Annotated in this window: 198 protein-coding genes, 1 tRNA gene, 1 other RNA gene and 9 pseudogenes (2 of these 209 only partly in view); 88 read left to right on the forward strand and 121 right to left on the reverse strand. The window is 62.1% G+C overall.

Features of this window, described 5'->3' with window-relative positions; translation table 11 throughout:
- From ABMD26_RS05775 to ABMD26_RS05795, 5 genes are all read left to right on the forward strand, one after another.
- Positions 1–1142, forward strand: partial view of an RHS repeat-associated core domain-containing protein gene (locus ABMD26_RS05775; RefSeq protein WP_354308549.1) — the 3' portion only. Its footprint begins 1720 nt before the window's first position; the window shows 1142 of its 2862 coding nt (coding positions 1721–2862); its start codon lies beyond the left edge, outside the window; it ends in the stop codon at positions 1140–1142.
- A gap of 216 nt (positions 1143–1358) precedes the next feature.
- Positions 1359–4913, forward strand: a complete 3555-nt coding sequence (locus ABMD26_RS05780) for a Tc toxin subunit A (protein WP_354308551.1) — start codon at positions 1359–1361, stop codon at positions 4911–4913.
- A gap of 173 nt (positions 4914–5086) precedes the next feature.
- On the forward strand, positions 5087–8674 hold the full coding sequence (locus ABMD26_RS05785; RefSeq protein ID WP_354308553.1) for a neuraminidase-like domain-containing protein: 3588 nt from the start codon (positions 5087–5089) through the stop codon (positions 8672–8674).
- Between the two features lie 292 nt (positions 8675–8966).
- Complete coding sequence (locus ABMD26_RS05790; protein ID WP_354311800.1) at positions 8967–9869, forward strand: Tc toxin subunit A-related protein; 903 nt, start codon at positions 8967–8969, stop codon at positions 9867–9869.
- 126 nt (positions 9870–9995) lie between these two features.
- Positions 9996–14432 carry a SpvB/TcaC N-terminal domain-containing protein gene (locus ABMD26_RS05795; protein ID WP_354308555.1) on the forward strand — a complete coding sequence of 1479 codons (4437 nt, stop codon included), beginning with the start codon at positions 9996–9998 and terminating at the stop codon, positions 14430–14432.
- Positions 14433–14444: 12 nt separating this feature from the next.
- On the opposite strand, the gene fhuF is transcribed toward ABMD26_RS05795, so the two are convergent.
- Positions 14445–15125 carry a siderophore-iron reductase FhuF gene (gene fhuF, locus ABMD26_RS05800; RefSeq protein ID WP_354308557.1) on the reverse strand — a complete coding sequence of 227 codons (681 nt, stop codon included), beginning with the start codon at positions 15123–15125 and terminating at the stop codon, positions 14445–14447.
- Between the two features lie 473 nt (positions 15126–15598).
- Between fhuF and ABMD26_RS05805 the strand changes: the two genes are divergently transcribed.
- Entirely contained in the window at positions 15599–18484 is a 2886-nt protein-coding gene (locus ABMD26_RS05805; RefSeq protein ID WP_090356694.1) for a ribonucleoside-diphosphate reductase subunit alpha, read from the forward strand.
- A 180-nt stretch (positions 18485–18664) separates the two neighbouring features.
- Here the strand turns inward: ABMD26_RS05805 and ABMD26_RS05810 are convergent, their stop codons facing one another.
- Genes ABMD26_RS05810 through ABMD26_RS05820 form a run of 3 tightly spaced genes read right to left on the reverse strand, consistent with a single transcriptional unit; the run spans position 18665 to position 20807 of the window.
- Positions 18665–19135: an arsenate reductase ArsC gene (locus ABMD26_RS05810; protein WP_354308559.1), complete on the reverse strand. Its 471-nt coding sequence runs from the start codon at positions 19133–19135 to the stop codon at positions 18665–18667.
- Positions 19136–19144: 9 nt separating this feature from the next.
- Entirely contained in the window at positions 19145–20434 is a 1290-nt protein-coding gene (locus tag ABMD26_RS05815) for an arsenic transporter (RefSeq protein ID WP_354308561.1), read from the reverse strand.
- Between the two features lie 22 nt (positions 20435–20456).
- Complete coding sequence (locus tag ABMD26_RS05820; RefSeq protein ID WP_320523366.1) at positions 20457–20807, reverse strand: metalloregulator ArsR/SmtB family transcription factor; 351 nt, start codon at positions 20805–20807, stop codon at positions 20457–20459.
- Between the two features lie 302 nt (positions 20808–21109).
- On the opposite strand from ABMD26_RS05820, the gene copM reads away from it, so the two are divergent.
- The 5 genes and pseudogenes from copM (at position 21110) to ABMD26_RS05845 (ending at position 26318) form a co-directional block, all read left to right on the forward strand.
- Complete coding sequence (gene copM, locus ABMD26_RS05825) at positions 21110–21451, forward strand: CopM family metallochaperone (protein ID WP_354308563.1); 342 nt, start codon at positions 21110–21112, stop codon at positions 21449–21451.
- Between the two features lie 195 nt (positions 21452–21646).
- Entirely contained in the window at positions 21647–22474 is an 828-nt protein-coding gene (gene nadE, locus ABMD26_RS05830) for an NAD(+) synthase (RefSeq protein WP_049860730.1), read from the forward strand.
- 54 nt (positions 22475–22528) lie between these two features.
- Positions 22529–23476, forward strand: a complete 948-nt coding sequence (locus ABMD26_RS05835; protein ID WP_354308566.1) for a LysR family transcriptional regulator — start codon at positions 22529–22531, stop codon at positions 23474–23476.
- A gap of 329 nt (positions 23477–23805) precedes the next feature.
- Positions 23806–25106, forward strand: a pseudogene (locus ABMD26_RS05840) (MFS transporter).
- A 24-nt stretch (positions 25107–25130) separates the two neighbouring features.
- Complete coding sequence (locus tag ABMD26_RS05845) at positions 25131–26318, forward strand: M20 aminoacylase family protein (protein ID WP_354308568.1); 1188 nt, start codon at positions 25131–25133, stop codon at positions 26316–26318.
- Here the strand turns inward: ABMD26_RS05845 and pdxJ are convergent.
- The 11 genes from pdxJ to rpoE form a co-directional block, all read right to left on the reverse strand.
- Complete coding sequence (pdxJ, locus tag ABMD26_RS05850) at positions 26315–27058, reverse strand: pyridoxine 5'-phosphate synthase (RefSeq protein ID WP_134722608.1); 744 nt, start codon at positions 27056–27058, stop codon at positions 26315–26317. The genes ABMD26_RS05845 and pdxJ overlap by 4 nt on opposite strands.
- Before the next feature lie 41 nt (positions 27059–27099).
- Positions 27100–27786: a DNA repair protein RecO gene (gene recO, locus ABMD26_RS05855; RefSeq protein ID WP_354308570.1), complete on the reverse strand. Its 687-nt coding sequence runs from the start codon at positions 27784–27786 to the stop codon at positions 27100–27102.
- 214 nt (positions 27787–28000) lie between these two features.
- Positions 28001–28903 (reverse strand): GTPase Era, encoded by a 903-nt coding sequence (gene era / locus ABMD26_RS05860; RefSeq protein WP_049860727.1) that lies wholly within the window; start codon positions 28901–28903, stop codon positions 28001–28003.
- Positions 28896–29585, reverse strand: coding sequence for a ribonuclease III (gene rnc, locus ABMD26_RS05865; protein WP_049860726.1), 690 nt, complete (start codon positions 29583–29585; stop codon positions 28896–28898). The genes era and rnc overlap by 8 nt, the downstream gene beginning before the upstream one ends.
- Positions 29582–29959 carry a DUF4845 domain-containing protein gene (locus tag ABMD26_RS05870; RefSeq protein WP_134722606.1) on the reverse strand — a complete coding sequence of 126 codons (378 nt, stop codon included), beginning with the start codon at positions 29957–29959 and terminating at the stop codon, positions 29582–29584. The genes rnc and ABMD26_RS05870 overlap by 4 nt, the downstream gene beginning before the upstream one ends.
- 52 nt (positions 29960–30011) lie before the next feature.
- Positions 30012–30866: a signal peptidase I gene (gene lepB, locus ABMD26_RS05875; RefSeq protein WP_049860725.1), complete on the reverse strand. Its 855-nt coding sequence runs from the start codon at positions 30864–30866 to the stop codon at positions 30012–30014.
- Positions 30867–30875: 9 nt separating this feature from the next.
- Positions 30876–32672 carry a translation elongation factor 4 gene (lepA, locus tag ABMD26_RS05880; protein WP_049860724.1) on the reverse strand — a complete coding sequence of 599 codons (1797 nt, stop codon included), beginning with the start codon at positions 32670–32672 and terminating at the stop codon, positions 30876–30878.
- 254 nt (positions 32673–32926) lie between these two features.
- Entirely contained in the window at positions 32927–34312 is a 1386-nt protein-coding gene (locus ABMD26_RS05885; protein WP_236690508.1) for a DegQ family serine endoprotease, read from the reverse strand.
- Positions 34313–34632: 320 nt separating this feature from the next.
- A complete protein-coding gene (locus ABMD26_RS05890; RefSeq protein ID WP_354308574.1) occupies positions 34633–35583 on the reverse strand; it encodes a MucB/RseB C-terminal domain-containing protein in 951 nt (316 codons plus the stop codon).
- Positions 35584–35591: 8 nt separating this feature from the next.
- Positions 35592–36185 carry a sigma-E factor negative regulatory protein gene (locus tag ABMD26_RS05895; protein ID WP_354308576.1) on the reverse strand — a complete coding sequence of 198 codons (594 nt, stop codon included), beginning with the start codon at positions 36183–36185 and terminating at the stop codon, positions 35592–35594.
- Positions 36186–36215: 30 nt separating this feature from the next.
- Positions 36216–36797: an RNA polymerase sigma factor RpoE/AlgU gene (rpoE, locus tag ABMD26_RS05900; protein ID WP_011535354.1), complete on the reverse strand. Its 582-nt coding sequence runs from the start codon at positions 36795–36797 to the stop codon at positions 36216–36218.
- Between the two features lie 567 nt (positions 36798–37364).
- On the opposite strand from rpoE, the gene nadB reads away from it, so the two are divergent.
- Positions 37365–38981, forward strand: a complete 1617-nt coding sequence (gene nadB / locus ABMD26_RS05905) for an L-aspartate oxidase (RefSeq protein WP_354308579.1) — start codon at positions 37365–37367, stop codon at positions 38979–38981.
- On the opposite strand, the gene ABMD26_RS05910 is transcribed toward nadB, so the two are convergent.
- Both ABMD26_RS05910 and ABMD26_RS05915 read right to left on the reverse strand, forming a co-directional pair.
- Entirely contained in the window at positions 38950–39402 is a 453-nt protein-coding gene (locus tag ABMD26_RS05910; protein ID WP_354308581.1) for a protein YgfX, read from the reverse strand. The genes nadB and ABMD26_RS05910 overlap by 32 nt on opposite strands.
- Positions 39386–39640, reverse strand: a complete 255-nt coding sequence (locus ABMD26_RS05915) for an FAD assembly factor SdhE (RefSeq protein ID WP_043187050.1) — start codon at positions 39638–39640, stop codon at positions 39386–39388. Before ABMD26_RS05915 ends, ABMD26_RS05910 begins: the two co-directional genes overlap by 17 nt.
- Before the next feature lie 126 nt (positions 39641–39766).
- On the opposite strand from ABMD26_RS05915, the gene ygfZ reads away from it, so the two are divergent.
- Together ygfZ and ABMD26_RS05925 are read left to right on the forward strand one after the other, a co-directional pair.
- The gene (gene ygfZ, locus ABMD26_RS05920) at positions 39767–40708 is read left to right on the forward strand and encodes a CAF17-like 4Fe-4S cluster assembly/insertion protein YgfZ (protein ID WP_134722602.1); all 942 of its coding nucleotides are present in this window, start codon (positions 39767–39769) and stop codon (positions 40706–40708) included.
- Between the two features lie 52 nt (positions 40709–40760).
- Positions 40761–41573, forward strand: coding sequence for an HDOD domain-containing protein (locus tag ABMD26_RS05925; protein ID WP_122741545.1), 813 nt, complete (start codon positions 40761–40763; stop codon positions 41571–41573).
- Here ABMD26_RS05925 and tctE read toward each other — a convergent pair.
- Together tctE and tctD are read right to left on the reverse strand one after the other, a co-directional pair.
- Positions 41570–42952, reverse strand: coding sequence for a two-component system sensor histidine kinase TctE (gene tctE, locus ABMD26_RS05930; protein WP_122741544.1), 1383 nt, complete (start codon positions 42950–42952; stop codon positions 41570–41572). The genes ABMD26_RS05925 and tctE overlap by 4 nt on opposite strands.
- Complete coding sequence (gene tctD, locus ABMD26_RS05935; RefSeq protein WP_049860714.1) at positions 42945–43616, reverse strand: two-component system response regulator TctD; 672 nt, start codon at positions 43614–43616, stop codon at positions 42945–42947. The genes tctE and tctD overlap by 8 nt, the downstream gene beginning before the upstream one ends.
- 281 nt (positions 43617–43897) lie before the next feature.
- Between tctD and ABMD26_RS05940 the strand changes: the two genes are divergently transcribed.
- The 4 genes from ABMD26_RS05940 (at position 43898) to ABMD26_RS05955 (ending at position 48040) form a co-directional block, all read left to right on the forward strand.
- Positions 43898–44881 carry a Bug family tripartite tricarboxylate transporter substrate binding protein gene (locus ABMD26_RS05940; protein WP_049860713.1) on the forward strand — a complete coding sequence of 328 codons (984 nt, stop codon included), beginning with the start codon at positions 43898–43900 and terminating at the stop codon, positions 44879–44881.
- Positions 44882–45035: 154 nt separating this feature from the next.
- Positions 45036–45494: a tripartite tricarboxylate transporter TctB family protein gene (locus ABMD26_RS05945; RefSeq protein ID WP_134722620.1), complete on the forward strand. Its 459-nt coding sequence runs from the start codon at positions 45036–45038 to the stop codon at positions 45492–45494.
- Between the two features lies 1 nt (position 45495).
- Positions 45496–47010, forward strand: a complete 1515-nt coding sequence (locus ABMD26_RS05950) for a tripartite tricarboxylate transporter permease (protein WP_049860712.1) — start codon at positions 45496–45498, stop codon at positions 47008–47010.
- Complete coding sequence (locus ABMD26_RS05955) at positions 47003–48040, forward strand: AbrB family transcriptional regulator (protein ID WP_134722599.1); 1038 nt, start codon at positions 47003–47005, stop codon at positions 48038–48040. Before ABMD26_RS05950 ends, ABMD26_RS05955 begins: the two co-directional genes overlap by 8 nt.
- On the opposite strand, the gene ung is transcribed toward ABMD26_RS05955, so the two are convergent.
- On the reverse strand, positions 48037–48723 hold the full coding sequence (ung, locus tag ABMD26_RS05960) for a uracil-DNA glycosylase (RefSeq protein WP_056845130.1): 687 nt from the start codon (positions 48721–48723) through the stop codon (positions 48037–48039). The genes ABMD26_RS05955 and ung overlap by 4 nt on opposite strands.
- A 157-nt stretch (positions 48724–48880) precedes the next feature.
- On the opposite strand from ung, the gene dspII reads away from it, so the two are divergent.
- The 7 genes from dspII to ABMD26_RS05995 all read left to right on the forward strand — a co-directional run bounded on the left by dspII (position 48881) and on the right by ABMD26_RS05995 (position 56395).
- Positions 48881–49993 (forward strand): enoyl-CoA hydratase/isomerase DspII, encoded by a 1113-nt coding sequence (dspII, locus tag ABMD26_RS05965; protein ID WP_134722598.1) that lies wholly within the window; start codon positions 48881–48883, stop codon positions 49991–49993.
- A gap of 679 nt (positions 49994–50672) precedes the next feature.
- The gene (locus ABMD26_RS05970) at positions 50673–50897 is read left to right on the forward strand and encodes a cysteine-rich CWC family protein (RefSeq protein ID WP_134722597.1); all 225 of its coding nucleotides are present in this window, start codon (positions 50673–50675) and stop codon (positions 50895–50897) included.
- Positions 50898–50904: 7 nt separating this feature from the next.
- Positions 50905–51597 (forward strand): pseudouridine synthase, encoded by a 693-nt coding sequence (locus ABMD26_RS05975; RefSeq protein ID WP_354308587.1) that lies wholly within the window; start codon positions 50905–50907, stop codon positions 51595–51597.
- Positions 51598–51762: 165 nt separating this feature from the next.
- Positions 51763–51836: transfer RNA gene (locus ABMD26_RS05980), tRNA-Gly, on the forward strand.
- A gap of 868 nt (positions 51837–52704) precedes the next feature.
- Positions 52705–53880: a restriction endonuclease gene (locus ABMD26_RS05985; protein WP_354308589.1), complete on the forward strand. Its 1176-nt coding sequence runs from the start codon at positions 52705–52707 to the stop codon at positions 53878–53880.
- Between the two features lie 62 nt (positions 53881–53942).
- On the forward strand, positions 53943–55529 hold the full coding sequence (locus tag ABMD26_RS05990) for an AAA family ATPase (RefSeq protein ID WP_354308591.1): 1587 nt from the start codon (positions 53943–53945) through the stop codon (positions 55527–55529).
- Positions 55526–56395 (forward strand): HNH endonuclease, encoded by an 870-nt coding sequence (locus tag ABMD26_RS05995; RefSeq protein ID WP_354308593.1) that lies wholly within the window; start codon positions 55526–55528, stop codon positions 56393–56395. Before ABMD26_RS05990 ends, ABMD26_RS05995 begins: the two co-directional genes overlap by 4 nt.
- Before the next feature lie 128 nt (positions 56396–56523).
- On the opposite strand, the gene ABMD26_RS06000 is transcribed toward ABMD26_RS05995, so the two are convergent.
- Complete coding sequence (locus ABMD26_RS06000) at positions 56524–57600, reverse strand: hypothetical protein (protein WP_354308595.1); 1077 nt, start codon at positions 57598–57600, stop codon at positions 56524–56526.
- Between the two features lie 139 nt (positions 57601–57739).
- Positions 57740–58456 carry a hypothetical protein gene (locus ABMD26_RS06005; protein ID WP_354308597.1) on the reverse strand — a complete coding sequence of 239 codons (717 nt, stop codon included), beginning with the start codon at positions 58454–58456 and terminating at the stop codon, positions 57740–57742.
- Positions 58457–58693: 237 nt separating this feature from the next.
- Between ABMD26_RS06005 and ABMD26_RS06010 the strand changes: the two genes are divergently transcribed.
- Positions 58694–58981 (forward strand): hypothetical protein, encoded by a 288-nt coding sequence (locus ABMD26_RS06010; protein WP_354308599.1) that lies wholly within the window; start codon positions 58694–58696, stop codon positions 58979–58981.
- Here ABMD26_RS06010 and ABMD26_RS06015 read toward each other — a convergent pair.
- The 5 genes and pseudogenes from ABMD26_RS06015 to ABMD26_RS06035 form a co-directional block, all read right to left on the reverse strand.
- Positions 58953–60647, reverse strand: a complete 1695-nt coding sequence (locus ABMD26_RS06015) for a helicase-related protein (protein ID WP_354308601.1) — start codon at positions 60645–60647, stop codon at positions 58953–58955. The genes ABMD26_RS06010 and ABMD26_RS06015 overlap by 29 nt on opposite strands.
- A gap of 30 nt (positions 60648–60677) precedes the next feature.
- Positions 60678–61562, reverse strand: a complete 885-nt coding sequence (locus ABMD26_RS06020) for a DEAD/DEAH box helicase (protein ID WP_354308603.1) — start codon at positions 61560–61562, stop codon at positions 60678–60680.
- On the reverse strand, positions 61559–62605 hold the full coding sequence (locus ABMD26_RS06025; protein WP_354308605.1) for a HamA C-terminal domain-containing protein: 1047 nt from the start codon (positions 62603–62605) through the stop codon (positions 61559–61561). Before ABMD26_RS06025 ends, ABMD26_RS06020 begins: the two co-directional genes overlap by 4 nt.
- A gap of 857 nt (positions 62606–63462) precedes the next feature.
- Positions 63463–64157, reverse strand: a pseudogene (locus ABMD26_RS06030) (transposase).
- Between the two features lie 150 nt (positions 64158–64307).
- Positions 64308–65225 carry a LysR substrate-binding domain-containing protein gene (locus ABMD26_RS06035; protein WP_354308607.1) on the reverse strand — a complete coding sequence of 306 codons (918 nt, stop codon included), beginning with the start codon at positions 65223–65225 and terminating at the stop codon, positions 64308–64310.
- Between the two features lie 190 nt (positions 65226–65415).
- Here ABMD26_RS06035 and ABMD26_RS06040 point away from each other — a divergent pair, with 190 nt between their 5' ends.
- The 4 genes from ABMD26_RS06040 to ABMD26_RS06055 all read left to right on the forward strand — a co-directional run bounded on the left by ABMD26_RS06040 (position 65416) and on the right by ABMD26_RS06055 (position 69453).
- Positions 65416–66165: an SDR family NAD(P)-dependent oxidoreductase gene (locus ABMD26_RS06040; RefSeq protein WP_049860706.1), complete on the forward strand. Its 750-nt coding sequence runs from the start codon at positions 65416–65418 to the stop codon at positions 66163–66165.
- Positions 66166–66265: 100 nt separating this feature from the next.
- Complete coding sequence (locus ABMD26_RS06045) at positions 66266–67567, forward strand: MFS transporter (protein ID WP_049860705.1); 1302 nt, start codon at positions 66266–66268, stop codon at positions 67565–67567.
- 18 nt (positions 67568–67585) lie between these two features.
- Complete coding sequence (locus ABMD26_RS06050; protein ID WP_134722593.1) at positions 67586–68434, forward strand: transketolase; 849 nt, start codon at positions 67586–67588, stop codon at positions 68432–68434.
- Positions 68431–69453 (forward strand): transketolase family protein, encoded by a 1023-nt coding sequence (locus ABMD26_RS06055; RefSeq protein ID WP_354308610.1) that lies wholly within the window; start codon positions 68431–68433, stop codon positions 69451–69453. The genes ABMD26_RS06050 and ABMD26_RS06055 overlap by 4 nt, the downstream gene beginning before the upstream one ends.
- A 147-nt stretch (positions 69454–69600) precedes the next feature.
- On the opposite strand, the gene ABMD26_RS06060 is transcribed toward ABMD26_RS06055, so the two are convergent.
- From ABMD26_RS06060 to ABMD26_RS06070, 3 genes are all read right to left on the reverse strand, one after another.
- On the reverse strand, positions 69601–71226 hold the full coding sequence (locus ABMD26_RS06060; RefSeq protein ID WP_354308612.1) for a methyl-accepting chemotaxis protein: 1626 nt from the start codon (positions 71224–71226) through the stop codon (positions 69601–69603).
- A 191-nt stretch (positions 71227–71417) separates the two neighbouring features.
- Positions 71418–72152: an aspartate/glutamate racemase family protein gene (locus ABMD26_RS06065; protein ID WP_122741534.1), complete on the reverse strand. Its 735-nt coding sequence runs from the start codon at positions 72150–72152 to the stop codon at positions 71418–71420.
- 19 nt (positions 72153–72171) lie between these two features.
- Positions 72172–72885 carry a GntR family transcriptional regulator gene (locus ABMD26_RS06070; RefSeq protein ID WP_354308614.1) on the reverse strand — a complete coding sequence of 238 codons (714 nt, stop codon included), beginning with the start codon at positions 72883–72885 and terminating at the stop codon, positions 72172–72174.
- 304 nt (positions 72886–73189) lie between these two features.
- Between ABMD26_RS06070 and ABMD26_RS06075 the strand changes: the two genes are divergently transcribed.
- From ABMD26_RS06075 to ABMD26_RS06085, 3 genes are all read left to right on the forward strand, one after another.
- Entirely contained in the window at positions 73190–74629 is a 1440-nt protein-coding gene (locus ABMD26_RS06075) for an NCS1 family nucleobase:cation symporter-1 (protein ID WP_240050112.1), read from the forward strand.
- 299 nt (positions 74630–74928) lie between these two features.
- Positions 74929–75510, forward strand: a complete 582-nt coding sequence (locus ABMD26_RS06080) for an AAA family ATPase (protein WP_354308616.1) — start codon at positions 74929–74931, stop codon at positions 75508–75510.
- 103 nt (positions 75511–75613) lie between these two features.
- Positions 75614–75928, forward strand: a complete 315-nt coding sequence (locus tag ABMD26_RS06085; protein ID WP_134722586.1) for a hypothetical protein — start codon at positions 75614–75616, stop codon at positions 75926–75928.
- Positions 75929–76027: 99 nt separating this feature from the next.
- Here ABMD26_RS06085 and ABMD26_RS06090 read toward each other — a convergent pair.
- Positions 76028–77099 (reverse strand): annotated as a pseudogene (locus ABMD26_RS06090) (glycerophosphodiester phosphodiesterase).
- A 139-nt stretch (positions 77100–77238) separates the two neighbouring features.
- On the opposite strand from ABMD26_RS06090, the gene ABMD26_RS06095 reads away from it, so the two are divergent.
- The gene (locus tag ABMD26_RS06095; protein ID WP_354308618.1) at positions 77239–78258 is read left to right on the forward strand and encodes a DUF4917 family protein; all 1020 of its coding nucleotides are present in this window, start codon (positions 77239–77241) and stop codon (positions 78256–78258) included.
- A 12-nt stretch (positions 78259–78270) separates the two neighbouring features.
- On the opposite strand, the gene ABMD26_RS06100 is transcribed toward ABMD26_RS06095, so the two are convergent.
- Together ABMD26_RS06100 and ABMD26_RS06105 are read right to left on the reverse strand one after the other, a co-directional pair.
- The gene (locus ABMD26_RS06100) at positions 78271–78483 is read right to left on the reverse strand and encodes a response regulator transcription factor (RefSeq protein WP_275669801.1); all 213 of its coding nucleotides are present in this window, start codon (positions 78481–78483) and stop codon (positions 78271–78273) included.
- 96 nt (positions 78484–78579) lie between these two features.
- Positions 78580–79776, reverse strand: coding sequence for a class I SAM-dependent methyltransferase (locus ABMD26_RS06105; RefSeq protein ID WP_354308621.1), 1197 nt, complete (start codon positions 79774–79776; stop codon positions 78580–78582).
- Between the two features lie 225 nt (positions 79777–80001).
- Here ABMD26_RS06105 and bglX point away from each other — a divergent pair, with 225 nt between their 5' ends.
- The 7 genes from bglX (at position 80002) to ABMD26_RS06140 (ending at position 88395) form a co-directional block, all read left to right on the forward strand.
- Positions 80002–82293, forward strand: coding sequence for a beta-glucosidase BglX (bglX, locus tag ABMD26_RS06110; RefSeq protein ID WP_134722582.1), 2292 nt, complete (start codon positions 80002–80004; stop codon positions 82291–82293).
- A 23-nt stretch (positions 82294–82316) separates the two neighbouring features.
- A complete protein-coding gene (locus ABMD26_RS06115; RefSeq protein ID WP_134722581.1) occupies positions 82317–84071 on the forward strand; it encodes a sensor histidine kinase in 1755 nt (584 codons plus the stop codon).
- Complete coding sequence (mifR, locus tag ABMD26_RS06120; RefSeq protein ID WP_134722580.1) at positions 84068–85396, forward strand: two-component system response regulator MifR; 1329 nt, start codon at positions 84068–84070, stop codon at positions 85394–85396. Before ABMD26_RS06115 ends, mifR begins: the two co-directional genes overlap by 4 nt.
- A gap of 158 nt (positions 85397–85554) precedes the next feature.
- Positions 85555–86874, forward strand: a complete 1320-nt coding sequence (locus ABMD26_RS06125) for an MFS transporter (RefSeq protein WP_049860690.1) — start codon at positions 85555–85557, stop codon at positions 86872–86874.
- A 106-nt stretch (positions 86875–86980) separates the two neighbouring features.
- On the forward strand, positions 86981–87184 hold the full coding sequence (locus ABMD26_RS06130; protein WP_354308624.1) for a hypothetical protein: 204 nt from the start codon (positions 86981–86983) through the stop codon (positions 87182–87184).
- A 267-nt stretch (positions 87185–87451) separates the two neighbouring features.
- Positions 87452–87658, forward strand: a complete 207-nt coding sequence (locus tag ABMD26_RS06135) for a hypothetical protein (protein WP_134722578.1) — start codon at positions 87452–87454, stop codon at positions 87656–87658.
- A gap of 110 nt (positions 87659–87768) precedes the next feature.
- Complete coding sequence (locus tag ABMD26_RS06140) at positions 87769–88395, forward strand: flavin reductase family protein (RefSeq protein ID WP_134722577.1); 627 nt, start codon at positions 87769–87771, stop codon at positions 88393–88395.
- Here the strand turns inward: ABMD26_RS06140 and ABMD26_RS06145 are convergent.
- Together ABMD26_RS06145 and ABMD26_RS06150 are read right to left on the reverse strand one after the other, a co-directional pair.
- Entirely contained in the window at positions 88388–88627 is a 240-nt protein-coding gene (locus ABMD26_RS06145; protein ID WP_134722576.1) for a hypothetical protein, read from the reverse strand. The two genes, ABMD26_RS06140 and ABMD26_RS06145, sit on opposite strands and share 8 nt — an antisense overlap.
- 42 nt (positions 88628–88669) lie before the next feature.
- Positions 88670–88993 (reverse strand): putative quinol monooxygenase, encoded by a 324-nt coding sequence (locus tag ABMD26_RS06150; RefSeq protein ID WP_134722575.1) that lies wholly within the window; start codon positions 88991–88993, stop codon positions 88670–88672.
- A 312-nt stretch (positions 88994–89305) separates the two neighbouring features.
- Here ABMD26_RS06150 and ABMD26_RS06155 point away from each other — a divergent pair, with 312 nt between their 5' ends.
- Together ABMD26_RS06155 and ABMD26_RS06160 are read left to right on the forward strand one after the other, a co-directional pair.
- Entirely contained in the window at positions 89306–90235 is a 930-nt protein-coding gene (locus ABMD26_RS06155; protein ID WP_354308625.1) for an AraC family transcriptional regulator, read from the forward strand.
- 177 nt (positions 90236–90412) lie between these two features.
- Positions 90413–91867 carry an MDR family MFS transporter gene (locus tag ABMD26_RS06160; RefSeq protein ID WP_204951061.1) on the forward strand — a complete coding sequence of 485 codons (1455 nt, stop codon included), beginning with the start codon at positions 90413–90415 and terminating at the stop codon, positions 91865–91867.
- A gap of 110 nt (positions 91868–91977) precedes the next feature.
- Here ABMD26_RS06160 and ABMD26_RS06165 read toward each other — a convergent pair whose 3' ends face one another.
- Complete coding sequence (locus tag ABMD26_RS06165; protein ID WP_049860684.1) at positions 91978–92874, reverse strand: DMT family transporter; 897 nt, start codon at positions 92872–92874, stop codon at positions 91978–91980.
- Between the two features lie 97 nt (positions 92875–92971).
- The gene (locus tag ABMD26_RS06170) at positions 92972–93604 is read right to left on the reverse strand and encodes a TetR family transcriptional regulator (RefSeq protein WP_090356615.1); all 633 of its coding nucleotides are present in this window, start codon (positions 93602–93604) and stop codon (positions 92972–92974) included.
- 257 nt (positions 93605–93861) lie between these two features.
- Here ABMD26_RS06170 and ABMD26_RS06175 point away from each other — a divergent pair, with 257 nt between their 5' ends.
- The 4 genes from ABMD26_RS06175 to ABMD26_RS06190 all read left to right on the forward strand — a co-directional run bounded on the left by ABMD26_RS06175 (position 93862) and on the right by ABMD26_RS06190 (position 101227).
- Positions 93862–95010 (forward strand): efflux RND transporter periplasmic adaptor subunit, encoded by a 1149-nt coding sequence (locus ABMD26_RS06175; RefSeq protein ID WP_049860682.1) that lies wholly within the window; start codon positions 93862–93864, stop codon positions 95008–95010.
- 3 nt (positions 95011–95013) lie between these two features.
- On the forward strand, positions 95014–98184 hold the full coding sequence (locus ABMD26_RS06180) for an efflux RND transporter permease subunit (RefSeq protein ID WP_122741519.1): 3171 nt from the start codon (positions 95014–95016) through the stop codon (positions 98182–98184).
- Positions 98181–99635, forward strand: a complete 1455-nt coding sequence (adeC, locus tag ABMD26_RS06185) for an AdeC/AdeK/OprM family multidrug efflux complex outer membrane factor (RefSeq protein ID WP_134722572.1) — start codon at positions 98181–98183, stop codon at positions 99633–99635. The genes ABMD26_RS06180 and adeC overlap by 4 nt, the downstream gene beginning before the upstream one ends.
- 326 nt (positions 99636–99961) lie before the next feature.
- The gene (locus ABMD26_RS06190; protein ID WP_354308628.1) at positions 99962–101227 is read left to right on the forward strand and encodes an OprD family porin; all 1266 of its coding nucleotides are present in this window, start codon (positions 99962–99964) and stop codon (positions 101225–101227) included.
- 50 nt (positions 101228–101277) lie between these two features.
- Here the strand turns inward: ABMD26_RS06190 and pcaC are convergent, their stop codons facing one another.
- The 9 genes and pseudogenes from pcaC to pcaR form a co-directional block, all read right to left on the reverse strand.
- Complete coding sequence (gene pcaC / locus ABMD26_RS06195; RefSeq protein ID WP_049860678.1) at positions 101278–101670, reverse strand: 4-carboxymuconolactone decarboxylase; 393 nt, start codon at positions 101668–101670, stop codon at positions 101278–101280.
- Between the two features lie 12 nt (positions 101671–101682).
- Entirely contained in the window at positions 101683–102471 is a 789-nt protein-coding gene (pcaD, locus tag ABMD26_RS06200) for a 3-oxoadipate enol-lactonase (protein WP_122742341.1), read from the reverse strand.
- A 10-nt stretch (positions 102472–102481) separates the two neighbouring features.
- A complete protein-coding gene (locus tag ABMD26_RS06205; protein WP_354308630.1) occupies positions 102482–103846 on the reverse strand; it encodes a 3-carboxy-cis,cis-muconate cycloisomerase in 1365 nt (454 codons plus the stop codon).
- 45 nt (positions 103847–103891) lie between these two features.
- A complete protein-coding gene (locus ABMD26_RS06210) occupies positions 103892–105181 on the reverse strand; it encodes an MFS family transporter (protein ID WP_354308632.1) in 1290 nt (429 codons plus the stop codon).
- 218 nt (positions 105182–105399) lie between these two features.
- Entirely contained in the window at positions 105400–106605 is a 1206-nt protein-coding gene (gene pcaF, locus ABMD26_RS06215; RefSeq protein ID WP_177331312.1) for a 3-oxoadipyl-CoA thiolase, read from the reverse strand.
- Positions 106602–107381 carry a CoA-transferase subunit beta gene (locus ABMD26_RS06220; RefSeq protein WP_049860674.1) on the reverse strand — a complete coding sequence of 260 codons (780 nt, stop codon included), beginning with the start codon at positions 107379–107381 and terminating at the stop codon, positions 106602–106604. The genes pcaF and ABMD26_RS06220 overlap by 4 nt, the downstream gene beginning before the upstream one ends.
- A gap of 21 nt (positions 107382–107402) precedes the next feature.
- Positions 107403–108239: pseudogene (locus ABMD26_RS06225) on the reverse strand (CoA transferase subunit A); the annotation flags it as partial.
- 133 nt (positions 108240–108372) lie between these two features.
- Complete coding sequence (pcaK, locus tag ABMD26_RS06230; RefSeq protein ID WP_049860672.1) at positions 108373–109719, reverse strand: 4-hydroxybenzoate transporter PcaK; 1347 nt, start codon at positions 109717–109719, stop codon at positions 108373–108375.
- A gap of 291 nt (positions 109720–110010) precedes the next feature.
- Positions 110011–110895 (reverse strand): pca regulon transcriptional regulator PcaR, encoded by an 885-nt coding sequence (gene pcaR, locus ABMD26_RS06235; RefSeq protein WP_354308635.1) that lies wholly within the window; start codon positions 110893–110895, stop codon positions 110011–110013.
- Positions 110896–111191: 296 nt separating this feature from the next.
- Here pcaR and ABMD26_RS06240 point away from each other — a divergent pair, with 296 nt between their 5' ends.
- Both ABMD26_RS06240 and ABMD26_RS06245 read left to right on the forward strand, forming a co-directional pair.
- Positions 111192–111392, forward strand: coding sequence for a hypothetical protein (locus tag ABMD26_RS06240; protein WP_049860670.1), 201 nt, complete (start codon positions 111192–111194; stop codon positions 111390–111392).
- A gap of 297 nt (positions 111393–111689) precedes the next feature.
- Entirely contained in the window at positions 111690–113162 is a 1473-nt protein-coding gene (locus ABMD26_RS06245) for an inorganic phosphate transporter (RefSeq protein WP_134722566.1), read from the forward strand.
- Between the two features lie 69 nt (positions 113163–113231).
- Here ABMD26_RS06245 and ABMD26_RS06250 read toward each other — a convergent pair whose 3' ends face one another.
- Positions 113232–114704 (reverse strand): helicase HerA-like domain-containing protein, encoded by a 1473-nt coding sequence (locus ABMD26_RS06250; protein WP_134722565.1) that lies wholly within the window; start codon positions 114702–114704, stop codon positions 113232–113234.
- Positions 114705–115072: 368 nt separating this feature from the next.
- Between ABMD26_RS06250 and gpgF the strand changes: the two genes are divergently transcribed.
- Positions 115073–116068: a glucosaminyl phosphatidylglycerol flippase gene (gene gpgF, locus ABMD26_RS06255; protein ID WP_056845088.1), complete on the forward strand. Its 996-nt coding sequence runs from the start codon at positions 115073–115075 to the stop codon at positions 116066–116068.
- Here the strand turns inward: gpgF and ABMD26_RS06260 are convergent.
- Together ABMD26_RS06260 and purU are read right to left on the reverse strand one after the other, a co-directional pair.
- On the reverse strand, positions 116037–116264 hold the full coding sequence (locus tag ABMD26_RS06260; RefSeq protein ID WP_192000190.1) for a hypothetical protein: 228 nt from the start codon (positions 116262–116264) through the stop codon (positions 116037–116039). The two genes, gpgF and ABMD26_RS06260, sit on opposite strands and share 32 nt — an antisense overlap.
- A gap of 2 nt (positions 116265–116266) precedes the next feature.
- On the reverse strand, positions 116267–117118 hold the full coding sequence (gene purU / locus ABMD26_RS06265) for a formyltetrahydrofolate deformylase (protein ID WP_354308639.1): 852 nt from the start codon (positions 117116–117118) through the stop codon (positions 116267–116269).
- Positions 117119–117430: 312 nt separating this feature from the next.
- Between purU and mvaT the strand changes: the two genes are divergently transcribed.
- Positions 117431–117811 (forward strand): histone-like nucleoid-structuring protein MvaT, encoded by a 381-nt coding sequence (mvaT, locus tag ABMD26_RS06270; RefSeq protein WP_049860664.1) that lies wholly within the window; start codon positions 117431–117433, stop codon positions 117809–117811.
- Between the two features lie 82 nt (positions 117812–117893).
- Here the strand turns inward: mvaT and sbcB are convergent, their stop codons facing one another.
- From sbcB to ABMD26_RS06290, 4 genes are all read right to left on the reverse strand, one after another.
- On the reverse strand, positions 117894–119333 hold the full coding sequence (gene sbcB, locus ABMD26_RS06275; RefSeq protein ID WP_354308642.1) for an exodeoxyribonuclease I: 1440 nt from the start codon (positions 119331–119333) through the stop codon (positions 117894–117896).
- A gap of 73 nt (positions 119334–119406) precedes the next feature.
- Positions 119407–120564 carry a phospholipase D-like domain-containing protein gene (locus ABMD26_RS06280; RefSeq protein WP_090356588.1) on the reverse strand — a complete coding sequence of 386 codons (1158 nt, stop codon included), beginning with the start codon at positions 120562–120564 and terminating at the stop codon, positions 119407–119409.
- A gap of 122 nt (positions 120565–120686) precedes the next feature.
- Positions 120687–121016, reverse strand: coding sequence for an amidase (locus ABMD26_RS06285; RefSeq protein ID WP_282346830.1), 330 nt, complete (start codon positions 121014–121016; stop codon positions 120687–120689).
- Entirely contained in the window at positions 121013–122092 is a 1080-nt protein-coding gene (locus ABMD26_RS06290) for a serine hydrolase domain-containing protein (RefSeq protein ID WP_354308645.1), read from the reverse strand. The genes ABMD26_RS06285 and ABMD26_RS06290 overlap by 4 nt, the downstream gene beginning before the upstream one ends.
- 207 nt (positions 122093–122299) lie before the next feature.
- Here ABMD26_RS06290 and olsB point away from each other — a divergent pair, with 207 nt between their 5' ends.
- On the forward strand, positions 122300–123055 hold the full coding sequence (gene olsB, locus ABMD26_RS06295; protein WP_134722560.1) for an L-ornithine N(alpha)-acyltransferase: 756 nt from the start codon (positions 122300–122302) through the stop codon (positions 123053–123055).
- On the forward strand, positions 123055–123825 hold the full coding sequence (locus tag ABMD26_RS06300; protein WP_314568582.1) for a lysophospholipid acyltransferase family protein: 771 nt from the start codon (positions 123055–123057) through the stop codon (positions 123823–123825). Before olsB ends, ABMD26_RS06300 begins: the two co-directional genes overlap by 1 nt.
- A 110-nt stretch (positions 123826–123935) precedes the next feature.
- On the opposite strand, the gene ABMD26_RS06305 is transcribed toward ABMD26_RS06300, so the two are convergent.
- Positions 123936–124508, reverse strand: coding sequence for an acyl carrier protein phosphodiesterase (locus ABMD26_RS06305; protein ID WP_354308648.1), 573 nt, complete (start codon positions 124506–124508; stop codon positions 123936–123938).
- A 141-nt stretch (positions 124509–124649) separates the two neighbouring features.
- Here ABMD26_RS06305 and ABMD26_RS06310 point away from each other — a divergent pair, with 141 nt between their 5' ends.
- From ABMD26_RS06310 to ABMD26_RS06320, 3 genes are read left to right on the forward strand one after another with little or no spacing between them, the layout of a single operon-like run.
- Positions 124650–124952 (forward strand): ArsR/SmtB family transcription factor, encoded by a 303-nt coding sequence (locus ABMD26_RS06310; RefSeq protein WP_049860656.1) that lies wholly within the window; start codon positions 124650–124652, stop codon positions 124950–124952.
- A gap of 13 nt (positions 124953–124965) precedes the next feature.
- Positions 124966–126132 (forward strand): MFS transporter, encoded by a 1167-nt coding sequence (locus ABMD26_RS06315; protein ID WP_122741505.1) that lies wholly within the window; start codon positions 124966–124968, stop codon positions 126130–126132.
- Between the two features lie 15 nt (positions 126133–126147).
- On the forward strand, positions 126148–127197 hold the full coding sequence (locus tag ABMD26_RS06320) for an alkene reductase (protein ID WP_049860654.1): 1050 nt from the start codon (positions 126148–126150) through the stop codon (positions 127195–127197).
- 37 nt (positions 127198–127234) lie between these two features.
- Here ABMD26_RS06320 and ABMD26_RS06325 read toward each other — a convergent pair whose 3' ends face one another.
- The 3 genes from ABMD26_RS06325 to ABMD26_RS06335 form a co-directional block, all read right to left on the reverse strand.
- Positions 127235–128074 (reverse strand): ATPase, encoded by an 840-nt coding sequence (locus tag ABMD26_RS06325; RefSeq protein ID WP_134722557.1) that lies wholly within the window; start codon positions 128072–128074, stop codon positions 127235–127237.
- A 90-nt stretch (positions 128075–128164) separates the two neighbouring features.
- Positions 128165–129163, reverse strand: a complete 999-nt coding sequence (locus ABMD26_RS06330; RefSeq protein ID WP_134722556.1) for an NAD-dependent epimerase/dehydratase family protein — start codon at positions 129161–129163, stop codon at positions 128165–128167.
- Between the two features lie 136 nt (positions 129164–129299).
- The gene (locus tag ABMD26_RS06335; RefSeq protein ID WP_049860651.1) at positions 129300–130190 is read right to left on the reverse strand and encodes a LysR family transcriptional regulator ArgP; all 891 of its coding nucleotides are present in this window, start codon (positions 130188–130190) and stop codon (positions 129300–129302) included.
- Between the two features lie 89 nt (positions 130191–130279).
- Here ABMD26_RS06335 and ABMD26_RS06340 point away from each other — a divergent pair, with 89 nt between their 5' ends.
- The 7 genes from ABMD26_RS06340 to ABMD26_RS06370 all read left to right on the forward strand — a co-directional run bounded on the left by ABMD26_RS06340 (position 130280) and on the right by ABMD26_RS06370 (position 139258).
- Positions 130280–130879 carry a LysE/ArgO family amino acid transporter gene (locus ABMD26_RS06340; protein ID WP_122741502.1) on the forward strand — a complete coding sequence of 200 codons (600 nt, stop codon included), beginning with the start codon at positions 130280–130282 and terminating at the stop codon, positions 130877–130879.
- 186 nt (positions 130880–131065) lie between these two features.
- Positions 131066–131662, forward strand: coding sequence for a superoxide dismutase (locus ABMD26_RS06345; protein WP_043186911.1), 597 nt, complete (start codon positions 131066–131068; stop codon positions 131660–131662).
- 257 nt (positions 131663–131919) lie between these two features.
- Positions 131920–133989, forward strand: coding sequence for a putative bifunctional diguanylate cyclase/phosphodiesterase (locus ABMD26_RS06350; RefSeq protein WP_134722555.1), 2070 nt, complete (start codon positions 131920–131922; stop codon positions 133987–133989).
- 127 nt (positions 133990–134116) lie between these two features.
- A complete protein-coding gene (locus tag ABMD26_RS06355) occupies positions 134117–135469 on the forward strand; it encodes an imelysin family protein (protein WP_049860648.1) in 1353 nt (450 codons plus the stop codon).
- A 159-nt stretch (positions 135470–135628) separates the two neighbouring features.
- Positions 135629–137056, forward strand: coding sequence for a di-heme oxidoreductase family protein (locus ABMD26_RS06360; protein WP_134722554.1), 1428 nt, complete (start codon positions 135629–135631; stop codon positions 137054–137056).
- 25 nt (positions 137057–137081) lie between these two features.
- Complete coding sequence (locus ABMD26_RS06365; protein ID WP_090356563.1) at positions 137082–138146, forward strand: imelysin family protein; 1065 nt, start codon at positions 137082–137084, stop codon at positions 138144–138146.
- Positions 138147–138148: 2 nt separating this feature from the next.
- The gene (locus tag ABMD26_RS06370) at positions 138149–139258 is read left to right on the forward strand and encodes a DUF1513 domain-containing protein (protein ID WP_134722553.1); all 1110 of its coding nucleotides are present in this window, start codon (positions 138149–138151) and stop codon (positions 139256–139258) included.
- Positions 139259–139278: 20 nt separating this feature from the next.
- On the opposite strand, the gene ABMD26_RS06375 is transcribed toward ABMD26_RS06370, so the two are convergent.
- The 9 genes and pseudogenes from ABMD26_RS06375 to ABMD26_RS06415 all read right to left on the reverse strand — a co-directional run bounded on the left by ABMD26_RS06375 (position 139279) and on the right by ABMD26_RS06415 (position 147043).
- A complete protein-coding gene (locus tag ABMD26_RS06375) occupies positions 139279–139506 on the reverse strand; it encodes a hypothetical protein (protein ID WP_134722552.1) in 228 nt (75 codons plus the stop codon).
- Positions 139506–140222, reverse strand: a complete 717-nt coding sequence (locus tag ABMD26_RS06380; protein ID WP_502948301.1) for a lipopolysaccharide kinase InaA family protein — start codon at positions 140220–140222, stop codon at positions 139506–139508. The genes ABMD26_RS06375 and ABMD26_RS06380 overlap by 1 nt, the downstream gene beginning before the upstream one ends.
- A 5-nt stretch (positions 140223–140227) precedes the next feature.
- Positions 140228–140909: pseudogene (locus ABMD26_RS06385) on the reverse strand (class I SAM-dependent methyltransferase).
- A gap of 147 nt (positions 140910–141056) precedes the next feature.
- Positions 141057–142346 carry a sensor histidine kinase gene (locus ABMD26_RS06390; RefSeq protein WP_192000203.1) on the reverse strand — a complete coding sequence of 430 codons (1290 nt, stop codon included), beginning with the start codon at positions 142344–142346 and terminating at the stop codon, positions 141057–141059.
- Positions 142336–143019: a two-component system response regulator ColR gene (gene colR, locus ABMD26_RS06395; protein WP_043186890.1), complete on the reverse strand. Its 684-nt coding sequence runs from the start codon at positions 143017–143019 to the stop codon at positions 142336–142338. The genes ABMD26_RS06390 and colR overlap by 11 nt, the downstream gene beginning before the upstream one ends.
- 134 nt (positions 143020–143153) lie before the next feature.
- A complete protein-coding gene (gene groL, locus ABMD26_RS06400; RefSeq protein WP_056845066.1) occupies positions 143154–144800 on the reverse strand; it encodes a chaperonin GroEL in 1647 nt (548 codons plus the stop codon).
- A 45-nt stretch (positions 144801–144845) separates the two neighbouring features.
- Positions 144846–145139 carry a co-chaperone GroES gene (locus ABMD26_RS06405; RefSeq protein ID WP_043186886.1) on the reverse strand — a complete coding sequence of 98 codons (294 nt, stop codon included), beginning with the start codon at positions 145137–145139 and terminating at the stop codon, positions 144846–144848.
- A 248-nt stretch (positions 145140–145387) separates the two neighbouring features.
- Positions 145388–145879: an FxsA family protein gene (locus ABMD26_RS06410; protein WP_049860639.1), complete on the reverse strand. Its 492-nt coding sequence runs from the start codon at positions 145877–145879 to the stop codon at positions 145388–145390.
- A gap of 156 nt (positions 145880–146035) precedes the next feature.
- Positions 146036–147043 carry a DUF481 domain-containing protein gene (locus ABMD26_RS06415; RefSeq protein WP_354308659.1) on the reverse strand — a complete coding sequence of 336 codons (1008 nt, stop codon included), beginning with the start codon at positions 147041–147043 and terminating at the stop codon, positions 146036–146038.
- An 81-nt stretch (positions 147044–147124) separates the two neighbouring features.
- Between ABMD26_RS06415 and ABMD26_RS06420 the strand changes: the two genes are divergently transcribed.
- On the forward strand, positions 147125–147493 hold the full coding sequence (locus ABMD26_RS06420; RefSeq protein ID WP_122741494.1) for an MGMT family protein: 369 nt from the start codon (positions 147125–147127) through the stop codon (positions 147491–147493).
- Positions 147494–147534: 41 nt separating this feature from the next.
- Positions 147535–149073 (forward strand): AmpG family muropeptide MFS transporter, encoded by a 1539-nt coding sequence (locus tag ABMD26_RS06425; RefSeq protein ID WP_090356557.1) that lies wholly within the window; start codon positions 147535–147537, stop codon positions 149071–149073.
- A gap of 58 nt (positions 149074–149131) precedes the next feature.
- On the opposite strand, the gene ABMD26_RS06430 is transcribed toward ABMD26_RS06425, so the two are convergent.
- The gene (locus tag ABMD26_RS06430; RefSeq protein ID WP_134722547.1) at positions 149132–149980 is read right to left on the reverse strand and encodes a mechanosensitive ion channel family protein; all 849 of its coding nucleotides are present in this window, start codon (positions 149978–149980) and stop codon (positions 149132–149134) included.
- Between the two features lie 101 nt (positions 149981–150081).
- On the reverse strand, positions 150082–150561 hold the full coding sequence (locus tag ABMD26_RS06435; protein ID WP_122741492.1) for a YajQ family cyclic di-GMP-binding protein: 480 nt from the start codon (positions 150559–150561) through the stop codon (positions 150082–150084).
- Positions 150562–150719: 158 nt separating this feature from the next.
- On the opposite strand from ABMD26_RS06435, the gene ABMD26_RS06440 reads away from it, so the two are divergent.
- The 3 genes from ABMD26_RS06440 (at position 150720) to ABMD26_RS06450 (ending at position 154530) form a co-directional block, all read left to right on the forward strand.
- Positions 150720–151676, forward strand: a complete 957-nt coding sequence (locus ABMD26_RS06440; protein ID WP_354308663.1) for a putative 2-dehydropantoate 2-reductase — start codon at positions 150720–150722, stop codon at positions 151674–151676.
- A 266-nt stretch (positions 151677–151942) separates the two neighbouring features.
- Positions 151943–153958: an ATP-binding protein gene (locus ABMD26_RS06445; protein ID WP_049860632.1), complete on the forward strand. Its 2016-nt coding sequence runs from the start codon at positions 151943–151945 to the stop codon at positions 153956–153958.
- Positions 153959–153960: 2 nt separating this feature from the next.
- The gene (locus ABMD26_RS06450) at positions 153961–154530 is read left to right on the forward strand and encodes a cob(I)yrinic acid a,c-diamide adenosyltransferase (RefSeq protein WP_354308665.1); all 570 of its coding nucleotides are present in this window, start codon (positions 153961–153963) and stop codon (positions 154528–154530) included.
- A gap of 42 nt (positions 154531–154572) precedes the next feature.
- On the opposite strand, the gene ABMD26_RS06455 is transcribed toward ABMD26_RS06450, so the two are convergent.
- The 3 genes from ABMD26_RS06455 to secA all read right to left on the reverse strand — a co-directional run bounded on the left by ABMD26_RS06455 (position 154573) and on the right by secA (position 159770).
- The gene (locus ABMD26_RS06455; protein ID WP_134722545.1) at positions 154573–155517 is read right to left on the reverse strand and encodes a Nudix family hydrolase; all 945 of its coding nucleotides are present in this window, start codon (positions 155515–155517) and stop codon (positions 154573–154575) included.
- A gap of 68 nt (positions 155518–155585) precedes the next feature.
- Positions 155586–156803, reverse strand: a complete 1218-nt coding sequence (gene argJ / locus ABMD26_RS06460) for a bifunctional glutamate N-acetyltransferase/amino-acid acetyltransferase ArgJ (protein ID WP_122741488.1) — start codon at positions 156801–156803, stop codon at positions 155586–155588.
- 225 nt (positions 156804–157028) lie between these two features.
- Entirely contained in the window at positions 157029–159770 is a 2742-nt protein-coding gene (gene secA, locus ABMD26_RS06465) for a preprotein translocase subunit SecA (RefSeq protein WP_090356544.1), read from the reverse strand.
- 308 nt (positions 159771–160078) lie between these two features.
- On the opposite strand from secA, the gene ABMD26_RS06470 reads away from it, so the two are divergent.
- A complete protein-coding gene (locus ABMD26_RS06470) occupies positions 160079–160534 on the forward strand; it encodes a DUF721 domain-containing protein (protein WP_049860627.1) in 456 nt (151 codons plus the stop codon).
- Between the two features lie 110 nt (positions 160535–160644).
- Here ABMD26_RS06470 and lpxC read toward each other — a convergent pair whose 3' ends face one another.
- From lpxC to rsmI, 18 genes and pseudogenes are all read right to left on the reverse strand, one after another.
- The gene (gene lpxC / locus ABMD26_RS06475) at positions 160645–161556 is read right to left on the reverse strand and encodes a UDP-3-O-acyl-N-acetylglucosamine deacetylase (protein ID WP_049860626.1); all 912 of its coding nucleotides are present in this window, start codon (positions 161554–161556) and stop codon (positions 160645–160647) included.
- 112 nt (positions 161557–161668) lie between these two features.
- Positions 161669–162862 (reverse strand): cell division protein FtsZ, encoded by a 1194-nt coding sequence (ftsZ, locus tag ABMD26_RS06480; protein WP_122741486.1) that lies wholly within the window; start codon positions 162860–162862, stop codon positions 161669–161671.
- A gap of 52 nt (positions 162863–162914) precedes the next feature.
- A pseudogene (gene ftsA, locus ABMD26_RS06485) lies at positions 162915–164172 on the reverse strand (cell division protein FtsA).
- Positions 164173–164186: 14 nt separating this feature from the next.
- Entirely contained in the window at positions 164187–165056 is an 870-nt protein-coding gene (locus ABMD26_RS06490) for a cell division protein FtsQ/DivIB (RefSeq protein WP_122741485.1), read from the reverse strand.
- Positions 165057–165060: 4 nt separating this feature from the next.
- Positions 165061–166020: a D-alanine--D-alanine ligase gene (locus ABMD26_RS06495; protein WP_049860623.1), complete on the reverse strand. Its 960-nt coding sequence runs from the start codon at positions 166018–166020 to the stop codon at positions 165061–165063.
- Positions 166017–167462 (reverse strand): UDP-N-acetylmuramate--L-alanine ligase, encoded by a 1446-nt coding sequence (gene murC, locus ABMD26_RS06500; protein WP_049860622.1) that lies wholly within the window; start codon positions 167460–167462, stop codon positions 166017–166019. Before murC ends, ABMD26_RS06495 begins: the two co-directional genes overlap by 4 nt.
- Positions 167455–168531, reverse strand: coding sequence for an undecaprenyldiphospho-muramoylpentapeptide beta-N-acetylglucosaminyltransferase (murG, locus tag ABMD26_RS06505; RefSeq protein WP_354308671.1), 1077 nt, complete (start codon positions 168529–168531; stop codon positions 167455–167457). Before murG ends, murC begins: the two co-directional genes overlap by 8 nt.
- Positions 168521–169735, reverse strand: a complete 1215-nt coding sequence (ftsW, locus tag ABMD26_RS06510) for a putative lipid II flippase FtsW (RefSeq protein WP_122741482.1) — start codon at positions 169733–169735, stop codon at positions 168521–168523. The genes murG and ftsW overlap by 11 nt, the downstream gene beginning before the upstream one ends.
- Positions 169732–171078: a UDP-N-acetylmuramoyl-L-alanine--D-glutamate ligase gene (gene murD, locus ABMD26_RS06515; protein WP_134722542.1), complete on the reverse strand. Its 1347-nt coding sequence runs from the start codon at positions 171076–171078 to the stop codon at positions 169732–169734. The genes ftsW and murD overlap by 4 nt, the downstream gene beginning before the upstream one ends.
- Positions 171079–171083: 5 nt before the next feature.
- Complete coding sequence (mraY, locus tag ABMD26_RS06520; RefSeq protein WP_043186836.1) at positions 171084–172166, reverse strand: phospho-N-acetylmuramoyl-pentapeptide-transferase; 1083 nt, start codon at positions 172164–172166, stop codon at positions 171084–171086.
- Entirely contained in the window at positions 172166–173533 is a 1368-nt protein-coding gene (locus ABMD26_RS06525) for a UDP-N-acetylmuramoyl-tripeptide--D-alanyl-D-alanine ligase (RefSeq protein WP_134722541.1), read from the reverse strand. Before ABMD26_RS06525 ends, mraY begins: the two co-directional genes overlap by 1 nt.
- Positions 173526–174989, reverse strand: a complete 1464-nt coding sequence (locus ABMD26_RS06530; RefSeq protein ID WP_134722540.1) for a UDP-N-acetylmuramoyl-L-alanyl-D-glutamate--2,6-diaminopimelate ligase — start codon at positions 174987–174989, stop codon at positions 173526–173528. Before ABMD26_RS06530 ends, ABMD26_RS06525 begins: the two co-directional genes overlap by 8 nt.
- Positions 174989–176734 (reverse strand): peptidoglycan D,D-transpeptidase FtsI family protein, encoded by a 1746-nt coding sequence (locus ABMD26_RS06535; RefSeq protein WP_161804298.1) that lies wholly within the window; start codon positions 176732–176734, stop codon positions 174989–174991. Before ABMD26_RS06535 ends, ABMD26_RS06530 begins: the two co-directional genes overlap by 1 nt.
- Positions 176734–177028 (reverse strand): annotated as a pseudogene (gene ftsL, locus ABMD26_RS06540) (cell division protein FtsL). Before ftsL ends, ABMD26_RS06535 begins: the two are co-directional and overlap by 1 nt.
- Positions 177025–177972: a 16S rRNA (cytosine(1402)-N(4))-methyltransferase RsmH gene (gene rsmH, locus ABMD26_RS06545; protein WP_167375909.1), complete on the reverse strand. Its 948-nt coding sequence runs from the start codon at positions 177970–177972 to the stop codon at positions 177025–177027. The pseudogene ftsL and the gene rsmH overlap by 4 nt, the downstream one beginning before the upstream one ends.
- Positions 177969–178424 (reverse strand): division/cell wall cluster transcriptional repressor MraZ, encoded by a 456-nt coding sequence (mraZ, locus tag ABMD26_RS06550; protein WP_049860613.1) that lies wholly within the window; start codon positions 178422–178424, stop codon positions 177969–177971. Before mraZ ends, rsmH begins: the two co-directional genes overlap by 4 nt.
- Before the next feature lie 325 nt (positions 178425–178749).
- An RNA gene (rnpB, locus tag ABMD26_RS06555) (RNase P RNA component class A) lies at positions 178750–179122 on the reverse strand.
- 76 nt (positions 179123–179198) lie between these two features.
- Entirely contained in the window at positions 179199–180101 is a 903-nt protein-coding gene (gene rsmI / locus ABMD26_RS06560; RefSeq protein ID WP_134722539.1) for a 16S rRNA (cytidine(1402)-2'-O)-methyltransferase, read from the reverse strand.
- Positions 180102–180265: 164 nt separating this feature from the next.
- On the opposite strand from rsmI, the gene ABMD26_RS06565 reads away from it, so the two are divergent.
- The 4 genes from ABMD26_RS06565 (at position 180266) to ABMD26_RS06580 (ending at position 183700) form a co-directional block, all read left to right on the forward strand.
- Positions 180266–182041 (forward strand): penicillin-binding protein activator, encoded by a 1776-nt coding sequence (locus tag ABMD26_RS06565; protein ID WP_134722538.1) that lies wholly within the window; start codon positions 180266–180268, stop codon positions 182039–182041.
- Positions 182041–182412, forward strand: coding sequence for a YraN family protein (locus ABMD26_RS06570; RefSeq protein WP_122741477.1), 372 nt, complete (start codon positions 182041–182043; stop codon positions 182410–182412). The genes ABMD26_RS06565 and ABMD26_RS06570 overlap by 1 nt, the downstream gene beginning before the upstream one ends.
- 119 nt (positions 182413–182531) lie before the next feature.
- On the forward strand, positions 182532–183125 hold the full coding sequence (locus ABMD26_RS06575) for a phosphoheptose isomerase (RefSeq protein ID WP_043186809.1): 594 nt from the start codon (positions 182532–182534) through the stop codon (positions 183123–183125).
- A complete protein-coding gene (locus ABMD26_RS06580) occupies positions 183122–183700 on the forward strand; it encodes a BON domain-containing protein (protein WP_056845047.1) in 579 nt (192 codons plus the stop codon). Before ABMD26_RS06575 ends, ABMD26_RS06580 begins: the two co-directional genes overlap by 4 nt.
- Positions 183701–183768: 68 nt before the next feature.
- On the opposite strand, the gene ABMD26_RS06585 is transcribed toward ABMD26_RS06580, so the two are convergent.
- The 7 genes from ABMD26_RS06585 to rplM all read right to left on the reverse strand — a co-directional run bounded on the left by ABMD26_RS06585 (position 183769) and on the right by rplM (position 188435).
- Entirely contained in the window at positions 183769–184200 is a 432-nt protein-coding gene (locus ABMD26_RS06585; RefSeq protein WP_122741476.1) for a ClpXP protease specificity-enhancing factor, read from the reverse strand.
- A complete protein-coding gene (locus ABMD26_RS06590; RefSeq protein WP_354308678.1) occupies positions 184200–184835 on the reverse strand; it encodes a glutathione S-transferase N-terminal domain-containing protein in 636 nt (211 codons plus the stop codon). Before ABMD26_RS06590 ends, ABMD26_RS06585 begins: the two co-directional genes overlap by 1 nt.
- An 87-nt stretch (positions 184836–184922) precedes the next feature.
- The gene (locus ABMD26_RS06595) at positions 184923–185648 is read right to left on the reverse strand and encodes a cytochrome c1 (protein ID WP_320523428.1); all 726 of its coding nucleotides are present in this window, start codon (positions 185646–185648) and stop codon (positions 184923–184925) included.
- Positions 185645–186859, reverse strand: coding sequence for a cytochrome b (locus ABMD26_RS06600; RefSeq protein WP_354308680.1), 1215 nt, complete (start codon positions 186857–186859; stop codon positions 185645–185647). The genes ABMD26_RS06595 and ABMD26_RS06600 overlap by 4 nt, the downstream gene beginning before the upstream one ends.
- The gene (gene petA / locus ABMD26_RS06605) at positions 186859–187467 is read right to left on the reverse strand and encodes a ubiquinol-cytochrome c reductase iron-sulfur subunit (protein WP_354308682.1); all 609 of its coding nucleotides are present in this window, start codon (positions 187465–187467) and stop codon (positions 186859–186861) included. Before petA ends, ABMD26_RS06600 begins: the two co-directional genes overlap by 1 nt.
- Before the next feature lie 132 nt (positions 187468–187599).
- Positions 187600–187992: a 30S ribosomal protein S9 gene (gene rpsI / locus ABMD26_RS06610; protein WP_049860604.1), complete on the reverse strand. Its 393-nt coding sequence runs from the start codon at positions 187990–187992 to the stop codon at positions 187600–187602.
- 14 nt (positions 187993–188006) lie between these two features.
- Complete coding sequence (gene rplM, locus ABMD26_RS06615) at positions 188007–188435, reverse strand: 50S ribosomal protein L13 (protein WP_043186791.1); 429 nt, start codon at positions 188433–188435, stop codon at positions 188007–188009.
- 250 nt (positions 188436–188685) lie between these two features.
- On the opposite strand from rplM, the gene ABMD26_RS06620 reads away from it, so the two are divergent.
- Together ABMD26_RS06620 and ABMD26_RS06625 are read left to right on the forward strand one after the other, a co-directional pair.
- A complete protein-coding gene (locus tag ABMD26_RS06620; RefSeq protein ID WP_354308685.1) occupies positions 188686–189726 on the forward strand; it encodes an NADP(H)-dependent aldo-keto reductase in 1041 nt (346 codons plus the stop codon).
- Positions 189727–190016: 290 nt separating this feature from the next.
- Positions 190017–190913 (forward strand): helix-turn-helix domain-containing protein, encoded by an 897-nt coding sequence (locus ABMD26_RS06625; protein ID WP_192066124.1) that lies wholly within the window; start codon positions 190017–190019, stop codon positions 190911–190913.
- 126 nt (positions 190914–191039) lie between these two features.
- Here the strand turns inward: ABMD26_RS06625 and zapE are convergent, their stop codons facing one another.
- The 3 genes from zapE to ABMD26_RS06640 all read right to left on the reverse strand — a co-directional run bounded on the left by zapE (position 191040) and on the right by ABMD26_RS06640 (position 194233).
- Complete coding sequence (gene zapE, locus ABMD26_RS06630) at positions 191040–192134, reverse strand: cell division protein ZapE (protein WP_354308687.1); 1095 nt, start codon at positions 192132–192134, stop codon at positions 191040–191042.
- 85 nt (positions 192135–192219) lie between these two features.
- Positions 192220–193569 (reverse strand): tryptophan--tRNA ligase, encoded by a 1350-nt coding sequence (locus ABMD26_RS06635; protein WP_134722534.1) that lies wholly within the window; start codon positions 193567–193569, stop codon positions 192220–192222.
- A 34-nt stretch (positions 193570–193603) separates the two neighbouring features.
- Positions 193604–194233, reverse strand: coding sequence for an alpha/beta hydrolase (locus ABMD26_RS06640; protein WP_056845039.1), 630 nt, complete (start codon positions 194231–194233; stop codon positions 193604–193606).
- 139 nt (positions 194234–194372) lie between these two features.
- On the opposite strand from ABMD26_RS06640, the gene ABMD26_RS06645 reads away from it, so the two are divergent.
- Positions 194373–194810 (forward strand): Z-ring associated ZapG family protein, encoded by a 438-nt coding sequence (locus tag ABMD26_RS06645; RefSeq protein WP_049860598.1) that lies wholly within the window; start codon positions 194373–194375, stop codon positions 194808–194810.
- 112 nt (positions 194811–194922) lie between these two features.
- Here ABMD26_RS06645 and ABMD26_RS06650 read toward each other — a convergent pair whose 3' ends face one another.
- The 4 genes from ABMD26_RS06650 to ABMD26_RS06665 form a co-directional block, all read right to left on the reverse strand.
- The gene (locus ABMD26_RS06650) at positions 194923–199554 is read right to left on the reverse strand and encodes a hypothetical protein (RefSeq protein ID WP_354308690.1); all 4632 of its coding nucleotides are present in this window, start codon (positions 199552–199554) and stop codon (positions 194923–194925) included.
- Between the two features lie 129 nt (positions 199555–199683).
- Positions 199684–201582, reverse strand: coding sequence for a sulfate adenylyltransferase subunit CysN (cysN, locus tag ABMD26_RS06655; RefSeq protein ID WP_134722532.1), 1899 nt, complete (start codon positions 201580–201582; stop codon positions 199684–199686).
- A 14-nt stretch (positions 201583–201596) separates the two neighbouring features.
- Positions 201597–202514, reverse strand: a complete 918-nt coding sequence (gene cysD / locus ABMD26_RS06660; protein ID WP_056845033.1) for a sulfate adenylyltransferase subunit CysD — start codon at positions 202512–202514, stop codon at positions 201597–201599.
- A gap of 216 nt (positions 202515–202730) precedes the next feature.
- Entirely contained in the window at positions 202731–203489 is a 759-nt protein-coding gene (locus ABMD26_RS06665) for a Nif3-like dinuclear metal center hexameric protein (RefSeq protein WP_354308693.1), read from the reverse strand.
- Between the two features lie 114 nt (positions 203490–203603).
- Here ABMD26_RS06665 and algW point away from each other — a divergent pair, with 114 nt between their 5' ends.
- Positions 203604–204767: a Do family serine endopeptidase AlgW gene (gene algW, locus ABMD26_RS06670; RefSeq protein ID WP_122741464.1), complete on the forward strand. Its 1164-nt coding sequence runs from the start codon at positions 203604–203606 to the stop codon at positions 204765–204767.
- A gap of 74 nt (positions 204768–204841) precedes the next feature.
- Here algW and hisC read toward each other — a convergent pair.
- The 10 genes and pseudogenes from hisC to ABMD26_RS06720 all read right to left on the reverse strand — a co-directional run bounded on the left by hisC (position 204842) and on the right by ABMD26_RS06720 (position 212730).
- A pseudogene (gene hisC / locus ABMD26_RS06675) lies at positions 204842–205886 on the reverse strand (histidinol-phosphate transaminase).
- Positions 205887–205888: 2 nt separating this feature from the next.
- A complete protein-coding gene (hisD, locus tag ABMD26_RS06680; protein WP_049860591.1) occupies positions 205889–207217 on the reverse strand; it encodes a histidinol dehydrogenase in 1329 nt (442 codons plus the stop codon).
- A 125-nt stretch (positions 207218–207342) separates the two neighbouring features.
- A pseudogene (hisG, locus tag ABMD26_RS06685) lies at positions 207343–207979 on the reverse strand (ATP phosphoribosyltransferase).
- A gap of 69 nt (positions 207980–208048) precedes the next feature.
- The gene (murA, locus tag ABMD26_RS06690) at positions 208049–209314 is read right to left on the reverse strand and encodes a UDP-N-acetylglucosamine 1-carboxyvinyltransferase (RefSeq protein WP_043186747.1); all 1266 of its coding nucleotides are present in this window, start codon (positions 209312–209314) and stop codon (positions 208049–208051) included.
- A 22-nt stretch (positions 209315–209336) separates the two neighbouring features.
- On the reverse strand, positions 209337–209576 hold the full coding sequence (locus ABMD26_RS06695) for a BolA family protein (RefSeq protein WP_043186744.1): 240 nt from the start codon (positions 209574–209576) through the stop codon (positions 209337–209339).
- Positions 209577–209689: 113 nt separating this feature from the next.
- Complete coding sequence (locus tag ABMD26_RS06700) at positions 209690–209992, reverse strand: STAS domain-containing protein (RefSeq protein ID WP_049860590.1); 303 nt, start codon at positions 209990–209992, stop codon at positions 209690–209692.
- Complete coding sequence (locus tag ABMD26_RS06705; RefSeq protein ID WP_049860589.1) at positions 209992–210645, reverse strand: MlaC/ttg2D family ABC transporter substrate-binding protein; 654 nt, start codon at positions 210643–210645, stop codon at positions 209992–209994. The genes ABMD26_RS06700 and ABMD26_RS06705 overlap by 1 nt, the downstream gene beginning before the upstream one ends.
- A 10-nt stretch (positions 210646–210655) precedes the next feature.
- On the reverse strand, positions 210656–211123 hold the full coding sequence (mlaD, locus tag ABMD26_RS06710; protein ID WP_049860588.1) for an outer membrane lipid asymmetry maintenance protein MlaD: 468 nt from the start codon (positions 211121–211123) through the stop codon (positions 210656–210658).
- Positions 211123–211902 carry a lipid asymmetry maintenance ABC transporter permease subunit MlaE gene (gene mlaE, locus ABMD26_RS06715; RefSeq protein ID WP_354308698.1) on the reverse strand — a complete coding sequence of 260 codons (780 nt, stop codon included), beginning with the start codon at positions 211900–211902 and terminating at the stop codon, positions 211123–211125. Before mlaE ends, mlaD begins: the two co-directional genes overlap by 1 nt.
- Positions 211903–211920: 18 nt before the next feature.
- Positions 211921–212730: an ATP-binding cassette domain-containing protein gene (locus ABMD26_RS06720; RefSeq protein WP_354308700.1), complete on the reverse strand. Its 810-nt coding sequence runs from the start codon at positions 212728–212730 to the stop codon at positions 211921–211923.
- A 234-nt stretch (positions 212731–212964) separates the two neighbouring features.
- Between ABMD26_RS06720 and ABMD26_RS06725 the strand changes: the two genes are divergently transcribed.
- The 10 genes from ABMD26_RS06725 (at position 212965) to ABMD26_RS06770 (ending at position 220001) form a co-directional block, all read left to right on the forward strand.
- Complete coding sequence (locus ABMD26_RS06725) at positions 212965–213939, forward strand: KpsF/GutQ family sugar-phosphate isomerase (protein WP_090356488.1); 975 nt, start codon at positions 212965–212967, stop codon at positions 213937–213939.
- Between the two features lie 17 nt (positions 213940–213956).
- On the forward strand, positions 213957–214493 hold the full coding sequence (locus ABMD26_RS06730) for a KdsC family phosphatase (protein WP_354311801.1): 537 nt from the start codon (positions 213957–213959) through the stop codon (positions 214491–214493).
- A gap of 8 nt (positions 214494–214501) precedes the next feature.
- A complete protein-coding gene (gene lptC / locus ABMD26_RS06735; RefSeq protein WP_049860583.1) occupies positions 214502–215074 on the forward strand; it encodes an LPS export ABC transporter periplasmic protein LptC in 573 nt (190 codons plus the stop codon).
- Positions 215061–215606: a lipopolysaccharide transport periplasmic protein LptA gene (gene lptA, locus ABMD26_RS06740; RefSeq protein WP_056845022.1), complete on the forward strand. Its 546-nt coding sequence runs from the start codon at positions 215061–215063 to the stop codon at positions 215604–215606. The genes lptC and lptA overlap by 14 nt, the downstream gene beginning before the upstream one ends.
- Positions 215606–216331 (forward strand): LPS export ABC transporter ATP-binding protein, encoded by a 726-nt coding sequence (lptB, locus tag ABMD26_RS06745; protein WP_043186715.1) that lies wholly within the window; start codon positions 215606–215608, stop codon positions 216329–216331. The genes lptA and lptB overlap by 1 nt, the downstream gene beginning before the upstream one ends.
- Before the next feature lie 163 nt (positions 216332–216494).
- A complete protein-coding gene (locus tag ABMD26_RS06750; protein WP_122741459.1) occupies positions 216495–217988 on the forward strand; it encodes an RNA polymerase factor sigma-54 in 1494 nt (497 codons plus the stop codon).
- A 78-nt stretch (positions 217989–218066) separates the two neighbouring features.
- Positions 218067–218375, forward strand: coding sequence for a ribosome hibernation-promoting factor, HPF/YfiA family (gene hpf, locus ABMD26_RS06755; RefSeq protein WP_049860579.1), 309 nt, complete (start codon positions 218067–218069; stop codon positions 218373–218375).
- A gap of 12 nt (positions 218376–218387) precedes the next feature.
- The gene (ptsN, locus tag ABMD26_RS06760; RefSeq protein WP_122741458.1) at positions 218388–218852 is read left to right on the forward strand and encodes a PTS IIA-like nitrogen regulatory protein PtsN; all 465 of its coding nucleotides are present in this window, start codon (positions 218388–218390) and stop codon (positions 218850–218852) included.
- 2 nt (positions 218853–218854) lie between these two features.
- Positions 218855–219712 carry an RNase adapter RapZ gene (gene rapZ / locus ABMD26_RS06765; protein WP_354308705.1) on the forward strand — a complete coding sequence of 286 codons (858 nt, stop codon included), beginning with the start codon at positions 218855–218857 and terminating at the stop codon, positions 219710–219712.
- Positions 219713–219728: 16 nt separating this feature from the next.
- Positions 219729–220001: an HPr family phosphocarrier protein gene (locus ABMD26_RS06770; protein WP_134722527.1), complete on the forward strand. Its 273-nt coding sequence runs from the start codon at positions 219729–219731 to the stop codon at positions 219999–220001.
- A gap of 70 nt (positions 220002–220071) precedes the next feature.
- Here the strand turns inward: ABMD26_RS06770 and ABMD26_RS06775 are convergent, their stop codons facing one another.
- The 6 genes from ABMD26_RS06775 to pmbA all read right to left on the reverse strand — a co-directional run bounded on the left by ABMD26_RS06775 (position 220072) and on the right by pmbA (position 225300).
- Positions 220072–220965, reverse strand: coding sequence for a ZIP family metal transporter (locus ABMD26_RS06775; RefSeq protein ID WP_049860575.1), 894 nt, complete (start codon positions 220963–220965; stop codon positions 220072–220074).
- An 8-nt stretch (positions 220966–220973) separates the two neighbouring features.
- Complete coding sequence (locus ABMD26_RS06780; RefSeq protein WP_049860574.1) at positions 220974–221585, reverse strand: superoxide dismutase; 612 nt, start codon at positions 221583–221585, stop codon at positions 220974–220976.
- A 2-nt stretch (positions 221586–221587) separates the two neighbouring features.
- Positions 221588–222040, reverse strand: coding sequence for a DUF2753 family protein (locus tag ABMD26_RS06785; protein WP_134722526.1), 453 nt, complete (start codon positions 222038–222040; stop codon positions 221588–221590).
- Positions 222041–222070: 30 nt separating this feature from the next.
- Complete coding sequence (locus tag ABMD26_RS06790; RefSeq protein WP_122741453.1) at positions 222071–223447, reverse strand: class II fumarate hydratase; 1377 nt, start codon at positions 223445–223447, stop codon at positions 222071–222073.
- The gene (locus ABMD26_RS06795) at positions 223440–223835 is read right to left on the reverse strand and encodes a hypothetical protein (RefSeq protein ID WP_043186681.1); all 396 of its coding nucleotides are present in this window, start codon (positions 223833–223835) and stop codon (positions 223440–223442) included. The genes ABMD26_RS06790 and ABMD26_RS06795 overlap by 8 nt, the downstream gene beginning before the upstream one ends.
- 118 nt (positions 223836–223953) lie before the next feature.
- Positions 223954–225300 (reverse strand): metalloprotease PmbA, encoded by a 1347-nt coding sequence (gene pmbA, locus ABMD26_RS06800; protein ID WP_354308709.1) that lies wholly within the window; start codon positions 225298–225300, stop codon positions 223954–223956.
- Positions 225301–225408: 108 nt separating this feature from the next.
- Here pmbA and yjgA point away from each other — a divergent pair, with 108 nt between their 5' ends.
- Positions 225409–225930 (forward strand): ribosome biogenesis factor YjgA, encoded by a 522-nt coding sequence (yjgA, locus tag ABMD26_RS06805; RefSeq protein ID WP_090356475.1) that lies wholly within the window; start codon positions 225409–225411, stop codon positions 225928–225930.
- 41 nt (positions 225931–225971) lie between these two features.
- Here yjgA and tldD read toward each other — a convergent pair whose 3' ends face one another.
- Both tldD and ABMD26_RS06815 read right to left on the reverse strand, forming a co-directional pair.
- Entirely contained in the window at positions 225972–227414 is a 1443-nt protein-coding gene (tldD, locus tag ABMD26_RS06810) for a metalloprotease TldD (protein ID WP_049860568.1), read from the reverse strand.
- Between the two features lie 254 nt (positions 227415–227668).
- A protein-coding gene (locus tag ABMD26_RS06815) for a YhdP family protein (RefSeq protein WP_354308712.1) crosses the window boundary here: on the reverse strand, positions 227669–230686 show its 3' portion. The gene runs 798 nt beyond the window's last position; 3018 of the gene's 3816 nt are visible here — the last part of the coding sequence; the start codon falls outside the window, past its right edge; it ends in the stop codon at positions 227669–227671.

Raw genomic sequence — 230686 nt, forward strand, 5'->3', positions numbered from 1 at the left:
CGGCCGAACTGGTGAGTCAGGAAGGCTACTATCCTTTCGCAGGAACAGCGTGGCGGGCGGCACGCTCAGTCATCGATGCCAGCTACAAGACCATACGTTACTCGGGCAAGGAGCGGGACAGCACAGGCCTCTATTATTATGGGCTGCGCTACTTCGCGCCGTGGCTGCAACGCTGGCTCAACCCCGATCCGGCAGGGGTGGGGGACGGGCTCAATCTCTATACCATGGTCGGCAACAATCCCATCCGCTACGCCGACGCCCGAGGATTGGAGCGCCTGGACTATCTCGATCTGGCGAGTGCGCCGGCCGACGATGCGGCCGTCGTGGCTGCTGCGTTCCAGGTAAACCCGGGCGTCAGTCAGCAGTACAACAACTTTTCTATTCGCACCGCGCAGATATTGGATTCACACACGCAACGGCAGCGACAGATCGACGAGCTTGAGCGCAACAAGAAGAAAGGCGAGGCCAACAAACTAAAGAAATCTCCACTGAAATTCAGCAAGACTGCACTCAAAGGCTTTGCCGCGCACGCGGGTATCTCCCCCCGGGACGGCAGCGAACTGACCACCGATTTCGTCAACTTCGAGGGCAGCCTGGCTGCTAAAAACCTGTTTCCTGGGGTCGAACTGATGCCTGCCGCTTCTCCACCCGACCATCCGTTCAGTGTCGCGATCCCGGCATCGGCGTCTCAGCGCACCCAGCTTGCGTTTCGGCAAGATGCGGATTTTGGTAACTACAGAGTCGTAGATCCTCAAGCCTTCATGCAGACCATCGAGCAGCGTTACGAGGCAGGCGGAGTGGCGCTGCATGACTACACTCGGCAAAGGATTACCAGTCATCTTGCCGACAGCAACTACGTCATCCCCATAAAAGCGGGAATCGCAGGCCTGCATGCCGAGGTTCAGGCGCTGAACGACTGGATATCTCGCCCGGCAGAAGGTCGCAAGACAGAACAGGTCATTGCCGACTCATTCGTTTTCACCCAGCGGCTGGTCGGGATTCCGGCAGGACAGAACGTGGTCGACTTTCCCGCCTGCTACAACTGCAGCGGCATCCTGCCGCCCACATTGAACGTGATGACCGGACGCCTCCCGGAACGCCCCGTCACAAACCGGACGCGCCGAGCATCCAGTACGTTCTGAATCAGGGACTGCGCACCGGGCAAGGATGCCTGGTAGCGCTGTTTCAACAGCTGCGAGCGTTGGGCAACACTTCGGCCTGACGCCTCGTTCAGTAAGGCCCGACAGGCTGCATATCGACTCTATGGGCTTTGTCTACCTAGCAGTTCTGTGGATACCGCGACTATCCATTCAGGTTTAAAAAATCACTTCTGATTCATTCAATAAGTGATTTAAACCATGAACACCCCCGAATTACCCGAACCCATCTTCGACAACGGCGAAGACCTCACCCCCGAAATCGAATTGCCGACGCAGCCCGATCCGGTCTACAACCCACTGTTCGAAAACCTGGTGCCTGAAGAACCTGAGACTCACATCGCCGGCCGTCTCAGCTTCGCCGACGCCATGCCGCGCATGGGCATGAGCTCGGTGTTCGACATCATCCGCCAGCCCAAGGGCGAATTCGCCCGCCAACTGCGCACCTTGAGCGACGCCGACGGCGAAATGGCCTACGACAACGCCCTGTGCTACGCCACCCAGATTGCCCGCTCCTATCGCGAAGACGTGGTGTCCTCAGGCCGCGACCTGCCGTCGATCGCTCCGCAGACCGGCGTCCGCGCCCTGGTCGAGGTGGGCCCCAGCTACCCCAACCTGTTCAAGGAAAACTGGGACCAGTTCTGCAAGGTCGGCGCCATCGAGGCCATGGACGGGCCGGTGGCCTACCTGGGCTCGCTGCGCCGCTTCGCCGCTGAAAGAATCGAAGGCGCTTCCACGTCGCCCAAGCGTATCCCGCTGGCCGTGCGTCGTCCTGACCTGGACAAACTGGTGATCGACGAACAAAGCACCTACCAGAGCCGGCCGATGCTGGACCTGGTCAACGATGTGCTGACTCAGGGCATCGACAAGTACCAGGTGGAAAAAGGCGATGCACGTCCCATCCACCAGTTGCTGGCGGAGAAGAAGCATCCGTTTGTGTTTCCGTATCATTTTGCCCACCAGCAGGTGAGTCTGGCGTTGGGTGGGGAGAAGCCTGCGCTGGGGGAAATCAGCTACCGGCTCCGTCAGGCAAACTCACATGTGGGTAACGTTCAATCCGCAAACGTCAATGATACTGCCCTGATCAACCTTAGCGGTGTGAACCCCAGCCTCGCTCGGTTGTTGCTGGGGCCTTCGCCTTTCAGTCATTTCTATGTGAGCTTGCAGAGCCTGCTCGGCAATAAGAAATTTTGCGCAACAAGCCTGGCTGCATTGCGTTCCTATGAGGCAAATATCCGGTGCGGCTTCACCGTCCCAACCCAAGAGTGCGTAGCCTCGACCCAACCGGACGCCACGAGGTTGACTGAAAACGTAGAGAGGGAGCCTGTAGTCGCCAATCTGCTGTTCAACAAGTCAGATGCGGCAACGAAAACGCTCGCCCTCGAACTCTGGTCTCATGATGCGCCCAGTGGCAATTGGCGAAAAGCCAACTGCAGCACCCCCACTACCGGAAGCCATACCAAATCATTTTATATCCAGTACGCGGGCGATCAGGCAGAGCTGGAGACGCTGAGCGGTCATCGTTGCGACCTGTCGATCATCGCGCGCGCGACGCATCGGCTGGAGGAGTGGGCGACCAACGATGCTCTCTATGCCCAGTGGAAATTCACCCTGACTCCCGAACCTGACTACGTGCTGACTCCGGAAGAGCGAACGTTCTTCCAGCAGCACTATGGCGTCGACGTGCCTGCTGCTTCTACCAACCCATTGATCACGCTCAAAGGCTTCTTGAACGCCACCTCGCTGGATGCCGATCAGGCAGAGGCGCTACTGGCCGTCAACACCCATGCGCCCATCATGTCCCCCCACTATCGCACGACCAATAGGGTGGCCGCCGGCAACGGACGCACGCAGCCGTTTCCACTGCCGAACCATTACGGCGCTTGCTACGTCAACGGCGTCGGCGGAGGCGATCCCGGCAGCCGCAACTACAACAATTACGACAATTCCATGCGGTTGGCGCAAGAAGACATCAGCCGCAACGTTCACTTGACCAATACCAGCCTGGAACGCTTCGACCGCCTGCAGCGCATGATTCGTCTGCAAAAACTCACGGGCTTGTCCTTCGCCCATCTCGACACGTTGCTGGTCAGTGCCATGTGGTCCGAAGGGGATACAAACGCCAATCTCGAACTGAACGCCAATTCACTGCGCGCGCTGGGTGCATTCAATTATTTCCAGCAGCACTACAGTATCGGCGCCGAGGAGTTCGCCGGTTTCATGTACCGCGTATCACCCCATGCCAGCATCGGCCAAGTTCCTCTGCTGGACCGGATCTTCAATACGCGTGCACTGTTCGACACACCGCTGGTGCTGGACGATACCGCCTTCTCACTGACGTCCGGCACGCCCGAAGATCAGACAACCATCGCACAGCTGTGCGCCAGCCTGGGCGTGCAACCGGGACCGGATCTGGAACGTATGGTTGCCGCTACCCTGACCTGTACGTCCAAACTTATCCGATCGCTGCCAGTTGTTTCCTCGCTGTATCGTCAGGCCCGTATCGCCCAGATGTTCGGTCTGTCAATCAACGACTATCTGGAAATGATCACGCTGCTAGGAGGAGATGAATACCGCAACCGGGTTGCCAGTGGCCAGCTCCGGGCAGCAGATGAAGGCAAGGATGTACTCGACATTCTGATGGAACTGGATCAGGCCGTACGTTGGCTCAACGCCAACAAGCTGAGCGTATCTGCCTTGTGTGCCATGGTGGAGGCCGGCCCGGTTCCAGTGGCCGCGCCCGGCCTGCTGGATCGCCTGCAACAGCTGGCCGGCGACGCGCGTACCCAAGCCGTGACCGCCCACGCTGTCGCCGCGCTCAACCTGCCCGGCAAATCCACCGGCGCGGCCATCGATTGGTTTGCCGAGCTGGGTAAGGGTGCTCAGGCACTGATCGATGCGCGTGGTCTGGTCAATGCCCCGACGCTTACCCTGGAAGACAGCGACTCGGCACAGCTCACCGCCAAGGTGACCGCGCTGGTTGAAAGCCAGGGCCTGGCCGCATCCGCCAAGCCCGCCGCCATCACCGTCCTCAGCGAATTTCTGCTCGACACCTTGACCCAGCAAACCCGGCTGGTCGAAGCCCTGTTGCAGGAACACACCACGCTGCTGCCGGAACTCGCCGTGCTGGTGGGTCGCTGCGCCGAGGTGTCGCCCCAGCAGTTGCTGGGCGACGTACTGAAGGCCTGGCCTGACACTGGTGAGGCCAGCGAAGCCGGCATCGCCGCGATGCTGGTCCAGCTGCATCAGGTCAACACCTGTGCCAAGGCTCTGAGCTGGGTCGGCATCGGCGCCAAGGCGCTGCGCACCTTGCTGGTCAACCCGGCCTGGCTGGGCACTGCCAAGCTCTGGCCCCTGAGCCTGGACAACCTGCGCGCGTTCAAGGCCTACGACGGCTTGTTCGACACCCTGGGCCAACCCGAAGAACGCCTGCTGGGTTACCTGGCACAGGCCAACGCGCTGGTTTCCAACCGTCCCGGCAAGCGCCAACTGGCGGTGCAGGCGCAAACCTGCAACGCCGCATTGGCGACCCTGCTGGGCTGGAGCGAAACCGAAGTGGCAGCGCTGACCGAGCTGCTGCCGCAGAAAACCGCCAAGACCGTCGTTCACATCGACTGGCTGCGTCGGGCGCAGGCCCTGTCGCTTGAGACTGGCCTGAACGCGGCGACGCTGCTGCAGGCCTGCTCGCTGACTGCTGAAAGCCCCGAGGCCGACTGGCAGGCGGTAGGCCAGGCGGCGATGGCGGCGGTTCGCTAACGCCTCCGGGGTGACCGCAGCGCCGTCTTCGCGGGCAGAGCCCGCTCCCACAGGAGTTTCGCGAACACCTTGAATCCCTGTGGGAGCGGGGCGGGCGGCGAGCTCTCTGCCCGCGAAGAGGCCCTTACAGGCACCCCAAAAAAACCTTGAACCAACACACAGGAATCCATTCCATGACCATTGCAGCAACCCTCAACGAAAGCTTCCGCGACGCCCTCGTCGCCTATTACCTGGGCGAACTGGTACCCAACGACACCACCCTGCAGGAACTCGGACTCGCCGAAAAACTGCGCACCGAAAACGACCTCTACGAGTACCTGCTGCTCGACACCCAGGTCACTCAGGCGGTGGAAACCAGCCCGGTGGCCAGCGCAATTGCCAGCCTGCAGCAGTACATCAACGGCGCCCTGCTGGGCATGGAGCCGGGCTACGACGACGTACGTTTCAGCGACGCCCTGCTCACCGAATGGCGCGACCAGCGCAACCAATACCCGCTGTGGGCCGCCAACCAGCAGCTGGCCTGGTATCCGTCGCTGTACATTGACCCGTCGTTGCGCATGAAAAAATCGGCGTATTTCCAGCAGCTGGAAAACGACATCAACCAGAACCGCATCAGCGTCGACACCACCCAGGAAGCGGTGCAGGCCTACCTGGCCAGCTTCGAGGAAGTCGCCAACCTGACCATCATCAACGGCTACATCGCCGGTACCGATTTCAAGGAGTCCACCTACTACTTCATCGGCAAGTCCCGCGCCGAGGGCGCCTACTACTGGCGCTCGGTGAACATGTCCGAGCGCAGCTACCTGTCCGGCACCGCAGGGCCCAAGCAGGACAACCCGCAGCCCGGCGCCTGGTCGGACTGGAAAAAGGCCAACCTGCCGATTTCGGATGCGGCGATCGAGAAAACTATCCGCCCGGTGTATTTCAACAACCGGCTGTTCGTGAGCTGGGTCGAGATGATCGACACTGTCGACCCTGCAGGCAGCGGTGATCTGGAAGCTGTGGAGGCGGAGGAAGATGGCACTTATAGACACCGCAATCTGCCTAAGCCCAAGGCAACATCGAAGCTACGTTTGAACCTGACGTACAAGAAATACGACGACAGTTGGAGCGCGCCACAGTGTTATATGGATGTCGAGCATGAGAAATCGACACGTGACATCGGCTTCTTGAATGACATAAACACCATCGCCGTAGCCGATATGAGCACCAGCCCAGAGTCGTTGTTTCTGGCGGTGTATGCAGGTTACACCCATGAACCTTCCAGTCCGGATGGATCATCCGATAAGTACGAACTGCTCAGAACAGTGGAAATTGATAAAAACTTCAATGCCAAGGCACTGTTCCCCCTTGATGGTCAAGCAGGCAACCTGACAACCACACCGACTGATAAACGCCTGGACGTACTTCGCATCTGCGTGCTGTTTGCCGAACACAACCGTCAGGCACTCCAATTCCCTGTGCTGGGAGCGTCGATCAGCCTGAGCGCAAGCACACACTCACCGCACAGCACGACTCATACGGCGACCGGGTGGAACTACGAAGGCTGGCAAAATCGGATCGCCGATATTTCCGCGAACAACGGCCTTACCTTTGATCAGACATCCATGAAGTTGTCCGTTGAAACAAATGTGTCCGCGGACTTTGAGGAAAAGACCCGAGGGATGGCTTTGGCGTATAGGAGCGCAACGGAATACATCGGCTTATCGCTACTCTTCGACAGCTATGCTGAGGGGGACAGTTATGTAACGCTACTGGCCGGCTCCCACCTAATGGCTAGTCACGAAATGTTCCAAAAAGACACGTGGCAGATCGCTGATTTTCAGATCAACGGGTTCACTTGCCTATTCGATTTCGACTATATCGGTGCACTAACCCTTCCACCACCCCGCGGGCCCGAGAACAGGATCAATTTGTCGGGAAAAAGGCTTTCCGTATCACTGATACGACGCCTGGGCACCGGCGAATCTACAACCAGTGTGAATGTTTACAGCTATAGAGATAACACGACTGCCGAATATTCCGCTGTTCCTGTCTTTGGATACCCTCATACCCTTGTCTACCGCCAATTTTTTGCTTTTTCAAAAAACGTTGCCGACCCGACCCCCACGAATGTTCTGAACAATCGACAGAACCTGATCGACGGCGTGATCAAATCCGAACTGGTGCCCGGTCTTAACAAAGCCAGTATTGACATCGGCATCGACCCCGATAGCCTGCGTCCGGGGTGGTATTCCCCTTGGCCAGGTACAAACAAGAAATTCACCCTTCTGCACGGAGTTTATATTGCCGGTCAGAACTCGGACGGTAGCGGGACAGCCCTCGGTCATGCACTCAAAGCAACGGAGATCGAACTGGTTCGCAGTGGCGCGGGCGACAGTCTTCGCGCGCCGAAGATCAGCACATCCGTCAATCCAACGCTCGGAATTGCTGAATTCATTGATTTCTCCGATTCGAGCATTCGCAAAAATGACCGCAACGATGGTGATCGCCAACCCATCCGCATGAACACGCTGTTCGCTCGCAACCTGATCGAGCGTGCCAACATCGCCCTGGAAAACCTGCTGTCCTGGGAGACCCAGCACCTTCCGGAGCCGGCATTGAGCAGTTCTGGCGCTCAGTCGTACATGGACTTCAAGGGCGCCAACGGCCTCTACTTCTGGGAGCTGTTCTTCCACTTGCCGTTCCTGATCAGCCATCGCCTCAACAGCGAACAGCAGTTCAGCGATGCCGAGTACTGGCTCAGCTTCATCTTCGACCCGACTCGTCGCAACGACAGCAGTGGTCGTCCAGACTACTGGAACGTGCGCCCGCTGGTGGACGAAATCAGCCGCGAGCGCTCCACTCGTGCGCCTCAGGATCCGGACGGCATCGCCAGCGACAACCCCGTGCACTACCGCAAGGCCGTGTACAACCACTTCATCAAGAACCTGATCGACCGCGGCGACAGTGCCTATCGCCAGTTGACCCCGGACGCCTTGAACGAAGCCAAGCTGTGGTACGTCCGCGTGCTGGACCTGCTGGGCCCACGCCCGGACAAGCGCCTGGTCAGCGGCTGGCAGCCGATCACCCTGAGCACCCTGGCCAGTTCGGTCAACGGTGGGCTGCGCGCTTTCGAGCAGCGCTTGAACGAGCAGGAACGCCTGACCGCCGAGAGCGAAGCGGCCAACGACGGCCAGTCGCTGGTGGTGTTCGCGCAACCGCGCCTGCAACTCATGCCCTTCACCGCCGACCCGACCGTGCCGGAGCTGGACAGCCCGTACTTCCGCACCGCCCTGAACCGCGAACTGGTGCAGAACTGGGACACCACCGAGGCGCGCCTGCGCAACCTGCGCCACAACCGCACCCTGGACGGCAAGCCGCTGCAACTGCCGTTGTTCGCTGCGCCGCTGGATCCGCGTGCCTTGCTGTCCGCCTTCGGTAGCGGTGCCGCAGGTGGCGGTGCCGGCCGACTGCTCGGCCAGGAAATCCCGCACTACCGCTTCCGTGTTCATGCACGAGCGGGCCACTCGCGCGGTGGAAAACCTCATCCAGTTCGGCAGCACCCTGCTCTCGCTGCTCGAACGCAAGGAAGGCGCTCAACTGCAGGAGATGCAACAGCAGCAAGCGTGGGACATGGCCAAGCAGGCGGTGGTCCTGCAACAGCTGGTGCAGCGCGTGGAAGCCGAAGGCCGCAAGGCGCTGCTGGCCAGCCGCGCCATCGCCGAGAGCCGTCAGGCCTACTACGGCAAGCTGGCCGACGAAGTGGTCAATGCCGGTGAAGTGGCGGCCGGCGCCTTGCATCTGCAAGGACGTGTCGCCGAAGGCGTGGGCTATGTCTCGCAAGCCATCGGCGAAGGGCTCAAGGTCGCGCCCAACGAGGCAGGTGCCGTGGGCGGTGTCATCGCCGGCATGGCCGGTGGCGCCATCGTCGGCGCCAGCACCGGCGGCTGGCGCCTGGAGGGCGTGACCGGTATCGCCACCGCGGTCGCCCAAGGTCTGGCCACCGCCTACCACGGCGCCGCCGAAGCCCTGGACCGCACCGAGCAATACCGTCGCCGCCACCAGGAGTGGATGCACGCCGAAGAGCAGGCCCAGCGCGAGATCGAGCAGATCGATGCGCAACTGGCGGTCCACGACGAGCAGGCCAAGGTCACCGCCGAGCAACTGCGCCAGACCGAGCTGATGGTCGAGCAAGCGGCCACCACCTACCAATTCCTCAGCAAGCGCTTCACCAACGCCCAGTTGTACCAGTGGCTCAACGGCCAGTTCGCGACCTTCTACTATCAGGCCTACGACACCACCCTGTCGTTGTGCCTGGCGGCCGAGGCCTGCTGGCAGTACGAGATCGCCGACCTGAAAACCCGCTTCATCCAGCCAGGCGCCTGGAAGGACAGCTACCGCGGCCTCACCGCCGGTGAGTCGCTCAAGCTCAACCTGATGAAGATGGAAGCGGCCTACCTGCAACGCAATGATCGCAAGCTGGAGATCACCAAGACGGTATCGGTGCGCGAGCTGCTGGAGACGGACGACAAGCCATGGGCCACCGTGGTGCGGGATCTGGGCAACAACAGCGGCCTGGAGATCAAGCTGGAACAGGGCCTGTACGATGCCGACTACCCTCGCCAGTACCTGCGCCGCATCAAACGCATCAGCGTGACGCTGCCGGCCGTGCTGGGCCCGTACGAAGACATCGCCGCCGTGCTCACCCAGACCTACAGCAAGGTCCAGATGAGCGACACGCTCGATGCCAATGCGTGGGAAAACATGCGCGCCAGCCAGCAGATCGCGCTGTCCAGCGGCATGGATGACGACGGCATGTTCACCCTCAACTTCGACGACGAGCGCTACCTGCCGTTCGAAGGCACCGGTGCGGTGTCGAACTGGAACCTCAAGTTCACCCGTTCGACGCCCGAGCTGCTGGCATCGTTGAGCGACGTGATCATACGCGTCAGCTACACCGCGGCCTCGGCGTAATCGAGGCACCCGGCAGCGAGGCGCTATACCAGATGCCCTCGCTTGCCTACCTATCACTTCTAAGGATACCGCCCGGCCACTGGCCGGGCGGACACTTCACTACTTTCTCTTTTCAGCGATTTCCTCATGACTACATCGAACGACAACACGCTGGCTATCAACGCCCCGTCGCTGCCCAAGGGCGGCGGCGCCATCCAGAGCATCGGCAAAGGCTGGGGCGCGGTGGGCACCACCGGTGCAGCCAGCTTCGAGATCCCCCTGCCCGTTTCATCTGGCCGCGGTACCGCGCCGCAGTTGGGCCTGAGCTACAGCAGCGGCGCCGGCAACGGCGTCTGCGGGATGGGTTGGGGCCTGAGCCGCAGCAGTTTTTCCCGGCGCACCAACAAGGGCGTCCCGGCGTACGCCGCCGACGACGAAATCCTCAGCCCCGGCGGCGAAGTACTGGTGCCCGAGCGCAATGCCCAGGGGGTGATCGTCACTGCCCAGGTCGAGACCTTCCGCGGCCAGGCACTGGGCACGCCCTACCAGGTGACCTGCTATTTCCCCCGTGTCGAAGACAGCTTCTCGCGTATCGAGCGCTGGCAGCGCGATGCGCAGGAACCAGGGTTCTGGCTGGTGCACAGTGCCGACGGCGGCCTGCACCTCTATGGCAAGCGTGACAGCGCGCGGATCTTCCCGGCCGATGCGCCGGAAAGAGTCGCGCAGTGGCTATTGGAAGAGTCCGTTTCGCCCAACGGCGAGCATATTCTCTACGAATACACCGGCGAAGATGCCCGCGGCCTCAGCGCTGACGACGAGCGCGAACACAGCGCACAGCGCTACCTGACCCGCGTGCGTTACGGCAACCTGCAGGCGTTCGCACCGCTGTATCTGTGGGATGAGACCACCCTGCCCACGCACTGGCATTTCGACCTGGTGCTCGATTACGGTGAGCGTAGTATCGAGCAGGGCGACGTGCCCACCTATGCACCCAGCCAGGCCTGGCCGGTGCGGCCTGACCCGATGGCCGACTTCGCCCATGGCTTCGAGGTGCGCACGCTGCGCCGCTGCCATCAAGTCCTGATGTTTCACCACTTCGCCGAACTGGGCAGCGAGCCCGTACTGGTCGGTCGACTGTGGCTGGAATACCGCCAATGCCAAGGCTACAGCCTGCTGACGGCCGCCATCAGTCAGGCACTGAACGGCCGCGAAATCGAAGAAATGCCGCCACTGGAATTTCGCTACGAGCAGTTTGGTCTCGAAGGCTATGACTACAAGCCGTTCGAAGCGATGCCGGGGCTGGATGACGGCACGGCCTACCAACTGGTGGACCTGTACGGCGAAGGCCTGGCCGGTGTGCTCTACAACCTCGATAACGAATGGCTCTACCGCGAGCCGCTGCGTGATGCCGAGCAGACCGATACCGACGCCGTGGTCTACGGCCCGTGGAAAGCCCTGGCCGGGCAACCGGTGGCGGATGCGCGCAAGCCGGCACGCCAGTTCCTCAGCGACCTGACCGGTGACGGGCGTCTGGACTGGGTGGTCGCACAGCCAGGCTACAGCGGCTTCTTTACCCTCGACGCCGACCGACGCTGGACCGGGTTCACGCCGTTCAACGCCTTCCCGCTGGAGTTTTTCCAGGCCGAGGGACAATTGGCCGACCTCATGGGTGACGGTCTGCAAGATCTCGCCATGATCGGTGGCCGCAGCGTACGTCTGTATGCCAGCCATCGCGAGCAGGGTTTCGCCGCGCCCCGTGAGGTGGCGCATGCCCACGACGCTTTGCCGACACGGAGCAACAGCACCAGCGAACTGGTAGCCTTCAGCGACGTTCTGGGCAGCGGCCAGCAACACCTGATCCGTATTCGCCACGATGAAGTGCGCTGCTGGCCGAACCTGGGCCGAGGCCAATTCGGCCAAAGCTTCAAGCTGGCCAGCCTGCCGTTCAGCTACGGTGAATTCGACGCGGCGCGGGTACGCCTGGCCGACCTCGACGGCTCCGGTGCCAGCGACCTGATCTACCTGCACAGCGAACATGCGCAGATCTTCCTCAACCAATGCGGCAATGGCTTCGCCGACCCGGTCCTGCAAGCGTGGCCCGAGGGGCTGCACTATGACAACACCTGGCAAGTGAGCGCCGCAGACCTGCAGGGGCTGGGCTGTTCGAGCCTGGTGATCAGTGTGCCGCACCTGCACAACCGGCACTGGCGGCTGGACTTCAACCGCGGCCGCAAGCCGTATCTGCTGGCCGGTTCCAATAACAACATGGGTGCCGACAGCCGCGCGTACTACCGCAGTTCGGCGCAGGAGTGGCTGGACGAGAAACAAGAGTTGCTGGCTGCAGACGAGAAGCCGGTGTGCGGGCTGCCGTTCCCCATGCATCTGGTGGTACGCCAGGTCCAACATGACGAGATCACCGGCAATACCCTGACTCAGCGCTTGAACTACCGCCGTGGCTACTACGATGGACGCGACCGCGAAGTGCGCGGCTTCGGCCTGCTGCTCGCCACCGACTCCGAAGCCCCGTCGGACGAGGCCGAACCGTCTTCCCCGCCATTGCTGACCAAGACCTGGTTCCACACCGGACGGGCCGTGGACGAAGTGCTGCACGGCGTCGATACCCACGACACCGAGGCACATGCCCTGGGCCCGGTGCTGCTGCTCGAACACGACCGCGCCACGGGCAACGACCGTATCGTCACCGACATCGATGCCGATCTGCGTGCGCAGATGGCCCGCGCCCTCAGCGGCCAGATGCTGCGCAGCGAAGTGTTCGGTCTCGATGGCGATGCGCGGCAAGGCGTGCCCTACTCGGTGCAGGTACAGCGGCCTGGCCTGCGCTTGCTGCAACCCGCCAGCGCCCATCAGCGCTACGCCCGTTTGCTGCCCATGAACCTGGAAAGCCTGAGCTATCAGTACGAACGTCTTGCCGATGACCCGCAATGCAGCCACAACGTGCAACTGCGTGCCGATGCCTATGGCGCGGTCACCCATGCCCTGAGCATTGCCTATGCCCGACGCAAGCACGAGATCGATGCCCCGCCCTTCAGCGATGAGTACGAGCAAACCTGGTGGCGCGATGCGTTCGATTCGGCGCAGCATCACTACTACTTCAATGAAAGCCTGAGCCAGCCCATTCACCTGACCGGCGACCCGCAACACTGGCGGCTGCACCTGCCGTACCGCAGCCGCGGCAATGCCTGGTCGCTGCCCAAGGCCCAAGTGACGGCCACGCAACTGAGCTATGAAGCGTTGCACCGTGACGACGGCTTGCTCGGCAGCGCGGCACCGCGGACCTTGACCGGTTTGAGCGTGCAGCGCTACCAGGGCTGCGCCGATGGCACCGCCAGTTTCCTTGCCCTGGCCGATTTTGCCGAAGCCGCCGAGCTGGACGAGACCGCACTGCAGGCCTATGACGAAGTGATGGACCGCCCGGCGCTGAACGCCAAGCTGCTCGAGCTGGGCTACACCCAGATGCCGGCGTTTCTTCCGGATGAACCGCAGCGGGTGCTCTGGTCGGTGCGCCAAGGCTATGCAACCTACGGCGATGCGGCGGACTTCTACCGGGTCAAGGCTTACCGGCAAAGCCCAGCCGTGGGGCAGACCCAGGTCGAATACGACGCCTATCGCTGCCTGCCGGTGAAGGTCACCGCCGCCGACGGCTGCATCACTCAAGCGCGGTATGACTATCGCACCCTGCTGCCGACGCAGGTGATCGACCCCAATGACAACAGTCAGCAGGCCAGTTACGACGCCTTCGGTCGAGTCTCCCTGAGCACTTTCTTCGGTACCGAGATGGGTGAGCGGGTCGGCTTCGCCGAACTGGATGGCCAGATCATGGCAGGCACCATCGCCGAGGCCATTGCCGATGAAGCTGCAGGGCTGGGCGATTGGTCCATGGCCTATGTGTACGAGAGCGACAGCTGGATGGGCGAAGCCCCCACGGTCAGCGTGGCCGATCCACAGGCGCTGGCCGATTTGGTGGGCCGTGGCCAGGTCATGCTCAACGGGCTGCTGCGAGCCTCGGCACGGCGCCAGTGGCAGCGGGCCGAGCTGGACGTGCAGACCGCCGAGCTGCTGGCGCCATTGGCCAGCTATGCCCGCCAACCCGTACGAGTGGCGGCTTTCCAGGCGGACCGCTATCCAGGCGACCCCGAGCGCCAGGTGCGCATGAGCCTGGAAAGTTTCGACGGATTCGGTCGCAGCCTGCAAAGCAAGCAGCGGGTGGAACCGGGGCTGGCCCATCAGGTCGACGAAGACGGTGAGCTGCTCGAAGGCGATGCCCATGCCGATCCGCGCTGGCGTGTCAGCGAGCGGGTCGAATACGACACCAAGGGGCAAGTGACCCGGGTTTATCGTCCGTATTTCGCCAACAGCGACCGCTACATCAACGACCAGAGCCATCGAGACGCGGAGCACAGCTATCACGATCGGCAATTCTACGACGCACTGGGCCGGCCAACCGAAACCTGGACAGCTGCAGGATGGCTTCGCCGCCAACGGTACATGCCCTGGTACAGCATCAGTGAGGACGAAAACGACACAGCCGAGGAGGTGCTGGCGCTGCGCGCCGCCAACGCGTGATTCTGACCGGCGCTAGCCCAGCGGACAGTGTTCGCAGGGCGGCACGTCGGTGACCTGCCGGGCCAGGCAGCAGTGGCGTCGCTCGCGGCGCCCGTCACCCAGGTAGCGCACCGGCTGGTACAGCGGATTGGCACGTCCGTCGGCCAGCTTGCGTTGGCTCATCAAGCCCTCGGCGGGTGCCAGGTTGCGCAGGCCCATCTGCTGCAACCGGCGCACGCTGCTCTCCAGATAATCCCCCGCGTTGCCCCACAGCACAGCGGGCGGCACCTCGCCATATTGGCTCAAGGCATCGATGAATGGCCGCAGATTGCTGGCGATCCACGGTTCCAGCGACGCCTGCGCATCACCCTCTTCCCCCGCCTCGAAAAACCGCACGGCCAACGGCACGCCCCGCTCGTCGAGGATCAACCCGGTCTCGCGCAGCAGCAACGGCAGATCCCAGCCGTGCGCCAGCTGGCTGACCAACATCGCCGGTACCCAATGCATGAAGTAGTACTTGGACCACTGCGAGACCAGCACCGGTTTGTGCTCGTCGAGCATGGCCGCGCCATAGATGCGCGTCAGCAGTTGATCGAGCACGCGCTTCTGCAGCAGCGCCGGAAGCGCCACGGCAACGCGCGGATCGTCGTCGGCGGCAAGGCCGGTAAGGAGGTCGCGATAGGGGCTGTTTGGAAAGCTCGTGCCTTGATTCACAGAGTAACGCTCTCGACATGGAATTGACGACCCACCCTCACACTGACAAGGAGCGCAGCGGCTTACTAAGTGTGGAAAAGAATGACCAATGGTCTCACGCCCCATGGTGTAAGGCCTGCGTGTACGCATTGATATGCAGACACTGAAATACCCACAAGTTATCCACAGTGACGCATCTTGCAATACCCCTTGGACCGCATTATCTTGTATGCCGATTGCACAAAACCACTACATGTAGCGTTTTACGTCGAATTCCAATCACAGGTCAGAGCACAAATTCAAGCCTTTGAACCGTGCTTTTTTTGCGTGATTGCAAACAAATTTCCCAGCTTGACCTTCTTTGAACGGCGCAAGCTACAGCTCTTTTTCAACGGCCCGATGCTGAAGGTACTGCCTTTTCCGGTCCGCTTTATGCTGACGTTCGCCAATGACTGGCGTCCGCTCAAACTTTTGAACGTGGAGATACTCACCCCATGCAAACCGACACAACTCGCGAGAACTCGCCGGCCAAAGCGCCGCAGGCCGCCGATGCCACTCCGGATCTGGCCGCGACCGCTCCAGGCCAACTGCGCGTGATCAAGCGCAACGGTACCGTGGTCGGCTACACCGACGACAAGATCACCGTGGCCATCACCAAGGCGTTCCTTGCAGTTGAAGGCGGCAACGCTGCCGCCTCGTCGCGCATCCACGACACCGTCGCGCGCCTGACCGAGCAGGTCACCGCCACCTTCAAGCGTCGCATGCCATCGGGTGGCACCATCCACATCGAAGAAATCCAGGACCAGGTCGAACTGGCCCTGATGCGTGCCGGCGAGCAGAAAGTCGCTCGCGACTACGTGATCTACCGCAACGAGCGCTCCAAGGAGCGCGCCACCCGCACCCCGGCCGACGCACCGGTCGAAGCGCACCCCAGCATTCGCATCACCAAGGCTGACGGCAGCCTGGCGCCGCTGGACATGGGTCGCCTGAACACCATCATCAGCGAAGCCTGCGAAGGCCTGGCCGAAGTCGACGGCGGTCTGATCCAGAAAGAAACCCTGAAGAACCTGTACGACGGCGTGGCCCTGACCGACGTCAACACCGCCCTGGTGATGACCTCGCGTACCCTGGTCGAGCGCGAGCCGAACTACTCGTTCGTCACCGCCCGCCTGCTTATGGACACCCTGCGCGCCGAAGGCCTGAGCTTCCTGGAAGTGGCCGACAGCGCCACTCACCACGAGATGGTCGACCTGTACGCCAAGGCCCTGCCTTCGTACATCGCCAAGGGTATCGAATTCGAACTGCTGAACCCTGTGCTGGCCACCTTCGACCTGGAAAAACTGGGCCGGGCGATCAACCACGAGCGCGATCAGCAATTCACCTACCTGGGCCTGCAGACCCTGTACGACCGTTATTTCATCCACAAGGATGGCGTGCGTTTCGAACTGCCGCAGATCTTCTTCATGCGCGTGGCCATGGGCCTGGCGATCGAAGAGAAGAACAAGGAAGACCGCGCGATCGAGTTCTACAACCTGTTGTCGTCCTTCGACTACATGGCCTCGACCCCGACCCTGTTCAACGCCGGTACCCTGCGTCCGCAGCTGTCGAGCTGCTACCTGACCACCGTTCCGGACGACCTGTCGGGCATCTACGGCGCGATCCACGACAACGCCATGCTGTCCAAATTCGCTGGCGGCCTGGGCAACGACTGGACACCCGTGCGCGCACTGGGCTCGTACATCAAGGGCACCAACGGTAAATCCCAAGGCGTTGTGCCATTCCTGAAAGTGGTCAACGACACCGCCGTTGCAGTGAACCAGGGCGGCAAGCGCAAGGGCGCGGTCTGCGCGTACCTGGAAACCTGGCACCTGGACATCGAAGAATTCATCGAGCTGCGCAAGAACACCGGTGACGATCGCCGTCGTACCCACGACATGAATACCGCCAACTGGATCCCCGACCTGTTCATGAAGCGCGTCTTCGACGACGGCAAGTGGACCCTGTTCTCGCCCAACGAAGTCCCGGACCTGCACGACCTGACCGGCAAGGCCTTCGAAGAACGCTACGAGTACTACGAAGCGCTGACCGAGTACAACAAGATCAAGGTGTTCAAGACCGTCCAGGCCAAAGACCTGTGGCGCAAGATGCTGTCGATGCTGTTCGAAACCGGTCACCCATGGCTGACCTTCAAGGACCCGTGCAACCTGCGCTCGCCGCAGCAGCACGTCGGCGTGGTCCACAGCTCGAACCTGTGCACCGAGATCACCCTGAACACCAACAAGGACGAGATCGCGGTCTGCAACCTGGGCTCGATCAACCTGCCGAACCACATCACCGACGGCAAGCTGGACACCGCCAAGCTGGAGCGCACGATCAACACCGCCGTGCGCATGCTCGACAACGTGATCGACATCAACTACTACTCGGTCCCGCAGGCGCGCAACTCCAACTTCAAGCACCGTCCGGTCGGCCTGGGCATCATGGGCTTCCAGGACGCGCTGTACAAACAGCACATCCCGTATGGTTCGGATGCTGCGGTCGAGTTCGCCGACAAGTCGATGGAAGCGGTCAGCTACTACGCCATCCAGGCGTCCTGCGACCTGGCCGACGAGCGCGGCGCCTACGAGACGTTCCAGGGTTCGCTGTGGTCCAAGGGCATCCTGCCGTTGGATTCGCAACAGATCCTGATCGAGGCCCGTGGCCAGAAGTACATCGATGTCGACCTCAACGAGTCCCTGGACTGGGCACCGGTCCGTGCCCGCGTGCAGAAAGGCATTCGCAACTCGAACATCATGGCCATCGCACCGACCGCGACCATCGCCAACATCACCGGCGTGTCGCAGTCGATCGAGCCGACGTACCAGAACCTGTACGTGAAATCGAACCTGTCGGGCGAGTTCACCGTGATCAACCCCTACCTGGTTCGCGACCTCAAAGAGCGCGGCCTGTGGGACTCGGTCATGATCAACGACCTGAAGTACTACGATGGCTCGGTGCAGCAGATCGAACGCATTCCGCAGGAGTTGAAAGACCTCTACGCGACCGCTTTCGAAGTGGACACCAAGTGGATCGTCGACGCCGCCAGCCGTCGCCAGAAATGGATCGACCAGGCCCAGTCGCTGAACCTGTACATCGCCGGTGCTTCGGGCAAGAAGCTCGACGTGACCTACCGCATGGCCTGGTACCGTGGTCTGAAAACCACCTACTACCTCCGTGCCCTGGCCGCGACCAGCACCGAGAAGTCCACCATCAGCACCAGCAAGCTCAACGCCGTGTCCAGCGGTGGCGACAGCGCGCCCATGCAGGCCGCTCCAGCCGGCCCGGCTCCTGTGCCGAAAGCCTGTGCGATCGACGAGCCGGATTGCGAAGCTTGCCAGTAATCAATATCTGCCAGTCATTAACATCGTAGACATCTGACGGGCACCTACCCTCCAACCCATGAGATACGACGGGTTGGAGGGTTACACCTCGTATGCCCTCCCTATGCTCGGTGCCCGATCCAGCTAGCGCCAGATCTGGGTGTGAAAAATCCGGACTTCGCTCCAAAGAAGATTCGTCCGTCACATCTCGCCTATCCGATCCAACTCCTGCTTCAGTTCCTGCGGTCCAAGCGCCGAATGATCCAGACTGAAGAACGCTTCGAAGCGCTTTTTGATCTGGAGAACTGTCGCGTCAAATGCTGCCTGTATTGCGCTGTCTGCCCCTTCCACGTCAGACGGATCGGCAAGGCCCCAATGGCTTTTGATGGCTGGCCCAAAATACACTGGACAGGGTTCGCCCCCCGCTTTGTCGCACACGGTGATCACAACATCCGGTGGTGAGTCTGAAAATACCTCGGAGCCCTTGCTGTAGAGACCTGTGGTGTCGATACCCAGCGCTTGCAGCGTGCTCACGGCGCGAGGGTTGAGCTGACCGCTTGGGAAGCTGCCTGAACTGACGGCGCTAAAGCCGCTCGGTGCGAGATAGTTGAACAGCCCCTCAGACAGAACGCTCCGGCAGCTGTTTGCCGTACACATGAATAGCACTTTCATCGCTTTCTCCTAGACAGGGATGCTAAGCCGCAACACCAGTGCCACTAGCGTTACCAGCAAGATCGGAAAGGTGAGGATGCTTCCAACTTTGAAGTAGTAGCCCCAGGTGATGCGGATGTTTTTCTGGGCCAGAACATGCAGCCACAACAGCGTGGCGAGGCTACCGATGGGCGTGATTTTCGGGCCAAGATCGCATCCGATGACGTTGGCGTAGATCATGGCCTCACGCAGCAGTCCCGTAGCGTTACTGCCCTGAATGGACAGCGCACCGATGAGCACACTCGGCATGTTGTTCATGATCGAGGACAGCAGCGCAGCGGTGATGCCCGTGCCCAAGGTAGCGGCCCACAGGCCGTGCTCGGCGAATGTGTTCAGCAAGACCGAGAGCGAGTCGGTCAGCCCTGCATTGCGCAGGCCGTAGACCACCAGATACATGCCCAGTGAGAACACGACGATTTGCCAGGGCGCGTGCTTGATGACCTTTCTCGTGGAGATGATGTGGCCTTTGCCGGCGATGACCAGCAGAATCACCGCACACGCAGCAGCAACGGCGCTGATGGGGATACCCAACGGCTCTAGTGCGAATAGACCCACCAGCAGCAAGGCCAGTACCCACCACCCAGCAATAAAGGTGGCACGGTCACGAATCGCCGCTTCTGGGGCCTCGAGCTGATTCGCGTCGTACTGGCAGGGAATGTCCTTGCGGTAGAACAGCAAAAGCATGAACAGCGTTGCGGCCACCGCCACCAGGTTCACCGGCCACATGACAGAAGCGTACTCGCCAAAACCAACGCCAAAAAAGTCTGCCGAGACGATATTGACCAGATTGGACACCACCATGGGCAGACTGGCGGTATCGGCGATGAAACCTGCAGCCATCACGAATGCGAAGGTCGATGCAGGACTAAACCGCAGCGCCGTCAGCATCGCGATAACGATGGGGGTGAGGATCAGTGCTGCACCGTCGTTGGCGAACAGTGCAGAGACGGCTGCACCGAGCAGAATCATCAGCGCAAACAGGCGTCCGCCTTTGCCCTGCCCCCAGCCGGCTACATGAAGCGCTGCCCATTTGAAGAAACCCGCTTCATCCAGTAGCAAACTGATGATGATCACCGCAATGAAGGTCGCGGTGGCGTTCCAAACGATGTGCCATACCACAGGCACATCCTCCAGGCTGACCACGCCCGTCAGGAGTGCCAGAACTGCACCTGATGCTGCGCTCCAGCCGACGCCTAAGCCCCTTGGTTGCCAGATCACAAAGACGAGCGTAACTACAAAAATCGAGGCAGCGATGAGCATGGGCATGTTCCGGATCAGAAGGTCAGCAGCAGGAGGCTTGGCGCACGGGTCTGTCTTCCATGGCAGCGAGCCGTCCTTGATGGTCGCTAACCCAGCACTGGTGGGCCTGCGTAGTGATGTTCAGAACATCCAGCGCCCATTGTTCAAGCTCGGGATGCAGTCGGTAGTAAACCCACTGCCCCTGCCTTCGATCTGCGAGTAACCCGCAGGCCCGCAGCTGGGCGAGGTGTCTCGAAACTTTCGACTGGTTATCGTCCAGTGCCCAGATCAACTCGCATACGCACAGCTCACCTTCAGCCGAAAGCATGAGCATGATCCGAGCGCGAGTTTCATCCCCAAGGCACTTGAAGAAGGTGTGAGGTGGAAGGTTCATGAGCAATCGACCAGAATATGTGGATAATCGAATATGCAAATATAGACACTTCAGCTCGCTTACACAAACGACAAACTGACGGGGCTTGATGATCTGGGCACAAATACTCGCGGATCACTTCAAAGGCAGCGACACGGCGAGATCAAGCGCTGCTCGCTAGACCTCGAAGCCCGGCTCACGGTAACGTGAAGCGGGCTCATCTGTGCCAGCTTTCGGCTTGCACATCCAGAAACACCGCCTACGGAACCTTCCCCCAGGTTATCCGTCAACCCATCGAACCCACTCACGGATTGGTCACCACCATGAAAACCACCGCCGCCCTGCTCCTGGCCTGTTTGGCCACCCCAGCCTTCGCTGCCGAGATGTCGCACAGCAACAGCGACATGACGCCAATGCAGCACGAATACATGATGAGCATGGAAACCATGCAGAAATCCATGCACGAAGGCGGCATGGAAAAAGACGCCGACGTCGCCTTCGCCAAAGGCATGCTGGCCCACCATAAAGCGGCAGTGGACATGGCCAGGATCGAACTCAAATACGGCAAGGACGCCGAGATGCGCAAGCTGGCAGAAGAAATCATCAAGGCCCAGCAGGCCGAGATCGACCAGATGGAAGCATGGGTCAAGAAGCACCAGAAGTGATGTAGACGTTCGCCTGGGAGTGCCGACCCCTTCGCCGCTCTGCCCACAAGCCCGCTGCGTCCCACTGTAGGTGCATACATTGTGGGAGCGGGCTCTGCCCGCGAAGAGGCCAGTATGACCACTCCAACACTCCCCCTATTTTCGATGTAAGCTTTCACCCTCCCCGCTCGAACCCCCCTTTCAAGGAGTCCGCCCATGAGCAACCGCCAAAGCGAGATCGCCGCCGCCCTGGCCGTGGTCCCCCCGTTCGCCGACGACCACGCCATCGATCAGGAAATAGAACGCCGCAAGGCCTTCATCAAGCAGTGCCTGACCAGCGCAGGCTTGAAAGTCCTGGTGCTAGGCATCAGCGGCGGCGTCGACTCGCTCACGGCCGGACGCCTGGCACAGTTGGCCATCGAGGAACTGCGCGCGAGCACGGGTGATACGGACTACCGGTTCATCGCCGTGCGCCTGCCCTACAACGTCCAGCACGACGAGGACGACGCAGCGGCTTCCATGCGCTTCATTCGCGCCGACGTCGAAGAAACGGTGAACATTGCCAGCGCCGTGCAGGGCCTGGCGCAGCAAACCACTCAGCTTCAGGAACTGAGCGATGCCCGTCGCGACTTCGTGATGGGCAACGTCAAGGCGCGGGTGCGCATGGTTGCGCAATACACCATTGCCAATGCCAACAACGGCCTGGTGATCGGTACCGACCATGCGGCCGAAGCGGTCATGGGCTTCTTCACCAAATTCGGTGACGGCGCCTGCGACCTGACGCCCCTGAGCGGCCTGGTGAAAAACCAGGTGCGCGCCATCGCCCGGCGCCTGGGCGCGCCGGACAACCTGGTGATGAAGGTGCCGACGGCCGACCTCGAAGAGTTGCGCCCCGGCAAGCCGGACGAAGACGCCCATGGCGTCAGCTACAAGCAGATCGACGCGTTCCTCCACGGCGAGCCCGTGGGCGACGAAGCCTATGCGATCATCGTCAAGGCGTACGACCAGACCCGCCACAAGCGTGAGTTGCCGTTTGCGCCTTGATTTCCTTCGATTGCGCGGTTGATCATCTCCGCAGGTCAGGGAGATCGACACACCATGAAATTGCATCAACTGCGCGCGCTCGTCTGTATTCATGAAACCGGCAGCCTGCAAGACGCCTCGCAGGTGCTTCACCTGACGCAGTCAGCGTTGAGCCGGTCGATGAAAGAGCTCGAAAGCCAGCTGGGAGTGACGCTTCTGGTTCGCTCCAACAAAGGGATGAGTCTGACCGAGCATGGTCAGCGCATGCTCGGTCATGCACGCCAGGCGCTGGAAAGCGTACGGCGGGCGCGCCAGGAAATCGAAGACATGAAAGGTCTGACCGTGAGCGAAGTCACCCTTGGGGTGACGCCCGTCACGGCGCTGCTGCCGCCTCTGCAACAGACCCTCCTGCATTTCCAGCAAACCTATCCGAACGCCGCGCTGAAGGTCCTGGAAATGCGCCCTGCGCAATTGTTGCAGCATCTGCGCGACGGCCTGCTGGATTTCGCCCTGACCTCTCAGATACCCAGCCACGCCGTGGGTCTGGACTGGCAGCCACTGTGTCGGATCCCCGGGGTGGTGACCGTGCGCAAGGGCCACCCGCTGCAATATGTTCGTTCCTTGCGCTTGTTCCAGGAAGCGCAGTGGATCAGTGTCGATGCCATCACCGACGCCCAATCGCAGTTCAACCAACTGTTCGCCAGCAGTGCTCTTGGAAGGCCGCGCCGGGTGTTCGAATGCACGGCCATGAACCTGGCGATCAAGATGCTGCTCAACAGCGATTCGGTCATGGTGGCAAGCCAGGGAGCATTGGGGCCTGGTCTGGTAGGTCTGGGTGACATGGTCAGGCATCTGCATCCTGTCGAACTCGAGGAATCGGTGCCCGACTACTCCGTCAACATCGTCTGCGTGAACCGAAGCTACCTGACCCGGGCGGCAGGACTGTTATTCAACCAGTTGCAAAGCGGTTTCGCGGAGGAGCACTCGACGTCGAACGCTCCATGGGCCATCCAGACAGAGTGAAACACAGTTTATCCTTGCGGCTTTCTCAAGCCCTTGCGATTGCAGACACCCGCTGATTTGATCCGCGAACCACGTCGATTATCGACAAAAAGTCAACGAACCTGCGCTCATTACAGGCTGATCCTCGAAGGACCAGTTACCAGACTGCACTTCTGCTGCCCTTCATCTGAGGGATTCCGGAGTCATTCAACCTCAATGGCCAGAACCGGATCGCTACCTGCTACACCTACCCCAACCAACGCTTAACCCCTTGAATAAAAGTGATGTGCGCTGGGCGAAGCTGTGCTCGACACTTGCCGGCAATTCGACTCCCGGTACAGGCATTCACCATGAACAGCACTTCTGCCAGCGACTCGCCTGCTCTTCCCAGCCATGCCGTCCGGCGGCCGGCCTCAGCGCAGATGCGACGGGTGATTTTTGCGTCATCCCTGGGCAATGGCCTGGAGATCTATGATTTCACCGTCTACAGCTTCTTCGCGGTCATCATCGGTCAGCTCTTCTTCCCCAGCGGTTCGGCCGTGGCATCGTTGTTGATGTCGCTGGCCACGTTTGCGGTCGGTTTCGTCATGCGACCCTTGGGCGCGCTGCTGATCGGACGGGTCGCCGATCGTCGCGGACGCAAGGCCGCACTGTCGCTGACCATCGCGTTGATGACACTGGGCACCGGCATCATCGCGTTCACCCCGACCTACGCCAGCATCGGTATCAGCGCCAGTGTCCTGTTGGTGATCGCCAGGCTGTTGCAAGGGCTGTCAATGGGCGGCGAGGTGGGCTGTGCGTCGGCCTTTCTCATGGAGTCGGACGCACCGACAACCGCTGCTTCATGGTCAGTTGGCAGGGCGCCAGTCAAGGCGCCGCAGCGCTATTGGGTGCGGGCACGGGTTTGCTTCTGACCAGCAGCCTGAGCCACGAATCGCTGCTCGCATGGGGATGGCGAGTGCCGTTCGTGATCGGCCTGCTGATCGGTCCGGTGGGTTGGTACATCCGCCAGCACCTGGACGAAACGCACACTGCCACGGCCACGGCCAGCTCCCTGACGCAGCTGGTGCGTGCCCATGGCCGCACCCTGGCCATGGGCATGGGCTGGATGGCGGCGCCCACCGTGACGATGTACATGGTGGTCTACTACATGCCTACCTACCTGACACAAACCCTGGGGCGGCCGCAGAGCTTCGGATTTGCCCTCGTTGCCCTTGCCAGTGCGCTGCTGGCCGTCATCACACCCATTGCCGGCCGCTATGCAGACCGCTTCACGCGTCGCAAGCCATTGCTCTACGCCGTCACGACCCTGGCCGTACTGACCGTGTACCCGTCCTTCATTCTGCTGAGTCAGGAAAACACGCTGCTGTGCGTCCTGGCCATCACTCTGCTGATTCTACCGCTGGCCATAGGTCTGGCACCGAGCATGGCCATGCTGATGGAAGCCTTCCCTCGAGACCGGAGAGTCACCGGCCTGTCGATCATCTACAGCTTCGGCGTGACGCTGTTCGGTGGCTTTTCACCTCTGCTGGTGACCTGGCTGATCGGCATGACCGGCAACCCGCTAACGCCGGCCCTGTACCTGACGGCTGCTGTCACCTTGGCCCTGTGCGTCCTGCGCTGGCTGCCAGAGCACCCCGGCCGTGCCTGAAGAAGAACGAGAAAGGAGCGACTCATGAGTCACGCGACGATTCACCCCGAATTGGAAAACAGTGCGCTGCGCTTCGCCGAACTGCGTCGGGAGATTCACCGACACCCGGAACTGGGCACCCAAACACGTCACACCGCCACATTGGTGGCTGACCGTTTGCGCGCCTGGGGCTATGAGGTGCACCGGGACGTCGGTCAGGGCGTGGTGGGTGTGCTCAGACGTGGCAAAACGGAACGCAGCCTGGGCATCCGGGCCGACATGGACGCCCTGCCCATTACCGAAAACACCGGATTGCCCTGGGCCAGCCAGCACCCCGGCCGCATGCACGCCTGCGGTCATGACGGCCATACCGCAACCCTGTTGGCGGCGGCTGAGCACCTGGCCTGGCACGGCCAGTTTGAAGGCACCCTGCACGTCATCTTCCAGCCTGATGAAGAGGGTCTGACCGGTGCCCGTTCCATGATCGAAGCGGGCCTGTTCGACCGGTTCCCCTGCGATGCGGTGTATGCCCTGCACAACATGCCCGGTTTGCCAGTGGGCCAGGCCGTGGTTCAGCAGGGCGAATTCATGGCATCGTCCGAGCAGGTGCTGATCACATTGGTCGGGCGCGGCGGGCATGGCGCCATGCCCGAACGCGCCATCGACCCGATCCCGGCCCTGGCAGCGATCATCACCGCGCTACAGACGGTCATCTCACGCAATCTTTCCACCAGTGATGCAGCGGTACTGAGCGTCGGCAAGGTCAACGCAGGGACCGTTTACAACATCATTCCGGAGACGGCCACCCTGATGCTGAGCGTCCGCACGGCCGATCCCACCGTGCGGGACAGGATCGAGAAGCGAATTCGCGAGATCGTCCACGGGCAAGCCGCCAGTTTCGGGGTCGAGGCGACCATCGAGTACACACTGTTGGCGCCGGTGCTGGTCAATACCCCTGCCGAGACACAACGGCTGCACGCGGCGGCGTGCTCGGTGCTGGGGGCGGACAACGTGCTGGAGCGCATGCCGGTGCGGCTGATGGGCAGCGAGGACTTCGCCTGGATGCTCAACGAGCGTCCAGGCTGCTACTTCGTGCTGGGCAATGGCACCGGGTCATTCAACGGCTGTTCGGTTCACAACGACCGGTACGACTTCAATGACGCGATCATCCCCATCGGCGCCGCTTGCTGGGTGAACCTTGTGCAAAGCTATCTGCAACCTGCAGATGATTAGGCCCTGCTCGCCGCCTGAATCAGCGCCTTCATCTCCGCCACCGCCGCTTTGAACCCGACGAACAACGCATGGGCCACCAACGCGTGACCGATGTTCAACTCGTTCACGCCGCGAATCGCCGCGATCGGCTCGACGTTGTGATAGTGCAGGCCGTGGCCGGCATTGACGATCAAGCCCTGCCCCAGACCGAAGCCGACGCCGTCGACGATGCGTTGCAGCTCAGCGGCCACTTCGCTTGGGGTCTGGGCATCGGCGTAGCGGCCGGTGTGCAGCTCGATCGCCGGCGCGCCGATGCGCTTCGAGGCTTCGATCTGGCGCTCGTCGGCATCGATGAACAGCGACACTTCGCAGCCCAGCTTGCTCAGGCGCTCGACCGCGGCCTTGATCTTGGCTTCCTGCCCCGCGACGTCCAGACCACCCTCGGTGGTCAGCTCTTCGCGGGTTTCGGGCACCAGGCACACATGGGCCGGGCGAATCTGCTCGGCGAAGGTCAACATGGCCTCGGTCACGCCCATTTCGAAGTTCATGCGGGTCTGCAAGACGTCCTTGAGCAGCAGCACATCGCGCGGCTGGATGTGCCGGCGGTCTTCGCGCAGGTGCACGGTGATGCCGTCGGCGCCCGCCTCCTCGGCGTCGAGCGCGGCCTTGACCGGATCGGGATAGCGCGTGCCACGGGCCTGGCGCAAGGTCGCCACGTGATCGATGTTGACGCCCAACAGAATGCGGTTACAGGTATCCACGAGAACTCTCCGAAAAATCCAGGGCACAGCATACGTGTTGGTCAGGGCTTGCGAAACAGCTCGCGGCTGACCAGCGGACGACCGCCCAAGTGCACGGCCAGGGCCTGGCGCATCAAGCGCTTGGCTGCCGCCAGCGCGCCGGGCGTTTCCCAACTGGCCTGGGCCATGGCAAGTAATTCGGCGCCCTGGAACAGTCCGGGTTGCAGCAGCTCGACTCGCTCCAGTCCGGCGTCCACCAACAGGCGGTACAAGCCGTCGGTTGCCACCGGCTCACCGTTGACGTCCACGTCCAGCGCAAAGCCATAGCCGAGCTGGTCCAGCAGGCGCCATTCGAAGGAGCGCAGCAGAGGCTCCAGCGCGCGCCCGGCGCCGAGCGCCTGGAGGGTGGCGGCGTAGTGTTCGAACACCTGGGGATGAGGGTCTTCGCTGGGCAACAAGCGAATGATCAGCTCGTTGAGGTACAGGCCGCTGAACAGTGCGTCACCGAGCATCCATACCGCCACCCCGGCGGATTCCATGCGCGAGACGTTCTTGAGTTCGCCTTTGCCGCGAAACTCGACTTCCAATGGCACGAAGGGCCGCGCCAGCGTGCCGGCCTTGCCGCGCGCATTGCGCAGCACGGCCCGCAGGCGGCCCTGGGGGGTGAGGAAGTCGACCAGGGCGCTGGTTTCGCGATAGGCACGCGAGTGCAGGACGTAGGCGGGTTGTGGCGTTGAGGTGGTCGACATGTGGGCGACTCGGGGTTGGCGGGTGTCTGGGCGGACCTCTTCGCCGCCTTACGCGCAAGCCCGCTCCCACAGAGATCGCGCACGCCCGGCGATGTGCTTCCCCGTGGGAGCGATCAGTGGCCGCTCCCACAGAGATCGCGAACGCCCGGCGACGTGCTTCCTCGTAGGAGCGGTCAGTGGCCGCGAAAAGGCCAACGCGAGGCCAGGTTGTGGATTACTGGTCGTTATACCCCAGCGAACGCAGCGCGCGCTCGTCATCGGACCAGCCGCCCTTCACTTTCACCCACAGATTGAGCATGACCTTGGAGTCGAACAGCACCTCCATGTCCTTGCGGGCCTCCATGCCGATACGCTTGATGCGCTCGCCCTTGTCGCCAATGATGATCTTCTTCTGACCATCGCGTTCGACCAGGATCAAGGCATGGATGTGCAGGGTCTTGCCCTGCTGCTTGAATTCTTCGATTTCCACAGTGATCTGGTACGGCAGCTCGGCACCCAGCTGGCGCATGATCTTCTCGCGCACCAGTTCGGCGGCCAGGAAGCGGCTGCTGCGATCGGTGATCTGGTCTTCCGGGAAGAAATGCTCGTTTTCGGGCAAGTGCCCGGCAATGACCTTTTCCAGCGCGTCCAGGTTATGCCCCTGCTGCGCGGAAATGGGCACGATCTCGGCGTTCGGCAACTGCTCCTGCAGCCAGGTCAGGTGCGGCATCAGCTCAGCCTTGTCCTCGATGCGATCGGTCTTGTTGATCGCCAGGATCACCGGCCCCTGCACGTACTGCACGCGCTCGAGAACCAGCTGGTCTTCGTCGGTCCACTTGGTGCGGTCGACCACGAAGATCACTACATCGACGTCTTTCAACGCCGCCGACGCAGTCTTGTTCATGTAGCGGTTCAGGGCTTTCTCGTTGCCCTTGTGCATGCCCGGCGTGTCCACGTAGACCGCCTGGATCTCGCCCTCGGTCTTGATGCCCAGCATGTTGTGGCGGGTGGTCTGCGGCTTGCGCGACGTGATCGCCAGCTTCTGCCCCAGGATGTGGTTGAGCAGCGTCGACTTGCCGACATTTGGGCGGCCAACGATGGCTACATAGCCACAACGGGTAACGGGTGCATCAGTCATTGCCATTCTCCACGCCCAGGGCGATCAGGGCAGACGCGGCGGCCACCTGTTCGGCGATGCGACGGCTGACGCCCTGGCCCCGGCTTTTCTCATTCAGAAGGACGACTTCACACTCGACGAAAAACTGTCGGCAGTGCGGGTCGCCCTGGATATCCACCACTTCATAGCGCGGCAGTTCAGCACCGCGCGACTGGAGGAACTCCTGCAGGCGGGTCTTGGGATCTTTGTTGGTATCGACCAGGGTCAGCCCTTCGAACTGACCTTCCAGCCAGGCCAGCACACGATCGCGCGCTGCCTCCATGCCGGCGTCCAGGTAGATGGCGCCGATCAAGGCTTCCAGCGCATCGGCCAGGATCGATTCACGGCGGAAACCGCCACTCTTCAGTTCGCCCGAGCCCAGGCGCAGGTAGTCGCCCAGATCGAAGCCGCGGGCCAGGATGGCCAGGGTCTCGCCCTTGACCAGGCGCGCCCGCAGACGTGAAAGCTGCCCTTCACGGGCTTGCGGAAAACGCTCGAACAGCGCTTCGCCCGCCACGAAATTGAGGATCGCATCGCCCAGAAACTCGAGGCGCTCGTTGTTGCGCCCGGCGAAGCTGCGGTGAGTCAGTGCCAGCACCATCAGGTCCTGGTCCTTGAAGGTGTAGCCCAGTTGGCGCTCGAGGCGACCGAGGGAAGCGGTCACGGCTTGACCACGCTGAACTGACGATCGAACTTCACTACCATGTCCAGATTCTGGATCAGTGGCTCACGCTTTTCATACTTGAGGTGGGCCTGAAACACATTGCCCGCATCGGTGACGCTCAAAACCTTGTTCAAATCCAGATCCTGAATATTGTTGACCTGCATGGCCCGGCTGACGTGGCCATAGAATTCACCCACCGTATCGACTCGGGCGGACTTGTCGGCGCCGATCGATTCGATGGCTTGGGTAAGGGTCCGGTTATCCATGTAGTGCGGCACCAGCTTGAAAGCCGTGCTCGCCACGAACGCCACCACCGCCAGGGTCAGCAACCAGCCGACGATGGACATGCCTTGCTGAGACTTCACTGCGTTCATGCCGGACACCTCGGAAAACATTCGGCGCCGTCCATGGACGGCGCCGGCAGCGCTACTTGATCAGCCCGACTCGGGAGAAGTTGGGCAAGTGGCTGAGCTTGGGTTCAGGCCAGCTCATCCAGATGGCGAAGGCCTTGCCGACGATGTTCTGGTCGGGGACCATGCCCAGCAGCTCCTTGGGAATCGACGGGTCATCCCAGTAGCGGCTGTCGTTGGAGTTGTCGCGGTTGTCACCCATCATGAAGTAGTGCCCGGCGGGCACCGTCCACTGGCTGTCTGGCGGCGCACGGTAGCGCGACATTTCCTGACGGATCACGTGTTCGACCTCGCCCAGCTTTTCCTTGTACAGCTCGGCGCTGCCCAGACTGCCCGGCTCGCTGCCGACCAGCTGGCGGGCGATCAACTCGCCGTTGACGTACAGCTGCTTGTCCGAAGTGTAGCGAATCCTGTCGCCCGGCAAGCCAATCACGCGCTTGATGTAGTTGACGTTGGGGTCGCTGGGGTAGCGGAACACCATGACGTCGCCACGCTTGGGATCGTTGACCTCGATGACCTTCTTGTCCAGTACCGGCAGGCGAATGCCGTAGGAGAACTTGTTGACGAGGATGAAATCACCCACTTCCAGGGTCGGGATCATCGAACCCGACGGGATCTGGAACGGCTCCACCAGAAACGAACGCAACACCAGCACGATGAACAGCACCGGGAAGAACGATTTGCCGTACTCCACCAGCAGCGGTTCCTTGTCCAGGCGTTCGACCACCGACGGCTCGGGCTGGCTGACGCTGCCCTCGTAGTTGGCGATCGCAGCCCGTCGCCGTGGCGCCAGGAAGACCAGATCAAGCAAGGCCAGCAGACCGCAAACGGCTACGGCGATAACCAACAACAGCGGGAAATTTAGGGACATAGGACTCGATTATTCCAACCTGAGCACAGCAAGGAAGGCTTCCTGTGGAATTTCCACGTTGCCGACCTGCTTCATGCGTTTCTTACCGGCCTTCTGTTTCTCCAACAGTTTGCGCTTACGGCTCACGTCGCCGCCGTAACACTTGGCCAGTACGTTCTTTCTGAGCGCCTTGACAGTGGTCCGGGCGATAATCTGTCCGCCAATGGCGGCCTGGATTGCCACATCGAACATCTGCCGAGGGATCAGCTCCTTCATCTTCTCGGTCAAAGCACGACCCTTGTAGGCCGCGTTGTCGCGGTGCACGATCAGCGCCAGGGCATCGACCTTGTCGCCGTTGATCAGCACGTCCAGCTTGACCAGGTTGGCCGACTGGTAACGCTCGAAATGGTAGTCCAGCGAGGCATAGCCACGGCTGGTGGATTTCAGGCGGTCGAAGAAGTCCAGCACCACTTCGTTCATCGGCAGGTCGTAGCGAACCTGAACCTGGCTGCCGAGGAACTGCATGTCGCGCTGCACGCCGCGCTTCTCGATGCACAGGGTAATGACGTTGCCCAGGTGCTCTTGAGGCACAAGAATAGTCGCCGATACGATCGGCTCGCGGAAGTCCTCGACGGATGAAACATCCGGAAGCTTCGACGGGTTGTCGACATAAATGGTTTCGCCGGTCTTCATGACCACTTCGAAGATCACGCTCGGGGCCGTGGTGATCAGGTCCAGGTCGTACTCGCGCTCCAGGCGCTCCTGGATGATTTCCATGTGCAGCATGCCCAGGAACCCGCAGCGGAAGCCGAAGCCCAGGGCGTCGGAGCTTTCGGGCAGGTACTGCAGCGACGAATCGTTGAGGGTCAGTTTCTGCAGGGCATCGCGGAAATCTTCGAAGTCTTCCGAGCTGACCGGGAACAGGCCGGCGTAGACCTGTGGCTGAATGCGTTTGAAACCGGGCAGCACAGGCACGTCAGGGGTGCTGCTCAAGGTCAGGGTGTCGCCGACCGGCGCACCGTGAATGTCCTTGATGCTGCCGATGATGAAGCCCACTTCGCCGGCCTTGAGGTCAGCGGTGGCCGTGTGCTTGGGGGTGAAGACGCCGACGCTGTCGACCAGGTGCACCTTGCCGGTGGACTTGACCAGAATCTTGTCGCCCTTCTTCACCCGGCCATGACGAACGCGCACCAGAGAGACGACGCCCAGGTAGTTGTCGAACCAGGAGTCGATGATCAGCGCCTGCAACGGCGCATCGATGTCACCGGTAGGCGCCGGAATGGTATGCACCAGGCGTTCGAGCACGTCGATCACGCCCATGCCGCTCTTGGCGCTGCACGCCACGGCGTCGGTGGCGTCGATGCCGATGATCTTCTCGATCTCGTCCTTGACCTTGTCCGGGTCGGCCTGGGGCAAGTCCATCTTGTTCAGCACCGGCATCACTTCCAGGCCCTGTTCGATGGCCGTGTAGCAGTTGGCCACGGACTGGGCTTCGACGCCCTGCCCGGCATCGACCACCAGCAGCGCGCCTTCGCAGGCCGCCAGCGAGCGGCTGACTTCGTAGGTGAAGTCGACGTGGCCTGGGGTGTCGATGAAGTTCAGCTGGTAGGTTTTGCCGTCCTGCGCCTTGTAGTGCAGGGTGACGCTGTGCGCCTTGATGGTGATCCCGCGCTCACGCTCCAGGTCCATGGAGTCCAGGACCTGGGCCTCCATTTCGCGGTCGGCCAGGCCACCGCACATCTGGATGAACCGATCGGCGAGGGTCGACTTGCCGTGATCGATGTGGGCGATGATGGAGAAATTGCGGATATGACTCAAATCACTCACGGGTCAACACTCAAAAAGGCTGCGGGCCGGACGCCCAACGAAAAATAGCCGGGAATTGTACCTGAATAACGTTCGGGTGTGGGAGCCGGTGGGTTACGGGTGGCAGTGCCGACGTCTTCGCGGGCAGAGTCCCGCTCCCACAGTTCATGCGATCACTCGGTTCCGTGTGGGAGCGGGTCTCTGCCCGCGAAGGCCACACCACCGATCACAAAAAAGGCGACCCGAAGGTCGCCTTTCGTTCACCTACCCCAAGCTTATTCAGCCAGCTTGAAGGTAATGAAGCTCGCCCGCCCCTGACGCAGCACGCGCATGGACACCGAACGGTTCTTCGGCAGGCCTTTGGCGATGTCGGCGAACTGCTTCGACGACTCGATGGCCTGGTTGTTCAGGTGGGTGATGACATCACCAGGCTGCAGGCCGATCAGTGCCGCCGGACCGTCCTGCACTTCCTTGATGACCACGCCGCCCTTGAGCTCCAGCGACTTCTTCTGCTCGGCAGTCAGTTCCGCGACCGACACGCCGAGGCGGTTGCTGCTGCGCTCGGTCTGGGCCTTGGCACCGGCATCCAGGTCCTGATCGTCATCGGGCATCGCGCCGACGGTGACGTCGATGGTGCGGCGCTTGCCTTCGCGGATCACTTCCAGACTCGCCTTCGCACCGGCCTTGAGACCGCCCACGAGATGCGGCAGGTCGGCCGACATGTCGATCGGCTGACCGTTCATGCTCAGGATCACGTCACCCACCTGCAAGCCACCCTTGGCGGCCGGGCCGTCTTCGAGCACCTGCGCGACCAGTGCGCCGGCCGGCTTGTCCAGACCGAACGACTCGGCCAGGTCCTTGTTGACCTCCTGAATGACCACACCCAACCAGCCGCGGCTGACCTTGCCGTCTTTCTTGAGCTGATCCGACACATCCAGGGCCACGTCGATCGGAATGGCGAAGGACAGGCCCATAAAGCCACCGGAGCGGGTGAAAATCTGCGAGTTGATACCCACCACTTCACCGTTCATGTTGAACAGCGGGCCGCCCGAGTTGCCTGGGTTGATGGCCACGTCGGTCTGGATGAACGGCACGTAGGCGTCGTTGGGCAAGGTACGACCCTTGGCGCTGACGATACCCTTGGTCACCGAATGGTCGAAGCCGAACGGCGAGCCGATGGCCAGCACCCATTCGCCCACTTTGAGTTTGGCGGAATCACCCAGCTTCACTGTGGGCAGGTTCTTGCCATCGATTTTCAGCAACGCCACGTCGGTCCGTGGATCGGTGCCGACCAGTTTGGCCTTGAGCTCGCTGCGGTCGGACAGACGCACGATGATTTCGTCGGCATCGGCGATCACGTGGTTGTTGGTCAGCACATAGCCGTCAGCCGAAACGATGAACCCCGAGCCCAGCGACTGCGCCTCGCGCTGCCGATCGCCCCGCTGCGGAGACCGTGGTCCGCCGCGCGGCATGTTGCGCTCGAAGAACTCGCGGAACATCGGCGGCAGACCTTCCAGGTCCGGCATCTGGCTGGCAGCCACACCGCGGTCCGGCAGTTTCTGCGTGGTACTGATGTTCACCACGGCGGGCGACGCCTGCTCGACCAGAGTCGTGAAATCAGGCAGCGCTTCAGCCTGGACGCTGGCGATCTGGCCCAGCATCAGCACTGCCGCGAACAGTGAAAGAAAGGGTTTGAAACGTGGTATCGACATACGGCTCCCGTTCGTAACGAGCGTGGTTGAGCATTAGGGTTGTGCAGCCGCTTAAGGCAAATTCAGCGCAGAGCGGAATCCATGCTTGACTGCGGCGCACGGCAGCGAACCTGTGACGACTGAAAAGGCTCGCCCCCGAAGCACTGACCTATAAGAAAAAATCCGGCGGTTTGCAACCCGCATGAAACAGGTTTCACGTTAACTCGCGGCGATTATCCAGGCATGAAGCGCCAGCAAGGGCCATGACCACGCCATGACGCACGCCCCCTTCAGCGTAGAACATGAACGTCCTGGCGCTGTATGGACAGGGCAATTCGCTCCGCTGTACCCAAGGGAATTTCACCCACCACGGTGATCATCATTTCGCCATCCGAAGACTTCAAGCGACGCGACACGGCTGCCGTCGGACCCAGCTGCACACGGGTATCACGCGCAGAGGCGCCGTTTAGCGGTTCGAGAAACACAGAGAAATGCGCAAGGCCGTCGGCGTACAGCAGGCTGGTCACATCGGCATTGCTGGCCGAAGATTTGCGCTGAGCGGTCTGCGCCAACTCGAAGCCGGCAGGTACCCATTTGGCCTGCCACGCAAGGGCATTGCCGGGGGCTGAACCGCTGCTCGCATGCAACACAGGCTTACAATTTAGCGTCGCCTTCAAGTCTGCAGGCGCAGGGGCTCCTGGCTGAAGTTGGGTGTACTGCAGACGTTCGAGCAGGCGCCCCTTGGCATCGATCAACAGGGATTTGAGCAACAGTCCCGTGTGCGCATCCAGGTGCATTTCGAAGGCGTAGCGATCACGATCACGCGGCACCATGGTCACGACCACAGCGTCGCGCCCGGCGACTCTCGAAGCACCGGCCACACGCAGTTGGTACCACGACATCAGCTTGAGCGGATCGAGGGTTGCGACAGCGCTGCTGGACACCTTGCCACCCCCGGACACCGGGCTGCCCGTCATGCAGGTCAGCCGACCGTCGGTCTGCACGCGCTCGGAGGCGACGCCGTCGAGCTTGAGCACACGGTCGTGCACCGCGCCGTTACCGGCGCGGTGCCATATCTGGTAGGTAGAAAAGTCACCGTCGCGTTCGTAGACGAACGTCCCCTGGAAATCCTGCGTACGCTCGGCTTGCGCCATTGCGTCCAGCCATTGGGCCGCATCGGGTGCGGCAATGGCCGGTGCGGCCAGGCCAAGTAGAATTGGCAGAAACAGGGCCACACGCATGATCGGGATTAACGGTTTTCCATGCTCGCGGAGCGGGCAGATGGCAGGGCAGTGTCGGAACCTTTGGCAGCGGCTTCTTGCGAATGCTGACGCAGGTAACCAGGCAGGCGCTGGTCGTTCAGACCTTCTTCGCCTTTGAGCACACCGCTGGCCATCGGACCGGGCGCGTCGGAGCTGTCCGGTGTGTAACCGGCCAGCACGGCTGGACCTTTTACCATCGGGGTCGACGGGGCTTGCTGGGCTGGCTGCTGCTGAGCGAGCTCCGATCCGGTGATGTCGTCCTGGTTGTACAGGCGAACACCGGCCAGCACGGCAACGGTCACCGATGCCGCAACGGCCAGACGACCAAGGCTGCGCCACGGGCCGCGAGCAGCCGGGGCTGGGGCGATGTCTTCGGCAATGGCTACCGACACCGCAGCCGACAGATCCAGACGCGGATCCAGAAGATCCTTGTGCATGACGGCACGAACGAGCTGGTAACGTGCCCAGGTGGCACGGACCTCAACATCGTCCAACGCGGTCAGTACCCGACGCAGTTCCAATTCGTCCGCTTCGTTATCCATCACTGCGGACAGCGATTCCTGCAGGGCTTCACGACTCATGGCGTTCCTCTCTTGGCTATCGCCGCTGTCTCAGGATTCCTGCAACAACGGCTGCAGGGCTTTGTCGATGGCTTCCCGGGCACGGAAAATCCGCGACCGCACGGTCCCCACCGGACACTGCATGACACTGGCAATGTCTTCGTAACTCAGACCATCGAACTCGCGCAGCGTCAGTGCCGTGCGCAGGTCTTCTGGCAGCTGCTGGATGGTTCGATGGACAGTGCCTTCGATCTCATCGCGCAGCAATGAACGTTCTGGAGACTCGAGGTCCTTGAGGCCATGATCGCCGTCATAGAACTCCGCATCTTCAGAACTTACGTCGCTGTCCGGTGGCCTGCGTCCGCGGGACACCAGATAGTTTTTCGCCGTGTTGATGGCGATACGGTACAGCCACGTATAGAACGCGCTGTCTCCGCGAAAGTTGCCCAATGCGCGGTAGGCCTTGATGAAAGCCTCCTGCGCCACGTCCTGGGCTTCATGGGTGTCGTGCACGAATCGCACGATCAACCCGAGAATCTTGTGCTGGTATTTCAGCACCAACAGATCGAAAGCTCGCCGATCACCGCGTTGTACACGCTCGACCAGCTGCTGATCCTCTTCCTGGGTTAGCATGAACACTCCTCATGGGTCCGGAAGGAGCGCTGCTCAGGCCATCGTTCAGGCTTGCAACCATAGACTCGGGCTATTCGCAAAAGTTCTCCCCTCCAGGCAAGTTTCCCCGCAGGCCCGGATCAAGCCTGCACGGAAAGCGCAGCTCGAACGTGCCGAGCTGCGCCGATAATCTTTTCACCGATGACAGCACCCGGACCTAGCCGGTGCGCTCGTTGTTCGGCATTGTTTCCTTCTTACGGGCAACCTTCTATTGATTGCAGGGATTCTAGGAAAGTTCCCACAAATACGAAGGTGAAGCCCTACACACAAAGGCCATGGATTCCTGGCACTGAAGTGGTTCAGCACCGACTACCTGCCCAAAGTGCCTGCCGCCATAGCGCAAGCCTCGATGTGGCTGCTATAAATGCCGCGCCATACCGGTGGGAAACGATTCCCTCGTGTGTCGAAGGTGCCGCTATTGTGCCGCTACCCCCTTGGATATACCAGCGGGATGTGCACAACGGGCGCGAACGGCGCGGTGGATGGCGACTCACGCGACATCACTTTCGGCATGCGGATGACCTTCGAATGGGCAAGCAACGGCAACACGATGTTCTGGTAATCGGTAGCGGAGCCGCGGGCTTGAGCCTTGCGCTGGCATTGCCCGCCACGCTGCGCATCGCGGTCATCAGCAAGGGCGGGCTCGGCGACGGCTCCACGCCGTGGGCCCAAGGCGGGGTCGCCGCCGTGCTTGCAGACTCCGACAGCGTGGAAGCTCACGTGCAGGACACCCTCGACGCCGGCGCCGGCCTGTGTAATGAAGAAGCGGTGCGCTTCACGGTGCAGCACAGCCGCGCGGCGATTCAGTGGCTGGTCGAGATGGGCGTGCCGTTCACCCGCGAGGATGATTCGGATCCGGAACATACCGGCTTCCCCTTCCACCTGACCCGTGAAGGTGGTCATAGCCAGCGCCGCATCATCCATGCGGCCGATGCGACCGGCGCGGCTCTGTTCGACACCTTGCTGGCCCAGGCACGTCTGCGTCCTAACATCGAGTTGCTGGAACAGTGCGCCGCGGTCGACCTGATCACCGAACGGCGCCTGGGTCGCACGGAGGATCGCTGCCTGGGCGCCTACGTGCTGGATCACCGCAGCGGTGAAGTGGACACCCATGGGGCGCGCTTCACCGTCCTGGCCACCGGCGGCGCTGCCAAGGTCTACCTCTATACCAGCAACCCCGACGGCGCCTGCGGCGATGGCATTGCCATGGCCTGGCGCGCAGGCTGTCGTGTGGCCAATCTGGAATTCAACCAGTTCCACCCCACCTGCCTGTACCACCCCCAGGCCAAGAGTTTCCTGATCACCGAGGCGCTGCGCGGTGAAGGCGCCCTGCTCACGCTGGCCAATGGCGAACGTTTCATGCCGCGCTTCGATCCGCGCGCAGAGCTGGCACCACGCGATATCGTCGCGCGCGCCATCGACCACGAGATGAAGCGCACGGGCGCCGAATGCGTGTACCTGGACATCAGCCACAAGCCGGCGGACTTCGTGCGCAGTCACTTCCCGACGGTGCACCAGCGTTGCCTGGCATTCGGCATCGATATCACCTGCCAGCGCATTCCCGTGGTACCCGCAGCGCACTACACCTGCGGCGGCGTGCTGGTCGATGAGCATGGCTGCACCGACGTCCCCCACCTGTATGCCATTGGCGAGACCAGCTCCACCGGCCTGCACGGCGCCAATCGCATGGCCAGCAACTCGTTGCTCGAGTGCATGGTCTATGCGCGTTCGGCCGCCGAGCACATCGTCGCGCAACTGGACCAGACCCAAGCGCCTGGGCCGTTGCCGCAGTGGGACGCGAGCCAGGTGACCGATTCGGACGAAGACGTGATCATCGCCCACAACTGGGACGAGCTGCGGCGCTTCATGTGGGACTACGTGGGCATCGTGCGCACCACCAAACGCTTGCAGCGCGCCCAGCATCGAGTGCGCCTGCTGCTCGACGAGATCGACGAGTTCTACAGCAACTACCAGGTCAGCCGCGACCTGATCGAACTGCGCAATCTGGCACAGGTGGCCGAGCTGATGATCGCGTCGGCCATGCAGCGCAAGGAAAGCCGCGGCCTGCATTACACGCTGGACTATCCGGACCTGCTGCCGCAGGCACAGGACACTATCCTGCAGCCGCCCACCTTCGCCGGCTGAACTTGAGGCGCAGACGCAGGCGACGGTGAGTGTCTGCGTCCAGGCCGTCGGGCAGCACGCAGGCGCTGCGCACGCGGCGCTGGCCTGCCAGGCGGAAGCGCAGAATGACCACCTGCGGCAGTGCCATGCTGTCCGGACGCAGTTGCACCGCCTGCCAGCCATCGGCCTCGCTCCACACCGACCAGCCACTGCGATCGCGACGCAGACCGGTGACGGCCTGGGGGTGGGCGAGTAACACCTCTCGCGGCAGCACATAAAGCCCATGCGCAATGCACAGCACCCCGGCCGCCAGGTGCACGAGCACCGGCGCCTCCATCAAGCCGTTCGCCAGGCAGGCGGCGGCCTGCGCCAGTGCGTAGAGCGCCAGCAGCCGTCGTGAAGGCTGCCAGTGGCATTCGAAGCGGTTACTTGGGCTGGACACGGTCCAGGATCATCCGGACCATGCGCTGCAACTCGGGGTCCTGCGACTCGTTGCGCTCCATGAACCAGCCGAACATGTCCTGATCTTCACATTCGAGCAGGCGCACATAGAGGTCGCGATCCACCTGATTCAAGTGGGGATAGACTTCCTTGACGAAAGGCACCAGCAACACGTCCAGCTCCAGCATGCCGCGGCGGCTGTGCCAGTAAAGCCGGTTGAGTTCAACGTTTTCGACCATGGGGGGCTCCTTGAATAGGCGCGCAGTATACAGAGGCGCCGGTGGGGTGTCAGGGCGGCGGGGATAGCATTCCCCCGGTGCGGGGCTCTATGATGATGTCCATTCTTTTCAACTCAGCGATGACCCATGTCCGATACCGCTATGTTCTGCACCCTGGCCCACGAGGGCGTCCTGGCCGTTCGCGGCTCGGACGCCAGCAAGTTCCTCCAGGGCCAGCTGACCTGCAACCTCAACTATCTGGACGAGCACACCGCCAGCCTCGGTGCGCGCTGCACCCAGAAAGGCCGCATGCAGTCCAGCTTCCGCATCCTGTTGCAAGGCGATGGCTGCGTGCTGGCCATGGCCCGCGGCCTGCTCGAAGCGCAGTTGGCCGACCTGAAAAAGTACGCCGTGTTCTCCAAGTCCAAGTTGACCGACGAAAGCGACGCCTGGGTGCGTTTCGGCGTACAGCATGGCGATGGCGCTCTGACTGCCCTGGGCCTGCAACTGCCCCTGGAAACCGATGCGGTGGTGCGCCACGGCGCGCTGATCGCGGTACGGGTATCGCCCGCCCGGGCCGAGCTGTGGGCGCCTGCCGAGCAAGCGGAAAATCTGGCCGCGCGGCTGGGTGAACAATTGGCTCAGGGCTCGCTCGACGAGTGGCTGCTGGGGCAGATCCGCGCCGGTATCGGTCAGGTACTGGAACCGACCCGCGAGCTGTTCATCCCGCAGATGCTCAACCTGCAGGCCGTGGGCGGTGTGAGCTTCAAGAAGGGTTGCTACACCGGCCAGGAAATCGTCGCGCGCATGCAGTACCTGGGCAAGCTCAAGCGCCGTCTCTACCACGTCCAACTGGCTGGCTCGACACAACCGGAGCCTGGGACCGGATTGTTCTCGCCGGTGCACGGCAGCGCCATCGGCGAGATCGCCCTGGCCGCACCGACGGCCGACGGCTACGAGGCCCTGGCGGTCCTTCAAGACAACGCCGTCGAAGATGGTCGCATCCACCTGGGTAGCCTGGAAGGTCCGGCGCTGGAACTTCTCACCCTGCCCTATACACTTGATCGAGACCGAGAAATCCAGCGCTAGCAGCGCCTTACGTAGGTCCTGCGCACCCTTCCCCGCTATGCCGAGGCGCCGAATGAACCAACTGGCAGACACAGTACAACGCGATTTGCTGGCCGCCATCGAGCGTGACGACCTGGTACTGCCGACCATGCCGGAAGTGGCTCTGAAAATTCGCGAAGCGGCGGAAGACGACAACGTCAGCGTCAATCAGCTCAGCCAGGTCATCGCCCAGGATGCGGCGCTTTCGGCGCGCCTGCTCAAGGTGGTCAACAGCCCGCTGCTGCGGGCCAGCTTCGAAGTGACCGACGTGAACACGGCGATCAAGCGACTGGGTGTGAACTACAGCAGCAACCTCGCCATCGGCCTGGTCATCGAGCAGATTTTCCACGCCCGCGCCCGTGCCGTGCAGGGGCGCATGCGCGAGGCCTGGCGTACCAGTCTGGAAGTGGCCGGCATGTGCACCGAACTGGCGCGGCGCTTCACTTCGCTCAAGCCCGACCGCGCCGCCCTCGCCGGCCTGGTTCACCAGATCGGCGTACTGCCGATCCTGACCTACGCCCAGGAGCACAACGAGCTGCTCTCGGACCCTGTCTGCCTCAACCACGTCATCGAGCACATCCATCCACAGATTGGCGACCGGATCCTGCACAAATGGGACTTCCCGGCGATGCTGGCGCAGGTGCCCGGCCAGTTCCTGGATCTGAACCGAGACAACACGGAAACCGATTACGGCGACCTGGTGATGATCGCCACCCTGCTGCGCCTGCCGCACAACACCGGCCTGCCGACCCTGGTCGAACACCCGGCGTATCGACGCCTGGAGATCAAGCAGAGCCCGGTACTGCTGGCCAGCGACTTGATGCACGCGCAGACGCTGCTCAGCTAGAGCGGAAAGTCCACGCGCACTTTCAAACCGCCTCGGGCGCCATCGTGCAGGCTGATCCGCGCCATGTGGGCGCGACAGATTTCGCCGACGATCGCCAGGCCCAGCCCGGTACCGGCGCTGTGCGGGTTGCGCCGATAGAAACGCTCGAACACGCGATCGCGTTCATCTGCCGGAATACCCGGCCCGTCGTCCTCCACTTCGAGGATGCCGGGGGCCAGCACGCGCAGGATGACGTTGCCGCCAGCCGGGGTATGGGCCAGGGCGTTGTCCACCAGGTTGCTGAGCAATTCGTTGAGCAACGTCGGCTCGCCGCGCAGCCAGATCGGCTGATCGGCCTCCAATGCCAGAGCCACCCCCCGGCCATGGGCCAGGGGCGCCATGGCCATGCCCAGTTCGCGCGCCAGCTGGCTCAGGTCCAGACGCTGAGCGCCACCTTCGGCAATGGCCCGGGCGCCGTTCTCGACCCTGGCCAGGGACAGCAACTGGTTGGCCAGGTGGGTCAGCTTGTCGGTGCCCTGCACCGCTTCCTGCAACGTGGTCCGCCAGACCTCCGGCTGTTCGGCACGCAGGCCCAGTTCGACGCGCGCCTTGAGTGCCGCCAGGGGCGTGCGCAACTCATGGGCGGCATCGGCGATGAACTGCGCTTGCCGCTCGAACTGAACGCGCAGGCGTTCGGTGAAATGGTTGAGCGCCTGCACCAGAGGCCACAGCTCGCGCTGAACTTCCACCAGCGGCAAGGGGCGCAGGTCATCGGGCTGACGGTCCTCGACTTCGTCGCGCAGGCGCTCCAATGGCCGCAACGCCGCGCTGACCGTGATCCACACCAGCAGCAACGCGCCGATCCCCAACATGCCCAGGCGCAACAGGGTGTCGGCCATCAGGCTGCGAGCCATGGAGACGCGCGCCTCTTCGGTCTCGGCCACGCGAATCTCGGCCATGCCGATCATGTTTGGCTCGCTGACGGCCTTGAGCAGGCTGACCACGCGCACGTCCTGGCCCAGGTAGCGACCGCTGTAGAAGGTGGCCAGGGCCGGATAATCGTCCGTGCGCGGCGTGCCCTTGGGCGGCGCCGGCAGGTTTTCGTAGCCGGAGATCAGTTTGTGGTCGATGTCGTTGACCTGGTAATAGATACGCCCGGCACTGTCGTAGGCGAAGGTATCCAGCGCCACGTAGGGCACGTCTGCGCTGAGTGTGCCATCGCGCTGGGACAGCCCGGCGGCGATGGTACGCGCCGACGCCAGCAGGGTCCGATCATAGGCCGTATCGGCCGCCTCCCGACCGTTCCAATAGGCACTCAGGCCGCTTGCCAGCATGAGGAAGACCAGCAGCATCGCGAGGTTCCACAGCAACCGCCAACGCAGGCTGCTGACCTCACGCATCGCGGCTTTCCAACAGATAGCCGAGACCTCGGAAGGTGACGATGGCGATCGGCTGCTTGTCGAGTTTCTTGCGCAGGCGGTGCACGTAGATCTCGATGGCATCGGCACTGGCTTCTTCGTCCAGGCCGAACACCTGGGCCGCCAACTGCTCCTTGCTCATCACCCGCCCTGGCCGGGCGATCAGCGCTTCGAGCACCGCCTGCTCGCGGGAGGTCAGGGTCAGCAACTCCTTGCCCAGGGTGAAGCGGCGCGTGTCCAGGTCGTAGGCCAGCGGACCGCAGCGCTGCTGCCGCTCTCCTCCAAGCACGGTGCGCCGCAGCAGCGCCTTGACCCGGGCTTCGAGTTCGGTGAGCTCGAACGGCTTGGCCAGGTAGTCGTCGGCGCCCAGGTTCAGACCATGAACGCGGTCCTTGACGTCGCTGCGCGCGGTGAGCATCAACACCGGCAGGTTCTTGCCCCGCGCCCGCAGGCGCGCCAGTACCTCGAAACCATCGAGCCTGGGCAGGCCGACATCCAATATGGCGGCAGCGTATTCCTCGCTGGCCAGGGCCAGGTCCGCGGCCACGCCGTCGTGCAGCACATCGACGGTCAGGCCGGTGGCCTTCAGCGCCTGGGCGACACTTTCGGCCAACTGCAGGTGATCTTCTACAAGCAGGACACGCATCGGTATTCCTCACGGCCAATCTTTTTCAGGTCGAGATGATGCCGCCGCAGTCCGGTGTTGGCTGCCACCGAAACCTTGCGCGAACGGCTCATCAAGCGCTTTATGGGCCCGAGTTTACAGGCCCGCGACGCGCTGTGAAGCAGTCTTGGCAGATTGAAAGCCACTGAAAGCTTGGTGAAAGGTTCGCAACATATGGTTTCAGCAAGGCGGGTACCCAGAGACCTGCCACGCAAACGTCACCGTACGTTTTCGATAACAAGAACAACAATGGAGAAACACCCATGATCCGCGCCATGCGTCCGCTTGCCCTGGCTGTCAGCTGCCTGTTCATCAGTGCCCCGCTGCTCGCCCAGGAAGAACCCAAACGTCCTGAATGCATTGCCCCAGCCTCGCCTGGCGGTGGCTTCGATTTGACCTGCAAACTCGCTCAAAGCGCGCTGGTCAACGAGAAACTGCTGTCCAAGCCCATGCGTGTGACCTACATGCCTGGCGGCGTCGGTGCCGTGGCCTACAACGCCGTGGTGGCCCAGCGTCCGGCCGATGCGGGAACCCTGGTGGCCTGGTCCAGCGGCTCGTTGCTGAACCTGGCTCAAGGCAAGTTCGGTCGTTTCGACGAAAGCGCCGTGCGCTGGCTGGCGGCGGTCGGTACCAGCTATGGTGCCATCGCGGTCAAGAACGACTCGCCTTACAAGACCCTGGATGACCTGGTCAAGGCGCTCAAGGCCGACCCGAGCAAGGTGGTGATCGGCTCCGGCGGCACCGTCGGCAGCCAGGACTGGATGCAGACCGCGCTGATCGCCAAGGCCGCCGGGATCAACCCGCGCGACCTGCGCTACGTGGCCCTGGAAGGTGGCGGCGAAATCGCCACGGCCCTGCTCGGCGGCCACATCCAGGTCGGCAGCACCGACATCTCCGACTCCATGCCGCACATCCTCAGCGGCGACATGCGGCTGCTCGCGGTGTTCTCCGACAAGCGCCTGGACGAGCCGGAAATGAAGGACATCCCGACCGCCAAGGAACAGGGCTACGACATTGTCTGGCCGGTGGTGCGCGGCTTCTACCTCGGGCCGAAAGTGACCGACGCGGAATACGACTGGTGGAAAGCGGCGTTCGACAAGTTGCTGGCGTCCGAAGAGTTCGCCAAGCTGCGTGACCAGCGCGAGCTGTTCCCGTTCGCCATGACCGGGCCGGAGCTGGATACCTACGTGAAGAAACAGGTGGCCGAGTACAAGACCCTGGCCAAGGAATTCGGGCTGGTTCAGTAATCGGGCTGGGGCTGTGTGATGCCCATTCGCGGGCAGAGACCCGCTCCCACAGGCGTACATATCTTGAACCCCTGTGGGAGCGGGTCTCTGCCCGCGAAGGCTTTGTCCCTGATACCACCACCTTCACTCTTCACGAAGGAACATGACCATGATCATGATCGTTCAACGGCTTTTCGCCCTGCTGTTGCTGCTCGTCTGTGCCGGTCTGGCGCTGATGGCCTGGCCGTATCAGGCGCCCTTTTCCTATGAGCCGGTCGGCCCGCGTGCCTACCCGCTGCTGATGCTCGGCCTGATGAGCCTGGCGCTGCTCTACCTGGTGTTTCGCCCTACCCCGATCGTGCACAGCGAGGAAGAACCGCCGCTGGATCGCCCGACCTTGAAGAAGATCGCCATGTGCATCGGCCTGCTGCTGGTGTTCGCCGGGTTGTTCGAGCCGCTGGGCTTCATTCTCAGCAGCGTGCTGATCGGCATCCCGATGGCCCTGCTGTATGGCGGCCGTGCGGTGCCCAGCGTGATCATCATCACCGTGATGAGCATCGGCCTGTACGTGCTTTTCGACAAAGTCATGGACGTGCCGCTGCCCCTGGGTCTGCTCAGCGTTCTGGAGAACTGACATGGATACTCTTGGCTACCTGGGTCAGGGCTTCGGCGTTGCACTGACCCCCTACAACCTCGTCACCGCCCTGTCGGGCACCCTGATCGGCACCGTGGTCGGCCTGCTGCCGGGCCTGGGGCCGATCAACGGCGTGGCCCTGCTGATCCCGATCGCCTTCGCCCTGGGCCTGCCGCCGGAATCGGCGCTGATCCTGCTGGCGGCGGTGTACCTGGGCTGCGAATACGGCGGCCGTATCAGCTCGATCCTGCTGAACATTCCCGGCGAAGCCTCGACCGTGATGACCACCCTGGACGGCTACCCGATGGCCCGTCAGGGCCTGGCCGGCGTGGCGCTCTCGCTGTCCGCCTGGAGCTCGTTCATCGGTGCGTTCATCGCCACCTGCGGCATGGTCATGTTTGCCCCGATCCTGGCCAAATGGGCAATCGCGTTCGGTCCGGCGGAGTACTTCGTACTGATGGTGTTCGCCATCGTCTGCCTGGGTGGCATGGCCGGTGACCGGCCGCTGAAGACCTTCATCGCGGCGTTGATCGGCCTGTTCCTGTCCAGTGTCGGCATCGACGCCAACAGCGGCGTGTACCGCTTCACCGGCGACAACATCCACTTGGCCGACGGCATTCAGTTCGTCGTGCTGGTGCTGGGCCTGTTCTCGATCAGCGAGATCCTCCTGCTGCTGGAAAAGACTCACCATGGCAGCGTCGCCGTCACCGCCACCGGTCGCATGATGTTCAACCTCAAGGAGGCCGCTTCGGTGTTCTGGGTGAACATCCGCTGCGGCGTGCTGGGCTTCATCATGGGCGTACTGCCCGGTGCCGGTGCGACCTTGGCCAGCGCCGTGGCCTATACCACCGAGAAACGCCTGGCCGGTGCCAACGGCAAGTTCGGCCAAGGTGACAAGCGCGGCCTGGCCGCCCCGGAAACCGCCATCGGCGCCACCGCCTGTGGCGCTCTGGTGCCGATGCTGACCCTGGGCGTACCGGGTTCGGGCACCACCGCGGTGATGATCGGCGCGCTGTCGCTGTACAACATCACGCCCGGCCCACTGTTGTTCCAACAGCAGCCGGACATCGTCTGGGGCCTGATCGCTTCGCTGTTCATCGCCAACATCATGCTGGTGATCCTGAACATCCCGATGATCCGCATCTTCACCAAGATCCTCGCCGTGCCAAACTGGGCACTGGTGCCGGTGATCGCCATCATCACCGGGATCGGCGTCTACGCCGTGCACGCGACGACCTTCGACCTGTTCCTGATGATCGGCATCGGAATCTTCGGCTACATCCTGCGCAAGCTGGACTTTCCGCTGTCGCCGGTCCTGCTCGGGTTCATCCTGGGTGGCCTGATGGAGCAGAACCTGCGCCGCGCATTGTCGATCTCCAACGGTGAGCTGCAGATTCTCTGGGGCAGCCCGATCACCGCCGGTGTCTGGGTCCTGACCGTGCTGATGCTGCTGTTGCCCGTGGTTCGCATCTGGCGCAAACGTGCCGCCCTGCGTCGTGCCGCTGCCGATGTTTGATCGGTTTCTGCACAGCTGGTGGGGTACACCCTTCGTTGGTCTGGCTGGCGGTTACCTCGCCAGCCTGATCGGTTGGCCACTGCCTTGGATGATCGGCTCGTTGCTGGCGATCATCCTGGTGCGCTGCCTGACACCTTGGCAACTGGCGGAAATACCCAACGGCCGCAAGCTCGGCCAATGGATCGTCGGCATAGGGATTGGCCTGCACTTCACGCCGTTGGTGATGGAACAGGTAGCGGGCCATTTCGGCCCGATTTTTTTTGGTGCGCTGATCACCAGCGTGTCCAGTGCCGTAGGCGTGTGGCTGATGCTGCGCACCGGTGAAGACCGGCCCACGGCTTTCTTTTCAAGCATGCCGGGCGGTTCCGGCGAGATGGTCAACCTGGGCGCGCGCAACGGCGCCGACCTCAGCCGCGTCGCGGCCGGGCAGAGCCTGCGGGTTCTGGCGGTGGTGCTGTGCGTGCCGGCGCTGTTCAAGTTCCTGCTCGGCGAAGGCACGCCGATCAGCCACGAGGGCGCCGTCGACTGGGCCTGGCTGGCGCTGATTTTCCCGCTCGCAGGCCTGGCCGCCTGGATCTGGCAACGCCTGGACCAGCCCAACCCCTGGCTGTTCGGCCCCCTGCTGGTGAGTGCCGCCATGAGCGTGAGTTTCGACTTGCACATCGGCCTGCCCGATGGCGGCAGCCAGATCGGCCAGTGGCTGATCGGCAGCGGCCTGGGCTGCCACTTCAACCGAGCGTTCTTCCGTCGAGCACCATCGTTCCTGGCTCGCACGCTGGTCAGCACCGCCCTGACCATGGCCATCGCCGCGGGCTGCGCGCTGGCCTTGAGCGCCCTGACCCGTCTGGACCTGCGCTCGCTGACCCTGGGCATGATGCCCGGCGGCATCGCCGAGATGAGCCTGACCGCCGAGGTGCTGCAACTGTCGGTCCCGCTGGTGACGGCGATGCAGGTGATGCGGCTGCTGTTCGTGCTGTTTCTGGCCGAGCCGCTGTTTCGCCAGTGGCAGAAACGTCGACCGGTGTCCTAGGGCAGGCGCCAGTCGATGGGGGTCAGGCCGTTCTGCTCCAGGAACTTGTTGGCGCGGCTGAAATGGCCGTTGCCGATGAAGCCCTTGTGCGCCGACAACGGCGACGGGTGCACGGACGTCAGCACCAGGTGCTTGCTGTTGTCGATCAGCTTCTGCTTGCTCTGCGCATGGGCGCCCCAGAGCATGAAGACCACGCTGGATTGATGCTCGCTGACCACTTCGATGATGCGGTCGGTGAACGGCTGCCAGCCTTTCTTGGCGTGGGAGGCGGCATTCGCCCGCTCCACCGTCATGGTGGTGTTGAGCAGCAAGACACCCTGCTCCGCCCAGCTTTGCAGATAGCCATGCTTGGGAATGTCGATGTTAAGGTCGCGCTTGAGCTCTTTGTAGATGTTCACCAGCGACGGCGGCGTGGGAATGCCCGGCTGCACCGAAAAGCACAGGCCATGGGCCTGGCCAGGACCGTGGTAGGGATCCTGACCGAGGATGACGACTTTCACCTGATCCAGCGGCGTGGTGTTCAGTGCGTTGAAAATCATTGGCCCGGGCGGATAGATCTCCTTGCCTTGCGCATGCTCTTCGCGCAGAAATTCGCGCAACTGCGCCATGTAGGGCTTGTCGAATTCCTCACGCAGTGCAGCTTTCCAGCTAGGCTCGAGTTTGATGCGGTCGTCTGTACTCATTTATCACCAGAAATCAGTAGGCAGCAGAAATCAGTGGGCGGACGGTAGGAAAGCGAACCCGGAAAGTCAAATCCAGACACAATCGTGCACTGCAACCCTACGTTGGCCATTTGCGGTCTTCGTCCCCCCGCCACCGCCCTTTCGATGCGAGGTCAGGATGGATTTGAATTTCGAAGAACTCAGCGCCGGCAATGGCGCACGTATCGGCGTCGTCTCCCTGAATGCGGAGAAGACGCTCAATGCTCTGACCTTGCCGATGCTCGAAGCGCTCGCGGGAAAATTCGATGCCTGGGCGCAGGACAATCGCGTGGTGTGCGTCGTGCTGCGCGGTGAGGGCGAAAAAGCCTTCTGCGCCGGTGGCGATGTGCGCAGCCTGGTCCAGGCCTGTCGCGCCCACCCCGGCGAAGTGCCTGACCTGGCCGCGCGCTTCTTCGCTGCCGAATACCGCTTCGACTACCGCCTGCACACCTACCCCAAGCCGGTGATCTGCTGGGGCCACGGCTATGTACTGGGCGGCGGCATGGGCCTGCTGCAGGCCTCGAGCACCCGCATCGTCACGCCCAGCAGCCGCCTGGCCATGCCGGAGATCACCATCGGCCTGTACCCGGACGTCGGTGCCAGCACGTTCCTGTCACGCATGCCGGGCAAGCTCGGCCTGTTCCTGGGCCTGACCGGCGCGCAAATCAACGCGCGGGACGCTCTGGACCTGGACCTGGCCGACCGCTGCCTGCGCGATGACCAATACGAAGACTTGCTCGACGGCCTGCTGCAGCTCAACTGGCAGGAGCAGACCGCCATGCAGTTGAACAGCCTGCTCAAGGCCCTCGAACACGATGCGCGCGACACGGTGCCCGCCGCGCAATGGCTACCGCGCCGCGCGGCCATTGACGCGCAACTGGACGTCAGCGACGCGCCAGCGGCCTGGCACGCGCTGGTGCAATGGCAGCAGCATGACGACCCGTTGCTGGCCAAGGCCGCCGGCAACCTGGCCAAAGGCTGCCCACTGACGGCCCATCTGATCTGGGCGCAACTGGCCCGCGCCCGGCACTTGTCGCTGGCCCAGGTGTTCCAGATGGAATACAGCCTGAGCCTGAACTGCTGCCGCCATCCCGAATTCAGCGAAGGCGTACGCGCTCGTCTGATCGACAAGGACAACCAACCGCACTGGCACTGGCCTGACGTCGACCATGTGCCGCAGGCGGTGGTCGAGGCACATTTCGGCAAGGTCTGGGAGGGCCGTCACCCGCTCGCGGACCTGTGCGACTACTGAAGTCGATCTGCCCGTGACAACGAAAAACGGCGCCCCTGAGGGCGCCGTTGCAGGCTAGTGCCGACCGCCGCGGCCGGGGCCCCGACCAGGACCCCGGTCCGGACCTCGACCGCGGTTCCAATCCTGACCGTAATGTCGGGGTGGGCCGTCACGCCACCTGGCATCGGGACCGCGGCCTGGCCCGAATCCAGGCCGGTAGTTCGGCGGCGGTGGACCGAAGTAGCGCGGCGGCGGCACCGCGTAGTAACGAGGCGCGGAGTAGTAACGCGGTCCCTCGTAGTACCGTGGCGCCGGTGTCACGTAGTAACCGCTGCTGTAGGGCTGGCTGTACGGGTAGTAGCCAGCACGCGGCGCGCTGTCCACGGAATAGACTTCGGTGCGGTAGTAACCTCCCCCTCCATAGGGCACACAGGCACTTGTCGACAAGGCCAATACCACGATCAAAAGAGCTCTAAGGGACATAAGCGGCCTCCTGGACCGCGAGAGGGATCGAACCAGCACGACTGGTCGGTACCCGGAACAACGGTTCTGGGCATAACTCAGACACCCGGAAAGATACTGCATTTCACTCGGCAATAAATTGATACAAAGCCTCATGCGCGGGTGCCCGCCGACGTCATTCGCCGCCGTGTCCCATGCTGCCGTAGAATGCAGACACTCATCGCTGCATGGATCGCCCATGACCACCCCTGCTTCACTCGCCAGCTACCTCTGCCCAGCCTGCGGAAGCCGCAACGGCTGCACCCTGGCCGATGCAAAGACCGCCGCCCAGCCCTGCTGGTGCTACTCGGTGAGCATCGACCCCGCGGTACTGCAGGCCTTGCCCGAGCACCTGCGCAATGCCGCCTGCCTGTGCCCGCGCTGCGCTCAAGTGAGTGAGCAACTGTCTGCATCGAGGGCGTAACGCCGCCATGCGCCTGGACCGATTTCTTTCCAATCTCGAACGTTTCAACCGAAAACAGGTGCGCCTGGCCCTGATCGCAGGGCGCATCCAGGTCGACGGCCGCGTGGTACGCGACCCGCTGCACGCCGTCACCGAATTCAGCGAAGTCCGCCTCGACGAGGAATTGCTGCAGGCTGGCCATCCCGCCCGCTACCTGATGCTGCACAAACCACCCGGCTGCGTCAGCGCCACCCAGGACCCGCAGCACCGCACTGTCCTTGACCTGATCGAAGTGCCGGACAAGGATAAACTGCACATTGCCGGTCGACTGGACTTCAACACCACCGGGCTGATGATCCTGACCAACGACGGGCAATGGTCACGCCGCCTCACTCAACCGACCACCAAGCTGCCCAAGGTCTACCGGGTTGAAACCGAGCAACTCATCGAACCCCATTACATCGAAACCTTCGCGCAAGGCATCTACTTCGCCTTCGAAGACCTCACCACCCTCCCCGCCCACCTCGACATCCTCGGCCCGCGCCTTGCGCGCCTGAGCATCGTCGAAGGGCGCTACCATCAGGTGAAGCGGATGTTCGGTCACTTCCAGAACAAGGTGGTCCGGCTCCATCGCGAACGCATGGGCGAACTGGTGCTCGACGAAAGCCTGCAACCCGGCCAATACCGCAGCCTGAGCGTGGAGGAAATCGGTCTGGTTTGAGGGTGATCGAGCAGAGAAACGAAAATTAGCGCTTCAAATTGCAGGGCGCTTCTGGTACAAAGTCAGCCGCCCGGAGCAGGTGTCGAAAGACGCATCGCACCGAGGTGGCCAAGCTGGCAACCAGGTTCGCAATGAACGGCCGGCGGCACGGAAACAACGCGTCATGCGGGTATAGTTTAGTGGCAAAACGAAAGCTTCCCAAGCTTTAGTTGAGGGTTCGATTCCCTCTACCCGCTCCATCTCACACGCACCTCAAAGCCACGTATTCCCTGGCCTCCAAGCCTTTTTGCACATTTGATAATTCGCCTTTCTGTACCCCCGGCGCGTTAGCCGGCAAGCCTCCCATGCATCCACGACCTCGACCTAACATCCATAAATGTGGTGAGTAAAAGCAATGGATCGCCCCCCCTGCAGCTTGCTTTGCATCTGGCCTTATGTAAGCCCAGTGAAGATCTGCTTTGACTACAGCGCTGGATCAACACCTACACGGCTAGCTCGGCTAAGGTCTTTGACTTCAAACAGGCCGATGGAATGACCGAGTCACCGTACGTTACCAACCGCGAGACCCTACTCGAAGGCAAATACGGCACCGCCCATCTGCTCCAACAGTTCATCCTCCATCAATACGATGCTTCTAGGTACTCATCGAAATCTATAACCATCGAGGAGGATTCGACATCCGACACTTTCAGATGTACCAGAAGATAGAGCAGTGGTTCTGGGAAAATGGTCAAGCGTCGGATGGCTTCAGGGAGCTCGCTGAGACTATCGAAGCTAGATGGATCCGCCGGGCGCAAGCCAACCGGGATGAGCTCCTGCAGCTCATGGAGATGCGTCCGGAAGACTACCCGCACGACGATGGGGTGATCAACTGGACTCGTACAAATTGGCTTTAGCGCTTCGTGAGATGCGCCACGAAAGATATGTCGAGAAGGGCTTTCTCGATGAGTAATTTCAAGGCTGAGACAGCGTGGACGCCGACATGGCACTGAGCTATCGTTCTGCATCGCGCGACGTAGGCATTGGGCTGTTCACGGGCTGGCGATAGCTCATCAGTACAGCCCTTCCCTTCGTTGTCATATCGCATTCTGCTCAGAAGGGAATCCCATGATCTATCAATGCAACGGATGCAACAGAACCACGTTTGAAACCGCCTGCCTGTGGTGCAACAGCACCCAGGTGTCCACCTCTGCAGAACTGCGCGCACAGAACCTGACGCCTCTTGACCCGTCCTTCTACCCCGACTTCCAGTACCAGTCCAAAGGACTCATCATGGATTTTCTGGGAAAAAAGAAGGAGCAGGCCCAACTGAACGATCTACTCAACAATGTGTTGAGGAAATATGCGCAGCTCAAGCAGCCGTACTTCACTAACTTCATCCATACGACCCGAGAAACTACGTCTGGAGCTACTGACGTCGGCGTGCCTGGACCTAGGCTGGATGGCGCGTACACCGAGCGTGAGTTGTTCAGAGAAGTACTTATCAGAAAGGGCTTCGATGAGCTTGAGGGCTTGCCGTCGCTGCTTGATAAGCTGCTACTGACCACCGCATTCAACTCGACCTATGCAGGCTTCTCAAGAGAGCTCAGCCGACACATAAGGCCTGACCTCAATGAAACCCTCCGGTCGTGGATCGACGAGGCAGGAACGACATTCCGCTCTGACTTGGCCCTCTTCTACTACTACCTATGGGAGAACGATGTTCTTTATCCAGGTGTGCAATTCAACGCTCAAACAAATGCGTCAGCAGGCGAAGCGCTGATGACGTTGCAAGCATTCCGTAGCGGGCTCAGCCTGTGCGAGGCCATCTATTTCGACATATTGGTCGACCGTCTCGGTAGCCAACTTGAGCACTTCAATCCGAACCGGTTTATCACCATGTACCTCGTGGATGCGATGGACGGATTTCAGTTCGAGGCGTTCTTGGTTGAGATCTTCCAAACCATTGGCTTTGACGTGAAAGAGACCAAGAAGACCGCCGACCAAGGTGCTGACCTTTTCGTAAGCCGATTCGGCAAGAACATGGTCATCCAGGCCAAGAACTACACGGGCTCGGTGGGCAATGCTGCTGTCCAGCAGGCGATCTCGGCAAAGGCGTTCTATGGCTGCGATGAGGCAATGGTGGTCACCAACTCGTATTACACCAAGTCGGCTAAAGAGCTGGCATCCACAGCGGGTGTGAGGCTCGTTGACCGTGAGGGACTGCAGAGCTATCTGGACGACTACAACCAGAAGCTGATTGAGGCTTTCCAAGCCGAGTCGGAGGTGGAGCAGTCAGAGTAGGTTAAACCTGACTGCGCGAACGCCTTATTCGCTTATCAAACCTTAAACACAGAAGAATTTAGATGGCCATGAACTTTCATAACATTAAATATCGCTCAGGGTATAGTGGCCCAACCCGCAACGTAGGGCTTCTTCGGTCTGACAATTGGGACGACTTTGGATTCAAGAGCACTTTCAGTTTGATCTTATACAACGACCAGGGAATTGAACTGAAGATAGGCGATCTAAAAATTGGCTTTCAGGGCCAGACGGAGGGGTGGACTGAAGAAGCTATACCTCAGGAATTTACGCATTTAGAATCCAATTTTTTCAGCCTTGGACAAGATGCAGATTACTATAAAAAACTGATAAACCTCTGCCCCGGCCCGCTCGCCTTAGAAATTCTCGCGGCCCTAGGTGACGTTGCTTATGACTCTATGAAACGAGAGATAGCTGAGAAAGAGAGAGTGTTTGGTAACTCATTACTTCGCGTTACGAATCGGACGACTATAGATAATCAGTACGCTAAAATTATTAGGGGCGAAGCGCCGCTTACTGAATACCATTTTTGCTTTGAAAGAAAGGGATCCGATACATTCTCACAACTCGGACTTGAGTTTATAGTCAATCCTGACTCAAAACCCTCATCCAACCTCCACGTTTTAATCGGGCGTAATGGGATAGGCAAAACAACAATACTCAACGCCATGGTCGACTCACTGTTTACTGGTGAAAACAAACAGTCTGACCTGGGCTACTTCTACAAAAGCCATATTTTTAATTCAAAAGCACGCTTAGATGACCAATACTTCGCAGGGATAGTTTCTGTATCTTTTAGCGCGTTTGACCCCTTCGAGCCACCACCTGATCAATCCGATTCGTCTGCCGGAATGCGCTATAAATACATCGGATTGAAGTCTCGTATAGAAGAAGAGGAACGGCCAGCTTGGGGGCTTAAAGACAAGCCGAAACTATGCAAAGATTTAGCCCTCAGCCTGAGCTCATGCCTTTCACTGCAGGCAAAAAAAGAACGATGGATAACTGCGATAAAAAAATTAGAATCAGATCATAATTTTGAAGAAATGAATCTCTCGCAGTTGATAGATCATTATGAAAAAGACCCATCAGAACAAAAAACCAGTTTCATTGAAACCAGCTCTAGATTCCTAAACAGAATGAGTTCCGGGCACGCGATTGTACTGCTCACAATCACTCAACTGATTGAAACGGTTGAGGAAAAAACTCTGGTGTTGATCGACGAGCCTGAAAGCCACCTCCATCCGCCACTTCTGTCTGCCTTTACCCGAGCATTGTCTGACCTACTCACCAACCGAAACGCCGTTGCGATAATTGCCACACACTCTCCCGTGGTACTCCAAGAAGTGCCCAAATCCTGTGTATCAATCATAAATCGAAGCAGGCTGGTTGCAACGGTAGACAGACCTGACATTGAAACCTTCGCAGAGAACGTAGGGACGCTGACGCGCCATGTCTTCGGACTAGAGGTCTCTAAGTCAGGATTCCACGACTTATTGGAAAAATCGGTACAGGGTGGAAAAAGTTATGAGGAAATTGATGCGGAGTACGGGGGCGAGATAGGTCTTGAGGGCCGAGCTCTTCTCAGAGCAATGACAACCGCTAGGGATAAAACAAAGGGAGAACAGATTTGAGACGTATCTCTCCCCCCACGGTCAATGCAGAAGATTTATTTGTCACCTGTGTGAACAGCATATCGAACATGGATCTACGCGCCAGGCTATTGTCATTACTACCTGACATCACCAACGCTGCTATTGAGTACTCCACACAAGGTCATTTACAAAGTTTATACACTATAGCGGCTTGCAATGTTAAAGATGAAGACATAGTAATCGGACAAGTAACAAAAAAAGAGCTGAAGAGTACGTACTCAGATCACATGGCCCCTCAGTCGAAACCTGCAAGAAATGTCTACGATTTGATCATGGCGACCGCGCCAAGAAGACGATGTCCTTTCTGCGGCCTGGGTGTGGCAAGCACCTTGGATCATTACCTTCCGAAGGCAAAATTCCCTCTGCTTTCGGTGACCCCTCTCAACCTAGTGCCTGCGTGCAAAGATTGTAATCATGGCAAACAAGCATCTATTGCTACCGAACAATCCAAGCAAACACTGCATCCGTACTTTAATCGTGAAGAGCTTGAGCGTGAGCAATGGTTGTTTGCGGATCTCTCGCCTACAACGCCTCCAGTATTGAAGTTTAAAGCCATTCCACCTCATGACTGGCCTGCAGTAGATAAGCAACGAGTTATCACTCATTTTGAAAGCTACGGATTGGACGTGAGATTTTCGGTGGAATCCAGCAACGAGTTGGCGAGCCTCCGGGAAATTTTGAGCATCCTATGGGAAAGTGATGGCGTAGATGGCGTCCGTGATCTCTTAACGGTATCTGCGCAGGGGAAGCGTCGCCAGCATGCCAACTCGTGGGAAACTGCAATGTTTCAAGCCCTCGCCGGTAGCGATTGGTACTGTGACGGAGGCTTTAAAGACTTCGACTGATATGGAGGCAGATCCACGAGACTGGAGCTGCGTTGGATGGGGGGCGACCTTGGAACGCAAATGAATGGAGCTGCGAACGGGGCTGGAGTGGCGTAGCCGGCTGGCGGCGCCCCTTCAGACCTACCCCACTACTCCCTCATGACCTTAGCCGCATGATGAGCATGGTAGGAACAAAGGCCGCCGTTCCCTACATCCTCTTGGCCTAGGCCCTCGTTGCAGATGAAACAAGCGGTGTAGGTGAGGCTGGATCCGCACCAAGAGCAAGCCTGCACACTAACCAGAAACGTTGAATGATCACACAGGTCGCAGGTTTCCACCTCTGGCTCCTCACCGCTGGAGTAGTCCCAGTCGTGGGCATCGTTCAGCGTCTCAATGAGCAGCGGGGCAATCAGGCCACGCTCGTTACAAGCGTGGCAAACGTACTCGAACTCCTCCTCATCCCGGTCGACCTCCAAGTGAGCCGAGACGGACTCCGGAGCCGGGGCCAGGAGGGTCGATCCGCAATCCTCACACCGGCAATCATCAAGCCAGATCACCATGCCTTCCGGTACACCCATTCCTTGCCAGGCTGCGGCGCACTCGGCCCTGATACCCGCAACGAAGTCATGATGAGCAAGCATGATCTGCCAGGCTTCCCCCAACAGCTCGACCGGCGACTCCGACATGTTCGCGTTGATGAAATCTCTCAGCACCGGGAACAGCCCGGCGACGAGCTCTGCCACTTCCCCAAGCGTATTAGCTGGATGCAAATGCTCAAGGTCATTTCGGCAAACCTTGAGTTTGTCGAACTGCTCCCAGTCAACGGTGATACCGAATGTGCAGAATCGCTTTCGGATCAACGCAACGTCGATTGTGTTGGGTTTGAAATTTCCTATCGGCAACCACGCGATACCGCCCTGTCCGTCACTGTGAGGAAGCACTTCAGGGGGGAGGAATAATAGCTTGGCAGCGTCGGCAGGCTCTTTGACGCAACAGGCCAGCCTGTACTTGAACAGGAGCAGCACGCCTGCGACCAGATTGCGGACAGCTGAGAGGGCTCGGGCGGGATCGCCCCCGCTGTCGACCGACTGCTGGCATCGTTGAAAGTCTTCAAGCCCCAAACGAATGGAGGTTACAGCATTTTGACGCAGCCTCTCAGCATCCAACGTGGGGATTACCTGGGAAGCACGAGGCTTCTCGCCTTTTCGGTCTTGCGGCAGTGGCATCAAGGCGGCTCCGGCAGAGTGATTTCTGACCTTCAGACGTTTATAGCGGCATCGATAGAATAACCGCAAACGGCGTTAGGCCATGACCACGTAACCCCAAGCCGCGCTGACCCGTGCGAAACGAAGTAGATCGCAGGCACTACAGCTCTTCAAAACGCTTCAAAACCCACCACCCGAGATCTGTCACGTTATAGGCGGAAGGCAGGTGCTCGGGTGTCGGCTGTGGATTGTCTGATTTGGCGTTGTTGTACGTCTCGGCTAGATCCACACCCAGATTGTCTTCGGCCAATCCCAGCGATTTTAAATCAGCGACGCACGCCTGAAGTAGCATCGGATCCACATCGGTAATTGAGGTAGTCAGCGCAAAACAGTCTTTGTAGGCGGCCTGCTCCACGGTGAAGGTGAAGTCTTTATCAGCCCTACCTTGCCCCCATGTTTTGGCTGCTTTGAGAATATGAACATGGCAGTCATCCAACGCCGCCGTGATTTTTAATGTTTGCGCGACCTCGTCCCACCTTGCCTCGTTGTTCCAGGTGGGCGCGAGGATGGCGGAAAAGCGCTTCGCCTTTTCGACACTCGCTGACTCCAGGATCGAGCGCATCGCTACATTGACCCCCGGAATAAACGCGTCAGACACAGGCTCAGAGCGCTTCTGGTCAATCCGACGACTGAGCTCATTGAGCAAGGTGTAAATCTGCTTAAGAGCGTGATCATTAGCTCTTTTGGACAGCATTCTGTCTATGCTGCCCAGCCCTGCGGCATTCATCGCAATCACAACGAATGGGAACAGGACGTTGTTTTCGTAAACGCCACAAATTTTTTCCATCATAGTTGGCGGTGCGATCTGCTTGTTCACAGTCAACTCCTTTACCCTGCCTGAGATGAATCTGATGAGCCCATTCTAAGCCTAGATTTTGGCCAAAGGATTTTAGGCGCTCGTTTCGCCCGAGATATCCCACTGCCCTCCGATGCCAAGTTGATCGGATTGGCGAGTGCTTGACCCGATCACGGGATGGGGTCACGGTGCACCAGCATCGTGTAGACCAAAATCGGGCAAGACTAATCATCAGCGCGGCGACCCTGGCTACACTTGATGATCATACCGGGCCATCTTCAGCATGGAGCAGACGAAGTCCAGCTTCTCCTCAGTCGGCTCATCATCACGCAGCCAGCGTATCTTGATACCCAGGTACTGCGCTCATTCGATACCCTTCTTGAAGCTGCGCCGGTCATCATTTTTTGCCGGGAGCTCGACGTACTGATTCACGAGTTTGTATTGGTTCTTGCCTACGCGGTATTTGGCATTTTCAAAAGCTTCCTGAAAATGAGGCATCGCCGCCTTGAGCTGATCTTTACGGTAGTGGTATCAGAGCAGCTTTGACTTTATCTATCTCCGCCAGGATGACAGAACTCAACTTGTGCGGCGACGGATCAAAATCCAGTAATTTCTCTCTCGCGCCCAAGATATCAAGATCGCTATTAGGGAATACCTTCTGAAGTTCAGAAGCTGCAATCCGAGAAAGACCTAACTCCAAAAAAGCGCGACCTGTATTTGTGCTAACGCCAAGCTCCAGGGCCAACGTAAAGTCAAAAATCTCGGAAACCTTGTGAGTGAGACCGTTATCGTTGAAGACATGAATGAGTATATCGTTATAAGCCTTACCCATTTGTACCAGCTGAAAACGAACGACATCTTCGATTGTATCAAACGCCTTTTTAATCACCTGGCTAGGATTGGCATCACCTATAGCTCTAACCTTGTAGCCAGGGTCAGCCATCAGGTTGAGCTTCTCTAGATTTCGCTTCTTGGTCACAAGACGATTTTCAGATGTGATTTCGTAGCTTAAAATAAATGGATAAGGTTTACCCTCCATCCATTTCACCGCAATACGAGAAACGTAGGCTCCAAAGTTCTTATCGAAACCCTTTATGTACTTGAACAATATATTAAAAATTTCGGCGTAATGACTAAAAGCCGCCTTACCTAGATCTGCTGGACTCTTGGGCACTACGCTATCTAATGTTCCATCGTTTAGGCGGTCGACAAGGTGCGCCATCAATCTATCCAGCGCGAACAAGTTTAACGTCCAATTGCCTTCGATTATTTGTTGAGGTAGAAGGAGCTCTTCGGAAGCCTTCTCAGCAGCCTCTCGAATATCTCGAACGTCAATATAATCCAACGATGGAGCAACTCTGTTAAGGTAGTCGGCAATCTCCCCTTGGCGAGCTTTACTTATGAGCATGCCAGCCGAAGCGGTGGCATTTCGAGTGCGCTCGTCGCCAGGCTTGGATTCGAGCTTTCCCTTGTTTAGTACCGTAAGAACATCCAGAGCGTACTCAGTTACAAACTCAGAAAGTGCGGATCGGATGGTAAATTTATAGAAAGTGTCCATTGGCTGACTGCTCCAGTCATCGTAATCTATAAGAAACACATTCCCAACGATGTCTTTCGCCATACGTCCTGCTCGACCTGCAAAGTTCCATAGCAAGGCAGGATCCAGCATCATCTTTTCTCCGCGCCCCCTAGCAGGCGTATTGATAAATATATTACGTGCAGGAAGATTAATACCTTGGAACAAAGTCGTTGTACAGACCAAAAGCTTAATTGTACCAGCACGAAACGCAGCCTCGATAGCCTCACGAAGCAGGGCCGGCATTTGTCCATAGTGAAAGGCAACTCCCTTCTTCACCATACCTATCAAGTGATAATCGCGGTGAATATGATCCTTTATGAAATCAGCCAGTTCATTAGCATCCGTCACATCGTCTAAGCCTAGAGCAATTGAGCCGGCGATACTTGCCGCCTCAGTCGGCGTCTTAGCATAAACCAACGATCCACCGCCGCTGCCCAATTCCAAAGCAACAGCTGCGAGCTTGCTTTCAACCAAGTTGAGCCCAGTTTTGCACGGCATGGTGCCTATATGTGAGTACCCATGGGCATTGAGCAGTTTGAACTCCAGTTGATTCAGAGACGGAGTCTTCGACACAACAATCCGGTTTTGCAGGACAGGGGAAACAGTGGTACTGACCTCAGAAATCCCAGGCATGCCTAGGCTTTCTAGTGCATCGGTAAAACCTTATGCGCCCGGTGCGAGCAGGACGATATGAGTTCTTTGATCGCGGGCGTAGCATTGCTCAATGCAATCCTGCAAGATCATCCCACGGGCGCCGTCTGATAAATTCTGAGCCTCGTCGACGACCACGAGATTTATCGGGGATGAGGTTATCGAAAGAAGAACTTTGAACCGCTCCTGAGTCAGCACAAAAATTTGCCGAGGCACGTTTTCAAAAGTGGGAATGTCGGTAACTCGGATATTCACATCATCTGCAAGACGCTCCTTGATTTTCAAGTGAACTTCGGACAACAGGGCTCGTGTTGGAGCGATGTAGACGAACACAAATTGTGGTAGCGCCAAGGCATCCCGACAAAGGTGTTCGATCACCAAAAATGACTTTCCAGCAGAAGTGGGAGCGGAGATGGCCAAGGAGCGCCCCTCTTGGAGAGAGTCCCATACCTTTCGCTGATAGTCCGTCAGAGTAATAGCAGAACCTGCCACTTCAATAGTATTTAGCTGCTCAACAATATTTCTCTGAATCATCCCGAGCAATGTTGAGGGCTTTGTAGAGTGCCGCTTCTCGGCATAATTCAAACTCGGAAAATTTCCAATTTCTGTCAATATCGTTGCGCACCGCTCCAGTACGGTCGACTCTTGCGAGACCAGCATTGCATTGAATGCAATGGTCTGAGCCAGGCTTACATGCGATTCTGCCCCCGACTGCGCGAACACTGATGCGCAATACAGCATTTTCCCGATCGCATTGTGATCGGGATTTGCGTGTAGCTGTGTGACTGAGCCGGGGAGCGCGCTGGCTGCACCGCACGCCTGGAGGTGGCCTAACGCATCTCTGAACTTCTGATTCTGGACAAACCTTGAGGCAAGCTCCGTCGCGAAAGTGCTCATGGGGTGCCCTCCTCAATTACCGAGGATGGGGTGAGAGGAACATCGGATACCAACCCCGTCAGGCCTATCGACTCATAAAATTTTTCTCTCAGGTCGTCAACATCAGGCACGGCAACCAAAAAAACCATGCATTTATTCGCATCGACTTTTTTGACACCCAACTGGTTAGTCAGGTTGGTATGGTGCCTGTTGAGATCCCCTTTATAGAGTTCACAAAAATGATCTTCATGTTTTGATAATGGGCCATCATCGACTTCAAGCTTGTTCGCGAAGTGCTTGACTTCCGAATAACACACCACCCCTACCGATCGCTCACGCTTGGGCGCATTTGGGTTACCGAATACATCAAGGTAGTCCATCATCAAGGTTTTATCAGCAGGATCAAGCGCGTCAAGGTTTCCCAGGCTCGTAACTAGCCCGTACTCATGCTCATATTGCCCATCATCATTAAGAAAGCCTGAGACAGAGTCTGCGTAGTCAGCTGTTCCACTAGCGGCAGTACCTGCCAGCTTGGATTCGAGGAAGAACACATTCAGCTCACCGTTGGTCACAGAAGCATGGATGCCGTCCAAGCCATGAACCGGCATATTGGTGCTGGTTTTCAATGCCATCTTGGCTATCAGTTGTGAGGCCTGTAGCTGGTGAACGGCCACGCAATAGGCCAGCACCTCCCCTACCTCGCTAGCCCTTGATGGATGAGCTTTGCGAAATTCAATGAATGCACTCCTAACCGCCCGGCTGAGCTCTTGCGCAGCTGACATATCCCCGTTTTCCGCTGAGGCTATCCGGGCTTGGTATTCATCTCGGCGCCGACGGCTCAGCGCATAGTTTGCCGCTTGGTTACCAAGGAAATCGGCAAACGCCCTGACACTGGGGATATCTTCTTTGAAGCGGACATGCAAAAGCGCAATCTGGGGAGCCTTGTCGGGCGGCGCGGTCCCCAAATCCACCGAGCACTTAACGAAACGATCCAGAGGTGATTTATCCAGAAGCTTCTGGATGACACTACTGAGCGACGGCGGGCTATCTGCAGATGATGACACTGATCCGATCCCTGGTATGACCCACAACATAAGCAGGCACTGTAAAGCGCGCGTCTACGCGCACACAACTAGATCATGACTTGAAAAGAGCCAAATGGCCATCACCCCAGTGAATTACGCCGCGCCGCCCATCTAATACAAATGGCTTCAGATGTGTGGTGTCTTCAGTTCTGAGGCACACGGCGGGGCCAGGATCTAGCACAAGCATTCTTCTCTATCTGATCAAGATCAAATGCAGGAGCAGGAGCACCAGCTAGGCAAAGGCAGTCAAAGCCTGTGTGTCTAGAAAATTCCAGGCTGGGTAAGGGATATGCGCAAGAGCCCGCTGTGCAATATGAACAGACTGGGTCGCGAAAAATGCAGCATTGATAAACCCCTCAACTACGCTTCGAGCGATAGGATAGAGGTCTCTCACGGCAAGCCCCCTTTCACCATAGTTTTTCACCACGGTGCCTAAAGATTGGCCGGCGCCCATGGCAACAGCAGCCGTGGAGCGGGCCTGTTCAGTGTCCAAGCTGCAGGACAACCATTGCCCTTGGCGCAACACCGGCCCTTGGGAAATCGTGAAGAGAATCAACGTCAGGAGCTTCGACTGCTCACCAATGACTGCTCGTAACTCTTCCAGCGCCGTGCTTTAGCTGCTCATCAGCTTCCCTTTGTTGGCTAGTGCCAGTCCGCTCGAAGGATAAGCGAAATTCTAGTTTCGAAGCAGTCGGCGCAGAGAGTGATTAACGTTTTCAGCGCTACATCTCATCTAGGGATGGCAGGTATAATTGGCCATACTCATAATGTTAAAAGCCGCGCGGGACTATCGCCTTTGTCATATTGTGTGAGCCACCAAAATGGCCGTGTAGCGGTCAACTGATCCCGGACACTGAATTGTGTTTTTCCTCAGCGACCGCAGGCGCTAGCCCTTCGTTGAACTGATGCGGTCGCCGCCAGTTGTATCGCTCCATCAGAAGCCGGCCGATATCCTTTTGCGCTAGCGCAGCGCTCATGTAGCCCACCGTCGGTATCCATTCAGTTTTCAGGCTGCGAAATAGCCGTCCCATGGGCGCATTGTCATGGTAGTTACCGCCCCGACTTCGGCTTTGCGTAAACAGCTCGTTCACGCGGCTGCGCAAAACCACCCGTTCGGCATTTGGATACCGACGTTTCCGGCAGCACGCCTAGTAGCAAGATCGGGTTACTTCAAATACCGAGCACAACAGATCAATCGGCTCTTGAGCCCACAATTGATCGATTAACGCGAACGCTCGTGTTCCTCGGCCATCAAGAGCGCGGTGGCCTTTTTTAAAATCGATTTCTCTCGTTCCAGGCGGTTGATTCGGGCTTCCAGTTCCTGGATTTTCTGCTGCTCGGGTGTCAGCGCGTTGCTAGTCGGTGTAGCACCGCCTCGTTCCTGCTGGAGCTGGTTGACCCACCGGCGCAAGGCCGACTCTACCAACCCAAGCGACTGGGCTGCACCAGCGTGGCTGTAGCCCTGGTCAAGCACCAAGCTGGCAGCTTCGCGCTTGAATTCGGGGGTGAAGGTACATCGTTGCGTACTCATCGAACACCTCTGTGTGGCGAGCATTCTCGTCTAAATGGGTGTCCGTTTTCATTAGACCACTACAAACCTGCTCGACCCGCAGGAACCGACAGCGCTACTACGTCTCCTGCGCGCGCCCTCACCCTCAATCCGCCACTCACAAACAAAGCCTCAAAACACAAACCGATGCCCCATCTCCCCCTCCATCCACGTCAGAAACCGTCTGACCCTGGGAAAGGACGAGTGGGCTCTGGGAAACACCAAGTGGTGAGCAGCAACCGCGGCACTAAGCGCTTCAGGGGCCACTTCCACCAGTGCGCCCGACGCCAGGTATTTCTGTGCCAGCAGCGTGCTTTCCAGTGCGAACCCAAGGCCGTGGCTGGCAGCCTCCAGCGTCATGTAGGAGCGATCGAAGCTCAGCGCATAGGGATGCTCAGGTCGGGCCAGGCCGTGCTGGGCGAACCATTCGGGCCATTTGAGCAGCGTTGCCTCCGAGAGGATCAACTCCTTGTTCAGCAAGTCACTCGCGCTTGCGACTGGGCGTTTTGCCAGTAACTGTGGAGAGGCCAGCACTGCAAAGGCTTCGTTGCGCACCGTTCGCACTTCGTAGCTGGGCCAGTTGGGCAGACCGTGGCGTATGTCGACGTCGATCTTGTCCCGGCTGAAGTGCAGTGACTCGTAGGAACACGACAGGTTGATCTGGATATCGGGATGACTCACGCGGAATGCTTCCAGGCGCGGCATCAGCCAAAGCAGGCCGAAGCTTGGCGACGAGTGCAGTCGCAGGCAGTCGAGACTCACGTCACTGGCGGCTCTTTCGGTCGCCACTTCGAGGCTGTGCAGCAAACCGGAAATGTCTTTCAGGTACTGCTCGCCCACTGGGGTGAGGGTGACACCACGGGCGGCGCGCACGAACAACTGGCGGCCGATCATCGCTTCCAGATTCGCCAACTGATGGCTCACCGCTGAGGGTGTCAGGTTCAATACTTCGGCTGCCCTGGCGAGATTGCCAAAGCGGGCCGTTTGCTCGAAGGCTTGAATGGCCCTCAGCGGTGGCAGGTCCCGGGGCGCACTGTCGTGGAGGCGCATAAGTACTCGGCTCTTGTTGTTGGGATGTTATGGGCGAGTCTCATTCAAGCATTCCATGAGTCTGCTGACGAGAGGTGAATTTTTCTCAGCCAGCAGTGAGGTTTGCCATATTGCTGCCAGTGCGTGGGCGGAACACCCTGAGTCATCGATTCCCGAATCGAATCATAAAAACAATGACAGGAATTTCCCCATGCTTCTTCAAGGCAAAGTCGCAATCATCACCGGTGCTGCATCCGAACGCGGAATTGGTCGGGCCACCGCCATCACCTTCGCCCAGCAGGGTGCCCATGTCGTCATCGTGGATCTGGATGAGTCTGCCGCGCGCGACGCCGCTTCGGCATTGGGTGAAGGCCATCTGGGTCTGGCCGCCAACGTCGCGGACGAACACCAGGTCAAACAGGCCGTGGACAAGGTCATCGCGCAGTTCGGTCGAATAGACATTCTGGTCAACAACGCCGGCATCACTCAGCCGATCAAGACCCTCGATATCCGCCCTTCCGACTACGACAAGGTGCTGGATGTCAGCCTGCGCGGCACCTTGCTCATGTCGCAGGCCGTCATTCCGGTGATGAAAAGCCAGGCTTGCGGCAGCATCGTCTGCATGTCGTCGGTATCGGCTCAACGTGGCGGCGGCATCTTCGGCGGGCCACACTACAGCGCCGCCAAGGCGGGGGTATTGGGCCTTGGCAAGGCGATGGCCAGGGAATTGGGCCCGGACAATATCCGTGTCAACTCCATCGCTCCCGGCCTGATTCATACCGATATCACCGGAGGCCTGATGCAGGACGAGCGTCGCCACGCGATCATCGATGGCATTCCGCTGGGTCGTCTGGGCGCGGCTCAGGATGTCGCCAACGCTGCGCTTTTTCTGGCCAGCGATCTGTCTTCATACCTCACCGGCATCACGCTGGATGTCAATGGCGGCATGCTGATCCACTGAGGGCAGGTAACCGGGTCGACAGTGACCCGTGGTGTTCTAGATCGATGGCACGCCAGGCCACAGCGCCTGGCCGTCTATAAAAACAAGAGATCGGACAATCATGATAACTTCCATGACGCTCGAAGCGGTTTCGACCGTGCGCTCGAATGCTTATCGCAAAACCGCCTGGCGACTGATGCCGTTCCTGATGCTGTGCTACCTGTGCGCGTATCTGGATCGCGTCAACGTGGGCTTCGCCAAACTGCAGATGATGAGCGACTTGTCGCTGAGTGAAACCGTGTACGGCCTCGGTGCCGGGATGTTCTTTCTCGGCTATTTCCTCTGCGAAGTGCCCAGCAATCTGATTCTGCACAAAGTGGGCGCGCGCCGATGGATCGCCCGCATCATGATCTCGTGGGGCATCATCTCCGCCCTCTTCGCCTTCGTGGAAACGGCGTGGCAATTCTATGTGCTGCGCTTCCTGCTGGGCATCGCCGAAGCCGGCCTGGCGCCGGGTTTGCTGCTCTATCTCACGTACTGGTTCCCCTCGTATCGCCGGGCCAGGATGACGGTGCTCTGGTTCATCGCGATTCCACTTTCGGGCATGATCGGCGGCCCTCTTTCCGGCCTGATCATGGCCAAATTCGCCGGCTTTCACGGTTGGGCCGGATGGCAGTGGATGTTCGTCATCGAGGCCATTCCGACGGTGATCGTTGGCCTGATGGTCCTGGCGTATCTCAAGGATGGCGTGCACCAGGCCACCTGGCTCACCGATGACGAAAAGGAGCTGGTGAACAAGGAACTGGCGGAAGACAACAGTCGTAAGGTCACTCATGGTTCGGTCCGCGATTTCCTGCGCGATCGTCGCCTGTGGATGCTGGCCTGCATCTACTTCTGTGTGGTGATGGGTCAATACGCGATCACCTTCTGGCTCCCGACCTTGATTCGCAACGCCGGCGTGTCCGACCCGCTGCACATTGGCCTGGTCACCAGCCTGCCCTACATGTGCGCCATCGTGGCCATGTTGCTGATGGGCCGAAGTGGCGACAAGCACCGCGAACGTCGCTGGCACCTGATTGCGCCCATGATCGCGGGTGCCCTGGGCCTTACGTTGGCGGCCCTCTTCGGCGCAAACCTGGTCATTTCGGTCCTGAGTCTCTGCCTGGCGGCGGCCGGGGTTCTGTCTGCCTCTTCGCTGTTCTGGATGCTGCCGACCACGCTGCTGGGCGGAGTCTCAGCCGCTGCGGGAATTGCCGGCATCAACAGCTTCGCCAACCTCGCCGGCTTCTGCTCGCCCTACCTGATTGGCTGGATCACCACGACCACAGGGTCGAGCGCGATAGGGATGTACCTCATCACCGGCGTGCTGTGCATCGGTGCTTGCCTGGTACTGCGAATCCCCGCCGCTTCGGTCAATCGTTGAGTCAACGGAGTACGTGCAATGACTGCTATTTCATCCAAGGTTTCTGAAACATCACTGGCACAACGCGCCCTCAACATCCGTCGTCATGCGCTGCGCATGGGTCAGGTTCAAGGCCAAGGCTACGTCGGTCAGGCATTGGGGGCGGCTGACTTGCTCGCTGTGGCCTACTTTCACGCGCTGAATTACAAGCCCCATGACCCCGAATGGGAACAGCGTGACCGCTTCTATCTCTCCATTGGCCACTACGCCATCGCGCTGTACGCGGCCCTGATCGAAGCTGACATCATCCCGCTGGACGAGCTCGAAACCTACGGCTCCGATGACAGCCGCCTGCCGATGTCGGGCATGGCGACCTACACCCCGGGGATGGAAATCACCGGCGGCTCGCTGGGCCAAGGTCTGGGCATCGCCGTGGGCGCGTGCCTGGGGCTCAAGCGCAAGGGTTCCGATTCGTTCGTCTACAACCTGCTGTCCGACGGTGAACTGAACGAAGGGTCGACCTGGGAAGCGGTGATGTCGGCCTCTCACTGGAAGCTCGATAATCTGATCGCCATCGTGGACGTCAACAACCAACAGGCCGATGGCCGCTCCAGCGAAGTGCTGGCCTTCGAACCCATCGTTGACCGTTGGCAGGCGTTTGGCTGGTTCACCCAGCGCGTGGATGGCAATGATCTGGACGCCTTGGTGAAGGCGTTCGATGCCGCGCGCAGTCATGGCGGCACGCAACCGCGGGTGATCATCTGCGATACCAGAATGGGTAGAGGCGTACCGTTCCTGGAAACCCGGGAGAAGGCCCATTTCATTCGCGTGGATGAGCATGAATGGAACCTGGCCTTGAACCACCTCGAAGAAGGGGACACTGTATGAACGACTTCAAGAACGACACTGCCCAGGCGCCAGCGGCCGCCAAGAAGAAACTCACTACCTCGGCAATGATCGCCTCGATCGCTTCTGAAGGTCAGGCAACCCGGTCGGCACCTTTTGGCCATGCACTGGCGGCCCTGGCTGCAGAGCGGCCGGATATCGTTGGCCTGTCCGCCGATCTGGCCAAGTACACCGACCTGCATATCTTCGCCCAGGCACACCCCGATCGGTTCTACCAGATGGGCATGGCTGAACAGCTGTTGATGAGTGCCGCTGCAGGCATGGCGCGCGAAGGCTTCGTTCCGTTTGCCACGACCTATGCCGTGTTCGCCTCGCGCCGTGCCTATGATTTCATCTGCATGGCCATCGCCGAGGAGAATCTCAACGTCAAGATCGTCTGCGGGTTGCCGGGGCTGACGACCGGCTATGGCCCGAGCCATCAAGCCACCGATGATTTGGCCATCTTCCGCGCGATGCCGAATCTGATGATTGTCGACCCCTGCGATGCGCTCGAAATCGAGCAGGCCGTTCCTGCCATCGCCGCTCACAACGGGCCGGTATACATGCGTTTGCTGCGCGGCAACGTTCCGCTGGTACTGGACGAATATGGCTACACCTTCGAGATCGGCAAAGCCAAGACCCTGCGCACGGGCAATGACGTGCTGATCATCTCGACCGGCTTGATGACCATGCGAGCCTTGGAGGCTGCCCAGGCACTTCAGGCCGATGGCATCGATGTCGCCGTACTGCACGTACCGACCATCAAGCCGCTGGACGAACAGACCATTCTGGCGGAAGCGCGAAAGTCAGGCAGGCTGGTAGTCTCGGCGGAGAACCACTCCATCATCGGTGGTCTGGGCGAAGCGGTGGCGACTGTCCTGCTGCGCAACGGCGTGACGCCCGCATTCCGGCAGATTGCCCTGCCCGACGCCTTTCTCGACGCCGGTGCACTGCCGACACTGCACGACCGTTACGGGATTTCCACGCAGGCGGTACGCGCTCGGATCAAAGGCTGGCTGTGATGGCTTGATCGTCGGGGGCTGCGTGCCCCCGATTCAGCTCTTTCTGGAAGGGATAGGTTTCCCTGAAACTCAGGGCCTCGACGCTGCGGTTTGATCGATCACAAGCCTGGCCTGTGAATGATCAATGACCGCCGCGGCGGCTTCGTCTCAAACGCGGAACCGGCGAACCTGCGTGTTCAGCACCGCTGCGAGCTGGGACAGCTCCTGACTCGCCACCCGTGTCTGCTCCGAGCCGGTGGCTGTCTGTACCGACAGATCACGGATTCGCACGATGTTCCTGTCCACTTCTCGTGCCACCTGAGCCTGCTCTTCGGCTGCGCTGGCGATGACCATGTTGAGGTCGTCGATACCCGATACCGATTGGGCAATCGTGGCCAATGCAAGGTTTGCGGACTGGGCCTGGGTACGGGTGAAGCGGGCTTGCTCCGCGCTGGATTCGAGGGCATCGACCGTGCGTGCCGTACCGTTCTGGATGGAGCCTATCAACGATTCGATTTCTCGGGTGGACTCGCTCGTGCGGTGGGCTAGAGCGCGAACTTCGTCCGCGACCACGGCGAAGCCTCGCCCGGCATCACCGGCGCGTGCTGCCTCGATCGCGGCATTGAGCGCAAGAAGGTTGGTCTGCTCTGCCACCGAACGTATGACGTCCAACACCTGGCTGATGTTCAAGGTCTGATCGGCCAGATGCTGCGCCCGCTCTCTGGCATCCAGGACATTGTCGGTCAGGGTTTCGATGGCACCCAATGTCGCGCCCAACTGAGCTTGCCCCTGCAGCGCTGTCTCGGCAGCCTTTCTCGACTCTGCAGAGGTCGAGGCAGCGTTGCTGGCAACCTCCTCTACTGCCTGGCTCATTTCGGTAACGGCCGTGGCCGCCATCTCGATCTCGGTATTCTGCTGTTGCAGTCCCTGCGCGCTTTCATACATGACTGCTGACATTTCTTCGGCAGACGAAGCCAGCTGAGTCGATGAATGCCCCAAGTGGGTCAGGGTTTCACGCAGATTGCCCTGCATCGTGTGCATCGCCTGAAGCAGCTGGGCCGCTTCGTCGGTTCCGCGTGCATCCAGTGTCTGAGTGAGGTCACCCTCGGCGATGGTTCGAGCGGCTTGCACGGCTTGAGTGATCGGATAGGCCAGGCTCACGGTCAGCCGCCAGGCCATGAGCAGGGTAAGCAGTATCGCCAGTGTGATGGCAATACCGGTAATCAACTGTGAGCGGGAATAGGTCAGGTCGGACTCTACCGCAGCGTCCTTGGCCGCCTTTTCATTGATCTTGCGCAGGGCTTCGGTCGTCTGGTTCATCTTTGCGCCGAGCGGTGCCATTTCATCACTGACTACCGACCGCGCCTGATCGATCTGACCGGCAGACATCAGCGTTGCAAGCCCGCCAAGGAAGCCCTGATAGTCAGCATAGTGCTGCCGCAGCGCTTCCAATTGTCGACGTTCTTCATCACTGCTGAGCAAGGGCTCATAGCGTTTGAAACCTGCGTTGACGATATCCGATAGATCCTTGAGCTTGCTCACGATGGCGGCACGACTGGCAGCATCGGGCATTGCCAGCAGGCGCAACGCCTCTACCCGCATGCGGGTCAGTTGCAACGCCAGATTGTCCGCCTCGACAATACTCGGAATGCTGTTGTTTTCCAGCGCGAGTCCCTGCGCGCGGATTTTCGATAATTGACTCAGCCCGAACAGGCCTACGCACAGCGTCAGTGCAATCAGAACGCCAAAGCAGAGCAGGCTGCGGTGAGCAATCTTGAAGTTTCTCAGGGTCATTGCAGGGATCTACATGGAGGAGAAACTCGTTATCGGCCTCTGGGACGTCTGAAACAGCTATGAAATGTGAATGTTTTGTGACAGCTCCAGCGTTTTCGACGAAGAAGGATCATGGACAGCGTGCATGACTGTCGGCACGGCCCAAGGATTTTTTCCAGTAAAACCGGCGCGATCCGATCACACGGCCCTTCTCACTGCCCAAAATGCCCGAACCGCCCACTGAAGCGCTTAGCCAGCGGATACGCCAGATCGCCGTGCTTGCTCGTTCCCAGCCCCAATTCCACCAGCACCTGCGCCAATTTGACTGCCGCCGCCACGCCATCGATCACCGGCAGGCCGACGCGTTCGCTGACCCGCGCCGGCAGGTCGGCCATGCCGCCACAACCCAGCACGATGGCGCCGGCGCCTTCCTGGTCGCGGGCCTGCAGGGCCTGTTCGGCGATGCGCTCGACCAATACCTCGTCGCCCAGGGTTTCAAGCTCCAGCACGGGAATGTCGACGCAGCGCACCGAGGTGCAGTGCTCGGTCATGCCGTAGTTGCGCAGCAGGTGCTCGGCGATGATGCGCGTGCGGGTGAGCGTGGTGACCACGGCGAAGCGAGTGCACAGCAGGCTGGCGACATGAAAGGCGGCTTCGGCGATGCCGATCACCGGTCCGCGGGCCAGTTCGCGGGCGGCCAGCAGGCCGGGGTCGCCGAAGCAGGCGATGATGTGCGCGTCATAACCGGCGGCCACGCCCTTGCGCACTTCTTCCAGCACGCCGACCGCCGCGATGGCTTCGTCGAAATGGCCTTCGATCGATTCCGGGCCATCCTGCGGGCAGCAGGCGATGATCTGCGTATCGCGACCGGCGACGGCACTGGCGGCGCGGCCGATACTGGCGGTCATGGACGAGCTGGTGTTGGGGTTGATGACCTGGATTTTCATGAAAGGCTCGGCGGCTGGATCAGCGTTTGAAGATGGATTTGAAGTCGGGCTCGGCCACGGGTTTGGCGTCCAGCTGGAGGCTGGCGCGAATGCTCGCCAGATGTCGGGCCATCCAGTTCGATGCGAGGGCGCCCTCTCCCCGTTCGAGCAGATCGATCAGCTCGACATGCTCCCCGCAATCGCAACCGACGCTGTGGCGCGAACCGTACACCGCGATGATCAGCGACGAACGCGTGGTCAACTGGGCGATCTGTTCGCTGAGCACCTGATTGCCGGCGGCCACCGACAGCTGCACGTGAAACCGTGCCGAGAGTTGAATGGCATGGCTATGCCGCCCCTGATGTTGCGCCTGATGCTCCTGCTCGGCGAGCTCGCGCAGCCGCTTGAAATGTTCGACCGTAGCGTGGGCGACCACGGTCGGCATCAGCGCGGGCTCGATCAGTTGCCGGGCTGCGAATACATCCTGAGCCTCCTTGGCGCTGGGATGGGCCACTTCCGCACCACGGTTGGCCCGCAGGGTGACCAGACGTTCCAGAGCCAGGCGCTGCAAGGCCTTGCGAATGCCCGTGCGGCTGACGTTGAACACCTCGGCCAGGGCATCTTCGGGAAGGCGCACGCCCGGTTGCAAGCGGTGCTCGACGATGGCGTCGAGGATCTCCTGATAAATGTGTTCATCGCGACTGACGGCCGTGGAGCCATCGGAACTGTTGGCAAGAAAAAGGGGAGAATTCACGAAATCGTTTCCTGGGTACGCGTGGGGCAATCGTATACAAACTAAATTGTCTTCGCCATCTTTGCCCCGCGCCAAGATCGGCATTCATCAAACCGCACCAATACGGGCCTCCGCAGCCAGAAAATGCGCGAAAACAGCACAGGATATTCACAAGGCAAGCACGACGCTGGCTGCGCAATCACTGTAAACCCGTTGGTTTTACGCTTCGATACACGCTGGCACGCATCCTGCTCCATGGATCGTATACAACAACGCCGACCCCCGTATGCAATGCTCGGAGCGGCCACGACCCTGGAGCGTGTGCGTGAACAATCCCGACCTACCCAAGGGCTACAGCCCTCGCTTGTACAACGAAGACCTGGGCCCGGTAGTACAGAAGTGGAACTGGTACAACATCTTTGCCTTCTGGATGAGCGACGTGCACAGCGTTGGCGGCTATGTGTTCGCTGCCAGCCTGTTCGCTCTGGGCCTGGCCAGTTGGCAGGTGCTGATCGCGCTGCTGGTGGGGATCGGTATCATTCAGGTGATCGCCAACCTGGTCGCCAAACCCAGCCAACAGGCGGCGGTGCCCTACCCGGTGATTTGCCGCCTGGCGTTCGGTGTGTTCGGCGCGAACATTCCGGCGGTGATTCGCGGCCTGATCGCGGTCGCCTGGTACGGCGTGCAGACGTACCTGGCGTCCAGCGCACTGATCATCGTGGTGCTGCGTTTCTTTCCGGGCATGGAAAGCTACGCACAGGTGCAGTTCGCCGGCCTGTCGTACCTGGGCTGGATGGGTTTCCTGTTCCTGTGGGCCGTGCAGGCGGCGGTGTTCTGGACCGGCATGGACTCGATCCGACGTTTCATCGACTGGGCCGGGCCGGTGGTCTACGCGGCGATGTTCATTCTCGCCGGCTGGATCGTCTGGAAGGCGGGTTGGAGCAACATCAGCTTCACCCTCGCGGAAAAATCCCTGAGCGGCTGGGAAGCCTTCGGCCAGGTGGTGATGGCGACGGCTCTGGTGGTCTCGTACTTTTCGGGCCCCACGTTGAATTTTGGCGACTTCAGCCGCTATTGCCGGACCATGGCTGACGTGCGACGCGGCAACTTCTGGGGTCTGCCGGTGAATTTCCTGGCGTTCTCGCTGGTCACCGTGGTGATCGTATCGGGAACCTTGCCGGTGTTCGGCGAGATGCTTCACGACCCGATCGCCACAGTGGCGCGCATCGACAATGATGTTGCAGTGTTGCTGGGCGCCTTTGCCTTCGTCACGGCAACGATCGGCATCAACATCGTCGCCAACTTCGTCTCGCCCGCCTTCGACTTCGCCAACTGCGCGCCAAGCAAGATCAGCTGGCGCGCCGGCGGGATGATTGCCGCCGTGGCCTCGATCTTCATCACCCCGTGGAACCTGTTCAACAACCCCGAAGTGATCCACTACACCCTCGACGTGCTGGCGACCTTCATCGGCCCGCTGTTCGGAATCCTGTTGGTGGACTACTACTGCATCAAGCAACAGCGGATCGACGTGGCAGCACTGTTCGACGACTCGCCCACCGGGCGCTACTGGTACAGCAACGGCTTCAACCCAGTGGCGATCAAAGCGCTGCTGGCGGCCACGCTGATTGGTATCGTCGTGACCTTCGTGCCCTGGTTCAAGCCGATCGCCAACTTCGCCTGGTTCACCGGCTGCTTCCTGGGTGGCGGGTTCTACTGGCTGCTGGCACGGCGGGACGTGCGTTCGTTGAGCCTGGCAGGCGTCTGACCCAGGACAGGGTACGTCGTCTGCCGTGAATGCAGCGGCGTACCTGCACCACAGGTCGAACATTAATCAACAAACTTAAACAATACGCAGATAGCCCAGAGTCGCCAGTACAGATTACCTTCCTCGGCGTCCTGACTTCTGAGCTTGCCTGACGCCTGCTTTTGCCAACGAAACAGCAAGTTATGCCAAGGCAAATTGAAAAATCCTCTAACTCAATCAGAAATTTCTGATTCCCTTGTTGACGCTTCAGCAACCGACCCCTTGTAGTAATAACCTCTTACTTGATAGGGATATCCATCATGATCATCCTGGTAGCCGGTATTCACGGGGTCGGTAAAACCTGGCATTGCGAGCACTATGCGCACCGTCGCGGGGTGCTGCACGGCAGCGCGAAAGGCTTGGTCCGGCAGGTGCTGGCGTCTGTGAAATGGAGCGATGACCGCTATGCGACCAACCGCGACCGTAACCGCCAGGCGCTGGAACTGGCCGCGACCAGCATCGCCGCCAGCGGCAAGTCGATGCTGCTGGAAGGCAACGTTGCCTTGATGGGCAAGCGAGCACGCACGTTGGGCATTGACGTGACGGCATTCGAACGGCTTTCCCTGGGAGCGATCCTGCTGCTGGAGAGCGAGCCGGGGACCGTGCTCCAGCGATTACCGGCCTGCCACGCTTCTGCGACCGAAGTGGAACTGTTCCAGCAGCAGGAACGTGAGAGTGCACAGGCCGTGGCGCGGCATCTGCACATTCCATTGATGTTGCTGCGTGACTGCAGCGATCACACCTTTGGCCAGACCGTGGACGCCTGGCTCAAGCGCGGTCAGCCCATTTCCATCGAGACTGCCAGAAGTCATCCGCCGGGGTTTCATCGCCTCTACCGCTGAGCGAACGCACTGTGGCAGACATGCCGCTCGTCGCCTCGAGGGCACGTTGGGATCCATGCGATGGCCCAATGCTTGTACCCCCCTCTCACTGCGGAGATGCACCATGTTGATTAGCAAAAAGCTTGCCTCGCTGGCTCTGGCCGGTCTTCTATCGGCTTCGTCGTTCGCGGCGATTGCGGCGTCCAACGACAGCAACCAAACGGCTACACCTGAAGCACCCTCGGGTCGCCAAGTCATCCCAGGCACCGACAAGTCCCCTGACAGCGGCAATGCCACCGGCATCGACGGCAAATCCGGTTCGATGAGCCAGGGCGCAGACGCCGGGACCACCGACGGCGGCCCAACCCCGATGGGCGCCTCCAAAGGCGACGGCAGCTCGGGCAACAGTGGCGGCAACGGCGCCGGCGCGGGCAAATAACCAACTGCACCTGCCCACACAGCGGCGCGAATCCCGCTCATGCTCCTGTAACGCTCAGGGGCCGAGCAACCGGATTCGCGCCGTTTTCATGTCCGGCCTTCAATAATCGTGTCGTTTGAGAATCTGATCGACGGATTCCGCGGCAGGACGCTTGTAGAACTTGAGCAACTCGCTGGCACGGTTGGTGAAGATGCCGTCCACTCCCGCCTCGCTGACCTTCTTGAAATCAACCGCCTCGTCGACCGTGTACACGTGCACCAGCAAGCCCTTGTCGTGGGTCAGCTGGTTCATCCAGGGCTGGACCAGGTCCGTGTAGCTCTGGTCTCCCCCCTCGGTCAATGCAGCCGAAGGGCCTGTGCCCACTGCACCGTTGGCCTTGGCGATGTCGAGCCAGCGCTCGAACTCGGCGCGATCACGGGGCTGTTGCTGGGCATAGTACGCCGCCTTGTCGGTCATGCCGGACGCCGCGAACGGACACCGTGGATTTGGGCTCGATGCTGCCCTCGCCGACCCACAGCAACAACACCTTGGGCACTTGCGGCATTTCCTTGGCCAGCAATTCCAGGCTGTTCTTTTCAAACGTCTGCAGCACCACCCGATGCTGACCATCCAGCCAGCCCCGTTGGGCAAGCTTGGCCTTGAGATCGCTTTCGATACCGGGAAACTGCTGCGGTACCTTGGTTTCGATGTACACCCCAGGTTTGTGGGTACCGCCTTGGGCGACGTCGAGCACTTCGTCCAGCGTGAGAATCTTCAGACCCTTGTAGCTGTCACGAGCACGCTGCGGGTGTGCGGCATTGAACCAACTGCCGGCGTCGAGGGTTTTCAGTTCCGCCAGGGTGAAGTCGCTGACCGGCTTGTCCTTGCGCTCGGGGAATTTGCTGGCGATGTCGGTGGTGCGCAGCAGGGTGTCGTCGTGCAGCGCGATCAACTGTCCATCGCGGGTGCGTTGCACGTCGAGCTCCAGGTAGTCGGCGCCCAGGTCACGCGCCAGCAGGTAGGCCGGCAGGGTGGATTCCGGGGCATCGTACGAGGCACCGCGATGAGCGATGACGGCGGGATAGGGAATGTTGGCGGCATGGGCCAACTTTTCGGGCGTTTGCCCATGGGCCGAGGCAGCGGCGCCGAGGGCGGCGGTCAGGCACAGGGTCTTGTACAGGGATGTCAACATGCGTAGTCCTTTCAGATGTGATCGAAACGGCACCACAAGATACCGATGAACCGACCCAGCATAGACGGCGTCGGATGACAGGAGATGGCGTGCTAGAGTCGCGCCCTTGTCCAAGACACGAGTAGAACGAATCATCACCATGGCACATGACACCTTCGACGCCCACCTCGACGACTGGCAGACCCTGCACACTCGCCAGCCCGCGCAAAGCCTGCTGCTGGGCAACGGCGCCAGCCGCGCGGTCTGGCGCAGCTTCGCCTACGACGCGTTGTTCGAGCGCGCGCAAAAGGTGCGCAACAAACCGTTGAGCCTGACCGACCTGGCCTTGTTCAAGTCGCTGCAGACCCAGAGTTTCGAACAGGTGCTGACCGTGCTCAACAGCACCGTGCGGGTCAATGCGGCCCTGGCGATCAGCTCGACCGCCCCGCTCAACCGCTACTATGCGATCAAGGAAGCGTTGATCCACGCGGTGCGCAGCGTGCACATCCCCTATCGCCTGCTCGACGAGCAACGCCTGGCGGTTCTGAACCGCGAACTGCGTTCGTTCGACACCGTGTACAGCAGCAATTACGACTTGCTCTGCCCTTGGGCCGTGCAGCATGACCCGCAGGGTTTCGCCGAGCTGATGGACGTGGACGCCGGCTTCGACATCCGCCGCACGACCTCCCAGGGATGCCGCATGCTGTACCTGCACGGCGGTCTGCACCTGATCAAGAACAGCGACGGCACGACCCGGCAGCGCACCGCCGAGGGCGAGGCCCTGCTCGATGGCTTTGCGATCAACACGCCTGGGGATGTGCCGCTGCTGGTCAACGAAGGCCCCAGCGCACAGAAGCTGTGCAGCATCCGCGATTCCGATTACCTGAGCTGGTGCCATGGCGAGTTGAGCCGGCAGGACGGCACGCTGTGCATTTTCGGCCACAACCTGGACAGCGACGACGCGCACATTCTCCAGGCCCTGCGCCAGGCGCCTGCGCAGACGTTCCACGTTTCGATCTTTCCGCTCAGCGATGCCTGGATCATCAGCCAGAAGCAGCGTTTCACAGCACTGTTCGCCGACTGCGGCAAAACCCTGCATTTCTTCGACGCAACCAGCCATGGCTTGGGGCGTGCGCAACTGAACGTACCGGTGCCCGCCGTTGTGAAGAAGCGTCGCTGAAGGCAAACGCCATCAGCACAGCGATATCAACCCTTTTTCCAGCGCCAGCAGCACGGCCACGCTGCGCGAGCCCACGGCGAACTTGCGGCGGATGTTGGCGAAGTGAAAGTTAACCGTAGCCTCGGAGCAGGCCAATATGCGCGAGATTTCCCACGAGGACTTGCCTCTGCCGCTCCAGACGAGCACTTCCTGCTCGCGCGGCGTCAGCTTGATGTCGAGCGTCACTGCGAACTCCAACCCTTGACTTGAGCGCTCATGGTGGCGCTCGCCAAGGGTGGGTCACAACGTCGACGACTTGTAGTGTTGACGCCTCACAGCAAGCTAGCCCAGCAGGCCGTCTTCCTGCAGCAAGGTCTGCAGGCGCTGCTCGCGAATGCCGTAGAACGCCTTCAGCTCTTCGATCCTGGCCAGCGCTTCGGCGCTCGGGCCGGACGCGTCACGCCTGACCGCCAGAATCATCTTGTTCTTGTTGGTGTGTTCCAGGGAAATGAACTCGAACACCTTGGTTTCATAACCGCAGGCGTCCAGCAGCAGGGCGCGCAGGCTGTCGGTGACCATCTCGGCCTGCTGGCCCAGGTGCAGGCCGTATTGCAGCATGGGCTTGAGCAGGCCCGGGCTCTGGATCTGCAGGCGGATTTCCTTGTGACAGCACGGCGAGCACATGATGATCGCCGCACCGCAGCGGATACCGGTGTGAATGGCGTAGTCGGTGGCGATGTCGCAGGCATGCAGGGCAATCATCACATCGATTTCGCTGGGCACCACCGAACGTACGTCGCCGCATTCGAAAACCAGCCCCGGATGGTCCAGCCCAGCGGCTGCGGCGTTGCACAGCTCGACCATGTCAGGGCGCAGTTCCACGCCCGTGACCTGTGCCTGACGCTGCAGGGAGTTGGCCAGGTAGTCGTGGATGGCGAAGGTCAGGTAGCCCTTGCCCGAGCCGAAGTCGGCGACCCGCACCGGCGCGTCGGCTTTGGCCAGCCGGGACGTGGCGAACGCGTGGGAAAATACCTCGATGAACTTGTTGATCTGTTTCCACTTGCGCGACATCGACGGGATCAACTGCCCCTGCCGGTCGGTCACGCCCAGGTCCTGCAGGAACGGCCGGTTCAATTCGAGGAACCGCTTCTTTTCCCGATCGTGGCCCAGCTCCGGCGCAGCCCGTTCCTGCTGTTGCTTGCTGCGGTGCAGGCTGGCCTTGTTCTTTTTGCTGAATTCGAGCTGCAACTCGTCGGTCAGGGTCAGCAGATGGGCGTTCTTGAAGGTGTCGGGCAAGGCCTCGGCAATGAACTGCTGACCGTCGACCACACTGAAATTCTTGGTGATGTCGCGGGTCTTGTAGCGGTACACGAACGACAGGCACGCCTCGCCCTTGATGGTCGCCAACTTGACGATCAGCCGTTGCAACTCCGGCTCCTGGCCGACGTGGCGAGCCAGCACCAGCTTGATGAAAGCGTTCTGCGCCAGGCTGGTGTCGAGCAGGGCAAGGAATTCGGCGCGGGGGTCGGTGACGGGCATGGCGAAACGGATCTCGGGTGTGTTCAGGCGGGCATTTTAGTGGGTGTGCATGGACTTGGGGAAAATGGATTTGCCCTCACTGTCATGGATGCATTTGTATCAATCCTGGCACCTGACTGGATTGACCGGCTCCGATACGTTAAAACACCTCCCACGAACTACAAAAACACTGCCACCTGTCACTGGCTGCAGCATCCTGTGCGGTACGCCAAAGAGAAGAACTCCATGAACAAGCTGTGTCTGCTGGGCGTCGTCGTCGGCCTGGCCTTGCAATCCGCGCATGCCGAAAGCCCTTCCCAAGGTCCGCAGAGCAAGGAGGCGTTCGTTGCCGACCTGCTCGCACGCATGACCGTCGACGAGAAAATCGGCCAGTTGCGGCTGATTTCCATCGGTGGGGAAATGACCCATCAGCGCATCGAAGCGGAGATTGCCGCGGGGCGTATCGGCGGCACGTTCAACTCGGTCACCCGGGCGGAAAACCGGCCCATGCAGGATGCGGCGCAGCGCAGCCGTCTGAAGATTCCGATGTTCTTCGCCTACGACGTGATCCACGGCCACCGCACGCAGTTCCCGATCAGTCTGGGTCTGGCGGCAAGCTGGGACATGGACGCCATCGCCCTGAGTGCCAGGACCTCGACCGCAGAAGCGGCTGCCGACGGTATCGACATGACCTTCGGGCCGATGGTCGACATCTCGCGCGATCCGCGCTGGGGCCGTACCAGCGAGGGGTTTGGCGAGGATACCCACCTGGTGTCGAAGATCGCCCGGGTGATGGTCGAGAACATCCAGGGGCCGAGCCCGGCCAATCCGGACCGGATGATGGCCAGCGCCAAGCACTTCGCCCTGTACGGCGCCATCGAGGGCGGGCGTGACTACAACACCGTGGACATGAGCCCGCAGCGCATGTTCCAGGACTACCTGCCGCCCTACCGCGCCGCCGTCGATGCGGGCGCGGGCGGCATGATGGTGGCCTTGAACTCCATCAACGGCGTACCGGCCACGTCCAACACCTGGCTGATGCAGGATGTGCTGCGCAAGCAGTGGGGTTTCAAGGGTGTCACCATCAGTGACCATGGGGCCATCCACGAGCTGATCCGCCACGGCGTGGCCAAGGATGATCGCGAGGCAGCGAAGCTGGCCATCAAGGCGGGCATCGACATGAGCATGAACGACTTCGCCTATGGCCAGTATCTGCCGGATCTGCTCAAGAGCGGCCAGATCAGCCAGGCCGACCTCGACAACGCCGTGCGCGAGGTGCTTGGCGCCAAGTACGACATGGGACTGTTCGCCAACCCGTACCTGCGTATCGGCAAGGCCCAGGACGATCCCGCCGATGTCAACGCGGAGACTCGCCTGCACCGGGCCGAAGCGCGTGACGTAGCCCGCAAGACCTTGGTACTGCTCAAGAACCAGAAACAGACACTGCCGCTGAAAAAGGACGCGCGCATCGCCCTCATCGGTCCGCTGGCCGACTCACCCGACGACATGCTGGGCAGCTGGTCGGCTGCCGGCGTGGCCGGGCAGTCGGTGACCCTGCTCAGCGGCCTGCGCAATGCCGTGGCCGATCCCGCCAAGGTGACGTATGCCAAGGGCGCGAACCTCAGCGACGACCGCGCAACTGTGGAGTTCATCACCCGCTTCCTGCCTGAAAACCTGAAACTGCCGCACGACCCGCGTTCCAGCCAGGCCTTGATCGACGAGGCGCTGGCAGCGGCGCGCGACGCCGATGTGATCGTTGCCGCGGTGGGTGAATGGCGTGGCATGAGCCATGAATCGGCCAGCCGTGTCGCACTCGATCTGCCGCGCACCCAGCAAGCCCTGATCACTGCCCTGCGCGCCACCGGCAAGCCGCTGGTGCTGGTACTGATGAATGGCCGTCCGCTGGCCATCGGGGAGCAGCAGCGTCAGGCCGATGCCGTGCTGGAAACCTGGTACAGCGGCACCGAGGGCGGAAACGCCATTGCCGACGTGCTGTTCGGCGACTACAACCCTTCCGGCAAGCTGCCCGCCACCTTCCCTCGCTCGGTTGGCCAGATACCGCTTTACTACAACCATCTGAGCATCGGTCGGCCATTCACTCCCGGTCACCCGGGCAACTACACCTCGCAGTACTTCGACAGCGAACAAGGTCCGCTCTACCCCTTCGGCTATGGCCTGAGCTACACCGACTTCAGCCTGTCGGACGTGAGCCTGTCGAGCAAACGCCTGAGCCGCGACGGCAAGGTCACGGCCAGCATCAACGTGCGCAACGTCGGCAAGGTCGCCGGAGAAACCGTGGTGCAGTTGTACGTGCGCGACGTGGCCGCTTCCATGGCCCGGCCAGTCAAGGAGCTCAAGCATTTCCGCAAGCTGATGCTCAAGCCGGGCGAAAGCCAGACGCTGACCTTCGACATCGTCGAGGACGATCTGAAGTTCCATAACCAGCAACTGGTCCGAGCCGCGGAAGCCGGGCAGTTCACCGTGATGATCGGGCTCGACTCCGAAGACGTGAAAGAGGCGAGCTTCGAGTTGTTGTAGTCGGTGACGATCGAGTAGTGCCCGTGATCGACTCGCGCGCCCTGAGGCTCAGCTCCATCGTGCTGGTCATCGTGGCCGGCGCGGTGTTGTCTGCCGTCTGGGCCAGTCGCCATGCCCAGCGCCTGGCCCAGAACGAAGAGGCTGCGCGCAGCAATGGCCAACTGGCGCTGTACGCCAACAGCCTGCACACGCTGATCGAGCGCTACCGCACCCTGCCCGCCGTGCTGGCGCTGGATCCGCAACTGCGGCAGGCGTTGCAGGGGCCGATCGACGCGGCCACCCAGGGTGTGCTGAACCGCAAGCTGGAGCGCATCAACGCGGCAGCTCGCTCCTCGACCCTGGAACTGCTCGATCACGCAGGTCTGGCGGTGGCCGCCAGCAACTGGCGCCTGCCCACCAGCTATGTGGGTCACAACTACGCGTTCCGTCCTTATTTCAGCCAGTCGGTCAGCCAGGGCAGCGGGCGCTTCTATGCCGTGGGCGTGACCAGTGGTATTCCCGGCTACTTCCTGTCCAGCGCGATCAAGGACAACCGGGACGGTTTTCTCGGTGCCATGGTGGTCAAGCTGGAACTGCCCGAGCTGGAACAGGAATGGGCCCAGGGGCCTGACACCCTGCTGGTCAGCGATGCACGGGGCGTGGTGTTCATCGCCAATCGGCCGGGCTGGCGCTATCGCACGCTGCACGCCTTGAGCGATGCCGACCGCGCCGAGTTGCAGCGCACGCGCCAGTATCACGATCAAGCCGTGCAGCCACTGGATCATCAGGTGCTGGACACGCTCGACGCAGCGGCCAGGCAAGTACGGGTCAACGGCCCGCAAGGCACGGCCGACTATCTCTGGGCATCACTGCCGATGGCCAGCGAAGGCTGGACGTTGCACCTGCTCAAGCCACCCGTTGCGGGCAACGAGGACAGCCGCAATGCCGCGCTGGCGGCAGTGGGCGTGTGGCTGAGCCTGGTCTTCGGTGGCTTGTGGCTGAACCAGCGCCGTCGTCTGGCCGCCCTGCGCCAGCGCGGGCGCGAGCAGCTGGAGTCGCTGGTACGGGCACGCACCCGTGAATTGCGTGACGCCCAGGAAGGTCTGGTTCAGGCAGCGAAGCTGGCCGCTCTGGGCCAGATGTCGGCAGCGTTGGCCCACGAGATCAGCCAACCGCTGACGGCGCAGCGCATGCAGTTGGCGAGCCTGCGACTGCTGCTCGATCAGGATCGCATCGATGCAGCGCGCCAGGCCCTGGCGCCGCTGGAGCAGATGCTGACGCGCATGGCGGCGCTGACCACGCACTTGAAAACCTTCGCCCGCAAGAGCCCGGCCGGCGTACGCGAACGACTCGATCTGGCGCGGGTGCTGGATCAGGCCCTGCAGTTGCTGGAAACGCCTCTGCAGGCAGCCGGGGTACGCCTGCATCTGCAGGTCAGTCGGCCTGCCTGGGTGCGCGGCGACGCCATTCGGCTGGAACAGGTGGTGATCAATCTGTTGCGCAATGCGCTGGACGCCATGGCCAGCGTGCCTGCCAAGGACCTGCACATCACCCTGCAGGTCCACGACGAGCACTGGCATCTGGGCATCGCCGACAGTGGCAGCGGCATCGCCAGCGAACACCTCAGTCACCTGTTCGATCCCTTCTTCACCACCAAGCCGATCGGCGAAGGGCTTGGCCTGGGGCTGGCGGTCTCGCTGGCGATCGCCCATGAGCACGGTGGTCAGCTGAGCGCAGAAAACCTGGAGCGCGGCGCCCGTTTCACCCTCGCCCTGCCCCTCGATACGGAGCCTGCATGAACAATCAAGTGATCGTCATCGACGACGAAGCGAGCATTCGCGACGCCGTTGAACAATGGTTGGGCCTCAGTGGCTTTGCCGTGCAGCGTTTCAGCCAGGCCGAGGAGTGCCTGGCGCAACTGCCAGAGGATTTCCCCGGCGTGATCCTCAGCGATGTGCGCATGCCGGGCATGGGCGGGCTTGGTCTGCTGGCGCAACTGCAGGCACGCGATCCCGAGTTGCCAGTGATCCTCTTGACTGGCCACGGTGACGTACCGATGGCAGTGCAGGCCATGCGCGATGGCGCCTACGACTTTCTCGAAAAGCCATTCAGCCCGGAAAGCCTGCTGAGCAGCCTGCGGCGGGCTCAGGATAAGCGTCGGCTGGTCCTGGAAAACCGCCGTCTGCACAACCGCGCCGACTTCAGCGAGCAATTGCAGGCGACCCTGCTCGGCGCGGCGCCCGCCATTGCCCATTTGCGGCGGCAGGTGCTGGACCTGGCCTCTCTGCCGGTCAACGTGGTGATTCGCGGCGAGACCGGCAGCGGCAAGGAGTTGGTCGCCCGCTGCCTGCACGATTTCGGTCCGCGCGCCGGAAAGCCGTTCGTGGCGCTCAATTGCGCTGCCATTCCCGAGGCGTTGTTCGAGGCCGAACTGTTCGGTCATGAAAGCGGCGCCTTCACCGGTGCGCAAGGCAAACGCATCGGCAAGCTGGAATATGCCCACGGCGGGACGTTGTTTCTCGACGAGATCGAAAGCCTGCCCATGGCCCAGCAAGCCAAGCTGCTGCGCGTGCTGCAGGAGCAGAAGCTCGAACGGCTGGGCTCCAACCAGAGCATCGCAGTGGACCTGCGCCTGGTCGCGGCCAGCAAGCCCGATCTGCTGGAGCAGGCCCGGGCCGGGCTGTTTCGCGAAGACCTGGCCTATCGGCTGAATGTCGCCGAACTGCGTCTGCCACCGCTGCGCGAGCGACGCGAAGACATTCTGTGTCTGTTCGATCATTTCACGGCGGCCACCGCAAAGCGCCTGGGACGCCCGGTACCGGTGGTGAACTCGACGCAACTGAGTCAGTTGCTCAGCCACGATTGGCCCGGCAATGTCCGCGAGCTGGCCAACGCCGCCGAACGCCACGTGCTGGGGCTGGCCGCGCCTGCCCTCGAAACACCCGGCGCAGGGCTGTCGCTGGCGGCGCAGCAGGAAGCGTTCGAAGCACAATGCCTGCGCGCGGCGCTTGCCCGTCATCGGGGCGACATCAAGGCGGTGATGCAAACCCTGCAAGTGCCCCGGCGGACCTTGAACGAAAAGATGCAGCGTCACGGACTGGCGCGTGAAGACTTCCGTGAATAGGCAAAAATCCGCTTACTCATCTCCGGCGTATCGGCAAGAATCCGCTCATTCAAGCGTGGAATCCCCTCAAAGTCGGGGGTTCCTTGTCTGGCACGGCTCCTGCTAATGCCTTGGCAAGCGTGACTCAACACGCTACCAACAATAAGTAAGGATCCATCATGGATAACTCCAACACCCTGCCCGCCGGGGCAAGCGCTGCATCCGCGCCGCCTCGCACCACTGCCAGCCGCGTGAAATCGATCTTCAGTGGCTCGGTCGGCAACATGGTCGAATGGTATGACTGGTACGTCTACGCCGCATTCTCCCTGTACTTTGCCCAGGTGTTCTTCCCCAAGGACAGTCTCAACGCCCAACTGCTCAACACTGCCGCGATCTTCGCCGTCGGATTTCTGATGCGCCCCATCGGCGGCTGGCTGATGGGCCTGTACGCCGACCGCAAGGGCCGCAAGGCGGCGCTGATGGCCTCGGTCCTGCTCATGTGCTTCGGCTCGCTGGTGATCGCCCTGACACCGGGCTACGAAACCATCGGCATCTGGGCACCGGTGCTGCTGGTCCTGGCGCGGCTGATGCAGGGCCTCTCGGTGGGCGGTGAGTACGGCACCTCCGCCACCTACCTGAGCGAGATGGCCACCCGCGAGCGACGCGGTTTCTTCTCCAGCTTCCAGTACGTCACCCTGATCTCCGGTCAGTTGATCGCGCTGGCGGTGCTGATCGTGCTGCAACAGACGCTCACCGAAGAACAGCTGCTGAGCTGGGGCTGGCGCGTACCCTTCGTGATCGGTGCGCTGTGCGCCGTGGTTGCGTTGTGGCTGCGTCGCGGCATGGAAGAGACCGAATCCTTCACCCAGAAAAAGGTCTCCAAGGAAAGCACGATGCGCACCCTGTTGCGCCACCCCAAGGAACTGCTGACCGTGGTCGGCCTGACCATGGGCGGCACCCTGGCCTTCTACACCTACACCACCTACATGCAGAAGTACCTGGTCAACACGGTGGGCTTCAGCAAGGCCGACTCGACAGCCATCTCGGCCGCCACGCTGTTCCTGTTCATGTGCCTGCAACCGGTCATCGGCGCCCTTTCCGACAAGGTCGGACGCCGCCCGATCCTGATCGCCTTCGGCGTACTGGGCACCCTGTGTACCGTCCCCATCCTGACCACCCTGCACACCATTGAAACCTGGTGGGGCGCGTTCTTCCTGATCATGGCGGCGCTGATCATCGTCAGCGGATACACCTCCATCAACGCGGTGGTCAAGGCCGAGCTGTTCCCTACCGAAATCCGCGCCCTGGGCGTCGGCCTGCCCTACGCACTGACCGTGTCGGTCTTCGGCGGTACCGCCGAACTCATCGCGCTGTGGTTCAAGCAGATCGGCATGGAAACCGGCTACTACTGGTACGTGACCGCTTGCATCGCCTGCTCGCTGCTGGTGTACGTGTTCATGAAGGACACCCAGAAGCACTCGCGGATCGAAACGGACTGAAGCCAGGCATGCCCGGCGAAAGCCGGGCAGTGTCATCATCGGTCAAGGCATGAGCATTCATCACCAGCGCACGGAGCGCGATTCCATTTCGAAAGGAAGCATCAGAATGTCTGATCACCAGCGTGAGACGTTGGAGCTGGAAAAGCTGAACGTCGAAATACGAAAATTCATGGCCGAAAGCCGAAAGTTGAATGCTGAAGCTCTGAAGTTCAGGCGAGAATCCGACTGGTATCCCTTCGCAGTAGGTGCTGCGCTGGTCACGGCGATTGTCGCAACCATTACCTTGCTAATCCGTTTTTTCGCTACTTGAAGCCCATTCATCGCGGCCGCCAGACATTTGCTGCAACTGACACCGCACTTCCCTGTAGCAGCGGTGCGAGCCGCGTCCGGAATCACCGTGGTGCATCTGCACTTCTGCATCTACCGCCGACGCGGCTCGCGCCGCTGCTACAGGAACGGTGAGGTATATGCCAGACTGCATTCCATGCCGACGCGGCTTGCCTTTTACGGCTAGCGGGGGCACATTTGAGACAGAGTTCGCAGAGCAGACGAAGTCCGCTCGAAAGGATAATCAGACATGTCTACGTCCCTCGAGAATGCCTGCATTCAACGCCGGCAGTTCGAACAGCTGCACAACGAAGTTGCAGCCTTCACCGAAGAAATGCGCCTGGCGGAATCGGCGCCCGCTTCCACTCGCCCTGCCATATTCTCGTTCGCGATGGGCGCTGCAACCGCCACCTTCGTCTTCGCAGCCGCTGCTACCCTTGCGCTTATGCACAACTGACCTGCTGCTGGGGTTACACGATGCACATTGCGCATCTGTCGACCGTTCATTGCACTGACTACCCACGGCAACGCACACTGGGGGCACTTGAACGCTGAGGACTGCCCCCGATGTCGGATGACACCTACTACTACGAACCCGCCAAGGGCCATGGTTTGCCCCACGACCCGTTCAACGCCATCGTCGGCCCGCGGCCGATCGGCTGGATCTCTTCCCGGGACCGCGAAGGTCGTCTGAACCTGGCGCCCTACAGCTTCTTCAATGCCTTCAACTACACGCCGCCGATCATTGGCTTCGCCAGTGTGGGACGCAAGGACAGCCTGAACAACATCGAACAGACCGGCGAATTCGTCTGGAATCTGTCGACTCGCGCCCTGGCCGAGCAGATGAACCAGAGCTGCGCGGCAGTGGGTCCCGAAGTAGACGAGTTCGAACTCAGCGGTTTGCAGCACGCGCCTTCGAAGATCGTCAGCGTGCCGCGGGTGCTCGAAGCGCCGGTGTCATTCGAATGCAAGGTCACTCAGATCATTCAACTCAAGGGCGCCGATCAGCAAGAGGTGCCCACCTGGTTGATTCTGGGTGAGGTGGTGGCGGTGCACATTGCCAAGTCACTGCTCAAGGACGGCATCTACGACACGGCCGCGGCCGGCCCGATCCTGCGTGGCGGCGGCCCGGCCGATTACTTCGAGATCGGTCCGCAGGCGCTGTTCCAGATGCACCGGCCACAGGTCAAGTAGGCGCAAACACCGGTTCGCCGTCTTCGTCGACACGGGCCAGTGTCGACAAGACCTCGGCGGCAGCGCCATCGGCCTCGTGGGCGGTGGCGAACGACTGGCCGTCGAGCACCTTGTGGAAACGCGGGGCACCACCGCCCTGCAGCGCCTTGATGGCAATGGCCGCGCGGTAACTGCCCGCCTCCGGCACTACTGCCGAAACCGCTTCGTGATGTTCGAATACCTTGCGTGCCATGACGTACCTCGGGCCGATGGAAAGGCCGCGATTGTACGCGGCTCAGGCCGCACTGGCATGTTCGAGCGCCGCGTCACCGAAGGTGTGCAGGTCGAGGCTGGTCACCAGCAGGCCGTGGACCAGATCGGAGAACACCTGCATGCCCGGCGAGTTGAGCCAGGCGGTCATCGCGACCTGATCGCGCCAAACGCCAGCCACCTGCCACAGTCGCTCGTCGCCGTGACTGCGCTGGACCGCAAAGTGCAGACAGCCAGGCATGGCCAGCGCGGGCCGTACCAGCGCCGACAAACCCAGCCCGACCCGCTCCGAATCACCTGGCCGGGCGGTGACCAGGGCACAATGACTGACGGTAGAAAATGAGTTCATGCTCGACTCTCCCTGATTGAACGTTCTGCGGTGAACAAAGTTGCAGCGACAACGTTACGCAACCCCGGGCCGTAGGGGTTAGCCGTTTTCTGTCAAGGTCTTGCCCGATCCTGCCGGGTTGCAGCTTCGTTCAACCGGTATGGCTTATTTTGGGCACTTTCAGGCTTGCCCGCTGACACTGCCCGCCTCGGTGTGTACAACGCCCTGACGCAAGTTGGCAGGATTGGGCAAACATCCAGCAGCTATCGTCTACCTCTGGCATTAAGCGCGGATTATCCTCGTCTCATGTGATGTACAGATCCTGGAGCCCGCATGACCCTCTCCGCCCCTGCTTTGTTACCGCTGGACCCCGCTCTGGAACACAGCCGTCGCGAACTGGCCGAGCGCATCGCGCGCGGCGCCCAGACGCCAGGCGACCATGGCACCGCGATCAGCGGCCTGCACCTGGTGCGTTATGAGGAATGCGTGCAGTCATTCCCGGCCCTGGTCCAACCGGCGCTGTGCATCCTTGCCAATGGCAGCAAGGAAGTGCGCCTGGGCGATGAGCGCTATGTCTACGATCCGTTGAATTTTCTGGTGGTGTCGGTGGCCATGCCGGTCTCGGGACGGATCCTCGATGCCACCCCGCGCGATCCCAGCCTGTCGCTGCGGCTGGTCATCGACCCCGAGGAAATCAACGCAGTGATCGCCGACGCCGGACCATTGGGTGTGCCCACGCGCTCGACCCAGCGCGGCCTGTACGTGGAGCGAATGGACACGGCCTTTCTGGATGCGGTGCTGCGCCTGGTCCGGCTGCTGGAGACGCCACGGGACATTGCCGTGCTGGCACCCCTGGTGCGGCGGGAAATCCTCTACCGTCTGTTAGGCGGGCAACAAGGTCATCGACTGTACGAAATCGCGGTGGCGCACAGTCAGACCCATCGCGTGAGTCAAGCCATCGCCTGGATCAACCGGCATTTTCATCGCAGCCTGCGCATCGAAGACCTGGCCCGGGAAGTCAACCTGAGCGTGTCCACCCTGCACCACCGCTTCAAGGCGGTGACGTCCATGAGCCCGCTGCAATATCAGAAACAGCTTCGTTTGCAGGAGGCGCGCCGGCTGATGCTCAGCGAAGACCTCGACGCCTCGGCGGCCGGGTATCGAGTGGGTTACGAAAGCCCTTCCCAGTTCAGCCGCGAATACAGCCGCCATTTCGGCGCGCCGCCGGTGCGCGATCTGGCACGGCTGCGGATCAGTCTGTAGGGCCGGGCAGGCAGACCTGGAAAAAACACCGGGTCACCGATAGAACCGATAGCTAGCTATCCAGTACACTCGAAGCCACGGCCCGCGGCCATCTGGTCTCGGCGTTTCTCTACAGGCCTACCTGTGACCGATCTCAGCCATTCCCCGCCGGCCATCAAAAGCATTCTGGTGGCCTTGATGCTGGCCATTTTTCTCGGCGCCCTGGATCAGACCATCGTTGCGGTCTCGATGCCGGCCATCTCTGCGCAGTTCAACGACGTCGACCGTCTGGCCTGGGTGATTTCCGGGTACATGGTGGCCATGACCGTGGCCACGCCGATCTACGGCAAGCTGGGCGACCTGTATGGCCGTCGGCGCATGATCCTCATCGGCACCGGGCTGTTCACCGTCGCGTCGCTGTTCTGTGGCATGGCGCAGAGCATGGAGCAACTGGTGCTGGCGCGCCTGCTGCAAGGGGTCGGCGCTGGCGGCATGGTGTCGGTCAGCCAGGCAATCATCGGTGACGTGGTGCCGCCCCGCGAGCGCGGTCGCTACCAGGGGTATTTCAGCAGCATGTACGCCGCAGCCAGTGTGTTGGGGCCGGTGCTGGGCGGCTACATGACCCAGTACCTGTCGTGGCGTTGGGTGTTTTTGATCAACCTGCCGCTGGGCGCATTCGCCTGCTGGTACGCCAACCGCAAGCTGGCCGGACTGCCGATTCCGCAGCGCACGCCGGTCATCGACTACCTGGGCACGGTGCTGATGATCATCGGTTTGAGCACCTTGCTGATGAGCATCACCCGCATCGGCCAGGGCCATGGGCTGGGCGACACGCAGGTGTGGGGCCTGCTGGTGGTGGCCGTGGTGGCACTGCTGGGTTTCGTCTGGCACGAGCGACGCTTTCGCGAACCGCTGCTGCCGCTGCACCTGTTCGCCATTCCAGCGGCGGTGCTGTGCTGGTGCTCGGTATTTTTCACCAGCTTCCAGGCCATTGGCCTGAGCGTGATGATGCCCCTGCGCTTCCAGACCGTTACCGGGGCCGGGGCCGATGCGGCGGCGCTGTACCTGCTGCCGCTGGCGCTGGGCCTGCCGATCGGCGCATTCCTGGGCGGGCGTCGGACTTCACAGACCGGGCGTTACAAACCGATCATCCTGACCGGGGCGCTGCTTGCCCCGCTGGGGATTATGGGCATGTCGTTCAGCCCGCCGGACAACCTGCTGCTCAGCGTGGGCTTCATGTTGTTGACCGGCTTCGCCTGTGGTCTGCAGTTTCCCACCTCGCTGGTGGGCGCGCAGAACTCGGTGCAGGCCAGGGACATTGGTGTGGCGACCAGCACCCTGGCGTTGTTTCGCTCGCTGGGGGGCGCGGTTGGGGTGGCTTGTCTGTCGGCACTGCTCCTGGCCATGCTGCACGGCGTGCAGTTGGCGGACGGTGCCTTGGGCGGTCACGGCCTCGAGGCGATGGGCGACAATGTGCTGCTGACCGGGCTCAATGCGGCGGCAGGCCCGGCACGGGACGCCTTGCGCCTGGAACTGGGGCAGACCTTTCAACACCTGCTGTGGGCCAGTGCCGGTATTTCGCTGCTGGGACTGGCCGTGGCATTGGCGCTGCCCAATCTGGAACTGCGGGGCCGTGGGCATGGGGAGAAGTAGCTTGTGTGGGGGGCAGGTCTGGCCTCTTCGCGGGTAGAACCCGCTCCCACAAGGGGTGGAGCGAAGCTGCTTGACCTGTGGGAGCGGGTTCTACCCGCGAAGGGGCCCGCTCAGACAGCCGGTCGCTTCTTGCGTTGGGCCCAGGCCACGGCCAGGCCGCTGAGGCAGATGACGCTGATGCCCACCACCCCGAAGATATCCGGGGTGTGGTCGAAGATCAGGTAACCATACATGCCGGCAAACAGGATCTGCCCGTAGCTGAACGGCGCCAGCAGCGCCGGCGCCGCATGGCGAAAGGCTTGAGTCAGCAGCAGATGCCCCAACATGCCACAGGTGCCCAGCCCCACCATGAACAAGGCATCGATCCAGCCCGGTGCCTGCCAGAAGAACGGCAGCACCGCGCTCATGATCAGGGTGTTGAAGATACCGGCAAGAAAGTTGCTGGTGGTCGGGCTGTCGATGCCGCTGAGCTTGCGCGTGAGCAACTGGTACAGACCGAAGAAGAAAGCGGAAATCAGCGGCAGGATGATGGCCGGGGTGAACAAGGCACCGCCGGGCCTGATGACGATGAGTACACCGATGAAGCCCGTGATCACCGCCGCCCACTGAGCGCGCGTGACGACTTCCTTGAGCAGCGGCACCGACAGCGCCGTCACCAGCAAGGGCGCCAGGAAGTTCACCGCGGTGGCCTCGGCCAACGGTATGTAACGCAGGCTGGTGGTGAAGAACAGGCTGGTGGCGATCAGGCACAGCGCGCGCAGCAGCTGCAGTCCGGGCCGCTTGGTGCGGATGACCGTGGACAAACCGGTCTGCGGCACGAAGATGGCCAGCATCAACAGGGTGTGCACCACATAGCGCGCCCACACCACCACGACGATGGGAAAAAACCCGGAGAGGTACTTGGACAAGGCGTCGTGACTGGCGAACAGCAACGTCGCCAGACAGATCAGCGCGATACCGCGCAGCGGCTGGCTGGCCCCAGTAAGCAACGGGTTTTGCACGCTCATTCACACGCTCGCAACAGGATGATGAAAGGGTACCGACCGGGCGGGTAAGGTCGATGATGGCGCGAGCGGGGGCAGTGTTACAACTTGATTCACAACTTTATTTGCGCAACGCCGGCGTCAGGCTCAGCGTTTGCAGGCTCAGGTCCACCCAACGCTCGGCTTCCTGGAAAAGGTCGAAACTGTCAGGGACCAGCAACCATTGACCGATCATGCCATCTATATAGGCGTGCAAGGCGATGGCGGCCCTGACGGTGTCCAGGTCACGCGGCAGCTGTTCGCGGTTCACCGCATTTCTCAGCGAGCGTTCGATGCGCACATTGCAGTCGATGCTGACCGTCTGACGTTGGCGACGCATGTCACACATTTCATCGGTGAACTCGCACTTATGATGCAGAATTTCGTTGAGACGGCGGGTCTTGGGGTCCACGGCGATCTGCTGGAACAGGCGGATCAGCAGCTTGCGCATGCAACCCAGCGGATCGGGCTCATCCTCGCTTTCGCTGGCCTGGGCCAATTCTTCGAGCGGTTCCTGCAGGCTGTCGAGCATGGCCTGGACCAGATCGGCCTTGTTGCTGAAGTGCCAATAGATGGCGCCGCGCGTCACCCCGGCCAGGGTTGCGATGTCGGCCAAGGTCGTGCGAGCCACACCGCGCTCGTAGAAAGCCTGTTCGGCGGCCTCGAGAATCTGGCTTCGGGTTTCCTGGGCTTCCTCTTTGGTACGGCGAACCATGGCAATAGAACCTCAATCTTCAATGCACGGGCCATGCGGTACGCGGCGCGTGCTCAGGCCGGGAATCCCTTTTATGCGGGGCTTGTCCCGAATGTCGATGGTGCGCCGCCTCGTCGCGGGCATCAGGCCATCAAGTTGTTTACAAACAACCACGAATGTAAGTATATTCGTTAGTAAGCTATTAATCCAGTCGTAACATTTTTTCAACCTTCCACTATTCTTGAGCCCTCCCACGCGCTCACGACCCGAGGATCTTCATGCAATTCAAGCCAGTTGTTACCGCTCTGGTATCCGCCGTCGCCCTGGCAACCCTGCTCAGCGGCTGTGACAAAAAGGAAGAAGCAGCCCCGCAGCAGGCTCAGCAGGCTCCTCAGGTCGGCGTGGTTACCTTGAAAGCCCAACCCTACACCCTGACCAGCGAACTGCCGGGCCGGACCACCGCGTACCGCGTGGCCGAAGTCCGGCCGCAGGTCAACGGGATCATCCTCAAGCGTCTGTTCAAGGAAGGTACCGAGGTCAAGGCCGGGCAGCAGCTCTACCAGATCGACCCGTCGGTGTACGAGGCCACGCTGGGCAGCTCCCAGGCGACCCTGGAATCGGCCAAGTCGCTGGCCGGACGCTACAAGCAGTTGATCGACGAGCAAGCCGTCAGCCGCCAGGAATACGACAACGCTCGCTCGCAGCAGCTGCAAGCCGAAGCCTCGGTCAAGAGCGCACAGATCGACTTGCGCTACACCAAGGTGCTGGCGCCGATCTCGGGCCGCATCGGTCGCTCCGACGTGACCGAAGGCGCGCTGGTGACCAATGGCCAGACCAACGCCATGGCCACCATTCAGCAGCTGGACCCGATCTACGTCGACGTGACCCAGTCGTCCGCCGAAATGCTCCGGTTGCGCCGCGACCTGGACAGCGGCAAATTGCAGAAGGCCGGCGACAACGCCGCCTCGGTGAAGCTGACCCTGGAAGACGGCAGCGAATACAGCCAGACCGGCAAGCTGGAGTTCTCCGAAGTGTCGGTCGACCAGGCCACCGGATCGGTGACCCTGCGCGCCGTGTTCCCCAACCCCGAGCACGTGCTGCTGCCAGGCATGTTCGTTCACGCCAAGCTGCAGGCCGGTGTGCGCAGCGAGGCCATCCTGGCACCGCAGCAAGGCGTGACCCGTGACCTCAAGGGCACCCCGACCGCCTTGATCGTGAACAAGGACAACAAGGTCGAACAGCGCGAGCTGGTGGCCAACCGCACCGACGGCGCCTTCTGGGTGATCGAGAAAGGCCTGAACGCCGGCGATCGCGTCATCACCGAGGGCCTGCAATACGTCAAGCCAGGCGCCGACGTGACCGTGAAGGAAGCGGGCAACCTGACGCCCGGCCAGTCCGATTCCACCGCCACAGGCGAAGGTAAGTAATCGATGTCCAGATTCTTTATTGACCGCCCCATTTTCGCCTGGGTACTCGCCCTGGTGATCATGCTCGTGGGCGGGCTGGCAATTCTCAAGTTGCCCATCAACCAATACCCGGCCATCGCGCCGACCGCCATCGATATCCAGGTCACCTACCCAGGTGCTTCCGCACAGACCGTGCAGGACACCGTGGTCCAGATCATCGAGCAGCAGCTCAACGGTATCGACAACCTGCGTTACGTTTCCTCGGAGAGCAACTCCGACGGCAGCATGACCATCAGCGTGACCTTCAACCAGGGTACCAACCCGGACATCGCCCAGGTTCAGGTGCAGAACAAGCTCAACCTGGCCACCCCACTGTTGCCGCAGGAAGTGCAGCAGCAGGGTTTGCGCGTGACCAAGTCGGTGAAGAACTTCCTGCTGGTGATCGGCCTGGTGGCCGAGGATGGCTCTCTCACCCGTGAGGACTTGTCCAACTACATCGTCTCCAACATCCAGGATCCGATTTCGCGGACCTCGGGCGTGGGTGACTTTCAGGTGTTCGGTTCACAGTACGCCATGCGCATCTGGCTGGATCCGGCCAAACTCAACAAATACCAACTGACGCCAGTCGAGGTCAGCGCCGCGATCAGCGCGCAGAACGTGCAGATCGCCACAGGTCAGCTCGGCGGCCTGCCGGCCTTGCCCGGCACCCAGCTCAACGCCACCATCATCGGCAAGACCCGCCTGCAGACCGCCGAGCAGTTCGGCAATATCTTCCTCAAAGTCGATAAAGATGGCGCGCAGGTCCGGCTCAAGGACGTCGCGCGTATCGGTCTGGGCGGCCAGAGCTACAGCATCGATGCGCAGTTCAACGGCAAGCCGGCCTCGGGCATGGCGATCAAGCTGGCCTCCGGCGCCAACGCGCTGGACACCGCCAAGGCGATCCGCGCGACCGTGGCCAGTCTGGAACCGTTCTTTCCGCCTGGCATGAAGGTGGTCTACCCCTACGACACCACCCCGACCGTGACCGAATCGATTTCCGGCGTCGTGCATACGCTGATCGAAGCGATCGTGCTGGTGTTCCTGGTGATGTACCTGTTCCTGCAGAACCTGCGCGCGACCATCATCACCACGATGACGGTTCCGGTGGTACTGCTCGGCACCTTCGGCATCCTCGCTGCGTTCGGTTTCACCATCAACACCTTGACCATGTTCGGCATGATCCTGGCGATCGGGCTATTGGTGGACGATGCGATCGTGGTGGTGGAGAACGTCGAACGGGTGATGGAAGAAGAACACCTGTCACCCAAGGAAGCGACCAAGAAGTCCATGGACCAGATCCAGGGGGCCCTGGTCGGTATCGCGATGGTGCTCTCGGCGGTACTGCTGCCGATGGCCTTCTTCGGCGGCTCCACGGGTGTGATCTACAAGCAGTTCTCCATCACCATCGTCTCGGCCATGGCGCTGTCGGTACTGGTTGCGCTGATCTTCACCCCGGCGCTGTGCGCCACCATGCTCAAGCCGATCGATCCGGAAAAGCATGGCCAACCCAAGCGCGGGTTCTTCGGCTGGTTCAACCGGACCTTCGACCGCAGCGTGGTGAAGTACGAGAACGGCGTCAAACGCATGGTCACCCACAAGTTGCCGGCGTTCATCGTGTATCTGGTCATTTTCGCCGGCATGATTTTCCTGTTCACGCGCATCCCGTCGGCGTTCCTGCCTGAAGAAGACCAGGGTGTGATTTTCGCCCAGGTGCAGACGCCGGCGGGTTCTTCTGCCGAGCGGACGCAGAAGGTCATCGACGACATGCGAACCTTCCTGCTGGACGAAGAAAACGGTGAAGGCGCAGGCGTCAAATCCGTGTTCAGCGTCAACGGCTTCAACTTCGCCGGCCGTGGCCAGAGTTCGGGCCTGGCGTTCGTGATGCTCAAACCCTGGGATGAGCGCGGCGCCGAAACGACCGTGTTCAAGATCGCCGAGCGTGCGCAGAAACACTTCGCCAGCTTCCGCGATGCCATGGTGTTCGCGGTGGTTCCGCCTTCGGTACTGGAACTGGGTAACGCCTCGGGCTTCGACGTCTACCTGCAGGACCAGGGCGGTGTCGGCCACGAAAAACTGCTGGAGGCGCGCAACCAGTTCCTCGGCATGGCGGCACAGAGCAAGATCCTGGCAGGCGTACGCCCCAATGGCCTGAACGATGAGCCGCAGTATCAGCTCACCGTGGATGACGAGAAGGCCAGTGCCCTGGGCATTACCTTGTCGACCATCAACCAGACCCTGTCCATCGCCTTGGGCGGCAGCTACGTCAACGACTTCATCGACCGCGGTCGGGTGAAGAAGGTCTATGTGCAAGGCGAAGCGGCCGCGCGCATGACACCTGAAGACCTGAACAAGTGGTACGTGCGCAACGATTCGGGGACCATGGTGCCGTTGTCGGCCATCGCCACTGGCGAATGGATCTACGGCTCACCCAAGCTGTCGCGCTACAACGGTGTGGCTGCGATGGAGATTCTCGGTACACCGGCGCCGGGCTACAGCTCCGGTGATGCCATGGCCGAGGTCGAGGCACTGGCCAAGAAACTGCCTGACGGCATCGGCTACTCGTTCACCGGCCTGTCGTACGAAGAACGTCTGTCCGGCTCCCAGGCCCCAGCGCTCTATGCGATCTCGCTGCTGTTCGTGTTCCTGTGTCTGGCGGCGCTGTACGAGAGCTGGTCGATCCCGATCGCAGTGCTTCTGGTGGTGCCGCTGGGTGTGATCGGTGCATTGATCGCGACCAGTCTGCGCGGCTTGTCCAACGACGTGTTCTTCCAGGTAGGCTTGCTGGTCACGGTGGGCCTGGCGGCCAAGAACGCCATTCTGATCGTCGAGTTCGCCAAGGAACTGCACGAACAGGGCAAGAGCCTGGTGGAAGCGGCGGCCGAAGCATGCCGGATGCGTCTGCGACCGATCATCATGACGTCGCTGGCGTTCATCCTCGGCGTTGTACCGCTGGCGATTTCCAGCGGCGCAGGCTCGGGTAGCCAACATGCGATCGGTACCGGTGTGATCGGCGGTATGATCACCGCCACCATCCTGGCAATTTTCTGGGTGCCGATGTTCTACGTGGCCGTGTCGTCGCTGTTCAAGAGCAAGTACGACAAGGAACACGAGAAGGACAACGACAAAGCCATTACACACGATGAGGCTGGCCAATGAGCAAGTCACTGATATCCATCGCTGTCGCCGCCTTCGTGCTCGGCGGCTGCTCGATGATCCCCGAGTACAAGCAGCCCGCCCTGCCGGTGGCCGAGCAGTTCCCGCAGGGCGAGGCCTACGCGCCCGCCGATGCGGCCGAAGTGGCGGCGGCGGAACAAGGCTGGCGGCAGTTCTTCACCGACCCGGCGCTCGAGCGCCTGGTGCAGGTAGCGCTTGAGAACAACCGCGACCTGCGTGTCGCGGCGCTGAACATCGAAGCCTACCGGGCGCAGTACCGCATCCAGCGTGCCGATCTGTTCCCGGCCATCAATGCCGACGGCACCGGCACGCGTCAGCGTACACCGGCCGACCTGTCACAGCTTGGCGAGTCGGGCATCTCCAGCCAGTACGCCGTCACGCTGGGCGTGAGTGCCTATGAGCTGGACCTGTGGGGGCGCATCCGCAGCCTCAGCGAACAGGCCTTGCAGACCTACCTGTCCACCGAAGAAGCTCGTCGCTCCACACAGATCAGCCTGGTGGCCAACGTGGCCAACGCCTACCTGACCTGGCAGGCCGACCAAGCGCTGCTGAAGTTGACCCAGGAGACCCTGGGCGCCTTCGAGCAGAGTCTCAAGCTGACCAGCCGCAGTACCGAAGTGGGCGTGTCCTCGGCCCTGGACCTGAGCCAGGCGCGCACGGCGGTGGAAACCGCCCGTGTCAGCCTGGCGCGCTACAAGCGCCAGGTGGCTCAGGATCGCAACAACCTGACCCTGCTGCTGGGCACGGCCATTCCGACCGACCTGCCCGAAGCCCGCGGGCTGGACGCCGACCTGCTCAGCGAAGTGCCGGCCGGCATGCCGTCGCAGTTGCTGACCCGACGCCCTGACATTCTCGAAGCCGAGCACGCCCTGCTGGCCGCCAACGCCAACATCGGCGCGGCCCGCGCAGCGTTCTTCCCCAGCATCAGCCTGACGGCCAATGCCGGTACGTCGAGCCGACAGCTGTCCGGCCTGTTCGACGCCGGTTCCGGCAGCTGGCTGTTCTCGCCGAGCATCAGCCTGCCGATCTTCAACGCCGGTGCGCTGCGTGCCAGCCTGGACTACTCGAAGATCCAGAAAGATATCAATGTGGCCAACTACGAGAAGGCCATTCAGACGGCGTTCCAGGAAGTGTCCGACGGCTTGGCCGCACGCAAGACCTACAACGAGCAGTTGCAGGCCCAGCGTGATTCGGTGCAGGCCAACCAGGATTACTACCGCCTGGCCGAGCGTCGCTACCGTATCGGTATCGACAGCAACCTGACCTTCCTCGATGCCCAGCGCTCGCTGTTCAGTGCCCAGCAATCGCTGATCACCGACCGGCTGTCGCAGCTGACCAGCGAAGTCAATCTGTACAAGGCGCTGGGAGGCGGCTGGTATGAGCGCACTGGCCAGGCTCAGTTGGCCCAGCCAGCGCAGGCGCCCAAGAGCTGACTGCTGATGGCATGAAAAAACCACCGCTTGCGGTGGTTTTTTTACGCCTGTGACCCGCTGCCAGGAGTGAGTCAGCGCGAAAGGGCTGAAGAAAATGTCACGCGGGACTGGCCGAAAGTTCAATCATGAGCAATAGTGGTCCGATGACCAGATAACTGACTTGTTATTAACTAGTTAGTTAGTGTTCGGTTATCGCACGCATTCCTGTGCGGTCGGTTGAATCGTGCTCCACCCCGAAGCACCATCCGCGCAACACGTAACAAAATGTCAGAAAAGCCCGTTCCAGCGTGCGTCAATCATAAAATCAATAACAATAGGTTTACCCCATGCGCCAGCACTTCCATCGTTCACCCCGTCTGTTGCCCAACCTGATCGCGTTGACCGTTGCCACGGCCGCCCTGCCTTCCTTCGCAGCCGAGTCCGGCTTTCTGGAAGACGCCAAGGTGGGTCTGAACCTGCGCAACTTCTACTTCAATCGCAACCACACCAACCCGGCCTTCCCGCAGAGCAAGTCCGAGGAGTGGACCCAAAGCTTCATCCTCGACGCCAAGTCCGGCTACACCCAGGGCCTGGTCGGCTTCGGTGTGGACGTGCTGGGCATGTACTCGGTCAAGCTCGATGGTGGCCGCGGTACCTATGGCACGCAGTTGCTGCCTGTGCATGACGGCAACAACCCGGCCGACGATTTCGGCCGTCTGGGTGTGGCCGCCAAGGCCAAGATCTCCAAGACCGTGCTCAAGGTCGGCGAATGGATGCCGGTACTGCCCATCCTGCGTTCGGACGACGGCCGCTCGCTGCCGCAGACCTTCCAGGGCGGACAGATCACCTCTCAGGAAATCGATGGCCTGACCCTGTACGGTGGCCAGTTCCGCAAGAACAGCCCGCGTAACGATGCCAGCATGGAGGACATGTTCCTGCAGGGTCGCGCCGGCATCACCTCCGACCGTTTCAACTTCGTCGGTGGCGAGTACACCTTCAACAACAAGAACACCCTGGTCGGCCTGTGGAACGCCGAGCTCAAGGACATCTACCAGCAGCAGTACCTGCAGATCCTGCACAGCCAGCCGATTGGTGACTGGACCTTGGGCGCCAACCTGGGCTTCTTCCATGGCAAGGAAGACGGCAGCGCACGGGCCGGCGATCTGGACAACAAGACCTGGTCGGCGCTGCTGTCCGCCAAGTACGGCAGCAACACCTTCTATGTCGGCCTGCAGAAAGTCACCGGCGACAATGGCTGGATGCGCGTCAACGGCACCAGTGGCGGCACCCTGGCCAACGACAGCTACAACTCCAGCTACGAGAATGCCAAGGAAAAATCCTGGCAGTTGCGCCACGACTTCAACTTCGCCGGCGTGGGCATACCGGGGCTGAGCCTGATGAACCGCTACATCAGCGGCGACAACGTGCACACCGCCACCGTCACCGACGGCAAGGAATGGGGGCGCGAAACCGAGCTGGCCTACACCGTGCAGTCGGGCACCTTCAAGAGCCTGAACATGCGCTGGCGCAACTCGACCATGCGTCGCGACTACAGCACCAGCGAGTTCGACGAAAACCGCGTGATCGTCAGCTACCCGTTGAGCATTCTGTAATCGCCGGGGCGGTGGCGCGCGTTCAGCGCGCTACCGCCCTCCTTCCCCTATCACTGGCGTGATTCGACGCCCAGCTCATCCCAGACCGATTCGGCCAGGTGAAACGTTGCATTGGCGGCCGGAATGCCGCAGTAGATCGCACTCTGCATCAGGACTTCCTTGATCTCCTCACGGGTGACGCCGTTGCTGGCGGCCGCGCGCAGGTGCAGCTTGAGTTCTTCACTGCGGTTCATGCCGATCAGCATGGCAATGGTGATCAGGCTGCGCGTGTGCCGCGGCAGACCCGGACGGGTCCAGATATCGCCCCACGCGTGGCGGGTGATCATCTCCTGGAACTCGCTGTTGAACTCGGTCAGGTTGTTCAGGCTGCGCTCCACATGGGCCTCGCCCAACACGGCACGCCGGACTTTCATTCCTTCGTTGTAGCGTTCTTTCTCGTCCACGAACGGGCTCCTTCAGCGCAATAGAAATTCGACGACCCGGTCGCTGAACGGCGCACCGATTTCGACGTTGGAGAGATGCGCGGCGGCAAACTCTGCGTACTGCGCACCGGCCACCTGCTCGACGATGAACTGCGCATCCGCCGGTGTGGTGACAGCGTCCTCGGTGCCTGCGATCACCAGCAGTGGCACCTGGATGGCGGCCAGCTGTTCGCGAAAATCGGCATCGCGCACCGCAGCGCAGTTGGCGGCGTAGCCCTGCGGGGAGGTGGCGGCGAGCATGTCGGTGATACGTGTGGCCTCCAGCGGATGGGCCTCGGCGAACGCCGGGGTGAACCAGCGCGCGATGGACGCGTCACGCAACGCCTGCATGGCAGCCTCGCCTTGGCCGAGGACCATTTCGATGCGTGGATTCCAGACGTCCTGGGTACCGATCTTCGCCGCCGTGTTGCAGATCACCAGCTTGTGCAGGCGCTCGCCGGCATTGATGCCCAGCCATTGGCCGATCAGACCGCCCATGGAAAGGCCACAGAAATGCACCTTGTCCAGGTTCAGGGCGTCGAGCAACGCCAGGACGTCGCCGCCCAACTGCTCGATGGTGTACGTCCCAGGGGTGACCAGGGACTGGCCATGACCACGGGTGTCGTAGCGCAGGACCTGGAAATGTTCGGTGAAGGCGGCCATCTGGCCGTCCCACATGTGTCGGTCGGTGCCCAGCGAGTTGGACAGCACCAGGACGGGCTTGTCCTTGGGGCCTTCCAGGCTGTAATCGAGTTCGCCGTCGGCGAGTTGTACCTGTGCCACGCTCATCTCCTCACGCATTCAAAAGATCGTGTTCGGCTACGGCCCGTTCAACCCAGACCTGGGCCTGGCCCAGGTAGTGCGAAGGGTCCAGCAGACGGTCCAGTTCATCGGCACTCAATTGCTCGGTGACCTGCGGCTCGTCGCCGAGCACCGCACGCAGGTGGCGGCCTTGAGCGACGGCCTGCTTGCAGCACTGTTCCAGCACATGGTGCGCGCGGTCGCGACCGATCCGCTGGGCCAGCACGATGCTGACGGCTTCGGCCAGCACCAGGCCCTGGGTCAGGTCCAGGTTCGCCCGCATGCGCTCAGCGTCGACCTGCATGCCATCGGCAATGGCCAGGGCCTGCTGCAACGCACCGGAAACCAGGCAGCAGATCTCCGGCAGGGTTTCCCACTCGGCATGCCACAGCCCCAGGCTGCGTTCATGCTCCTGGGGCATGGCGCTGAACAGCGTCGCCACAAGCCCCGGCACTCGGGTGGCAGCGCCGATGAGCACTGCCGCACCGACCGGATTGCGCTTGTGCGGCATGGTCGACGAACCGCCCTTGCCCGGCGCGGACGGCTCGAACACTTCCGCCGCTTCGGTCTGCATCAACAGGCTGATGTCCCGGCCCAGCTTGCCCAGGCTGCCGGCCATCAGGCCAAGTACCGAGGCCAGTTCCACCAGCCGGTCGCGCTGGGTATGCCAGGGCTGGTCGGGCAGGTTCAGGTGCAGTTCCTCGGCCAGCGCCCGGGCCACCGGCATTGCCTGTTCGCCGAGAGCAGCCAAAGTGCCCGAGGCACCGCCGAACTGCAGGCAGGCCAGCCGTGGTCTGAGCTCCCGCAGACGTTGCCCGCTGCGGGTCAGGGCGCCGAGCCAGCCGGCGATCTTCATGCCCAGGGTGACGGGCGTGGCGTGTTGCAGCCAGGTGCGTCCGGGCATGACCGTGGCGGCATGGCGACGGGCCTGCTGGCTCAGCGCCTCGCTCAGACGTTGCAGGTCGGCTTCGATCAGGTCGACCGCCGCCAGCAGTTGCAGGACCAGCCCGGTGTCCATCACGTCCTGACTGGTCGCGCCCAGGTGCACATAGCGCTCGGCATCGGGGTCGGAAGCGGCGATGACCTTGCCGAGCATCTTGACCAGCGGAATGGCCGAATTGCCGGCGCTGGCGATGGTTTGCGCCAGGGCCTGGAAGTCGTACTGCTCGGCCTTGCAGGCGGCCTCGATGGAGGCGACTGCCGAGCTGGGTATCACGCCGACGCGGGCCTGGGCCCGAGCCAGCGCGGCTTCGAAATCGAGCATGCCCTGCACCCGGCCATGGTCGCAGAAGATCTGGCGCATGGCGGGCGCAGTGAAATAGACATCGAACAACTGATTGTTCGGCGGTTGGCTCATGGAACTCCCCTGTAACGGCGCGCCACACAAGGCGCGCCTGTGGGCTTAATGGTCGGCATGCAGGTACTTGGGTTGCTTGGGCAAGCGCAGGCTGAACAGGAACGCGATCGCCATCATCACCGTCACGTACCAGTAGAATGCGTTTTCGTTGCCCATGTTCTTCAGGTTCAGCGCGACGAACTCCGCCGACCCGCCGAACACGGCGTTGGCCACGGCGTAGGCCAGGCCAACGCCCAGCGCGCGCACTTGCGGCGGGAACATCTCGGCTTTGACCAGACCGCTGATCGAGGTATAGAAGCTGACGATGGCCAAGGCCAGGGTGATCAGCACAAAGGCCAGGAACGGGCTGGTGACGGTCTTCAATACCATGAGGATCGGCAAGGTGCACAAGGTGCCCAGACCGGCGAACCAGAGCATGGAGGTGCGTCGGCCGATCCGGTCGGCGAGCATGCCGAACAGTGGCTGCATGCACATGTACAGAAACAGCGCGCCGGTCATGATCAGGCTGGCGGTCTTGGCGTGCAGGCCCGCGGTATTGACCAGGTATTTCTGCATGTACGTGGTGAAGGTGTAGAAAATCAGCGAGCCACCTGCGGTGTAGCCCAACACGGTGATGAACGCCCCACTGTGGTTCTTGAACAGCCCGGCAATGCTGCCGGCGTCCTTGTCGTTGCGGGTTTCGGCGGTACTGGTTTCCTCCAGGGTACGGCGCAGCAACAGCGAAATGATCGCGGCCACCGCACCGACGAAGAACGGAATACGCCAGCCCCACGCGCGCAGTTCCTGCTCATCGAGAAACTGCTGAAGGATGACCACGGTCAGCACCGCCAGCAGTTGTCCGCCGATCAGGGTGACGTACTGGAACGATGCAAAGAAGCCACGCTGGCCGCGCAAGGCCACTTCCGACATGTAGGTGGCCGTGGTGCCGTATTCACCGCCCACCGAAAGGCCCTGGAACAGACGGGCCAGCAGCAGGATGATCGGCGCCCAGACGCCGATGGTCGCGTAGGTGGGCAGGCAGGCGATCACCAGCGAGCCGGCGCACATCATCAGCACCGAGATCATCATCGAATTCTTGCGGCCATGCTTGTCGGCCACCCGGCCGAACAGCCAGCCACCGATGGGCCGCATCAGGAAGCCCGCCGCGAAGACCCCGGCAGTGTTGACCAATTGCACGGTGGGATCGTCGGAGGGAAAGAACGCGGGGGCGAAGTAGATGGCGCAGAAGGCGTAGACATAGAAGTCGAACCACTCCACCAGATTGCCCGATGACGCGCCGACGATTGCGAAAATGCGCTTCTTGCGCTCCTCACCGGTGTAATGAACTGTTGTCATGTTTTAGTTCTCATTGAGGTCGGTAAAGGCTAGACATAACCTGTTACAACCCCAGGCACAAGTCAGGTGGCTGCTTGATACATAGAGTATGGCTTGATGGCCTCTTCGCGGGCAGAGGGCTCGCCGCCCGCCCCGCTCCCACAGAAAAACCCGCTCCCACATATATCAAATGTTCTTGTGGGAGCGGGCTCTGCCCGCGAAGAGGCCGGTGAAGCCCCTCAAACCCGCTCGATCGCCAACGCCAACCCCTGCCCTACCCCCACGCACATCGTCGCCAGCCCGCGCTTGCCGCCGCTTTTTTCCAACTGATGCAGCGCCGTCAACACCAGTCGCGCACCGCTCATGCCCAGCGGATGACCCAAGGCAATCGCACCGCCGTTCGGATTGACCTGCGCGGCATCGTCCGCGAGCCCCAGGTCGCGCAGCACCGCCAGGCCCTGGCTGGCGAACGCCTCGTTGAGCTCGATCACGTCGAAGTCCTCGACCGCCAGGTTCAGGCGTTCGAGCAGTTTGCGCACGGCCGGCACCGGACCGACCCCCATGACCCGCGGTGCTACCCCGGCACTGGCCATGCCCAGCACACGGCCACGGGCGGTAAGGCCATGCTTTTGCACCGCCTCGGCGCTGGCGAGGATCATCGCGGCGGCGCCGTCGTTGACACCCGACGCGTTGCCCGCCGTCACGGTCTTGTCGGCGCCGTTGACCGGCTTGAGCCTGGCCAGGGTTTCCAGGGTGGTGTCGGCGCGCGGATGCTCGTCCTGCTCGACCACGGTTTCGCCCTTCTTGCCCGGAATACGTACCGGCACGATTTCTTCGGCGAAGAAACCCGCAGCCTGTGCGGCAGCGGTGCGCTGCTGGCTGCGCACGGCGAAGGCATCCTGGTCTTCACGGGAGACCTGGCAATCGTCGGCCACGTTATCCGCCGTCTGCGGCATCGCATCGACGCCGTACTGGGCCTTCATCAGGGGGTTGATGAAACGCCAACCGATGGTGGTGTCTTCGAGTTTCATGTTGCGGGAAAAACCGGCATCGGCCTTGCCCATGACGAAAGGCGCGCGCGACATCGATTCGACGCCACCGGCAATCGCCAGCTCCATTTCGCCACTGGCGATGGCGCGGAACGCCGTACCCACCGCATCCATGCCCGAAGCGCACAGGCGGTTCAGGGTCACTCCAGGTACACCTTCGGGAAGACCGGCCAGCAGCAGCGCCATGCGTGCGACGTTGCGGTTGTCTTCGCCCGCCTGGTTGGCACAGCCCATGAACACCTCGTCCAGCTGCGCCCAGTCCACGCCGGGGTTGCGTTCGAGCAACGCCTTGATCGGCACCGCTGCCAGATCGTCGGCGCGAACGTGGGCCAGGCTGCCGCCGAAGCGACCGATGGGCGTACGCACCGCATCGCAAATGAATACGTCACGCATCATGCTTCTCCCGGTGCCTGGCCGTGGGCGGCCGCCGTGCGTGCTTCCAGGGCGCGCAACGCTTCAAGTTCCGTAGCGTCAGGCTCGGCCGTGGTCTGCACATCGTCGGCGAAGCGGATCGGCCAGCCGGTCGCTGCGCTGATTTGTTCACGCGTCACGCCCGGGTGAATGGACGTCACCACGAATTCGTTGGAACCAGCTTCAGGTTCCATGATGCACAGGTCGGTGATGATCCCTACCGGCCCCTGTCCTGGAAGGCCCAGGCGCTTGCGCGAATCGCCGCCTTCGCCGTGGCCGACCGAGGTGACGAAGTCGAGCTTCTCGACGAAGCTGCGGTGCGACTGCTTGAGAATGATCAACACGCTCTTGGCCGACCCTGCAATCTCCGGTGCACCACCGGCGCCCGGCAGGCGGACCTTGGGCTGATGGTAGTCGCCCACCACCGTGGTGTTGATGTTGCCGAAACGATCGACCTGAGCGGCGCCGAGAAAGCCGACGTCGATGCGTCCGCCTTGCAGCCAGTAGCGGAAGATCTCACCGGTAGGCACCACGGTGTCGGCGGTTTCCGCCAGTTCGCCATCGCCGATGGACAGGGGCAGCACAGTGGGTTTCGCGCCGATCGGGCCGGACTCGTAGATCAGCACCACGTCCGGCGAGGAGGTCAGACGGGCCAGGTTGGCGGCCTTGGACGGCAAGCCGATGCCGACGAAGCACACCGCGCCGTTTTGCAGACGCCGCGCGGCTGCGACGGTCATCATCTCGTTGGTGGAGTAAGTCATGGGGTCACCTGCGCTGCGGTTGGCCAGTTTCGCTTGGTATTCGCTGAAGTCCTGGGTACCGCGGATGTACGTGTCGATCCAGGCGGTGAAGGTCGCCCGGTCGCGGGCGATCGGGTCCCAGGCCTGGTAGAACACGTTGTCGCGCTCGGTGTAGCCATGGGCGTAGGACGGATGCGCACCACCGGGCACATGGCACACGGCGGCCAACGCCCAGGTCGGCAACACGCAGCTGTTCATCGGCGCGTTGAGGTCATCGACGATTTCCTCGACGGTGACGATGCAGCGCTTGGCGGCCAGCGCCGCTTCCTTCTGCACCCCCAGAATGCCCCATAGCAGCACGTTGCCCTTGCGGTCGGCTTTCTGCGCATGGATCACGGTGACGTCGGGGCGTACCGAAGGCACGGCCGCGAGCACTTCGCCGGTGAACGGGCAGGTGACTGTCTTGATCAGCGGGTTGACCTTGGGCAGGTCGGAACCGGCGTAGGCCCGCAGGACTGCGAACGGCAGGCCGGAGGCACCGGCGACGTAGGCATTGGCCAGGTCGGCATGGCTGTGTTCTTCGATCTCCAGCGGCTGGGGCCACTGCTTCTCGACCGCGTCGCGCAGTCGATGCAGCGAGCCGACACCGGGGTTGCCACCCCACGAGAAGATCAACTTGCGAGCGCAACCGGCGCCGATCAACTGATCGTAGATCAGGTCGGGGGTCATGCGGACCAGCGTCAGGTCTTTCTTGCCTTGACGAATGATCTCGTGACCTGCGGCGGTTGGAATCAGGTGGGTGAAGCCTTCGAGCGCGACGGTGTCACCATCGTTGACGAATTGCTTCACCGCATCGGTAAGCGACAGGATTGCAGCCATGTGGGCAGGACTCCTCGATACTGTGAGCCATCTTGTTTGAATGAAGCTGGCGTACAGGTTAGGGCGCCAGCTCCTCACGAACAATCCGATTATCGACTATCCGTTCGATAATCGAACGATACAGCGGCGTGTTTCAGGTCGCGTCGGCGTGGCTGACGCGACTCTTGATCAACAAGGCCACGGTGGCCAGCACGGCAGGAACGACCAGCGCGGTCAGGACCTGTTCGAAATTCCAGCCAAGGCCCAGCAAGGTCGCGCCCATCCAGGCCCCCAGGATCGCGCCGAAACGGCCGATCCCCAGCATCCAGGACACCCCGGTGGCACGCCCTTGCGTGGGGTAGAAGCGCGCGGCCAGCGACGGCATGGCCGACTGCGCGCCGTTGACGCACATGCCGGCAATCAGTACCAGCGTCGCCAGCAGCGTGATGTTGCCCAGGCTTTGCCCGACTGCGTAGGCGAACACGCCAGCGAGCAGGTAGAACGTGGCAATGACCTTGTGCGGGTTGAACCGGTCCATGGCCCAGCCTACGCCCACGGCACTCAGTACACCGCCGAACTGGAACAGCGCGCCGATGAACGCGGCCTGCTCCAGGCTCGCGCCGCTTTCGCGCATCAGCGTCGGCAGCCAGCTGGTCAGGAGGTAGACGATCACCAGGCCCATGAAGTAGGTCAGCCACAGCAGCAAGGTGCCAGCGCGGTAGGTGCCGGAAAAGATTACCGCCAGCACGTTGCTCGCCTTGACGGTTTTCTGTTCGGGCACGCTGAAACGCTCGGCCCGCGCCACCTGCTCCGGGTCGATCGGCGCCAGGGTGCGGCGTATCTTTTCCACGCCCTTGTTGCGCACCACCAGATACCGCGCCGACTCGGGCAGCCAGATCATCAACACCACCGCCAGCACCAGCGGCAGCACGCCGCCGAGCAACAGCAGGCTGTGCCAGCCGAAGGCGGGAATCAGCTTGGCGGACATGAATCCACCTCCGGCCATGCCGAGGTTGAACCCACAGAACATGCTGGTCACCAGCAGCGAACGAAAGCGCTCCGGGGTGTATTCGGACAACAGCGTAGTGGCGTTGGGCATGCCGGCCCCCAACCCCAACCCGGTGAGAAAGCGCAGGATCAGCAGCTGATCGACGTTGCTGCTGTAGGCCGAAGCCAGGCTAAACCCGCCGAACACCAGCACGGCGCCGACCAGCACCAGCTTGCGCCCGAAACGGTCGGCCAATGGCCCGGAGCCCAAGGCGCCGAACACCATGCCGATCAATGCGGCGCTCATCACCGGTCCGAGGCTGGCGCGGTCGATGCCCCACTCCTGCGACAGCGCAGGTGCGATGAAGCCCATGGCGGCGGTGTCCAGCCCGTCGAGGAAGACGATCAGGAAACACAGGATGACCACGCGCCATTGATAGCGCGACAGCGGTCGGTCGTTGATCAGGGTCTGCACATCCAGGCACAGCCCCGCAGCGTTGGCAGGTTTGTTCATTGTTGTTCTTGTCATTGTGATTGTCCGGGAAAGACGGGCACGTCGATGCGGGCCATGCGGCCGCATGCCTGGGCAGTCGAAGGTCTAGGGGTGTCGCGTGACGAGCGTCGGAAGGGAAAGGGAGTAAAAGCTGGAGGCGTTGCGCATGAGGTGATCCTCGCTATTGTTATTGGCGACCGCTTGAGCGGTCGATGCGATGGACATTAGTCAGCGCGCCCCGGCCGGGTCAATCGGGCACCGGCGGATGTGTGCGGTCACCGCACACTGCCGTGCAGAGCGCCCGCCGAGCGTTCAAGCGAACAGTTGCGCGCTCAGATCGCGACTGGCCGACAGCATGATCGGCAGAAAACGCTGCTCAAGTTCCGCCCGGGTGACGCGACCGGCATGGGTGCTGACATTGAGCGCGGCCAATACCTGCCCCGACGCGTCGTACACCGGCACGGCAATCGAACGCAGCCCTTGCTCCAGCTCCTGATCGACGATGCACCAGCCCTGCTGGCGAACCTGTTCCAGGCACTCCAGCAACGCGGTTTTGTTGGTCAGGGTCCGGCTGGTCTTGGGCGCAAGATCGGTGTGCTGCAGGTATTCGTGCAGCGACGCGTCGTCGAGTGCCGCGAGCAGGATGCGACCCATGGAGGTGCAATACGCCGGCAGCCGACCGCCCACCGACAGGTCCACCGAAATCAGCCGCTGGGTCGTGGCCGAACGGGCAATGTAGAGGATGTCATCGCCTTCGAGGGTGGCCATGTTGCAGGCTTCGTGCAATTGCTCGCTCATCCGGTCCAGATACGGTTGCGCCGACACGGCCAGGGGCGTGGAGGACAGATAGGCATGGCCCAGGGTCAGCACTTTGGGCAGCAGCGAGTAGGTGCGCCCATCGGTGGTGGCATAACCCAGCTTGATCAGGGTATGCAGACAGCGCCGCACGGCAGCCCGCGGAATTTCCGTACGGTGGCTGATCTGCGCAATGGTCAGGTGTCGCTTGCGCTCCTGGAACGCCTGCACCACCGCCAGTCCGCGGGCCAGCGAAGTCATGAAGTCCGGGTCGCCGGTGAAGGCCTGAATGCGCTTGGCGGGCGATGCGACGATCGGCGGGGCCAGTGAGCTGAACGCAGGGCGCTGTGGCACTTTCGAACCGGTCGCTGACGTGCCTGCCGGTGGTGTGTGTTCGCTCATGGTGCTGCCCTCTGGAATGTTCGAAACCGACCGAGGGCGATTATCGGACCGGTGGGCGATAATCGCAAATCCATTGCGTTGATCCGATTTCGGGCAGGATAGTGTTGCCAGGCGGTTCTGAAACTTATTCCTGTCTGTGCTTTCTCAGATTGTGTTCTGCATATTGATACACACCGAATGAACGGCCTCCCTGCCCTGTCGCGGTTGCAACCGGCTACAATGCGGGCTCCAACTGCCAGGCGGCTTTCGACGCCTCATCGGTGGGTTTCAACTTTCCAAATAACAGAGTGATAAACGTGACGAAAGACGAACTGCGCGCGCAACTGGAGCGCCAGGAACAACGTTACAAGGAAGTCTACGGCGGTGAGATCACCACCTATGCCGCTCAGCCAGATCCAGAACGCAAACCGTGGCGCAAACGTGCCAGCATTCTCGATCAGGCCTTTCAGGAAGAGATCCAGAAGATCGAAAAGGATCTCGAGCAACAGAACGCATGACACAGGCGTGGCAGGCGGCCGTTGGCCGCTTGTGCCACGTCAATTGCCTTCAGAATTGCGTCATTCGCTGACAAATTTCATACGCCCGTTTGAATGATTCGTCTGGCTTGCTGCTTTATCGTGCCCTATCGATAGCCCGAATTTTCGGGGCTCAAGCCAGGCTCGTCTGCAGGCCATGCGCTGCGACCATTGCCCAATCGCTCGAAAAGCGGACCCACCGGTCAGCGCCTGGGGGGTCATACCGTGTCGATTTCTGGCATAATCGCGCCCCCTCAATGGCCCGGTCACAAAACCTTCATGATCGAATTATTCAGCGCACTGGATGCGTGGGTGCTGATCAGCCTGTTCTTAGCGCTGGCATTCGTACTCACCTTCGAATTCATCAACGGCTTTCATGACACCGCCAACGCGGTCGCCACAGTCATCTATACCAAGGCCATGCCGCCCCATCTGGCGGTGTTCCTGTCCGGTATCTTCAACTTCCTCGGTGTACTGCTGGGCGGCGTCGGCGTGGCCTACGCAATCGTTCACCTGCTGCCGGTCGAGTTGCTGATCAACGTCAACACCGGACACGGCCTGGCCATGGTGTTCTCGCTGCTGGCCGCGGCCATTACCTGGAACCTGGGCACCTGGTACTTCGGCATTCCGGCGTCGAGCTCGCACACCCTGATCGGCTCGATTCTGGGCGTGGGCCTGGCCAACGCACTGATCAACGACATCCCGCTGGGCGACGGCGTCAACTGGCAGAAGGCGATCGATATCGGCGCCTCGCTGGTGTTCTCGCCGCTGGCCGGCTTCGTGGCGGCGGCCCTGGTGCTGATCGGCCTGAAGTGGTGGCGTCCGGCGTCCAAGATGCACAAGACGCCTGAGCAGCGCCGCAAGCTGGACGACAAGAAACACCCACCGTTCTGGAATCGCCTGGTGCTGGTCCTGTCGGCCATGGCCGTGAGCTTCGTGCACGGTTCCAACGATGGTCAGAAAGGCATCGGCCTGATCATGCTGGTGTTGATCGGTATCGTTCCGCAGCAGTTCGTGCTGGACCTGAACGCGACCACCTACCAGATCGAGCGGACCCGCGACGCGACCCAGCACCTGAGCCAGTTCTACCAGCGCAACCAGGCCACCCTGGGTGAGTTCCTGGCGCTGGGCAAAGCTCAGCAGGGCGATCTGCCGGAGAAATTCAGCTGCAATCCACAGCAGACCGAACCGACCATCGCGGCGCTGCTGAGCACCCTCGAAGGCGTCTCCGACTACCACTCGCTGGCTGCCGAACACCGTATCGAAGTGCGTCGCTACCTGCTCTGCCTGGATGATACGGCGAAGAAGGTCGGCAAGCTGCCGGCACTGGAACCGCGCGAGAAATCCGACCTGGAGAAACTGCGCAAGGACCTCACCGCCACCACCGAGTATTCTCCGTTCTGGGTGATTCTGGCCGTGGCCCTGGCGCTGGGTATCGGCACCATGGTCGGCTGGAAGCGTGTGGTTCTGACCATCGGCGAGAAGATCGGCAAGCAGGGCATGACCTATGCCCAGGGCATGTCGGCTCAGATCGTCACCGCGTGTGCGATCGGCGCGGCCAACGTGTTCAGCCTGCCAGTGTCGACCACCCACATCCTGTCCTCGGGCGTGGCCGGGACCATGGTGGCCAACAAGAGCGGCCTGCAAGGTGGCACGGTTCGTACCATCATGCTGGCCTGGGTGCTGACCCTCCCGGCCTCCATGGGCCTGGCGGCCGGTCTGTTCTGGTTGGCCAGCCAACTGGTGGGATGACCACTGCGTGATACTCTGCAAAAAGGCGCCCGCGGGCGCCTTTTTGCATGGCTGAAGAAACCTCCTGCGCTACTTGCGCTTGCTCCCTCCCAACAGGGAGCCCATCAAGCCACGCACCAACTGGCGGCCGAACTGGTTGGCAGCCTGGCGCATCGCCGACTTCAACGCCTGCCCCGCTGCCCCACTGAGAAACTCGCCGGCCTTGTCGGCCAGGCTCGGCTCCGACGGCTGTACCGGATCTGCCGTCGGCGGCAGTTTGCGCGCGGTCAGCATTTCATAGGCGGACTCGCGGTCGATCGGCTTGTCGTAGCGACCGGCGAGCGGCGAGTTGCGCACCGTGGCCGCGCGCTCGGCGTCGGTCAGTGGGCCGATGCGCGACTGCGGTGGCGCGATCGCGACCCGTCGCACCATCGCCGGGGTGCCTTTTTCCTGCAGCGTCCCGACCAAGGCTTCACCCGTGCCCAATTCGGTCAGCACGGCCAGGGTGTCGAACTCGGGGTTGGGTCGGAAGCCTTCGGCGACGGCCTTCAGGGCCTTCTGCTCGCGGGCGGTGAATGCACGCAGGCCATGCTGGATGCGCAGGCCCAGCTGGGCCAGCACTGCATCGGGCAGGTCGCTGGGCGACTGAGTGACGAAGTACACGCCAACGCCCTTGGAACGGATCAACCGCACCACCTGTTCCAGACGATCCTGCAAGGCCTTGGGCGTGCCGTTGAACAGCAGGTGGGCTTCGTCGAAGAACAATGCCAGCAGCGGCTTGTCGGCATCACCGCGCTCAGGCAACTGCTCGAACAGTTCGGCCAGCAGCCACAGCAGGAACGTGGCATAGACCTTGGGAGCTTCGTGGACCAGGCGGCTGGCGTCGAGCAAATGGATACGGCCGCGACCCTCGGCGTCGGGGTGCAGAATGTCTTCCAAGCGCAAGGCCGGCTCGCCGAACAGCGCTTCGGCGCCCTGCTGTTCGAGGCTGGCCAGACGGCGCAACAGGGCCTGGCTCGACCCCGTGGTCATCAAGGCGCTGTCGTCGCCCAGCAGCTCGGGATTGTCCCGAAGGTGGTTGAGCAAGGCCTTGAGGTCCTTGAGGTCGAGCAGCAGCAGGCCCTCGCGATCGGCCACCTTGAAGGCGGCGTACAGCGCCGACTGCTGGCTGTCGGTGAGCTCCAGCAGGCTGCCCAGCAGCAGCGGCCCCATTTCGCTGAGCGTGGTTCGCAGCGGATGGCCGGATTGGCCGTGAATGTCCCACAGCGTGACCGGGCTGGCCTGCGGGCGATAATTGAGCCAGGGCATCTGGGCGATGCGCTCGGCGATCTTGCCCTGGGGGTTGCCGCTGGCACCCAGGCCACACAGGTCGCCCTTGATATCGGCGGCGAACACCGCCACCCCGGCCTCGCTGAACGCCTCGGCCAGGCGCTGCAGGGTTACCGTCTTGCCGGTCCCGGTGGCCCCGGCGATCAAACCATGGCGGTTGGCCAAGCGCAGGTCCAGGCCTACGGGTTCACCGCTTGAATCGGCACCGAACAGTACGTGTCTGGCATCCGTCATCTTGCACCTCTGCTGTTATTCAATGAAGCATGGGGCAGCGTAATGCCAAACAGACCGGTGTGCAGGAAAAACGTGCGCTGGAACAATTTCTGTGGGAGTCGGTGAGGGCCTCTTCGCGGGCAGAGACCCGCTCCCACACACATCCGTACCCACCTCTGTGGGAACGGGGCGGGCGGCGAGCCCTCTGCCCGCGAAGAGGCCAGCACAATCAACCCAAGATCAACTGCCCCACAACGCCAAGCCGCTGACGAATCCCCCCGACGCGGATATCATCTCGGCCACGACGGCCTGGCGCCGGCCCACACGGACTTTCCCATGCAGCGCACTCCCCTTTCGCTTCCCTGCAACCTCGCGACGAACCTCCAGCCATGAACCGAATGCTGTGGCTGGTCCTGATCATCGTCGTCGCCGTACTGATTCCAGTGATCATGGGCGGCACCGAAATGCTTCAGCGCCTGCGCGGATTCTCGTTGCTTCTGCTGCTGGGCATGTTCGGCATGATCTGCGTCGGTTGGGTGGTGAACGCCATGCGCCTGCGCCTGCTGCTGGCCGAGCAGGCGGCGCGCATCGGTCGGCTGAAGACCGTGGCCGTGGTGATGGCCGCAGAGTTCGCCTATTGCGCCACCCCTGGCGGCAGCGGCGCACCGCTGACACTGCTGGCGCTGCTCGGCCGGCACGGCATCGGCGCGGCCAAGACCAGCGCGGTGTTCGCCATGGACCAACTCAACGACCTGATGTTCTTCTTTTTCGCCCTGCTGTGCATTCTGGTCTACGCGCTGTTTCACAACCTCAGCCAGGCCCTGGAAAGCATGCTGCTGGCCAGCGGCATCCTGATGGCCGGGGCCTTGGTCGCCTGCGCAGTACTGGCGCGCTATCACCGCCCGGCGATCAAGCTCAACGGTCGATTCCTGCGACTGCTGCGGATCAAGCCGGCCACGCGCCGGCGCTGGGCACGCAAGCTGCTGCACTTTCTGGATGCCTTCGCCGACAATTTCCGTCTGCCCCGCCGCGTGCTCGCCCAGGTGTTCGCCTTGACCTGCGTACATTGGACGTTGCGCTACAGCGTGCTGTATTTCACCTTGCAGGGATTGGGTAGCGAAGTGGACTGGGCGTGGAGTTTCCTGATCCAGATGCTGGCCCTGAGTGCCGGCCAGTTCAGCCTGTTGCCCGGTGGCGCGGGCGCGGCCGAGCTGGCCTCGGCCGCGTTGCTGGCACCCATGGTGGGCAAGTCGACCGCCGCCGCCGCCATCCTGATCTGGCGACTGGTGACCTACTATTTCTACCTGATCGCCGGCGGCCCGGTGTTCGTCGCCCTGCTGGGCAAGCCCCTGCTCAACAAGTTGCTGCGGGCTCGTCAGGCTTGAGCTCGGCAGGCGTGTCGGCGTCGCGGGCAGGCGCACCCTGCTGCTTCTCCGACACCTGTTGCGCCCACAACGCCTCGGCACCGGGAAACTCGGTGCCGTGCTCTTCGCTCAGCGCTTCGGGATCATAACGGCTCGCGCAACCCGCACCGAGCACCGGCAACGGCTTTGCACTGGCCTTGTCGCCGGGCTCGTTCATGTTCAGCTGAACACGACGGTCTTGTTGCCGTGCACCATTACCCGATCTTCCAGGTGATAGCGCAGGCCACGGGCCAGGACCATCTTCTCCACGTCGCGGCCGAAACGCACCATGTCGTCGATGCTGTCGCTGTGGCTGACCCGGACCACGTCCTGCTCGATGATCGGACCGGCGTCCAGCTCTTCGGTCACGTAGTGGCAGGTAGCACCGATCAGTTTCACGCCGCGCAGCAAGGCCTGATGGTAAGGCTTGGCACCGACGAAGGACGGCAGGAAGCTGTGATGGATGTTGATGATCTTGCCGGCATAGGCCTGGCACAGCTGCGGCGGCAGGATCTGCATGTAGCGCGCCAGCACCACGACGTCGGCCTGGTGCTGATCGACCAGGCGCGAGACCTCGGCAAACGCCGGCAGCTTGTCCGCAGGGTCGACCGGCACGTGGTAGTAGGGAATGCCATGCCATTCGACCATGCTGCGCAGGTCATCGTGGTTGGAAACCACACAGGCGATGTCGCAGTCCAGCTCGTTGCTGTGCCAGCGGTGCAGCAGGTCGGCCAGGCAGTGAGATTCGCGGCTGGCCATGAGCACCACGCGCTTCTTCTGCGCGGTGTCGGTGACCCGCCATTCCATGGCGAATTCTTCGGCGATGGGCGCGAACGCAGCGCGGAACGCCTCGATGTCGAACGGCAGGGTGTCGGCACGAATTTCGTGGCGCATGAAGAACCAACCGTTCTGGTCATCGGAGTGGTGGTTCGATTCGGTGATCCAGCCATTGTGGGACGCCAGGAAATGGCTGACTTTGGCAACGATGCCAACGCGGTCCGGGCAAGCGGTCACCAGCCGAAAAGTGCGCATGTATTCAAACTCCAGAAACTTCGCAAAGGGCGCCATTCTAGCGGTTGACGGGCAAGTCTGCAGTATTGATTGCAGCCTTGGCTGTCAGGTGCAGAGCCGCCCCGCTGCGCCGATCGGGCCGAGGAGCGCAATGTCGGTACGGTAACGGGTATTAAATAGATGGGCCGATTCAAACATGAAAAACCCTTCACCTTGAGCCGGGATAAAAAGCCTGGAAAAAGCAGTGTTTGCGTTAAATGTTTACTTGGGTCCGAAGGATGCTTATTATCACGACACTGTTTTCACTGACACTTGCATTGCCGAGGTATCACCATGTCCCTGATCAACGAATATCGCGCTACAGAAGAAGCCATCAAAGAGCTTCAAGCCCGCTTGAAAAACCTGTCGCAAGACGACAAATTGCAAACCGAACTGGAATTCGAAGGCAAATTGCGCACCCTGATGGGCGAATACCAGAAATCGCTGCGCGACATCATCGCCCTGCTGGATCCGGAAGCCAAGTTGAACAAGGCACCGCGTCCTGCCACCGGCAAAGTTACCGGCACCAAGCGTGCACGCAAGGTCAAGCAATACAAGAACCCGCACAACGGTGAAGTCATCGAAACCAAAGGTGGCAACCACAAGACCCTGAAAGAATGGAAAGCCAAATGGGGTGGCGATGTGGTCGAGACCTGGGCCACTTTCCTGGGCTAATCGTTACATCTTGTAAGTCGCACCGCGCCAATCAAAGAACGCCAGTCCCCGGACTGGCGTTTTTTTATGGCCTCTGTTCAGCTCAATGAGACACCATGCCCACGCGTACCGCCAATGCCTGAGCGTAGGCCTGCCAATGCCGCAGCACTTGCGTCTGCGCCGGATCGGCCTTGGCCATGCACTCGCCCAGCTCGGCATTGAAACCCTGCAAGGTAGTGGGTGCGCCAAATACAGGATCGCTCAGGCGCTGTTGGCAGAATTGCAACCAGCGCTGTGTTTCAAGAGGATTCAGTGTATCCGGAAAGTTGCGCGCCCTGTAGCGAAACAGTAATTCGGGCAGTCGATCGTCATCGAACATAAAGTCGGCACGGGCCAACTGTTCTGGATCCAATGTACGAATGCGTTCACACAATAACCGGTCGCGGTCGCCAATGAAGCTGTCGTACAACTGCTGCTCTGGATCGGCACTCTCCGAAAACGTCTGCGCTTGATAGAGCGGTGACAGTTTGTAATGCCATTGCGGCTGGTCATTGCATAAGCGCATTGCGCGAGCCTGATAGAGCGGTTTATCCAGATTCAGGCGCTGCCAGTCTTCATCGCGCAATACGCTGAGTGGTGCGATGACCGGGCAGCGATTGATGTGCAGAAGTTTCAAAGGCACGGGCGCTTCGCCTTCGGCCAGATCCTGACGTCGCTTGTACAAACGCTCTTGCAATATTTCGATACTTTGTTCGATCAAGGGCTGGGGATCATGCGCCAGATCATAGACGATCAACGCATTGCGATTGGTCGGATGCCACGCCAGTGGCAGAACCACTGCGGCATAGCGTCGCGCTGCACCGAATTGACCGGAAACATGTACCAGCGGCTGCAACAGCTGAATGTTTTGCTGCACCCGTTGTTTACTGCGCATTTGAAACAGCCAGTCGTACAGTTTGGGTTGGCGCTGGCGGATCAAACGTGCAAGGGCGATGGTGGCGCGGACGTCGGACAGCGCGTCATGGGCCTGCCCATGGTCGATGCCGTTGGCCGCCGTGAGCAGCTCCAGGCGCATGCTGGCGCGCCCGTCCACCTGTGGCCATTCGATGCCGTCCGGACGCAGGGCATAGGCCGCCCGCACCACGTCGATCAGGTCCCACCGGCTGTTGCCACCCTGCCATTCCCGCCCATAGGGGTCGAAGAAATTGCGGTACAGGCTGTAACGGGTCATCTCGTCATCGAAGCGCAGGGTGTTGTAGCCGGCTCCGCAGGTACCGGGCATGGCCAGTTGTGCGTGGACCCGGGTCATGAAATCGGCCTCGCTCAGGCCACGGTCGGCCAGGCGCTCGGGGGTGATGCCGGTGATCATGCAGGCCGCAGGGTGCGGAAGAATGTCGTCGCTGGGCTGGCAGTACAGATTGACTGGCGCGGCGATCTCGTTGAGGTCGGCATCGGTGCGGATCCCGGCGACCTGCAAGGGCCGGTCGCAGCGCGGATTGATGCCGGTGGTTTCGTAGTCGTACCAGAAGATGCTGGAAGTCACTGAGGTGTCCTGTGCGCAGTAGCGCGACAGTGTAGAGCCCTGCCCGGCATCCGGCCACGCCTGCCGAGCAGCTTCAGCCGCGGCGGCGGAACACGGCCACGCTCAGGCGATCCATCCAGCCAAAGATGCGCTGCTGGACCCGCCCCCAGAACGGTCGACGGCGCCAATCGCTCAGACTGACTTCGTGGCTGGCCGCAAAGTCGGTGGTGAAGCTGCGCTCGACCGCCTCGGTCAGGCCGGGATCGAGCGCTTCGAGGTTGGCTTCCAGGTTGAAGCGCAGGTTCCAGTGGTCGAAGTTGCAGGAACCGACACTGACCCAGTCATCGATCAAGACCATTTTCAGGTGCAGGAAACAGGGTTGGTATTCGTAGATCTTGACCCCGGCCCTGAGCAGCTTGGGGTAATAGTTGTGCCCGGCGTAGCGCACCGAGGGGTGGTCGGTGCGCGGGCCGGTGAGTAACAGCCGTACATCCAGGCCGCGACTGGCCGCCCGGCGCAGCGAACGGCGCACCTTCCAGGTCGGCAGAAAATACGGCGTCGCCAGCCAGATGCGCCGTTGCCCGCTGTTGAGCGCGCGCACCAGCGATTGGAGGATGTCGCGATGTTGCCGGGCATCGGCATACGCCACCCGCCCCAACCCCTGCCCGCCTTCGGGCATGGGCGGCACCCGCGCCAAGCCGAAATGGGTGGGCGGGCGCCAGGCAGTACGCCTGAGGTTGGCGCGCCATTGGCGGTCGAACAGCATCTGCCAGTCGGCGACCAGGGTGCCGGTGATGGCGACCATCACTTCGTGCCATTCGCTGACACTTTCATCCGGCTGCCAGAATTCATCGGTCACGCCGGTGCCGCCCACCATCGCCCATTGCTGGTCCACCAGCAGCAGCTTGCGGTGGTCGCGGTACAGGTTGCGCACGCCGCGACGCCAGCTGATCGGGTTGTAGAAGCGCAGCTCGACGCCGGCGTCGGTCAGCTGCGCGCGCAACTCCGCGGTGAAGGCCAGCGAGCCGTAGTGGTCGAACAGGCAGCGCACATGGACACCACGCACTGCAGCCGCCTGTAGAGCCTGAACCACAGCCGCCGCGCAGGCACCGGCTTCAACCAGGTAGAGTTCGAGATCGATCGTGTGCTCGGCCTGGCCGATGCGTTCGAGCATGCGCGGAAAGAACTGCGGCCCATCGATGAGCAGTTCGAACTCGCTGGAATTGCGCCATGGGAACACCGGCCCGCCCATATCAGCGCCCCTTCATGACAGGTAGGGTCGCTTGCAAGCCGTTCGAATCACGCATGGGCAGTCCTGTAACCAAGTGAAAGAAGAGGCCAGTGATCGACGCAGGCAACGTGGCGTGGGCAGTTTCATCCATCACTCCCCGGAATCAACCGGCAGCCTTGCCGCGGACCGACCCAGGCTGCTGTGTTGCTGCGTCCCAGCCCACTGGCCAGGACCCGCCGCTGGCCCGAGTCTTCGCTCAGGCTGCTCAGCGGCAGATACTGTCTGATGTAGCTCTGACAGTACTCGACGCTGTTTTGCATGACGTAGCGGCATGAACAGTACTCTTTTGCCGAATAGGCACTGAGGATGTCCGGAAATGCCAGCAACTGGGTGCGCTCGTGCCACAGCCAGGTGGCCGCCGCCAGCGATAGCAGCAGGCTGAGGGCCACCCAGGCGCGCTTGCCGGTACTCATTGGCCACCCTCCGGGGCAAAGGCGGCCAGCAGCCGTTGCAGCAGTGCATCATGGCTGAAGCTGGCATCGCGATCGTCGGCATAGCGCACGATCACCAGGCCCTGCTCGGGCAACACGTAGAGGGCCTGCCCCCAGTGCCCCAGCGCCGCCATCGTGCTGCGGGGGGCATGGGGCCAGGCGGCGTTGCTGTTGAGCCACCAATGCGCGCCTGCGGCCGGCTCGCCCGGAACGTCCTGGCTCGGGGCGAATGGGGTGCGATTGAAGGCCACCCAGGCCTGAGGCAGCAACTGCCGGCCCTGCCATTGGCCATCGCGCTGCATGAGCAGGCCCACGCGCGCCAGATCCCGCGCGGTCAGGTAGGCATATGAAGAGGCGACGAAGGTGCCGCTGGCATCGGTTTCCCACACCGCCCGGTCGATGCCCAGCGGGGTGAACAGCGCCTGCCAGGGGTAGTCCGGATATTCATGCAGGCCGACCATGTTGCGCAGCGCGGCGGCGAGCAGATTGCTGTCGCCGCTGGAGTAACTAAACCTTTCGCCGGGGGCATGGGCACGTCGGTGGCTGGCAGCGTAGCTGGCCATGTCCTGGCGGCCGCGGGTGTAGAGCATCGCCACCACCGATGAATTGAGCGGTGCGTATTCGTAGTCCTCCTCCCAGTCCAGGCCCGAGGCCCAGTGCAACAGGTCCTCGACCCGGATGTCACGATGCGCGTCGAGCGGCTGGAAATAGTCGGCGGCGGCATCCTCCAGGGCAAAGCGCCCTTCGCCGTAGGCCACGCCCATCACCGTGGCCAGCAGGCTCTTGCTGATCGACCAGGTGGCATGCACCCGATCGGCGGCGCCGGGCCCGGCGTAACGCTCGTAGACGATCTCGCCGTCGCGGATGACCAGCAATGCGTCGGTGCGCACGCCTTCGCGCGTGACGTCATCGCGCGGCACGAACGCATAGCGCTCCAGCTCGGCAATGGCCGGCGACGCCGGTGCCAATGCCTGGCGCCACTGCGCGGACGGCCAGCTTTGCGCACCCACCGATACCGAGCACAGCAGAAAGATCGACAGGATAAACAGACGCGACATGCGAGAAAGGCTCGTGAGCGGGTTGGCGCGAGTGTGCAGTGCGGGTATGACAGCCGTTCGCTGCAAGAGTTGTGTGGCATGCGGCCGCCGGGTCTGTCACGCAAGCATCACCAAAGCTTCACGGGGGTGACACCGCGTCTTCTTAGGCTGGCCATGCCTAGCAAAATCGACCTGCCGCACTCACCGGCCGGCTTTTGGAGACTTGCAATGACTCAGATCGCACGCTCTGGCGACACCCGTACCGAACGCCGTCTGCAGGCCGAACGCCTCACCGGTCCGCAAGCTCTGCACGAGGCCCAGGCCCTGCGCTTCGCCGTGTTCAGCACCGAACTCAACGCCACGCTCAAGAGCGCCGAGCTGGGTCTGGACGTCGACGACTACGATGCCCACTGTCAGCACATCGGAGTGCGCGACCTGGCCACCGGGCGGCTGGTGGCCACCACCCGCCTGCTCGATTATCAAGCGGCCAATCGCCTGGGCCGCTTCTACAGCGAAGAGGAATTCAGCCTGCACGGTCTGCGGCATCTGCAGGGCTCGATCCTGGAAATCGGCCGGACCTGCGTCGCGCCCGCCTATCGCAACGGCGGCACCATCGCGGTGCTCTGGGGCGAGCTGGCCGAGGTGCTCAACGAAGGCGGCTACGATTACCTGATGGGTTGCGCCAGCATTCCGATGCAGGACGGCGGCATCCAGGCCCAGGCGATCATGCAGCGGCTGCGCGAGCGCTACCTGTGCACCGAGCACCTGCGCGCCGAGCCGAAGATGCCACTGCCGAGCCTGGACATCCCCGGCAACGTCATCGCCGAACTGCCGCCGCTGCTCAAGGCCTACATGCGTCTGGGCGCGAAGATCTGCGGCGAGCCGTGCTGGGACCCGGATTTCCAGGTGGCCGACGTGTTCATCCTGCTCAAGCGCGACGACCTCTGCCCGCGTTATGCCCGCCACTTCAAGGCGGCCGTGTGATGCCGCGCTGGCGCGTCTACGCGCGCATCCTGCGGCTGCTCTGGGTGATCGGCCTGGGCCTGGCGCTGGCCGGGACGTTCAGCCTGCTGGAGCGGTTGCGCGTACCGAACTGCATGGAGCGGCGCCAGCGCTGGTCGCGCTGGTTCATGGAACGGCTGAGCAACGCCCTGCCCTTCGAAGTCACCGTGCAGGGCGAGTTGCCACGCACGCCCATGCTATGGGTCGGCAATCATGTGTCCTGGACCGACATCCCGCTGCTCGGCATGCTGGCGCCGCTTTCGTTCCTGTCCAAGGCCGAAGTCCGCACCTGGCCGGTGGCCGGCTGGCTGGCGCTCAAGGCGGGGACGCTGTTCATCCGCCGCGGTGCGGGCGACAGCCAGTTGATCCGCCGGCAGATGACCCAGCACCTGCGCAACGATCTGGACCTGATGATCTTCCCCGAAGGCACGACCACCGATGGACACAGCCTGCGGACGTTCCATGGGCGGCTGATGTCCAGCGCCATCGATGCCGGCGTGGCGGTGCAGCCGATCGCAATTCGTTACGAACGGGGCGGCGATCTGGATCCGATTGCGCCCTTCGTGGGCGATGACGATTTGTTGTCGCACCTGTTGCGTCTGTTTGCGCAGCCTCGGGGGCAGGTATTGATTCAGGTGCTGACGCCGATTGCCAGCACCGGCAAGGAACGGGCGGCGCTGGCCTTTGAAGCGCAGGAGGCGGTGCGGGTGGCGTTGTTCGGTGAGGTAGAGGAGATGCGGCGGGCGGCGTGAGTCAGGTGTTCCGAGTTGCCTCATTCGCGGGCAGAGCCCGCTCCCACATTCCTTACCGTGTGGGAGCGGGGCGGGCGGCGAGCCCTCTGCCCGCGAAGGCGTTGGCACAATCACCGCATCGCCAGAGCGAACCCCTGCACCACCGGATAGAACGCCCGGAAATCCTCGCTCAGCGGCTCATACAGCGCCTGCACTTCCTCGAACGCCCCGGCCAGCCCCTCGGGCTTGGACAAGCGCCGCGAGATGCCTTGCAGCACCTGCTCGATGACCCGGAAATCGCGGTACGACCCCAGCCAATCCTCGGCGATCATGTGCGGCGCCATGGCCGCCAGCCGTCCGGGCAGGTCGGCTTCGGCGGCCAGCACGCGATAGACGTGACGTGAGAAGTCCGCCAACGGCTGCTGTGAATAATCCGCCCAGTGCCGCGCCAGGCAGTGATCGAAAAACACGTCGACGATGATCCCGGCATAGCGTCGCCGCTCTGCCGGAAAACGGCCGATGGCACCCAGCACCAGCGGATGGCTGTCGGTGAACGCGTCGATCTGCCGATGCAGCCGGATGCCGGCTTCCAGGGGCGCGCTGAAGCGCCCCTCCAGGCGACCCTTGACGAAATCGCCATAGAGGCTGCCGAGCAGTTGCTCAGGTAAAGGACCGCCGAGATGAAGGTGCGCAAGGTAGTTCATGCCGGGCAGCTTAGCACCATTGCGCCTGTATCGTTATAACCCGATATAGCCGAGCGGCCATTCGTTAGCACGCAATCATATTTGTATATCGCGAAATACAGATATATATTTCGTTCCGTCCCGATATAAGCCGAGTCCGTCATGCCCCTTGATCTCGACGAAATAATAAAAGCCCTCTCCCACCCCGTGCGCAGGGAAATCCTGGCGTGGCTCAAGGATCCCCAGGGGCAGTTTCCCGATCAGCACCACAGCACCGAAAACGGTGTGTGTGCCGGGCAGATCGACCAACGCTGCGGCCTCTCGCAGTCAACCGTCTCCGCCCATCTGGCGACCCTGCAACGGGCCGGCCTGATCAGCAGCAAGAAGGTTGGCCAGTGGCACTTTTTCAAACGCAACGAGGACGTCATCCAGGCGTTTCTCGCGCAAATGAGCGAACAGCTCTGACAAGGATTTTCCCATGCCTTTACCCCTGCTGATCCTGGCGCTGAGCTCTTTCGCCATCGGCACCACCGAGTTCGTCATCATGGGCCTGCTGCCCGATGTGGCGGGCGATCTCGGCGTGAGCATCCCCAGCGCCGGCTGGCTGGTCACCGGCTACGCCCTGGGCGTGGCCATCGGCGCCCCATTCATGGCCCTGGCCACCGCGCGCCTGCCACGCAAGGCGGCGCTGGTGGTGCTGATGGGCATCTTCATCGTCGGCAACCTGCTGTGCGCGATCGCCAGCGACTACAACGTGCTGATGTTCGCCCGGGTGGTCACCGCGTTGTCCCACGGCGCCTTCTTCGGCATCGGTTCGGTGGTGGCTGCGGGGCTGGTCGCGCCCAACAAGCGCGCTTCGGCCGTGGCCCTGATGTTCACCGGCCTGACCCTGGCCAACGTGCTGGGTGTGCCACTGGGCACCGCACTGGGCCAGGCCGCAGGCTGGCGTTCGACCTTCTGGGTGGTGACGCTGATCGGCGTCGTCGCCCTGATCGGTCTGCTGCGTTTTCTGCCCAGCAATCGCGAAGAAGCCAAGCTGGACATGGTCGCCGAACTGTCGGCGCTCAAGGGCGCCGGGATCTGGCTGTCGCTGAGCATGACGGCCTTGTTCGCCGCGTCGATGTTCACCCTGTTCACCTACATCGCGCCGCTGCTGGGCGACGTCACCGGCATCTCGCCGCGCGGCGTGACCTACACCCTGCTGCTGATCGGCCTGGGCCTGACCGTGGGCAACATCATCGGCGGCAAGCTGGCGGATCGACGCCTGGGCGCGACCCTGGTCGGCGTGTTCGCGGCCATGGCGGTGGTGTCCACCGCGCTGAGCTGGACCGCAGTCGCCGTCATTCCCACCGAAATCACCCTGTTCCTGTGGGCCGCTGCGGCCTTCGCCGCCGTGCCTGCGCTGCAGATCAACGTGGTGACCTTCGGCAAGTCGGCACCCAACCTGGTGTCGACCCTGAACATCAGCGCCTTCAACGTCGGCAACGCCCTGGGCGCCTGGATCGGCGGCGCCGTCATCGCCGGCGGCCTCGGCCTGACCAGCGTGCCACTGGCTGCGGCGGTCCTGGCCGTGCTCGCCCTGATCGTCACCCTGATCACTTTTCGCCAGACCCGGACTCCGGACCTGGCACCTGCCACTCACTGATAGAGGCTGTTTTCCATGACTACACTTTTCGACCCGATCAAGCTCGGCGCGCTGGAACTGCCGAACCGCATCATCATGGCCCCACTGACCCGCTGCCGCGCCGACGAAGGCCGCGTGCCGAACCAGATGATGGCCGACTACTACGTGCAACGCGCCAGCGCCGGTCTGATCCTCAGCGAAGCGACCTCGGTCACGCCCATGGGCGTCGGCTACCCAGACACCCCCGGCATCTGGTCCAACGACCAGGTGCGTGGCTGGGCCAACGTCACCCAGGCCGTACACGCCGCCGGTGGGCGGATCATGCTGCAGCTGTGGCACGTGGGCCGTATCTCCCATTCGCTGTACCTGAACGGCGAACTGCCGGTGGCCCCCAGCGCCATCGCCGCTGACGGCCACGTCAGCCTGGTGCGTCCGATCACCGGTTTCGAAACGCCACGGGCGCTGGAAACCGCTGAAATCGCCGACATTGTCGAGGCCTACCGTGTGGGCGCGGAAAACGCCAAGGCCGCCGGCTTCGACGGCGTGGAAATCCACGGCGCCAACGGCTACCTGCTCGACCAGTTCCTGCAGAGCAGCACCAACCAGCGCACCGACGCCTACGGCGGCTCGCTGGAAAATCGCGCGCGCCTGCTGCTGGAAGTGACCGATGCGGCCATCGACGTCTGGGGCGCCGACCGTGTCGGCGTGCACCTCTCGCCACGCGCCGACCTGCACGACATGGGCGACGCCAACCGCGCCGAAACCTTCACCTATGTGGCCCGCGAGCTGGGCAAGCGTGGCATCGCGTTCATCTGTGCCCGCGAGAAGGAAGGGGAAGACAGCCTGGCCGCGCAACTGCGTGATGCATTCGGCGGTCCGTACATCGTCAACGAGCGTTTCGACAAGGCCTCGGCCAACGCTGCCCTGGCCAACGGCATCGCCGATGCCGTGGCCTTCGGCGTGCCGTACATCGCCAACCCCGACCTGCCCGAGCGTCTGCAGGCCGATGCACCGCTGAACGAGCCACACCCTGAAACGTTCTACGCCAAGGGCGCTGCTGGCTACCTGGACTACCCGCGCATGTAAGCGCCAGGCCGGGCCGCCATCAGGCGCGCCCGGCCGTTCAGCGCCGCAGCTGACTGATCTGCTGTTGCAGGTTCTGCACCTGACTCTGCAAGGTGGTCAAGCTGCGCGTCGCCTGCCCGCGAAACGCATCGAATTCATTGACGCTCGGCCCACTGCTGGTCGCCGGGCGATTCTCCTGCTCGCTCTTGAGCACGATCAGGTCCTGTTCCAGGCGCTCCAGTTGCGCGCTGGGATTGCTCTTCTTCAACGCCGCCAGCTCGCCGTCCAGGCCATCCAGGCGCGCCTGCAACTTGCCGGTATCCGGCTGGGCCTGCTTGAGTGCGGCAAGGTCGCTGCCCAGGCTCTTCAACTGCGCCTGCAACTGCTCGTTGAGCGCCTGCTGCGCGGCCACCTGCGACGCCGCCTGCTCCAGACGTGTCTGCAAGGTGCTCTGCTGACCGGCCACACCACTCTGCTGCTGGGTCTGCTGTGCCAACTGCTCCTGCAACTGCTTGATCTCGGCCCGCATCGCTTCGCTGCCCGACACGGCAGTGGACTGGGTGTTGGCGACCTTGCCACTGATGTCCTGCAAGCGCCCCGCCGCTTCTTCACTGATGCGCGCGAAGCTTTCCTGGGTCGCCACCAACTGCTGCTCCATCAGGTTGATCTGCTGAAAGCTCCACCACCCCAGCCCGCCCAAGGCGATGAACAAGGCCCCGATCAGTGCCCACAGCGCGCCGGTGCTGGGCGCCTTGACGCGCACCACCGGGGTGTTGCGCGAATACAACGCATCGCGCTCGCGCCCGCCGCCCACCGGGGAAAAGTCGTCATCGTCGCGGGTATCGCCGCGCAGGCTGGGCAGGTTGTCGTCGAAGTCGTCGCGGGCATCTTTGCGCATGTGAGAAACCTTTGTGTCACGGGGTAATGGCCGGGACCGCGAGTATAACCTCGCAACCGCGGCCATCGCCCGACCGCCGAGGCAATTGGCTCAGGCGCCGGGCGCGCCCTGGGCACGCCACCAGCCACAGAACTCATCCAGCGATGCCCACAGCGACGTCCGCGGGTCGTAACCCAGGTAGTGTCGGGCGCGGTTGATATCTAGGGTGAAATGCTCATGCAGCGCCTGCACCTCGTAGCGCGACAGTCGCGGCCGGGGCTGGCCGGGCCAGAGCAGGCAAGCCGCCTCGCCGAGCGCAGCGCTGCCGTGGGCCAGGCCGAAATCACGGTAGCGCTGCACCTGGGGCAATTCGAGCTGACGCATCACGTAGTTGATCACGTCCCACAACGGTATCGGCGCGCCATTGCTGATGTTGTAGACCTGATTGAGCGCGGTATCGCCCGCCGATAACGCGCCCAGCAGTGCCTGGTTGAGGTTCTGCACACTGGTGAAATCGACCTTGTTCAAGCCGTCACCGATGATCCGCAGGCGATTCTTGCGCTGCCGCTCGATCAGCCGTGCGAACTGCTGCCCGTCGCCAGCGCCGGTCACCCGATGCGGGCGCAGCACGACGGTTTCCAGGCCGAACTCGGCGGCGCCCAGAACCTTCTGCTCGGCCAGCCACTTGGTACGCGCCTCATGGCCACGCAGACGCTTGGGCACCTGCTCTTCCTTGAGTCCGAGGTGGCTGCGGCCGTCGACATAGACCGCCGCCGACGACAGGTACACCAGCCGTTGCACGTGCTCCTTGAGACAGGCCTCGACGACGTTCTCGGTGACTTCGACGTTGGCCTGATGAAACGTCTGGTAGCGGCCCCAGGTACCCACGGCCCCGGCGCAATGCACCACCGCATCGATGCCTATGCACAGGCGCTTGGCCAGATCGGGGTCGAGCAAGTCACCCTGGGTGAACTGCGCACCGCGACGAACCAGATGCTCCACCCCTTCGGCCCGGCGACCATTGATGCGCACCTCAAGCCCCTGCTCCAGCGCCAGACGCGTGAAGCGTCCGCCGATGAAGCCGCTTGCGCCGGTGACCAGAATCTTCATGAATTGCTCCGCTGTACATCGATCAATGTGTAACCGTGGCCGGCCGGGAAAGGGCTTTGCCGCGTGCTTCGAGGTGATTTTCGAGCGTGCACTGCACGCCTTGACGACGCCTGCTACCGGTAGACGCGCGCAGGGCTCACAGCGGCACCAACCAGCTGCCGGCACCGTCGCGCAGATGCTGCGTGAGCCGTTCGAGCAACTGTCCGCCGTTGCGCCAGTGATGCCAGTACAGCGGCACATCCACCGGATGTCCGACGCAGATCTCGATCAGACTGCCCTCGGCCAGCGCGTCCTCGACCTGCAGCTCGGGCACCATGCCCCAGCCCATGCCGGCCTTGGCCAAACGGTTGAAGCCCTCGGACGAGGGGCACAGGTGATGGAGAAAGCCCTCGGCCAGACCCAGCGATGCCAGAAAGCGGTGTTGCAGATAGTCATCGGGGCCGAACACCAGTGCCGGCGTGCGCGGCAGATGGGCCGGGTCGAACCCGTCGGGAAAATGCCGGGCCATGAAACCGGGGCTGGCCAGCGCCCGGTAGCGCATGGCCCCCAGCAAGAGACTGCGCGCGCCGGCCAGAGGCCGCTCGCTGGCACACAGGCAGGCCGCCACTTCACCGGCACGCATGCGCTTGAGGCCGACGTCCTGATCCTCCACCACATGGTCCAGAAGCAACTGCTCGCGAATGCAGAACTCACCCACCGCGCCCGCCCACCAGGTGCCCAGGCTGTCGGCATTCAAGGCGATGCGCAGGCGCTCGGGCATGCCCTGCTCATCCAGCGTCGGCACCTGCCCCTGCAGATCACGCTCGAGCAAGCGCACCTGCTGCACATGGTTGAGCAGGCGCCGACCGATATCGGTGGGCGCCGGTGGCGTAGCGCGGATCAGCACCGGCTGACCCACCCGCGCTTCGAGCAGTTTTATCCGCTGCGACACCGCCGATTGCGACAAGCCCAGCACCTGGGCAGCACGCTCGAACCCGGTCTGTTCCACCACGGCAGCCAGTGCGGCGAGCAGCTTGTAATCGAACATCAGTTTTCCTAATGAGTGATCAGCAATATTGGTTTTTCTTATACCGCGCCAGTCCTCACAATGGCCAGCTTCTAAAGGGAGAAACACCGATGTGGCAGAGTTACCTGAATGGTTTGCTGGTTTCGTTCGGCCTGATCATGGCGATCGGCACGCAGAATGCGTTCGTTCTGGCGCAGAGCCTGCGCCGCGAGCATCACCTGCCCGTGGCCCTGCTGTGTGTGACCTGTGACGCGCTGCTGGTGGCCGCCGGTGTGTTCGGCCTGGCCACGCTACTGGCGCACAATCCGACGTTGCTGGCGGTGGCGCGCTGGGGCGGCGCTCTGTTCCTGCTGTGGTACGGCGCCCAGGCGTTGCGCCGTGCCTGCTCGCGGCAGAGCCTGGAACGGGCCGACAATACCGGGCTGCGCTCGCGCAAGGCGGTGCTGCTGAGTGCCTTGGCGGTGACCCTGCTCAATCCCCATGTGTACCTGGACACGGTGCTGTTGATCGGCTCACTGGGCGCCCAGCAAAGCGTACCGGCGGCCTATGTGGCCGGCGCCACCAGTGCTTCGCTGGTGTGGTTCTTCGGCCTGGCCCTGGCTGCGGCCTGGCTGGCCCCCTGGTTGGCACGTCCCACCACCTGGCGCCTGCTCGACCTGATGGTGGCGGTGATGATGTTCGCAGTCGCGGCGCAACTGGTGTTCGCCTGAAACCGTCAGTCTGGCCAGGCAAAGGCTCTGGAACCTCTATCCCACACAGTTGTTGCGTGGTTAAGGCCCCATGCCGATGCTATGATCCGGCACTGCGTCGCAAAGAGTAAAAACTCGCCGACGTTTCTCAGGCCGCCCGTGATCGGCCGTGCGCAAACCGCAACAGACCTGATTAGGAGAATCACCATGGCTTTCGAATTGCCGCCGCTGCCCTACGCCCACGATGCCCTGCAGCCGCACATCTCCAAGGAAACCCTGGAGTATCACCACGACAAGCACCACAACACCTATGTCGTGAACCTGAACAACCTGGTGCCTGGCACCGAGTTCGAAGGCAAGACCCTCGAAGAAATCGTCAAGTCGTCGTCCGGTGGCATCTTCAACAACGCCGCCCAGGTCTGGAACCACACTTTCTACTGGAACTGCCTGGCGCCCAACGCCGGCGGCCAGCCTACCGGTGCATTGGCCGAAGCCATCAACACCGCGTTCGGTTCGTTCGACACGTTCAAGGAAGAATTCACCAAGACGTCGGTCGGCACCTTCGGTTCCGGCTGGGGCTGGCTGGTGAAGAAGGCTGACGGCTCCCTGGCCCTGGCCAGCACCATCGGTGCCGGCAACCCGCTGACCAACGGCGACACCCCGCTGCTGACCTGCGACGTCTGGGAACACGCCTACTACATCGACTACCGCAACGTGCGTCCAAAGTATGTCGAGGCGTTCTGGAACCTGGTGAACTGGGACTTCGTGGCCCAGCAGTACGAAGGCCGCGCCTTCACTGCATAAGCCACATCGTTTCTGAAAAGCCCGGCCCTCGTGCCGGGCTTTTTTGTGCCCGCCTGCATTCGCCGATGGCACTTCCCGTCCAGCTTGTTGCCAGATTGTCGCTCAAGAATGCATCCAGGCCGGCCGACACACTGGCGCGCCTGTCGCCATTCGAGACAATCGGTACGATTCGCGTTCATTTGTGGCTTTACGGCCCACGGTAAGTTGCCAATACTCGTGGCATCTTGATGCCAAGCGTTCGACACAAGGAATTGCCATTGAAGCTGGAAGTCAGGAACAGCTTGTCCGTCAAGTTGCTTCGCGCGGTGCTGGTGTCGGCCCTGGTCGTGGGCATGGTGCTAAGCTGTGCGCAGATCGTCTTCGATGGCTACAAGACCCGCCAGGCCATCTCCGCCGACGCCGAGCGGATCCTGGCCATGTTCCGCGACCCTTCGACCCAGGCGCTCTACAGCCTGGACCGGGAAATGGGCATGCAGGTGATCGAAGGGCTGTTTCAGGATGAAGCGGTGCGCCAGGCGTCCATCGGCCATCCCGACGAAGCCATGCTGGCCGAACGCTCGCGCCCACTGCAGAGCTTGAGCAGCCGCTGGCTGACCGATCGCATCCTGGGCCAGGAGCGCAGCTTCAGCACACGCCTGGTCGGTCGCGGCCCCTTCAGCGAATACTACGGCGACCTGCACATCACCCTGGACACCGCCACCTATGGCGAGGACTTCATCGTCAGCTCGGTGATCATCTTCATTTCCGGCACCTTGCGCGCCCTGGCCCTGGGTCTGTTGCTATACCTGATCTATCACTGGCTGCTGACCAAGCCGCTGTCACGAATCATCGAACACCTGCTGCAGATCAATCCCGACCGGCCCGGTGAATACCAGCTGCCGTTGCCACGCGGTCATGAGCACAATGAGCTGGGCCTGTGGGTCAACACGGCCAACCAGCTCCTGGCGTCCATCGAGCGCAACACCCAGCTGCGCCACGAAGCCGAAGACAGCATGTTGCACATGGCCCAGCATGACGTGCTGACCGGCCTGGCCAACCGCGTGCAACTGCAGCAACAACTGGACAAGGTCCTGCTTGACGCCCATCGCCTGCAGCGTCGGGTCGCGGTGTTGTGCGTCGGCCTGGATGATTTCAAGGGCATCAACGAACAGTTCGGCTACCAGACGGGCGACCTCCTGCTGCGCGCCCTGGCCGACCGCCTGCGGGCCCACAGCGGCAGGTTCGGCAACCTGGCACGCCTGGGCGGCGACCAGTTCGCGCTGGTTCAGGCGGACATCGAACAGCCCTACAAGGCAGCGGAGCTGGCGCAGCGCATTCTCGACGACCTCGATGCCCCTTTCGCGCTCGACGAGCATTCGATCCGCCTGCGCGCCACCATCGGCATCACCCTGTTTCCCGAAGACGGCGACAGTACCGAGAAGCTGCTGCAGAAAGCCGAGCAGACCATGACCCTGGCCAAGGTCCGTTCGCGCAACCGCTACCAGTTCTACATCGCCAGCGTCGACACCGAGATGCGCCGACGCCGCGAGCTGGAAAAGGACCTGCGCGAGGCACTGGCGCGCAATCAACTGCACCTGGTCTACCAGCCGCAGATCAGCTACCGCGACCACCGTATCGTCGGCGTCGAGGCGCTGCTGCGCTGGCAGCACCCGGAACACGGCCTGGTTCCCCCCGATCAGTTCATCCCCCTGGCCGAGCAGAACCGCAGCATCATCGCCATCGGCGAATGGGTCCTCAATCAGGCCTGCAGCCAGTTGCGCGAGTGGCATGACCAGGGCTTCATCGGCCTGCGCATGGCGGTCAACCTGTCCACGGTGCAGTTGCACCACAACGAACTGCCCCGCGTCGTCAGCAACATCCTGCAAATGTATCGCCTGCCACCGCGCAGCCTGGAGCTGGAGGTGACCGAAACCGGCCTGATGGAAGACATCAGCACGGCCGCGCAGCACCTGCTGAGCCTGCGCCGCTCGGGCGCACTGATTGCCATCGACGACTTCGGCACTGGCTATTCATCGCTCAGTTACCTGAAGTCGCTGCCTCTGGACAAGATCAAGATCGACAAGAGTTTTGTCCAGGACGTGCTCAGCGACGAGGATGACGCGACCATCGTGCGGGCCATCATCCAACTGGGCAAGAGTTTGAACATGCAGGTCATCGCCGAAGGTGTCGAAACTCTGGAGCAGGAGGCGTACATCGTCGCCCAGGGCTGCCACGAAGGTCAGGGCTACCTTTACAGCAAGCCGTTGGCGGCCCGTGAGTTGACAGCACTGCTCAAGCAATCGGAGCGCAGCCGTACCCACCTCACCTCGACGCCGTCGCAGAGCTAGCGCAACGCGTCAGCCTGAAGCTTTTTTCACATTAGCCCTTTACAGAAAATGCATATCTTTCGCATTATGGCGCAGTTTTGCGCGCCCTCCGCGCGCCCGCTCGCCACTCTTGACGCAGGATTTCGCCATGATTCGTACGCCCCTGGCCACCGCCAGTCTGCTGGCCATCGCCATCGCTCTTGCCGGCTGCGACAGCAAGGACAAGCAAACCACCACCGCCGCCCAGACCCCAGCCCCGGCCGCCTCCGCGCCGGCGGCCCCGGCGGCGGTGCCTACGGCTTCCGGCACCCTCGACGAGGCCGCGGCCAAGGCCGTGGTCGCCCACTACGCCGACATCGTACACGCCACATTCGAAGATGCCCTGACCACCGCTCAGGCATTGCAGAAAGCCGTCGACGCCTTCCTTGCCGCGCCCAGCGACGCCACCTTGAAAGCTGCGCGCGATGCCTGGGTCGCCTCGCGCCCTTCGTACCTGCAGACCGAGACCTTTCGTTTCGGCAATACCTTGATCGATGACTGGGAAGGTCAGGTCAACGCCTGGCCCCTGGACGAAGGCCTGATCGACTACACCGACAAGAGCTACGAGCACGCCCTGGGCAACCCCGGCGCTACCGCCAACATCATCGCCAACAAAATCATCCAGGTCGGTGAAGACAAGGTCGACGTCAGCGACATCACCCCCGAGAAGCTCGCCAGCCTGAACGAACTCGGTGGTTCGGAAGCCAACGTCGCTACCGGCTACCACGCCATCGAATTCCTCCTCTGGGGCCAGGACCTCAACGGTACCGGCCCTGGTGCCGGCAACCGTCCAGCGTCCGACTACCTGGAAGGCGCCGGTGCCACCGGTGGCCACAACGACCGTCGTCGTGCCTACCTCAAGGCCGTCACCGACCTGCTGGTCAGCGACCTCGAAGAGATGCTCGCCAACTGGAAACCCAATGTCGCCGACAACTACCGCGCCACCCTGGTGGGCGAACCGGTCGACAGCGGCCTGCGCAAGATGCTCTTCGGCATGGGCAGCCTGTCGCTCGGCGAATTGGCCGGCGAGCGCATGAAGGTCGCCCTGGAAGCCAACTCGCCGGAAGACGAGCACGACTGCTTCAGCGACAACACGCACAACTCGGCGTTCTACAACGCCAAGGGTATCCGCAACGTCTACCTGGGCGAGTACACCCGTACCGACGGCACCAAGCTGACCGGTGCAAGCCTGTCCTCGCTGGTGGCCAAGGCCGACCCGGCCACCGATACCGCGTTGAAGGCCGATCTGGCCGACACCGAAGCCAAGATGCAGGCCATCGTCGACCGCGCCAACAAGGGCGAGCACTTCGACCAGCTGATCAGCAGCGATAACGCCGCCGGCCAGCAAGTGGTGCGCGATGCCATCGCCGCCCTTGTCAAGCAGACCGGCGCTATCGAGCAGGCCGCCGGCAAACTGGGGATCACCGATCTCAACCCGGACACCGCCGACCACGAGTTCTGATCGATCCGGGCTGCACCGAAGGGCGCTCGCGCGTCCCGGTGCAGCCCGTCCACCGAAGGCTCGACAGCCCGTACAGGCGAAGCGCGGCGAGTCCGCTGCCCGCCAGGCTTTCACAGCCCCATCGCCAAACACTCAACCGATTCCCACACCTTCCAGACCATGCGCATAGCCCTGCCCTGCTTCGTCTCTCTGCTTCTGGCCTGCGGCCTGGGCGGGTGCGACGACGCCCCGCGCTTCACCCAGGCCGAACCTGGCGAAGCGAACAGCGCGGGCCAGGCCACGGTGCGCAAATTCGACGTCAACGCCTACTCCATGCCTTCGGCCAATCTGTCACCGGTCCGGCGCCTGGATTTCAGCGTGGGCAACAGTTTCTTCCGCAGCCCGTGGGTCATCGCGCCATCCACCACCACCGCGCGCGACGGCCTGGGGCCGCTGTTCAACACCAATGCCTGCCAGAACTGCCACATCAAGGACGGTCGCGGCCACCCGCCCGAGGACGACGCGCTGAGTGCCGTGTCGATGCTGGTACGCCTGTCGCTGCCCGACAGTCCGAACTACCTGCGCGAGATCGAGCGCCTGGGCGTGGTGCCCGAACCCGTCTATGGCACGCAATTGCAGAACATGGCCATCCCCGGTCACGCCCCTGAAGGCAAGGTGCGGGTGACCTACCAGAGCGTGCCGGTGCGCTTCAAGGACGGAACCCAGATCGAACTGCGCAAGCCGCAGCTGCAGATCAGCCAACTGGGCTACGGCGACCTGCATCCCGATACACGCTTCTCCGCGCGGATCGCGCCACCGATGATCGGTCTGGGCCTGCTCGAAGCGATCAGCGAGCAGGACATCCTGGCCAATGCCCGCCACCAGGCCGAGAGCGCCGGCCCGATCAAGGGCCGACCCAATCAGGTATGGGACGATGCCCAGAACCGTACCGTGCTCGGCCGCTTCGGCTGGAAAGCCGGGCAGCCCAACCTGAATCAGCAGAATGTGCATGCCTTCTCCGGCGACATGGGGCTGACCACTTCGCTGCGTCCGTTCGATGAGTGCACGGCGGCGCAAAACGCCTGCCGCGGGGCGATCAATGGCAATGGCCCGGGCGGCGAACCCGAAGTCAGTGATAACATTCTGCGCCTGGTGCTGTTCTACACCCGCAACCTGGGCGTACCGGCGCGGCGCGACGTCGACTCTGTGCAGGTGCTGGCCGGCAAGAATCTGTTCTACCAGGCTGGCTGTCAGGGTTGCCATGTGGCGCAATACACGACGGCCAGCGACGCCGCGGAACCGGAGTTGCGCAACCAGACGATTCGCCCCTATACCGATCTGCTGCTGCACGACATGGGCCCCGGCCTTGCCGACGGACGCAGCGAGTTCAAGGCCGGCGCACAGGACTGGCGGACGCCGCCGCTGTGGGGCATCGGCCTGAGCGAAACGGTCAGCGGGCACAGCCAGTTCCTTCACGACGGCCGTGCGCGCAATCTGCTCGAAGCCGTGCTGTGGCATGGCGGCGAGGCCGAAGCGGCCAGACAGCAGGTATTGCAATTCGACGACCAGCAGCGCGCTGCGCTGCTGGCGTTCTTGAACTCTCTCTAGATGACTACACGTTTCAGGAGCCTACATGTTCCGTCCCAAGCTGCTCTTCACCGGCCTCGCCGCCCTGGCACTGGGCGCCTGCTCGCCCCAAGACCAGCAAGCCGTCACCAGCGCCGCCATCGCCAAGCAGGTCATCCTGCCGACCTACAGCCGTTGGGTAGAAGCCGATCGGCAACTGGCCGCCAGCGCCCTGGCGTTCTGCCAGGGCTCCCAGCCACTGGACGCCGCGCGCGCTGATTTCCTCAAGGCGCAAAAAGCCTGGGCCGAACTGCAACCCTTGCTGATCGGCCCGCTGGCTGAAGGCAACAAAGCCTGGTCGGTGCAGTTCTGGCCGGACAAGAAAAACCTGGTCGGGCGCCAGGTCGAGCAGCTCGCCAACGCCGAGCAACCCATCGATGCACAGAGCCTGGCCAAGGCCAGCGTGGTAGTGCAGGGTCTGTCCGCCTACGAGTACATCCTTTTCGACAGCAAGCCGGAAATTGCCGATGCCGCGCAGAAGGCTCGCTATTGCCCGCTGCTCACTGCCATCGGCGAGCACCAGAAAGCACTCGCCGAAGAGATTCTCGCCAGTTGGAACAGCGCCGACGGCATGCTTGCGCAGATGACCAAGTTTCCCAATCAGCGCTACGCCGATTCCCACGAGGCCATTGCCGACGTCCTGCGGGCCCAGGTCACCGCACTCGACACCCTGAAGAAGAAGCTCGGCGCGCCCATGGGCCGCCTCACCAAGGGCATCGCCCAACCCTACCAGGCCGAAGCCTGGCGCAGCGCCCAGTCGATACACAGCGTGCGTGCCAGTCTGGCGGCCGCGCAGACCGTCTGGGTCGGCGTCGACAACAAGGGCCTGCGCGGCCTGCTGCCCAGCGACCAGAAAGCCTTGGCCGACAAGATCGATGCAGCCTACGCAACGTCCATGAAGCTGCTCGACAGCAACACGCGCAGCCTGGGCGACCTGCTTGGCGACGATGCCGGCAAACAGTTTCTCAACACCCTCTACGACAGCCTCAACGTGGTCCACCGCCTGCACGAAGGCGAGTTGGCCCGCGCCCTGAACATCCAGCTGGGCTTCAATGCCAACGACGGTGACTGACGATGATCGCACGCTCGGCGCAGAAGCTGACCCAAGTGCTGCTCAAGGCCCTGACTCTGGGCAATTGGACACTGTCCAGGCACGCACAGCGTGAACCGCTGTTGCTGTCGGCCCGCGACGATGCCGATGGCGGGCACTACGCCGTGGGTTATCGGCTGGACGGCCGTGAGGTGTTCGCCACCCAGGTCGGCCAACGCTGCCATGACATCGTCGACCACCCGACCTTGCCGGTGGCCCTCTTCGTCGCGCGTCGTCCCGGCACTCAGAGTTACCTGATCGACCTGCGCGATGGGGCGCTGCTGCAAACCCTGGAATCGCGCCCTGACCGGCACTTCTATGGCCACGCCGTGATTCACAAGGACGGCGAATGGTTGTATGCCACCGAGAACGACACCACCGATCCAGGCCGTGGCGTGCTGGGTGTCTATCGCTTCGTCGACGGGCGCCTGGTGCACAGCGGCGAGTTGTCCACCCACGGTATCGGCCCGCATCAGGTGTCATGGATGACGGACGGCGAAACCCTGGTGGTGGCCAACGGTGGCATCCGTACCGAAGCCGAAAGCCGGGTCGAGATGAATCTGGACGCCATGCAGCCCAGCCTGGTGATGATGCGCCGCGATGGCTCGCTGCTGAGCAAGGAATGTCTGGAGCAGCCGATGAACAGCGTGCGGCATCTGGCGATCAGTGCGGACGATACCGTGTTCGCCTGTCAGCAGTTCATGGGACCGAGCCACGAGAGCGCCCCGCTGCTGGCCGTCAAGCGACCGGGCCAGGCCTTTGAGGCCTTCCCCGTTTCGCTGGAACAATTGCAGTCGATGGGGCACTACACCGCCAGCGTCGCAGTGCACAGCGAACTGCGCCTGGTGGCACTCACCGCGCCTAGAGCCAACCGTTTCTTCATCTGGGACATGGACAGCGGTGCGGTGAAACACGACGGCACCCTGCCCGATTGCGCAGGCGTCGGTGCCGTGGAAGATGGTTTCGTGGTGACCTCGGGGCAAGGCCGCTGCCGCTACTACGACTGCCGCGCTCCACAGCTGGTGGGAGCGCCGCTGCAACTGCCGTCGGGGCTCTGGGACAATCACCTGTACCTGCACTTGAACGTGGCTTGAATACAGGTGAGCTGGGTGCCTTACCCCTGAGTGCGTACGCCTTGGCTCAGGCCGAGCATGAACAGGATGAAATCCTTGTCCGGAGTGACGGCCATCTGCGCCTTCTGCGAACGCGGCAACGGACAGTTGCCTTCGCCGTGGGCAGCGCTGAGGATGGCCGAGCGCGGTTGTTCCCACGCTGCCGCCGCCGCGGTGGCCACGCCCAGCGCCGCCACCAGAAACAAACCTCGTGCGATTTCTAGTTTCATCACTGTAAACCTTTGATGGAGCTGCCGAATGCCGCCTCATAAAGGTAGATCAGCTTGCGCCAGTCCGGATCACTGAACGACGAATGGCGACGCAGCTGCTTCATGTCGTGTGAGGCCGCCTGCTGAGCGGTCATGCGCTGACGGCACTTCTCCAGGTCCAGCAGCGCCACTTCACCGCGCGCATTGCTGCCTTCGCCCGTCACGCGGACGAATACGTGTTTGATGTAGATGCAGCTGTGTTGCCAGCGTCCGCGGTGCATGCGCGCCAGGTTGGTCGCCAGGCTCTGCAGGATTTGCTCGTAGACTGCTTCGCCGTGACGCTCGCGACCGCCGCCCTGCAACCAATGCTCGAACTCCTCGAAACCGTCCAGCGACTTGGTCACCAGCAGCGCTCGCCATTCGTTGTTCTCGTCGCGCTGGGTGCCGCAGAAGATCATCTTCGGCACGTTGACGTCCAGTTGGTAGAGCGCGGTCAACGCATCGCGTTCGCGCAATACCGTGGGACGACCGAACGGGTGCAGCCAGCTGCGATAGATGTGTCCGACCTGACGTTTGACGTAGATCATCTGCCCGTCGGCCGCGAACAGGCGTTGCACGCCGCTTTCGCCGCCACGGCGCACGTTGGGTTCCTCGACCCATGGGCCCTGTTGCCGCCAGTAATGATCGAAGCCGGCCTTGCCGCTCGCCGTGCCTGCCGTCATGCCCTCAACCGCCATCCTGCTTACCCCTTACGAAGAACGTACACGCGCCACATGGCGTACATCGGCAAAAAGTCCAGGCGCTCCTGAATACGGAAACCGGCCTGGATGAACTCCGCTTCCACGGTCGCCGCAGGCAACACGAAGCGGTTCTGATACTCGTCCTGATCGTTGCGCAGACGTCGACGCTGTTCGGGCCCGCTCACGCTTCCAGGCCTTGAAGTTGCCGTCGACCCACAGCGACAACACCACGCTGTCACGGGTTACCCGGTGAAACTGCCTGAGAATGGTCAGGCGGTGTTCGGCTTCACCGATGTGGTGCAGCAACCTCATGCAAAAGATGCTGTCTACCGAATTGTCCGGCAGCGCAATATCGAACGCCGAAGTCTGCAACGGCTGCACCCGCTCCACGATGTCCTTGGGTTGCGAGGCGCACGCCGTTTCGACCATGGCCGCCGAGTTGTCCGCACCGATGATCACGCGGTTGTGCTTCTCGGCCAGCAGCGGCCAGAAGCGACCGGCACCACACGGCAGGTCCAGCACCAGGCCGGGCTCGCCGACCAGCGCCAGCGCCTTGCGGGCCAACTGTTCGTCGCGCCTGTGTGACATACGTCGAGCAAAACTGTTGCGATGTTTGTCGAAATATTTCTGCGCGTGGGCGCGGTCGTACTTCTCTGAGAATTCCAACTTGACGGGATCAGACATGGGGCACGCCTCCAGGACAGGTGGCGCACACCTTATTCATCCAACCGTCATGGCCAGGTCATGTCACTGTGAAAAATTTGTCAGAAATTTCCTAGGTGATACAGGATATTTCCTACAGTAGTGGTATGCGGCAGTCGGAAGCAAGCATCAGGCCAATGCGTGCTTGCCCAATCCGAGTTCGATGGTGAAGCGACAGCCGTGGGGTTCGACAGGCTCCAGTTGGACCTGCCAGCCCTGGTCTTCGCAGATGCGCTGAACCAGCGACAACCCCAGGCCCAGACCCTCTCCGCGCTTTTCAGGGCCGCGCACGAACGGCTGGAACATGGCCTCGCGCTGAGCCTCGGGAATGCCCACGCCGCTGTCTTCCACATGGAAGCTGGTTGCGTCGAGCGTCAGGCGGATGAACCCCTGGTCGGTGTAATGCAGCGCGTTGCGCAACAAGTTACCCATCACGGCGTGTAGAAAGGTACCGTTGTAGGTCTGCGCCAAAGGCGTTCCAGCAACGAACTCCAGGCTCAGGCCCTTCTTTTCGATCGCCGGTCGCCACTGCGTCATCAGGTCTTCGGCGACCTGCCCCAGAGTGGCTGGTGCCACGCGGCCACTGTCATCGCGCTGGGCGCGCGCCAGCATCAGGAAGGTCTGCACCAGATCGCGCATGTCCTCGCAGGCGCGCGCGATGCGCTGCACCTGGGCACGCGATCGCTCGGGCAGCGCCGGATTTTCCAACAGCAGTTCGCAGGAGCTGGCCAGTACCATCAGTGGAGTGCGCAGTTCGTGGCTGACGTCGCTGGTGAACAGGCGCTCGCGGGTCAGTGCATCGCGCAGGCGGCCAAGGGTGGCATCGAACGCCACGGCCAGCTCACCGACTTCGTCGGCCGTGTAGTCCGGCGCCAGCGGCGGCGCCATGCCGAGGATCTGATCGCGATGGCGGACCTGACGCGCCAGACGCACGACGGGCGCCATGACCTTGCGTGCCAGCACCCAGCCAAGAAAGATCGCCAGGGCCAGACTGAGGACGAAACCCACCAGCACCACGGCGAACAGCACACGCTCACGCTCTTCGAAATCGCTCTGGTCCTGCAACAGGGCGTAGCGGCGGCCGTCGACCACCTGGATCATCGCGTGATAGGACAGCTTGTCGCGAAATACCTCGTGAAAGCCGACCGGCAAGTGTTTCACGTCCGGCGCCAGCTCGAATTCGCCGGGACCTCCATCGTAGTAGAACAACTGGTCGGGTTCGGGGCGGTGGCTCCAGTCGGCGCCGTTGTCCATCAGCAGCAGGCGCTGCAGGTCGCCGCCCAGGCCTGCGGAAATCAGCCGCTCCTCGACCAGGTGCACGGTGGCCACGATACCGACCGCGAAAGCGCCCGCCACCAGGGCGCTCATCAAGGCAAAGGCGATGATGATGCGTTGTGCGAGGCTCTGCTTAAACTCCATCGCGGCCTTCGGCGAGGCGGTAACCCACGCCATGCACGGTGTGAAGCAGGGGCTTGTCGAACGGTTTGTCGATCACCTGACGCAACTGGTGGACGTGACTGCGCAGGCTGTCGCTGTCGGGGCAGTCATCGCCCCATAGGGCTTCTTCCAGCACTTCGCGGCGCAGCACATGGGGGCTCTTCTGCATCAGCACGGCGAGCAGCTTGAGGCCCACCGGGTTGAGCTTGAGCAGGCGGCCCTCGCGGGTGACTTCGAGGGTGTCGAGGTCGTAGATTAGATCGCCGACCTGCAGCGAGCGACGACCACCGCCCTGGGCACGGCGCAGGACCGCTTCGATGCGCGCCGCCAACTCGGACAGCGCGAACGGTTTGAGCAGGTAGTCGTCGGCACCGGAACGAAAGCCCTGCAGGCGGTCATCGAGCTGATCGCGTGCAGTGAGCATGATCACCGGCGTATCGCGCCGGGCATCCTCGCGCAGGCGTTTGCACAGCGTATAGCCGTCGATGCCTGGGAGCATGATGTCGAGCACGATCAGGTCGTAATGTTCGGTGGCCGCCAGGTGCAGGCCGGACAGACCGTCCTGGGCGCAGTCGACGGTGTAGCCTTTCATACCCAGGTAATCGGCCAGGTTGGCCAGGATGTCGCGGTTGTCTTCAACCAATAGGATTCGCATGGGCAGATCTCCGAGTGCTGCTGTCGCCCCGACGGGGCTCGCGCAGCTTATAGGCTGGGCAGGCATAAAAAAACCCCGGCCATGACTGGCCGGGGTTTTTCTTACCTGTAAACAGGTAGAGCGCGAGGGCTCGCTTACATCATGCCGCCCATGCCACCCATGCCGCCCATGTCTGGCATGCCGCCGCCAGCTGCGCCTTCGGCTTTCGGCTTGTCAGCAATGGCTGCTTCGGTCGTCAGGATCAGACCACCGATGGAGGCTGCTGCCTGCAATGCCGAACGGGTCACCTTGGTAGGATCCAGGATACCCATTTCGATCATGTCGCCGTAGACGCCAGTTGCAGCATTGTAACCGTAGTTACCTGTGCCGTTCTTGACTTCGTTGACCACAACGCTTGGCTCGTCGCCGGAGTTGGCAGCGATCTGGCGCAGCGGTGCTTCGACTGCGCGACGCAGTACGGCTATACCGACGTTCTGGTCGGCGTTGTCGCCAGTCAGGTTGGTCAGCGCTTCCAGAGCACGGATCAGCGCAACGCCACCGCCAGGTACCACGCCTTCTTCGACGGCTGCGCGGGTTGCGTGCAGGGCGTCTTCAACGCGGGCTTTCTTCTCTTTCATTTCAACTTCGGAACCAGCGCCTACCTTGATCACTGCAACGCCGCCAGACAGCTTGGCCAGACGTTCCTGCAGTTTTTCACGGTCGTAGTCCGAGGAAGTTTCGCCAATCTGCTGACGAATCTGGTTGATACGGGACTGGATGTCGCCTTCAACGCCAGCACCGTCAACGATGATGGTGTTTTCCTTGGAGATGGTCACGCGCTTGGCGCTGCCCAGGTTCTCCAGGGTGGCACTTTCCAGGCTCAGGCCGATCTCTTCGGAGATGACGGTGCCGCCGGTCAATACGGCGATGTCCTGCAGCATGGACTTGCGACGGTCGCCGAAGCCTGGCGCCTTGACGGCAGCGACTTTGACGATACCGCGCATGTTGTTCACGACCAGAGTCGCCAGGGCTTCGCCTTCGACGTCTTCGGAAACGATCAGCAGCGGACGGCCGGCCTTGGCAACGGCTTCCAGCACCGGCAGCATTTCGCGGATGTTGGAGATTTTCTTGTCGACCAGCAGGATCAGCGGGCTGTCCAGCTCGGCAACCATGGTTTCCGGCTTGTTGACGAAATACGGCGACAGGTAGCCACGGTCGAACTGCATGCCTTCTACAACCGACAGTTCGTTTTCCAGGCCAGTGCCTTCTTCAACGGTGATCACGCCTTCTTTACCGACTTTTTCCATGGCTTCGGCAATGATGTCGCCGATGGAGCTGTCGGAGTTGGCGGAGATGGTGCCGACCTGAGCGATAGCCTTGGTATCGGCACATGGCTTGGACAGGTTTTTCAGCTCAGCAACGACGGCGATGGTCGCTTTGTCGATGCCGCGCTTGAGGTCCATCGGGTTCATGCCAGCAGCGACGGCCTTGTAGCCTTCGTTGACAATGGCTTGAGCCAGAACGGTAGCGGTAGTGGTGCCGTCGCCTGCGTCATCGTTGGCACGGGAGGCAACGTCTTTGACCAGCTGCGCGCCCATGTTTTCGAAACGGTCTTCGAGCTCGATTTCCTTGGCAACGGAAACGCCGTCCTTGGTGATGGTCGGAGCGCCGAAGCTTTTCTCGATGATCACGTTACGGCCTTTCGGGCCCAGGGTCGCTTTTACCGCGTCAGCCAGGACGTTGACGCCAGTGAGCATTTTCTTGCGGGCGGAGTCGCCGAATTTAACTTCTTTAGCAGCCATGATCGATTTCCTTGAATACTGGGGAGTAACGGGCGTTCAGCGGTATCAGCCTTCGACGACGGCGAGAATCTCGTTCTCGCTCATCACCAGCAGGTCTTCACCGTCGACCTTGACGGTGTTGCTGCCCGAGTAAGGGCCGAAGACCACCTTGTCACCCACCTTGACGGCCAGCGCGCGGACTTCGCCGCTATCCAGGATCTTGCCGGTGCCCACTGCGACGATTTCGCCACGGTTGGGTTTTTCAGCGGCCGAACCTGGCAGAACGATACCGCCAGCGGTTTTGGACTCTTCTTCGCTGCGACGGATAACGACGCGGTCATGCAGAGGGCGAAGCTTCATTGTCGATCTCTCCTAATTATGGTTTTCATCGGCCGGTGTGTACCGGCGGCGTGGATCTTCCGGGGTAACCGGTCGCGTCTTGCAGTGCAAGACGCGGAAACATGTGTGGCGCTGATGCCACAAACCTTGCGGTGACCCATACATGAGGTCGGCGCGCGGGATTACAAGGGCCAGGGTGAAAAATTTCCATGCCGACGACCAAAAGAAACGGCGCCCGAAGGCGCCGTCGACAAGCTGCGAGGCATTTTTCAGCGATCGGTACGCCCTGTCTCGCGTCCGACCACTTCACCTTCTATGACCTCGCCTTCGATCACATGGGCGCGGTAGGCCTGGGTCGAACCACCCGGGGGTGGCATGTCATCGGCGAACGCGCGCTGGCGCATGGCCTGCGCCTGCGCCCGCTCACGCACCTTGCGGATCAGGAAATGCCGGGTGAAGGGCAGCAGGCACAGCACGCCGAACACATCGGTGATGAAGCCGGGCACGATCAGCAGGACACCGCCCATTGCAGTGACCAGGCCATTGAACATCTGCTCGGCAGGCAGTTCGCCACGCTGCAGGCTGGCGCGGGTGCGCAGAACCGTGGCCAGACCGGCCACGCGCATCACCAGCACACCCAGCACCGAGCCGGCAATGATGAGCAACAGCGCGGGGAAAAACCCGATCGCGGTGCTCACCTTGAAGAAGACGTACAGTTCCAATACGGGGAACAACAGGAACAGCAATAGAAAAGCGCGCATCAAATGGTTTCCTCTACGGAAGAATGCCTTCCAGTAGACCCTAGATGACGTCAATAAATCGTTAATTCAAGGCAGGGGCGAATCGATGGCACCGCACATGCCCGCAAAACCCGCGTCACTCGCGGCCTCGCGGACATGTGTCGGCGTATTGCAGGGTTACCAGGCGACGCCGAAACCGGCCGTGTAACGGGTGCTGTCGAGGTCGGCGCCACTGGTGCCGCTGACCAGATCCTTCTCGGCCTTGAGGTTGAGCGAAGCCCACTCGGTGACCTTGTAGCGCAGGCCCACTTCGGCATCCAGGCTGTAATCGGCCACGTTGCTGATCGGCTTGCCGAGTTCGCCGTTGGTGAAGAACTCCACCGTCTTGCCGATCAGGTAGCGGTTGTAGTCCCACTTCATGGCCACGGAATAGAAGTTGTCCTTGTCGCCGTCGGCGTATTGGAAGTCGGTGCGGTTGAACAGGCCGCCCAGCGAGAACGCCCCGAGCTCGTCATCCCAGAACTGGTAGCCAGGGCCGGTACCGATGGTGCGCTGGCGCTCCAGGTCTTCGATCTTGTCGCGCTTGTAATCCAGGCGCCCCTGCCAGAACCACTGATCGGTGAAGAAGCGGTCGAGGGAGTATTCCAGGGCGAAATTGTCGGTGGTGACGACGCTGTCCTGGGACTCGCGGTTGTACTCGCCCGAGCCGATGTGGCGCCACTTGCCGTGCCGGGCGGTGGTCTTGAAGGCGACGTTATAGTCGTCGGTATCGGTTTCGGCGCGCTTGTAGTCCAGGCCCATGTCGACATTGCCCTTGATCTGCAGGTCGGTGACCACGGGCTTGGGCTTGATGATCTGCTGGATGCTGGCCAGTTCGACGGTCTTGGGCGCCTCACCGTTCTGCAGGATGACCTTGCCATCTTCGGCGGCTTTGATCGACTTGGGCTTCTCGCCCATGTAGTCATCCTGCTTGACCAGCAGCTCCTGATCGCTCTCCATGGTCTTGATCTGTTTCCAGTCCAGCGGAATCGATCCACCGTATTCGGTCTTGATCATCAACTTGCCACCGTCGAACACGGTAATCTTGCCGGAGATGCGGTCACCGTTTTTCAGCCAGACCGTATCGGCAAAGGTCAGGGCAGACGTGGAAGCCAAGGCAAGGCACAGCAGGGTTCTAGGCAACATAGGCAGATTCTGGGGGCTCTGATGTGTAGGAAATGCGGCATTATTCGGTAGGACTACATCCGAGCAAGGACAGACCCGCAGATGACAGACGAGTTCAATTCTCAACTGCAAAATAACCCCGAACAAGCCGCGGCCGTTCGCCGCACCGCGCTGTACACCGTGCTGGCCCAGGTGCCAGAAGGCAAAGTCGTGACCTATGGGCAGCTCGCCGAACTGGCCATGCTCGGTCGCGCGGCGCGCTGGGTCGGGCGAACCTTGAGCCAACTGCCGGACGGCACCCGCCTGCCGTGGCACCGCGTGGTTGCCGCCGGCGGGCGGCTGAGCCTGGAAGCGGGAACGTCCAGCGGCGCCGAACAACGGGCGCGCCTGCGCAGCGAAGGCGTACTGATCATGAAGAATCGCGTGGATATGGCACGCCATGGCTGGCGTCCGGAGCAAGCATGCGGTTAGAGTGCGCGCTTTGTTTCGCAAACTGAGGCAGATTCCAGCCCATGCCCCGTAAAACCTGGCGCGCCGCGCTCGCCGCTTATGCCAGCCCTTCCACCGTTGTGCTTCTGCTGCTCGGTTTCGCTGCCGGCCTGCCGTACATGCTGGTGTTCTCGACCCTCTCGGTGTGGTTGCGTGAAGCGGGCGTCGCCCGTGAAACCATCGGCTATGCCAGCCTCATCGGCCTGGCCTATGCCTTCAAGTGGGTGTGGTCGCCGCTGCTCGACCAATGGCGGTTGCCGCTGCTCGGCAAGCTGGGGCGGCGGCGCTCCTGGCTGGTGCTGGCACAGGCACTGGTGATTCTCGGCCTGGTGGGCATGAGTTTCTGCGACCCGCAAAAACATCTGTCGTGGTTGATCGCCATCGCCGTCGTGGTCGCGTTCGCCTCGGCCACCCAGGACATCGCCGTGGATGCCTACCGCCTGGAGATCGCCGAAGATCAGCGCCAGGCTGCCCTCGCTGCCAGCTACATGGCCGGCTACCGTGTGGCCGCGCTGCTGGCCACCGCCGGTGCCCTGTATTTCGCCGAAGGCTTCGGCTCCACGGGATTTGCCTATCTGCATCAGGCCTGGGCCAACACCTACCTGCTGTTCGGCTTGTTGATGGTGCCAGCACTGATCACCACCCTGGTCATGCGTGAACCGCCAGTGGCCCTGCGCACGCAATTGTCGGCGGCGCGCTATGGCTTCAGCCATCAATTGATGTCGGTGTTCGTGCTGATCGTGCTGCTGGTGTCGGTACCCGCCATGTTCACCCAGCTGTACAACACCGATTTCGCCAGTGTGCTGTTCGGTAGCCAGAGCCTGGTCGACCTGCTGCTCGAAGACCGGGCATTTCTGCGTGCCCTGCTCTACATCATTCTGACCGCCGCGTGCCTGTCGTCGGTCGGTCGTCGCGGGCTGGCGCCGGTGCTGACCCCGGTCAACGACTTCATTCTGCGCTACCGCTGGCAAGCCTTGCTGCTGCTGGGCCTGATCGCGACCTATCGGATGTCCGATACGGTCATGGGGGTCATGGCCAACGTGTTCTACATCGACCAGGGCTTCACCAAGGACCAGATCGCCAGCGTCAGCAAGATCTTCGGCCTGATCATGACCCTGCTCGGCGCCGGCTTCGGCGGCTTGCTGATCGTGCGCTTCGGCATCCTGCCGATCCTGTTCATCGGCGGTATCACGTCGGCCGGGACCAACCTGCTGTTCCTGATGCTGGCCGACATGGGGCCGAACCTGAAGATGCTGGTGTTGACCATCTCGCTGGACAATTTCAGTTCCGGCCTGGCCACCTCGGCCTTCGTCGCCTACCTGTCGAGCCTGACCAACCTCAAGTTCTCGGCCACCCAATATGCGCTGCTGAGCTCGATCATGCTCCTGCTGCCGCGCCTGATCGGCGGTTATTCAGGGGTCATGGTCGAGAAGTTCGGCTATCACAACTTCTTCCTGATCACCGCCCTGCTCGGCGTGCCGACGCTGCTGCTGATCGCCCTGCACTGGAAGCAGGAGAACGCGCGCATCGCCCGCGAGGGGCCCGACGAAGAAGCGGCCTGACAAAAAAAGCCCCGGCCATGACGACCGGGGCTTTTTCGTTGCGCCTCGCAAGACAGACTCAGCCTGGCTGCTTGGCTTCTTCCTGCATCACGCGGATGACCCGCTGCGGGAATGGAATGTCGATACCCTCGGCGCGCAGGCGATCGCGAATCTCGCCGTTGAGCATGTTGGTCACCCCGCCGAAGTCGCCGGTGTTCACCCATATGCGCAGGGACACGGTGATCGAACTGTCGCCCAGGGCGGCCACCACGGCTTCGGGTGCCGGCGTCTGCAACACGCGCGGGTCCTTGGCCAGATCCAGCAGGATCTCGCGAGCCTTCTGCAGGTCGGCGTCGTAGTCCACGCCGATGTCGAAGGTGATCTTGCGCGTGGGCTGACGGTTGGTGTTGGTGATGATGCCGTTGGACAGGTTGCCGTTGGGCAAGATCACCGTGCGGTTGTCGCCGGTGCGCAAGACGGTATGGAAGATCTGGATGGAGTCGACGGTACCGCTCACACCCTGCGCTTCGATCCAGTCGCCGATGCGGAAAGGACGAAACAGCAGGATCAGCACGCCGCCAGCGAAGTTCGCCAGGCTGCCTTGCAGGGCCAGACCGATGGCCACGGTCGCACCACCGATGGCGGCGACGAACGACGTGGTTTCGATGCCGATGGTCGAAGCGACGCTGACCAACAGCAGAATCTTCAGGATGACATTGGCCAAAGTGCCGATGAAGCGCTGCAACGCCAGGTCGATGTGCCGCAATGCCAACAGTTTCTGCAGGCTGGCGGTGACTCTGTTGATCAGCCACCACCCTACACACAGCACCACCACCGCCAGGATGACCTTGCTGGCGTATTGCATGACCATCGGAATCCAGGCTTGCGAGGCCTGTACCAGATGATCGACTTCTGCGTTCAAATCCATGGGGTTCTCCTAACACCGCAATACAGGTATTGCCCCCGACCACATGGGATCGCTTCCCTCGGGGGCACCTGCTCCGACGCCTCGGGGAGCCCAAGGTTTCATCAATCGCGGAAGTTGTTGAACTGCAGGGGCATGCCGAACTCCTTGGCGCGCAGGGCGGCAATCGCCTCCTGCAGGTCATCGCGCTTCTTGCCGGTGATGCGCACCTGCTCACCCTGGATGGCCGCCTGCACCTTGAGCTTGGCATCCTTGACGTGGGCGACGATCTTCTTTGCCAGTTCCTTTTCGATGCCTTCGCGCAGCACGGCTTCCTGCTTCATTTCCTTGCCCGAGGCATAGGCATCCTTGACCTCGAGGCACTGCACGTCAATCTTGCGCTTGACCAGGGCCATCTTGAGAATCTCGATCATGGCTTCGAGCTGGAACTCGGCTTCGGCGGTCAGGGTGACCGTGAGGTCCTTGAAGGCGAAGCTGCCTTTGCCTTTGAGGTCGTAACGGCGATCCAGCTCCTTGATGGCGTTGTCGACCGCGTTGGTGACTTCGTGCTTGTCCAACTCGGACACTACGTCGAACGAGGGCATGTGTTTTCTCCGGAAAATGATCGGCGGCTCGTTGAAAGAAGGAGCGCGCCTGGCTTGACGATTGAAATGCCCGCTCATTATAAGGGAGCCGGCATTGTGAAAGGCCACCTGCGGCTTGAATTCAGGCGCGGGTCATCCATTTTTCGAGCGAGTCTGCGATGCGCGAGCAGCACCTTACCCATGAGCCTGCGGCCGAACAGCTATTGGATCGGACCTGGCATGTGCTGGGCGTCGGCAGCCTGGGCGTATTGTGGGCGTGCCGACTGGCTCGTGCCGGTGTGCCGGTGCATCTGCTGCTGCGCGATGCCGCACGGTTGCAGGCGTACCTCCAGGCCGGTGGGCTGAGCTTGACCGAAGGCGCCCAGACCCATGTTCACCTGCTGCCCGCCACGAGCGTCGCCGGTGATGGACCGATCACGCGTCTGCTGCTGGCGTGCAAGGCTTACGATGCGCAGGCGGCCGTCGCCAGTGTCGCCGCGCGCCTGGTGCCGGGCGCCGAAGTGATCCTGTTGCAGAACGGCATGGGCAGTCAGCAAGCGGTGGCGCGGATGCTGCCGCACGCACGCTGCATCTATGCTTCGACGACCGAAGGAGCCTATCGCGCCGGTGATTTCCAGGCGGTCTTCGCCGGGCAGGGACTGACCTGGCTGGGCGATGCCGACCCAAGCCGCACCCAGGCTCCGACGGCGCTGCTGGCTGACCTGGTCCGGGCTGGCATCGCACATCAGTGGACAGACACGATCGAATCGCGCCTGTGGCGCAAGCTGGCGCTCAACTGCGCGATCAATCCGCTGACCGTGTTGCATGGCTGCCGCAACGGGGCGTTGGCCGATCACCCTGACGAGGTGGCCGCGCTGTGCGTCGAGCTGGCACGACTGCTGCGAGCGTGTGGCCAGACCGATGCTGCCGACGGGCTGCATGAGGAGGTGCTAAGGGTCATCCAGGCGACGGCCGCCAACTACTCTTCGATGTATCAGGACGTCGACCAGGGTCGCCGAACCGAAGTCGACTACCTGCTGGGCTACGCCTGCGCAGCAGCGCTCGATCGGCAGTGCGAGGTGCCGTGCCTACAAACGCTGCAGGCACGACTGATCAAGGCCCTGCACAAGCCCTGAAGCCGCGTCGCTCCTTTCGCGGCCGCAGACCGCTCCTACAGGAGGCTCGCACGTCCGGCAAGAGCGGTCATCGGCCGGGAAACACGGAAACGGCTCCCGCAGGTACCCCCTCTGTAGGAGCGGTCATCGGCCGCGAAATGGGCGACACGATGTGTCAGGCAAATCACAGTACCTGCTCCCCGGCCAATAAGCGCTCTCACGGTGCCTGCAGCACACTTTGCTACACTGCGGCTCTGCCCTGCACTGCCTTGGAAGCGATCACACCCATGCCTCTGCGCCAGAGACTCGAGAACCTGCCGGTTGGCCAGAAACTGCTGGCCGCCCTGCTGGTGCTGTTGACCACCGTGCTGCTGGTCGCCAACCTGACGTTCATCAGCGCGGCCTATTGGATCTCCCAGGAGAGCATGGCACCCCAGGCCCTGCAGACGATTGGCCGGCTGCTGGCCAACCCCAGCCTCGCGCAGCGGGCGGTGGGCTCACCGCAGGAGGCCGAGGCGCTGCTCGAAGAGCTCAATGGCTATTCGCCCCTACGCGCCGCCGCCATCTACGATGCCCAGGGCGAGCGCCTGGCCCAGTTGCAGCACGGCGATCGATTGAAGATGCCCGCGCGCTTCGACAGCATCGAAAGCTGGCGCTCCACCGAATTTCGCAGCACTCAGTTGGTGCCACTGCCCAACGCCGGCCATCTGTTGCTGGTGGCCAGCAGCGAGCTGCCCGTGGCGTTCTACACCGGCACCCTCACTGCGAGCCTCGGCATCCTGGTGTTCAGCGTGCTGTTGTGGCTGGTCATCGCCCGGCAGATCAAGCGCTTGATCACCCAGCCCATCTATCGCCTCGAAGAACTGTCGCGCCAGGTCACCCGCGAGGAGAACTACGCCCTGCGCGCAGGCCGCGGCAACCATGACGAAATCGGCAGCCTGGCGGAAGCCTTCAACACCATGCTTTCGCGCATCGAAGCACGCGAACAGCAGCTCAAGCGAGCCCGCGACGAGTCTCAGGCGGCCTACGACCAGGCCCAGGGACTGGCCGAGGAAACCCGCCACACCAACCGCAAGCTCGAACTCGAAGTCCAGGTGCGCAGCAAGATCGAGAAGAAGCTCACCGGTTTCCAGAACTACCTCAACAGCATCATCGATTCCATGCCTTCGGCACTCATCGCCCTCGACGAGCAACTGTACGTCACCCAATGGAACCAGGAGGCCAGCGCCCTTTCCGGCACGCCGCTGGACGAGGCGCTGAATCAACCGATCTTTCTCGCGTTCGCCCCACTCAAGCCATTCCTGCCGCAACTCAAGACCACCGTCGAACAGCACACGGTGGCCAAGATCGAGCGGGTAACCTGGGTCAAGGACGACACGCCCCGCCATTACGCGCTGACCTTCTACCCGCTGATGGGCGGTGCCGGCCGCGGGGTGGTGATTCGTATCGACGACATCACCCAGCGCCTGTCGCTGGAAGAAATGATGGTGCAGTCGGAAAAGATGCTCTCGGTCGGCGGCCTCGCAGCGGGGATGGCCCACGAGATCAACAACCCCCTGGGCGCGATCCTGCACAACGTACAGAACGTCAGGCGGCGCCTCTCGGCCGACCTGCCGAAGAACCTCGAACAAGCCAGCGACGCCGGTATCGATCTGGCCGCGGTGAACGCCTACCTGCAAGGACGGGAAATCCCGCAGCTGCTCGACGGCATCCAGCAGGCCGGCGCACGGGCCGCGAAGATCGTCACCCACATGCTCAGCTTCAGCCGCCGCAGCACTCGGGAAATGGCGCCCTGCGAGCTGCCGGCGCTGATCGATCAAGCCGTGGAAATCGCCGGCAACGACTTCGACCTGGCGATCGGCTTCGACTTCAAGGGGCAGAACATCGTGCGCCAGTTCGACCCGGCGCTGGGTCCGGTGCCCGGCACGGCCAACGAACTGGAACAGGTGCTGCTCAACCTGCTGAAGAATGCCGCCCAGGCCATTCACCAACGCAGCGACGAACAGGAACCGGGACGCATCACCCTGCGCACGCGACTGAACCCGCCATGGGCTGAAATCCAGGTCGAGGACAACGGCGTGGGGATGCCCGAGAGCGTGCGCAAGCGCATCTTCGAACCGTTCTTCACCACCAAGGAGATCGGCCAGGGCACCGGGCTGGGCCTGTCGGTGTCCTACTTCATCATCACCAACAACCACAAGGGCCAGATGGAAGTGCAGTCCAGCCCCGGCCAGGGCACCTGCTTCACCCTGCGCCTGCCATTGGCCGGCAATCCGCTGCCCCTCACCACCACGGAGATATGAGCATGGGCTTTCGCCTGTCGAAGATTTACACGCGCACCGGCGACCAAGGTGAAACCGGGCTCGGCGACGGCCGTCGGGTGCCCAAGGACCATCCCCGCGTGGAGGCCATCGGCGAAGTCGACAGCCTGAACAGCCAGCTGGGCGTGCTGCTGGCAGGGCTGGCCGGCGATTCGCGGTTGAACGAGGTCAGCGAGGTGCTCGCGCCCTGTCAGCATCGGCTGTTCGATCTGGGTGGGGAGTTGGCCATGCCTGCGTATCAGGCGCTGGATGCAGCGGAGGTGGAACGCCTGGAGGCGGCCATCGATACCTGGAACGACGAGCTGGGCCCGCTGGAAAACTTCATTCTGCCGGGAGGCTCGCCGCTGATTGCCCAAGCCCATGTATGCCGCAGCCTGGCACGCACAGCCGAGCGTCGCTGTCAGCAGCTCAATGCGGTTGAGCCGTTGTCGGCGGTGAGCCTGGCGTACATCAACCGGATGTCCGATCTGCTGTTCGTGGCTGCGCGAATCATTGCTCGGCGTGAGGGTATTCCCGAGATTCTCTGGCAGCCAGCCAAATCGAGTGACCGCTGACGCGGCTTGCGCCGCTGCTACAGGAGGTGCGCGAAGCGGTTGTCAGGGAGAGGGCCAGAAAGCGCGGATGCCTGCGACACCTTGTGCACCGATCTCCCAGGCTTTCGCCTGATCCTGCGGCCCCAGCCCGCCCAGCAGGAACACTGGCTGGTTGAAGCCCTCGATCAAACCACGCGCCTGATCCCAGCCCAGTGGCTGCGCATCGGGATGGGTCAGGGTCGGTTGCACGGGCGACAGGGTGACGAAATCAACACCCATCTGCTGCGCCAACGCCAGCTCTTCGGCATCGTGACAGGACGCGGCCAGCCAACGCTCGGCGGGGAACGGTCGGCCTTTGCTGGCGTATTTGCGCAACTGCGCCGAGGTCAGGTGCCACCCGGCCGAAGGAAAATCGCCCAGCCACTCCAATGGCCCCTTGAGCATCAACTGGGCCTTGCCTGCACACAATCCGACCGCATCCACCGCCAGATCGCGGTACTGCGGATCGTAGCCATTGGGTGCGCGCAGTTGCAGCAGCTTGATGCCACCGGCGATCGCCTTCTGCATGCCGCGCAGCAGGGTCGAGTTGTCCAGCCCGTCCGGGGTGATCAGGTATTCGCCCGGCAGACTGGCCGCCGCGACGATTGGCCGATTGGCCTCGGGAAACGCGTAGCCCGGCAGCTCGCGCGCCTTGACCCATGCCAACGGCTGGCCTTCGACACCATGGGGTTCACCCGTGAACGCGGTGACTTCCCATACATCCAGCAGGACCTGCTTGTCGGCGTAGTCGTGATGCACCTTGATCAAAGGCCGCGCCAGGCTGACCTCGATCCCCAACTCCTCGCGCAACTCGCGGGCCAGCGCCGCCTGCACCGTCTCGCCGGGCTCGACCTTGCCACCGGGAAACTCCCACAGACCGCCCTGGTGCTGGGTATCGCCGCGACGGGCAATCAGAATGCGCTGATCCGCGCCACGGATCACCGCGGCGGCTACATGTATTCGTTTCACTCGATCTCCAGACCGCGCTGAGCTGCCAATGCCCGGATGCCCCTGCAAGGCGCAGCCAGGCACGCCAGTCAGGTGCGGTATTCGGCGTTGATCTTCACGTACTCGTGGGACAGGTCGGTGGTCCAGATGGTCTCGCTGCAATCGCCGCGACCCAGCTCGATCCGAATGCCGATCTCTTCCTGCGCCATTACCGCCGAGCCCTGCTCCTCGGTATAGCTGGCGGCACGGGCGCCACGGCTGGCGATGCACACATCGCCCAGGAACACGTCGATCTTGCTGACATCCAGCTCCGGCACACCGGCACGGCCCACAGCGGCCAGGATGCGCCCCCAGTTCGGATCGGAGGCGAACAGCGCCGTCTTGATCAGCGGCGAATGGGCGACGGTGTAGGCCACGTCCAGACACTCCTGATGGTTGCCGCCGCCGTTGACCTGAACCGTGACGAACTTGGTCGCCCCCTCGCCGTCGCGCACGATGGCCTGGGCCACTTCCATGCACACCTCGAAAACCGCCTGCTTGAGCGCTGCGAACAGCGGCCCGCTGGCCTCGCTGATTTCCGGCAAGGCCGCCTGCCCGGTGGCGACCAGCATGCAGCAGTCGTTGGTCGAGGTGTCGCCGTCGATGGTGATGCGGTTGAACGACTTGTTGGCACCGTCGCGCAGCAGATCCTGCAGCACACCCGGCGCGACCTTGGCGTCGGTGGCGATGTAGCCCAGCATGGTCGCCATGTTCGGGCGGATCATGCCGGCGCCTTTGCTGATACCAGTCACGGTGACGGTGACGCCCTCGTGCTGGAACTGGCGACTGGCGCCCTTGGGCAGGGTGTCCGTGGTCATGATGCCGGTGGCCGCAGCCGCCCAGTTGTCGATCGACAGATCATCGAGCGCGGCCTGCAAGGCCCCTTCGATCTTCTCGACGGGCAGTGGCTCGCCGATCACCCCGGTGGAGAACGGCAGCACGGCACTGGCGTCCACGCCCGCCAGTTCGGCCAGACGCGCCGTGGTGCGCTCGGCCGCAGCCAGACCCGGCTCACCGGTCCCGGCGTTGGCGTTGCCGGTATTGGTCAACAGATAACGCACGGGGCCACCCACGCGCCGCTTGGACACGATGACCGGTGCCGCGCAGAACGCATTCAGGGTGAACACGCCGGCGACGCTGGAACCCTCGGCGCAACGCATGACCACAACGTCCTTGCGTCCGGGGCGTTTGATACCGGCGCTGGAGATGCCCAGCTCGAAACCCGGAACCGGATGCAGCGTGGGCAAGGGACCAAGACCAACAGCCATGTGAGCACTCCTTTGAGGAATCTGCGGCGTATCGTCGACGCCGCCTTGATGGATGACGCTGCGAATACGCTACAGAACTTCTGTAGGAGCGGTCACCGGCCGCGAAACGGACGACACCGCATATCTGTCTCTACGCGGTGCGGTCTTCGCGGCCAATGACCGCTCCTACAGATAGCCCAGTCAAGTCGCGGCGTGATGTTGCTGCAAAAGCCTGTCGGAGCGCGATCAGTCGATCTTGCCGTGGCAATGCTTGAATTTCTTGCCCGAACCGCACCAGCAAAGCTCGTTGCGGCCCAGCTTCTGGTCATTGCGCACTGGCTCCGACACGGTGGCGGCAACGACTTCGGCGTCTTCGGCCAACACTTCGGGCTGATCCAGGCCAGGCGCCGGAGCGTGTTCGAACTGCATGCGCGCCGCCAATTCCTCGGCATCGCGACGCAGACGCGCTTCTTCCTCGACCGGATCTTCGCGGCGCACCTGCACATGCGACAGCACACGGATGGTGTCGCGCTTGATCGAATCGAGCAGCTCCTGGAACAGGCTGAACGACTCGCGCTTGTACTCCTGCTTCGGGTTCTTCTGGGCGTAGCCGCGCAGGTGAATACCGTGGCGCAGGTGGTCCATGGTCGACAGGTGATCTTTCCACAGGTCGTCGAGAACGCGCAGCAGGATCTGCTTCTCGAAGGTGCGCAGGGCATCGGCGCTGGCCTGATCTTCCTTCTCGGTGTAGGCCGCCAGCAACTCGACCATGACCTTCTCGCGCAGGGTCTCCTCGTACAGCTTGTCGTCCGCATCCAGCCACTGCTGGATCGGCAGGCTCACGCCGAAATCGGTCTGCAAGGCCGCTTCCAAGCCTGGAACATCCCACTGCTCGGGCAGCGACTGTGGCGGAATGTGCTGGGAGAACAGCTGACCAAGGACTTCCTGACGGAAGTCGGCAATGGTGTCACCGACGTTGTCGGACGCCAGCAGGCTGTTGCGCATGTGGTAGATGACCTTGCGCTGCTCGTTGGCGACGTCGTCGAACTCCAGCAATTGCTTGCGGATGTCGAAGTTGCGGCCTTCGACCTTGCGCTGGGCCTTTTCGATCGCGTTGGTGACCATGCGATGCTCGATGGCTTCGCCGGACTGCATGCCCAGCGCCTTCATGAAGTTCTTCACCCGGTCGGAGGCGAAGATGCGCATCAGGCTGTCCTCCAGCGACAGGTAGAAGCGGCTGGAACCGGCGTCACCCTGACGACCGGCACGGCCACGCAGCTGGTTGTCGATACGGCGCGACTCGTGACGCTCGGAAGCGATCACGTGCAGACCACCGGATTCGAGCACCTGCTGATGACGCTTCTGCCAGTCGGCCTTGATCTGTGCGATCTGCTCTTCGGTCGGGTTTTCCAGGGAGGCGACTTCGACTTCCCAGTTGCCGCCCAGCAGGATGTCGGTACCGCGACCGGCCATGTTGGTGGCGATGGTCAGCGCGCCGGGACGACCGGCCTGGGCGATGATCTCCGCTTCCTTCTCGTGGAACTTGGCGTTGAGCACCTTGTGCTCGATGCCTTCCTGGTTGAGCAGGCGCGACATGTGCTCGGAGGTTTCGATGGTTGCAGTACCGACCAGCACCGGACGGCCCTGGGCCATGCTTTCCTTGATGTCGGTAACGATGGCAGCGTACTTCTCGTCCGCGGTCAGATAGACCAGGTCGTTGAAGTCCTTGCGCGCCAGCGGCTTGTTCGGCGGGATCACCATCACGTTGAGCTGGTAGATCTGGGCGAATTCGAACGCTTCGGTGTCGGCCGTACCGGTCATGCCAGAGAGCTTGTTGTACAGGCGGAAGTAGTTCTGGAACGTGGTCGAGGCGAGGGTCTGGCTCTCGGCCTGGATGTTCAGGTTTTCCTTGGCTTCGATAGCCTGATGCAGGCCTTCGGACAGGCGACGGCCCGGCATGGTACGACCGGTGTGCTCGTCGACCAGCAGGATCTGCCCGTCCTGGACGATGTACTCGACGTTGCGGTTGAACAGCTTGTGCGCACGCAGGCCGGCGTAGACGTGGGTCAGCAGGCCCAGGTTGTGCGCCGAGTAGAGGCTCTCGCCCTCGGCCAGCAGGCCGGCGCGGGTGAGCATTTCCTCGATGTACTGGTGACCGGCTTCGTTGAGTTCGACCTGACGGGTCTTCTCGTCGATGCTGTAGTGGCCTTCCTTGGTGACCTGGCCCTCGACTTCCTCGATGTGCTGCTCGAGTTGCGGGATCAGGCGGTTGATCTCGGTGTACAGCTTGGAGCTGTCTTCGGCCTGGCCGGAGATGATCAGCGGCGTACGGGCTTCGTCGATCAGGATGGAGTCGACTTCGTCGATCACGGCGAAATTCAGCTCGCGCTGGAATTTCTCTTCCATGCTGAAGGCCATGTTGTCGCGCAGGTAGTCGAAACCGAATTCGTTGTTGGTGCCGTAGGTGATGTCGGCGGCATAGGCCAGACGCTTCTCTTCCGGCGGCGCGAACGGCGTGACCACGCCGACGGTGAGGCCCAGGTACTCGTACAGCGGACGCATCCAGTTGGCATCGCGACGCGCCAGGTAGTCGTTGACCGTGACCACGTGCACGCCCTTGCCGGACAGTGCGTTGAGGTACACGCCCAGGGTCGCTACCAGGGTCTTGCCTTCACCGGTGCGCATTTCGGCGATCATGCCTTCGTGCAGGGTGATGCCACCGATCAGCTGGACATCGAAGTGCCGCATACCCATGACGCGCTTGCCGGCTTCGCGGCAGACGGCGAAGGCTTCGGGCAGCAGCTGGTCGAGGGTCTCGCCTTTTGCCAGGCGGGCCTTGAACTCTGCGGTCTTGGCGCGCAGCTGCTCGTCCGAAAGGGCCACCATCTGCTCTTCGAAGGCATTGACGGCTTGTACCGTCTTGAGCATGCGTCGTACTTCACGCTCGTTCTTGCTTCCAAAAAGTTTCTTTAACAAAGGCGCAAACATATTGGCAGGATCTTCCACACATAGGGATGGAGGGCGGCCCCGTGAGTCGCCCGTGCAGCCCTCATGGCCGCATGCGAACGAGCATTCTACCCGGAAACGATGGAGAGGAAAGTGGCGCGATGTCCACGATGCTGGCACAGCGTTGTAATGGGGCGGCTTTACAATAAGGGCTTTTTCGCCAACTTCAACCCGCAAGGTGCAGATGTCATCCATTCAAACGCCGAGAGCTGGCCTGTGTCGTCCATGTGAAACGGTGTGGGCGAGGGATTCTGTTAACATGCCGACTCTGTAACTTCAGGTGTATCCCCATGGTCTTTCGCCCCCTGCCCGCCCGGGCACCGGCAGTCCTGCTGCGCGAAGCCAAACCGCTCAAGGCCCTGTTCAGCCAGGCTCAGCGCCTGTCGCATCTGCAGCGCCTGTTCGAGAGCCAACTGCAGCCGGCGGCGCGCGAGCATTGCTACGTCGCCTCGTGGCGCGAGGGCAGCCTGTTGCTGATCGTCACCGACGGCCACTGGGCCACGCGCCTGCGCTACCAGCAGAAGCGCCTGCAACGCGATCTGCAGGCGCTGGAGGAATTCAGCAGCCTGACGCGCATCCTGTTCAAGGTGCAGCCGCCCACCGTGCAGAGCAAGGCCGGCGCGCGCAGCATCGACCTGTCGATCAGCGCGGGCGAGAACATCCAGGCGACCGCCGAGGGCATCAGCGATCCCAATCTGCGCGCGGCGCTGGAACGTCTGGCAGCTCACGCCAAGCGGCCACGCTGAGCGCTCGCCACGCCCCGACCGTCCTCCCGCCCCGGCTCAGAAAACAACACCCAAAAAAAAGCCACCCAATGGGTGGCCTATAAATGTGAAACCAGAAAAGAGAGGTTGTATCAACCCAACGCAGCTGGCCGCATGTAAGAGATCGGTACCGTGCTGGCATCTTCGAACGTAACCACTTCCCAGGCGTCATCCTGCTCGAGCAGACGACGAAGAAGCTGGTTGTTCAGTGCGTGGCCCGACTTGTAGCCACGGAATTCGCCAATCAGGCTGTTACCCAGCTGATAGAGATCGCCGATTGCATCGAGAATCTTGTGTTTGACGAATTCGTCTTCGTAGCGAAGACCGTCCTCATTCATGACGCCTGCCTCGTCCACCACGATAGCGTTTTCAACGCTGCCGCCCAGTGCACGATTGTGCTTGCGCAGGTATTCAAGGTCGCTCATGAAGCCGAACGTGCGCGCCCGACTGACTTCCTTCACGAAGGACGTGCTGGAAAAGTCGACGCTGGCGGTCTGGGTGCGATCCTTGAAGACAGGGTGATCGAAATCTATTTCGAAGCTCACCTTGAACCCTTCGAAAGGCAGGAAGGTGGCGCGCTTGTCGCCCTCCGTCACTGTCACTTCACGCAGGATCCGGATGAATTTCTTCGGCGCGTCCTGTTCTTCCAGGCCAGCCGATTGAATCAGGAATACGAAGGGTCCGGCACTGCCATCCATGATCGGCACTTCGGACGCGGAGAGCTCGACGTAGGCGTTATCGATTCCCAGGCCTGCCATGGCCGACAGTAGATGCTCTACGGTATCGACCTTGACATCGCCATTGACCAAAGTGGTGGACATCGTGGTGGCGCCGACATTGTGGGCGCGCGCAGGGATCTGCACGACCGGATCGAGGTCGACACGGCAGAACACGATGCCGGTATCCACGGGCGCGGGCTTCAAGGTCAGGTAGACCTTCTCACCGGAGTGCAAGCCGACGCCTGTGGCACGGATAATATTCTTCAGGGTGCGTTGTTTAATCATGGCATTGGCCGCTTCAGCGCAAATTGCGAACTGGTATCAACAAAGGCTGGCGATGATAGCAGACCGAACCTTTGCTGAACACCAATCACCCTAATACCCCTGATAAATTGCATCAATCGGCCTGACGACGCAGGAAGGCCGGGATGTCCAGATAATCCAGATCATCCTGAGGGTTCAGCTTGGCCGCAGCGGCCGTCCCGGCGTGCGCCTGGTTGCGCATCACGGTCGGGCGATCCAGGTCGCGGTAGTTCACCGATGGAGCGTCCTGACGAGCAGGCTGCTGCGAAGGTGGAGGCGTCTGCGCTGCGGTCTGCATGGTGTTGTCGATGACCTTCACAGGCTTCTCGATCTTCGCGCCCAGGCCGGTGGCCACGACGGTAACGTGCAGTTCGTCGCGCATGTCCGGATCGATCACGGTACCGACCTTGACCATCGCGTGGTCGGAGGCGAACGCTTCGATGATGCTACCCACGTCGGAGTATTCACCCAGCGACAGGTCGGGACCTGCGGTGATGTTGACCAGGATGCCGCGAGCGCCCTGCAGGTTGACGTCTTCGAGCAGCGGGTTGCGAATGGCCGCTTCGGTGGCCTCGCGCGCGCGGTTCGGACCGCTGGCGCAGCCGGTACCCATCATCGCCATGCCCATTTCGCTCATCACGGTACGCACGTCGGCGAAGTCGACGTTGATCATGCCCGGACGCTTGATGATGTCGGAGATACCGCGAACGGCACCGGCCAGCACGTCGTCAGCCTTGGCGAACGCCGACAGCAGGCTGGCGTCCTTGCCCAGGATGGTCAGCAGCTTCTCGTTGGGAATGGTGATCAACGAGTCGACGCTTTCGGACAGCATACGGATGCCTTCATCGGCGATCTGCATGCGCTTGCGGCCTTCGAAGGGGAACGGACGGGTCACGACCGCAACGGTCAGGATGCCCATTTCCTTCGCTACTTCGGCGATGATCGGTGCAGCACCGGTACCGGTACCGCCGCCCATGCCGGTGGTGATGAAGACCATGTTGGTGCCTTGCAGCACTTCGGCGATGCGCTCGCGGTCTTCCATCGCGGCCTGACGGCCGACTTCGGGGTTGGCGCCAGCGCCCAGGCCCTTGGTGACGCCGGTACCCAGTTGCAGGATCGTGCGTGCGCCGATGTTCTTGAGTGCCTGAGCATCGGTGTTGGCGCAGATGAATTCAACGCCTTCGATGTTGCTCTTGACCATGTGGTTGACGGCGTTGCCGCCGCCACCGCCGACACCGATAACTTTGATTACCGGGCTTTGCGGGATGTTGTCTACGAGTTCGAACATGTGCCCTCTCCTTTCTCTATTTGTGTGCGCCTACCGCTACTGCCGTTTTGAATCAGAAATTGCCTTGCACCCAACGCTTCAGCCGTTCCAGCACCGGAGCCTTGGTGTCATCGCTATAACTGCTGCTGTTGCTGATGCCTGACAGGTTCAAGCCATCGGATTGCTTCTGCAGGCCGTACATCAGCAGGCCCACGCCGGTGGAATAGATCGGGTTGCTGATGACGTCACTCAGCCCCCGTACGCTATGCGGCACGCCCAGGCGCACCGGCATGTGGAAGATTTCTTCGGCCAGCTCGACCGCGCCTTCCATTTTTGCCGTACCACCGGTCAGCACGATGCCGGCCGGGATGAGGTCTTCGTAGCCGCTGCGACGCAGCTCGGCCTGGATCAGGGTGAACAGTTCGTCGTAGCGTGGCTCGACGACTTCGGCCAGCGCCTGGCGCGACAGCTCGCGCGGCGGACGGTCGCCGACACTGGGCACCTTGATGGTTTCGCCAGCACCGGCCAGCTTGGCCAGGGCGCAGGCGTAACGGATCTTAGATCTCTTCGGCGTACTGCGTGGGGGTCCGCAGGGCCATGGCGATGTCGTTGGTGACCTGATCGCCCGCAATGGGGATGACTGCGGTGTGACGGATGGCGCCTTCGGTGAAGATGGCGATATCCGTGGTACCGCCGCCGATGTCGACCAGGCACACGCCCAGTTCTTTCTCGTCATCGGTCAGCACCGAGTAGGCCGAGGCCAACTGCTCGAGGATGATGTCGTCGATTTCCAGGCCGCAGCGACGAACGCACTTCTCGATGTTCTGAGCCGCGTTGACGGCGCAGGTCACCACGTGAACCTTGGCTTCCAGACGCACGCCGGACATGCCCAGGGGCTCGCGCACGCCTTCCTGGTTGTCGATCACGTAATCCTGCGGCAGGGTGTGCAGGACGCGCTGGTCGGCCGGGATCGCCACGGCCTGGGCCGCGTCCAGAACGCGTTCCAGGTCAGCCGTGCTGACCTCACGGTCGCGAATGGCCACGATCCCGTGGGAGTTCAGGCTGCGAATGTGGTTACCGGCAACGCCGACGAACGCCGAGTGAATGCGGCAACCGGCCATCAGCTGGGCTTCTTCGACCGCACGCTGGATCGACGCCACCGTCGACTCGATGTTCACCACCACGCCCTTCTTCAGGCCGCGCGAGGGATGGGTGCCGATCCCCACGATGTCCAGCGTACCGTCGGCCGCGACTTCGCCCACCAGCGCCACCACCTTGGAGGTACCGATGTCCAGCCCGACGATCATTTTGCCGCTTTGCACGTTTGCCATGGTCCTGCCTCTTGTCAATTCTTCGCGACGGCGGGCTTGTCCGCCGTCGGGGCGCTCGGTTCACGCCAGCCCACGGCCAGGCCGTTGGCATAGCGCAGGTCGATACGCGCGATATTCGTGATCTGGTCTTTGAGTGTCTTGTCGTAAATGGCGATAAAGCGGCGCATTTTTTCCATCAAGTGGTCACGTCCCAGCAACAGCTCGATGCCTGGGCCGGCGCTTCCTGCGCCTGTGGTGAGAAACCAGCTGCCGCGTTCGGTCAGTTCCAGCCGGGCTACCGAATAGCCCAGCGGACGCAACATCTGACTCAGCACCTGGTATTGCTGCATCACCTGCTGTTGGGCCCGTGCCGGGCCGAACAACTGCGGCAAGTGTTCGTAGTTGCCCAGTTCGCGAGGCGCGAACGCCTGGCCCTGGTTGTTGAGCAGTGACTCGTTGCCCCAGCGCGCGACCGGCAGTTGCTCTTCCAGGCGAATCACCACCTGGTCGGGCCACACCCGGCGTACTTCGGCGTGGGCGATCCAGGGCATGGTCTCCAGCTCGGTGCGCATGCGGGTCAGGTCGATGCTGAAGAACGTGCTGCCGACGTAAGGCTGGATACGCTCCTGCACCGACTGCTGGTTGATGTAGGCCAGGTCGCCCTGCACCGACACCTTGGTGATCGGGCGGTCGGCGTAGGGCATCAGGTACTGGGCGCCTTCATAGGTGCCAAAACCCAGACCCACCAGCAGCACCGGCCACATCAGCTTCTTGAAGATGCTGAAGTTGGCCTTGGGCAGACGTACCGACAGTGGCTCCTTGGCCACCATGCGGCTTGCACCCCGCGGCACCGGCTTGTTGCGACCGATGGCAGGTGACTGATGGCGAATCATTGGGCCGTGCATGGTCTTACCCTCGCGCCTTGCAACTGGCGGCAAGAATCGCCAGCACCAACTGCTGGAAATCCAGGCCAGCCGCTTTCGCCGCCATGGGCACCAGGCTGTGATCGGTCATGCCTGGAGCGGTGTTGACCTCCAGCAGCCAGAAACGGCCCTGCTGGTCCTGCATCACGTCCACGCGCCCCCAGCCCTGAATGCCGATGGCATCGCAGGCGCGCGCGCAGAGGTCGATGAGCTCCTGCTCCTTGGCGGGCGCAAGGCCACAGGGAACGCGGTACTGGGTATCGTTGGCGACGTATTTGGCGTCGTAGTCGTAGAACGTGTGGGGTGTGCCCAGCGCGATGGCAGGCAGCATCTGGCCACGCAGCGTCGCGACAGTGAACTCAGGGCCCTGGACCCATTGTTCGACCAGCACTTGTGAGTCGTAGGTGCTGGCGGCTTTCCAGGCGTCGACCAGTTCGTCGACGCTGTTCACCTTGGCCATCCCGATGCTTGAACCTTCATGGGCGGGTTTGACGATCAAAGGGAAGCCCAGTTCCCCGGCCGCGAAAATACAATCCTGTTCGCTCGCCAGCACGGCATGCGCCGGGGTCGGCAAGCCGAGGCTCTGCCACACCTGCTTGGTGCGCAGTTTGTCCATCGCCAGGGCGCTGGCGAGGATGCCGCTGCCGGTGTAGGGAATGTCCAGGCACTCGAGCAGGCCCTGCATGCTGCCGTCTTCGCCGCCGCGGCCGTGCAGGATGATGAAGGCATGGTCGATCTTCTGCGCTTGCAGGCGCGCCAGCAGGTCATCGCCAACGTCGATACCGAACGCGTCCACGCCCGCGCTCTGCAAGGCCTCCAGGCACGCGGCGCCCGATTTCAGCGACACCTCGCGCTCGGCGCTCTTGCCGCCGTAGAGCACGGCCACGCGACCGAAGTCGCTGGGCATGATCTGCGAACGCAGGGTGTTGAGATCCAGAATGTTCATTGCGATTTCTCCGAGGCCTGCGCGAACAGCGGGCTTTTGAGCAACTGCGGGGCAAGGCCGCCGATGTCGCCGGCACCCTGGCAGAGCAGGATGTCACCGGCGCGCAGCAACGGCTTGACCAGTGGCGCCAGCTCGACGCCGCGTTCGATATAGATGGGGTCCAGCTGGCCGCGCTGGCGGATGCTGTGGCACAGCTGACGGCTGTCGGCGCCCGGAATCGGCTCTTCGCCCGCCGGGTAGACCTCCATCAGCAGCAACACATTGGCATCGGCGAGCACTTGTACGAAATCGTCGTACAAGTCGCGCGTGCGGCTGAAGCGGTGGGGCTGATATACCATCACCAGACGTTTATCGGGCCAGCCGCCGCGCACGGCGGCGATCACGGCCGCCACTTCGCGGGGGTGATGGCCGTAGTCGTCGACCAGCATCACGCTGCCGCCTTCGACCGGCAGTTCGCCGTACACCTGGAAGCGCCGGCCAACGCCCTGGAATCCGGACAGGCCCTGGACGATGGCGCTGTCGCTGATGCCTTCGTCGGTGGCGATGGCGATCGTTGCCAGGGCATTGAGCACGTTGTGATTGCCTGGCATGTTGACCGACACGTTGAGCGGCTCGCGGTCGCGGCGCAGCACCGTGAAGTGGGTCAGCATGCCTTGCTGGCGCACGTTGATGGCACGCACGTCGGCTTCTTCGCTGATGCCATAGGTCAGGGTCGGACGGGCGATCTGTGGAAGGATCTCGCGCACCACCGGGTCATCCAGGCAGACCACGGCCAGGCCGTAGAACGGCAGGTTGTGCAGGAACTCGACGAAGGTCTTCTTCAATACGTTGAAGTCGCCGCCGTAGGTCGCCATGTGATCGGCGTCGATGTTGGTGACCACGGCCACCAGCGGCTGCAGGTGCAGGAAGCTGGCATCGGACTCATCGGCTTCGGCGATCAGATAGCGACTGGTGCCCAGTTGGGCATTGGTGCCAGCCGCATTCAGACGACCACCGATGACGAACGTGGGGTCCAGGCCACCGGCCGCGAACACCGAGGCGATCAGGCTGGTGGTGGTGGTCTTGCCATGGGTCCCGGCCACGGCGATGCCGTGCCGATAGCGCATCAGTTCGGCGAGCATCTCGGCGCGCGGCACCACCGGAATCCGGCGTTCCAGCGCAGTGGCAACTTCCGGGTTGCTGGTATTGACGGCACTGGAGACGACCAAAACGTCGGCGCTGGCGGCGTTTTCGGCACGGTGGCCGATGAAGATCTGCGCGCCGAACGACGTCAGTCGCTCGGTCACCGGCGAAGCCTTGAGGTCGGAACCCGAGACGTCGTAGCCCAGGTTCAGCAGCACCTCGGCGATGCCGCACATGCCCACGCCGCCGATGCCGACGAAATGGATGCGACGGATGCGGCGCATTTCCGGTTGCGGAATGGCTTTCTGGTTCTCAACCATGGGCCACCTCCAGGCAGACGTCGACCACATTGCGCGTGGCATCGGGTTTGGCCAGGCGGCGGGCAGTGCTCGCCATGCTCAGGAGCTTTTCGGGTTGCATCAAAACCTCTTTCAGGCGCTCGGCAAGTTGCGCCGCGCCGGTTGTCGCTTGTGGCATGAGGAAGGCAGCGCCTTCGCGGGCCAGATAATCGGCATTGCGTGTCTGGTGGTCGTCGATCGCGTGGGGCAAAGGCACCAACAGCGACGGCAGGCCGGCGGCGGCCAGCTCGCTGATGGTCAACGCGCCCGCGCGGCAGACCACCAGGTCGGCCCAGCCATAGGCTTGGGCCATGTCCTTGATGAATGGGGCGACCTGCGCCTCGACACCGGCTTCGCGATAACGCTCGGCGGTGATCTCATCGTGTTTCTTGCCAGCCTGGTGAAACACCTCAGGCCGGTATTGCGCCGGAACCTGCGCCAGGGCCTCGGGCAACAGCTTGTTCAACGGCTCGGCGCCCAGGCTGCCGCCCAGGACCAGCAGCCGTGGCTGGCGCCCGATCAGGGCCTGGCGCGGGGTTTCCATGAACAACTCGCTGCGCACCGGATTTCCCGTGGTCCGGCGCTTGGCCGAAGCGGCGAAGGTGTTGGGGAAAGCTTCGCAGACTCGGCTGGCGAAAGGCACCAACAGGCGATTGGCGGTACCGGCAACGGCATTCTGCTCATGGACGATCACCGGTACATCGGCCAGCCGCGCGGCCACGCCGCCAGGACCGGTCAGGTAACCACCGAAGCCGACCACGCACACCGGTCGCAGCCGGGCAATGATGCGACGCGCCTGAACCACGGCCTTGCAGATGGCGAACGGCGCCTTCAGCAGGGCCAGTCGGCTCTTCCCACGCACACCGCTGACATCGATCAGATGCAACGGCAGGCCGTTGGCCGGCACCAGCTCGTTCTCGATGCCGCGCGGCGTACCCAGCCAGTGCACGCTGAAACCGCGCGCCTGGAACTCGCGCGCACAGGCCAGGGCCGGGAACACGTGTCCGCCGGTGCCGCCAGCCATGATCAGCACATTGCCTTTACCGGCCATGGGGCGTCTCCTCGGCGAAATCGCTTTCGCTGAACTCCACCTCTTCGCTACCCAGGTGCGAGCGGCTTTCCCACTCGATGCGCAGCAGCAGCCCCAGACAGGCGCAGCAGATCACCAGCGAGCTGCCGCCGTAGCTGAGGAACGGCAGGGTCAGCCCCTTGGTGGGCAGCAGGCCGACGTTCACGCCGATGTTGATCAGGAACTGGCCGATCCACAGGAACGACAGGCCATACGCCACGTAGGCCGCAAAGTACTGCTTGGCCCGCTCGGCCCAGTAACCGATGTACATGCCACGAATGCAGACGAATACGAACAGTGCGACCGTGCACAACGAACCCACCACGCCCAGCTCTTCGGCGAGCACCGAGAACACGAAGTCGGTGTGGGCTTCGGGCAGGTAGAACTGCTTCTGCACGCTGTTGCCCAGGCCGACGCCGAACCACTGGCCACGGCCGAAGGCGATCAGCGCCTGGGTCAATTGATAACCGGAGCCGAACTGGTCGCTCCACGGGTCGGTGAAGGTGATCAGACGCGCCATGCGATACGGTTGTGCCTGAACCAGCACGAACACCGCACCCACCGCCAGAGCCACCATCAGGGCGAAGCGGAACAGGCCCACGCCACCCAGGAACAGCATTGCGGCTGCGGCACCCATCATCACCACCGTGGCACCGAAGTCAGGCTCCATCAGCAGCAGCCCGGCCATTGGCAGCAACACGAAGAACGGCTTGAAGAAGCCCATCCAGCTGTCGCGCACTTCCTGCTGGCGACGCACCAGGTAGCCTGCCAGGAAGATCACCACGAACACCTTGGCGATTTCCGAAGGCTGCACGTTGAACATGCCGAAGCCGATCCAGCGCATGGACCCGTTCACTTCGCGACCGATGCCGGGCAGCAGCACCATCACCAGCAAGCCGAATGCAGCGATCAGCAGCGTACCGCCTATGCGCTGCCAGGTAGCGATGGGCACCATCATGGTGACGATGCAGGTGCCGATACCGATCACCAGGTACACAAGGTGGCGAATCATCATCGACAACGAATTGCCCGAGTTGACCGCCGCCACTTCCGAAGAAGCCGAGGTGATCATGACCAGACCGAGGCCCAGCAGCGCCAGGCAACCGGCCAGCATGGCGAAGTCGATATCGATCCCGCGGCCGCTGATCAGCGGCGAGGGAAATGGCTTGATGACACCGAAGATCATGACAAGCCCTCTACGGCATGGGCGAACAGGCGCCCGCGCTCTTCATAATTCTTGAACATGTCCAGACTCGCGCAGGCCGGTGAGAGCAGCACGGCATCGCCGGGCTGGGCCAGTTCGGCGCAGCGCTGAACCGCCTCCTCGATCGAGGCGACGTTGACCTGGGCAACGCCCGGACCGGCAACGGCTGCAATACGCGCGGCGTCGCGACCCAGCAGCACCAAGGCACGGCAATGACGCTGGATAGGTTGGCCAAGGGCAGTGAAATCAGCGCCCTTGCCGTCGCCACCGGCGATCAGCACAAGCTGGCCTTCGATGTCGGCGCCCAACCCTTCGATGGCGGCAATCGCAGCACCGACGTTGGTCGCCTTGGAATCGTCGTACCAGGCCACGCCATCGCGCTCGCGCAGCCACTGGCAGCGGTGCGTGAGCCCGGTGAATTCACGCAGGCTGGCCAGCATGGCGTCGAACGGCAGACCCACCGCGTGTCCCAGGGCAAGCGCGGCCAGGGCATTGGCCTGGTTGTGCGCGCCACGCACCTTGAGATCGCTGACCGGCATCAGGTTCTCGAACTCATAGGCCAGGTACTTCTGCCCGCCTTCCTCGCGCAGGCCGAAAGCCTTGAAGTCCGGCTTGTTCAGGCCGAACGTCCAGCACGGCATGCCCTCGCCGATCAGCGGTCGGCTCAGGGCATCCTGACGATTGAACACGACCTTGCGGGCGCCCCGGAAAATCCGATGCTTGGCCAGGTGATAGGCCGGCAGCCCGCTGTAGCGATCCATGTGGTCTTCGCTGACGTTGAGCACCGTAGCCACTTCGGCATTGAGCTGATGGGTGGTTTCCAGCTGAAAGCTCGACAGTTCCAGCACGTACAGCTCGACGTCGTCATCGAGCAGATCGAGCGCTGGCTGTCCCAGGTTGCCGCCCACGGCCACCCGTTTGCCGGCCGCAGCGGCCATTTCGCCCACCAGCGTGGTCACGGTGCTTTTGGCGTTGGAGCCGGTGATCGCCACGATCGGGGCCTTGGCATGACGGGCAAACAGGTCGATATCGCCGGACAGGTGCACGCCTCGCGCCGCTGCCTGCTGCAGGGCGGGAGTCGCCAGTGCCAGACCGGGGCTCACGTAGAGCTCATCGGCTCGGCACAGGAATTCCACGTCCAGCTCACCGCAACGGACTTCCACCTGCGGATAGTCGCGACGCAGCGTCGCCAGTTCCGGCGGCGCTTCGCGTGTATCGGCCACGGCAAACGCCACGCCCTGACGCGCGAGGAAGCGCACCAGGGACATGCCGCTCTTGCCGAGGCCGACAACGATGCGGAAGTGGGAAGAAGCGATCAGAGACACTCGTTCTACCTCAGCTTCAGGGTGGCAAGGCCGATCAGCACCAGAATCACGGTGATGATCCAGAAGCGTACGATGACCCGCGGTTCGGGCCAGCCCTTGAGTTCGAAATGGTGGTGAATCGGGGCCATGCGGAACACACGGCGACCGGTGAGCTTGAACGAGGCGACCTGGATCACCACCGACAGCGTCTCGACGACGAAGATGCCGCCCATGATGAACAGGACGATCTCCTGACGCACGATCACCGCGATGGTGCCCAGGGCGGCGCCCAGCGCCAGCGCGCCGACGTCACCCATGAACACCTGGGCCGGGTAGGTGTTGAACCACAAGAAACCCAGGCCGGCGCCGATCAGGGCGCCGCAGAAGACGATCAGCTCACCTGCACCTGGCACATAGGGAATCAACAGGTATTCGGCGAATTTAACGTTGCCCGACAAATAGCAAAAAATGCCCAATGCGCCGCCGACCATCACCGTTGGCAGGATCGCCAAGCCGTCGAGGCCGTCGGTGAGGTTGACCGCGTTGCTGGAGCCGACGATGACGAAGTAGGTCAGCACGATGAACCCGGCACCCAGCGGAATGCTGGCGTCCTTGAGCATCGGAATGATCAGGGTGGTTTCCACCGGGCTGTTGGCGGTCATGAACAGGAACACCGCAGCCCCCAGGCCGAACACCGACTGCCAGAAATATTTCCAGCGGCTGGGCAGGCCGCGGGAGTTTTTCTCGATTACTTTGCGATAGTCGTCCACCCAGCCGATGCCGCCGAACAGCAGGGTGACGATGAGCACGACCCAGACATAGCGGTTGGACAGGTCAGCCCACAGCAGCGTGCTGATGGCGATGGCCGAGAGAATCAGCGCGCCGCCCATGGTCGGTGTGCCTGACTTGGACAGGTGCGATTGCGGACCGTCGTTGCGTACCGCTTGACCGATCTGACGAATCTGCAGGGTGCGGATCATCCAGGGGCCCAGCCAGAGGGCCAGCGACAGCGCGGTCAGCACACCCAGAATCCCGCGCAGGGTCAGGTACTGAAAGACCGCGAAGCCTTTATAGAACTGTTGCAGAAATTCTGCCAGCAGCAGCAACATCAGTGTTTCTCCCCGCCAGAACCGCACAACGCCACCACGATGTTTTCCATCGCCGCGCTGCGTGATCCCTTGATCAAAATAGTGGTATTGGAACCCTGCTCGGCGGCCAGCGCCGCGATCAGGTCTGCCTGATTGGCGAAGTGTTGCCCCTGAGCACCGAACGCGGTCACTGCGTGGCGCATCAATGGACCGACCGCGTACAGCGCGTCGACCTTGTCGACGGCATATTCACCTACCTGGCGATGGCCAGCTTCGGCCCAGGCGCCCAGCTCGCCGATATCCCCGAGGACCAGCACGGTGCGCCCGGAAAAGCCGGCGAGTATATCGATTGCCGCACACATGGAGGTGGGGTTTGCGTTGTAGGTGTCGTCGATGACCCGCGCGCCGTTGACGGCGAGCTGCGCGACCGTACGGCCCTTGACCGGCTGCACCGCATTCAAGCCGGCCTGGATCCCGACCAGCGTCACGCCCAGGGCATGCGCAGCCGCAGCTGCCGCCAAGGCGTTGAGTACGTTGTGGGTGCCGAGCAGGTTGAGCTGGACGAAGACTTCGCCGTCGGGCCCGTGCAGGGTGAAGGACGGGCAACCACGGGCATCACTGTGCCGGGCACTGGAATGAAAATCCGCTGCGGCGTTGTCCAGCGAGAACGTCAGCACGGCATGCTGACCGGCGCGTGCCTGCCAGATCGGGAAAGCCTTGTCGTCAAGGTTGAGCACGGCCTTGCCACCCTCGCCCAGGCCTTCGAGGATCTCGCCCTTGGCCTCGACGATCTTGTCCGGACCGCCGAACTCGCCCACATGGGCGGTGCCGGCGTTGGTAATGAGCGCCACGTGTGGACGGGTCAGACCGACGGTGTAAGCGATTTCGCCCACCCGCGATGCACCCAGCTCGATCACTGCCGCAGTGTGCTGCGGCGCCAGTTCGAGCAAGGTCAGCGGTGCGCCCAGATCGTTGTTCAGATTGCCACGGGTGGCCAGCACGGGGCCTTGTGTACGCAGAATGCTGGCAAGCATTTCCTTGACCGTGGTCTTGCCGCTCGAACCGGTGATCGCAGCCACCGGGCGGCTGAACGCGGCGCGGTTCAGTGCGCCGAGCTGGCCCAGCGCCAGACGCGTGTTGGCCACGACCAACTGCGGCAGCGTCGAGCCTGGAACTGCGCGCTGCACCAGCGCGGCTACCGCGCCCTTGGCGGCGACGTCGTCCAGATAGTCGTGACCATCGAAACGAGGACCGGCCAATGCGACGAACAGATCGCCTGCAGTGATGGCCCGGCTGTCGATGCTGACACCGTCGAAGCGCGCGTCGTCACCCACCACGTGTCCGTGCAAAGTGCCTGCCAGCTGGCTGAGGGTCATGGCGTCAAGCATCGGCAGCTCCCCATGCAGCCAGAGCCTGCTCGGCCTGCTGCAGGTCGGAGAACGGATGACGCTCGCCGTTGATCTCCTGATAGTCTTCATGGCCCTTGCCGGCCAGCACGATGACATCGTCGACCGAAGCCGAATCGATCAGTTGGGCAATGGCGGTGCCACGGCCTGCCACGAAGGTCGCGTTGGCCGCGCTGGAAAAACCCACACGAATGTCGTCGAAGATGCGCAGTGGATCTTCGCTGCGAGGATTGTCGTCGGTGACCAGCACGCGGTCGGCCAGGCGCTCGGCAACTTCGGCCATCAACGGGCGCTTGCCACTGTCGCGGTCGCCGCCACAGCCGAAAAGACACAGCAACTGGCCCTTGGCGTGGGGCCGCAAGGCCTGCAGGACCTGGTCCAGGGCATCGGGCGTGTGCGCGTAGTCGACCACCACCAGGGGCTTGTCGCCACCGCCCAGACGCTGCATGCGACCTTGCGGCCCCTGCACCTGGCGCATCACCTTGAGCACGTCGTCCAGCGGATATTCCATGCCCATCAGGGCACCGACTGCAGCCAGTACGTTGCTCAGGTTGAAGCGCCCGAGCAGGCTGCTGCGCAGGCTGTATTCACCGTGTGAGGTCACCAGCGTGGCGCGCACACCGTGATCATCGAATTGCGCGTCGCGGCAGTACAAGGTCGCGCCGCTGTCGCTGAGGCTGTAGGTGATCAGCCGCGACTCGTGATCCTGCTCGGCCAACTCGCGACCGAACGCATCGTCCAGATTGAGCACGCGACACTTCAGGCTTGGCCAGGCAAACAGTCGGGCCTTGGCTTGTGCGTAGGCCTGCATGCTGCCGTGGTAATCCAGATGGTCACGGGACAGGTTGCTCAGCACGGCGATGTCGAAATCCAGCGCGGCCACGCGGCCCTGATCCAGCGCGTGCGACGACACCTCCATGGCCACGGCATGCGCGCCGCCCTTCTTCAGATCGTACAGTGTGGATTGCACGGCGATCGGATCGGGGGTGGTCAATCGGCCGCTCTGCAAGGCGCCGTAGAAACCGGTGCCCAGGGTACCGATCAGGCCGCAGTGCTCGCCCAGGGCGTCGAGCGCCTGAGCCACCAACTGGGTGATGCTGGTCTTGCCATTGGTTCCGGTCACGCCGACCATGTTCACCGAGCGGCTCGGCTCGCCGTAGAAGCGCCCGGCGATGCTGGACAACTGCGCGATCAGCCCTTTTACCGGAATCAGGGGCACATCGGTGAGCGGCAGCACGGTAGCGCCTTCCACTTCATAGGCCACGGCGGCGGCGCCCAGCTTGAGGGCATCGGCGATGTGCGCACGGCCATCGACCTTGCTGCCGGGTACGGCCAGAAACAGATCGCCCGGACGCACGTTGCGGCTGTCCAGGGTCAGCTCGCGGATCATCGGATCGCGGCTGGCTTCGGAAAAAAGCTTGCTCAGGGGCATGGTCATCAGCCGCGCCCTCCTTTTATCAATGGGGTCGCCGGTGCGGCGTTGACCTGCTGCTGCGGCACCGGCGGCGGCAGGTTGTCAGGTTGCACGTTCATCAGGCGCAGCGTGCCGGACATCACCTTGCTGAAGACCGGGGCGCTGACCAGGCCGCCGTAGTAGCCACCCTTGCTCGGTTCGTCGATCACCACGACGATCGCGTAGCGCGGGTCGCTCATCGGGCCGAAACCTGCGAACAGCGAGCGGTAGGCATTCTCGGTGTAGCCGCGCGAGCCGATGGTGGCCTTGCGCGCGGTACCCGACTTGCCCGCCACGTGATACGAAGGCACCCGCGCGCGATACACGCCGCGGGTGTCCTCGATGACTTGCTGGAGCATGCCCTGCACGGTCTTGGCGACCTTCTCGGGAATCACCTGCGCCGCGGTCGGCGGCTGGTCGCTCTTGAGAATGGTCAGGGGCACGATACGGCCGTTGTTGGCGATGGCCGCATAGGCGTGCACCAGCTGCAGCGCCGTCACCGACAGGCCGTAGCCGTAGGACAGCGTGGCGGTCTCGGCCTTGCGCCATTCGCGATGGTTGGGCAGGTTGCCGACGCGCTCGCCCGGGAAGCCCAGGCCGGTGTACTGGCCCAGGCCGACGGCGGACATCACGCGGTAGATGCTCTCGCCGCCGATGTCGAAGGCGACCTTGCTCATGCCCACGTTACTGGAGTTGATCAGAATGCCGGTCAGGTCAAGCACCGGACCTTCGGTCTTGGTCACGTCCTTGATGGTGTAGCGACCGATCTGCAGGGTGCCGGGGTACACGTCGACCTTGTCGCTGGGCTTCCAGCGGCCGGTTTCCAATGCCGCGCTCATGGAGATCGGCTTCATGGTCGAGCCCGGCTCGAACACGTCGATGATCGCACGGTTACGCATGGCCGCCGGCAGCATGGTGCGGCGGTTGTTGGGGTTGTAGGTCGGCTGGTTGACCATGGCCAGGACTTCACCGGTCTTCACGTCCATGATGACCATGCTGCCGGCCTTGGCTTCGTTCTCGGTGATGGCATTGCGCAGCTCGCGGCTGGCCAGATACTGCAGACGCAGGTCGATGGACAACGCCAAGGTCTTGCCGGCCTTGGCGTTCTTGGTGACCTGTACGTCCTTGATCAGCCGACCGCGGCGGTCCTTGATGACCTGACGCTTGCCGGGTACGCCGGCAAGCCACTCGTCATAGGCCAGCTCGACGCCTTCACGGCCGTGATCGTCGAGGTCGGTGAAGCCGACCATGTGCGCGGTCACGTCGCCCGCCGGGTAGAAACGACGGAATTCCTCGATGCCGTAGACACCCGGGGTTTTCAGGTCGAGTACCGACGCGCCCTGTTCGGGGGTCAGGCCGCGGACCAGGTAGATGAATTCCTTGCTCGCCTGAGCTTCCAGACGCTCGGCCAGGGCCTTGGGGTCTTGCCCGAGCGCGCGTGCGAGCGCGGGCCACTTGTCCTTGGCCAGCTGCATTTCCTTGGGGTTGGCCCACAGGGTGGTCACCGGCGTACTCACGGCCAGAGGCTCGCCATTACGGTCGGTGATCAGGCCGCGGTGCGCGGGAATGGGGATGTGGCGCATGCTGCGCGCGTCGCCCTGACCGATCAGGAAGTCACGGTTGATCACCTGCAGGTAGACGATCTGCGCAACGATGCCGCCGACCAGCAGCAGGAGCAGACCGACCATCAGGCGGAATCGCCACGGGAACAGTGCCCCGTCGAGCTTCATCATGGCGACACCATGCGGATTTCAGTGGCATCCGGGATGCGCATCTTCAACTGTTCGGTAGCCAGGGATTCGATACGGCTGTGAGCGGTCCAGGTGCTTTGTTCCAGGATCAGACGACCCCATTCGGCCTGCGCCTTGTCGCGCTCGCTCAGCTCGCCGTAGAGCGTGGTTGAGCAGTTGCCGATTGATGTGCGCGCTGTAGGAAACGCCGATGGCCGACACCAGCACGGCAACGAACAGCAGCAGCATGAGGAAACTGCCGCCCGGCAGCGGCTTGTTGAGCAGCTTGCTCATCGCAGCTTCTCCGCGACACGCATGACGGCACTGCGCGAGCGCGGGTTGGCCTTGAGCTCGGCTTCGGAAGCGAATTGCGCCTTGCCATGCAGCTTGACCTTGGGCACGAAGGCTTCGAACCGCACCGGCAGGTTGCGCGGCAGGTTGTCGGCTTCGCCCTTGGTGAGCTTGCGCATGAACAGCTTGACGATGCGGTCTTCCAGGGAATGGAAACTGATCACCACCAGGCGACCGCCGATTTCCAGGGCGTCGAGCGCAGCCTCCAGGCCCGCCTCGAGATCGGCCAGCTCGTTGTTGACGTGGATACGCAGCCCCTGGAACGCGCGGGTGGCCGGGTTCTTGCCCTTCTCCCACGCCGGGTTGGCGACCTTGAGCACTTCGGCCAGGTCGGCGGTGCGCTCGAAAGGCTGCACTTCGCGACGCTCCACCACCGCACGGGCCATGCGACGAGCGAACCGCTCTTCGCCGTATTCCTTGAACACGCGGGCGATTTCCTCCTCGGCGGCAGTCGCGATGAACTGCGCCGCACTCACGCCCCGCGTGGGGTCCATGCGCATGTCCAACGGGCCGTCATGAAGGAAACTGAAGCCGCGCTCGGCATCGTCGAGTTGTGGCGAGGAAACGCCCAGGTCGAGCAGGATGCCGCTGACCTTGCCGTGCATGCCGCGCTCGCGCACTTCCGCACCGAGCTCGGCAAAGCTGCGCTGTACAATGACAAAGCGGCCGTCTTCGGCCGCCAGCGCTTGCCCCGTGGCAATCGCTTGAGGGTCCTTGTCGAACCCCAACAGGCGGCCATCGGGCCCCAGGTGCTGCAGGATCAGGCGGCTATGGCCACCCCGGCCGAAAGTGCCGTCCAGATAGCAACCATCGTCGCGCACGGCCAGAGCCTCGACAGCTTCGTCGAGCAGCACGGTGATGTGATTGAAGCCGCTATCAATAGTCACAAGATCAGATCACGCAATTCTTCGGGCATGGCGCCCGGTTGTTGTATAGCTGCAAGGTCCGCCGCACTCACGGCATTCCACGCACCCTCGTCCCACAGTTGAAACTTGTTCAGTTGGCCGACCAGCATCGCGTGCTTGTCCAGCCGGGCGTACTCGCGCAGGCGCGGGGGCACCAGAAAACGTCCGCTGCCGTCGAGCTCGAGATCGACGGCATTGCCGATCAACAGGCGCTGCAGACGGCGATTGCTTTCCACCAATGAAGGCAGGGCACGAAGCTTGGCCTCGATGAGTTCCCATTCATCCAGCGGATAGACACACAGGCAAGGGTCGACGGTATCGACCGTGATGATCAGCTGACCGGAGCATTTGGAATCCAACTCGTCACGATACCGACTCGGCATGGCGAGCCGTCCCTTGGCATCGAGGTTGATCGGATTAGCTCCACGAAACACGTCGCGTTTCCCCTGAACTCAGATTTTTACGCTCGAAAAACCCACTTTTCGCCACTTCCCGCCACTCGCGCACACTATAGGAACCCCCCCACCACACCGTCAAGGCGCGTCTGTAGGGAAAAGCCTTATAGATCGGAGATTTAGAACGCAAAAGGAAGGGAAAGCGGTATTTGAGACACGCGAGGGGGAGATAAAGCCGTTAGAGTTCAAGCATCTGCGTCTTGAACTTAAAGTAGAGTCTCAAGACTAAGAATTTTTCGACATTACCAAAGGGGGTTTGGTTGCCTTTTCTTGCGAGGTCTGCGACAGGAAGCGCAGGAAAAAGGTGGAGAGTCGATCTGTAAGCCGGGTTTTGTCGAGGACAGTCATTCCTCTACGATGGCCATCGCTGGACACCTCTAGCAACCTACCCGGTTCCAACGCGGGCCGCGCCATATGGAACCCTATTTGGTCTTGCTCCGAGTGGGGTTTACCTAGCCACGAACTGTTGCCAGACGTGCGGTGCGCTCTTACCGCACCTTTTCACCCTTACCGGCGCTTGCGCGCTTAGGCGGTTATTTTCTGTGGCACTTTCCGTAGGCTCGCGCCTCCCAGGCATTACCTGGCACTCCGCCCTATGGAGCCCGGACTTTCCTCCCCCCGCTTGCCCAGCAACGAGTTGCGGAACAAAAACGGGCAGCGACTGTCCGATCGACTCTCCGGCGCGCAGGTTAACGACATGCACCGGCCAGGACAAGCTTTAATCGCACCGATCGGGCCATACCCGCACCGCAATCACGTCTTCTGCTTTTCCAGCGCCACTTGATAAAGCAGATTCTTGCGCACTCCGGTGATCTCTGCCGCCACGGCGGCGGCGCGCTTGAGCGGCATTTCTGCCAGCAGCACATCCAGAATGCGCATGACCTCGGCGCTGACAGCCTCATCACTGACCGGCGCGCTCCAGCCTGCCACCAGCACCACACACTCGCCCCGCTGCTGGTTGCTGTCGGCTTCCACGAATGCACGCAGCTCTGCCAGCGGCAACCCCTTGAGGGTTTCGAAGGTTTTCGTCAGTTCGCGCGCCAGTAATGCCGGACGCTCGCCGCCGAAGACCTTTTCCATGTCCTGCAGGCACTCGAGTATGCGATGGGGCGCCTCGTAGAAGATCAAGGTGCGCGGCTCCTCCCTCACCTGCTCCAGGCGCGCGCAGCGACCGGCGGTCTTGGCCGGCAGAAAACCTTCGAAGATGAACCGGTCCGACGGCAAGCCTGCAGCCGACAGGGCTGCGATCAAGGCACAGGGACCGGGCACCGGCACCACTTGCACACCCGCGGCACGTGCCTGACGTACCAGGTGATAACCGGGATCGGAAATCAGCGGCGTACCGGCATCGGAAATCAGCGCCACGTCATCGCCGGCCAACAACCGCTGGATGAAACGACTGCCTTCGTCCCGCTCGTTGTGCTCGTGGCAGGCGGCCAGCGGCGTATTCAATCCGAAGTGCTGCATCAGGCGCACCGAATGACGTGTGTCCTCGGCTGCAATCAGCGCCACCTCGCCCAGGATCTTCAGCGCACGCGCGCTCATGTCGTCCAGATTGCCAATGGGCGTGGCCACTACATAAAGTGTGCCCGGGGTGGAATTAGAAGCGCTTGAAGCAGTCACAGCACACACCTTGTCGTTCGGCCAAACCCGCATTGTACAGGCTCTACGCCACCCAGTGCTTGCCCAGCGATCCGGCGCAGTCGACGCGAAACATTTGCTCGTCCTATATAAGGACGGACTTGCCTTCTTCGTCGCACCCTGGCCGATGCTTGGGTACACTTGCCCGTCTATTGATCGAGTAAATCAGGAAGATATCCATGACAGCCTGCCTGCGGCTTCTATCTGCCCTATGCCTCGCCGCCTTGCTGGCTGCGTGCGCCAGTTCGCCTTCATCCAATCTCGGTGAGCTGCCTCGCACGCCGGACGCCACCGTGGAACAGTTGCTCGAACGCGCCAGCGCCAGCAAGTCGCCGGAAGAGGCAGCGGTCCTGCGCCTGAGCGCAGCGGATCAGGCCGCTCGCCAGGGCGACTCGGCCCGCGCTACCCAGATCCTGCAGCAAGTGCGCATCGAACTGCTCAAGCCGGGCCTGCAGATACTGGCCAGCACCTTGAACGCGGAGCTGGCACTGACGCGCAATGACGCCAAGGCCGCGCTGGCCGCGCTCGATCATCCAAGCCTGCAGCGCCTGGGCGAGTTGCCCGCCGACCAGCAGGTGCGCACCCACCTGGTTCGTGCTCGCGCACTGGAAGCCGATGGCCAGATCCTGGCTGCCGCACGCGAGCGGGTGTTCATCGCGCCTCTGCTCAGTGGTGAAGCTGCCGCCCAGAACCATGAGGCCATCTGGGCCTTGGTGGGTTCGCTGCCCGTCGAGCAACTGCAGAATCAAGGCACCGACGACTTCGCCGGCTGGCTGAGCCTGGCCCTGGCGGTCAAGTCTGCCGGCACCCTGGAGCAGCAGCAGGCGGCCATCGATACCTGGGTAGCCCAGCACGCCGCCCATCCGGCCGCGCGACAGCTGCCTGCGCCCTTGGTCAAACTCAAGGCCCTGGCCAGCCAGCCGCTGACTCGCATCGCCCTGCTGCTGCCCCAGGACGGGCAACTGGCAGGCGTGGCCCGCGCTCTGCGCGAAGGCTTCATGGCGGCCTACTATCAGGCCCAGCAAGCCGGCCAGAAACCACCCGTGATCGACGTGATCGACAGCTCGCGCCTGACGTCGCTCGACGACTTCTACCGCCAGGCCCAGGCCCAAGGCGTGCAACTGGTGATCGGGCCGCTGGAAAAGCCGCTGGTCAAACAGCTGGCCGCACGCACGCAACTGCCCCTGCCGACCCTGGCTTTGAACTACAGCGACAACAACCAGGTCGGTCCACCTCAGCTGTTCCAGTTCGGTCTGGCCGCCGAAGACGAGGCGCGCGAAGTGTCGCGCCGTGCTCGCGCCGACGGCTTGCACAGCGCCGCCGCGATGATTCCCAAAGGTGATTGGGGTGACCGGGTGCTCAACGCCTTCCGCCAGGACTGGGAAGCCAACGGCGGTACCCTGGTCGCAGCCCAGCGCGTTGACCAACCGGTGCAGCTGGCGCAGCAGATCGCCGACATGCTGAACGTGCGCAATGCCGGCAGCGGCGGACAAGCCTCGCGCCGCCAGGACATCGACTTCATCTTCCTGGCCGCCACGCCTCAGCAGGCCCAGCAGATCAAGCCGACGCTGAACTTCCAGTACGCCGGTGATCTTCCGGTCTACGCCACCTCGCACGTGTTCAGCGCCAGTGGCGACCCGGCGCAGTACAACGACATGACCGGCATTCGCTTCTGCGAAACGCCTTGGCTGCTCGACACCAGCAATCCGCTGCGCCAGCAGGTCTCTCGGCAGTGGCCACAGGCCAACGGCAGCATGGGCCGGCTGTACGCGATGGGCGTGGACGCATACACCCTGGCCGCCCGCCTGGGCCAGCTCAAGGCCTTGCCTGACAGCCGCGTCGAAGGCTTGTCCGGCAACCTGGGCATGGGCGCCAACCAACGCATCGAACGCCAACTGCCCTGGGCGCAGTTCGTCGGTGGCCAAGTCCAGCGCCTGCCCAACACCACGCCGTAATGTCGTCGAGCCCTCGCCAGAAGGCGGGTCGCGAGGCCGAGCAGCAGGCTCTGGAGCACTTGCGTGCACAGGGCCTGAGCCTGCTGGCACAGAACTGGCTGTGCAAACGAGGCGAGCTTGATCTGGTCATGCTAGATGGCGATACAGTAGTATTCGTCGAAGTCCGCTATCGCCTGCACGCCCAATGGGGTGGAGCATTGGCCAGCATCGATGCCCGCAAGCGTGAAAAGCTGGTGTTGGCCGCGCAATACTTCCTTGTCAAGGAAGCGCGCTGGGCCCAGCACCCGTGCCGTTTCGACGTGATTGCCCTGGAAGGCACCGGTACCCAGGCCACGCGCCTGAACTGGATACGCAATGCCTTCGACAGCTGACACTCGACACCTCAGTCACGCTCGCTCTTTGCTTTGCGGGCTGCACATTCTTCTTGTGCCGGGAACCGCCGCCGCGTTGCGGTCTTGCCCGACCAGCCGCTTTACTTAAGGTCACCTTGATGGACATGCAATCCCGAATTCGCCAGCTTTTCCAGGCCAGTATCGATACCAAGCAACAGGCGATGGAAGTCCTTGCACCGTACATCGAACAAGCCAGCCAGGTCATGGTCGGCGCCCTGCTCAGCGACGGCAAGATGCTGTCGTGCGGCAACGGCGGCTCGGCCGGCGATGCCCAGCACTTCTCGTCCGAGCTGCTCAACCGCTTCGAACGCGAACGTCCCAGCCTGCCCGCCATCGCCCTGACCACCGACAGCTCGACGATTACCTCGATCGCCAACGACTACAGCTACAACGAGGTATTCTCCAAGCAGATCCGCGCGTTGGGACAGCCCGGCGACGTGCTGCTGGCCATTTCCACCAGCGGCAACTCGGCCAACATCATCCAGGCCATCCAGGCCGCCCACGACCGCGACATGGTGGTGGTTGCCCTGACCGGCCGCGACGGGGGTGGCATGGCCTCCCTGCTGCTGCCTGAAGACGTCGAGATCCGCGTGCCGGCCAACGTCACGGCACGCATTCAGGAAGTTCACCTGCTGGCGATCCACTGCCTCTGCGACTTGATCGACAGCCAACTGTTCGGGAGTGAAGAATGAAGCGTACCCGCCTTGCCCTAGTGGCCCTGAGCCTGGCCTTGAGCGTCACCGGCTGCAGCTCGGTCCTGACTGCCACCCGTGACAACCCGATCGACGATGACCGCGGTACCCGCACCCTGGGCAGCAAGATCGACGACTCGCTGATCGAAACCAAGGTGTCGGTGAATATCGCCAAGGCCAATATCGATCTGGACAAGAATTCCCACATCGTCGTGACCAGCTACAACGGGGTGGTCCTGCTCGCCGGACAGACCCCGCGCGCCGACCTCAAGACCCTCGCCGAGCAGGCGGCCAGCGAAGTACAGCGGGTCAAGAAAGTCCACAACGAAATCCAGGTGCTGGCGCCCTCCTCGCTGCTGGCGCGCAACAACGATGCCTGGCTGACCACCAAGATCAAGACCCAGATGCTGGCCGACAGCGCCATCCCCGGCTCGCGCATCAAGGTAGTGACCGAGAACGGCATTGTCTACCTGCTCGGTCTGCTGACCCAGGCCGAGGCCACCCGGGCGACCAACCTGGTCCAAGGCGTTTCCGGGGTGCAGAAAATCGTGAAATTGTTCGAGTACATCGACTGACTGTCGACGCCGCCCTTCCTGGGCAGTACGAGAGCAACAAAAAGGCGATCCTTGCGGATCGCCTTTTTTCATTTCACCACTTTCAGGCTCGGACGCCCGGAAGGCCGTGGCGGTGGGCTGCCCGGTGGCGGGGCATCGTCGTCGGATTCGACGATATCCTCGAACTCGGCGTCCTCCTCGTCCAGCTCTGGCGACTCCAGGTCGAAGACCATGCCCTGACCGTTCTCGCGAGCATAGATGCCCAGAATGGCGCCCGTAGGCACGAACAGGGTGTGCGATACGCCGCCGAAGCGACCGTCGAAACTGACCGCTTCGTTATCCATATGCAGATTGCGTACGGCGCTGGGCGACACGTTCAATACGATCTGGCCATCGCTGGCAAAACCTTGCGGGACCCGAACCGAGGGGTACTCGGCATTGACCAGCATGTGGGGGGTGCAGTCATTGTCGACGATCCACTCGTACAGCGCGCGGATCAGATAGGGACGACTGGAGTTCATCAACGGCTCCTCAAAACCTGGCGCATTTCACGTTCAGCGGCAGACAGGCTGGCCTTGAAGGCCTCCCGCGCGAACTGACGTTCCATATAGTCGAGCAGCGGCTTGGCGGGCCGCGGCAGTTCGATACCCATGATCGGCAAGCGCCAGAGTATCGGCAGTAGACAGCAGTCGACCAGACTTTGCTCCTCACTGAGGAAGCAGGGCTTGTCAGCGAACAGGGCCGACACGCCGGTGAGGCTTTCGCGCAGCTCCTTGCGCGCCTGAACACGGGCGGCTTCCTTGCTGCGCGGATCCAGGATCAGGTCGGCCAGGCCGCACCAATCCCGCTGGATGCGGTGGATCAGCAGCCGGCTGTTGGCGCGCGCTACCGGATACACCGGCAGCAGCGGCGGGTGCGGATAGCGTTCGTCGAGGTATTCCATCACCACGGTCGATTCGAACAGGGCCAGGTCCCGGTCGACCAGCGTCGGCGTGCTGCCGTAGGGGTTCACTTCGATCAGCCGGGGTGGCAGGCGACCGCCTTCCACGTTGATGATCTCTGCGCTGACGCCTTTCTCGGCGAGAACGATGCGCACCCGATGAGAATAGTGGTCGGCGGGGTCGGAGTAACAGGCCAACCGATTGGTCACGCCCATGGCGGTCCTCCTCGCGTATAGAGTATGAATGCAAAAACGAGCGCCACCGGCAGGGGGCGCAAGCAAGCCGCGAAGTTTACCGCACTTTCAACCCACGTCCTTCCAGTATTCGCGTTTCAGCAAGTAAGCGAGGAGGATCAGCAGCGCCAGGTACAGCAATACGTACAGGCCAATCTGCCGGCTTTTGGTCTGTACCGGGTCGGCCGAGTAGGCCAGAAACGCCACCAGGTTCCTGACCTTGTCGTCGAATTGCCGAGCGTCGAGGCTACCGGTACCGGGTGTGACGCGCAGACGCGTGCACGGCTGCGCCGTCGGCTCGGCACAGTCGAGTACCTGACGGCCCTGCAGGCTTTCCAGCACATTGGGCATGCCGACGTTGGGGTAGACGGTATTGTTCACACCCCAGGGCCGCGCCGGGTCGGCGTAGAAGCCGTGCAGGTAGGCGTACAGCCACTCACTGCCCCTGACCCGGGCGATCAGGGTCAGGTCGGGGACCTCGGCGCCGAACCATGCCTTGGCATCGTCCGGCAGCAAACGTGTCTGCATGGGGTCGGCAATACTCGCCCCTGCTGGCGCCAAGGTCTGCAACATCTGTTCATAGGGTATGCCCAAATCGTCGGCCACCGTCTGGTACCGCTGAAATTGCGTGCCATGGCAGCCCATGCAATAGCCGAAAAAGGTGTTCGCACCGTCGCGCAAAGCAGCCTTGTCGGTCACGTCGATCACCATAGGTTGCACGCCAGAGGCGACGGGTGCCGCAAGGACCGTCAGCGGCGACAACAACAGCAGCACAAACGCAATCAGCGCTTTCATCGGCTTGGAATCCGATCGGGCACCGGCCGGGTGATTTCCCGACGTGTGTACAGCGGCATCGCCAGGAAATAGCCGAAGTACAGCACCATGCACACCCGTGCCGCCCAGGTCGTGGCGGCTGTGGCCGGTTGCATGCCCAGGTAGCCCAGCGCCACGAACGCCACGCAGAACAGCGCCAGCGCAATGCGGCTGAGCCATCCCTTGTAGCGCATCGACTTCACCGGGCTGCGGTCCAGCCAAGGCAGCACGAACACAATGGCGATCGCCAGGCCCATGGCGCACACCCCCATGAGCTTGTCGGGCACGGCGCGCAGAATCGCGTAGAAGGGAGTGAAATACCAGACCGGCGCAATGTGCTCTGGCGTCTTGAGCACGTTCGCGGGCTCGAAATTGGCCGGCTCCAGAAAGTACCCGCCCATCTGCGGAAAGAAGAACACCACGGCACTGAACACGAACAGAAACACCGCCACCCCGAGCAGATCCTTGACCGTGTAGTAGGGATGAAAGGCAATGCCGTCCAGCGGTTTGCCGTCCGCATCGCGCAGGCGCCTGATGTCGATGCCGTCGGGGTTGTTCGAGCCCACCTCGTGCAGCGCCAGAATGTGCAGCACCACCAGCGCCACGATCAGCAGTGGCAAGGCCACCACATGCAAGGCGAAGAAGCGGTTCAAGGTCACGCCCGAGACCAGGTAGTCACCACGGATCCACTGGGCCAGATCGGCGCCTACGATAGGGATGGCACCGAACAGCGAGATGATCACCTGCGCCCCCCAGTACGACATCTGTCCCCAAGGCAGCAGATACCCCATGAAGGCTTCCGCCATCAACAGCAGATAGATCGACATGCCGAACACCCACACCAGCTCGCGCGGTTTCTGATAGGAGCCATACAGCAGGCTACGGAACATGTGCAGGTAGATCACGATGAAGAACGCCGAAGCGCCGGTGGAATGCAGGTAGCGCAGCAGCCAGCCATATTCGACGTCGCGCATGATGTATTGGATGGACGCGAAAGCCCCCTCGGCCGTGGGCGTGTAGTTCATGGTCAGCCAGATGCCGGTGAGCAACTGATTGAACAGCATCAGCAGCGCCAGAGATCCGAAAATGTAAAAAACATTCAGATTCTTCGGGACGTAGTACTGGCTCAGATGGTCGCGCCACACTCTGCCCACCGGCAGGCGCGCTTCGATCCACTGCAACAGGCCTCGCATCAGGCACGCTCCCCATCGATACCCAGCACGAGCACATCGGCGCTTTCGTAGTAATGCGGTGGCACGGCGAGGTTCAAGGGTGCGGGCTGCGCCTTGTAGACACGCCCGGCCAGATCGTAGTGCGAACCATGACAGGGGCAGAAATACCCGCCCTGCCAGTCGTGCCCCAGGTCGGCTGGCGCAACCTCGGGCCGGAAGGTGGGGGAGCAACCCAGGTGCGTACAGATGCCGACCACCACCAGCACCTCGGGTCGGATGGCGCGCAATGCGGCGTCGACATACGCTGGCTGGTCCGAGTCGCGCGATTCAGGATCGGCCAGATGGTCGATGTCGTGGGCAAGATTGTCGAGTACCTGCGGCGTGCGTCGGCAGATGAAAACGGGTTGGCCGCGCCAGCGAGCGACCATCTGCTGCCCGGGCTCAATCTTGGCGATGTTGACCTTGACCGGCGCAGCGGCGGCGCGAGCTTTGGCGCTGGGTTGCCATGAAGCCACGAACGGCACCGTTGCGCCGACCGCACCGGCAGCACCTACCAGCGCCGTGGTTCTGACCAGAAAGCGACGGCGACCCTGGTCGATGTCACACACCCCGCTCTGCTCGTCCGCCATCCTCTACCTTAGCCTGCTGCAACAGGCATCTGCATTGTCTAGCGCGCAGTGTACCAGCGCCTCTCACGGATTGACGGGCGAAAAAAAACCCGGCTCGCGAGAACCGGGTTTTTTCTGGAACGAAGACGCGAATTAACGCTTCGAGTACTGCGGACGCTTACGCGCTTTACGCAGACCGACTTTCTTACGTTCAACTTCACGAGCATCGCGAGTCACGAAGCCTGCTTTACGCAGGGCCGGACGCAGTGCTTCGTCGTAGTCCATCAGTGCACGGGTGATACCGTGACGGATCGCACCGGCCTGACCGCTGACACCACCACCGATGACGGTGACGTAGATGTCGAACTTCTCGGTGTTCTCGGTCAGCTCCAGCGGCTGGCGAACTACCATGCGGGCAGTTTCACGACCGAAGAAGGTGTCCAGAGTGCGATTGTTGATGGAGATGTTACCGGTGCCCGGACGCAGGAAAACGCGAGCGGTTGCGGTCTTGCGACGGCCAGTGCCGTAATTTTGAGTCGCCGACATAATGAACTATTCCGTTAAAACTTCAGTTCTTGGGGCTGCTGAGCAGTATGAGGGTGAGCAGCGCCCGCATAGACTTTCAGCTTACGGTACATGTCGCGACCCAGCGGGTTCTTGGGCAGCATGCCCTTAACCGCGGTCTCGAGCACGCGCTCTGGCGCCTTGGCGATCAGCTTTTCGAAGTTGATCGACTTGATACCGCCCGGGAAACCGGAGTGGGAGTAGTAGATCTTGTCAGTGGTTTTGGCACCAGTGACACGCACCTGCTCGGCGTTGATGACGACGATGTAGTCGCCGGTGTCAACGTGAGGAGTGTACTCAGGCTTGTGCTTGCCACGCAGACGGCTCGCGATTTCTGTAGCCAGACGACCCAGGGTCTGACCAGCAGCATCAACGACGAACCAGTCGCGCTTTACTGTTTCCGGTTTAGCAGTAAAAGTTTTCATTCTTTATAGCCTCAGGGGCCGCCCAGCAAAAAGAGACGGCGGATCTTACTGAATAGTGCTTACTTTGACAAGTCAAAGGCAGCCGGGCACGGGACACTTTTGGGGGGCTCGGGTCTTCGCGTCACATACACGGCAAAATTCTTCCGGGAGGGGGGCATCACTTCCACTTCACAGAGAGGTGCCGAATTATCCAGATTGCGAAAAAAATATCAACCTGCTTTTATGATTCCTTTGCCAAGAGGAGTCACCGATGCACTATCGCAAGCTGGGACGTACCGATCTGAACGTGAGCGCGCTGTGCCTGGGCACCATGACCTGGGGCGAGCAGAACACCGAGGAGCAAGGCTTCGCGCAGATAGAAAGGGCCAAGGCGGCCGGCATCAATTTCCTCGACACGGCGGAAATGTACCCCGTGCCACCGCGTCCGGAAACCTATGCCGCCACCGAGCGGGTGATCGGCAACTGGTTCAAGCGCCAGGGCGACCGCGCCGACTGGATCCTGGCCAGCAAGATCGCCGGCCCCGGCAACGGCATCAGCCATATCCGCGATGGCCAGCTGAAATTCAACCGCGAGCACATCGTCGCGGCCCTGGATGCCAGCCTGCAGCGGTTGCAGACCGACTGGATCGACCTCTATCAGTTGCACTGGCCGGAACGCAGCACCAACTTCTTCGGCAAGCTGGGCTATCAGCACACCCAGGACCACCTCGACACGCCGTTGCAGGAAACCCTGCAGGTGCTCGACGAACAGGTCAAGGCCGGCAAGATCCGGCATGTCGGACTCTCCAACGAAACGCCGTGGGGCACGATGAAGTTCCTGGGTCTGGCGGACAGCGGCAACCTGCCCCGCCCGGTGTCCATCCAGAACCCGTACAACCTGCTCAACCGCACCTTCGAGGTCGGCCTGGCCGAAGTGGCCATCCGCGAGCAATGCGGGCTGCTGGCCTACTCGCCCCTGGCGTTCGGCATGCTCTCGGGCAAGTTCGAGAACGGCGCACGTCCGGCCGGTAGCCGTCTGGCCTTGTTCAGCCGTTTCACCCGCTACGCCAACGACCAGGCAATCGCTGCCACCAGCCGCTACGTGGCGCTGGCCCGCGAACACGGTCTGGACCCGGCGCAGATGGCCCTGGCCTTCGTCACCGCGCAGCCGTTCGTGACCAGCAACATCATCGGCGCGACCTCGCTGGAACAACTGGACAGCAACCTGGCGAGCATCGATCTGCAACTGTCTGAAGAGGCGCTGGCGGGTATCGAGGCGATCCACAAGGCGCAGCCGAATCCGGCGCCGTGACTTTCGATTGCTGCTGTTGCTGATGGCCTCTTCGCGGCCACTGGCCGCTCCTACAGGGTTCTGAACATCTTGCGTAGGAGCGGTCAGCGGCCGCGAAAGGATCAACGCCCTTCCCCTTCTCCGCCTGGCTTGAATCCAACGGCACTTCGGCCATATCCTGACCGCTTTCACCCTACAAGAATAAAATCATGATCTTCACGCCCCACACGCCCGCGCTGCGGCGCGTCTGCATTCTGGCCACCGATCAGGTCATGGCCTCGACCCTGATGCAGGCCAAGGACTTCTTCCACATGGCCAGCCTGCGCTACGGCAAGCAGCTGGGCCTGGACCGCCATGCGCTCTTCGAGACCCGCCTGGTCAGCCCGGACGGCCTGCCGGTGCGTAGCTTCAGCGAAGTCATGCTGCCGGTGGACGGTGGTCTGGAAGACGCCGACCTGATCATCCTGCCCGCCTGCTGGGGCGACTTCGACAGCGCTGCGGCGCGCTACCCGCAGGTGCTGCCCTGGCTGTGCGCGCAACACGCCCGCGGCGCGGTTCTGTGCGGTGAGGCCAGCGGCGTGTTCTGGCTGGCTGCCAGCGGCCTGCTGGACGGCAAGGAAGCGACCACCTACTGGCGCTTCTTCGAAGAATTCAAGCATCGCTTTCCCGGCGTTCGCCTCAATCAGGACAAGCACCTGACCGACGCGGACAACCTCTTCTGTGCCGGTGGGCCGGTGTCGGCCTGCGACCTGTACATTCATCTGATCGAGCGGTTCTGTGGCGCCCATGTAGCCCAGGCGGTGTCACGCGACACCCTGTACGAAGTGCAACGCAGCTATACGCCTGGACGCATTGGCTTCGGTGGCCAGAAGCTGCACCGAGACGTGCCGATCCTGCACATCCAGCAATGGCTCGAAGAACACTTCGCCGAGAAATTCCGTTTCGAGGACGTGGCTCGCGAGCGTGGCATGAGCATCCGCAACTTCATGCGTCGTTTCCATGCCGCCACTGGCGACAAGCCGCTGCATTACTTGCAGCGGCTGCGCATCGAAACCGCCAAGGGCCTGTTGTCAGGTACCCGCAAGAGCGTCAAGACGATCAGCTATGAGGTGGGGTATGACGATGCGAGCTTCTTCGCGCGGCTGTTCCGCCAGCACACCGAACTGTCGCCCAATGGCTATCGGCAGCAGTTCATGCAGGCGGCTTGAGGAAGCATCGCGGTGCGCACTTCGCGGCCACGGACCGCTCCTACGGGGAATTATTCGCGGCCGCTGACCGCTCCCACGGACAATTGTAGGAGCGGTCAGCGGCCGCGAATCGGGCGCTGCGGTCTGTCAGGGCTTGTGCGCCCGCGAGAGGAACTCGTGGGACTGCATTTCCAGCAGGCGGCTCAAGGTGCGCTGGAACTCGAAGCTCAGGCGACCACCGGTGTACAGATCCTTGAGCTCCACTTCCGCCGAGATGATCAGCTTCACGTTGCGATCGTAGAACTCGTCGACCATGTTGATGAAGCGGCGAGCGATATCGTCGGTGGTCACGCTCATCTGCTCGACACCACTGAGCAGCACGGCATTGAAGATCTTGCCCAGCTCGATGTAGTCGTTCTGGCTGCGTGGGCCGTCGCACAGCTCGCGGAACTCGAACCAGGCCACGTCATCGCAGGTACGTAGCGCGCGGATCTCGCGATTCTCGATCATCAGGGGGTCGTTCTCGACCACCTTGGTGCTGTTGTGGGTCAGCGCCTTGAAGCTTTCGCGCATGCTCGCCTGGGCGGCTTCGTTGAGCGGCGAGTGGAACAGCTCGGCCTGCTCCAGGTGACGCAGGCGATAGTCGACGCCGCTGTCGACGTTGACGATCTCGGTGTGCTCCTTGATCAGCGCGATCGCCGGCAGGAAGCGCGCTCGTTGCAGACCGTCCTTGTACAGGCCGTCAGGCACGATGTTGGAGGTCGCCACCAGCGTCACGCCGTTCTTGAACAGCTCTTCCATCAAGGTGCCCAGGATCATCGCGTCGGTGATGTCCGAAACGAAGAATTCGTCGAAGCAGATCACCCGCGCCTCGTCGGAGAACCGCTTGGCGATCACCGTCAGCGGGTTCTTCACGTCCTTGAGGGTTTTCAGTTCCTCGTGCACGCGCTTCATGAAACGGTGGAAGTGCGTACGCACTTTCTGCTCGAACGGCAAGGCGTCGAAGAAGGTGTCGACCAGGTAGGTCTTGCCGCGGCCGACGCCGCCCCAGAAGTAAATCCCCTTGACCAGCTTGGGTTCCTTCTTGCCGAACAGCTTGCCGAACACGCCAGGTTTGCTGTGCCCGGCGGCGACCAGATCGTCGTACAGACGCTGCAGGTGGCGGACGGCATTTTCCTGGGCGGCGTCGTGGAAGAATTCGGGACGTTTGAGATCGGCTTGGTATCGTTCTAGGGGCGTCATATTCGTTAGCAAGGCAACAAAAACGGGCCGTCACTGTAGCGACGGCCCAGGATAATGGCAATGAGCTTTGCGACAGGGTGTCGCATCACTCCCCTTGGGGCTGCAGTGCCTTGCGCAACGCCTGAATGGCGGTATCGCGGGCCTCTGTCGTGGTGAACGTCGGGCCATCGGCCACGCAGGTGTCGTCCAGCCACAGCGTGAAGCTTTCGGCATCGCTGCGGATGTCCAGTTCACCGCCCTGCTGCAATTGCTTGCTGACCTGCCCGGCCGCCTTGCCGTCGGCGAAGCTGCGCGACAGCAGCAGTTGCTCGCCGCTGGCGTCGAGCAGACGAAAGCGGAAGCTGCCGTCGTCGTCACGGAAGCTGACGAAGCGTGCAGCCTTGGCGACTTTCTTCTTGCCTGCCGTGGTCACCTGCACCTGCTCGCGGAAGGAGCGCAGCCCCACCGCCTCGCGCAGCTCACCCAGGAACGGCGTGGCGACGGCGCGGGCTTTGGCGGCGCCGGCCAGAAGGATGTCTTCCAGTTCCGCCGGGCGCTCGATGAAGTGGTGATAACGCTCGCGGGCTTCACCCAGCTCGGCATCAAGCAGGTTGAACAGGCGCGCCTTGGCCTCGCCCCAACCCAGGCCTTCGCGCAGCGCGGCATGGAACTCGGCGCTCTGCTCGGGCGTGGCAAAGGCTTGGAACAGGGTGAACAGGTGCGAATTGTCCGGGTCCTTGGCTTCGCCCGGCGCGCGCGAGTCGGTGACGATGCGCGAGATGGCGTCTTTCATGTCCTTGGCGCTGGTGAACAACGGGATGGTGTTGTCGTAGCTCTTGGACATCTTGCGCCCGTCCAGGCCGGGCAAGGTGGCGACGCTTTCCTCGATCAACGCCTCGGGCATGACGAAGAACTCGCGGCCCTTGCCGAACAGATGGTTGAAGCGCTGGCCGATATCGCGCGCCATTTCCACGTGCTGGATCTGGTCGCGACCGACCGGCACCTTGTGCGCATTGAACATCAGGATGTCGGCGGCCATCAGCACCGGATAGCTGTACAAGCCCATGGAGATGCCGGCATCCGGGTCTTCACCGGTTTCCACGTTCTTGTCCACCGACGCCTTGTAGGCATGGGCGCGGTTGAGCAGGCCCTTGGCGGCCACGCAGGTCAGCAGCCAGGTCAGTTCCGGGATTTCCGGGATATCGGACTGCCGATAGAACGTCACCCGCTCCACATCCAGACCCGACGCCAGCCAGGTGGCCGCGATTTCCAGACGCGAGCGCTGGATGCGCAGCGGGTCATCGCATTTGATCAGGGCGTGGTAATCGGCCAGGAAATAGAACGAGTCGGCGTCACTCTGGCGACTGGCAACGATCGCCGGGCGGATGGCGCCGGCATAGTTGCCCAGGTGAGGCGTGCCAGTGGTGGTGATACCGGTCAGGATACGAGTGGTCATGGGTCGATTCTTGTTCAGGAGCCGTGGACGGGCATCAGTTCGAAAGACGCGGCAGCAGCAGATCCTTGAGGTCGGTCAGCTTGCCGTGGAAAAAGTGCCCGCATTCTGCCACTTTCAGCAGCTCGTGGGGGCGCTCGAGCTTGTCGGACCAGTCGTAGACGAGCTGTGGATCGACCACTTCGTCGGCATCCGGCTGGATCACGGTCAACGTGGCCTGCTGCGGCAAGCGCTCGGTTATCCGCATCACCGCTGGAGCGACCATGAACAACTGCTGCACCGCCTCGCCTTCAGCCTCCAGGCGGCCGGCCAGGGTGGCTGCCACGAAACCGCCAAAGGAAAAGCCCAGAATCGTCAGCGGCAGTTCGGGGTGTTTCGCTCGAAGCCAGCGGGCCACGGCCCAGGCATCGTCGACTTCGCCGCTGCCCATGTCATGGCTTCCCGCGCTGGCGCCGACGCCGCGGTAGTTGAAGCGCAGCGTCAGCATGCCGGCATCGCGGGCGGTGCGCTGCAAGGTGGACACCACCTTGTTGAGCATGGTCCCGCCCTGTACCGGATTGGGGTGGCAGATCAAGGCGATGCCCGTAGCATCGGCGGTGTCGAGGTACAACGCTTCGAGTGGGCCCTGCGGGCCGTCGATGAAAACTGCGGTTTCGCGGATGAGCAAGGGGTGAACTCCGTGACCCCAACAGGGGTCGACTCGTCTAGCTGGAAGATTCTGGCCTGTGAAATTGCGCAAGTGCGCGGTATACAGCGCAGGTCCGAGCCGTTAACGTAAAGCAAAGCCGTTTATAGAGGAAGGACTCGTGGAACTCTCGCTCTTAGTTTGGTTGTTGCCAACCCTGGCCCTGGTAGTCGGTGTGGTCATCGGTTTTGCCGTCGCGCGCCTGGCACCCCGTGCCGTGCCCAATGGCACACAGCGTCAGCTCGATGATATCCAGGAACGTTTCGATACCTACCAGAACGAGGTGGTCACCCATTTCAACAGCACCGCGATCCTGGTCAAGAAACTGACCCAGAGCTATCAGGAAGTGCAGGACCACCTGGCCGAAGGCGCCGACCGTCTGGCCCTGGACGAACTCACTCGCCAGCGCCTGCTCGCCGCCCTGCATTCGGACGCGCCGCAACCCCACCGCGAACGCCTGACGCCGCCGCGCGATGCCGAACCACCCCGTGACTACGCGCCCAAGGCCGCGAACTCGCCCGGCATGCTGGACGAGCAATACGGCCTGAAGCGCAAGTAAGGCTGCACGTTCCATCGACCTGAAGAACGCAGCAGAAAAAAGCGGGACCTGAATCATCGGGCCCCGCTTTTTTCATGCCTCGGCCAAGCCTGGGCTGCGTTGCACGCAGGACTCAAAGCGCCAGGTACACCTCATCGAATGGCGGCGCGATTTCGCTGCGCAGTATGCCGATCCACTTGCCGTGGGTCGTTTCGTCGGTCTTCTGCTTCTCGAATCCGTCGAAGCGTTGCTCTACGGTTTTCAGGTGCGCGGCGGTATAGGCATCACGGGGTGCGCGGGGATCGGCATAGTGGAAATGCGCGTACCACAACGGTTTGCCTGCCGTGTCAGCCACCACGTATTCCTCCAGGTAGCCTCGCGAACGCTTGAGCTTGCTGCGCGCACCGACGCGGCTGATCCGCGCCTCACCCTGGCGATACAAATAGTCCACCCGGGCCGCCGCAGGTGGCTGCCACTTGACCATGTGGATGTGGATCAGGCGCCCCTGCTCGTTCAGCTCGGCGGCCTTGTCGCGGAACAGCTGCGCGCGGCCATGGGCAGACGTCTGCTGACTGGTGGCCTCGTCCACTTCATTGTCACGGGTCAGTTGCTGTTCGACGGCATCGGCCGCCTCGGTCAACTGCTGTGCGTACAGCCGCAGCCGGTCTTCGACCTCCACCGGCAGATAGGACTTTTGCGCCTCCTTCCAGGCTGTGCGGGTCTGTTGGTCGGCCCCCTGCAACAACTGGTTGCCACGCCGGATCGCCGCGTTCAGCGAACGGCTTGCCGGTCGCGGACGCGCCACGGTGGTGGTTTCCATCACTTCCCAATCGGCCTGAGCCGGATCCTTGTCGAACGAGGCCAATACCTTCTTTTCGATGGGGTCGATCACGTCGACGATGTCGCGATCGGTGACCGCGACCTTGGGTCGACGCTGCCCCACTACCAGCCCCCTGTGCCGCGTTACGAAGATACTCTTGTGACGCGCCTGTTGACGCTGCTTGCGGGTCATCTTGAACTGTTCGCGGATCAACGGCACCAGGGCGGCCTGGGCACTGTCACGCAACTCCTGAATCAGGTTGGCCAGACGCAGGCGTGCCGGCTCGTACAGCAGCCCGCCTTGCTCGCCGGCATAGAACGCCAGGGATTGCTGCGCGGCCTCGTATTGCAGGTCCAGGCTGTTCAGCAGTTCGACCCGGTCATTGAGGTTGTATTCAGCAGTTTCCTCCAGAGCGGCGTGGGTCTGCGCCGCCAGGCGAACCGGCTCGGCCACCGATTCCATCACCCGATCGGCCACTTCCAGCGTGGCGATGTGGCGAATGCTGGTCAGCGCCAGACCATCCACCAGCAGGCCGATCCAGCGTCGGATCGACAGGGCCTCGATCCAGTTCGCCGTCAGCTTTTCCAGTGCCGTCGCACCTTCGATCGGCATGCGCCGCAGCTGCTCTTTCCATTGCGTGAGTTCCTTGGTCAGTTGAACCTGCTTCTCGAGGATATCGATGCTGTCGCTGACATAATCGAAAAATGCTCGGGACTGCTCCTCGCTCATTTCGGAACCGACCAGCAACTGGCTGATATCCTCGGCCCTGTCGCGATAATCCAGGCTCTTGTAGCGCAGGTTGATGATTTCTTCCTGCGCCACCTCGCACAACTGGAACAGCAGGCTGGCCTGCTCCTTGGCGCGGTTGCTGTAGGGCTCGAGCTGATTGAGCTCCAGACTGGCTGCCAGCACCTGGCGCAACGCGGCCAGATAGTTGCCGGTCGCCTCGCTCATGACATTGCGCAGCCCTCGCAGACGTTCGTTGTCCTTGGCTTCGAAGGCTCGGTTGACCTTGCGCAACACGGCGTTGACACGCTCATGCAGAGACGCGCGTTTCTGGTTGAACTCGGTGATCTGTCGGTCGCAGGCCTGCATCCGTTGCTGATTGGCTGCCCGCAGTGCCGCAATGGTGCGCTTGGGCCCACCGCCGCGCAAACGCAGGTGCAGATCCAGACGCCAGCGCCCGACTTCATCGCGCTCCACCCATGGACCCGGTGTCTGCGGACGCGCCGCATCGATGATGCGCACCAGCCCGTCATCGACCATGACCTGAAAGAAATGCCCCTCCAGTGACAGCAGCCAGCGCTCGCCATCCAGATACAGACCGCGCATGGCACCGTGAGGCACAGGCTCGGGCAGGGGTTGCGGCGCAGCGACGCGATAGCTGGCCAATGCGGTGGCATCCTCGGGGCTGAGCCGATGCTGGGCACGCGCCCAGGAAAAACTCAGATGCGCGTTGGCGTCGAAGGCATGCACGGGTGTGGGTGACAACCGCGTGGTCACCGTGGCCTTTGCCGGCACCGGCGATACTGGCGACACCGACGGGACTGGCAGCATCGGCTGGCGGAACTCACGGACCGTAACGGCCCGCTCGGTGGCACGAACCAGCAGTACCAGGGCAATGTTGAAGAGCAGATCCACCAGTTGATCATCTGCCGCATCCTTGTCGCCACCGGCCTGCGCTGTCAGCGTGACGTTGCACGCGGCCATGGCCTGGATCAGCCAGCCGGCGGTGGCCAAAGGCCCCGGAAGAACGGGCAGGAGCGCGTTGAACACCGTCCAGCCAAGGGCGCGGTAACCGATCCAGCGACTTTCCTCACTGGAGACCGACTGCCGGTCAGCCACCGTGACCAGAGCCTTCACACAGCCCTGGTAGAGCTCGGCCAACACATCGGCACCCAGTGCCACACCTTTCAAGGTGGCTGCGGCAGGGACGCCGATCGGCGCATAGTCCGAACCTTGGCCGAAGCGGATCAGATGCGGTTCATGAAAGCCGCCGTTGGCATAACGTGCGCGGGCCGGTGCATCGAGCCAGTCGAGCACGCTGCGCTGCAACTCGCCCTCCTCGGCAATGGCCTCGAACAGCGCGGCGCGGTCCGCATACTGAATCAATGCGGGCTGCATGAGCGGGCGGTACAGCACCTGCAGTCCGGAACCGTCGGTGGCGGTTATCACATACATGTTGCAGACCTTGTCAACCTTCATGCCTGCCGCAGGCAGGATGCCCAGCGCCTGAATGGCCACGCTCACGCCTTCGACTTCTGCGTTGCCTGCGGCCTCCATGATCGCGGCGACATACTTCCAGCCCAGGCGGGTGAACCCGCACAGTCCGCGAATGCTGTTTTCCAATGCGAGCATGGGCAACTGGCACTGCAACTGGCTGGCGAACAGCGCCTGGCGCCGCTTGGACTCGACGGGGTCCAGCAGCAGTTTCTGCTTGAGCAAGGCCAGGTAGCCGCCCCCGGCATCGGTCCGGGTGACCAGGGTCTGGATACTGCTCGCATCGACCCAGGAAGGCAGCGTGACACCTGCCTTGGGCTGGACCAGCAAGCGCCCCTGGGGCCGACCCGACAGGTTGTACAGGGCCAGGTCCACCAGACTGATGACGTGATCTTCCATCGTCATGTCGCCCGCATTGACGATGCTCAACTGTGCGTTCGGCACCGTGACGATATGCACCTCGACGTCATCTACAGCGTCGAGCGCGGCGTGCGGATGGTCCAGGGCGATCTGCCTGATCAGCGCCTGCTCGGCAAAGTCGGCGATGGAGGGTATGGCGTCCAGAAACGATGCCTGTTGCTGCTGTTCGCGCAGCGCAGCCAAAGTCGCCAGGTACAAAGAGAATTCCCGGCGTTGCGCATCGTTGGCCTGGGTCAGCCATGCCGGCAGGCCATCCTGCACGGCTTGCAGGCGTGCGCGCTCTTCGGCGCTGTCGATATCGAACAGGCACGTCACATACTCGGTACCCTGCTCCAGGGCCCCCACGCCGAAGCCACTGGCCCGGCAGTACTTGCCCAGCGACTGCAACGCTTCGAGCTGTTGTTCCAGAATGGCCTGCGCCTGGGCCTCGAAGATATTGCCGGTGGGAGAATACAGCGCCAGTTCCAGCGTCGGCCCGGTGACCGCATGGCCCAGGTGCATGGCGAATGCATCGGTCAATGCCTGCATGCTCGGGAACGTTTCCAGCCCGTTGACCGGGGTGTACATCAGCAACACTTCACCACCGTGGCTGCCGACACGGCGACGGATGACCAGGGCATGGGTCAGTTCGGCATGGCGCTGCAAGGGCACGCCCATGGCCTGCACACTGACCAGGCTCGCCTCGATGGTATCGCCGGCGTACAGCGCACGCTCGCGGGCACCCGGCATCGACACCAGCAGCATGGCGGTAGCGCCCTGGTCGTTACTCAGGCGGCCCGCCTTCTGCTCGCGCTCGACACTGTCCTTGAACCTGGCTTGCAGCGAGTTGCCCAGCCATTGCCAGCGATTGCCCCCTTCCCACCGGGTCAAGTCCCAATAAGCGCACAAGGCTTCGCTGTAGGCCTGCAGGATCTGCGGCCCCCACTCGTTGACGATGCCCTGCACCTGGGTCATGTCCACGGCCAGCGCGCTCGGATTTTCAGCGCCCGCCTCTGCCGTCAGAAAATGATAGCCCTGGACGAGGCTGATGTTCTGGTCATGCAGGTAGCGGTCGACCAGGACGTCAGTCAGCAGCAGCTTGCGATAGCCGGCAAAGGACGCCGTGTCGGCAAGACGAATGGGCTCGAACAGATGAACATGGGAAAAATCCACGTTCAACGTGGGGTACTGCACGGCGAACTGCGTCGCCAATACCTGTAAAGCCACGTCACGCAACGAGGGACGGCTGGCGAAATGCTTGCTGACACTGCTGGCCAGAGGTGCGGATCGAGCGACTTCACCGCTCAGGGAAAGAAGAGAGGTCATGGGGCTGGCGCCTTCGGGAATGTATGAAGGCGCATCAGGCACCGTTGAGCGCCCTGCCCGGTGGTAGACAATTAGTCACCGTAAACAAAAGACCCCGCCGGGGCGGGGTCTCTTGTCGTTTCGCAAGGCTTAGATCGCGCCGCGGCTGCGCAGCAGATCCAAGACTTGCTTGACGCCCTCCTCGACGGACGAGGACTGGGTGTCGATCACCAGATCGGCATTCAACGGCACATCGTACGGGAAGGACTCGCCCGGGATGTTGTCCTGATCTGCAGCGTACAGGCCCTGAGGGTCGCGTTCGCGGCACACCAGGGGTGAGGCCTGGACGTAGACCGTCAGCAGCCGATCGGCACCGATCAGGTCACGCGCCTGCTCACGGCCGGCCGCATCGGGCGCCACGAAGGCGGCCAGGGTCACCAGCCCCGCTTCGTTGAACTGACGCGCCACGTGAGCGGCACGACGCCAGTTCTCGGTACGCCCGGCGCGGTCCTGTGGCAGCCCCTTGTTCAGGTCATGCCGCAGGTTCTGGCCATCGAGCACGAACACCGCGCGGCCCATGTCGAACAGCTTGCGCTCGACGGCGTAGGCCAGGGTGCTCTTGCCCGCGCCCGACAGACCGCTGAACAGCACGGTAGCCGGTTGCTGGCCGAAGCGCTGGGCGCGCTCCTCGGTGGTCACATGGGCAGAACGACCGTGTGCCTTGCCGCCCTGGGTGGCGGTCGCCGGGGCGATGATCATGCCAGCACCGACGGTGCCGTTGGTCAGGCGGTCGATGATGATGAAGGCGCCGGTGGTGCGGTTGCTGTCGTAACCGTCCAGAGCGATGGCGCTGTCCAGCGACACCTTGACCTTGCCGATCTCGTTGAGCTGCAGCGCACTGGCCGGGCCTTCGGCCAGGGTGTTGACATCGACCTTGTGCACAATGCTGGCGATCGAGCCCGGCACGTAGCTGGTGGCACGCTTGATGTCGTATTTCTTGCCCGGCAGCATGGGCTCTTCGGCCATCCACACCAGCATGGCTTCGAAGCTGTCGGAGACGGTCGGCACGTTGGCGGCATGCACCAGCAGGTCGCCACGGGAGATGTCGATCTCGTCTTCCATGGTCAGGGTCACGGCCTGGCCAGGACCGGCGTGCTCCAACTCACCCTCGAAGGTGACGATGGATTTGACCCGGCTGCTCTTGCCCGAAGGCAACACCACCACTTCGTCACCCTTGTGCACGATACCGCTGGCCAGGGTGCCGGCGAAGCCGCGGAAGTTCAGGTTCGGTCGGTTGACGTACTGAACCGGGAAACGCAGGTCGTCGAAGTTGCGATCGGCCGCCACTTCCACCGTTTCCAGAATTTCCATCAGGGTCTGGCCGGTGTACCACGGCGATTGCTCGCTGCGGTTGACCACGTTGTCGCCCTTGAGCGCCGACATCGGCACGAAAGCCAATGTGGTCGGCTGCAGGCCGATGGCTTCGGCGAACTTGAGGTAGTCGGCCTTGATCTGCTCGAACACACCTTCATCGAAGCCCTTGAGGTCCATCTTGTTGATGGCCACAACAATGTGCTTGATGCCCAGCAGGGACGCGATGTAGCTGTGCCGGCGGGTCTGGGTCTGCACGCCGTAGCGGGCATCGACGAGGATGATCGCCAGGTCGCAGGTGGACGCGCCGGTGGCCATGTTGCGCGTGTACTGCTCATGGCCCGGGGTGTCGGCGATGATGAACTTGCGCTTGGCCGTGGAGAAATAGCGGTAGGCGACATCGATGGTGATGCCCTGCTCGCGCTCGGCCTGCAGGCCGTCGACCAGCAGCGCCAGGTCGACTTCTTCACCCGTGGTGCCGGATTTCTTCGAGTCGCGGGTGATGGCTTCCAGGTGATCTTCGTAGATCATCTTGGAATCGTGCAACAGGCGCCCGATCAGGGTGCTCTTGCCGTCGTCGACGTTGCCGCAGGTAAGGAAGCGCAGCAGTTCCTTGCGTTCGTGCTGGGCCAGGTAGGCGAGGATGTCCTCGCTGATCAATTCGGATTGGTGCGACATGTTCTGACCCTGCTTTAGAAGTAGCCCTGACGTTTCTTGTCTTCCATGGAACCGGCGCCATCGTGATCGATGACCCGGCCCTGGCGCTCGGACGTTCGCGTCAGGAGCATTTCCTGAATGATGTCGGTGAGGCTTTCGGCCTCGGACTCCACCGCGCCCGTCAACGGGTAGCAGCCAAGGGTACGGAAACGCACTTTCTTCTTGACGATGCTGGCCTTCTCTTCCTCGCTGAGGTGCTCGAGGATGCGGTCGTCGTCGATCATGATCAGCGTGCCGTTCTTCTCGATCACTTCACGTTCGGCGGCGAAGTACAGCGGCACGATCGGGATGCCTTCCAGGTAGATGTACTGCCAGATGTCGAGCTCGGTCCAGTTCGACAGAGGGAACACACGGATCGATTCGCCCTTGTTGACCTTGCCGTTGTAGACGTTCCACAGCTCCGGACGCTGGTTCTTCGGATCCCAGCGGTGCTTGCTGTCGCGGAACGAATAGACCCGCTCCTTGGCCCGCGACTTCTCTTCGTCGCGGCGCGCACCCCCAAAGGCGGCGTCGAAGCCGTGCTTGTCCAGCGCCTGTTTCAGGCCCTGGGTCTTCATGATGTCGGTGTGCTTGGAGCTGCCGTGGGTGAAGGGGTTGATGCCCTGCGCCACGCCTTCGGGATTGACGTGCACCAACAGGTCCAGGCCCAGTTCCTCGACCATGCGATCGCGGAACTTGTACATTTCCTGGAACTTCCACTGGGTGTCGACGTGCATCACCGGGAACGGCAGCTTGCCGGGGAAGAAGGCCTTGCGCGCCAGATGCAGCATCACGGCCGAGTCTTTGCCGATGGAGTACAACATCACCGGGTTATCGAACTCAGCGGCCACCTCACGAATGATGTGGATGCTTTCCGCCTCCAGCTGTTTCAGATGCGTCAGTTTGTCGACCATGGCTACTCACGGAATACAGTCTTTATGGACGGCCTGCGGGCCGTGTTCGAGCCGGGCACTTTAACACGGCGTATGGGTGGGTCGCGGGAGGTGGTTAGATCGAAGGGGTATATCAATATGCCTTGTGGTTTGGAGGTTCCGGCATGGCTTCTCCCCTTCGCGGTCACAATGTGGGAGCGGGTCTCTGCCCGCGAATCGGGCACTACGGTCCAGCTATCAGATGGGATTGGGACAGTCGATGAACACATGCTCGAGCGCAAAGCGCCGTGCCAGGTGATCACCCAGCGCCTGGACCCCATAGCGTTCGGTAGCATGATGCCCGGCGGCGATGAAGCTGATGTCGTTCTCGCGCGCGCTGTGAAAGGTCTGCTCGGACGCCTCGCCACTGATGTACAGGTCGACACCGGCCGCAATCGCACGGTCGATGTAGCCCTGCCCGCCACCGGTGCACCAGCCCACGCGCCGGATCTTTTCGCTGCCTTCGATCAGCAACGGCTCACGGCCCAGCACTTCCTGCACGCGGCGAGCGAAGTCGCGCGGGTGCATCGGTTCGGGCAATGAACCGATCAGCCCCACCACGCGGCTGTCGGTCGGGTCCAGCGGACCTTCCACCGTGAGCTCCAGCTGCCGCGCCAGCTGCACGTTGTTACCCACTTCGGCGTGCACATCCAGCGGCAGGTGATAGGCCAACAGGCTGATGTCGTGCCTGAGCAACGTCTTCAGCCGTCGCTGTTTCATGCCGACCACGCAGGGGTTCTCGCCCTTCCAGAAATAGCCATGATGCACCAGCACCAGATCGGCCTTGGCTTCCACCGCGGCATCGAGCAACGCCTGGCTTGCCGTGACCCCACTGACGATGCGCATGACCTGCGGGCGCCCTTCCACCTGCAAACCATTGGGGCAGTAATCCTGGATCTTCGCGCTGCCCAGATAACGGTCGGCTTCTTCGACCAACGTGTTCAGTGCCACAGCCATAAAAGTCTCCACAAAGGCAGTTCAGCGCGGCGCAAGCGCCCGTATAATGCCGGCCATTATGGCGCCGCTGCGCGTCGAAGAAACAGCCCCTCGCTCCCTTCCAGGATTGTCCCCATGTTCAAGGCCTTGCGCTTCTTTGGTTGGCCGCTGTTGACCGGCATATTGATTGCCCTGCTGGTTATCCTGCGTTTTCCGCAATGGGTGGGCCTGCCCAGCCAGGACGTCAACCTGCAGCAGGCGCCGCAAAGCGCAAGCGTCATCCAGGGTCCGGTGTCCTACGCCGACGCCGTGGCCATTGCCGCCCCCGCCGTGGCGAATCTCTACACCACCAAAGCGGTCAACAAGGGCGCTCACCCGCTGTTCGAAGATCCGCAGTTCCGCCGCTTCTTCGGCGACAACCTGCCCAAGCAGCGGCGATGGGAGTCGAGCCTGGGCTCGGCGGTGATCATGAGCCCGGAAGGCTACCTGCTCACCAACAACCACGTGACCGCAGGTGCCGACCAGATCGTGGTGGCCCTCAAGGACGGACGCGAAACCCTCGCCCGGGTGATCGGCAGCGATCCGGAGACGGACCTGGCAGTGCTCAAGATCGACCTGAAGAACGTTCCGGCCATCACCATCGGGCGTTCCGACGGCATCCGCATCGGTGATGTCGCCTTGGCCATCGGTAACCCTTTCGGGGTCGGCCAGACGGTGACCATGGGCATCATCAGCGCCACCGGCCGCAATCAACTAGGCCTCAACACCTACGAAGATTTCATCCAGACCGATGCGGCGATCAACCCCGGCAACTCCGGCGGCGCCCTGGTGGATGCCAACGGCAACCTGACCGGTATCAACACGGCGATCTTCTCCAAGTCCGGCGGTTCGCAGGGCATCGGCTTCGCCATCCCGACCAAGCTGGCGCTGGAGGTGATGAAGTCGATCATCGAACATGGCCAGGTGATTCGCGGCTGGCTGGGCATCGAAGTGCAGCCGATGACCGAAGAACTGGCCGAGTCGTTCGGTATCAAGGACCGACCAGGCATCGTGGTGGCAGGCGTCTTCCAGGGCGGCCCGGCGCAGAAAGCCGGTTTGCAACTGGGCGACGTCATCCTCAGCATCAATGGCGAGGCGGCCGGCGATGGACGTCGATCAATGAATCAGGTGGCCCGCACCAAACCAGGCGACCGGATCGCCATCCAGGTGATGCGCAAGGGCAAGGAGATCACCTTGAACGCCGAAGTGGGCCTGCGCCCGCCACCGGCGCCGGCGGCGGTGAAGAAGGAAGATAAGTAAGCCCTGCAACCGCAACGTGCAGCGGTCGACCCGCTGCACCGCCCGATCAAGATGGATCAAGGTCTACGTGAAACTTACAGCGCGTCCAGCAGCGCCTGATTCTGCTCCGGCGTACCAATGCTGATGCGCAGGAACCTGGGCAATGCGTTCCTGCTTGAAGTGCCGCACGATCACACCTTTCTCCCGCAGGCGAGCGGCGATGCCCGCCGCGTCCTGTTCGGGATGGCGAGCGAAGATGAAGTTGGCCGCCGAAGGCAGCACGTCGAACCCACGCTGTTGCAGCCCTTCGACCAGTTTTTCCCGGCTGGCGATGACCTTGGCGCAGGTGTCTTCGAAATAAGCCGTGTCGGCGAACGCCGCCGCGGCGCCGGCGACGGCGATGCGGTCGATCGGATAGGAGTTGAAGCTGTTCTTGATACGCTCCAGCGCCTCGATCAGATCTGGGTGCCCCACCGCCAGGCCTACCCGCAGACCGGCCAACGAGCGTGATTTGGACACGGTCTGGGTGACCAGCAGGTTCGGATAGCGATCGACCAGTTTGATCGCCGTTTCGCCACCGAAGTCGACGTAGGCTTCGTCCACCACAACGACCGAGTCCGGGCTGGCCTTGACGATCTGCTCGACCGCCTCCAGCGGCAACAAGCAACCGGTCGGTGCGTTCGGGTTGGGGAAGATGATCCCGGCGTTGGGCTTGGCATAGTCTTGCGCACGGATCTGGAACTGGTCATCCAGCGGCACGGCCTCGAAGGGAATGCCATACAAACCGCAGTAGACCGGATAGAAGCTGTAGCTGATGTCCGGAAACAGCAGCGGTTGGTCATGCTGGAACAAGCCGTGGAAGATATGCGCCAGCACCTCGTCCGAACCATTGCCCAGAAACACCTGGTTGGTCTGCACACCGTAATAGTCCGCCACGGCCTGCTTGAGCAGATCGCTGTTGGGGTCCGGGTACAGGCGCAGGGCATCGCTCAACTCGGCGCGCATGGCCTCGATCGCCTTGGGCGATGGGCCGTAGGGGTTCTCGTTGGTATTGAGCTTGACCAGGTTGGCGACCTTGGGTTGCTCGCCGGGCACGTAAGGCACCAGGTCCTTGACGAAAGGGCTCCAGAATTTGCTCATGCTCACTCCCCTTTTGCCAGATCGGGTTGAATACGGTATTCGGCGCTGCGGGCATGGGCGCTCAGGGATTCACCCCGGGCCAGTACCGAAGCGGTCTTGCCCAGTTCGGAAGCCCCCTGCTCGGAGCAGAAGATGATCGACGAACGCTTCTGGAAGTCATAGACCCCCAGGGGCGAGGAAAAGCGCGCCGTGCCGGACGTCGGCAGCACATGGTTGGGACCTGCGCAGTAGTCGCCCAGCGCTTCACTGGTGTGACGACCCATGAAGATGGCACCGGCGTGACGGATCTGCGGCAGCCAGGCCTGAGGATCTTCGACCGACAGCTCCAGGTGCTCCGGCGCGATGCGGTTGGCCACTTCGATGGCCTGCTGCATGTCGCGGACCTTGATCAACGCGCCACGGCCGTTGATCGAGGTATTGATGATCTCGGCACGCTCCATGGTCGGCAGCAGCTTGTCGATGCTGGCCGCGACCTTGTCGAGGAATTGCGCATCGGGGCTGACCAGAATCGCCTGGGCGTCTTCGTCGTGTTCGGCCTGGGAGAACAGATCCATGGCGATCCAGTCCGGATCGGTGCCGCCGTCGCAGACCACCAGAATCTCGGAGGGACCTGCGATCATGTCGATCCCGACCTGGCCGAACACATGGCGCTTGGCCGTCGCCACGTAGATGTTGCCAGGGCCGACGACCTTGTCCACCCGCGGCACGCTTTCAGTGCCGTAGGCCAGGGCCGCAACGGCCTGGGCGCCGCCGATGGTGAACACGCGGTCGACCCCGGCGATGCAGGCCGCTGCCAATACCAGTTCGTTGACCTCGCCTCGCGGCGTGGGCACGACCATGACCACTTCGGTCACGCCCGCCACCTTCGCCGGAATGGCGTTCATCAGCACTGACGAGGGGTACGACGCCTTGCCGCCAGGCACATACAGGCCGGCGCGATCCAGTGGCGTCACTTTCTGGCCGAGCACAGTGCCATCGGCTTCGGTATAGCTCCAGGAGTCCTGCTTCTGCTTTTCGTGATACAGGCGCACCCGCTCGGCGGCGGTTTCAAGCGCTTCGCGCTGGGCCTCGGTGATGCGCGTGAGCGCCAGTTCCAGGCGCTCGCGCGGCAGGATCAGGTCGGCCATCGACGCCACCTGCAGACCATCGAAGCGCTCGGTGAACTCGACCAGCGCAGCATCGCCCCGCTCGCGCACGGCCTTGATGATGTCCAGCACCCGCTGATTGACCGAATCATCGGACACACTTTCCCAGCTCAACAGATGGTCCAGATGGCGGGCGAAGTCCGGATCAGTGGCATCGAGTCGGCGAATAGCAGTGGAAGCGGTCATGGCGGGCCTCAAATAATGGCAATTGCTCAAGCGCCGATAGATTACCAATCGATCCACATGGGCACTTGAGTTATTTGGCTATGATGCGGATAGACGGGCGCGGGTTGCGAACCCGCGCGGGAAAGTCAGCCGCGGTGTCGCGACTCCACTGCCTTGCGCAGGGTGTCGATCAACGCCTGGATGCGTGGCGTGCTGCATTTTCATGGAGGCTTTGTTCACCACCAGCCGGGAGCTGATGTGGGCGATCAATTCCTGGGGTTCCAGGCCATTGGCGCGCAGGGTGTTGCCGGTGTCGACGACATCGATGATCTTGTCGGCCAGGCCCACCAGCGGTGCCAGCTCCATGGAGCCGTACAGCTTGATGATATCGACCTGACGACCCTGCTCGGCGTAGTAGCGCTTGGCAACATTGACGAACTTGGTGGCGACGCGCAGACGACCCGTGGGCTCGGCGGCACCGATGGCGCCCGCCGTCATCAGCTTGCACTGGGCAATCTGCAGATCCAGCGGCTCGTACAGGCCCTGGCCGCTGTACTCGAGCAGGACGTCCTTGCCGGCAACGCCCAGGTCGGCAGCACCGTGTTCGACATAGGTCGGCACATCGGTGGCGCGCACGATCAGCAGGCGCACATCGTCCTGGGTCGTGGGAATGATCAGCTTGCGGCTCTTGTCCGGGTTTTCGGTGGGCACGATGCCCGCCTCGGCCAGGAGCGGCAATGTATCGTCAAGAATGCGGCCTTTGGACAACGCAATGGTCAACATGGGAAACGTCAGTCCTTACAGGAAAGTTTCTGGCAACGCCCGGGCGCATCCCTGCGCCCTGCACGCTCATCAGCCCGGTACGCGACGGATCTTGGCGCCCAGCATCTGCAGTTTTTCTTCGATGCACTCGTAGCCACGGTCGATGTGGTAGATGCGGTCGATCAGGGTGTCGCCTTCAGCCGTCAGCGCCGAGATCACCAGGCTGGCCGAAGCCCGCAGGTCGGTGGCCATGACGGGTGCGCCCTTGAGCTTTTCGGCACCGGTGACGATGGCCGTGTTGCCTTCCACCTGGATCTGCGCGCCCATGCGGTGCATTTCGTACACGTGCATGAAGCGGTTCTCGAAAATGGTCTCGATCACCGCGCCCGTGCCTTCGGCAATGGCGTTGAGCGAGATGAACTGCGCCTGCATGTCGGTGGGGAACGCAGGGTATGGCGCGGTGCGGACGTTGACCGCCTTGGGCCGCTTGCCGTGCATGTTCAGTTCGATCCAGTCGGCGCCCGTGGTGATCTCGGCACCCGCTTCGCGCAGCTTTTCCAGCACCGCTTCGAGGATGGTCGGATCGGTGTCCTTGACCTTGACCCGGCCGCCGGTGCAGGCCGCAGCCACCAGGTAGGTGCCGGTCTCGATGCGATCGGGCATGACCTTGTAGGTCGCCGAGTGCAGACGCTTGACGCCATCGATGGTGATGGTGTCGGTGCCCGCGCCCTGGACATTGCCGCCCATGGCGTTGATGAAGTTGGCCAGGTCGACCACTTCCGGCTCGCGCGCAGCGTTCTGCAGCACGCTGCGACCGTTGGCCAGCGCCGCAGCCATCATGATGTTCTCGGTACCGGTCACGCTGACGGTATCGAAGAAGAAGTTGGCACCGCGCAGGCCGCCCTCGGGGGCCTTGGCCTTGATGTAGCCGGCTTCAACGTCGATCACGGCGCCCATGGCTTCCAGACCACGGATGTGCAGGTCGACCGGACGCGAACCGATCGCGCAGCCGCCGGGCAGCGCCACTTCGGCCTCACCGAAACGGGCGACCATCGGGCCCAGAACCAGGATCGAGGCGCGCATGGTCTTGACCAGCTCGTACGGCGCAACCAGGGTCTTGATGGTGCGCGGATCGATTTCCACCGCCAGCTTCTCGTCGATCACCGGCTCGATGCCCATGCGGCCGAACAGCTCGATCATGGTGGTGATGTCGTGCAGGTGCGGCAGGTTGGCGACCGTCACCGGCCCATCGGCCAGCAAGGTAGCGGCCAGGATCGGCAGGGCGGAGTTCTTCGCCCCGGAAATGCGGATTTCGCCATCAAGGCGAACGCCGCCAGTAATAATCAGTTTGTCCATTGGAGTCTCGACGCGGGGTGGCTCAGGAACGCTCAGCCCAGGCTGCGCTGCTGAAGAATTTCATGGTGATCGCATGGATGCTGCCATCGGCGATCCATGGGTTCAAATGAGCATAGATCTGTTGCTGGCGCTTGACCGGACTGAGCGCAGTCAGCTCGTCACTGATCACGTTCAACTGGAAATTGCAGCCTTCGCCTTCGACTTCCACCTGCACTCCGGGCAGTTTGGATTCAAGGAAACCCTTCACTTCTACAGCCTGCATGCTCAACCTCGATCGGCGCCCTGTGCGCGCGGGTCGGCCATCATACAAAAAAGCCCTCCGACTGCGAACCCCGGATTCACGGGATCAGGTCAGAGAGCTGTGCAGATGGCCAATCAATTCTGTGAAAAGAAGTCGCTCATGCCTGTGACCTGAGCGATCTGACGCATGTCGTGCGGCAATGCCTGAACTCGCACGCTCTTGCCAGCGGCCTGCGCATCGCGCATGAAGCCCAGCAGCAGGGACAGACCCACGCTGCTCGACTTTTCCACGCCGGTGCAGTCGATGACCAGCGCGGCGGCCTGACTGGATTGAATCAGTGCCTGCCCCTGCTTGCGCAGGGCCGCACCGCAGCGGTAATCCAGCACACCGGCCAGGCTCAGCTGATCGCCCGACAGTTCGACACGACCCTGTTCCATCACTGCGCGCTCGTCGGTGCAGCTTTGTCGGTCACTTCCTTGGCCTTGGCGACTTCGCCAGCCCAACCATCGATGGTCTTGTCCAGGTCGTTGCCGTTGCGCTGCATGCTGTCGGCGAACTGATCGCGGAACAGCTTGCCGATGTTGATGCCGTTGATGATGACGTTACGCACTTTCCATTCGTTGTTCAGGTTTTCCAGGGTGTAGGAAACCGGATACACCGCCCCACCCGTGCCCTTGACCTGCATGTCAACGCTGGTGCGTGTGCCGCTTTCATCCTTGGCCGGACCCACGGTGATGCCCTGGTTGTTGTACTCGAGCAAGGCGTTGCCGTAGAACTGCATCAAGCTGCGCTTGAAGTTTTCCTGGAACCGGGCCATCTGCGCGGGGGTAGCCTTGCGCGAATACTTCACGGTCATGATGCTGCGCGAAATGCCATCGGCGTCGACCACGGGACCGACGATCGTGTTGAGCGCGTCGTAGAACGCCTGCGGATTGCTGCGGTAGGTGTCGCGGTTCTTTTCCAGATCCGACAGCAGTCGGTCGGTGACGCCCTGCACCACCTGATGTGCGGACACCGCAGGGGCTGCATTGGCCCACATCGGCAGCAGGGCCACCAGAACCAGCAGGCTGCGTCGCATGATCGAAAACATGGATAACTCCTTATTTGGCATCTTTGCTGACTGTATTGAGCAGGAACTTGCCGATCAGGTCTTCGAGCACCAGGGACGACTGGGTGTCATGGATGGTACCGCCGTCGGCGAGCAAGGCCTCCTCGCCACCCACGCTGATACCAATGTATTTCTCGCCCAGCAGACCTGCCGTCAGGATGGAAGCAGTGGAGTCGGTGGGCAGGTTGTCCACTTTCTTGTCCAGCTGCAGGGTCACCCTTCCGGTGAAGGTGTCGCGATCCAGATCGATGGCCGTGACCTTGCCGATGGTCACCCCCGCCATGGTCACCTTGGCTCTGACAGTCAAACCGGCGATATTGTCGAAATAGGCATAAAGTTTGTAGCTCTCGGTATTCGCGCTGGTGGACAGACCACTGACACGCAAGGCCAACAGCAGCAAAGCCAGGATACCGGCCAGAAGGAACAGGCCGACTCCGACTTCCATTGATCGGTTTTGCATCAGAAATCTCCAAACATCAGGGCGGTCAGAATAAAGTCCAGGCCCAGGACGGCCAGCGACGCATAGACCACGGTCTTGGTGGTGGCGCGGCTGATGCCCTCGGACGTGGGTTCACAGTCATACCCCTGGAACACAGCGATCCAGGTGACGACGAAAGCGAATACCAGGCTCTTGATCACACCGTTGAGCACGTCATCGGTGAAATTGACGCTGTTCTGCATGTTGGCCCAGAACGATCCCTCGTAGACCCCCAGCCAATCGACGGCCACCCAGGATCCACCCCAGATACCGACGACGCTGAAGATCATGGCCAGCAGCGGCAGGGAAATGAAACCGGCCCACAGCCTTGGCGCAACGATGTACTTGAGCGGGTCGACGCCGATCATTTCCAGGCTCGACAACTGCTCGGTCGATTTCATGTTGCCGATCTCGGCGGTCAGTGCCGACCCTGCGCGACCGGCGAACAATAGAGCGGTCACCACCGGCCCGAGTTCACGCAGCAGCGTGAGCGCGACCATTTGCCCGACCGCCTGCTCGGAGCCGTACTTGGCCAGAATGCTGAAGCCCTGCAACGCCAGCACCATGCCGATGAACACACCGGACACGACAATGATCAGCAGCGACATGACACCCACGGAATACAGCTGCTTCATCAGCAGCTGAAAACCGCCACCGATCCCGCCGCGGCCCACCAGCGCGTGGCCCAGGAACAGTCCGGAACGCCCCAGGATGCCGACCATGTCGATGGCCGATCGACCGAACAGGCGCACTCGCTCCATGAATTGATTTCTTGCGCATCAACGCTTCCCCAGCAGATCGGCGCGGTAGTCGGGCGCGGAAAAATGAAAAGGCACGGGACCGTCGGGATCGCCCTTCATGAATTGACGAACGCGCGGGTTGTCCGACGCCATCAATGCCTCGGGCGTACCATGACCCAGCACCTGGCCGTCGCCGACCACATAGATGTAGTCGGCGATGCTCGCGGTTTCCGCCAGGTCGTGGGAGACCACGATACTGGTGATGCCCAGGGCATCGTTGAGCAGGCGGATCAGCCGCACCAACACGCCCATGGCGATCGGATCCTGGCCGACGAACGGTTCGTCGTACATCAGTATCTGCGGGTCCATGGCGATGGCACGGGCCAATGCGACACGACGCTTCATGCCACCGGACAACTCGTCGGGCATCAGCTCGATGGCGCCGCGCAGGCCGACGGCCTGCAGCTTCATCAGGACGATGTCGCGGATCATGTCTTCGGGCAGGTCGGTATGCACCCGCAGCGGGAAGGCCACGTTCTCGAACACGTCCAGGTCGGTGAACAGCGCGCCGCTCTGGAACAGCACGCCCATGTGCTTGCGCGCATCGAACAGGTCGCTGCGCGACAGCTCGGGCAGGTTCTGGCCATTGACCCAGACCTCGCCGCCAGTGGGTCGCAGCTGCGCCCCCATCAGACGCAGGAGCGTGGTCTTGCCGCTACCTGAAGGCCCCATGATACCGGTGACCTTGCCGCGAGGAATGCGGATATCGACATCGTTGAAAATGCTCCGCGCACCGCGCTTGAAAGAAACCCCTTTCAGCTCGACCGCGTAGGCGCTATCGGCACTCATTTAAACTCCTTGCAGTGCAACCTTACCCTCGGACGCTCATCTTCTGACCGAAGACACTTGGCGCGGACAGGCCGAACAAGCGGCGAACTATAGCATTGCAGACAGGTGCCGCCCAAGATCGATCCATTGGCGTGCTGTGTCGCTGATTTGTACAGGCCGCAAAATAGGCAGGTGAGTCGCTCGCCCATTCCCGCTATAATCGCCGCCTTTTCACCGGGCCTACCGATTTTCGCCATGAGCCAGACCAGCGACCTGATCCAATCCGCGCACCGCACCATCCGTCTCGAGATCGAAGCGGTAGAGGGCCTGCTCGCCCATATCGACGCCGATTTCGTGCGCGCCTGCGAACTGATCCTCGAAAGCGATGGCCGCGTGATCGTGCTGGGCATGGGCAAATCCGGACACATCGGCAACAAGATCGCCGCGACCCTGGCCAGCACCGGCACCCCGGCGTTTTTCGTCCATCCTGCCGAGGCCAGCCACGGCGACATGGGCATGATCACTCGCCAGGACGTCATCCTGGCCCTGTCCAACTCCGGTTCGACCGCAGAAATCGTCACATTGCTGCCTTTGATCAAGCGCATGGGCATTCCCATGATCAGCATGACCGGCAACCCCGACTCGCCCCTGGCCCAGGCCGCCGAGGTCAACCTCGACGCCCGTGTCGCCCAGGAAGCCTGCCCGTTGAACCTGGCACCGACCTCCTCCACTACGGCGACCCTGGTGCTGGGCGATGCCCTGGCCATCGCCCTGCTCGAGGCGCGAGGCTTCACCGCCGATGACTTCGCCTTCTCCCATCCCGGTGGTGCCCTGGGTCGTCGCCTGCTGCTCAAGGTCGAGCACGTCATGCACACCGGCACCGCGCTGCCACAGGTGCCACGCGGCACGCTGCTGCGCGATGCGCTGATGGAAATGACCCGCAAGGGCCTGGGCATGACCGCCGTCCTGGAGGCCGATGGCCGCCTCGCCGGGATCTTCACCGACGGTGACCTGCGGCGCACATTGGATCGCACCATCGATGTCCACAACACTCGAATCGAAGACGTCATGACTTCCCACGGCAAGACCGCACGCGCCGACATGCTGGCCGCCGAGGCGCTGAAGATCATGGAAGACAACAAGATCAACTCACTGGTCGTGGTCGATGATCAGGACTGTCCGGTAGGCGCCTTCAACCTGGGCGACCTGCTGCGCGCGGGAGTCATGTAATGACCGGAAATGACGCAATGACCCAGACTGGCAGCAGCGAGCTTCTGCAACGTGGCAAGGCCATCAAGCTGGCCGTATTCGACGTCGATGGCGTACTGACCGATGGCCGTCTGTATTTCCTGGCCGACGGCAGCGAGTTCAAGAGCTTCAGCACGCTGGATGGGCAGGGCATCAAGATGCTCATCAACAGCGGCGTGACCACTGCGATCATCACCGGCCGCAGCAGTCCGGTAGTGGAGCGGCGCGCCCGCAACCTGGGCATCGCTCATCTTTTCCAGGGCCGCGAAGACAAACTCGTGGTCCTCGATGGTCTGCTCACCGAACTGGGTCTGAGCTATGAGCAAGTGGCCTATCTGGGTGACGACCTGCCCGACCTGCCGGTGATTCGCCGGGTGGGGCTGGGCATGGCCGTGGCCAATGCCAATGCGTTCGTGCGCCAGCATGCCGACGGCGTGACCCAGGCCAGTGGTGGCATGGGCGCAGCGCGCGAGTTCTGCGAGCTGATCCTGGCCGCCCAAGGCAATCTCGAAGCGGCCCACGCCGCCTACCTGTAGGGCCCGACATGCTGAACAAGAAAATCCGCAATATCGTGATCCTGGGTGTGCTGGGGCTGCTGTTCGCCGCCATCGGCTACTGGGACATAAGTCCGGAGCGCTTCCTCGACCAGCCAGCCGCAGCCGTCGACGAAAGCCAGATCGATTACTACGCTATCAACGCGAAGGCTCGCCAGTACCTGCCCGACGGTGGCGTGCAGTACGACATGACCGCCGACAAGGTCGAGCACGTCAAGACCTCGCAGGTGACCTTGCTGACCAAGCCCGACATGCAGCTGTACCGCGGCACTGTCTACCCATGGCACGTGACCAGCGACCGTGGCGAGGTCAATCCCGATGGCAGCCAGGTCGAGCTGATCGATTCGGTTCGCATCGCGCGCACCGACCAGAAGAGTCGCGCCACGCTGATCACCAGCTCGCGCATGACCGTTTTCCCACAGAAGCAATATGCGCAGACCGACCAAGACGTTAGAATCGACGGCGCCGGTGGCGTGTCGACGGCCAAGGGCATGAAAGCGTATCTGAATGACAGCAAGATCAACTTGCTGTCCAACGTAAGAGGACAGTATGAGGCTCGTTAAAACCCTCCCCTTTTTGCTCGGCCTGAGCGCAGCACTGGGAAGCGCGAGCGCCTGGGCACTGCCCACTGACCGCGATCAGCCCATTCATATCCAGTCCGACGATGCCCAGCTCGACGACAAACAGGGTGTGGCGACCTACAAGGGCAATGTGATCATTACCCAGGGGTCGATGAAGATCACCGGCAACACCGTGACCATCACCCGCAACGCCACCGGCGACGTGGACGTGTTCACTGCCGTCGGCAACCTGGCCTATTACGAGCAGAAACCTGCGGTGGACAAGCCCATCGTGCAGGCCTACGGCGTGACCATCCAGTACTTCGCGGCGCAGAACCGCATCGTGCTGATCGACAAGGCCAAGGTCATCAACGACGGCAACACCTCCGAAGGCGAGAAGATCGTCTATGACACGGTGCGCCAGGTGGTCAACGCCGGCCGTGCCACGGGCAGCAAGGTCACCACGCCTCGTCCGCGGATCGACATGGTGATCCAGCCCAAGAAGAAATCCGACGCACCGCAGAAGGCCCAGTAATGGCAGTCCTGAAAGCGCAGCACCTGGCCAAGAGCTACAAGAGCCGACAAGTCGTACGCGACGTGAGCCTGTCCATCGAAAGCGGACAGATCGTCGGCCTGCTGGGCCCCAACGGTGCCGGCAAGACCACCTGCTTCTACATGATCGTCGGCCTGGTCCAGGCCGATCAGGGCCGCGTCCTCATCGACGACCTGGACGTCAGCCACCAGCCGATGCACGGCCGCGCCCGTTCGGGTATCGGTTACCTGCCGCAGGAAGCCTCGATCTTCCGCAAGCTGTCGGTGGCCGACAACATCATGGCCATCCTGGAAACCCGCAAGGAGCTCGACGCCACGGCTCGCCTGGCCGAGCTCGAAGGCCTGTTGCAGGAATTCCACATCACGCACATTCGCGACAACCTGGGCATGAGCCTTTCGGGTGGTGAACGCCGCCGCGTGGAGATCGCACGCGCACTGGCCACCGCGCCCAAGTTCATCCTGCTCGACGAACCCTTCGCCGGTGTCGACCCGATTTCGGTCGGCGACATCAAGCAGATCATCCACCACCTCAAGACCAAGGGCATCGGCGTATTGATCACCGACCACAACGTCCGCGAGACCCTGGATATCTGTGAAACGGCCTATATCGTCAACGATGGCCAGTTGATCGCCGAAGGCGATGCCCAGACCATCCTGGCCAACGATCTGGTCCGCGAAGTCTACCTGGGCCACGAGTTTCGCTTGTAAGGCCCAAGGGCGCCGTCGCCCTCCTGCGGGCATTAATTTTCATGGCGCCCTAGGCAAACACTCAGGTTTCAGGCATATAATTTGCTTACGACATAAGCCGGGTGCTTCGGTACCCGTAGTAGAAGGCGCTTCGCGCCGGCGACCAAGGTGTTAAGTTCCTGCCATGAAACCATCGCTCGTCCTACGTATGGGCCAGCAACTGACGATGACACCGCAGTTGCAACAGGCCATCCGCCTTCTCCAGCTATCGACCCTGGACCTCCAGCAGGAAATCCAGGAAGCGCTGGAATCCAATCCCATGCTCGAACGCCAGGAAGAAGGCGACGACTTCGACAACAGCGACCCGCTGGCCGACAACATCGAGCAGAAGCCGACCCAGGAGATCCAGGAACCGAGCTTCCAGGAGTCTGCGCCGACGGTGGACAACCTCGAGGAAGGCGACTGGAACGAGCGCATCCCCAACGAATTGCCCGTCGACACGGCCTGGGAAGACATCTACCAGACCAGTGCCAGCAGCCTGCCGAGCAACGATGACGACGAGTGGGACTTCACCACCCGCACGTCGGTCGGCGAGAGCCTGCAGACGCACCTGTTGTGGCAGCTGAACCTGGCGCCCATGTCCGATACCGATCGGCTGATCGCCGTGACCATCATCGACTGCATCAACAATCAGGGTTATCTGGACGAGACGCTGCAGGAAATCTGCGACTCGTTCGACCCTGAACTGGACATCGAACTGGACGAGATCGAGGCGGTGCTGCACCGCATCCAGCAGTTCGAACCGGCCGGCATCGGCGCCCGCGACCTGAGCGAATGCCTGATGCTGCAACTGCGCCAGCTACCGGCCAAGACCCGTTGGCTGGCCGAAGCACAGCGCTTGGTGAGCGATTTCATCGACATGCTGGGCTCGCGTGACTACAGCCAGCTGATGCGGCGCATGAAGCTCAAGGAAGACGAACTGCGCCAGGTCATCGAGCTGGTGCAGAGCCTGAACCCGCGGCCTGGCTCGCAGATCGAATCCAGCGAACCCGAATACGTCGTGCCCGACGTCATCGTGCGCAAGGACAACGACCGCTGGCTGGTCGAGCTCAATCAGGAGTCGGTCCCGCGGCTGCGGGTCAATCCTCAGTACGCCGGCTTCGTGCGTCGCGCCGACACCAGCGCCGACAACACCTTCATGCGCAACCAGCTCCAGGAAGCGCGCTGGTTCATCAAGAGCCTGCAAAGCCGCAACGAGACCCTGATGAAGGTCGCCACCCAGATCGTCGAGCATCAGCGTGGCTTCCTCGATTACGGCGACGAGGCCATGAAGCCTCTGGTGCTGCACGACATCGCCGAGGCAGTGGGTATGCACGAGTCGACCATTTCACGGGTGACCACGCAGAAATACATGCACACGCCGCGTGGCATCTACGAGCTGAAATACTTTTTCTCCAGCCATGTCAGCACCTCCGAGGGGGGCGAATGCTCCTCCACCGCGATCCGCGCGATCATCAAGAAACTGGTCGCCGCGGAAAATCAGAAAAAGCCGTTGAGTGACAGCAAGATCGCTGGTTTACTGGAGGCACAAGGCATCCAGGTAGCCCGCCGAACGGTCGCCAAGTATCGCGAGTCCCTAGGGATTGCGCCGTCCAGCGAACGCAAGCGGTTGATGTAGCCCTGCGATGTGCCACAGCGTTCCAGTGGCAGGCACCCAAGCCTGCTTCTTTATGCAATGGCAATAAGGAGAAGCGGTATGCAAGTCAACATCAGTGGACACCAACTGGATGTGACCGAACCCCTGCGAACCTACATCGGGGAAAAACTCGAGCGTCTCGAACGCCACTTCGACAAGATCACCAACGTTCAGGTGATCATGGAGGTCGAGAAGCTCAAACAGAAAATCGAAGCCACCCTGCGCATACCCGGTGGCGAGGTGGTTGCCAACGCCGAACATGACGACATGTACGCGGCCATCGATCTGCTTACCGACAAGCTGGATCGCCAACTCAAAAAGCATAAGGAAAAACAGCAGAGTCTGTTGCAAGGCGCGACTGCTCGCTGACACTCCCCACCCATGATCCGATTAGAAACCATCCTGACCCCCGGCCGTTCATGCGTGAACGTGCCGGGCGGCAGCAAGAAGAAAGCACTCGAAGAGATCGCCAACCTGATCGGTCGTGAAGTGCCATCGCTCAACACCCAGACCGTGTTCGAAGCGCTCATTGCCCGTGAAAAACTGGGCTCCACCGGATTTGGTAATGGCATCGCCATACCGCATTGCCGACTCAAAGGCTGCGATACGCCGGTCAGTGCCCTCGTTCACCTGAGCGCGCCGATCGACTACGACGCAATCGATGGCGCTCCCGTCGACCTGCTATTCGTGCTTCTGGTGCCCGAAGCGGCCACCGATGCGCACCTGGAATTGCTCCGCCAGATCGCCAGCATGCTCGATCGCAAGGAAGTGCGCGAAAGACTGCGTTCGGCGCCCAGCAATCAAGCCTTGTACCAAGTGGTACTGGACGAACAGAACGGTCGTTAACCATGCGTTTGATCATCGTCAGTGGTCGCTCAGGCTCAGGCAAGAGCACTGCCCTGGATGTTCTCGAAGACAACGGTTTCTATTGCATCGATAACTTGCCGGCTGGGCTGCTGCCGGAACTGGCCGAGCGTGCGTTGATCCACACCGAACTGGCGCAGCCCCAGGTGGCGGTATCGATCGATGCGCGTAATCTGCCCAGCCATCTGTCACGCTTTCCGCAGTTACTGGCTGAAATGCGCGCCAAGCACATCCAATGCGATGTTCTGTACCTGGACGCCGACGAAGAAACGCTGCTCAAGCGCTTCTCCGAGACCCGACGTCGACACCCGTTGAGCAACAGCAACCGCTCACTGGCCGAAGCCATCCGGGTGGAAAGCGATCTGCTCGGGCCCATCGTCGACCTGGCCGATCTCAAGATCAACACCACCAGCCTCAACCTCTACCAGTTACGCGACGCCATCAAGGTGCGGCTGCTGAACAAGCCCGAGCCGGGCACCGCGTTTCTGGTGGAATCGTTCGGTTTCAAGCGTGGCATGCCGATAGACGCCGACCTGGTGTTCGACGTGCGCTGCCTGCCCAACCCGTACTGGAAGCCGAAATTGCGCGAACAGTCCGGGCTCGATGCGCCGGTCGCCGAATACCTGGCAGCGCAGCCGGACGTCGAAGAGATGTATCAGGACATCGCTGCCTACCTGCTCAAATGGCTGCCCCGCTTCGCTGCCAGCAGCCGCGCCTACGTGACGATCGCCATTGGCTGTACAGGCGGGCATCATCGCTCGGTATACTTGACCGAGCGCCTGGGCCGATTGCTGCAGCAGTCGCTCAAGAACGTCCAGGTTCGCCATCGCGACCTCAGCTGAAAGGATCCCCTGCGCAATGCCCGCCCTCCAAGTAGAAATCATCAACAAGCTCGGCCTGCACGCCCGCGCCGCCGCAAAATTCGTCGGTGTGGCGGGACGCTATCCCTGCCAGGTGCGTGTGGGTCGCACGGCAGAGTCACTGGTCGATGGCAAGAGCATCATGGGTGTGATGATGTTGGCGGCCGGCAAAGGCACCACCATTCACCTGCACACCGAAGGCGAGCAGGATCAGGAAGCGCTGGACGCCATCGTCAAGTTGATCAACGACAAGTTCGACGAAGGCGAGTAAGCCAAGCCAGCGGCCAAGCGTTGGAACCGGGGTGGCGGCTATCGAGCCGTCCACCACCCAGGTACCAGATTCAAGACAGTGCGGTGTCCATGACCATCATCAGACAGAAACCGACACACAGGCCCAGGCTTGCCAGCTTGTGATGGCCGTTGCTGCGTGATTCGGGGATGATTTCGTGGGTCACGACCAGCAGCATCGCACCAGCCGCGAAAGCCAGGCCCAAAGGTAGCAACAGCTCGCCCATACGCACCAGCCAGGCACACAGTACCGCGAAAACCGGCTCCACCAGCCCGGATGCGGCACCGATCAGGAAGGCCTTGTAGCGCGCCATCCCCGCCCCGGCCAGAACCAATGCGATCACCAGCCCCTCGGGCACATCCTGCAAGGCAATGCCCATCGCCAGGCTGTCGGCGTCGTGCATGCCGCCGCCTGCCGAAACGCCGATGGCCATGCCCTCCGGGATGTTGTGAGCGATGATGGCGATCACGAAGATCCAGATACGTGCCGGGATCACTGGCTGTTGCGTGGTGCCCACCAGGTAATCCGGGGTAACGCCGGATACCCTCCTGTCCACCAGGTACAGGCAGAAAGCTCCGGACATGATGCCCAGGCTCATCAGGGCGCCGGCACCCCAGCGCGAGAAGCCGATCGCCGCTGCCGCATCCAAGCCGGGGATGATCAGCGAGAACGCGGTGGCGGCGAGCATCACGCCGGCACCGAAACCCAGCAATGTATCGGCCACCGCGACGGGCATGCTGCGGATGACCAGTACCGGAACCGCGCCCAGGGCGGTGCCCAAGGCGCAGATGGCACCGCCCTCGAGCGCGCGCAGGATGCGCGGTTCGAGGTCGAGCCAGTCCAGCAGCTCGCCCACCAGCAGGGCTGCGCCGGCCAGCAGCAACACCGTGCCCAGTGCCAGACGAAAACGGCGAACACTGGCCAGCGCGAAGGTCTGTGATCCCATGGCCAGACTCAGCTCAACGCGGCTTGGTAGCGCTTCTCGACATTGGCCCAGTCGACCACGTTGTAGAACGCGTTGATGTATTCAGGCCGACGGTTCTGATACTTGAGGTAGTAGGCATGCTCCCAGACATCGAGCCCCAGGATGGGCGTGTTGCCATTCATCAACGGGCTGTCCTGGTTACCGCTGCTCTCCACGACCAGCTTCTTCTCCGGCGTGACGCTGAGCCAGGCCCAGCCGCTGCCGAAGCGACTCAGGGCAGCTTTGGTGAACGCTTCCTTGAAGGCGTCGAACCCGCCCAGTTCGGCATCGATGGCCTGGGCAACGCTGCCTTGGGGCTGACCGCCGCCATTGGGCGACATGACTTCCCAGAACAGGCTGTGGTTGGCATGTCCGCCACCGTGATTGGTAACGGCGCCACGCAGGTTTTCCGGCAGCTGCTTGACCGAGGCCACCAGCTTTTCCACCGGCCATTCGGCGTACTCGGTACCTTCTATGGCGGCGTTGACGTTGGTGATGTAGGTCTGGTGATGCTTGGTGTGGTGGATCTCCATGGTCGCGGCATCGATGTGCGGCTCCAGGGCGTCATAGGCATACGACAGGGCGGGCAAGGTATAGGGCATTTTCAGTGAACTCCGTAGGGAAGGTGATCGGATTGCGTGACCGCTGGCGCGACGTCGATGTCGGCGGCGCCACACAGCAACCGGTGGGTACGGGGGTATTCGCCATGCTGGCGAGTGAAGCCGAGCAGCTCGGCGTAGGTCTTGCCGGCGTGACGCAGGGCCGCATCGCGCAACGCTGGCTGCAGCCGAGGGTCCTGCGTCGCACGCAACAAGCGTTCATGGATGGCGCACAGGTATTCGGCGCTTTCTTCGGGTTGATGCAGCTGCAGATGCAGGTCAGCTAGGTTGTGATGGGAAATGACGCACGCGGCCACCGCTTCGTCGACATCCGCCCAACGCTCGAACAGCACCTGAGCCCACGCCAGGGCTTGCAGGTAGTGCTCGCGCGCATCGATCAGCTCGCCCCGGACAAAGCAGGCGTTGGCCGTCTCCGTGATACGTTTCCAGTGCTGCATGGCGCAGGTCTCCCAGCAGTCGCCGAGCGGTCAGATACCGCCGGCAGTGAGCTTTTCCGGGTCGAGCAGGTCGCTGAGCTGCTCGCGGCTCAGGTCGGTGTGCTCCAGCGCGACGTCGATGATCGGCCGACCTTCCTTGTAGGCTAGCTTGGCAATCTGGGCAGCCTGCTGATATCCGATGATCGGATTGAGTGCGGTCACCAGAATCGGGTTACGCGCGAGCGCTTCCTTGAGCTTGGCCTCATTGACCTTGAACGTCGCGATCGCCTTGTCGCCCAGCAGACGACTGGCATTGGCCATCAGTTCGATGCTGGACAGCAGGTTGTGGGCGATGATCGGCAGCATCACATTGAGCTCGAAATTGCCGGACTGACCGGCGATGGCGATCGCCGCGTCATTGCCGATGACCTGCGCCGCCACCATGGCGGTCGCCTCGGGAATCACTGGGTTGACCTTGCCCGGCATGATCGAGGAACCCGGCTGCAGGGCCTCGAGTTCGATTTCACCCAGGCCGGCCAGTGGCCCGGAGTTCATCCAGCGCAGGTCGTTGGCGATCTTCATCAGGGTGACGGCGGTGCCCTTGAGCTGGCCGGACACGGACACTGCGGTGTCCTGGGAGCCGATCAAGGCGAACAGGTTGTCGCCTTGGGTGAACTCGACACCGGTCAGCTCGCCTAGGTGATGACAGAAACGCCGGGCGAACTCGGGATGCGCGTTGATCCCGGTGCCCACCGCCGTCCCGCCCTGTGCCAACGCCTGCAAGGCAGGCTGCAGCGCTTGCAGGTGGTCGATGTTGGCCTGGATCTGCGCAGCCCAGCCATGCAGCACCTGGCTCATGCGCACCGGCATGGCATCCATCAGGTGCGTGCGGCCGGTCTTGACGAAGACGTGAACCTGCTCGGCCTTGGCCTGGGTGACCTGCACCAGATGCCGCAGCGCAGGCAGCAGTTGTTCGTGCAGGGCCAGGGCGGCGCTCACGTGAATGCTGGTGGGAATGATGTCGTTGCTGCTCTGGCCGCAGTTGACATGGTCGTTGGGATTGACCGGCTCGTCGACAAGGCGCCCCGCCAGGGTCGCGATGACCTCGTTGGCGTTCATGTTGGAGCTGGTGCCGGAGCCGGTCTGGTAGATGTCGACCGGAAAGTGCTGCATGAAGTCGTCGGCCAGTAGCTGCTCGCAGGCACGCACGATGGCATCGCCCTGGCCGGCGCTGATCTGCGCAAGCTCGACGTTCGCCTTGGCGGCGGCGGCCTTGGCCAGGATCAGCGCGCGGATGAACTGGGTCGGCATGCGCTGCCGGCTGATCGGAAAGTTGTCGACGGCCCGCTGGGTCTGGGCGCCATACAAGGCGGCCTCCGGTACCTGCAGTTCGCCCATGCTGTCACGCTCGATACGGGTGTTACTCATCGCAATATCCTTGCAGCAGATCAGTGAGAGGAATCGAAGGCAGCAGCTCGCAGCGCGCCAGTTGGTGGGCGCAGTCCTGCCACTGGCGGACCTGGGCTGGCTGTGCCGCGCAATTGCGCAGGTCACGCAAGGGCCGCCAGGCTTGGTCCAGACACAGGCTGCGCCAATGCCACGGCAGGGCTTGATCGAGGGCTGTGGCGAGCATCAGACGAAAGGTGCCGTGAGCCACGGACCATGAAGAAGTCGGGGTAAAGCGCGCCAGATAGCGGCCTTGGGCGAGGTAGTGTTCGATGAGTCGCGGCTCGTCGGGCGCGAGCGCGCAGCGGATTTGCAGGCCGAGCCAATGCCAGTTTTCGAGATGGGCGAATTCGTGAACGGCAGAACTCATCGGCGCACCTTTTTGCCGGAATGAGTTTTATTATTGATTGATATTGAGAATCAACACAAGCGCCCATGTGGGCACCTGTGCTGCAAACCGTGCCGGCCGCGACGGACCGGCAGTAGGATCAGCTGCCGGCGACCGTCATGCGCTCGATCAGGACCGAGCCTGTGCGAATGTTGCTGCGCAGCTCCAGATCGTTACCCACGGCGACGATCTGTTTGAACATGTCGCGCATATTGCCGGCAATGGTCACTTCCTGAACCGGAAACTGGATCTCGCCATTTTCGACCCAGAATCCGGCAGCACCGCGCGAGTAGTCGCCGGTGACCATGTTCAGGCCGTGGCCCATCAGCTCGGTGACCAGCAAGCCACGTCCCATGCGCCGCAGCAGCGCTTTCTGGTCTTCGTCGCCGTGGGTCACGAACAGGTTGTGCACGCCGCCGGAGTTGGCGGTGCTGGGCAGGCCCAGCTTGCGCCCCGAATAGGTGCTCAGCACATAGGAAACCAGTTCACCGTTCTCCACGAACGGCTTGGCGTAGGTGGCCAGACCATCGCCGTCGAACGCTGCGCTGCCCATGGCACGCATCAGGTGCGGACGCTCGTCCAGGGTCAGCCACTCGGGGAACAGGCGCTGCTCCATCGCCCCTTCCAGGAAGGAGGATTTGCGATACAGGTTGCCACCGGAAACGGCGGCCAGGAAATTGCCGAACAAGCCCCCGGCCAGCTCGGCCGAAAACAGCACCGGTACCTCGCAGGTCGGCACCGGACGCGCGCCCAATCGGGCCGCAGCCCGCTGCGCGGCGCGCTGGCCGATGGCGACGGGATCGGCGAGCAATTCGCCCTGACGATTGACGTCGTACCAATAGTCACGCTGCATCTGCCCGTTGGCTTCGGCGATCATCACGCAGCTCAAGCTGTGCCGGGTCGACGCATAGCCGCCGATGAAACCATGGCTGTTGCCGTACACGCGGCAGCCCTGATGGGTGTTGAGCGTGGTGCCGTCGGCGTTCTTGATCAGGGGTTCGGCATCGAAGGCGGCCGCTTCGCAGGCCAGGGCCTTTTCGATGGCCTGCTCGGGCGTGATGTCCCAGGCGTGGTAAAGGTCGAAGTCCGGCTGCTCGCGCGCCATCAGGGCGGCGTCGGCCAGGCCCGAACTTTCATCTTCGGACGTGTGTTTGGCGATTGCCAGCGCCGCGGCGACGGTTTCGCGAATGGCCTGTGGACCGCTGGCCGAGGTGCTCGCCGAGCCCTTGCGCTGGCCAACGTACAGCGTGATGCCAAAGCCCTGGTCGCGGTTGAATTCGACGGTTTCGACCTCGCGTTGACGCACCGACGTGGACAGGCCCTGCTCCAGCGAAACCGCCACTTCACAGGCACTGGCGCCCTGGCGTTTGGCTTCATCGATGATCTGCTGCACTTGCTCCTGCAGGACGGGCAGTGCCTGCGGGCCGACGCTCTGGGGTGCGTTCATGGTGTTCTCCACTCAAATTCGGGTTTCGGCGCGGGCCGATCTGCGGCCGGGCCAGACAAGCGGCCCCCGACTGGTTATCATGGCGGCGTTTATTTGCGGACGGCCCCCATGGTTGATTCTTACGACGACTCCCTCGACGAGGGAAAAAGCAAAACTCAGGTCAAGCGCGAACTGCATGCGCTGACCGATCTGGGCGAGCGGCTCACCACGCTCAAGCCGGACATGCTCGATCGCCTGCCCCTGACCGACGCTCTGCGGCGGGCACTGGGCGACGCCTCCAAGCACACGGCGCACATCGCGCGCAAACGTCACATCCAGTTCATCGGCAAGCTGATGCGCGACCAGGACGTCGAGGCGATTCTGGTGCTGCTCGATCAACTGGACGCCTCCACCCGGCAGTACAACGAACGTTTCCACAACCTGGAGCGTTGGCGCGATCGGTTGGTCGCAGGCCCGGACCAGGTGCTGGAAGCGTTCTTCGCCGAGTACCCGGAAACCGACCGCCAGCACCTGCGCAACCTGGTTCGCCAGGCCCAGCACGAAACGGCTCACAACAAGCCGCCCGCTACCACGCGCAAGATCTTCAAGTACATCCGCGAGCTGGACGAAACCCAACGCGGCCTGCGCTGACAGGCCCGCGGGCAGGCCGTCCGGCTTGCCCGTCATCCGCTTCAGGCGCCGGTACCGCCCACCGTGATCGCATCGATCTTCAAGGTGGGCTGGCCGACACCGACCGGTACCGACTGGCCATCTTTGCCACAGGTGCCCACGCCACTGTCCAGCGCCAGATCGTTGCCGACCATCGACACCTTGCTCATCGCTTCCGGACCATTGCCGATCAACGTCGCGCCCTTGACTGGCGTGGTGATCTTGCCGTCTTCGATCAGGTAGGCTTCGCTGGTCGAGAAGACGAACTTGCCGCTGGTGATATCCACCTGTCCACCGCCAAGGTTGGCGCAGTAGATGCCTTTCTTCACCGAAGCGATGATCTCGGCCGGATCGCTCTCGCCCGCCAGCATGTAGGTGTTGGTCATGCGCGGCATGGGCAGGTGCGCATAGGATTCGCGACGACCGTTGCCGGTGGCGGCGACGCCCATCAGCCGCGCATTGAGCTTGTCCTGCATGTAGCCCTTGAGCACGCCATTTTCGATCAAGGTGGTGCACTGGGTCGGCGTACCTTCGTCATCGACGCTCAGAGAGCCGCGACGCCCGGCCAGCGTGCCATCGTCGACGATGGTGCACAGGCTTGACGCCACCTTTTCACCGACGCGACCGCTGTAGGCCGAACTGCCCTTTCGGTTGAAATCGCCTTCCAGACCATGCCCGACCGCTTCGTGCAGCAACACGCCAGACCAGCCGGCGCCCATCACCACGGGCATGGTGCCCGCCGGTGCCGCCACCGCTTCGACGTTGACCAGAGCCTGACGTAGCGCCTCGCGGGCATAGCCCATGGCGCGGTCCTCGGCGAGGAAATAGCGGTAGTCGGTACGTCCACCGCCGCCATGGCCACCGCGCTCGCGACGACCGTTGTGCTCGACGATGACACTGACGTTGAAACGCACCAGTGGCCGCACGTCCGCCGCCAGGCTGCCATCAGCGGCCGCGACCAGAATCCGTTCCCAGACCCCGGCCATACTCACGGTGACTTGCTGAATACGGGGGTCCAGTGCGCGGGTGGCGGCATCGACACGCTTGAGCAGGTCGACTTTTTCAGCGCGGGTAAGCACTTCCAGTGGGTTGTCCGGACCGTACAGCTGGCTGACCACCGGACTGCTGAAGGCCTGCACACGGCCATTCTGGCCGGCGCGGGAGATCGAGCGCGCCGCCCGCGCGGCTTGGACCAGCGCATCCTGGGTGATCGCGTTGCTGTAGGCGAAGCCGGTTTTTTCCCCGGACTGGGCGCGTACGCCCACGCCTTGGTCGAGGTTGAAACTGCCTTCCTTGACGATGCCGTCTTCCAGCGCCCAGGACTCGGAAATCTGACCCTGGAAATACAGGTCGGCCGCGTCGATGCCCGGGCCGGCCAACTCGCCCAGCACCGATTGCAGGCTGTCGAGCGTGAGGCCGCCGGGGGCCAGCAGGTGGTCGCTGACGGTGGATAACATCTGGCTCATATTTACTCCGCGCTGTTCGCAGGGCGCGTCGCGCGCTGCGGGATAGGTGCTCGCAGTTCGCTTGGCGGCGCTGCGTCAGTAGGTGCTCGCAGGCCGCGAGGCGGTCTGCGCAAATGGATGCTCGCGAGTCGCCTGGGGCGACGCGCGCAATGCGGGTGTCGGTGACGGATGAACACTACATGCGTCCGCCCCGACACGTTTTCAATACCCGGCCTGGCCCAGCCGTCCGATACACAGACAAGGCAACCGCACCTTCAGCCACCGAAAGGCTTGACCAGGGTCATCTGCGGATCCTTCCACGAACCCTCGATGCGGTACTGCACACTGGCAAAGCGCGCCACGCGGTCGCCGAGCAGCTTGTTCACCACGAACAGGGCGCCGCCGACCACCGGCGCGCCCACCAGGACCGCAGCCAGCGGCAGGCTGTTGGTGATCGGCAAGGCGACCTGCACCTTGGCGTTGACGCCGTCGCGAACCATGTCCAGGGTACCGTCCAGATCGATGTCGGTGCTGGGGCCGCGCAGGGTGATCGGGGTTCGCGTCACGTACACCCCTTCGCTGGCCACCAGCAGGCCCTTGACTCGATCGTAGCTCAAACCCTTGCCCAGCACATCGGAGAAATCCAGGCGCAGGCGGCGACCGATCGCATTGAAGTTGAGCAGACCGAACACGCGCAGGGCCTGGGCACCGCCTTCAACTTCGACGAACTGGCCGTCACGCAGGGTCGCGTCCAGGTTGCCGGAAAAACGCTTGAGCCCCACCCAGGCCGGTGAACCCGGCCAGCGTCCGTCGGCATCCAGGTGGAACGATTCGCTGGTCACGGTGGGCGCGAATTTCCAGGCCTGGAGCACGTCGGCCAGGTTCTTGCCCTGCAGCCGTCCGCGGAACCAGGTGCTGGACGCTCCGGGGGCGCCTTCCCAAGTCGCCGCACCGTGCAGCATCAAGCCCTTGAGCCCCAGGTCGAGGTCATTGAGGGCGACACCCCGGGCGGTCGGGCGCAGCTTCAGCGACCAACTGCCGACCGGTTCTGGACCCTGCAACAGTTGGCGAATCCTGACATTGACCGCCGGTATCTTGCGCGGATCGACATTGGCCAGGGGATCGGGCGTCTCGACCGGGTTGTCCGCCTTGACCGCGTTCGGATCGACCGGCGGCAAGCGCACGGTGTCGAGGTCGACATCGATCGGGGTCGCCTTGCCATCGGGTACATCGACCCTGCCAGTGATTTGCTGGCTGGCCACGGCGAGGTGCCAGGCGCTGCGGCTGCGGTTGAGCTGTACCCGCGCCTGGTCGAGTTGCTGGCCGAACCCCTTGAGCGTGCCGATCTGCAGGTCGACGGCATTGATGATCTGGCTGGCGGTGCCACTCGGATTGCCGCCCGTGTAGTTCTCGGCCTGCTGCTGCCACGGCTCCAGGTCCAGGGTCTGCAACGCGCCACGCACTCGCAGGCCCTGGGTCGCAGGAAGCTGCGGCGTGCCGGCGCCGACCAGCAATTCGCCGCGACCGCTGCCCAGGTCGTTGGGCGGCGCGGCGTAGGCGAAGCTGGCGATGTCGGCGTAGGTAACATCGAAGCGACGCTCACGGCCTTGCAGGTTCATCACAAAGGCCGTGGGACGGGCCACGGAACGCGCTTTGCCAAAGGGTGCGGGCAAATCGATGTCGACGCCCTTGAGGTCGGAGTCGACGCGAAGCTGGCTGTCGCTGCCCAGCTTGAGCTGCAACTGGTAGGCGATATCGCCGGACGCCGGCACGGCCTGCTTGACCTGCAACCAGTCGACCAGGCGTTTCACCGGGATCTGGCTGTCGGCGACGATGCGCGTCAACGGCGCGCCCGGCTTGCCCTCGGCCAGGATCTGCGCCTTGACCGGCTGATCGAAGGCCTGGGCCGTGACGCCCTCGCCACTCAGGCCCTTGTCGAAGTCAAAACGGAATGTCCCGCCCAGTTGACTCAGCGCAAGCTCCGGCGACTTGATCTTCAGACGCGCCACACGGGTACTGAAGTCGACCACCACCTTGGGCTCGTGCCCCTTGACCAGCGGGATGTCGAGTTCCAGCTTGCCCTTGAGCGGGCCCTCGCCTTGCCAGCCAGCGAAGATGTCGGCGGTACCGATTGGGGCGGTCTGCAGGATCTTCAATCCGTCAGCCAGGCCGCCGTCGAAATTGCCGTTCACGAACAAGTGGCTGTCCTGACCGACCGGCACGTGGGGCACGCTGACCGCAACGTCGCTGACCTTGGTGTCGAGAATCTGCCCACGGTCAGCCAGGATGCGCACGTCGCCGTCCTGGATGTAGACATTGCCTGCGACCTTGCGCGCTTCCGGCCAGCCGGGCTGGAAGGCCAGGGTCACGTCATGAACCTTGAAAAACAGGGTAATGCTGCGCGAATGGGCCTCGGCTGCGCTGGCCAGCGAGCCTTGGTACTGGAAGTAACCCTGGTCGACCGCGCCGCGTTTGATCGCCGTACGCAGCCACTGGTCGACCGACGGGCTGAGCACCTTGGGCAGGTATTTGCTGGTGTAGGCGCCATCGCCGTCGACCAGGCCAACCCGCAGGTCCATGTAGGGCTCGGCCTCGTGATGCAACGGCAGGCGAATGAGAAAATCGGCAGCGATCTTGCCCTCCTCGCCCAGCACACGAATGGCCGGCGCGATCAAGGTGAAAGCGTGATCATCGAGCTTGAAGTTCAGCCGGGCGTTGGCCTTGAGGTAATGCCAGGGCTTTTCGAAGATGGGGCTCAGGTGCAGCATGAACTTGTCACTGTCCAGACGCAGTTCGCCTTGGCCAATGTCGCCAATCAAACTGCCACTGACATTATCCGCAGCTGGCGCACCGTAGTAGGCATCGAAGCCGACATTCTCCAGGTTCGCAGCGTAGCTCAGGCGCTCGGCACCCGTGGCCTTGGGACGAACGTCGAGGGAAAGGTTGCGCACCACGCCAGTGAAGTTCAGGCCATTGACGATGGCCGCCACCTGTTTAGGCAGGGGTGCCAGCGCGTCGAGCAGTGGCGTGATCGGGGTCAGGTCGAGACGGTCGGCTTGCACACGCCACTGCTCCTGGCTCGACGGCGTTGCCGCGCGCTGCTGCAGCGCCATATGGCTCTGCCACGGCTTGCCGTCCAGCGTCATGGCGAGGGTCCCCAGGTTCACGTCGAAACCGTCGGTGTTGCGCTGCATCCACGCCTTCAGCGTGAGATCGGCGATGGTGTACGGCTTGTGGTCGCCATAGGCGCCCTTGAACGCCGGCGCATCGAGTTGAACCACGGCTCGCTGGAC

The organism is Pseudomonas sp. PvP001, assembly GCF_040546375.1.
Lineage (GTDB): Bacteria > Pseudomonadota > Gammaproteobacteria > Pseudomonadales > Pseudomonadaceae > Aquipseudomonas > Aquipseudomonas coleopterorum.

What these genes read in the sequence shown, in the direction of transcription:
- ABMD26_RS05780 (WP_354308551.1), top strand. Translation starts at nt 1,359, where the DNA reads ATGAACACCCCCGAATTACCCGAACCCATCTTCGACAACGGCGAAGAC.
- ABMD26_RS05785 (WP_354308553.1), top strand. Translation starts at nt 5,087, where the DNA reads ATGACCATTGCAGCAACCCTCAACGAAAGCTTCCGCGACGCCCTCGTC.
- ABMD26_RS05790 (WP_354311800.1), top strand. Translation starts at nt 8,967, where the DNA reads ATGCACGCCGAAGAGCAGGCCCAGCGCGAGATCGAGCAGATCGATGCG.
- ABMD26_RS05795 (WP_354308555.1), top strand. Translation starts at nt 9,996, where the DNA reads ATGACTACATCGAACGACAACACGCTGGCTATCAACGCCCCGTCGCTG.
- ABMD26_RS05805 (WP_090356694.1), top strand. Translation starts at nt 15,599, where the DNA reads ATGCAAACCGACACAACTCGCGAGAACTCGCCGGCCAAAGCGCCGCAG.
- ABMD26_RS05810 (WP_354308559.1), bottom strand. Translation starts at nt 19,135, where the DNA reads ATGAAAGTGCTATTCATGTGTACGGCAAACAGCTGCCGGAGCGTTCTG.
- ABMD26_RS05815 (WP_354308561.1), bottom strand. Translation starts at nt 20,434, where the DNA reads ATGCTCATCGCTGCCTCGATTTTTGTAGTTACGCTCGTCTTTGTGATC.
- ABMD26_RS05820 (WP_320523366.1), bottom strand. Translation starts at nt 20,807, where the DNA reads ATGAACCTTCCACCTCACACCTTCTTCAAGTGCCTTGGGGATGAAACT.
- copM (WP_354308563.1), top strand. Translation starts at nt 21,110, where the DNA reads ATGAAAACCACCGCCGCCCTGCTCCTGGCCTGTTTGGCCACCCCAGCC.
- nadE (WP_049860730.1), top strand. Translation starts at nt 21,647, where the DNA reads ATGAGCAACCGCCAAAGCGAGATCGCCGCCGCCCTGGCCGTGGTCCCC.
- ABMD26_RS05835 (WP_354308566.1), top strand. Translation starts at nt 22,529, where the DNA reads ATGAAATTGCATCAACTGCGCGCGCTCGTCTGTATTCATGAAACCGGC.
- ABMD26_RS05845 (WP_354308568.1), top strand. Translation starts at nt 25,131, where the DNA reads ATGAGTCACGCGACGATTCACCCCGAATTGGAAAACAGTGCGCTGCGC.
- recO (WP_354308570.1), bottom strand. Translation starts at nt 27,786, where the DNA reads ATGTCGACCACCTCAACGCCACAACCCGCCTACGTCCTGCACTCGCGT.
- era (WP_049860727.1), bottom strand. Translation starts at nt 28,903, where the DNA reads ATGACTGATGCACCCGTTACCCGTTGTGGCTATGTAGCCATCGTTGGC.
- ABMD26_RS05870 (WP_134722606.1), bottom strand. Translation starts at nt 29,959, where the DNA reads ATGAACGCAGTGAAGTCTCAGCAAGGCATGTCCATCGTCGGCTGGTTG.
- lepB (WP_049860725.1), bottom strand. Translation starts at nt 30,866, where the DNA reads ATGTCCCTAAATTTCCCGCTGTTGTTGGTTATCGCCGTAGCCGTTTGC.
- ABMD26_RS05885 (WP_236690508.1), bottom strand. Translation starts at nt 34,312, where the DNA reads ATGCTGGGCCAGATCGCCAGCGTCCAGGCTGAAGCGCTGCCTGATTTC.
- ABMD26_RS05890 (WP_354308574.1), bottom strand. Translation starts at nt 35,583, where the DNA reads ATGCGTGTGGCCCTGTTTCTGCCAATTCTACTTGGCCTGGCCGCACCG.
- ABMD26_RS05895 (WP_354308576.1), bottom strand. Translation starts at nt 36,185, where the DNA reads ATGAGTCGTGAAGCCCTGCAGGAATCGCTGTCCGCAGTGATGGATAAC.
- rpoE (WP_011535354.1), bottom strand. Translation starts at nt 36,797, where the DNA reads ATGCTAACCCAGGAAGAGGATCAGCAGCTGGTCGAGCGTGTACAACGC.
- nadB (WP_354308579.1), top strand. Translation starts at nt 37,365, where the DNA reads ATGGGCAAGCAACGGCAACACGATGTTCTGGTAATCGGTAGCGGAGCC.
- ABMD26_RS05915 (WP_043187050.1), bottom strand. Translation starts at nt 39,640, where the DNA reads ATGGTCGAAAACGTTGAACTCAACCGGCTTTACTGGCACAGCCGCCGC.
- ygfZ (WP_134722602.1), top strand. Translation starts at nt 39,767, where the DNA reads ATGTCCGATACCGCTATGTTCTGCACCCTGGCCCACGAGGGCGTCCTG.
- ABMD26_RS05925 (WP_122741545.1), top strand. Translation starts at nt 40,761, where the DNA reads ATGAACCAACTGGCAGACACAGTACAACGCGATTTGCTGGCCGCCATC.
- tctE (WP_122741544.1), bottom strand. Translation starts at nt 42,952, where the DNA reads ATGCGTGAGGTCAGCAGCCTGCGTTGGCGGTTGCTGTGGAACCTCGCG.
- tctD (WP_049860714.1), bottom strand. Translation starts at nt 43,616, where the DNA reads ATGCGTGTCCTGCTTGTAGAAGATCACCTGCAGTTGGCCGAAAGTGTC.
- ABMD26_RS05940 (WP_049860713.1), top strand. Translation starts at nt 43,898, where the DNA reads ATGATCCGCGCCATGCGTCCGCTTGCCCTGGCTGTCAGCTGCCTGTTC.
- ABMD26_RS05945 (WP_134722620.1), top strand. Translation starts at nt 45,036, where the DNA reads ATGATCGTTCAACGGCTTTTCGCCCTGCTGTTGCTGCTCGTCTGTGCC.
- ABMD26_RS05950 (WP_049860712.1), top strand. Translation starts at nt 45,496, where the DNA reads ATGGATACTCTTGGCTACCTGGGTCAGGGCTTCGGCGTTGCACTGACC.
- ABMD26_RS05955 (WP_134722599.1), top strand. Translation starts at nt 47,003, where the DNA reads ATGTTTGATCGGTTTCTGCACAGCTGGTGGGGTACACCCTTCGTTGGT.
- ung (WP_056845130.1), bottom strand. Translation starts at nt 48,723, where the DNA reads ATGAGTACAGACGACCGCATCAAACTCGAGCCTAGCTGGAAAGCTGCA.
- dspII (WP_134722598.1), top strand. Translation starts at nt 48,881, where the DNA reads ATGGATTTGAATTTCGAAGAACTCAGCGCCGGCAATGGCGCACGTATC.
- ABMD26_RS05970 (WP_134722597.1), top strand. Translation starts at nt 50,673, where the DNA reads ATGACCACCCCTGCTTCACTCGCCAGCTACCTCTGCCCAGCCTGCGGA.
- ABMD26_RS05975 (WP_354308587.1), top strand. Translation starts at nt 50,905, where the DNA reads ATGCGCCTGGACCGATTTCTTTCCAATCTCGAACGTTTCAACCGAAAA.
- ABMD26_RS05985 (WP_354308589.1), top strand. Translation starts at nt 52,705, where the DNA reads ATGATCTATCAATGCAACGGATGCAACAGAACCACGTTTGAAACCGCC.
- ABMD26_RS05990 (WP_354308591.1), top strand. Translation starts at nt 53,943, where the DNA reads ATGGCCATGAACTTTCATAACATTAAATATCGCTCAGGGTATAGTGGC.
- ABMD26_RS06000 (WP_354308595.1), bottom strand. Translation starts at nt 57,600, where the DNA reads ATGCCACTGCCGCAAGACCGAAAAGGCGAGAAGCCTCGTGCTTCCCAG.
- ABMD26_RS06010 (WP_354308599.1), top strand. Translation starts at nt 58,694, where the DNA reads ATGATCATACCGGGCCATCTTCAGCATGGAGCAGACGAAGTCCAGCTT.
- ABMD26_RS06015 (WP_354308601.1), bottom strand. Translation starts at nt 60,647, where the DNA reads ATGCCTGGGATTTCTGAGGTCAGTACCACTGTTTCCCCTGTCCTGCAA.
- ABMD26_RS06020 (WP_354308603.1), bottom strand. Translation starts at nt 61,562, where the DNA reads ATGAGCACTTTCGCGACGGAGCTTGCCTCAAGGTTTGTCCAGAATCAG.
- ABMD26_RS06035 (WP_354308607.1), bottom strand. Translation starts at nt 65,225, where the DNA reads ATGCGCCTCCACGACAGTGCGCCCCGGGACCTGCCACCGCTGAGGGCC.
- ABMD26_RS06040 (WP_049860706.1), top strand. Translation starts at nt 65,416, where the DNA reads ATGCTTCTTCAAGGCAAAGTCGCAATCATCACCGGTGCTGCATCCGAA.
- ABMD26_RS06045 (WP_049860705.1), top strand. Translation starts at nt 66,266, where the DNA reads ATGATAACTTCCATGACGCTCGAAGCGGTTTCGACCGTGCGCTCGAAT.
- ABMD26_RS06050 (WP_134722593.1), top strand. Translation starts at nt 67,586, where the DNA reads ATGACTGCTATTTCATCCAAGGTTTCTGAAACATCACTGGCACAACGC.
- ABMD26_RS06055 (WP_354308610.1), top strand. Translation starts at nt 68,431, where the DNA reads ATGAACGACTTCAAGAACGACACTGCCCAGGCGCCAGCGGCCGCCAAG.
- ABMD26_RS06060 (WP_354308612.1), bottom strand. Translation starts at nt 71,226, where the DNA reads ATGACCCTGAGAAACTTCAAGATTGCTCACCGCAGCCTGCTCTGCTTT.
- ABMD26_RS06065 (WP_122741534.1), bottom strand. Translation starts at nt 72,152, where the DNA reads ATGAAAATCCAGGTCATCAACCCCAACACCAGCTCGTCCATGACCGCC.
- ABMD26_RS06080 (WP_354308616.1), top strand. Translation starts at nt 74,929, where the DNA reads ATGATCATCCTGGTAGCCGGTATTCACGGGGTCGGTAAAACCTGGCAT.
- ABMD26_RS06085 (WP_134722586.1), top strand. Translation starts at nt 75,614, where the DNA reads ATGTTGATTAGCAAAAAGCTTGCCTCGCTGGCTCTGGCCGGTCTTCTA.
- ABMD26_RS06095 (WP_354308618.1), top strand. Translation starts at nt 77,239, where the DNA reads ATGGCACATGACACCTTCGACGCCCACCTCGACGACTGGCAGACCCTG.
- ABMD26_RS06105 (WP_354308621.1), bottom strand. Translation starts at nt 79,776, where the DNA reads ATGCCCGTCACCGACCCCCGCGCCGAATTCCTTGCCCTGCTCGACACC.
- bglX (WP_134722582.1), top strand. Translation starts at nt 80,002, where the DNA reads ATGAACAAGCTGTGTCTGCTGGGCGTCGTCGTCGGCCTGGCCTTGCAA.
- mifR (WP_134722580.1), top strand. Translation starts at nt 84,068, where the DNA reads ATGAACAATCAAGTGATCGTCATCGACGACGAAGCGAGCATTCGCGAC.
- ABMD26_RS06125 (WP_049860690.1), top strand. Translation starts at nt 85,555, where the DNA reads ATGGATAACTCCAACACCCTGCCCGCCGGGGCAAGCGCTGCATCCGCG.
- ABMD26_RS06130 (WP_354308624.1), top strand. Translation starts at nt 86,981, where the DNA reads ATGTCTGATCACCAGCGTGAGACGTTGGAGCTGGAAAAGCTGAACGTC.
- ABMD26_RS06135 (WP_134722578.1), top strand. Translation starts at nt 87,452, where the DNA reads ATGTCTACGTCCCTCGAGAATGCCTGCATTCAACGCCGGCAGTTCGAA.
- ABMD26_RS06140 (WP_134722577.1), top strand. Translation starts at nt 87,769, where the DNA reads ATGTCGGATGACACCTACTACTACGAACCCGCCAAGGGCCATGGTTTG.
- ABMD26_RS06145 (WP_134722576.1), bottom strand. Translation starts at nt 88,627, where the DNA reads ATGGCACGCAAGGTATTCGAACATCACGAAGCGGTTTCGGCAGTAGTG.
- ABMD26_RS06150 (WP_134722575.1), bottom strand. Translation starts at nt 88,993, where the DNA reads ATGAACTCATTTTCTACCGTCAGTCATTGTGCCCTGGTCACCGCCCGG.
- ABMD26_RS06155 (WP_354308625.1), top strand. Translation starts at nt 89,306, where the DNA reads ATGACCCTCTCCGCCCCTGCTTTGTTACCGCTGGACCCCGCTCTGGAA.
- ABMD26_RS06160 (WP_204951061.1), top strand. Translation starts at nt 90,413, where the DNA reads ATGCTGGCCATTTTTCTCGGCGCCCTGGATCAGACCATCGTTGCGGTC.
- ABMD26_RS06165 (WP_049860684.1), bottom strand. Translation starts at nt 92,874, where the DNA reads ATGAGCGTGCAAAACCCGTTGCTTACTGGGGCCAGCCAGCCGCTGCGC.
- ABMD26_RS06170 (WP_090356615.1), bottom strand. Translation starts at nt 93,604, where the DNA reads ATGGTTCGCCGTACCAAAGAGGAAGCCCAGGAAACCCGAAGCCAGATT.
- ABMD26_RS06175 (WP_049860682.1), top strand. Translation starts at nt 93,862, where the DNA reads ATGCAATTCAAGCCAGTTGTTACCGCTCTGGTATCCGCCGTCGCCCTG.
- ABMD26_RS06180 (WP_122741519.1), top strand. Translation starts at nt 95,014, where the DNA reads ATGTCCAGATTCTTTATTGACCGCCCCATTTTCGCCTGGGTACTCGCC.
- adeC (WP_134722572.1), top strand. Translation starts at nt 98,181, where the DNA reads ATGAGCAAGTCACTGATATCCATCGCTGTCGCCGCCTTCGTGCTCGGC.
- ABMD26_RS06190 (WP_354308628.1), top strand. Translation starts at nt 99,962, where the DNA reads ATGCGCCAGCACTTCCATCGTTCACCCCGTCTGTTGCCCAACCTGATC.
- ABMD26_RS06205 (WP_354308630.1), bottom strand. Translation starts at nt 103,846, where the DNA reads ATGAGCCAACCGCCGAACAATCAGTTGTTCGATGTCTATTTCACTGCG.
- ABMD26_RS06210 (WP_354308632.1), bottom strand. Translation starts at nt 105,181, where the DNA reads ATGACAACAGTTCATTACACCGGTGAGGAGCGCAAGAAGCGCATTTTC.
- pcaF (WP_177331312.1), bottom strand. Translation starts at nt 106,605, where the DNA reads ATGATGCGTGACGTATTCATTTGCGATGCGGTGCGTACGCCCATCGGT.
- ABMD26_RS06220 (WP_049860674.1), bottom strand. Translation starts at nt 107,381, where the DNA reads ATGACTTACTCCACCAACGAGATGATGACCGTCGCAGCCGCGCGGCGT.
- pcaK (WP_049860672.1), bottom strand. Translation starts at nt 109,719, where the DNA reads ATGAACAAACCTGCCAACGCTGCGGGGCTGTGCCTGGATGTGCAGACC.
- pcaR (WP_354308635.1), bottom strand. Translation starts at nt 110,895, where the DNA reads ATGAGCGAACACACACCACCGGCAGGCACGTCAGCGACCGGTTCGAAA.
- ABMD26_RS06245 (WP_134722566.1), top strand. Translation starts at nt 111,690, where the DNA reads ATGATCGAATTATTCAGCGCACTGGATGCGTGGGTGCTGATCAGCCTG.
- ABMD26_RS06250 (WP_134722565.1), bottom strand. Translation starts at nt 114,704, where the DNA reads ATGACGGATGCCAGACACGTACTGTTCGGTGCCGATTCAAGCGGTGAA.
- gpgF (WP_056845088.1), top strand. Translation starts at nt 115,073, where the DNA reads ATGAACCGAATGCTGTGGCTGGTCCTGATCATCGTCGTCGCCGTACTG.
- ABMD26_RS06260 (WP_192000190.1), bottom strand. Translation starts at nt 116,264, where the DNA reads ATGAACGAGCCCGGCGACAAGGCCAGTGCAAAGCCGTTGCCGGTGCTC.
- purU (WP_354308639.1), bottom strand. Translation starts at nt 117,118, where the DNA reads ATGCGCACTTTTCGGCTGGTGACCGCTTGCCCGGACCGCGTTGGCATC.
- mvaT (WP_049860664.1), top strand. Translation starts at nt 117,431, where the DNA reads ATGTCCCTGATCAACGAATATCGCGCTACAGAAGAAGCCATCAAAGAG.
- ABMD26_RS06280 (WP_090356588.1), bottom strand. Translation starts at nt 120,564, where the DNA reads ATGGGCGGGCCGGTGTTCCCATGGCGCAATTCCAGCGAGTTCGAACTG.
- ABMD26_RS06285 (WP_282346830.1), bottom strand. Translation starts at nt 121,016, where the DNA reads ATGAGTACCGGCAAGCGCGCCTGGGTGGCCCTCAGCCTGCTGCTATCG.
- ABMD26_RS06290 (WP_354308645.1), bottom strand. Translation starts at nt 122,092, where the DNA reads ATGTCGCGTCTGTTTATCCTGTCGATCTTTCTGCTGTGCTCGGTATCG.
- olsB (WP_134722560.1), top strand. Translation starts at nt 122,300, where the DNA reads ATGACTCAGATCGCACGCTCTGGCGACACCCGTACCGAACGCCGTCTG.
- ABMD26_RS06300 (WP_314568582.1), top strand. Translation starts at nt 123,055, where the DNA reads ATGCCGCGCTGGCGCGTCTACGCGCGCATCCTGCGGCTGCTCTGGGTG.
- ABMD26_RS06305 (WP_354308648.1), bottom strand. Translation starts at nt 124,508, where the DNA reads ATGAACTACCTTGCGCACCTTCATCTCGGCGGTCCTTTACCTGAGCAA.
- ABMD26_RS06310 (WP_049860656.1), top strand. Translation starts at nt 124,650, where the DNA reads ATGCCCCTTGATCTCGACGAAATAATAAAAGCCCTCTCCCACCCCGTG.
- ABMD26_RS06315 (WP_122741505.1), top strand. Translation starts at nt 124,966, where the DNA reads ATGCCTTTACCCCTGCTGATCCTGGCGCTGAGCTCTTTCGCCATCGGC.
- ABMD26_RS06320 (WP_049860654.1), top strand. Translation starts at nt 126,148, where the DNA reads ATGACTACACTTTTCGACCCGATCAAGCTCGGCGCGCTGGAACTGCCG.
- ABMD26_RS06325 (WP_134722557.1), bottom strand. Translation starts at nt 128,074, where the DNA reads ATGCGCAAAGATGCCCGCGACGACTTCGACGACAACCTGCCCAGCCTG.
- ABMD26_RS06330 (WP_134722556.1), bottom strand. Translation starts at nt 129,163, where the DNA reads ATGAAGATTCTGGTCACCGGCGCAAGCGGCTTCATCGGCGGACGCTTC.
- ABMD26_RS06335 (WP_049860651.1), bottom strand. Translation starts at nt 130,190, where the DNA reads ATGTTCGATTACAAGCTGCTCGCCGCACTGGCTGCCGTGGTGGAACAG.
- ABMD26_RS06340 (WP_122741502.1), top strand. Translation starts at nt 130,280, where the DNA reads ATGTGGCAGAGTTACCTGAATGGTTTGCTGGTTTCGTTCGGCCTGATC.
- ABMD26_RS06345 (WP_043186911.1), top strand. Translation starts at nt 131,066, where the DNA reads ATGGCTTTCGAATTGCCGCCGCTGCCCTACGCCCACGATGCCCTGCAG.
- ABMD26_RS06355 (WP_049860648.1), top strand. Translation starts at nt 134,117, where the DNA reads ATGATTCGTACGCCCCTGGCCACCGCCAGTCTGCTGGCCATCGCCATC.
- ABMD26_RS06360 (WP_134722554.1), top strand. Translation starts at nt 135,629, where the DNA reads ATGCGCATAGCCCTGCCCTGCTTCGTCTCTCTGCTTCTGGCCTGCGGC.
- ABMD26_RS06365 (WP_090356563.1), top strand. Translation starts at nt 137,082, where the DNA reads ATGTTCCGTCCCAAGCTGCTCTTCACCGGCCTCGCCGCCCTGGCACTG.
- ABMD26_RS06370 (WP_134722553.1), top strand. Translation starts at nt 138,149, where the DNA reads ATGATCGCACGCTCGGCGCAGAAGCTGACCCAAGTGCTGCTCAAGGCC.
- ABMD26_RS06375 (WP_134722552.1), bottom strand. Translation starts at nt 139,506, where the DNA reads ATGAAACTAGAAATCGCACGAGGTTTGTTTCTGGTGGCGGCGCTGGGC.
- ABMD26_RS06380 (WP_502948301.1), bottom strand. Translation starts at nt 140,222, where the DNA reads ATGGCGGTTGAGGGCATGACGGCAGGCACGGCGAGCGGCAAGGCCGGC.
- ABMD26_RS06390 (WP_192000203.1), bottom strand. Translation starts at nt 142,346, where the DNA reads ATGGAGTTTAAGCAGAGCCTCGCACAACGCATCATCATCGCCTTTGCC.
- colR (WP_043186890.1), bottom strand. Translation starts at nt 143,019, where the DNA reads ATGCGAATCCTATTGGTTGAAGACAACCGCGACATCCTGGCCAACCTG.
- groL (WP_056845066.1), bottom strand. Translation starts at nt 144,800, where the DNA reads ATGGCTGCTAAAGAAGTTAAATTCGGCGACTCCGCCCGCAAGAAAATG.
- ABMD26_RS06405 (WP_043186886.1), bottom strand. Translation starts at nt 145,139, where the DNA reads ATGAAGCTTCGCCCTCTGCATGACCGCGTCGTTATCCGTCGCAGCGAA.
- ABMD26_RS06410 (WP_049860639.1), bottom strand. Translation starts at nt 145,879, where the DNA reads ATGCGCGCTTTTCTATTGCTGTTCCTGTTGTTCCCCGTATTGGAACTG.
- ABMD26_RS06415 (WP_354308659.1), bottom strand. Translation starts at nt 147,043, where the DNA reads ATGTTGCCTAGAACCCTGCTGTGCCTTGCCTTGGCTTCCACGTCTGCC.
- ABMD26_RS06420 (WP_122741494.1), top strand. Translation starts at nt 147,125, where the DNA reads ATGACAGACGAGTTCAATTCTCAACTGCAAAATAACCCCGAACAAGCC.
- ABMD26_RS06425 (WP_090356557.1), top strand. Translation starts at nt 147,535, where the DNA reads ATGCCCCGTAAAACCTGGCGCGCCGCGCTCGCCGCTTATGCCAGCCCT.
- ABMD26_RS06430 (WP_134722547.1), bottom strand. Translation starts at nt 149,980, where the DNA reads ATGGATTTGAACGCAGAAGTCGATCATCTGGTACAGGCCTCGCAAGCC.
- ABMD26_RS06435 (WP_122741492.1), bottom strand. Translation starts at nt 150,561, where the DNA reads ATGCCCTCGTTCGACGTAGTGTCCGAGTTGGACAAGCACGAAGTCACC.
- ABMD26_RS06440 (WP_354308663.1), top strand. Translation starts at nt 150,720, where the DNA reads ATGCGCGAGCAGCACCTTACCCATGAGCCTGCGGCCGAACAGCTATTG.
- ABMD26_RS06445 (WP_049860632.1), top strand. Translation starts at nt 151,943, where the DNA reads ATGCCTCTGCGCCAGAGACTCGAGAACCTGCCGGTTGGCCAGAAACTG.
- ABMD26_RS06450 (WP_354308665.1), top strand. Translation starts at nt 153,961, where the DNA reads ATGGGCTTTCGCCTGTCGAAGATTTACACGCGCACCGGCGACCAAGGT.
- argJ (WP_122741488.1), bottom strand. Translation starts at nt 156,803, where the DNA reads ATGGCTGTTGGTCTTGGTCCCTTGCCCACGCTGCATCCGGTTCCGGGT.
- secA (WP_090356544.1), bottom strand. Translation starts at nt 159,770, where the DNA reads ATGTTTGCGCCTTTGTTAAAGAAACTTTTTGGAAGCAAGAACGAGCGT.
- ABMD26_RS06470 (WP_049860627.1), top strand. Translation starts at nt 160,079, where the DNA reads ATGGTCTTTCGCCCCCTGCCCGCCCGGGCACCGGCAGTCCTGCTGCGC.
- lpxC (WP_049860626.1), bottom strand. Translation starts at nt 161,556, where the DNA reads ATGATTAAACAACGCACCCTGAAGAATATTATCCGTGCCACAGGCGTC.
- ftsZ (WP_122741486.1), bottom strand. Translation starts at nt 162,862, where the DNA reads ATGTTCGAACTCGTAGACAACATCCCGCAAAGCCCGGTAATCAAAGTT.
- ABMD26_RS06490 (WP_122741485.1), bottom strand. Translation starts at nt 165,056, where the DNA reads ATGCACGGCCCAATGATTCGCCATCAGTCACCTGCCATCGGTCGCAAC.
- ABMD26_RS06495 (WP_049860623.1), bottom strand. Translation starts at nt 166,020, where the DNA reads ATGAACATTCTGGATCTCAACACCCTGCGTTCGCAGATCATGCCCAGC.
- murC (WP_049860622.1), bottom strand. Translation starts at nt 167,462, where the DNA reads ATGGTTGAGAACCAGAAAGCCATTCCGCAACCGGAAATGCGCCGCATC.
- murG (WP_354308671.1), bottom strand. Translation starts at nt 168,531, where the DNA reads ATGGCCGGTAAAGGCAATGTGCTGATCATGGCTGGCGGCACCGGCGGA.
- ftsW (WP_122741482.1), bottom strand. Translation starts at nt 169,735, where the DNA reads ATGATCTTCGGTGTCATCAAGCCATTTCCCTCGCCGCTGATCAGCGGC.
- mraY (WP_043186836.1), bottom strand. Translation starts at nt 172,166, where the DNA reads ATGTTGCTGCTGCTGGCAGAATTTCTGCAACAGTTCTATAAAGGCTTC.
- ABMD26_RS06525 (WP_134722541.1), bottom strand. Translation starts at nt 173,533, where the DNA reads ATGCTTGACGCCATGACCCTCAGCCAGCTGGCAGGCACTTTGCACGGA.
- ABMD26_RS06530 (WP_134722540.1), bottom strand. Translation starts at nt 174,989, where the DNA reads ATGACCATGCCCCTGAGCAAGCTTTTTTCCGAAGCCAGCCGCGATCCG.
- ABMD26_RS06535 (WP_161804298.1), bottom strand. Translation starts at nt 176,734, where the DNA reads ATGAAGCTCGACGGGGCACTGTTCCCGTGGCGATTCCGCCTGATGGTC.
- rsmI (WP_134722539.1), bottom strand. Translation starts at nt 180,101, where the DNA reads ATGCGGGTTTGGCCGAACGACAAGGTGTGTGCTGTGACTGCTTCAAGC.
- ABMD26_RS06565 (WP_134722538.1), top strand. Translation starts at nt 180,266, where the DNA reads ATGACAGCCTGCCTGCGGCTTCTATCTGCCCTATGCCTCGCCGCCTTG.
- ABMD26_RS06570 (WP_122741477.1), top strand. Translation starts at nt 182,041, where the DNA reads ATGTCGTCGAGCCCTCGCCAGAAGGCGGGTCGCGAGGCCGAGCAGCAG.
- ABMD26_RS06575 (WP_043186809.1), top strand. Translation starts at nt 182,532, where the DNA reads ATGGACATGCAATCCCGAATTCGCCAGCTTTTCCAGGCCAGTATCGAT.
- ABMD26_RS06580 (WP_056845047.1), top strand. Translation starts at nt 183,122, where the DNA reads ATGAAGCGTACCCGCCTTGCCCTAGTGGCCCTGAGCCTGGCCTTGAGC.
- ABMD26_RS06585 (WP_122741476.1), bottom strand. Translation starts at nt 184,200, where the DNA reads ATGAACTCCAGTCGTCCCTATCTGATCCGCGCGCTGTACGAGTGGATC.
- ABMD26_RS06590 (WP_354308678.1), bottom strand. Translation starts at nt 184,835, where the DNA reads ATGGGCGTGACCAATCGGTTGGCCTGTTACTCCGACCCCGCCGACCAC.
- ABMD26_RS06595 (WP_320523428.1), bottom strand. Translation starts at nt 185,648, where the DNA reads ATGAAAGCGCTGATTGCGTTTGTGCTGCTGTTGTTGTCGCCGCTGACG.
- ABMD26_RS06600 (WP_354308680.1), bottom strand. Translation starts at nt 186,859, where the DNA reads ATGCGAGGCCTGTTGCAGTGGATCGAAGCGCGCCTGCCGGTGGGCAGA.
- petA (WP_354308682.1), bottom strand. Translation starts at nt 187,467, where the DNA reads ATGGCGGACGAGCAGAGCGGGGTGTGTGACATCGACCAGGGTCGCCGT.
- rpsI (WP_049860604.1), bottom strand. Translation starts at nt 187,992, where the DNA reads ATGTCGGCGACTCAAAATTACGGCACTGGCCGTCGCAAGACCGCAACC.
- rplM (WP_043186791.1), bottom strand. Translation starts at nt 188,435, where the DNA reads ATGAAAACTTTTACTGCTAAACCGGAAACAGTAAAGCGCGACTGGTTC.
- ABMD26_RS06620 (WP_354308685.1), top strand. Translation starts at nt 188,686, where the DNA reads ATGCACTATCGCAAGCTGGGACGTACCGATCTGAACGTGAGCGCGCTG.
- ABMD26_RS06625 (WP_192066124.1), top strand. Translation starts at nt 190,017, where the DNA reads ATGGCCAGCCTGCGCTACGGCAAGCAGCTGGGCCTGGACCGCCATGCG.
- zapE (WP_354308687.1), bottom strand. Translation starts at nt 192,134, where the DNA reads ATGACGCCCCTAGAACGATACCAAGCCGATCTCAAACGTCCCGAATTC.
- ABMD26_RS06635 (WP_134722534.1), bottom strand. Translation starts at nt 193,569, where the DNA reads ATGACCACTCGTATCCTGACCGGTATCACCACCACTGGCACGCCTCAC.
- ABMD26_RS06650 (WP_354308690.1), bottom strand. Translation starts at nt 199,554, where the DNA reads ATGACCTCTCTTCTTTCCCTGAGCGGTGAAGTCGCTCGATCCGCACCT.
- cysN (WP_134722532.1), bottom strand. Translation starts at nt 201,582, where the DNA reads ATGTCGCACCAATCCGAATTGATCAGCGAGGACATCCTCGCCTACCTG.
- cysD (WP_056845033.1), bottom strand. Translation starts at nt 202,514, where the DNA reads ATGGTCGACAAACTGACGCATCTGAAACAGCTGGAGGCGGAAAGCATC.
- ABMD26_RS06665 (WP_354308693.1), bottom strand. Translation starts at nt 203,489, where the DNA reads ATGGCTGTGGCACTGAACACGTTGGTCGAAGAAGCCGACCGTTATCTG.
- algW (WP_122741464.1), top strand. Translation starts at nt 203,604, where the DNA reads ATGTTCAAGGCCTTGCGCTTCTTTGGTTGGCCGCTGTTGACCGGCATA.
- hisD (WP_049860591.1), bottom strand. Translation starts at nt 207,217, where the DNA reads ATGACCGCTTCCACTGCTATTCGCCGACTCGATGCCACTGATCCGGAC.
- murA (WP_043186747.1), bottom strand. Translation starts at nt 209,314, where the DNA reads ATGGACAAACTGATTATTACTGGCGGCGTTCGCCTTGATGGCGAAATC.
- ABMD26_RS06695 (WP_043186744.1), bottom strand. Translation starts at nt 209,576, where the DNA reads ATGCAGGCTGTAGAAGTGAAGGGTTTCCTTGAATCCAAACTGCCCGGA.
- ABMD26_RS06700 (WP_049860590.1), bottom strand. Translation starts at nt 209,992, where the DNA reads ATGGAACAGGGTCGTGTCGAACTGTCGGGCGATCAGCTGAGCCTGGCC.
- ABMD26_RS06705 (WP_049860589.1), bottom strand. Translation starts at nt 210,645, where the DNA reads ATGTTTTCGATCATGCGACGCAGCCTGCTGGTTCTGGTGGCCCTGCTG.
- mlaD (WP_049860588.1), bottom strand. Translation starts at nt 211,123, where the DNA reads ATGCAAAACCGATCAATGGAAGTCGGAGTCGGCCTGTTCCTTCTGGCC.
- mlaE (WP_354308698.1), bottom strand. Translation starts at nt 211,902, where the DNA reads ATGGAGCGAGTGCGCCTGTTCGGTCGATCGGCCATCGACATGGTCGGC.
- ABMD26_RS06720 (WP_354308700.1), bottom strand. Translation starts at nt 212,730, where the DNA reads ATGAGTGCCGATAGCGCCTACGCGGTCGAGCTGAAAGGGGTTTCTTTC.
- ABMD26_RS06725 (WP_090356488.1), top strand. Translation starts at nt 212,965, where the DNA reads ATGAGCCAGACCAGCGACCTGATCCAATCCGCGCACCGCACCATCCGT.
- ABMD26_RS06730 (WP_354311801.1), top strand. Translation starts at nt 213,957, where the DNA reads ATGACCCAGACTGGCAGCAGCGAGCTTCTGCAACGTGGCAAGGCCATC.
- lptC (WP_049860583.1), top strand. Translation starts at nt 214,502, where the DNA reads ATGCTGAACAAGAAAATCCGCAATATCGTGATCCTGGGTGTGCTGGGG.
- lptA (WP_056845022.1), top strand. Translation starts at nt 215,061, where the DNA reads ATGAGGCTCGTTAAAACCCTCCCCTTTTTGCTCGGCCTGAGCGCAGCA.
- lptB (WP_043186715.1), top strand. Translation starts at nt 215,606, where the DNA reads ATGGCAGTCCTGAAAGCGCAGCACCTGGCCAAGAGCTACAAGAGCCGA.
- ABMD26_RS06750 (WP_122741459.1), top strand. Translation starts at nt 216,495, where the DNA reads ATGAAACCATCGCTCGTCCTACGTATGGGCCAGCAACTGACGATGACA.
- hpf (WP_049860579.1), top strand. Translation starts at nt 218,067, where the DNA reads ATGCAAGTCAACATCAGTGGACACCAACTGGATGTGACCGAACCCCTG.
- ptsN (WP_122741458.1), top strand. Translation starts at nt 218,388, where the DNA reads ATGATCCGATTAGAAACCATCCTGACCCCCGGCCGTTCATGCGTGAAC.
- rapZ (WP_354308705.1), top strand. Translation starts at nt 218,855, where the DNA reads ATGCGTTTGATCATCGTCAGTGGTCGCTCAGGCTCAGGCAAGAGCACT.
- ABMD26_RS06770 (WP_134722527.1), top strand. Translation starts at nt 219,729, where the DNA reads ATGCCCGCCCTCCAAGTAGAAATCATCAACAAGCTCGGCCTGCACGCC.
- ABMD26_RS06775 (WP_049860575.1), bottom strand. Translation starts at nt 220,965, where the DNA reads ATGGGATCACAGACCTTCGCGCTGGCCAGTGTTCGCCGTTTTCGTCTG.
- ABMD26_RS06780 (WP_049860574.1), bottom strand. Translation starts at nt 221,585, where the DNA reads ATGCCCTATACCTTGCCCGCCCTGTCGTATGCCTATGACGCCCTGGAG.
- ABMD26_RS06785 (WP_134722526.1), bottom strand. Translation starts at nt 222,040, where the DNA reads ATGCAGCACTGGAAACGTATCACGGAGACGGCCAACGCCTGCTTTGTC.
- ABMD26_RS06790 (WP_122741453.1), bottom strand. Translation starts at nt 223,447, where the DNA reads ATGAGTAACACCCGTATCGAGCGTGACAGCATGGGCGAACTGCAGGTA.
- ABMD26_RS06795 (WP_043186681.1), bottom strand. Translation starts at nt 223,835, where the DNA reads ATGAGTTCTGCCGTTCACGAATTCGCCCATCTCGAAAACTGGCATTGG.
- pmbA (WP_354308709.1), bottom strand. Translation starts at nt 225,300, where the DNA reads ATGAACGCACCCCAGAGCGTCGGCCCGCAGGCACTGCCCGTCCTGCAG.
- yjgA (WP_090356475.1), top strand. Translation starts at nt 225,409, where the DNA reads ATGGTTGATTCTTACGACGACTCCCTCGACGAGGGAAAAAGCAAAACT.
- tldD (WP_049860568.1), bottom strand. Translation starts at nt 227,414, where the DNA reads ATGAGCCAGATGTTATCCACCGTCAGCGACCACCTGCTGGCCCCCGGC.